The following is a 199212-nucleotide window of genomic DNA, read 5'->3' as shown; positions in this document are numbered from 1 at the left end:
CCAGAAACTCATCACTACACCGCTTTAAATACAGAAGGGCCGCACATGCGGCCCTTCTGTGATGCATCAGGCAATTTCAAGGATTCGACCCGCCAGACGATGGCACAAAGTAATTCCATCTCCCTGGCAGTTTCCTTATAGGTCCGGGAGTGTCCTTATAAATTTCGATCTCCTGGCATATCCCGTCGATCACATGCAGCAGAACATGCACGTCGAAACCATCTGTATCCGGCGCATAGAGTTCAACCGGCACCCTGGCAATAACCGACGCCGTTACAGCGTTTTTTATCTGCAAGCCAAGGCTACCTTCATCATCGATCTCGCGCACATTACACGACCCTAGCTGCTCCCGGATCTCCTCTACCCCCGGGAAATCGGGAGCAACGAGTAAATCCATCAGTTCTCGCTCGTGCGTTGTAGGCTCTCGACAGCCAGGAGTCACCATGGGAAATATGTTCCTATATGTACGCCGCCGTTGATAGGCATCCCTCGATACTGGATTCTCGTACCGTCAACAACTACCGTTCCCCGAAAGCCAGCGCCGATGCTGTTTGCGGTAGCAGTGGCTGTACCTGCGCAGATATCGCACCTTCAACACACTGTGCCGAAAGCCCCGTATCGGCAAGATGTCGTGCTCCATGGCCGAAGGTAATGCTAGCTTCACCGGTAGGGTCCGTGAACTGAACCGGATTGCCGTTGACGTAAGCATACGCATTCGTCTGCCCACTCGCCCAGGCTATGGGGTCTTCACTGATGAATCGTGCGGTCGTTGGGTTGTAGTACCTATTGCGATAGTAGTACAACCGCTACTGCGAGACACCCAACTATTTGCACATGGGTGGTCGCGTCGTAGCACATTTCTCGAATAGACCTAACAACAGGGTCCGGCGGGATGTCGATTTTTCCTCTTCACTGCAACTCAGGATTGACTTCGTAGAAATGTTCCATCCGGGTTAATCGCTTCTTCGTCCTTGCGAGTAGGGTAGAAAGTTTTCTTCTCGTCCAACTCGTAAAAAATTATCCCATGTATGCCTTGAGCGTCCGCTTTCCTTATGCGGCGACGCCAAATTCGCTTAAATGCTTCGTCGAGTTCGTCAGGGTCACCCAATTGATATATCTCATCAATGAATGCCACGTCCTGGCCAGACGGAAAAATCAGGTTGAACTCTTCGTCTGTCGCCGAGAATATGTCGTACACGCAATTAACCGCACCATCAATGATCTGTATATTTTTCACAATTACTCCCAGTTCAGCAGAGTGCAAACCTGCCACTATTCGTGTTCGCACTCCGACGCGGCGACGGGTACTGATAAAGATCGCTGACTAATTTTCCGGGTCTGTATTTCCCACCGGGGTACATGTTCCCATACTTACCACCCGGTCCTTGTATGTCCCAATGTGGATCGCCGTGCGCCCGGCCGCCCTGTCCAGTCGGACACCAGACGTTCCCGTCAGCATCTTCCCATCCCCATGAGCCTCCCCGTCCTGGATTCGGATTGGGTACCCAATTTTCACCACCCTTGGGGTCTTGAAATCCATCCGCCGCGGAGGGCTTACCGGGCGCCTTCGGTCCGTTCGGATCGTAGGCATTTGCCGGCGGCTTGATCGACGTAATTCCGTTGACAAGATCGCTGGACCCATGGCGGAACACCACCGCCCGTCCTTGGACCCATCCCTGGCACTGGGGGCGGTGTAATCGGAAAAGCCCACTGCAGCCCTGCCGGATCCGTGAGCTGCACCGGATTCCCGTTGACATAAGCATACGCATTCGTCTGCCCACTCGCCCAGCCTATCGGGTCCTCGCTGATGAACCTGCCAGTCTGTGGACTGTAATACCGGTTCCGATAGTAGTACATCGGTAGTGCAATGTTCCTGCCCGGTTTGCCGGGACGGATGTCACGTCGTAGCCGCAACAACGGGTGCGTGATACGGCTCTATGCGAGTAATCTCGGCAGATACGCACGCGAGGAAAATACTTACGCCGCTATTGGGATCAAGTTCGAAGAGAAGGAGATTGTCGTCTGTCCTTGTGAAACAAACGTCGCATACCCAGTTATCTTGAACGAAGGCGTCCATGGATATGTCGGCAATTTTTATCTCGAAGAGAGTCAGCGTGACGACACAGTCTGGTCCACGTGTGATCCAGTTGGGGTCATCTTGCCCCCAGTGGCGCAATTCGATCATAAGATCGACGGCCCCGGCGGCACGTTTCCCATGCTCCATCTTGATAGACAGAACATGCGCATCGTGGAAGGCGGGCCAGTAGCCAAATACATTCTTCAACAAGATAGAGTTGCCTACCTCACCCCATCCAAAGTCAATAGCTTCGCTCGTCATGTAGCCTCATTCGCCGACAGAGTTAGCGCACTCCATTTCATCTGGCATTGCGATCGGTCGCGGCAACGTTGTCACGACCGATCACAAAACTCACTCCCACCTCACTAATCCAGCAGCAAATCTTAAGGGATCGGACAAAGTGGCAGCCCTTCGTCGCGATCAAAATTCGAACCGGCGTTATGCCCGTGCGGCATCATCCCGCCATGAGAATGGCTACCGTGATATTGGGCCGACAAATCGCCATTTGAATCGTAGTAGTTCACATCGGGCTTAAAGGGATGAACAATAAATCCTCCCGGCGGTCCACCTGTAAAGGGCATCAGCTTAGACTCGCCAAACGGATCCGTAAACTGAACCGGATTGCCATCTACATAAGCATACGCATTCGTCTGCCCACTCGCCCAGCCTATGGGGTCTTCACTGATAAACCTACCAGTCTGCGGACTGTAGTACCGACTCCGATAGTAATACATCGGTACTGCAACAGCGTGTCACTGTCCACAGTTGGGCGACCGCGTCGTAGTTGCATTTGGCGGAACGTACCCACGCTCCTCGATTGACCATAGGTAGCCCAAACTCCAAATCCACCAATTCGAGGGGCAGCGCTTTGGAGTCCTTCTGGACTAGGCGCTATCTGCCCGAGCGTGTTCAGACGCGGACGGTCGAAATAGCAGCCGATTGCAGACCACGGCAATCTGCGCCCCGATCGATGGCTCGAAAAGAACTAGCTCCAGCCTCCCATCATTGAAGTCCGCTAACCAATGGTGTTTAGAGTCAGGTTTCAACCAGGAGTCGGTGTCGGAAAAGCTGGTAGCCCAAGTCACCCAGTAATCGATCTCCTCCGTCGAAAATTGTCGTGCGGTGGACCTTAGCACTCGGCTTACTACGTTTTGCAACACGAAGTCTTCGGCGCGAAATGCTTTAACGCCGAATAACTCGACTGTGCAAAGTTGTCCCGTCACACGCAACAAGCCGATCCTGTATACCGAGGTACCTCGATCCATGCCGATTGAGACTATTTCTGCATCGTGCAGGGAGAAGTCGTTGTAGGAAACATTACCGATATCCATTTTTCCGTCCATCATTTCGGTTGCCACGGACCATGAATAGGGACGGGATCTCCGCGCGAGGGATCGCCATTCTCCTTACGCCCCCAGTCATGCCCGTGCGGCACAGGCGTATTCGGACCATGGTGCTGGTCCCAGTCAACATCCCAATCCGGCCATCCGTCAGCACCATAACCTCGCTCCTGCCCACTGCCCGGATTTACGTGAACCGACCCTGGCTCGCCCTTATTCGGCGTTTTACTTGGCCTGTTAAAGGTCGACCCGTCAAAGAGATCGTTAAACCATTTCGGAACCCCTCCTGAGCCCGGACTGCAACTCGGCCCAGCCAGTGGAGGGGGTACAGGAAGCGGAATTGCCTGCAACCCCATCGGATCGCTGAACTGCACCGGGTTCCCACCCACGTAAGCATACGCGTTCGTCTGCCCACTCGCCCAGCCTATGGGGTCTTCACTGATGAATCGTGCGGTCGTTGGGTTGTAATACCGGTTCCGATAGTAGTACAACCAGTACTGCGCCGACAGTCATCCGCTTGCAGTCGGCCGACCCCGTCGTAGCCGCATTGGCCGAACTTACCCGCGCTGAGTCCTGGGATGTACAGGACTCAGCGTTCGCGGCCCTAGTCGAAAAATGTCTCACTTTGCAGGGCCAGTTTACGTGCGGCCTTCTTCGTTCAGATTGCACTACAGATTTGTGCTGACAACGCATCTCTGATGACACGAGCGCCGGCCTTCAATGTAACTCCATACAGATACTTCTCTTATGAAGGCGCTGGCACTCTCGACTTAAAAATCATAATCCCGAGTCGAGCACCTACCCACATCCCTAGCCCCATTCCGAAGAATACGAAGGATTGCGTGGATTCGTACCATCCATACTTGAACAAGAAGGCAAACCACTCCCCAACGCTCATTGACAGGAGGGCCATTGCAAAAAAATGTACCCACTGCCATGGCGAGAGCAAGCCGTTAGACCATGCCGGCACTTTCCATTTTCTCGCTTTCGGCCAAACAAGATGGTGCAACAGGAGAAACCCCAAGGAACCAAGCCCTCCCATCGCCGCACCTACTAGACCAATAAACATCCGGACTTCAATCGAGAAGGTATCGAGTGGCGACGCAAACAATCCTGCACTCAGAGCCCCCGATAGAGCCACCAGCTTGATCACTGGCCAGATCCTCAATTTATTTTCCACGAGTCGTGGTCACCTCAATGCCAACTGCTGCACAGGCAGAACCCTTAAAACCATCACCCGGAAAACTACCGGTAACACTGCCGCCCAAGCCTCCATAGGGTCTCCAGCCGAACCCCGGAAGACCTGAAGAACCGGACTGGTTAACTTCCATACCGCGAGAATAGGTACCACTTCCAGTAATAGGCCCCCAGTTAGCATCGGCCTCCGCAAAACCACCGACAGTCACGGATGAACCGGTAGCGCTTTGGCTAGGAGCTGCGCCGTTGGGGTCATAACTAACTCCACCACCCAAACCAAAGCCACCACGCCCCCCATATCCCGTGATCGTCGAACCATCTCCGTAGACAGTAACTTGTCCGCCGATCCCCACGTAGCCGCCAACGCTAACGCTCCAGAATCCGAAAGGATCTATTAGCGAAACCGGATTCCCGTTGACGTAGGCATACGCATTGGTCTGCCCGCTCGCGTAGCCCAGGGGGTCTTCGCTGATGAACCTGCCGATGCCCGGACTGTAATACCGGTTCCGATAGTAATACAGCCCCGTCCCGTCATTCTCCCGCCCCGCGTACTGCTGCGGATTCGGGTCCGCCGCGCCGGTCTGCGTAGTCTTGCCATACGGTTCATACCGGTACTGCGTCTGGCTCTGCTGATTCGCATCCGTCAGCGCAATCACATTGTTATTCGCATCACGCAACACAAACCGGTCCTGGCTCGCATCGTCCCCGATACGCCGGTACGTCAGTTCATCCAGCCCGCTCTCCGGATACGGCGAAAACTGGCGGATACGGTGCGCGTAGTCGTTGTCGACAATCGTGAAGTTCAACTCATCGCCAATCCAGAACGACTGTGTCCGGTGACCATTGACCGTCTGATCGCGGCGATGACCATAGATGTCGTAGCTGAAGCTAGCCGTCGTGCCTCCTGTCATCCCGGCCAGCAGGCCCTGCGGGTTCCAGCTGTACTGGTTCGTGCCGTCACTGCTCAGGTTACCGTTCAGATCATAGGCCAGTGTCCTGCCCGACCAGCGCGTGAGCTGGTTCGCCATGTTGTACTGCGCGTCGTTCACTGCCTGCGGCAGGTCTACTTTTGCAAGACTCCCGCCGGCCTTGGTGCGGCGCCCGCCCAAGTCATAGCCGTACGTCAGGTCGCCCAGCACGCTGCCGTCGGCGCGTTTGTACGTGATGTCAGTCAGCTGGCTGGCCGCGTCCCATGTGTAGGTCACCGTGATCCCGTTGGCCAGCGTCGCCTGACTGCGCCGGCCCAGCGCGTCGTAGCTGTAGCCAAACGTGCGCGGCGCTTCGCCGTTCACCCTGTACTGGATCTGCGTGATCCTGTGTTCGGCGTCGCGGCTGTAGTCCACCGTCGCATCGGTCATCTCGATGCGCGCCAGGTCGCGACCGCCAGTTGCATAGCGCAACCACCAGCGCCCCTGCTGGCTGCCCTGCTCAAACCACCCGTTGACGTAGCCCGTCACACTGTCGTAGTAGCGATAGGTCGATGCTGGAGACTGATTCACACCGGTATCAATCGTCGTCTGGAGCCTGCCGAACGCATCCCTGCCGTAGCTCCAGCTACGAACAGGCTTGCCGTTCGGGCTGCCCTGTGGCCTGAAATAGACCGTCTCCAGCTGACCGGCCGCGTCGTAACCGTACGTCCTCGTCTGGTCCATGCGATCAGTTACTGTCGCCAGCTGCCCCGCGCTGTTCCACGTGTACGTTTCGCTACGACCCAGTGCATCGGATTTACTGACCGGCTGACCGTTCGTGTTGTACGTGTAGCGCGTCGTCACGCCCCTCGGATCAGCCTGGCTCAGCAGGTGGCCATTGCCGTCCCACACAAAACGGGTCACACCTCCCAGTGCATCCGTCACGTCAGTGGTGCGGTCCAGCGCATCGAGCGTACGCTTCGTCTTGTTGCCCAGCGGATCCTGCACCGCCGTCACGCGGCCGGCTGCGTCGGTGGTGTACTGTGTGGCGCGGTTCAGCGGATCGGTGACACCGGTCAGGTCGCCGCCGGTATAGGCATAGCGCATGACGCCCTTCAGCGCGTCAGTCACGGTCAGCACGCGGCCCTGGCTGTCGTTTGTCAGCGTGCTACGGTTACCCAGCCGGTCGGTCACGGTCAGCAGGTTGCCGTTCGCGTCGTACGTATAGGTAGTGGCGACGCCGAGCTGCGGGTCACCCGCCTGTGCTTCGGTCAGCAACTGGCTGTAGCTGTCGAAGGTGCGTATGACCAATGTGCCGGACTGGTCGGCCGCGCTTGTGCGGTTGCCGTTCGTGTCGTAGCCATACGTGTACTGGCGGTCGCCCGTCGTCGCGTTTGTCAGGCGACCGTTGGCGTCATGCATAAAGATCTGCACCTGCTGCGTGGTGTCGCCCAGCGGATACGTGTTGCGCACCACCCGTCCATTCGCGTCGAACTCCACGCGGCGGATGCTGCCGCGCCGATCAGTCACGTCGGTCTGCTTGACCTTGCCGTCGGCCACCGTATAGGCGAAGCCGAAGGTGCTGCCGTCAGCGAGCTTCTGGGTGATCACCCGGTCGCTGTCGTCGTAGGTGTTGGTGACCTGGATGCTGCCTTCGGGGTTCGTGACGCTCACGAGGCGTGACTTGCTGTCCCAGCCGTATTTCCACACGCCGCCGCCCGCGTCCATCACCTGGGTGAGGCGGTCCTGGCTGTCGTACGTATAGCTGACCTGGCGGTTCAGCGGATCGGTCACACGCGCGATGAGCGGCGTGCCCCGTGCGCCCACAATCGACGTGAACGTCAGCGCACGGCCATTCGGGCCGTTGATGCCTGTGACCGCGCCAGTCGCGCTGTCGCGGGCGATCGTGACCGTGTTGCCGTTGCGGTCCTGCATGCTGCTGAGCCGGTAGGTCCCGGCAATCATTGTGAAGCGCTGCACCCGGCCGTCGCGCAGGGTGAGAATCTTCGTCGTACCGTTGCGATCGGCGTTGCTGATGGTGGCGCGGTAATAGTCGCCCGGGCTTGTCAGGTCGTCCCAGATCGTACTGGTGCCGGCGCGCATGGCGAATGAAATGCGGATGCCACTCGGCAGATACAACCCGATCCGTTGACGCACGCCATTACTGTCCGCCGCGTCCACCGTGAGGTAGCGGTCGTAGTTAAAGGTCGTCCCGATACCCAGGGCGCCGGCCATCGGCCTGCCCGAGGTGTCATACGCGCTGCTGCGATAAACCCGGGCAAGATCCAGTACGATCGTGTCGGCGACATGCAGGTCATGGGCGACCAGATGGAACTGGCCCGTGTAAAGCCTGACCGGGTCGCCACCCGAGGTGCTGCTTCCGCATCCGGCCGTCGCCTCAGCCGCACAGCCGCCCGCGCCCCCAGGGAGGCCGTCCAGTCCGTCACCATCGAGGATCACGGCTTCGTCAGGCGACTCTGGTTCGACCGTGGTGCCGCCGGAAGAACCGCCACAATAGGCGGCGATCGTAAACGGTTCACCACAGGCAAAGCCGCCGGTTTTGAAGTTCGCGCTTGCCGCCAGCAGACCACAGCTCGGATTAGTCGGGTAGGCGCCGTTCGCGGCGTAGTCGTCGGAACACTCGGCGTGTGCGTGAGGCGTGACGAACCAAGACAGCAGTACGAAGAAAAATAGCACGAACGGGCGCAAAAGGACCCGACGCGCCACGAGGGCATCGATGGAGTGCATAAAGGTCTGAAAGAGACTGGGAAGGGATCGGGCGCCGCGAACCTACAGTACGCTGGCCTGAGTCAAGGCTGGCGACAATGCCGATTTGCCGGTATCCGACGGAGGCGGTGAACCCGTGCCGCTCACCGGCACCGTTGAAGACAACGCACCCTGCCGCCGGATCGCCGTGATATTGCCGGCCGCGTCGTAGTCGTAATACGCCGCATTGCCCGCCACGGTTACCGACACAAGCCGACCCAGTGCGTCGTAGCCGTAAGTGATGTCGTCGGCATGACAGAAAGGAGAAAACAGCGCCGCACCGACAACCAGCGCTGCGACTGCTGCGCCCCGAACGGCTGTCGACGACGCTCCCGAACTGCTCTCAACAAGAAATCTCACCGCATCTCCTCGCAATCATTACGTATTACAAACTCTTTGCGAACAATACGGTACAGACCCCTCAATGAAAAATCAGCCGGTTCAGTTCGATGCGTAGGAATATCCAGCGCCCGAGTCGGAAACACCGCTCATTAACCCACGCCCGAAACCCAAAGCCGCATTGAAACAGGCTTGATCGCAACGAAAAAAACACACAAAAAAACGGAGCGAAGGTCCACAGGACGTTCGCTCCGCTGCGCTAACGACAGGAACCGGCCGAGTCCCTGCCTACCCCGCGTTAAATCACCTCGCTCAAGCGCCCGTGCAAGCGCCCTAACGCCCCGCCACGCGCTTCAGAATCCGCTCGACACCTTCCACATAGGTTGTGGTGCCGAACCGGCTCAGCGCCGTCTGATAGCCGTTCCTGACCAGCCTGTTACGCAGATCGTCGTTCGAACGCAATTCGGCGAGCGTGTCGGCGAGACCGTGCGCGTCGGCGGGCGTGCACAGCACGCCATTCTCGTAATCGTCGATGATCTCCAGCACGCCGCCCGCGCGTGCCGCCACCACCGGCCGCTGCGCCAGCATGCCCTCGACGATCACGCGGCCGAACGGCTCCGGCGTGATCGACGTATGGACGACCGCGTCGACCGCGCACATGCAAGCCGGAATGTCGTGCTGAAAACCGAGGAAATGGACTCGGCCACCGAGGTGGTGCGCGGCCACGAAAGCATGTAATTCGATCTCGTACGCGTCCTCGCCGAACAGCGGCGCGCCGACCAGCACCGCATGCATGTGCGGGTTGAGGACCATCGCCTCGAGCAGCACATGTTGCCCCTTCCAGCGCGCGAGGCGGCTGAACGAGCCGACCAGAAACGCGTCCTGCGGCAGATTCAGGCGCCGGCGCAGCGTCGCTTGCGGAACGGTGCGCAAGGCGTCGAACGGTGCGGAAGAAATGCCGTTGAACACCACGTCGATACGCTTTTCGTCGAAACGCGTGAGTTCCGCGAAGGCACGCGCGGAGGCCGCCGAATTGGCGATCACATGCGTGAGCCCGAAGCGTGCGCACCACTTGATGATCGCCAGTTGCTTGCCGCCGAAATGCTCGGGACTCACGATGTCGCGCAGATGCCAGACCACCGGCCGCCTTGCAAGCTTGCCGGCAATCGCGCCGATCACCATCGCGCGCTGGGTGTTCGCGTAGATCACCTCGGCGCTGCGCGCGCGTTTCGCGGTCGCGCGCACGAGCGACATCAGGCCTTTGAACGCCTGCCCCTTGGGCAACGAGCCGCCCTGCTTGCGGACGTTGCGCAATGCGCCGGCGTCGAGCACGTTGACGCTCACGCCAGCCTGGACGAGCGCCGTGCGGAACGGGCCATCATCGAACAGCACGACTTCGACGCGCGAGCGCAACGCTTTAACGATTTCCAGCAGCGATAACTCGGCGCCGCCGAGCACACCGCTCTGGTCGACGGCAAGAATGCGCGGCGCGTTGGCGCCCGCTTCCGCCTTGTAGGGGACGTACGGCGGCAGCTTCGCCGAGCGCAATGCCGGCACCGAAGCCCGCACATGCGCGAAGAAACGTTCGCGGAAATTCGCGGCGGAGAATTGCTCGGCGTTCGCGCGGCAATCCACCGGCGAAAAGCGCTTCATGTGAGCGTCGAAACGCTCGACCGCGGCGATGATCGACTCGGCGTCCTGCTCATCGAAGAACATGCCGGTGGGCCGCGGCTCCGACAGATCGCGCACGGTTTCGAGCGCCCCGCCCTTGCCATAGGCAATCACCGGCGTGCCGCACGCCTGCGCTTCGACCACGGAGATGCCGAAGTCCTCTTCAGCCGCGAACACGAACGCTTTCGCGCGGCTCATCTTTTCCTTGAGCACCTTGAACGGCTGGTAACCCATGATCTCGACATTCGGCCCCGCCTTCGCGCGGATCTTCTGCATGTCGGGGCCGTCGCCGATCACTACCAGCTTGCGTTCCGGCATCCGCGCGAACGCCTCGACGATCAGGTCGATCTTCTTGTACGGCACCATCCGCGAGGCGGTCAGATAGAAATCGTCCTTGTCGGTGCAGAGCGAAAATGCTTCGACATCCACGGGCGGAAAGATCACCTGCGCTTCGCGCTGATAGACCTTCCTGATGCGCCGCGCGATGAAGTCGGAGTTCGCGACAAAGCCATCCACCGAATTCGATGTGCGGATATCCCAGTTGCGGATGTAGTGCAGAATCAGCCGCGCCATCGCGGACTTCGGCCCGGCGGTCAGCTTCGACTGCTGCAAGTACTGGTGCTGCAGATCCCACGCATAGCGGATCGGCGAATGCACGTAGCTGATATGCACCTGGTCGGGGCCCGTGAGAATCCCTTTCGCCACGGCGTGACTGCTCGAGATCACGACGTCGTAGGCCGACACATCGAGCTGCTCGATCGCGAGCGGCATCAAAGGCAGATACGTGCGGTATTTGGTGCGCGCAAGCGGCAATTTCTGAATGAACGAGGTCGTCACCGGCTTGCCGCGCAGAAAACTGCGGTCGTCGAGAAAATCGACGAGGCTGAACAGGTCGGCGTCCGGAAAGCACGCGACGATCTGCTCGAGTACCTTCTCGGCGCCCGCATAGGTGACGAGCCAGTCGTGCACGATCGCAATGCGCACCGTCTTGTCACTGCGCAGCGCCGTTCGGCGCGGCGGCGCCTGAACGCCGGGAACGCCGGTGAGCTCGTCCAGTGCTGTGCGCGTCGCGGGCTGCAGCACGGCTTCTTCAAGGACTTCGTGGTTCATGCGCTTTTCCTCGGATTCAGTCGCAACAGCAGTGAACGCGCAAGATCGCGCAAGGCGGGTGTCATCGTGATCGACCAGGCGACATTCGCGCCCACCATCAACAGGCCGGCGACGATCGCCACAGCGAGACTCGGCAGGAAGCTGGCAAGCCAGAGGCTGGCCAGCAGAAAAACCAGGTGGGCGAGCATGTCGAGCGCGATCTGGCGCGCGCGAATCGCCGACAGACGCAGCAACACCGCGTAATCGAACAGGGCCCGGCCAGCCACGGCCATCGCCGCGCCGGTCAACCCGAAATGGCTGATGCCGAGCCACAAAGCCCCTGCAAACAGGGGCAATTCGAACAAGCCGACGCGCGCGGCGGTGGCCGGATTGACCTGTGACTGGATCAGAATCCGCGTGACGTTCGCCTGCCCGACAAGCCACACGGCGACGATCATGATCCGCCCGACTGGGGCCGCCACGGTGGCGATTTCATTGCCGACCCACAGATGCAGGAATGGCTCGAGCACCAGCATGGCAACCAGTGCGACCGGCGTGAACACGCCATTGAGAAATTCGAGCGACTGCTGCGTGATGGTGTCCGCATCCGCGCGGCTCACGGCCGAGAGGCGCGGAAACAGCGTGCGGACCATCGCGGTCGGTACGATGTTCAAACGCGTCACGAGGTTCTGCGGCACCGTGTAATACGTGACGAAACGCGCGCCGAGACTCGTGCCGAGCATTACGCGGTCGAGCGACTCGGCGATCATGTTGGTGACGCTTGCAATCAGCATCCAGCCGCCGAAGTTGAAAAGGCCCTTCGCTACGCCGAGCTGCGGCGGCAGAATGCTGCGAATCTCCAGCACTTTGAGCGCGGAACGGCCTAGCAGAATCGCGGCCAGAATCCGTGCGAACACCGCGGCGGCGAGCACGTTCTGCAAGGTCGCCCCCAGCCATAGCGCCGCGCCGAGCGGCAGCAACTGGAACAGGAAGGTGCCGATCGTCTGGTTGGTGTTGTAGACGCCAAAGCGTTCCGCGCCGTTGATCGCACCGGCGAACACCCATGACACATTGGCAATCGGAATCGCCACCGCGAGCCACGGCAGCGCCATATAGACCTCATGCTGCAGTTCGGGTGACACCTTGGTGAAATACGCGGTGTACAGAAACGCGCCGAAATAGATGATCAAACCGCCGGCGATACCGGTCGCGAGATTGAGCCACGTCGCGCTCCAGAACACGCGCGCGCTCTCGCCCTGGTTGCCCGAGGCGCGCGCCTTCGAGATGTGATTCTGTGCGGCCATGCTCATGCCGAGATCGAGAATCCCGAAGTAGCCGATCAGGGTCCACACGAGACTGATCACGCCGTAGCGCTCGACACCGAGCAGCTTGATATACGACGGCACGGTCACGAGCGAGACGAAAGTCGGCAGCACCAGCCCGAAGAAGTTGATCGCTACGTTCTTGAGAATGCCTTTGTCCATCGGATGCCTTGAGTTAATCCAGTTGCCTGCTCAGTTGCCTGCTCAGTTGCCTGCTCAGTTGCCTGTAATGCGGATAAAACTTCACGTCGCCCACGTCATCAAGGCTTCCAGCGATACATCATCACTTTCCCGCGGGCGTCTTCTTCGACGAACACGAGATACTCGCCATTGCCGCGCTTCGCGGCGCTGATGCCGTTGGGCACGTCGACCCAGCCCGACGCGCGGCCCACTTCCGGGCCTGGACGGATCACGCCGAGCTCGCGGCCGCTGTCCTTGTCCCACACATGCACCGCGCCGACCGGTTCGACGCCGAAGATGTATTGCCCTTCGACCGTGAGGCCGATGATCGTGGCGATCGGTTTGCTCTGCGTGGTCCACGGCAGCGTGATCGAATAGCGCTGTACCGGATTGCCGCTCGACCATTTGTCGTAACGCACCAGCACGCGCCCCACCTCTTTCCAGAAGCCTCGGTCGGACGGCGTATCGGGCGTATAGCCGGTCACGTACATCGTGTCGGTGTCGGGCTCATAGATCGCGCGATGCAGTTCGGTGAACGGCGGCGGCACCGGGTATTGCGTCAGGTTCGAATACGAATAGACGGGATTGCCCTTCGCATCCAGACCGCCGAAGCGGAATCGATAGATGCCTTTGTTGTCCCGCGTGCGCCAGATATCGCCCGCGCTATCGACCCACCAGCCCCAGCCGCCCGCGAGCTTCGTGCCGCTCGTGTTGAGCGTGAACTCGCCGGTGTCGAACTTGCCGTCGCCGTTCGCGTCGCGCCAGATCCAGTCGCCGCCGGGCGGCGCGTTCGGCACCTTGGCCACCGCGCGTTCACGTCCGGCGATGAAGCCCGACGGAATCGCTGTTTCGCCGTCGTGCTGCGGGTCGAACCGATAGATCTTCAGGTGATCCGCGTACATGTCCGTCAGGTACAGGAACGTGTGGCCCTTGAGCTTGCGGGCGATCGGCAAGCCGGGATATTGATCGGTGTGAAAGACAGGGTCGTCGGGATACTTGAAACGGTTCGACAGAAAACCCGCGTATTTCCAGTCCTGACCCGCCGGCTTCGAAAGATCGAGATCGAAGCGTTTGTTGCCGGTATAGACGCTATCCGGACGTGACGGATCGATCCATGCACCGTCGACAAACAACAAGCCTTGCACCTGCCAGTTCTGCTTGCCGTCGGGCGCATAGCTTTCGAGCGTGGCGCCGAGACCCGCGCCGATCGGGTCGTAGCGCGGGCCGATGCCATTGGTCGACACATAGACGTTGCCGCGTGCATCCACGCCCACGCCGGTCAAACCGTTGAAGCGCAGCGGGCCCGGTTTGCCGGGCGTGCCGCTGAAAATCCCGCCGCGTTCGCCGAGCGAGCCCGACTCCGCATAACGGCCATTGCTCCTGCTGAAGAACAGCACTTGTTGACGCGGGCCGTTGTCGGCGATCAGCACACGTCCTTGTGCGTCGACGGCGATATCGACCGCAATCGTCCCGGCGGGCAACGCGAACGTTTCGTCGATGCGCTTGCCCGCAGCGGTGTAGTGCTCCACCTGCGGGGCCTTGTCGCTGCGCGTGCCGCTCAACACCCAGAGCGTGCCGTCGGGGGCAAGCGCAATGCGGCCAGGTTCGTGCATGGTCCACGTGGTTTTCTGCTGCATCGATTCCGTGTCATAAACTTCGATGCGATCGCGCGCCGTATTTGCCGCGTAAAGCGTGGTGTCGTTCGCCGCCAAACCGCCGACTTCGGCGCTGGTGCCGGTCGGCACTTCGTTCATCATCAGAAAGCCCGCAGCTAGTTGCGCATGCGGGTCGGCGCTTTTTGCGGCCGGCTGGAACGGCGCGGCGCGCTTCGGATCGGCGATCTGCCGGCGCGAAATGCCGAACCATTGTTTGCCCTTCTCCGGCCATACGCCCGGCTCGACCAGATGTCCCTTCTCGTTGCCGACCGCGATCGCCACGAACGCGTACTTACGATTCACCGCAATCGCGCTGCCGCCGCCGTTGCCCCAACCATGCGTGCCGCCCGCGAAGCCGAGCATCTTGCCGTTCTGGTAGACGCTCGCTTCGGCGCCGCTTTCATCCCACGGCGCGTTCGTATAGACCTTGCCGTCGGGCGCCACCGCAATCGCGGTGATGTTGATCTGTGTCCACGTGCCGTCGCCGAAACCGAAGGTATTGCCGATCCAGGAGTTTTTCGCGTTCAACACAGTTTCCGCGGACGCCGTGAAGCTGACCAATGCCGCCGTCATTCCGGCCGCACAGGCGAGCACAGCAATCCTGCTTTTGAACGTGAAACGGACCAAAGTCATTCCTCCAATCAGACATGCACCACCCATGCGCCGCCCCGGCACCCAATCTCCACGCTGACATTACGCGGAAAAAATGCCGCGACGAAAATCGAAAATAATTCAAAAATATTCGGCACTTTAAGCGCTGTGAAAGAAAATGATTTAAAAATAGATTAAATAAAAATGAATATGGACACGCGCGGCTTACCTGGCCGTTACGCCCATCCTTACCGATGGGGCAAGCAACGGTCCGCACTTCTTACGCATTGCGACACTTTCAGGACGCAAGCATAAAAATCTATTCCAAATGAGTAACGAAACACCCTGTTGCAATCTGATTCATTTATCCAATTCATTAGCGTTTTTTCATCAATTTCTTTTCCCTAGAATCGAATGCACTTCCGTTGCGACGCGAAGCGGGCCCGTGCGTGTTCACCAGGACACTCGCGCGCTCCTTCACCTGGCTCATCCGCTTCACACCATGGACGGTTCATGACTGCTAGCGCACTGCCCTTAGCGCCTTCTCACACTCGCCGCATCGTGCAGCTCGACGGCTTGCGCGCCATCGCCGTGCTTGCCGTATTCGCGCAACACGCACTGAAAGCGCCGCTGTGGATGGGCGTCGATCTGTTTTTTGTTTTGAGCGGTTTTCTGATTACCGGCATCCTGCTCGAACGCAAGGCGCGCCAGCAGTCGTATTTCGGCTATTTCTATGCCCGCCGCGCACGGCGCATCCTGCCGCCCTATCTGCTGCTGATGGTGGTGTCGTCGATTCTGTTCGGCTTCGGCTGGGCGCAGCACTGGCAGTGGTACGCGCTGTTCGCGACCAATATCGGCGATGCGCTCAATCAGAGCGGTCACGACAGCCTGAATGTGCTGTGGTCGCTGGCCGTCGAAGAGCAGTTCTATATTTTCTGGCCGTTCGTGATCCTGTTGCTGCCCGAGCGCGCGCTCGGCTACGTGGCGGCCGCCTTGATCATTCTGGTGCCGGTGCTGCGCGCGGTTGCCACGCCGTGGTTCGACTCGTTCTGGCCGATCTATTACCTGACGCCGTTCCGCATGGACCTGCTGGCGGCCGGCGCGCTACTCGCGGTCGCCGTGCGGCGCGATCGGGATGCCCTCGAGCCATTCAAGGGCCTCGCCGTGCTCGGCTTTTTTGCCGCGCTGGCGGTGCTTGCGTGGCTGCATCTGCATTACCCGCGATTCCGCGCGGCGAATACGCCGCTGTCGAATGCCGGGCTCTACAGCGTTTCGTTGGTGCTTTGTACTTCCGTCGTGGTCATCGCCCTGCAAAGCAAGGGCATCGTCAAACGGCTGCTGTGCAACCGCGTGCTGGTCTATATCGGCACCATCAGCTACACGATTTATCTGATCCACCTGAGCGTGCTGTACATGCTGTGGCCGCTGCATCTGAACCGCTATCTGAGCGCGGCGCTGGCGCTCGCGATCACCGTCGCCTACGCCAGCATCACGTGGTTCGCGTTCGAAAAGCGTTTGATTTTCGGCTCGGCAGGCAAAGCCCAGGCGAGCGCCGGCAAGGTGTCAGGAAGCGCGTCGCAAGCGCCGCAAAGCCGCGCATGAGGCGCCGCGCGTGGCTCGCCGCGAGCGTGTCGGCCGCTGCGGCGATGCTGGCTTCATTGGCATTCGACGCGCATGCCGCCAGCCCGGCCGCGAGGCAGGTGCTGGTGGACGCGTACGGCGATTCGACCACGCTCGGTATCACCTGCAGCAACGGCCACTGCGGAGCGCAGGCGCAAAACGCCGTGGCGTATCTGCAGGACGAATTGCAGGCGAGGTACGGTGAGCGCGTGCGGGTCACGAACTACGGCGTGGGCGGCACGATGGCCAGCCAGTTGCGCGACGGCACCGGCAACCGGCGCGCCGCTCCGACTGCCGGCCTACCGTGGCAGGAACGGCTCGCCGCTTCATCCGCGCAGATCGTGTTGATCAACTACGGCATCAACGAAGTGATGCAGAACCAGACGCCCGAGCAGTTTTACGCGGCCGAAACGACGCTCGTGAAGACTGCCCGCGCGCTCGGCAAGGAGCCGGTTCTGCAGACCTCGAATCCAATGCTGGATAGCCGGCTCAATGCGCGGCTCGCCGCGATGGTCGCGATGACACGCCGTGTGGCCGCCGAACAGCAGGTGCCGCTCGTCGATCAGTTTGCGTATGTCAGCAATCTGCCGGACTGGAAGACGTTGATGTCCGACGGCGCACATCCGAAGCCAGGCTTGTACCGGCTCAAGGCGGAACAGGATTTTCAGGTCGTCGAGCCGCTGGTGCGGCGACTGCTGGACGGCCCGCTTTGAAGCGCTTTTTTCAAGTGCACTTCTCTTTCTCTTTTACCAATATCGAAGGCAAGCCATGAGCCAACCACGCAAAGCGATCATCACCGGCGTCTCCGGACAGGACGGCGCCTATCTGACCAAACTGCTGCTCGACAAGGGCTACCACGTGACCGGCACGTACCGGCGCACGAGTTCGGTCAACTTCTGGCGCATTCGCGAACTGGGCGTGCTCGACCATCCGAATCTGCGTCTGGTCGAACACGATCTGACCGATCTGGGCTCCACGCTGCGCCTGCTCGAAGGCGCGCAGGCCGATGAGCTGTACAACCTCGCCGCGCAAAGCTTCGTGGGCGTCTCGTTCGACCAGCCGGTGACGACCGCCGAAGTAACCGGCATCGGCGCGCTGAATCTGCTCGAAGGCATTCGCATTCTGAATCCGAAGACCCGCTATTACCAGGCGTCGACCTCGGAAATGTTCGGTCTCGTGCAGGCGGTGCCGCAACGCGAGGACACGCCGTTCTATCCGCGCAGCCCGTATGGCGTGGCCAAGCTGTTCGCGCACTGGTCGACCATCAACTATCGCGAGTCGTACAACCTGTTTGCCAGCAGCGGGATTCTGTTCAATCACGAATCGCCGCTACGCGGCCGCGAATTCGTAACCCGCAAGATCACCGACACGGTCGCGAAGATCAAGCTCGGCAAACAGGACGTGCTGGAACTCGGCAACCTGAGCGCCAAGCGTGACTGGGGCTTCGCGCTCGAATACGTGGAAGGCATGTGGCGCATGCTGCAAGCCGACGAACCCGACACCTTCGTGCTCGCCACCGGCCGCACCGAGACGGTCCGCGACTTCGTGCGCATGGCGTTCGCCGCCGCGGGCTATCAGCTCGAATGGTCGGGCAAGGAGGAGCGTGAGACCGGTATCGATGTCGCCACCGGCAAGACTCTGGTGCGCGTGAATCCGAAGTTCTACCGCCCGGCGGAAGTGGACCTGCTGATCGGCTGCGCGGATAAGGCGCATGAGAAGCTTGGCTGGAAGCCGGAGACGACGCTCGAACAACTGTGCCACATGATGGTTCATGCGGACCTGACGAGGAATGAGAGCCACGAGACGTTCTGAGCTGCTGTGAAGACGGGCGGCCGTGCGGTCGTCCGATGCAAAAAAGGCCTGATCGTCATGATTCAGGCCTTTTTTGCTACTACCTCATGAAACTTCAATGCACCCCAATTGCCTCGCTATACACCGACGCCACCCGCTTCGCGATCACCGAGTTGTCGAAGTGTTCACGCGCATAGCGGCGGCAAGCCTCGGCATCCGGTAATTTTAGCGAGCCGTTCAACGCGCCGGCCAGACCATCCGCAATCGCCTTCGCGCCCGTCTCCGGCAGCACAAGATTCGGCGACAAGCCCGCTACCGCTTCCGGCAAGCCGCCCACCGGCGTCACCAGCACCGGCGTGCCGGAAGCCAGCGATTCCACGGTAATCAGCCCGAAGCCCTCCAGCGCCACCGTCGGCACGACGCTAATATTCGCCGCACGGTACAAGGCCGCCAGATGCTGATCGGGCACGAAGCCCAGCAGTTTCACGTTGTGTTCGAGGCCGGCCTCGGTGATGCGCGCCTGCAGTTCGCCCTCGAGCCGCCCCTTGCCCGCGATCAGCAGCAGCACATCGGGCTCGGTTCGCTTGAGCAGGTTCACCGCATCGATCAGATCCTCGAGACCCATGCGGCGCACCAGACGCCGCACCGCCAGCACGATCGGCCGGTCTTGCGGCAATTGCAGCTTCAGGCGTGCCTCGGCCGGTGTGATCGGCAGATTGAACTGCTCGACATCCACGCAGCCCGGCACGACGCGCACGCGCTCCGGTGAAATGCGATAACGCGACGTCAGAATCTTGCCGAAGGCCTCCGACAATACGATCAGCCGCGACGAGCGCGCATACACCGATTGCTCCAGATAACGCTTGGCGCGCTGGCCGAGCGAATCGGCGCCTTCCACATGGCTCTCGTCGGCCCACGGTCCCTGAAAATGCGAAACCTGCGGAATGCCGCGCGTCACGTCGAGTCCCGGAAACGTGTACAGCGCGAAGTGCGACGAAATCACATCGGGACGCGAGGTGCGGATCTCCTGGCGCAGCGCGCGGCGTGCCGCCATCAGGCGCAGCGGCAGCGATTGCGCGGCCGAGCCGAAGCCGTTGATCGCGCCGTTGGTGTCCGCGGCGACTTTCGGCGAGCCGGCCACCACGCCGCGCACCGCGACGCCCGCGCCCGGCAATGCGCCGACCAGCGAGTAATACATGCGGTCGAGGCCGCCCGCGCGCTCAGGAAACCAATGCATCCCGATCTGCAGCGATTTGATTGAGCTCGTCGTCATGGTTGTTACCCCTGTCCGTTCTAAAAGTTGTGATGGATTGCTGTCGGTTTCGGCTAGCCGGTTCGTCAACGGCTCCGCGCGTTGGCTCGCGTTCGGGTCCCGTCGGCGCCCGGTATCAAGGTGCGGATTCATTCCGCGCCCTTCTGCCCGGCCAGCGTGTTCAGCGTCAACGCATCGGACTTGGCGACCGCCGAGGCTTCCGCCTCATTGCGTTGGCGGTCTTTCTGCTGCCCCGCCAGTTGCCGGTACAGCGCGATGTATTGCGCGGCCATGCGCGCCCAGCCGAAGCCGGTCGCAAGTTCATTGGCGGCGACGCCCATCGCGCGGCGCGCGTCGTCGTTGTCAGCGAGGCGCGCGACGGCGCCGGCCAATGCCTTGGGATCGTCCGGATCGTCGAGCACGATGCCGCATTCCGGCGTGATGATCTCCGCGCCGCCCGCGGTGCGCGCGGTGACGACCGGCAAACCCGCGGCCATCGCTTCGAGCAGCGAGAGGCTCATCGCTTCGTAACGCGACGGGAACACGAACGCGTCGACGGAATGCATCAGCACCGGCATGTCCTTCACCAGGCCGAGAAAATGCACGCGATGCGCAATGCCGAGCGTTTTTGCTTGTTCCGGATAGGGGCTGCCCGGCAGGAATCCGGCCACTGCGATCTGCACGTGGTCGGGCAAATGTTTGAGCGCTTGCAACACCGTGCCGAGGTTCTTGCGCGGCGTGCGCAGGTCGCCGACGAACAGCAGCAGGAATGCGTCCGCAGGCAAACCGAATTTCGCGCGCTCGCCGGTTGCAGCCGCGAAGCCTTGCGTATCGACGCCGTTGTAAATCACGTCGACGCGGTTATGAGGCGTCAAGCCGATCGCGCGAATCTCATCGGCGACCTTTTGCGACACCGCCGTGATCACCTTCGAGCGCCGGTAAGCCCAGCCTTCGAGCCACGCGTTGCAGCGCGTATACACCGACTGATACGCGGACCACACGCCCTTGGTGAGTCCGAACGGATAGTACTTGCTGCCGAACCAGCCGCTATGCACGAAATGCGAGGTGTTGACGTCGGCGGGCATCCACGTGATGAAGCCGTTCACGTGCAGCACGTCGTATTCGCGGCGATGGGCGCGCAGCCACATCGCGCTCCGGAACGCGAAGACCTGCTGGCGCAGCAGATTCGTGGGCCACCATTTGCCGATTTTCATCGGCACCCAGCGGAGATTCGGATGGGCGAGCAAATCGGGCGCGACGTGCGACGCGACCAGCGTGACCGCGATATTTTCAGCGAGGGCGGCGCGCGCAATCTCGTGGTTGACGCGCCCCTGGCCGTCGTTATGGCGCACGACGTGCGTGACAATGGCGACTCTCAATCAGTGCCTCCGTGGAGAAATAGCGTGCGTCCGCGGTTCATCTTTTCGTAGTGCACCGCGGAAAGGATCGAAAAAACACTCATGAAAAGCAGCAGGCCGCCGGTGCCGACCAGCGAATTGGTGAACACCAGCATCGCGAATGTGGCCAGACTGAGACTCAGGCAGGCGGACACGAATTTGTCGTTGCGCAGCTTGAACGAGGCGAGCACCGAGCGCACCACCAGCCACACGATGCCGGACATGTACAGCAACGTGCCAGGCCAGCCGAGCACGAACGGGATGTTCATCACGCCGCTGTCGAAGTTGCCGTATTGGCCGAGCTGGCCGCCGTCGTTCGAGAGCTTGGTGGAGGTGCCGGTTGCGCCCATGCCTTCGCCGGAGACATCGGTAAAGGCCGTCTTCGCGAAGGTTGCGTAGAACTCGTTACGCGCGGCGTAGCTCTGGTCGTCGTTGAGGTTGACGATGGTGGTGAGGCGCGCCTGCATGCGCTCGGCCACCGGGCCGACCGCGAGCAGCGGCACGCACAGGCCGGCCAGCAAAATCGCACTCGCGACGATCCGCACCCGCACCTTGTTGTTCGACTTGACGAGCTGGATCAACAGCGCGATGACCCAGCCGCCCCACGTCGAACGCACGAGACTCAGCGCGAACGAGAAGAAGCCGAGCGCCGCCGCGATCCAGCGAACACGGTGCGTCGCCGCCATCACGTAGACCATCGCGCCCATCATCGCGAATGCGAACGGGCCCGACGAGTTCATCGTGCTGAATACGCGCACGCCCATCGGCACGGGGTCGCCCTGCGAATTCATCTGCGAGCCGAGCATCCACAGCGCGTCCCACTGCGGCATGATGAAGAACTGGATCAGGCCATAGCCGCCCATCACCAGCATGCCCCAGATGAAGGTATTGACGATGGTGTCGCGATACTTCGGATACTGGCGCGTGTGCGCCATGATGTGAAAGCCGATCAGGATCGGATAGAGCCAGTTCGCGAGGTCATAGGTCGCGGCGAGCGGCCCGCTCGACATCACGCCGATCAGGAACGCGTAGGCAAGCCCCAGCAGAATCAGCAGCACCGGCAGGCCGCGCCGTTGCGAAAGCAGCTTGTAGTAACGGAGCAAAGAGAACGCGCTGATCATCGTCACCGCGAGCGGCGCGACCTGGATCAGGCTGGTCGGCGTGAACGAGCCTTTGGACCAGTCGGCGAGACGCCGCACTTCCGGGCTCAGGAACCACAGCCACCACATGAAGCCGATGTAGCGCGCCGGGCTTTTGAAGTAAAGCCACAGGCCCGTCAGGATCGCGAGCACCGGGAATCCGAGCGTGAGCACCGTGCCCTGATGCGCGATGATCAGCATCGCCGTGATCAGCCACAGCAGCGCCTCGGGCAGCCATTCCTTGCGGGAACCGGACAGCACCCGCTCCGCGTTGTCGCCGCCGGCTCGCGTGATGGTCGACATCGGTTAGAGACCTCCGCGTGATTGGCTCGCCGGGCGTTGGCGCGGACCTTGCCCTTGCCCTTGCCCCTGGCTCCCCGCGCGAACCCGCACCGGCTGATTCACGGTGGCGCCCGTCGGCGCGGCACGCGGCGCAGTTACGTCGGCGTCGGAGGCGTCCGGGGCCATGCGGCCACGCGACGCGGCGCGCGCGCGCAGCATCTCCTGCGTGATCCTCACATGCTGCATCGCATAGTTCTGCGTGGTCAGATCGCGCGACAGCAAACCAGCGGCCGCCGCCTGCACCTGGCGCAACGCGTCCAGCGGCGAGGCCGCGAGCTGGTCCACCGTCTCGCGCAACGCCTGCGGGTTGAACGGCGGGATATAAGCCGCCTCGCCGGCCGGAAAATAATCCTGCAGCGCGCCGACGTTCGTGACCACCATCGGCTTGCCGACCGCCGCCGCTTCCAGCATCACCGTAATGCCCGAGGCGTGCGAATTCGGCCGTAACGGCACCACGATCACGTCGGCCCAGTCGTACAGTTCGTGCTGCTTTTTGATGCCCGAGAACAATGCGATTTCGACGTTCGGCGCGCGCAGCGAGGCGGGAATCCGCCGGCGTGTCGCGAGCTTCACCGTATAGCGCGCGTCGTTGCCGAACGCCTTGATGAGCGTCTCCCAATCGCGGTCGCGATCGTTGCCGATCGCGGCGATGCGGATCGGCGTGTGCGGTGTCCATTCGGTCGGCATCTTCACAGGGAAATCCTGCGTATTCAGGCCGTATAGCAGAGGTTGCGCGTCCCGATTGAAGTAGCGCTGGCACAACTGCGCGTTTTCGCTGGCGAGCGTTGTCAGCTGATCGGCGCGGCTCATCAGCTTGCGATACAGCCAGCTGCGCAGAATCCCGTAGGAAGGCCACTTATCGAGCAGCCACACACTTTGCGCGAGCAGTAGAGGCGCTGCCTCGGCACCCGCCTTGCGGCCGCTCAGCAACAGCATCAGCGCGGCGGACAGCCATTCCTGCTCGGTATGCGTCCAGATCACGTCCGAGCGCAGCATCTCGGCGCGGTTGCGCCATGTATGGATGAAGTCGAACCCAAGCGCCGCCTTCAACGCGCGGCGCAGCAGCTTCACCGGCTTGCTCTCGCGCGCATCCTGCGAATAGGTCAGCGCGAACGCGTCGGATTGCGCGTGGTGATAGCCATACAGACAGCCGATGTTGTCGCCCGGCCGGTAAAAGCGCGGGTCGGCGCCGTAGAACAGATGAACGTGAACTTTCGTACTCATGCAGACACTCCGCTCTGCCGGTGGAAAGAAGCATCGGCATGCGCGGACAAGCGCTTATGCCGATGCACGAACGTGCAGGACGATTGGGTTACGCGGGACACGTCGAAGCCGCAGTGTGGCGCACGGTTCATGGGCGTTATGCGGCCCGTGCGGCTCAAAGGGATCAAGCGGCTCAAGCGGCGGCTCATGCGGTCCGCGACAGCGCGCGACGCGCTTCATGCGCGCCGGTGCGCACCGCGCGCCAGCGCGACAGCCGCAGGCCCGCCTGTTTCGACGCCAGCGCGAGCGCGGCGTGCGTGAGCCCCGGATAGACGCGCGTGCCGACCAGCGTCCACCACCACCACGCGGTTTCACGCCGCAGCGGCGGCAACTGGTCGCGCAGGATCAGATGGAAATTGAAAGCGGCATTGCGCAACGCCGCCATGGTTTGCGCGTCGCGCCGATCGTCGTCGAAACGCTCGGCGGGAAAATGATCGACGGCGACGCGCGGGTCGTACATCAGCTTCCAGCCGGCATTCTTCACGGCGAGGCTGAAGGCCATGTCGTTGTGGACCTGGGCGCCCGCACCGCGCAGGCGTTGATCGAAACGGATCGTGCGAACCGCCTCGCGCCGGTAGCTCATGTTCGCGCCTTTCAGAATGTCGACTTCGCGCGCCCCGCCCACCCCCAGGTGATGATTGCCGATGATCTTGCCGTGCGCCGTGACTTTGCCGACCAGCGGCCGTTCACCGTCCAGCACGCGGCCTTTTTCATGCACCCAGTCGCGCCCGCCCAGCGCGCCGAGGTGCGCATCGCTTTCGAATCCAGCGGCAATCCGCTCGACCCAGTCGACGTGCGGCGCGGCGTCGTCGTCGGTGATCGCGATCACGTCGCCGTTCGCCGCGTCCAGCCCGCGATTCAGGGCCGCGACCTGGCCTGGCACGTCCACCAGCGCGACCGACAGCGGCAAGCTGCCCGGCACCAGCGGATCGCGCAGGCAGGCGTGGGTCGCTTCGTCGTCGGCGCGCGCGACCACCACCACTTCGTCCGGCGCGCGCGACTGCCGTTGCAGCGCCGCGAGGCAGCGCGCGAGATCAGCCGGGCGGCGGTAAGTCGGAACCAGTACCGTCACTTTCATCGTGATGTCCTTCGTTATCGTGTTTGCGCTGGAGTCAGAACCATCGGAACAAGCGGCCGGGCCGCGCGGCTCAGGTGCTCAGGTATTCCTGGGTCGCTGCATAGCTGCGGTCGTAACCGCCGCGCGAGCGCGCCGGCATCCCGTTGAAAATGCCGCCCTGCACGTGCACGCCGGCTGCACGCAGGCGCTTCAACGCATCGGCGATCTCGCCTTCGTTGTGCACGCCCGAGCGCATCACGAAGAAGGTGGAACCGGCATAGGCGCCGATGATCGATGCATCGGTCACGGCCAATACCGGCGGCGTGTCGATCAGGATCACGTCGTAGCGCTTGGCGAGGCCGTCGAGGTATTGCGGCAGACGCGGCGACATCAGCAGCTCCGACGGATTCGGCGGACGACGACCACACGAGATAAAGCTCAGGCTTTCCACATTGGTGGCGCGGATCGCTTCTTCGAGCGAGATCTGCCCGCTCAGCAATTCCGACAAACCGTTTTCCTGCACGCCGCCCACATAGCGTTCGAGCACGCCTCGGCGCATATCGCCGTCGATCATCAGCACGCGTTTGCCCGAGTTCGCGAGCAGCACCGCCAGATTGACCGTCAGGAAGCTCTTGCCGACGCCCGCCATCGGCCCGGTCAGCATGACGATGCGATTCTTCGCGTCCAGCATCGTGAACTGCATCGAGGTACGCAGGCTGCGCAGGCTTTCGATCGTGACGTCCTTCGGCCGCGCATTCGCGAGCACCGAACGCAGGCGTTCGCCGCCGCGCTCGAAGCCGCTTTCGAGCAAAGCCTGTTCGGCGCTCTGCGGCACGAGACCGTACACCGGCAGATGGAACGCGCGCTCGATATGGTCGGGGTCGTCGATCCCCTTGAACATATTGCGGCGCAGGAACACGAAACCGGTGCCGCAGATCAGGCCCAGAATCACCGCCGCCGACAGGATCAGCATCTTCTTCGGCTTGACCGGCGCGCCCGGGCGCATCGCCTCGTCGACGATATGCACGTTGCCGCCGGTACCCGCCTTCTGCACCGACAACTCCTGCACGCGGTTGAGCAGCAGCACGTAAATATCTTCCGCCACCTTGGCGTCGCGTTGCAGCTGCACGGCCTTGACTTCGGTGGCCGGCAGATCGCGGAAGCGGTCGGCGTATTTTGCGCGTTGCGCCTCCAGTTCGGCCATCTGCTGGCGCGCGGCCACGAGCATCGGATGGTCGTCGCCGTAACGCTCGGTCAGTTGCGCCATCTGCAGACGCAAACCGGCGATCTGCTGCTCGTACTGCACGCTGCCTTCGAGGTAGACCTTGGCCTCATCGCTCGCATTGATCGAGCCGGACTGCCGCTGATACGCGGTCAACGCGGCTTCGGCCCGTTCGAGATCGGCCTTCAGGCGCGGCTCTTCGCTCTTCAGGAAGTCGAGCATCTTGCTCGCGTCGATCTGCTTGTTCGACACGTGCTGACGCACATACGACTGCGCGAGCGCGTTGGCCACTTCGGCTGCGTGTTCAGGGCTCTTGTCCTCCAGCGAGATCTGGATCACGCCGGTCTGCTTGCCCTGCTCCTGCACGGTGATCGCCGACTGGAACGCGGTGATCGCGTCGAGGTCGTTAAAGCGCGTCACGGTGAACTCTTCACCCGGACGGGCCACCAGCTTGCTGACGAGGATCGTCACGCCGCCGCCCTGTTCCTGCTGACCGACCTGGCCGCGCAACAGCAGCGCGCCGTTCTTTGCGTAGAGTTCGTAGTGCTGCTCGTCGAACACCTTCATCGTCAGCTTCTCGCCTTCGAGCGCGGGCACCACGTCGAGCGAATCGACCTCGGCATCTTCACCGCCCCACGCGTACGACGACAGACCGAGCCACGGCGCCGCCGGCTGGCCCGGTGTCGCCATGCGCGCGGCGATGCTGCCGACGAGCGGCAGCGTCTTCGGCGCGACGCTGAAGTTCAGCTTCAGCTGCTGGACCACCGGGCCGACCACGCCACGGCTCTTGATGATTTCGATTTCGGCGTCGGTCGGCAGCGACGTCGAGCCGCTGGTGATCGCCGCGCCCGTCTGCGTCTGCGTGAGCGCCTGGGAGGTGTTGTCGGACTGCTCGACCCGCACGTGCGCATCGGCCGAATAGATCGGCTTGGCGAGGAAACAGTACGCGGCGGCCAGCCCGACGATCGCCGCGGCGATGGCGATCAGCCACCAGATATCGTCGAGGATCACCTGGATCAGTTGCCCGAGGACGACGTCCTCTTCTTCGGTCTTGATCGGACCAGCCATGTGTGGAGAGATTTGATTGCTCACAATTCGATCCCGTTTCGGTTACTTCGGCGTGGGCTTCGGCATCTGCGTTGACGTGTGCCTTCGCGTATGCCTTTGTGCGTTTGCATTTTTGCTTTTGCGTTTTCCCGGCTCCCGCGCCCTCTGAAAGCGGCGCGGGACCTGTCGACGGCTCAGACGCCTAGCGCGTCAGCTGCTTCAGGTAGAACAGCGTCTGCACGCTCGGCAACACTTGCTGCAACACACGGTTGAAGGTGGTCGAAGCCGCGGTGCCCACATACACGACGTCCATCGGTTGCAACTGGAACTGGGACGACAGCATGATCGCGTCGGGCTGCGTCATGTCGAGGCGGTACACGTCCGGCGTGGTCGGATGCTCGCGCATGCCGCGCATCACGAAGATCTGGCGCGGATTGGCGTCCGTATCGAGAATGCCGCCTCCCAGGGTGAGCGCGTCGGCGATCGTCAGGCGGCCCCTGATCATCGGCACCTGGATCGGCGTCTTCACCTCGCCCATCACGAAGATGCGGCTGTCGCTGTGGTCCGGCACGTTGATCACGTCGCCGTTTTGCAGCATGACGTTCTGCGTGGTATCGCCCTGGTCGAGCATGCGGTTGGCGTCGAGCACATACAGCTTGTTGTTGCGCGTGAGGCGCACACGCTGGATGTCGGCGTCGCTATTGGTGCCGCCCGAACGCGTGATCGCGTCGACCAGCGTGAGCGGCACGTCGCTGATGGCGAGCGGGCCCGGCGTCTTCACGTCGCCGGTCACCTGCACTTTCTGGCCGCGATACGACAGCACGCGCACGTCGACCTGCGGATTGCGGATGTAGCGCACGAGGCCGGTGCTCAACTGATCGCGCAACTCGCCGATGGTCTTGCCCGCGGCCTTGATGCGGCCGACGAACGGGAAAAAGATCGTGCCGTCGGCGGCGATGGTCTGGCCGTAAGGATCGGCCTGGCCCGGCAGCGCGGCGGTATACGGCTGCTGCAAGGCGCCGCCGATCGACTGCGTGGTGTTGCCGCCGGCCGACAGCGTACTGCCCTGCGGCGTGGTCAATTCAGGGTGGTCCCACACGGTGATGCCGAGAATGTCCTGCGGCGAGAGCCGGTACACGTACTGCGACGGATCGCTGTAACGCGAGGTCGGCAGCGCCTGCTGCGCGGCGTTGGCTTGCGCCTGTGCCTGGGCCGCGACGAGCGGACCGTCGATCAGATGGACCGGATAGGTTTCGTTGGCTTGTTGACTCTGATGCTGGCCGTCGTCTTTCAGACGGGACGTGTCGAGGTAATTGCCAGGTGCGGTAGCGCAGGCCGACAGAAAGGACGTCAGCAAAAGCGTGGCGGCGAGTTTCGACCTGAAACCCGTCGCTTTGAAACCCATCGAATCGACGTTCGCAAGCGTGTGTGCAGTGAGTTTTTTCATCAGCATATTTTTTTCAGCCATCCCATGACCAGGTGTTCGATGAGCACGAGACTCTCCCTATAGTCGGCTTCCTCGCCGCCGTGCGGATCGGCGACGTCGGAATCGTCTTCCCACTTGCCGAGCGGATAGACCTTGCCGCGCGAGGCCGGATCGAGCGCTTCGACCGTGCTCACCTGCGCGCGCTCGCTGACGAGCACGAGGTCGGCGCAGCGCACGAGCTGGCGGTCGAGGCGCCGCGAGTAATGGATGCCGGAGGCGACGCCCTGCTCGGCGAGCAGGCGACGCATCACCGGGTCCATGGCGTGGCCGTTCACGGCACGGATGCCCGCCGAATGAAACGCGATCGGCGCTGAGGACGACCGCGACGACGCGCGCTGCCGGGCCTTGAACAGCATTTCGGCGGCGGGCGAACGGCACACGTTGGCGTGGCAGACGATCAGAACGTTGGCGAACATAGCGGGCTCCTTGATGAGGCGCGGCGACTTACTGGCCGGCCTCGACCGAATCGACCGAAGCGATCGTATGGACCACGCCGGCGGCGGCCGTAATGGCCACCCCGTTCGCGCCGACTTTCGCCGGCGCGGTGCGCAGCGCGTGCTGACGGCCGATCGCGTGATACTCGATACCGAGTTCGAGCAGCACGTCCGGCTCGTACAGATTGCGGCCGTCGAAAATCAGCGGCGTCTTGAGGCTCTGTTTGAGTGAACCGAAATCCGGGCTCTTGAAGACTTTCCATTCGGTGAGAATCACGAGGGCATCGGCGCCCACGGCCGCGTCCATCTCCTCGTTCACGAACGACAAACGCGCGTGCTGTTGCGGCACGTCTTTCAGATCGAGTGCGAAGACGCGCTTCGATTCGTCGATCGCCACCGGGTCGTAGGCCTTCACGCGCGCGCCGCGGCGCAGCAGTTCGGCGATCAGCGGACGGCTCGGCGCTTCGCGCATGTCGTCCGTGTTCGGCTTGAAGGCCAGGCCCCACACGCCGAAGGTGCGATCCGACAGGTCTTCGCCCAGACGCGCGACGATCTTGTGCGCAAGGATCTTCTTCTGCGTGTCGTTGACGGCTTCCACCGCCTCGAGAATGCGCAGATTGGCCTTGTGATCGGCGGCCGTGCGAATCAGCGCCTGGACGTCTTTCGGGAAGCACGAACCGCCGTAGCCGCAACCCGCATACAGGAAGTCGTAGCCGATCCGCGGATCGGAGCCGATGCCGCGGCGCACTGCTTCGATATCCGCGCCGACGCGGTCGGCCAGATTCGCCAGCTCGTTCATGTACGAGATCCGCGTGGCGAGCATGGCATTGGCCGCGTACTTGGTGAATTCGGCCGAACGCACATCCATGTAGAGCGTACGTTCGCGATTGCGGTTGAACGGCGCATACAGGCGCTTCATCAGTTCGCGCGCTTTTTCGCCGGGCGCGTCTTCATCGCAGCCGAGCACGATGCGGTCCGGCCGCGTGAAGTCTTCGACGGCCGCGCCCTCTTTCAGGAACTCCGGATTCGACACCACGGAGAACATATGGCTGGCTTTGCGCGCGGCCAGCTCCTCGGCGATCACGTCGCGCACGCGCGCAGCGGTGCCGACCGGCACCGTCGATTTGTCGACGATCACCTTGAAGCCCGTCATATGGCGGCCGATGTTGCGCGCGGCGGCCAGCACGTATTGCAGGTCGGCGGAACCGTCTTCGTCGGACGGCGTGCCCACCGCGATGAACTGGATGTCGCCGTGCGCGACCGCGGCTTCGATGTTGGTCGAGAACGTCAGGCGGCCGGCCTTGCGATTGCGCGCGATGATTTCCTGCAGACCCGGTTCATGGATCGGCACGCCGCCGTTGTTGAGCACGTCGATCTTGCGTTGATCGACGTCGAGACAGAACACGTCATGGCCGATGTCGGCCAGACATGCGCCCGTCACAAGGCCTACGTAGCCACTACCGATGATCGTCAGGTTCATCTATTACACCTCGGAAAATGGAGTTGATTCACTAAATAAGGTCACGCGCTGCGTTGCATTGCATTGCGTGGCTGGCGCGAGCGACAGGTCGAGGGCCCTCGCAGGAAAACGCCGGGCCGCCCCAAGTTTTCCTGCGCCCCCCTCGAGGGGGCCTGGCACGAAGCGACAGGTTGGGGGGCCCCTCAATACGCATTGCTGCCCACGAAGCCCTTCCACAACGTCAGCACGACGATCTTGATGTCGAGCCAGAAGGTCCAGTGCTGCATGTAGTACAGATCGAGCTTGACGCGGCCCATCATCTTTTCGATGCGATCGGTTTCGCCGCGATAGCCGTTGATCTGCGCCCACCCGGTGATGCCTGGTTTGATCCGGTAACGGTGCATGTAGCCCTTCACCAGATCCTTGTAGATGTCGTCGTGTTCGAGCGCGTGGGGACGTGGGCCGACCACCGACATCTCGCCGCGCAGCACGTTGATGAATTGCGGCAATTCATCGAGGCTGGTGCGCCGCAGGAACGCGCCGACCGCCGTGATGCGCGGATCGCGCCGCGTGGCCTGGGTGATCTTGCCGGCCTCTTCCTTGTGCATCTTCATCGAACGAAACTTGTAGATCTCGAACTGGTTGCCGTCGATGCCCTTCCTCTTCTGGCGGAAGAACACCGGCCCTGGCGAGCTCACCTTCACCATCACCGCGATCACCAGCATCACTGGCGACAGCGCGGTCAACGCCGCCAGCGCGAACAGACGGTCGAAGACACGCTTGGGCAGCACGCGCAGATCGGTGATCGGCGAGGCGGCCAGGTTGATCGCCGGGACGCCGAGCAGATCGACCATCGGCTGGTTGAAAAGCGTGAGGCTGCGCACGTCCGGAATGAAGCGGATGTTCACGAAGTCGTTCTTCAGGTCCATCACGAAGCGGTGAATCGCCTTTTCCTTCGAGATCGGCAGCGCGAGCCACAGTTCGCGAATCGCTCGTTGACGCACCAGTTCCAGCATCCGCGCGTATTCGCGTTCGACCGGCACGCCTTCGATCGAGTCGCTCGCATCCGGGTCTTCATACGGATTGATCGTGCCGTCCTCGTCGAACACCACGACGGGGCTAAATCCCGCTTCCGGACGGCTGCGCATCTGTTCGATCAGGAAGCGCCCATACGGCGCGCCGCCGACGATCGCCACCGCGCGCTGATTGAAACCTTCGCGGCGCAAGCCCCGCAGGATCGAATAGACAATCACCTTGGTGACGATCAGCAGCACGATCGTGGCGAGCGCCCAGTAGACGAGCCACAGCCGCGACAGGCTGTCCGAGCGGTGCAGGCTGAAGCTGATCAGCACGCCGGTGACTTCCACCAGCACCCAGCCGCCCGCGACGCGGCACAGCAGGTCGTAGAGCGGCTTGCCGCGCCACGACTGGTAGATCCCCAGCGCGGGAAAAAACACCACGACCAGCAGACAGTCGAACGCGAGCGACACGCTTTGGATATCGTCCAGCCACACCAGTCTCCCGCTGTGCACGGCTGTCGCGATGGCGGCGCCGAGCGCGACCATGGCGATGTCGATGATTCTCGATAGAACGCTCAGCATGCGCTGCCCCTCAGTTCGTCAGTCAAGTGCCATCCATGGGTTGGTTGAAGTCCCGGGCTGGATTCCCGATTTGCATATCAGTCCGTCCACTGCACTGCTCGCACAACGCCGCTATCCGCGTCCGCGGATCAATGCGCGACGCGAAATGGAATGGAATGGACCGATGCTAATTGCCCTGCCGTTTTCTGCTCTAAAAATCCGCTCTAAAAAACTGCTGAACGGCCGAGCCCGAAAACATGTGTCTGAATGAGTGAATACCCTTGTACAGGTATAGATAAAGCGATATTAAAATTCCCGTTGCAAGACCGCAAAATATCTCAAATTGTATCGGTCAAAGTTTCGGTATTTTTTCTGACTTTTGTTCGGCAAATATTACCGGATCTGGCGTTTGATGGGCCTGTTTTAGGCCTTTCCGGAGGGCGCGGCTAGCTGATCTGACTGTTCTCCGACGAAGCTTACGCCGCGCCTTTCGTCTCTATTCTGCGTCAATGCACCGAATAAAAAAATTGCCCATGATTTTTTTCGGGTAATTTTTCTTTTTTATAAATTTCCCGGACATTTTTTCTTCACAAATAAGTGATTTTTATTAGGCGTTTTATATAGTTTCTATTTAACTCGCTTTTATTGACTCTTTACTTCGTGATAAAACTCGACGCATTCACCCCGTCTTTACCCAGCCTCGAGGAGTCCATCATGACAGCTCCGGTTACGGCCACCCCCGCCGACACCCGGTCCACGCAAGCTATGTCCCTTAACGTCAAACTCAAAGTTCATCCCGTGATTCTGGCGGGCGGCTCCGGCACACGGTTGTGGCCCATGTCGCGCGAGCAGTATCCGAAACAACTGATTGGTTTGCTGGGCGAAGACTCGCTGCTGCAGTCCACGACGCGCCGTCTCGATGGGCTCGAAACCGCGCATCTTCTGTCCGAGCAACTCGTGGTGGTCGCCAACGAAGAGCACCGCTTCACGACTGCCGAACAATTGCGTACGAGCGGCAAACCGAGCCGGCTGATTCTCGAACCGGCCGGACGCGACACGGCGCCGGCGCTCACGGTGGCCGCCCTTTCGATCGCCGCACAGGACGAGGACGGCATCATGGTCGTGATGCCCGCCGATCACGCGGTGACCGACATCGACGGCTTTCGTGCGGCGGTCGCCGCCGGCGTCGAGCACGCGGAGGCCGGCCATATCGTGACGATGGGCATCGTGCCGACGCGCGCGGAAACGGGCTACGGTTATATCCGCATCGGCGCGGCGCTTGGCAGGCCTGACGATATGCACGAAGCAGACCGCGAAGCCGCCGGCAAGATCGGCGCGCACAAGCTCGATCGCTTCGTCGAAAAACCGCATCTGGAACTGGCGCAGCGCTATATCGAATCGCAGGAATACTGGTGGAACAGCGGCATTTTCATCATGCGCGCATCGACCTGGCTGAGGGCGATCCGCCACTTCCAGCCGGCGATTTACGAAGCCTGCGAAGCGGCCTTCGCAGGCGGCAAGGCGGACGGCGATTTCTTCCGTCTGCAACGCGACGCGTTCGGCGCCTCGCCGTCGAATTCGATCGACTACGCAGTGATGGAGCAACTGGGCAACGATCAGACCGCCGCGTCCGGCGTGGTCGTGCCGTTGCAGGCGGGCTGGTCGGACGTGGGCTCGTGGGATGCAATCTGGGACATCTCGCAGAAAGACGCCGATCAGAATGTAGGCCGCGGCCGCGTGATGTTCGAAGGGGCGCACTCGACCTTCGCACATTCGGAAGGACGCCTGATCGCCTGCGTCGGCACGCAGGATCTGGTGGTGGTCGAGACGGCCGATGCGATTCTGGTCGCGGACAAATCGCGCGTGCAGGACGTGAAGAAAATCGTCGGGCGAATTCGCAGCGATGGCGGGCTGGAAGCGGCCAACCATCGCAAGGTGCATCGCCCGTGGGGCAACTACGATTCCGTCGACACCGGCGAGCGCTTCCAGGTCAAACGCATCGTCGTGAAGCCGGGTGCGCGGCTCTCGCTGCAAATGCACCATCACCGCGCGGAACACTGGATCGTCGTGCGCGGCACCGCGCTCGTCACGCGGGGTGAAGAGCGCTTCATCGTCTCCGAAAACGAATCGGCTTATATTCCGCTGGGCGTCACCCACCGTCTCGAGAACCCGGGCAAGATGCCGCTCGAAATGATCGAGGTGCAGTCGGGCTCGTATCTCGGTGAAGACGATATCGTGCGCTTCGACGACACGTATGGCCGACAATGAAGCCCGTGGCTGACGGGTGCAATTGACGCACGCAAATCAATCAGGACCGCCGGTGAAGGATGCCGGCGTGTCATGTTGTCAGCGGCCACTCAATGTTGAATCAGCGTTGAATCCGCGCCAAAGCAATGTCCTGGCGAGGTCAGTGTGCGTCAATCAGGCAATATCAATGATTCACTGCGAATGAAGCGGGAACCTGCGGCGGTTGCTCCTACCGGCCGCGGGGTACTGCTGCTGTGCCGCTGTGCTTGCAGCCGCGCTTACAGCCGCGCTTACAGCCGTGCTCATCCCGCATGGGAGATGAGTTCTGGGTACGACGGAAAACGATCCGATGCATTGCCTTCGGTCGCGGGGGCGGCCGGTTCGCTCGGGTAACGGCGCAGGGGTCCACGGAACGCATTGAGCGGACCGTGCAAAGGGCCGCCGTGATTTGCCGTGACGGGCTCCGGCACATGCCGCATGGCCGGCAACGGACGCGCCGCCGTCGCAGCCGCATTGACCGCGGGTGCTGCCTCGGCCACCGCCTGCGTGCGGCATTCTCGATCGATCCACTGCCGCGCCCATTCGAGCGCGTATTGCTCCGCCGCGCCGGCTTGCGCAAAGCGTGGGCCGACGAGGCCGGAACGCTCGACGCGTTTGCCGTCCTTCATGATCTCCGCCCACGCGCGATACATGGCGTTGGGCACCTGCTCCGCCGCAACGTAGATCACATAGCCGCGCGAGTCGTCGATCTGTGTGCCGCGTGGCGCGAGACTCATTGTCAGCGAGCTGCGCTGATCAGCGAGCTGATGCGCGCGGCGTGCCGACGTGATCGCCGAATCCAGACCTTGCATGGCCGCGCCCACCGCCCGCGCTTCGTCCATGCCTTGCAGATCGGCACGCGAGGCGGGCCGTGCCGCAAGCGACGAAGACGCCGAAGGTGCCGAAGTTGCGCGCGCGACCGGCGGCACATTCGTCAGCCCGGACAACTGGCGCGTGATATCGGCGATCGGATCGGCCGAACGCCAGTGGCTCAGGCTGCTCGCCACGCCGGGCGCCTGCCACGACTCAGGGCTCTTCCACGACACACCACGCAGACTTTCGTCACGCGCGCTCGGGGTTTCCGCTACCGGCGCCACGGGTTTGGCCGCGACGGGCGGCGCCGGTTGCGGGACGTACGCAAAAGTACGCCCGGTGTGCGACAACAGCCGAACCATCTCAAGGAGGGTGCCGTTCAATTGCCACTCTTCGAAACGGCGCCGGCATGTGGGACCTGACGGATAACGGCCTGGCAGCTTCGACCAGGGTTCACCGGTTGTCAGAATCCACAGGACGGCATTCGCGACGATGCGAGGTTCGGCGCGGGGCCGGCCGCGTCGGTTCAGACGGACGGCCGGCTCGTCAGAGACAAGCGCTGCCAGCAGCGCCCATTCGTCATTGCTTAGCTCATCGAAAAACATTGGGTTTTCTCCACGCAGCCTGGCCGGGCTGCGGCTTTGGACCGCCACGGATTCAACTTTCACGATCCGTGTGCAGCCCGCGGTTGCACAATATGTTTTGTACGTTCTGTTGTTGGTCAATATCGCACCGGGTTAGTGCGGTTTGTCCCTATTGCGAAGCACAGAACGTGGTCTCACTCGTGCATGGGAGAATTGTGCACGAAGCATACCATCACCAGGGTTTGCGTGAATATCACGGAGACAAGTGTTACGGATGGAAACAAACTTGTCCTTTTTGCTACGCCATTTCACGCATTGCTGTAACAGAACCGTTGTTAGTTCCGGCGCCGAAGGACGCTATTGCACAGCACAATGGCAGCGTAACAGCGGAGAATAGCCTTTATGAAATCAGCGCTCGGAACTCAACGAATTTTGATGGGTTTTTGATGTGCTTTCGCGCGGCCGCGCAGTGGCTGGGCGCAATGCGCGGATAGCGGCCGGTTAGACCATGGCGCAATGGCCGCGCAAGCCAGCACAGCGCCTCGCATATGCTATTCGCATTCCTCTCGACACCGCGCGAGTGTGATCGAGAGGCTGGTTTCTAGCGTACCGGGTTCGCCGCGCCCTCGCCCGCCACGGTCATCCATGGGCGTACGCGCCAGCGCGTCACGAGTCCCGCGAGCACGTACGGATCGGCCTTGGCAAAGGCTTCGGCGGCAGCGGGAGAGTTGCCTTCGAAGAGCAGCACGGCGGTATCCACCGGTTCGCCCAACGCCCCGCCCAGCTGCAACTCACCGCGTCCCGCCGCCGCCCACGCGAGCTTCAGATGGTCGTCGCGATAGGCACCGCGCCGCTCGAGATAGTCTGGCACGAGGTCGTACATCAACAGGTAGTGCATGGCAAGCCTCCTTTCGCCGGGGTGACAAAGTTGACGAGCAGCGTCCTGACGCAGCGATTCGGGTCAATATTACTCCGATGATCGTCAACGGCATTTTCTGCCGATTTCCTATTCATTTGCATTTGCAACAATACGGATTTGCATGCTTGATATTTGGACATCCGAATGAATGAGGAAGTGCTAATTCGTTTACAAGCGCTCCCACCAATTAGTGCGGATTGCATAACATATTCCTACACCGCTACGATTCAGCCGTTTCAATCACCGCTGTAATGCCGCGCCTCGCGCGTAGGGGAAAACCAGCGTGGGCGCTTGTCAACCAGAATGCGCTTCTGTCCGTTCTGGCAGACAGCGTTTGCCATAATGAACGCGCTGCGGGAAGCCTCTACGCCGTCAAAGCCCGCGCACACGAACGACCAAAAACGTTTTCACCACCGATGGAGTGTCACATGAAAATCCAATCCGCTATCGCTACGCTGGTGCTGGGCGCGGTCCTCGTTTCGCCGGCGTTCGCGCAGAACAGCCAGCAAACGAAAATGGCCGACTGTAACAAGCAGGCCACCGGCAAGAAAGGCGACGACCGCGCAGCCTTCATGAAGACCTGCCTGTCGGCCAAGCCGGCCGCTGCCGCGCCGATGAGCCAGCAGGACAAGATGAAAGCGTGCAATGTCCAGGCTACCGGCAAGAAAGGCGACGACCGCAAGGCCTTCATGAGCACCTGCCTGTCGTCGAAGCCCGCTAACTAAACTAAACGCGGGACCATTGGCGCGGCCCACACGCCGCGCAGCCAGCCACGTTTTTTTTGCTCGAACAGGGCCGCGCCATTGTCCGGCGCGGCTGCTGCTCTTCTTTTTGCCTGACGCCTGCTCCCCGCTATAACGCTTTCCCTCGCGCCCCCCGCCGTTCAGAGTGCATCCGCCCGAACGCATCGTTTTTCTTCTATGATGGCTGCGGAGACGGCCCACCCCCATATACAACATTAGACGGGCCGCCATCTTGTCGTTGGTGCTGCAGAGCATCGATCGGAGGCAAGGATGGTATCGAAGCATAAAAACCGCTGGTTGAGGCGGTGGCTGGTCGTCATCGTATTCTGGGCCGTGCCCGTGGCGATCGTTGCGGTCAGCGAAATCCGGGAGGAAATGGCGTATAACGCCGTCGACCTCGACCGTGCGCTGACTACCTGGAATTTCACCGACGGCCAACGCGCCACCGGCGCGCCCGCGCACTGCCATGGCAAGCCCGATGAAGCACAAGCCGCCGGCTGTCCGGCGGATGTGCTGGCCGCCAATGCGCCACGCCAGCAGGATGCCCGCGATGAATACAGCGTGCGCCGCTCCACGCTCATGGCTTACCTCTGGCATGCATTCGTCGGCTACTGGATCGTGCCGGCTGTCGCGTTGTTTGTGATTGGCGTGTTGATCGGCATGATTCGCCGTGCATTGCGGCGTCCGCCGGTCAAAAGTCCGGCAAATCATGGGTAAGGATGCGATGCGGCGCCGAGGCAACACTTTCAGTTCGATTTCAATGCGAATCGCAACAGCGAAAAATCGGTAAAAACGGGTACCCAATACACGTTCGACCCCGCCGCCGCCGTGCTGAGTCATGCCCGGCACGTTTCGTCGGGAGCCCGGTCGAACGCGCTGTCCGCGCTTCTTTCGACACGCTTCTGACGCCGGTCAAAATTACATCGCAGCACCTTACGATCGGACGCAAACCCCCGCCACACAAGGCTTTTCGCCTAACGACGAAGTACGCCTTTTACGCTTGCGTGTGATATAACTCAAGGGCAACCCGGCAACACCACATGAGGTTGTGCCCAGGAACCATGATGGAGAAAAACGATGCAAAGACGAAACTTCATGTTGAAGACTACCGCTGCACTCGCTTTCGGAGGCCTTGCACTCGCTGGTTGTACGACGAACGGCAGCAACCACGACACACCCGCCACTGATGCCTCCAAACGCCAGTCGATCGACGCCAGCGTCGACGGCACCATGTCGCGGCTGTTTACGACGGTGAAGGGTTCGCGCGAACTCGTCTCCAAGGCGCGTGGTGTACTGGTGTTCCCTTCGGTTCTGCAAGTGGGCTTCGTCGTCGGCGGTCAGTATGGCGAAGGTTCGCTGCGCGTGGGCGGCGGCACGGTGGGCTACTACAGCACGATTTCCGGTTCGTTCGGTCTGACGGCGGGCGCGCAGTCGAAGGCCATCATCTTCCTGTTCATGACGCAGGACGCGCTCGACAAATTCCGCAATGCCGACGGTTGGTCAGCAGGCGGCGACGCCTCCGTTGCGCTGGTGAAGATGGGCGCGAACGGCTCAATCGATACCACCACGGCAACCGCGCCGGTCGAGGTATTCGTGTTGACCAATACCGGCCTGATGGGCGACATTTCGATCAACGGCACCAAGGTGACGCGCCTGAAGATCTAGGCAGGCGTTCGGTGTACGGCCTGCGCCTGACCCGCCGGTTTCGCACGCGGCGGTAGCCGGGCCAGACGCAGGCCAATCCGCCAGGCGGGCGTCGGTGCTGCACGGGTTCAGTGCGGCTGCAATAGTTTCAGGCGGCCGCCGCTTCCCGCAGCCGCGGGCGGGCCTTGGCAGATCTGTCGTGGTTCCTCGAGACTTTTAGCCTCGTTGCGGCGGCAATAAAAAAAACGGCGATGCGCACCGCACCGCCGTTCTTTTTTGCGCTGGCGCCCCGTCAGCGAAGCGCCACTCAACCTCCCGACGTATCGATCACCTTGAAGCGTGCACGCTTCTGCGCACGAATCACCGACTGATACGCGTCCACATACTGCTGCGCCATCCGGTGCGAAGTGAAGCGCTCCTCAAAGCGTTGCCGCACGCCCGTGCGCGGCACCTTATGCAGACGATTGACCGCCGCCACCGCACCTATCTCGTCTTCGACGATAAAACCTGTCACGCCGTCTTCCAGCACTTCCGGCACCGAGCCGCGGTTAAACGCGACCACCGGCGTGCCGCACGCCATCGCTTCGATCATCACGAGCCCGAACGGCTCCGGCCAGTCGATCGGGAACAGCAGCGCATGCGCGCCCGACAGAAACTCGGCCTTCTGGTTATCCGCGATTTCGCCGATGAACTCGACATACGGCAAGTCCAGCAACGGCCGGATCTCGCGTTCGAAGTATTCGCGGTCGGCGGCATCCACCTTCGCGGCGATGCGGATCTGCATGCCGCATCGGCCGGCAATCCGGATCGCCGTGTCCACGCGCTTCTCGGGCGAAATCCGGCCGAGAAACGCGAGGTACTTCTGCTCGACGGGCTGCGGCGTGTAGAGCTGCTCCGGCAGACCGTGATAGACCGTGGTGAGCCACCTCGCCTGCGGCAACGGATGACGCTGCGCATTCGAAATCGAGATCACCGGCGCGGTATTGAAGGTGTCGAACACCGGCTGTTGCTCGGGCAAGTCAAGACGGCCGTGCATTGTTGTGACGAAGGGGGTGTCCTGGCGTTTGAAGACTGAAAACGAGTAATAGTCGAGGTGGAAATGCAGTACGTCGAAGTTTTCCGCCTGGCGGCGCACCAGTTCCATCAGCAGCATGTGAGGCGCGACACGGTCGCGAATACCCGGATCCAGACGCAGCGCGCGCGGCCATACCGCTTCGAGCTTGGCGCTGGTGACGGAGTCGCCGCTCGCGAACAGCGTCACGTCATGGCCGAGATCGACCAGCGCCTCGGTGATATAGGACACGACGCGCTCCGTCCCGCCGTACAGCTTGGGCGGCACCGACTCGGTCAAGGGGGCGATCTGCGCAATCTTCATATTTTGTCTCCGTGAACTGACGGCTTACGCCGATGGCGGTGCGCGTCAGCGGCGCCGGGTATGGCAGCGCCAGTCTTTCTCCTGCCGTTTTCAGGGCGCGCCGCGAGTCCGCCTGCACCACGCGCATCGAAGCATTATTCATCAGGGCGCAACAAAAAGCCCTTGCCCTTGCAATTCCTGTGCGATGTTACAGCCAGCTTACATACGATGGGAGCGCCACGCTTACCGCGCCGGCCATTTCCACGCTGGCAGGTCAAGATCATCCGCATCGGCGATGCGCGTCGCGCCGAAATGCTTTTCGAGCACGATCGACTGGCTGCCGTCCTCCCGCTCAAGCGCCGCGATCAGCCGCGCCGCATGCGACACCACCAGCACCTGCGAATGCGCGGAAGCCCGCGCGATGAGCCGCGCGAGCGCCGGCAGCAGGTCCGGATGCAAGCTCGTCTCCGGTTCGTTCAGCACCAGCAGCGCGGGCGGGCGCGGCGTCAACAGTGCGGCTACCAGCAGCAGATAGCGCAAGGTACCGTCCGACAGTTCCGCGCCCTTCAGCGGCCGCAGCAGGCCGTGCTGCTGCATCGACACTTCGAAACGGCCGTCCTGCGTCTCGATGTCGAGGCGCGAGCCGGGAAAGGCGTCGTCGAGGGCGGCATCGAGTGCGACGGGGTCGCCGATCTCGCGGATGGTCTGCAAGGCCGCGGCGAGATCAGCGCCGTCGTTCGAGAGCACCGGCGTATGCGTGCCGATCTGCGGCAGACGCACGGCCGCGTCGGCATCCGTGCGGAAGTGGTCATAAAAGCGCCACGAGCGAATCTGCTCGCGCACCGTGATCATCTCGGGGGCGGTGCGCGGATCGGAGAACTCCGTCATCATGCTGTCGAAACTGGCAACGGGTTGGGGGATGGTTTGCCAGTCGCCCTGCTCGTCTCGCGTGTGCAGCGCGGCGACGTGCCGGTCGACCAGCAAGGCCGACGGACGCAGCACCGGCCCGCTCCAGATGCACTCGCGTTTGATCGTGGGGTCGAGCGGGAACCGGGTGGCGCGATCGAGCGGCGGCAATCCCAGATCGATCGCATAGCCGAATTCATCGCCGGAAAAGCCGAGCCGCAGACTCACCGGCTCCTTGCGGCGCAGCGGTTCAACTGGCAGCTCGCCGGCCAGCACCGCGCGCGAAAAGCGTTCGGGTCCGGCCCACAACGTGGATTGCAAACCGCCCTCACGCGCGAGCGAAGTAATCACACCGCCGCGCGCGGTCTCCGCGAGCAGACGCAGCGAGCGATACACACTCGATTTACCGCTGCCGTTCGCCCCCGTGATCACATTCAACTGCCCGAGCGGCACGATCAACTCGCGTAGCGACCGATACCCCGCGATGGCCAAGGTTCTCAGCATGCGACCGCCGTCCGGTCAAACGCGCACTGCCGCGCGCCCCGTAAAACCACTTCGTTCAAACGCATCATCACTTATGTCCGCCGCCCTTGCCCGGCTGCTGCACGGGCACATTGCGCAAATCGTTCAGAAAGGTATCGCGCCACACGCCGAGATCGTTCTTGCGCAGCGCCGCCATGTTGATCTCGTGACGCCGTTGACGCGCGTCGAGCGGCATTTGCAGCGCGCGCTGCAAGGCTTCGCACATGCCGATCGCATCGTGTGGATTGACCAGCAGCGCGCCGCTCAACTCCGCCGCCGCGCCCGCGAAAATCGACAACACTAGCACGCCCGGATCGTCGGGATTTTGCGCGGCGACATATTCCTTCGCGACCAGGTTCATCCCGTCGTGCAACGGCGTGACAAAGCCGATCTGCGATGCGCGAAACAGCGACATCAGCTTCCAGCGGTCGTACTGTTGATTCAGATAGCGGATCGGCGTGTAGTCGAGGCCTGAATAACGGCCGTTGATGCGCCCCGCTTCGTATTCGAGATCCTGGCGGATCTTCTGATAGGTGGCGACGTCCGACCGGGTAGGCGGCGCGATCTGCACCAGCGTGACATTGCCGCGCCATTCGGGCGAGCGCTCCAGCAGTTGTTCGAACGCACGAAAACGTTCGACGAGCCCCTTCGAATAATCGAGCCGGTCGACGCTCATGATCAGCTTGCGGCCTTCCAGACTCTGCTTCAGGTCGAGCACGTGCTGGCGGCTTTCGTAGCGTTGCGCCTGTTCGGCGATTTCATCGGGGAATACGCCGATCCGGTAGACGCCCGTGCGCAATTTGCGTCCGAAGGCTTCCACCTGATTGCCGCCCGTCACGGTGCCGCGCGCATGGCGCGTCACGTAGTCGTGGAAAGCGAGTTCATCGGTCGCGGTCTGGAAGCCCAGCAGGTCGTAGCATGACAGCGATTTCACCAGCTCTTCGTGCGGTGGAATGTTGAGCAGAATCTGCGGCGCGGGAAACGGAATGTGCAGAAAAAAACCAATGCGGTTCGTGATGCCCGCGGCGCGCAGCGCTTCGGCAAACGGGATCAGATGGTAGTCGTGAATCCAGATCACGTCGTCGGGTTCGAGCAGCTTGATCAGCTTGTGCGCAAGCCATGCGTTGACGCGCCGGTAGCCTGCGTACTCTTCGCGCTCGTAGCGCGCGAGGTCGTTGCGGTAGTGGAACACCGGCCACAGCGTCGCGTTCGAAAAACCCCGGTAGTACTGGTCGTAATCCTTGCGCGTAAGGCCGACGGTCGCGAAGGTCACCGCGCCGTCCTGCTCCAGCGTTGGACCGGCGTTGGCGACGGTCTCGCTCACCACGTCGCCGCTCCAGCCGAACCACACGCCTCCCGCGTCCTTCAGCGCGCCGAATACGCCGACCGCGAGGCCGCCTGCTGATCCTTTGGTTTCCGTCGGCGTTGCGACGCGATTCGACACGACGATCAGTCGGCCCATGTTGGTAATCCTCCTTGGTTCGCACAGCGCGGCCTTTGCGCTTCAGATGCCTGGCATGTCTCGAGCGCCGCAACGCTTCAATGAGCTCAGGCAAGTAAAGCGTATGAAAGTATGAAACCGCGCCAGGTTCGTGAGTCAGATGGACGGTTCGACCGCTTTGGTGCCCGATCAGTTGCACTCATTCTGCACGCCGATGGCAATCTGGATCCGTGCGCAAGCGGCGTATGTCAACGGCGGTAGCGCGTCGATCCGCGCGCGGCGGCGGCGGGATGAGGTGGCGTGGGCGTGACGCTAAAGGGGGATTGCGCGGGGCCGGGGGCGTCAGGCGAACAAACAGCATGCGCCCGGGAAGCGGGCGGCCGGGCTTGCGCCGGTATGGAAGCGAATGTCAACGCGGCTGAAACGCCTGGGCTGCCCGATGCGGGCACGCGGCGCAGGCGCCAGTCGCGATGCATGTCAAACCTGAACTACGCGATCAATTACCGCTCCTGCAAGGGAACGCCTTGCCGAGCCCCAGCGAGATCGCCGTGCTGGCGTTGTAGCCCGCGACGATCGGATTTTCCGCGATGTACTTGCGTACCGCGTCGGTGAGTTGCGCCGAACGCGCGTCCGGCGGCAGGCAGAAGTACTGGCCGACGCGCGGCCCGGTGGTGCCGCCGATCGCGTCGATCGTGTTGAAGATGCCGTCGGCTGCGCCTTCGATGTATGCGGCACACGCACTGCGCGATGCCACATCGGTCTTCGTGCACAGCTTGTTGAGGTCGCCTCCCGTAAACGCGGCTGCCGATAGCGGTACGGCGAGCGCGCTGGCGAAAATCAAAGCCCGCAGCATGGTGTTCCTTTCCAGGGTCGTTTATCAGGCGGTCTTGCGCCGCATCGAAACGGCGCGCCATGAGGCACGCCGAGTCGTCATTCTGCACTGTTTTGCGAAGCGGCAGCAGGCCTGCAAGCGCTATCTTCAGGCAAATTTGTGTAATTTGGGGCGTTGGCTGCCCGCAATTTTACGGTTAATGTCCCGGCGTTCAGTCGGCCAGTGAGCGATACACTGGACCGGCGTACCAGCGGCCCGCGCTCCGGCGGCCGATGTTCCTGCGACAGGCCTACCGGCGCCCGGCGCACCGGTTCTTCGCACCGCTCACTTCTGCTGCATCTGCTGCAGGCGCGCGGTGAGTCCTTCGACGACGTCCGGCTCCTTGTAGGTCTTCGCGAAATCGAGCGCCGTCAGCCCGATCTGGTTCTTCACCGTGAGGTCCGCGCCGTTGTCGAGCAGAAGCTTCACCGTCGACACATGACCGCCGCGCGCGGCCATCATCAGTGGCGTGGTGCCGTTGGGCGAGCCGGCGTCGACGTAGGCCGAATGGTCGAGCAGGACCTTGACGATGTCGTCGTGGCCGTTCGCGGCCGCGTAGTGCAATGGCGCCCAGCCCTTCTTGTTGACCTCGGCGTCCTTCGCGATCAGCAGGTTGACGAAATCGAGGTCGCCGTTCAACGCGGCCATCATCATCGCGTTTTCGCCGGCCTTGTCCTGGATCTCGATGTTGGTCTTTGGATTCGCGACCAGCGCGGCGCCCACCTTGTCCGACTTCTCGCGTGCGGCGATCACCAGCAGCGGCATGCCCTGGTTGTCGACGCTGTTCGGATCCATGCCCTTGGCGAGCAGCTTGTTGACGCCGTCGACGTCGTCGAATTTGACCGACTTGATAAGCGAGTCGATCGGCGCGGCGTGAACCGGCGAAGCGACCAGCGAGGTCAGCGCGGCGCAGGCGAGCGTGGCGGCCAGCGCCGCGCGCGACACCCCGCGGCGTGCTGATGCGAGGGCGATTTGCACGGCCGAAGCCTCCTGGAACGCTGCGGTCGAAGTCGAATTATTCATCATATTTTGCTTTAGGAAATGTCCCTATCCATTTGATCTTTATCAGCTTTATCGATCACGCACCAGCGGGCGCGGGAATCTTGAAGAGCCGGAAGAAGTTTTGTGTGGTCGCGGCGGCAAGCGCCGTATCCGGCATCTCGCGTTGTTGCGCGATGAAGCGTCCGACATAACTTACGTACGCAGGTTCATTAGGCTTGCCGCGGTACGGCACGGGTGCGAGATACGGCGAATCGGTTTCGATCAGCAAACGCTCGAGTGGCACACGGCGCGCCACGTCCTGTACCTCGGTCGCACTCTTGAAGGTGACGATGCCCGACAGCGAAATGTAAAAATTCTGCGCCAGCGCCTGCTCGGCGATCGCCCAAGGTTCGGTGAAGCAGTGCATGACGCCGCCCGGCTCGCTCGCGCGCTCCTCGGCCATGAGGCGCAGCGTATCTTCCGACGACGAACGCGTGTGAATGATCAGCGGCTTCTTCGTGGCATGCGCCGCGCGGATATGGGTGCGAAAGCGCTCGCGCTGCCACTCCATATCGGCAATCGTGCGGCCTTCGAGGCGGTAGTAGTCGAGGCCGGTTTCGCCGATCGCGACCACTTTCGGATGTTCGGCCAGTTCGATCAATTCTGCGAGGCTCGGCTCACGCATGTCCTCATGATCCGGATGCACACCCACCGACGCGTAGACGTTCTCGTGCTGGCTGGCGATTTCGAGCACCGAAGGCAGCGTCTCCAGATCGACCGAGACGCACAGCGCATGCGTGACCGAATGGCTGCGCATGTTCTCAAGCACCTGCGGCAGGCGGTCGGCGAGTCCTTCAAAGTTGATATGACAGTGCGAATCGACAAACATGATGATGTCCTGCTGATAAGTAGCTGGGTGTGAATCTGGCCGCGCATCTGGCCGTCAATCTGATCGTGAATCTGGTTCTGCATCCGGTCGCGCACGTGACCGTGAATCTGGCCCTGCGTCCGGTCGTAAATCTGCCTGTGAACCCGGCCGCCAACCCAGCCGCGCAGCCGGCCGGGAACTGGCCGTCATTCAGGCGGCAGCAGCGTCGAGCCGCTTGCCGAGAATCACCAGATCGCGCTCCACCCCGTCCAGCACCGCAACGCGCGGGAGCGATCCCCACGTATCGAAACCGAAACCGCGGAACAGACGCAAGCTTGCGTCATTGTGGCCGAAGATAAAACCCAGCACCGTGTCGATGCCAAGCGCCGGCGCCGCCGCAAGCGAAGCCGCCAGCAATTGCTTGCCGAGCCCCTTGCCGCGCGCGCTTTCGTCCAGGTAGATGCTGACTTCGGCGGTGCGCTGATAAGCCGGGCGACCATAGAAGTCGGAGAAACTCAGCCATGCGGTCACACGGCCGGGCTGCTGCGCATCTTCAACCACCCACAGCGGGCGCTTTTGCGGACCGTGCGCGTGAAACCACGCCAGACGGCTTTCGACGCTCACCGGCTCGAGATCGGCAGTGACGAGCCGCGACGGCACGGTCGAATTGTAAATGGCGACGATCGCGGGCAGATCGTCGAGCGTGGCATCGCGGTAGGAAAGGCTCATGGTGCTTTGAACGTGAAATGGAAGACGAATCAGCGAACGCATGCATCGGCGAGCGCAGCAAGGCGGGCCTGCCCATCCATGCGTCCGCCGTCAACAGACTTACGCGAACAGTTCGCGATAGCCGATAAACAGTTCTTCGAACACTAGCCGCGCATTCAGCGGATGGTTCTCGACAGCACGCTGGCGCGTCACGGTGCGTATGAAGCGCGCGAACGCGCAGGCGTCGGCTTGCGAGGCACAACGCGTCAACGCCGCCGACGCCTGCGGAAAATAGCGCGGCGCGCCGGCCGTGCGCTGCGCCAGTAAATCGTACATCCAGCGTTGCAGCCAGCCGAGCACGAGGGGTACCGGCAGTTTCTGCAGCGCCTCGCCGCAGGCGAAGGCGTCGCACCCGGCGCCGGCGGCCAGTTGCTTGAGGGTCCAGTCACGCAGCGCGCGGTTTTCGTCGCTCGCCAGCGCGAGAGCCGTGAGCGGTGCGCCGCCTGCCTCGGCGAGCAGCGCGGGCGCTTCGTCGACGCCTTGCGCGGCGAGCCACCGGGTGGCGACTTGCGGCGCGGGCATGGTCATCGGCCATTGGCGGCAGCGGCTGATGATGGTGGGCAACAGCCGGTCGACACGCGCCGACACCATCAAAAACACCACGCCTGCCGGCGGTTCTTCGAGCGTTTTCAGGAGCGCGTTGGCCGCGGCGATATTCAACCCCTCAGCCGGATACAGCACGACGACGCGCGCGCCGCCCCGGTGCGAACCGACGCCGACAAAATCGAGCAAGCCGCGAATCTGCTCGATCTTGATTTCCTTGCTGGGCGCGCGGGTCTTCTTGCCTTCATCGCCGTCGGCCTTCTCGGCTTTTTCGTCCGCGGCGTTACCGAGACCGGCTTCGGCGGCCAGCGCTTCAGGCACAACGATCCGATAGTCCGGATGATTGCCCTGCGTGAACCAGTTGCACGCCACGCACGCGCCGCAGGGCTCGCCGTTGGGCTGCTGGGCCTCACACAGGAGTCCCTGCGCCAGGTGCTGCGCGAAGCGCAGCTTGCCGATCCCCGCCTGGCCATGCAGCAGCAAGGCATGCGGCCAGTGTCCGCGTAACTGCTGCAGGCGGTTCCAGTCATCGGCTTGCCACGGATAAATCATCGTTTCTCTTTTAAATCAATCGGTTGACGGCGCTTTATGAGACATCGAACGAACTTCGTCTAGCGTTATAATTCCGGATTGTATTCTTTTAAAATCAAAGAACTGTGATCAATTCTTCAAGTTTCTTCTGAATACGGACGATGCTCTGCGCGGAGTCAATGATAGCGAACCGGTACGGTGCCTCTTCCGCGCGGCGCAGATATTCGGCACGAGTACGGTTGAAAAATGCCTCCGACTCGCTTTCGAAACGATCCGGATCGCGTGCGGCGCTGCGCCGTTCATTGGCGATTTCCGGCGCGAGGTCGAACAGCACCGTCAGGTCCGGCTGAAAACCACCCTGCACCCAGCGCTCCAGCGTTTCCAGTTTGTCGCGCGGCAGGCCACGGCCACCGCCCTGGTAGGCGAAGGTCGCGTCGGTGAAACGGTCGGACAGCACCCAGTCGCCGCGCGCAAGCGCCGGTTCGATCACTTCGGCCAGATGCTGGCGGCGCAGCGCGAACATCAGCAGCGCCTCGGTTTCGAGGTCCATCTTCTGATGCAGCACGATCTCGCGAATCTGTTCGCCAAGCGGCGTACCGCCCGGCTCGCGCGTCATCACGACCGAGCGGCCGGTGCTCGCGACCTTCTGTTCGAGGCGTTCGCGAAACCAGCCCAGGTGAGTGGTTTTGCCGGCACCGTCGATGCCTTCAAACGTTATGAATTTGCCCCGCGCCATCATTGCCCTCGAATGTATTTGTCCACGGCCTTGTTGTGATCGCCGAGGGTGTCAGAAAAGATACTGCTGCCGTCGCCGCGCGATACGAAGTACAGCGCGGTGGATTGCGCCGGATTCATCGCCGCCTGCAGCGATGCGACTCCGGGCAGTGAGATGGGTGTGGGCGGAAGCCCCATCCGGGTGTACGTATTGTAGGGAGTGTCGGTCTGCAGGTCTTTTTTCCTGATGTGGCCGGCATAGCTGTCACCCATGCCGTAGATCACGGTCGGGTCGGTTTGCAGCGGCATGCCCACCCGCAGACGGTTCGCGAACACGGCCGCCACCATCGGCCGGTCGGATTGCTTGCCGGTTTCCTTTTCGATGATCGACGCCATGGTCAATGCATCGTACGGGGTCTTGTACGGCAGGTTCGGCGCCCGCGCGGTCCACGCTTCGTCCAGACGCAGCCGCATCAGCCGGTACGCGCGGCGGTAGACGTCCAGATCGCTGGTGTTCTTGTCGAACAGATAGGTGTCCGGGAAAAACAGCCCCTCGCCGTTGCCGATCGACGCTTCCGGTGCGTTGATCGCATTCATCAGATCGGCGTCGCTCATACCGATCGTGTCGTGCTTGAGCGCCGGATTGGCGTCCAGCTCGGCACGCATACGCTTGAAGGTCCACCCTTCGATAATGGTCGCCACGTATTCGTTGACGTCGCCGCGCGCGATTTTTTGCAGCACTTCATACGGCGTGATACCCGTCTTGAACTCATAGTTGCCGGATTTCAGATCGCTTTGCAGTCCGAGCAGCCGCGTCATGATAACGAACAGCTCAGGCTCGACCGGCACGCCGCCGCGGTTGAGTTGCAGCGTGACGCTGCGCAAGCTGCTGTGCGGTTTGACGGTGACATCGAGTTGCGCGGGGGTCAAATCGAGCGGGCTGTTGGCCCAGTGATATCCGCCTGCGATTGCGGCTGCGGCCAGCACAACGACGATTGAGCCGGCGACGAAACATTTCTTTAAAAGGGGCATGCGAAACGTGGCTGGGTTGGACCTCATATAATACTTGTTTGCCTTAGCTAAAGTCAGAATTGACTGTTCTCGGAATCCATGAACACACCGCTCGCTACCGCTTCAGGCACGACTTCAGTGACGCCCGCAGTTGCTTCCGCGGGCGCTGCGGCCCCAGCAACGGCCACCGCCTCTGCCGGACTTCCTACGTTGCCCCGCCCGGCAGCCGACGAGTTCGACGCCGTTATCCGACACGGCGCCTACATGCCGCTGACGCAGTTCGGCGTGATCGACGCCACCGGCGATGACGCGGCGAGTTTCCTGCACGCCCAGTTGACCAACGACACCCAGCATCTCGACACGGCGAACGCGCGCCTTGCCGGCTACTGCTCGGCCAAGGGACGTCTGCTGGCGTCGTTCCTGACGTGGCGCACCGGCGAGACGATCCGCCTGCTGGTGTCGAAAGACGTTCAGGCTGCCGTGCAGAAGCGTCTGTCGATGTTCATCCTGCGCGCCAAGGCCAGGCTCGTCGACGCAAGCGGCGAACTGGCCGTGGTCGGTCTCGCGGGCGACGTGCGCCACGCGCTCTCCGGTGTGTTCGATGCACTGCCAGACGGCGTGCATGTGCAGGTGGACGGCACGGCGGGTTCGCTGATTCGTGTTCCGGACGCGCTCGGCCGGCTGCGCTATCTGTGGGTCGGCCCGAAGGCCGCGATCGAGGCGCACCTGCCCTTGCTCGACCAGAAGCTCAAGCGCGTGTCGCCGGCGGTATGGGATTGGCTCGACATTCGCGCGGGCGAACCGCGCATCACGCAACCCGTGGTCGAGCAGTTCGTGCCGCAGATGGTCAATTTCGACGTGCTCGGCGCAGTCAATTTCCGCAAAGGCTGCTATCCGGGTCAAGAGGTGGTGGCGCGCAGCCAGTATCGCGGCACGATCAAGCGGCGCACCTCGCTCGCGAACGTGGCGGGCGAACTGGAGACGGTCAAGGCCGGCGCCGAGCTGTTCCACTCGAACGATCCGGGCCAGCCATGCGGGATGGTGGTGAATGCGGCGTCGGCGCCGGAGGGTGGCGTCGACGTGCTGGTGGAGATCAAGCTCGCGGCGCTGGAAGGCGGCACGGTGCATCTGGGCGCGGCGGATGGTCCGGCGCTGACGTTCCTGACGTTGCCGTATGGGTTGCCGACCGAGGTCTGAACAGGGCAACTTTTTCGTGTCAATGTCGCGGCAGGCTAGCTGCGGACTTCAAGTTCTGCCGCTTTCAAGCCCCCCACCGGGAGACTCCCCCCGATGTGCCTGATCGTCTTCGACTGGCGACCCGCTGCGTCCGATGGACCGCTCTTCACGCTCGCCGCGAATCGCGACGAATTTTTCCGCCGCACCGCCGAGCCGATCAATTGGTGGCATGACGCGCCGAGCGTGCTGGCCGGCCGCGATCTGGTGGGCGGCGGCACGTGGCTCGGCATGTCGCGCGGCGGCCGGTTCGCCGCGCTGACCAATTACCGCGCGCCTCATGAAATGCGTGCCGATGCGCCGACCCGCGGCACGCTTGTCAGCGATTGGCTCAGCGGCACCGCAAATGGCACGGTCCACGGAGCGCACGAAACACCGCTCGACTATCTGCAACACGTCGCCCGCACTGGCGACATCTACAACGGCTTCAATCTGCTCGTTGGCGACTGGACGCGTCGCGAGCTCGGCTGGTACTGCAATCGATCGAACGCCGCGCCCATGCTGCTCGCACCCGGCACGCACGGGATCTCGAACGCGGTACTCGATACCGCCTGGCCTAAGCTGGTCAAAAAGCGCGCGGAACTCGGCGCCATGCTCACGCGTGACGCGATGCCACCGCTCGAACGCCTGATCGATCTGATGCGCGACCCTCGCCTCGCCCGCGACGACGAATTGCCGTCCACCGGCATTCCGCTCGAACGGGAACGGGTGCTGTCGGCGGCATTCATCGAAACGCCCGAGTACGGCACGCGCGGCACGACTGCGTTGCGCGTGGTCAGTCACGGTGACGTGATCGGCGTGGCCGTTGCTGAGCGCAGCGACGACAACGGCTCGCACCGGATCGTGCGGCCCGGCGACTTCGAGCGCAGCTTCGCGTTCAATGTGGAACGCGAGATCGCGTGAGCGCTGACTACTCGACGCCAAACGCCGCCCGCAATGCCGCGGCGGCATCCTGATGAGCCTGCGCGACTTCGGCGACGAAGCCGCCCATCTTGAAGAACTCGTGAATCATGCCCGGGTAGCGTTTCAGCGTGACCTGATTGCCCGCGGCGCGCAGTTTCTCCGCATACGCATCGCCCTCGTCGCTTAGCGGATCGTATTCGGCGGTTGCAATCCATGCCGGCGCGAGGCCGCTGAAATCCGGCGCACCGCGCTTGCCGTCGAGCGGCGCGAACCGCCAGTCGTCGCGGTCGCTCTTATCGCGCACGTATTGACTGAAGAACCACTGAATCGTGTCGCCCGACAGCAGGAAGCCGTTGGCGAGACGCGAGTGCGAATCGGTTTGCTGGTAGCCCGTGGTGCCCGGATAGATCAGCAATTGCAGCATGAGCTCGATGCCCGCGTCGCGTGCCAGTACCGCGCACACGGTGGCCAGGGTGCCGCCCGCGCTGTCGCCGCCCACCGCCAGCCGCGCTGCATCCACGCCGTATTCGGCGGCGTGCGCGTGCAGCCAGGCCAATGCATCGAATGCGTCTTCAACGGCGGTGGGAAATTTGTACTCGGGCGCGAGCCGGTAATCGACCGACAGCACCGCACACCGGCCGTCGCGCGCCAACATGCGGCACAACGCGTCGTGCGTGTCGACACTGCCGACCGTGAAGCCGCCGCCGTGGTAATACACGAGCGCCGGCGCGGGCTCGGCCCAGCTCGGCTCGGTTGGCTGATAAAGACGCGCGCGAAGCGTCGCGCCGTCGCGCGTCGGCACTTGCAGATCTTCGAGCGCGAACATCGGCGCACTCGCAATCTCCAGAATCGGCGCGCTTTTCTCGTAGGACGCGCGCGCCTGTTGCGGGGTCAGTTGGTGAAGCTGCGGGCGCTTCGCGCGCGCGATCATGTCGAGCACCTGCTCGATCTTCGGATTCAGCGGCATGGTGAGCGCCTAGCTCGCATTCTTCACTTCGGGCTTCAACGACATCGGGTCGGTCGGATTGCGCAACTGCTCGATATCCTCGTGACGCAGTTTCACCGTCGCCAGGATGCCCGGATGCGTGACGATATAGAAACGCCGCCCGGCGATCGCTTCGAACGTCATTTCGGCGACGTCGGTAGCGCTCAGCTTGCCGGATTGCACCGCGCGTTGCAGTTGCTTGCCGGCGGCGATCTGCGAGCGGGTCGGGGCGCTGTCGTTGCGCAGTTCCGCGGGCCGCGCGCGTTCCGCGCCGGCGATGCCGGTCGGCACGAAGGCCGGGCATAACAACGAGCAGCCGACCTCACCGCTACCCGCCGCCTGGGCCGGGTTTGCCGCCTGGGCGAGTTGCAGGTCGTGATAGAGCGTCTCAGTGAGCGACACGACGGCGTGCTTCGACGCGTTGTAGATGCCCATTGCGGGCGGCGACAACAAGCCCGCCACCGACGCCGTGTTGACGATATGCGCGGGTTCGTTCTGCCGCAGCATGATCGGCGTGAAGACGCGCACGCCGTGCGCGACGCCCATCACGTTGACGTTGAACACCCATGCCCAGTCGTTCGCCGAGCTTTCCCACAGAAAGCCGCCCGCGCCCACGCCCGCGTTGTTGAACAGAAGATGAACCTTGCCGAAGGCGTCGAGCGCCGCCTGCGCGAGCGCTTCGACCTGGGCAGCGTCGGCGACGTCGGTCGGCACGCCGATCGCCTCGGCGCCGCCGGCGCGCAAGACGTCGACGGTTTGCGCGAGCGCGTCAGGATTGACGTCGGCGAGCACGAGCTGCATGCCGAGCGACGCACCCTTTTCCGCGAACGCACGGCCGAAACCGCTTGCGGCGCCGGTGATCACCGCCACCTTGCCTTTGAATTCGAACATCAGCTTTTGCTCCTGGGTTTTGCGGTTCGGGGTAACCGGTCAAGTCCCCCGGGTTTGGCTCGCCGGCATACGTTCACCGGCGAAACCCTTGACGAACGTTTCTCGCATAGGCCGTGACAGCCGCCGCGATCAGATCAGCTTGACGAGCTGCTTGCCGAAGTTCTTACCCTTCAGCAGACCAATAAACGCCTCAGGCGCCGCATCGAGCCCTTGCGCGATAGTCTCGCGGTATTGCAGCTTCTTTTGTGCGACCAGCGTGCCGAGTTGCTTGAGCGCTTCAGGCCACACCTCCATACGCTCGCTGACGATGAACCCCTGCACCAGCAGCCGCTGCGTGAGCATCAGCGATGGATGCCTGAGCGGCACCGGCTGGCCATCGTAGCCCGCGATAAAGCCGCACAGTGCGATACGTCCGAACGCGTTCATCCGCGCGAGCGTCACGTCGAGCACTTCGCCGCCGACGTTCTCGAAGTAACCGTCGACACCGTTCGGCGTCACCGCTTTGAGATCCTGATACAGATTGCCGGCCTTGTAGTCGACGCAGGCATGGAAGCCGAGCGTCTCCACCACATAGCGGCACTTGTCCGCGCCGCCCGCGATGCCGACCGCGCGCGCACCGGCCAGTTTGGCCAGTTGGCCGACCACGCTGCCTACCGCGCCGCTCGCCGCGCTCACCACCACCGTTTCACCCTCTTTCGGCGCAATGATCCTGTTCAAGCCGTACCAGGCGGTGACGCCCGGCATGCCAACCGGCCCGAGATACGCCGACAGCGGCACGTGCGTGTCATCCACTTTCTGCACACCCGCACCGTTCGAGGTGCCATATTCCTGCCAGCCGAACATCGCGACAACCTTATCGCCGGGCGCGAACTTCGGATTCTTCGACTCCACCACTTCGCCCACCGTGCCGCCGATCATCACTTCGTTCAGCGGCTGCGGCGCTGCGTACGACTTGCTGTCGTTCATCCGGCCGCGCATATACGGATCGAGTGAGAGGAAATGGTTGCGCACGCGGAATTCACCATCGGCGAGCGGTGCGAGCGGGGTTTCGACGAGCTTGAAGTTATCGGGCGTGACAGCGCCTTGTGGGCGCGAAGCCAGCACGAGTTGACGGTTGATCTGGGGCATGACGATCGTCTCCATGGGTTACCGATGTGATCGGCGAGTAATTCGAACGAACGGCGTCGAACGAACGGCGTCTGCAAAGAGAGGTTTCTGCGCGCGTGGCGCTCAACACGCGCGGTCCATCCGCTGATTAGCCGTCGCTTGGACCGGGTTTCGCCGAAGGGTCCGTGCGCAGACGCTGTTGCGTCACGTCGCGGCCCACCGCGAGACGCCGCATGTATTTGAAGGTACCGAGCGCTTTGGCGACGAAGTGACCTTCGCTGTCGCGAATCTCGCCTTCGCAATAAGCCATGGTGGTCGAGCGGTGCAGCACGCGGCCGACGGCGCGCAGCTCACCGCGGCCCGGCTGCATGAAGTTGACCTTCATCTCGACGGTGACCACGCCGACGCCGTCGCCGGCCAGACTGCGCGCGGCCATCGCGAGCGCGACGTCGGCGAGCGTCATGGTCACGCCGCCATGCACGACAGCCCACGTGTTCATGTGATCGGGCTGCAACGGCAGCACGACTTCGCTGGCGCCGTCCGCGGCCGAGACGAGTTGCGCGCCGAGCCGGTCGACGAACGGGCTTTCGGGCAACGATGCGTTGCTCGCTTTCGATGAAGGTGAGTCGGTTTTAGATGAGGGTGAGTCGGTCATTGCAGTTCTCGGATATCGTAGTCGACACATTCACGCGATTCGCGCACCCCGCCGTTTCCTTGAGCTTCCACATCACACTATGACGGATCGCGAGATCACCTTGTTCGATTCAATTCGTGGGGCGCAGCGGGAAATGATAACCGCTACGGCGTTCGCGCATGCGTCGTCATCCGCGCCGCCAGACGCCCTAACCTGCGCACCGCATCGTCGGCCTGATCGAGATCCGTACTCGGACAACTCAAACGAATGAAATGATCGAAGCGCCCCGCGTTCGAAAACACCGTGCCCGGCATCACGCGGATGCCTTCATCCAAAGCCGCATCGAAATACGCCGACGACGATACCTGGCGCGGCAGTTCGATCCAGAAAAACATCCCCCCGCCTGGCGGCGTGAATCGCGTCCCCTCGGGAAACGATGCAGCAATAGCAGCAGCCATCCGTTCCCGCTGCATCCGCAGACGGTCGCGCAGACGCCGCAAATGCCGCTCGTATGCGCTCGTTTCCAGAAATTCGGCGAGCACGACTTGCGACAACTGTTCGTTATGCCGGGACTGCGCGAACTTCAGCATGCCGATGCGCGGATGCCAGCGTCCGCCGTTGATCCAGCCGACCCGCATGCCGGGCGCGAGCGTCTTGTTGAACGACGTGCAATGAATCACGGTGCCGTCGGTGTCCCATGCCTTCAACGATTTAGGCGGCTGCGCGGCGTCGGCGAGTTCGCGGTAGGGATCGTCTTCGATCAGCGGAATGCCGGCTCGCGCACACAGGGCCACGAGCCGCGCCTTGTGCGTGTCAGGCATCACGCTGCCGAGCGGGTTCTGCAGATTCGGCACCACCACCACCGCTTTGATGTCGGGATGCGTTTGCAGCGCGAACGTCAGCGCTTCGATAGCGAGACCGGTGGTCGGACTGGCCGGAATTTCAAGCGCGCGCAAGCCGAGGCTTTCGAGCGCCTGCAGCAAGCCGAAAAAGCACGGCGACTCCACCGCGACGGTGTCTCCTGGCTGCGTGACCGCGCGCAACGCCAGGTTCACCGCCTCGATCCCACCGTGGGTCATGATCACGTCGTCCGCGCCGATCTGGATGCCGACGTCGAGCGCACGGCGCGCAATGACTGAGCGCAGCTCGGGATCGCCCTGATCGGGTCCGGCCGCGGTCAGCAAGGTCGGCCGGCGGCGCAATGCGCGGAGCGCGGCTTTCTGCAAGGCATCCGTGGGATACAGATCGGGCGAGGCGGTCGCGCCGCCCAGATTCAGCGCATCGGGATAGCGCTGGAATTTCGACACGATTGCCGAAATGGCCGAATGGATTCCGACGAACTGCGCGGCGCCGGGCGCGGCCGCGAGATCGGGCTCGCTTGCCGCCGGCAGCGCTGCTGCCTGACGGGCGCGTACGAAATAGCCCGCGCGTGGCCGAGCGTCGATCAATGCGTCGCGTTCGAGGGTGCGATAGCTCTCGGTCGCCGTGGCGAGGCTCACGCCATGCCGCTGCATGAACGCACGCATCGACGGCATACGGTCGCCAGGGCGCAACACGCCGTGATCGATAGCACGGCGGTATTGATCGGCTAATTGGCGATAGAGGGGCCGGCCTTCCGGGGGCTGGCCGTCCGGGGGCTGGCCGTCCGGGGGCTGGCCGGCCGGGGGCTGTGCCACGGGTGGTGCTTCCGTGCACGACACCGCTTGTGCATCTGGTGTAAAGGTAGAAGAGTTCATGAGCCGATGGTGCGGATAGTTCGCGCGCGGCAACAGATACACACCAGCGTGATTCCAACCGATACAGGCCGCCGAAATTCCACGTTGTACCGGTTCACATTGTCCATTATTGCGCCTGTTTTCACGTGGACGGACTCAATAAGCTGTATGGCATGCAAACGGTTTAAAGGAATCGATCATGCCCAGCACTCAACCTGGCACCCGCTTACCTCACAATGCTGCCACCTCGCGCGTTGCTACCGGTCAGATAGCCGTCCACGATCTGCGCGCACGAACCTCGATCGTGGCCGTCGAAGGCGATCTGCAACTCGACTTCCGCGATCATTCTCTCGCGTGGCTGGGCGACACCGTCCCGGTCACATCGATCACGCTGCATGAAGGCGAACGCTATGTCACACCGCAGCGCGGCGTCGTATCGATCCACGCCACGCATGCGAAATCCGCCGTGTTCGTCGTACAGCCATTGCGGGCGAAAAACGGGCGCCGCGGGTTCATCAGTCAGGCCGTGCGCAATCTGATGAGCCTCGTCAAGACACGGCTCCAGCGGGCCACCTGAAACGTCGCTACTGGCACAGAACCGCCCGCTACAATGCATGACCCAACCCGCTTCCATCGAGGTGCCGGTCATGTTCTTCTTTCGCGTACTGCTGTCCCGCCTTGATGCCCGTTATGCCCGTCTGGCCGCGATCCTCGCCGTCATCACGCTGACGCTCAACGGCTGCGCCGGTCTGTTCGGCGGCGACCCTTTGCGCGTGAATGTGGCCGGCATCGAACCGGTCGAGGGCCAAGGCCTGGAGATGCGCTTCAGCATCAAACTGCGCGTACAGAATCCCAATGAATCCGCTGTCAACTTCAACGGCGTGTCGCTCGATCTCGAGCTGAACGGCAAACCGTTCGCCAGCGGCGTCAGCGATCAGAGCGGCACCGTGCCGCGCTTTGGCGAAACGGTAGTCGTTGTGCCGCTGACGGTGCCCGCCTTCGCCGCGGTCCGTCAGGCCTTCGCGTTCGCGGGCGCCGTGCAAGCGGGCGCCGTGCAGGCGGGACAGATTCCCTACATCCTGCGCGGCAAGCTCGCCGGTGGCTTGACCGGCACGATACGCTTCGTCGATCAAGGTACGTTAAGCCTGCCGTCGCCCGGCATGGCTTTGCCCTGACGCCTGATCAAACCACCTCGAACAAACCCGCCGCGCCCTGGCCGCCGCCGATACACATCGTCACGACGACCAGTTTCGCGCCGCGCCGCTTGCCTTCGATCAGCGCATGGCCGGTCAAACGCGCGCCCGACACGCCATACGGATGGCCCACCGCAATCGCGCCGCCGTTGACGTTCAGGCGGTCGTGTGGAATGCCGAGCTTGTCGGCGCAATACAGCACCTGCACCGCGAACGCTTCGTTCAGTTCCCACAGGTCGATATCCTCGACCTTCAGGCCTGCCTGCTTGAGCAGCTTCGGCACGGCGAATACCGGGCCGATGCCCATCTCGTCCGGCTCACAACCGGCCACCGCGAAGCCGCGGAAAATGCCCAGCGGTTGCAGGCCTTCGCGCTCCGCCGCTTTCGCGTTCATCACGACGCAAGCGGACGCGCCGTCCGAGAACTGGCTCGCGTTACCTGCCGTGATCACGCCGCCCGGCATTGCGGTACGAATCTTCGACACGCCTTCGAGGGTGGTGTCGGCACGAATGCCTTCGTCGGCGCTGACGGTGACTTCCTTCGTGAAGAGGCGCCCGCTCGCTTTGTCGGCGACACCGGCCAGCACCGTCAGCGGCACGATCTCGTCCTTGAACTTGCCGGCTTCGAGCGCGGCCGCGGCGCGCTGTTGCGAGCGCACGCCGTATTCGTCCTGACGTTCCTTCGAGATCGCGTAGCGCTTCGCGACGTTCTCGGCCGTCTGCAGCATCGACCAGTAGATTTCCGGCTTGTTCTTGCTGAGCCAGCCTTCGGCCAGCATGTGGCGGTTCATCTCGTTCTGCACGCACGAGATCGATTCCACGCCACCCGCTACGAACACATCGCCCTCACCGGCAATCACGCGCTGCGCGGCCAGTGCGATTGTCTGCAAGCCGGACGAGCAGAAACGGTTGACCGTCATGCCCGGCACGCTGACCGGCAAACCGGCGCGCAGCGCGATCTGGCGCGCGATGTTGGCGCCCGTCGCGCCTTCCGGATTCGCGCAGCCCATGATCACGTCTTCGATGCGCGCCGGGTCCAGCTTCGCGCGCTCGACAGCGGCCTGCGTCACATGCCCGCCGAGCGTCGCGCCGTGCGTCATGTTGAAACCGCCGCGCCATGATTTGGCGAGGCCCGTACGGGCGGTCGATACGATTACGGCATCAGTCATCCATGTCTCCTGTGTCGACCAGAGTTAGCGCTTTAGTGCTTACTCTGGTCCCATACAAAGTTGTCGACCAGAGTTAGCGTGTCGGCCAGAGTTGGCGCTTTAGCGCCTACTCTGGTCCCATAGCGCTTACTCTGGTCCCATACAAAGTTGTCGACCAGAGTTAGCGTGTCGACCAGAGTTGGCGCTTTAGCGCCTACTCTGGTCCCATAGCGCTTACTCCGGTCCCATACAAGTGGGTTGCTACTTCCAGATGTTGACGGTGGGCGCGCGGCGGATCGCTCAGTCGCCCCACTTCATTCATTGCATTCAGGCGGCGTTTCAGCCATTGAACCCACGGCCCTTCGCCGCAAGCTCGGCGATGCTCGGCGCCAACTGCCAGGCGTCGCCATTCGGCCGCGACGCATAGCGACGAATCGCGCGCTCGACGTTGTAGAGCCCGACCGTATCCGCGTACAGCATCGGACCGCCGCGATAGAGCGGGAAGCCGTACCCGGTCAGATAAACCATGTCGATGTCCGACGCCTTCGACGCAATGCCCTCCTCGAGAATCTTCGCGCCTTCGTTGACGAGCGCGAACACCAGACGCTCGACGATTTCCTCGTCGCTGATCTTGCGGCGCCCGGTGTTGGCTTCCTTCGAGAACGCCGTGATCATCTCGTCGACCACTTTCGACGGATACGCGGTGCGGTCGCCCGCCTTGTAGTCGTACCAGCCGCCACCGGTTTTCTGCCCGAAGCGCCCCGTCTCGCACAGCCGGTCGGCGATCTTCGAGTAGTGCATCTCCGGATGCTCCTGATAGCGGCGCTTGCGGATCGCCCAGCCGATGTCGTTACCGGCCAGATCGCTCATGCGGAACGGACCCATCGCGAAGCCGAACTTCTCGATGGCCTTGTCCACCTGCGCGGGCAATGCGCCTTCTTCGAGCATGAAGAGTGCTTGACGGATGTATTGCTCGATCATCCGGTTGCCGATAAAACCATCGCACACGCCCGAGACCACCGCGGTCTTTTTGATCTTCTTCGCGAGTTTCATGACGGTAGCGAGGACGTCTTTCGCCGTCTCCTTGCCACGCACCACTTCGAGCAGCTTCATCACGTTGGCCGGGCTGAAAAAATGCATGCCGACCACGTCCTGCGGACGCCTGGTGAAGGCGGCGATCTTGTCGACATCCAGCGTCGAGGTATTCGATGCGAGGATCGCGCCTGGTTTTGCCACTTCGTCCAGACGCTTGAACACCTGTTCTTTCACGCCGAGTTCTTCGAACACGGCTTCGACGATCAGGTCCGCGTGTTTCAGGTCGTCATAGGAGAGCGTGGGCGTGATCAGCGCCATGCGCTGTTCCAGCACTTCTGGCTTGAGCTTGCCTTTCTTGACGGTGGCTTCGTAGTTCTTGCGGATCGTGGCGAGGCCACGCTCGAGTGCTTCCTGCTTCGTTTCCAGCAGCGTGACCGGAATGCCCGCGTTGATGAAGTTCATCGCGATGCCGCCGCCCATCGTGCCGGCACCGATCACGGCGACCTGGTCGATCTCACGGGCAACCGTATCGGAAGGCACATCGGGAATCTTGCTCGCCGCGCGTTCGCCGAAGAACGCATGACGCAGCGCATGGCTTTCCGGCGTTTGCACGAGCGCCATGAAGCATTCGCGTTCGAAGGCAAGGCCCTTGTCGAAACCGTTTTGTACGCCGGCTTCCACCGCGTCGATACACTTCAGCGGCGCCGGGAAATTCTTTGCCATCGCCGTGACGGTATTGCGCGCGAATTGAATGAAGCCGGCCGCATTCGGATGTTCGATCTTACGCTCGCGCACCTTCGGATGAGGACCCTCCTGCGCGCCGACTTTGCAGGCAAACGCAAGCGCCGCTTCAGTCAGATTGCCTTCTGTCACTTCGTCGAACAGACCCGAGCCGGCCAGTTTCTCCGACATCACCGGCGCGCCGGAAACGATCATGTTGAGTGCGGCTTCGAGGCCGATGGCACGCGGCAAACGCTGCGTGCCGCCCGCGCCCGGCAGAATGCCAAGCTTCACTTCCGGCAGCGCGATCTGCGCGCCGGGAGCGGCGATGCGGTAATGCGCGCCGAGCGCCAACTCCAGCCCGCCGCCCATTGCGACGCTGTGAATCGCGGCAACCACCGGCTTCGCGCTGCCCTCGACGGTCTTGATGACCGTGGCGAGCGTCGGCTCCTGAGTCGCCTTCGGCGTGTTGAATTCGGTGATGTCGGCGCCGCCCGAGAAGGCTTTGCCCGCGCCTGTCAGCACGATTGCCTTGATGGCCGGATCGTTCTGCGCGCGCTCGATCCCTTCGACGATACCGACTCGCGTCGAGAGGCCGAGGCCGTTTACGGGGGGATTGTTCAGCGTGATGACGGCCACGCCGTCATGAGTTGTGTAGTCCACTGCCATCTGCCTGTCTCCATGCGATGAGGCGGCGCATGACGCGCCGCCCGTCCCAGTTCACCGAGCCGCAGAGAGATCGACCCGTGAGTCGACCCATTCTGCGACTTTCCGGGGGTCAGCAGGCAGAATACACAAAAAAGCACGCTCGTTCAATTTATCGTTAGGCGGGGTTTCCCCTGGCGAGCGGCGTGAGCGGGCAGTCCTTTGCGTCTTCGAGCGCGGAGGGCAGGATATGGTCGCGGAAGGTGTCGCGCAGCTTGAGTTTCTGCAGCTTGCCGGTGGCCGTGTGCGGCAGTTCGTCGACGAAGGCGACGTCGTCGGGAATCCACCATTTGGCGACCTTGCCGTCGTAGAACGCGAGCAGCTCTGCGCGCGTCACGTCGAACCCGGGCCGCTTGACGACCACCAGCAGCGGCCGCTCGGTCCACTTCGGATGCGCGCAGGCAATGCACGCGGCCTCGGCGACTGCGGGGTGCGCGATGGCGACATTCTCGAGGTCGATCGAACTGATCCACTCGCCGCCCGACTTGATCACGTCTTTCGAGCGATCCGTGATGTGCAGAAAGCTGTCACGGTCGATGGTGGCGACGTCGCCGGTCGGGAACCAGCCGTCCACGAGCGGCGAATCGTCCTTGCGGAAATACCGGTCGATCACCCACGGCCCGCGCACGTGCAGATCGCCGAACGCCACGCCGTCCCACGGCAGATCGCGGCCGTCTTCGCCGACGATCTTCATATCGACGCCGTACAGCACGTGGCCCTGCTTTTCGAGCAGTTTGCGCTGCTCGGCCAACGGACGCTGGCTCTGTTCCCACGTCAGCTTCGACAAGGTGCCGAGCGGTGACATTTCCGTCATGCCCCACGCATGGATCACCTGCACGCCGTACTCGTCCTCGAAGGCGCGCAGCATGGCCGGCGGACACGCAGAGCCGCCGATCACCGTGCGATTCAACGAAGAGAAACGCACCTTGGCCTCGCGCAGATAGTTGAGCAAGCCGAGCCACACGGTCGGCACGCCGGCCGAATACGTGACGCGTTCGCTTTCCATCAATTCATACAGCGATTTGCCGTCGAGATCCTTGCCGGGAAAGACCAGCTTCGCGCCGGTCAGCGGCGCGGAGTGCGGAATGCCCCAGGCGTTCACATGGAACATCGGCACGACCGGCAGCACGGAGTCGCGCGCGGACAGGCTCATCGCATCGGGCAGCGCGGCACCGAACGCGTGCAGCACCGTCGAGCGATGCGAATACAGCGCGCCCTTCGGATTGCCGGTGGTGCCGGACGTATAGCAAAGGTACGAGGCCTGGCGCTCGTCGAGTTGCGGCCATGCGTAGTTGCCATCTTGCGCGTCAAGTAAGGTTTCGTAGCTCAGTACCGGCGTTTGCAGCGTCGGCAGATGGGCTTCGTCGGCCAGTGCGATCCAGCCGCGCACTTTCGGGCATTGTGGCGCGAGACAATCGACGAGCGGTGCGAAGGTGGCGTCGAACAGCACGTAGGCGTCGTCCGCGTGGTTGACGATGTAGGCGATCTGGTCGGGAAAGAGACGCGGATTGATCGTGTGACAGACCGCGCCGAAGCCGGTCGTGCCGTAATACGCTTCCAGATGCCGGTAGCCGTTCCAGGCCAGCGTGGCCACCCGCTCGCCGGGCTCGACGCCAAGCGCGATCAGCGCCTGCGCCAGCTGCTTCGCGCGCTTTTCGCAGTCGCGGTAGGTGTAGCGATGCACGTCGCCTTCAATGCGTCGCGACACGATCTCGGTGTCGCCGAAATGCCGCGCGGCATGCGCGAGCAACGAGGACACAGTGAGCGGCACGTCCATCATCTGGCCAGGCAGCGGCGTCGTCATCGTCATAAAGAGAGGTCTCCTCGCGTTGTTTGCGTCATTGGGGTGCAGCTCGGGGCCGCGCGGCGCATCGTTGCGTCGCGGGGGACGTTCCGGTGGGTCGCGTGGCGCGTTTTGAAGCGGCGCAGTAGCGCGCTGGCGGGAGACGCCCGGCACACAGGCGGCGTCGGCCTAAGGGCCGGCCAGCAGCGCCGCGGGCGCCGACTTACAATATCGGTTAATCCAGAGGCGCTCAACATGTCGTTTTCCCCAAGCATTGCAGGGTTATCCGGGCCTTTATCGGCTCTCTCCGACGCACTCGTCACCTCGCCCGAAAGCGCGTTTGCGCGACTCGGCAGCGCGTTTCTGACGCGTCTGCCCGCGGCGCCGCTCAGTGCGCCCCACCTGGTCGGATTCTCCGCAGAAACCGCTGCGTTGCTCGGTTTAGAGCCGGGCCTCCAGACCGATCCGGGCTTCGCCGAACTCTTCTCCGGCAACGCGACGCGCGAGTGGCCTTCGGCCGCGCTGCCGTACGCGTCGGTGTATTCGGGGCATCAGTTCGGCGTGTGGGCCGGCCAGCTCGGCGACGGCCGCGCGCTCGGTCTCGGCGAAATCGAACACAACGGCCAACGCTTCGAGCTGCAACTCAAGGGCGCAGGCCGCACGCCCTATTCACGCATGGGCGACGGCCGCGCGGTGTTGCGCTCGTCGATCCGCGAGTATCTGTGTTCGGAAGCGATGCATCACCTCGGCATTCCGACCACGCGCGCGCTGTGCGTGATCGGCTCCGACCAGCCGGTGCGGCGTGAGGAAGTCGAAACCGCGGCGGTTGTCACGCGCGTGGCGCCGAGCTTCGTGCGCTTCGGACACTTCGAGCATTTCTATTCGAACGATCGCGTCGATGCACTGCGCGCGCTCGCCGATCATGTGATCGAGCGCTTCTATCCGCACTGCCGCGAAGCCGGCGACCCGTATCTCGCGCTGCTCGATGAAGCGGTGAGGTCGACGGCTGATCTGATGGTCGAATGGCAAGCCGTGGGTTTCTGCCACGGCGTGATGAATACCGACAACATGTCGATCCTGGGTCTCACGATCGACTACGGCCCGTTCGGTTTCATGGATGGTTTCGACGCCGGCTACATCTGCAATCACTCTGACTCGCAAGGCCGTTACGCGTACAAGATGCAGCCGCAGATCGCGTACTGGAACCTCTTTTGCCTCGCCCAAGGCCTGCTGCCGCTGCTGGGCGTTCAGCATGAAGAAAGCGTGCGCGGCGACAAGGCGATCGAAGACGCGCAGCGTGTGCTCGGTGGCTTCAAGGACCGTTTCGCGCCGGCTCTCGAACAACGCATGCGCGCCAAACTTGGCCTCGAAATCGAGCGCGATGGCGACGATAGTCTGGTCAACCGCCTGTTCGAAGTGATGCACGCAAACCGTGCGGATTTCACGCTGACCTTTCGCAATCTGGCGCGCATTTCGAAGCACGACGCGAGCGCCGACGCGCCGGTGCGCGATCTGTTTCTCGACCGCGCTGCGTTCGACGCATGGGTGAACGACTACCGCGCGCGCCTGTCCGAAGAAACACGCGACGACGCCGCGCGTGCCATTGCAATGAACCGTGTGAACCCCAAATTCATACTTCGAAATCATCTCGCGGAAACGGCGATACGCCGAGCGAAAGAGAAGGATTTCTCCGAAGTGGAGCGTTTGGCGGCCGTGCTGCGCCGCCCGTTCGACGAACAGCCGGAACACGAAGCGTATGCAGGGCTGCCGCCGGATTGGGCCAGCTCGCTGGAAGTGAGTTGCTCCTCGTGACGCTGAGCCGAACTCGCTTGAATCAGCTTTGAAGCCGCTTGTTTCCGCTTTGAAGCCGCTTTGAAACCGCTTGAATCCGCTGAATCCGTGTAATGAGCCGAATCTGGCTGAACACTTTGCAGCCCCGAAAAACAAGCCCGAGACAGGAACCCCAATCATGAACAAGCCCGACGACATCAAGACCGACGCCCCCGCCGTGCAAAAAGACGACGCCGAATGGCGCAACCAGCTCTCCGACATCGAATACGAGGTGACCCGCAACGCGGCCACCGAGCGCCCCTTCACCGGCCGCTATCACGACCACTGGGACCGCGGCATCTATGACTGCGTGTGCTGCGGCACGCCGCTATTCGAATCGGATACCAAGTTCGACGCCGGTTGCGGCTGGCCGAGCTACTTCAAGCCGATCAACGGCGAAGTGATCGCCGAGAAAACCGACCGCTCGCACGGCATGCTGCGCATCGAGGTGCAATGCAAGAACTGCGGCGCGCATCTGGGTCACGTGTTCGAAGACGGACCGGCGCCGACCGGTCTGCGTTACTGCATCAATTCGGCTGCGTTACAATTCGAGCCCAAGTAACGCAGCGCGGAGTTCGGCGCCGGTTGAAGCGCGGCGGGCGCCTGTTTTAAGCGCCTGCCGCGACACCCTTCGTCCGGCTTGCGAACGGGACAACCCGGCGCGGCATTCAGGCTACCAACGGCGCAACGCGCCGTTGCCGGCTGCCGCGGCGGGTTTTTGCCATCCCTGCCACCGGGCGCCCCGCGCCGCGTCCCTGTTTTTCCGACCCATTCTCCGACCTACTCTTCCGAATTCCCGACCAGATAATGAAATTCCTGTTCGATCTGTTCCCGATCATCCTGTTTTTCGTCGCCTTCAAGATTTGGGGCATTTTCACGGCGACGGCAGTGGCGATCGTCGCCACGCTGGTACAGATCGCGTGGGTGGCCTTCCGCCACCGCAAGGTCGATTCCATGCTATGGGTGAGCCTCGGCGTCGTCACCGTATTCGGCGGCGCGACGCTCGTGCTGCACAACGACACCTTCATCAAATGGAAACCGACCGTGTTGTACTGGGCGTTTTCGGTCGCGTTGATCGTCTCGCAACTGGCCTTCAACAAGAACCTGATCGAAGCGATGATGGGCAAGCAGATCACGCTGCCGCACGCGATCTGGGGCAAGTTGAATGTCGTCTGGGCGATTTTCTTCGTGCTGCTCGGACTGGTTAACCTGTTCGTCGCGTATAACTACACGACCGATCAGTGGGTCAATTTCAAGCTGTTCGGCGCCACGGGGTGTCTGGTGGTGTTCATCATCGGACAGAGCTTGTGGCTGTCGAAGTATATGAAGGAAGAATGACATGACGAGCGATGTATTCATGCACGCCACCACCGCGGAGCGCGCGGCGTTGATCGAGGCGCGTCTCACCGCGGCGCTCGCGCCGGTCGCCTCGATCCAGATTACGGATGACAGCGCGCAGCACGCAGGCCACGCCGGCGCCTCCGCCGGCGGTCATTTCAGTGTCACGATCGTGGCGGCCGCATTCGCCGGCAAGGCCCGCGTGGCGCGGCATCGCATGGTGTATGATGCGCTGGCCGATGCCATGCAGCGCGGCATTCACGCCCTTGCAATCACGGCGTATACGCCCGAAGAATTCGCTTTGTTGCCCCGCTAGGAACCTCTCGATGACCTTGAAGAAAACCCGCCTTTGGGTATTGCTGGCTGCCTTTGCGGCCGCACCTGCATTCGCACAGAACATTGCCGTCGTGAACGGTACGCCGATTCCGAAAGCGCGCGCCGATGCGCTGATCGATCAACTGGTTCATCAAGGCCAGCAAGACACGCCGCAGTTGCAAATGGCCGTGCGCGAAGAACTGGTGAATCGCGAAATCCTGATGCAGGAAGCGATGCGCCGCGGCCTGCCGAATCGTCCGGACATCAAGGCACAAATCGCCGTTGCGCAGCAAACCGTCGTGCTGCGCGCGCTGATCGAAGACTTCGTGAAGAACAACACGCCGACCGACGCCGAAATCACCGCGCGCTACAACGCGCTGATCAAGGACGCGGGCGGCAAGGAATATCACCTGCATCACATCCTGGTGGACAACGAACAGCAAGCCAAGGATCTGATCGCGAAGATCAAGGCCGGCGCAAGCTTCGAAGACCTCGCCAAGCAATACTCGAAGGACCCGGGATCGGGCAAGAACGGCGGCGACCTGGACTGGTCGGACCCGAAGGCCTATGTGCCTGAATTTGCGGACGCGGCCACGCATCTGCAAAAAGGCCAGATGACCGACACGCCGGTGCATACGCAATTCGGCTGGCACATCATCCGTGTCGACGACGTGCGCAACATCACGCCGCCGCCGCTCGAGCAAGTGCGACCGCAGATCGTGCAACAGATCCAGCAGGAAAAGCTGCAGGCTTTTGAAGAAGGTCTGCGTAAGAACGCGAAGATTCAGTAAGCGTTCTTTGCCTGCTGCTTCAGAAAAAACCGCCTTCGTGGCGGTTTTTTTATGCTCCCGTCCCGTTCAGCGTTTCAGCCCCCGCATCACTTGCGCAGTGCCCTGCTCATCTCGGCAAGCGGCATGGCAACAATCGAGTCGAGCAACCGGACTTCGCCGGCATTCGGCTTCGTGACATCGTCGACGGCTCGCCGGGTGTCCGCGACTCGGGTATCGACAACGGCCAGCATCTCATCCAGCAATTTTTCCGGGCCTTTTGGCGCGAGGCCAAGCGCTTCGCCGAATGCCAGCATGTTCTTTCTGGAGACGTCCGCGAACTGAGTGGCCGCTCCAATCGGCATTGTCAGATCGCACTGCGGCCAACGGTCCCGCTGTTGCGGCTGATAGGTCGGCGTATGGTAGACGACTGTGCTGACCAGATCGTAAAACGGCGCCAGCATATAGCCTCGTGCGTTGACGAAGAACGAGAGGTTTTTCAGGTGGGAATCCGCGTTGCCGATGAGCACGTTGAAGACCGCCCAGCGGAATACATCGAGACGTGCCATTGCCCGCGTGCCGGTTTTTTCAATCGCATCCCTGAGTACCTGCGCCGTGGCGTTCTGGTATTTGAAGTTGCGGTCGTAGTTCAACAGTTGCATCGCGTCGACCGTATGCAAGCGCCGAACCGGTTCGGCGGCCGTATCGCGGTCGAAACGGTCGATCACATAGCAGGCCGAGGGCACCCGCACAAAATGCGTAGGCGGCACGCGCACGCCCATCGCTCGTGCCAGCTGCATGCAGAAAAATTCGTTTATCGCTGAATGAGGATAGCCGGTGCTTCGCATGTCAGGCTTGAGCAGATGCATTGACGGCTCATTACCCACGGGCTCAAAGAGCTGGTAGTTCGGCGCGTCGCCTTGCAAGGACAGCAGCAGTTTTTGTTGGGCACCCGCTGCGGACATGCGCTTGGGCGCAGTAGCGGTGAGCGCTCGTTGCGGCATGGCCTGAATGCGAGCCTCGAGGTCCGCGTACGACAAAGGCTGCAGACCACCGGAAGCTTCCTGTTCGCCCTCGGCGAGGAGCGTCAAGGCGCCTGCCGACTCCCGGCCGTAGTACGCAAGCAGCCCCCATGCATCGCTCGCATTGACTTTGGCTTCGCGAGCGAGCGCCGTGCGCATCTCCTCTTCAGGCAAAAGATTGTCGAAGAACCATTGCACCGGCCGCTGGCTCGAACCATCGACAAAACGTTCTGCATGCAGAGGGAAAGCGGGTGAAAGCACGAACGCGTCTTCGCGGTCGAGCCAGGTTCTATCGTAGGTAAATGACCAGATACCGCTTTCGTCGCTCACCACGCCAACGCGTTGGCCATTCGCGTAGGCGACGAGCGTTCTAGCTGCCATGAGTCACCCGGCGGCGATGGCGCGGTTGGGTGGCGAGGCCGGGAGGAATGTCTACGGACACCTGCGCGCGCAGGACAATGCCCAGTTCGCCGAGCAGGTGGAGCACCTTGCCGATTTGTGCCGTCGGCTTACCCGCCTCGATATGTGTGATGAACTTGGGCGACAGACCCGTGGCGATGGCGACGTCGTCGCGCGTCAGGCCCTGTGCAAGCCGTGACGCCCGCAAAAGATCACCCAACACCGTCATGTTGCTGATGAAAACGTCAGATTGCCGCATTCTTCGCCCTCGAGTTCGTACCCGCTCGGGAACATTATGCCATCAGACCAGGCGGGCAGCGGGAATTCGTACCCGAGCGGGTACGAGCGAGGAGTCGTGAATGCCAATATCGGGCTTTCGTACCCGAGCGGGTACGAAGAGGGGGGATTGGGATATATGGAGCTGTTTCGTACCCGAGCGGGTACGTAGCCGGCATCAGTCTGCCGCGCGTCAATAGCGCAGCAGACTGCCCGACTACCTCAACCCAACCAGCGCCGTGCGTTCTGGAACACGCGCAGCCACGGGCTCGCGTCCGTGCTGCCCTCGCCCCAGCCTTCCGGATGCCAGCTCATCTGCACCGCACGATGCACGCGCTCGGTGTGCGGCATCAGCACGCTGAAGCGGCCATCGGGTGTCGTGACCGACGTGATGCCGTTCGGCGATCCATTCGGGTTGAACGGATACTGCTCCGTTGCCTGACCACGGTGGTCGACGAAGCGCATCGCGACAGCCACCTTCGACGCATCGCCTTGCTGCGAAAAGTCCGCGTAACCTTCGCCGTGGGCGATTGCAACTGGAATGCGCGAACCTTCCATGCCGGCGAAGAAGATCGATGGCGACGCCTGCACTTCGACCAGCGAGAAGCGCGCTTCGAATTTTTCCGATTTGTTGCGCGTGAACTTCGGCCATGCTTCGGCGCCCGGGATCATCGAGGCGAGACTGCTCATCATCTGGCAGCCGTTGCAGATGCCGAGTGCGAACGTATCTTCGCGGCCGAAGAACGCCGCGAACATGTCGGCCAGTTGCGAGTTGAAGCGGATCGCCTTCGCCCAGCCTTCGCCGGCACCCAGCGTGTCGCCGTATGAGAAGCCGCCACACGCCACCGCACCGGCGAAATCTGCGAGGTTGGCGCGACCGGCCAGCAGGTCGCTCATGTGCACGTCGTGCGCGTCGAAGCCGGCGCGGTCGAATGCATAGGCCGTTTCGAGGTGCGAGTTCACGCCCTGCTCACGCAGGATCGCAACACGCGGACGCGCGCTCTTGCCCACGAATGGCGCAGCGACGTCTTCAGAAGGATCGAACGTGAGAACCGGCGAGATGCCCGGATCGGCTGCGTCGGAGAGCGCGTCGTATTCAGCGTCGGCGCAAGCCGGGTTGTCGCGCAGACGCGAAATGCGCCAGCTCACTTCGCTCCACGTGCGATGCAGTTCCGTGCGAGGCGCTTCGTAGATCTTCTTCGCGTCGCGATAGATTTCGATCGTGTCGCGCTCGTTGAGCTTGCCGATCACGTGCGAGCACGCCGACAAACCCTGTTCGCGCAACGTGCCCAGCACCGCGTCGCGGTCCGCCGCGCGCACCTGAATCACGCCGCCGAGTTCCTCGTTGAAGAGCGCGCGGATCGTGCGGTCTTCGCGGCGGCCGCTGGTCTGCTTCGCCCAGTCTTTGGCGTCGCCGTAGTCGGATTCGTGGTTCGGATCGAGCACCAGCATGTCGACATTCAGCGATACGCCGACGTGGCCCGCGAACGCCATTTCGCAGACCGTCGCCCACAGGCCGCCGTCAGAACGGTCGTGGTAGGCGAGCAGCTTGCCGCCGCTGTTCAGTGCCTGGATCGCCGTGAAGAAGCGCTTCAGATCTTCCGCGTCGTCGACGTCCGGCACCGTGTCGCCGACCTGCTGCGTAACTTGCGCGAGGATACTGCCGCCGAGGCGATGCTTGCCGCGGCCGAGGTCGATTGCGATCAGCACGGAGTCGCCCACCCCGTCCGTTCCGCTCGCGGGGCGCAGTTGCGGCGTGAGGTGACGACGCACGTCTTCAACCGGTGCGAATGCCGAGATGATCAACGAGACCGGCGCGACCACCTCCTTCGCCACGCCGCGGTCTTCCCACTTGGTGCGCATGGACAGCGAATCCTTGCCGACCGGAATGCTGATGCCGAGCGCCGGGCACAGTTCCATGCCGATCGCCTTGACCGTGTCGTACAGCGCGGCGTCTTCGCCCGCTGCGCCGCACGCGGCCATCCAGTTCGCCGACAGCTTCAATTTATCCAGCGACGCGATCGGCGCCGCCGCGATGTTGGTGACCGCCTCGCCGACCGCCATGCGGCCCGACGCCGGCGCATTGATGACAGCCAAAGGCGTGCGCTCGGCCATCGTCATCGCTTCGCCGCGGAAGCCCGCGTAGTCCATCGTGGTGATCGCGACGTCGGCAACCGGCACTTGCCACGGGCCGACCATCTGGTCACGCGCGGTCGTGCCGCCCACCGACCGGTCGCCGATCGTGATCAGGAACGACTTGCTGGCCACCGTTGGGTGACGCAGCACGCTCACCGCGACTTCCGACAAGGCGATGCCGGTGACGTCCACCGGTTCGAGTTTCGTTTCGACGCGCTTCACGTCGCGATGCATGCGCGGCGCCTTGCCGAGCAGCACTTCCATCGGCATATCAACCGGCTCGTGCGCAGTGTCGCCGTGCGCTTCGGCGTCGATCACCTTCAACTGGCGTGCAGCCGTTGCCGTGCCGACCACCGCGAACGGGCAGCGCTCGCGTTCGCACATGGCCTGGAAGGCCGGCAGATCCGTCGGCGCAATCGCCAGGACGTAACGCTCCTGTGCTTCGTTCGACCAGATTTCGCGCGGCGACAAACCGCTCTCTTCCAGCTGGATCTTGCGCAGATCGAAGATCGCGCCCTTGCCCGCGCCGTCCACCACTTCCGGGAACGCGTTCGACAAGCCGCCCGCGCCGACGTCGTGAATGCTCAGAATCGGGTTCTTTTCGCCGAGTTGCCAGCACGCATTGATGACTTCCTGCGCGCGCCGCTCGATTTCCGGGTTGCCGCGCTGGACCGAGTCGAAATCGAGTTCAGCCGTGTTCGTGCCGGTTGCCATCGAGCTGGCCGCACCACCGCCCATGCCGATGCGCATACCCGGCCCGCCGATCTGGATCAACAGCGAGCCTTCCGGCAGATCGTGCTTATGCGTGTGCTGATCGGAAATATTGCCGATGCCGCCGGCGATCATGATCGGCTTGTGATAGCCACGCACCAGACCCGCGACGTTCTGCTCATACGCACGGAAATAGCCGCCCAGATTGGGCCGGCCGAATTCATTGTTGAACGCGGCGCCGCCGAGCGGGCCGTCGATCATGATTTGCAGCGGCGACGCAATGCGGTCGGGACGGCCGTACGCTGCGTGCTTGTCGTCCGGATTGCGATGCGCGAGCGGCTGCGCTGCATCACGGGCGTTCTCCCATGCCTCGACGCCGTCCGGCAATTCCAGATTCGACACCGTGAAGCCCGCCAGACCCGCTTTCGGGCGCGCACCGCGACCGGTCGCGCCTTCGTCGCGAATTTCGCCGCCCGAACCGGTCGAAGCGCCCGGGAACGGCGAGATGGCGGTGGGATGGTTATGCGTTTCCACCTTCATCAAGGTGTGCGTCAGTTCGACGTTGCGGCGGTAGTGCTCAGGCAACTCGTTTGCGCCCAGTTCAGCCGGCGTGCGCGGGAACCAGCGCTCGGCCACACCGCCCGCCATGATCGCCGAGTTATCCGAATACGCGACGATCGTGCCTTGCGGGTTCAGCTTCTCGGTGTTGCGGATCATGTTGAACAGCGAGATGTCCTGCTTCTCGCCGTCGATAGTCCATTCCGCGTTGAAAATCTTGTGACGGCAGTGCTCGCTGTTGGCCTGCGCGAACATCATCAGTTCGACGTCGGTCGGGTTGCGGCCGAGTTTGGTGAATGCGTCCACCAGGTAGTCGATTTCGTCGGCGGCGAGCGCGAGGCCCAGTTCCGTGTTCGCCGCTTCCAGCGCGCCGCGCCCGTTGCCCAGCACGTCGACGGTTTGCAGCGGCTTGGCCGGCAGTTCGTCGAACAGATGCAACGCGTGGTCCCGCGAAGGCGAAACACTTTCGGTCATGCGGTCGTGCAGCGCCACGGCAACGGCCGCGCGGGCTTCGTCGGAGAGCGCCTTCTTGCCGCCCAGCAGGCCGCTCTTCAGCGTGACCGTGTATTCGACACCCCGTTCGATTCGCCGAACCTGCGCCAGACCGCACAGATGGGCAATATCGGTTGCCTTGCTGGCCCACGGCGACACCGTGCCGAAGCGCGGCACCACCAGGAAAGTTTCGGCCGTGCCGCGCTCCTTGACCTCTTCGAGCGGATCGCCGTAATGCATCAGCGCTTCGATCTTCGCGTTGTCTTCCGCGGAAAGTGGGGTTTGCGCGTTGACGAAGTGCAGATACTGGCCGCGCACGCCGGTGATGTTGGCGTCGATGCGCGTAAGCGTTTCGAGCAGGCGGGTTTGACGGAAATCGGAAAGGGCCGAAGCGCCGGGGAAACACGAGAAGTGGGCCATGGACTTGACGTTGCGTCGCTAATGATGCCGATGAGTGATGCCGATGAGTCGCGCGTGAAGGCGACGTGAGGCGCAAAGGAAGTCCGGGATTATACCCCGGGAACGCGCTTCCGGCGGCCATGGGACGTGTCCGGCCGGCCGGCGGCCGGGTGCTCGCGGATGTGTTCTCCCGATATGACATCCCGTCGGCATGCCGATGCTTTAATCGACGCGCAAGTGGGCAATTCATCCGCCCGGACGCGTCGGCGGCGCTGCGCACCGTGGGCGCGCCCCGTGATGCGCGAACACGCCCGCCACGCGAACCGCAAACTCACTCGAACAGGCATGTCATGAACGTCAACCGCTATGGCAGTATCGATCAGACTTCCTATCCGCCGGCTTTGATGCAGCCGCCGCCGGGCATGGCCGGCGCACTCACGCGGACGGCGCCGCGCATCTATGCGCCGGACGAGACGCCGCGCGCGCCGGTTGGCAATGCGGCGGCCTGGCCCCCACGGCGCGAGCCGGACGGCCGGGCGCCGAGGATTGGAGGCGGAGTTCAGCCGTTTGAGCGCATCGGCGGCGAAGCGGTGCCGGCCAGGCTGAACGATTCGGGTAAGCGGGTCCAGGACGGCGAGGACGGCAAAGGCAATCCGCTTCGCGACACGTGGGACGCGGATGGGCGGCACATCCGAGACAGCGTGGGCGCCGACGGTACACGTATTCGCGACACGTGGGACACGGACGGCAAGCGCACTCGCGACAGCGTGAGCGCCGACGGTACACGTATCCACGACACGTGGGACACGGACGGCAAGCGCACTCGCGACAGCGTGAGCGCCGACGGTACGCGTATCCACGACACGTGGGACACGGACGGCAAGCACACTCGCGACAGCGTGGACGCTAACGGCGACCGTATCCACGACAGTTGGGACGCTAACGGCGAACACATCCACGAGAATTCAAACGAAAGCGGAAAACACGTTCGCGATAGATGGGATTTGAGCGGCAACCACATACGCGACACGTGGGACGAGAACGGCAACCACATCCGTGACGTCTGGGACGCGAACGGCAAGCACAAACGCATCGTCTGGCACGAAAAGGCCAACCCCATCCCTCCTTCGATGGACGCCGACGGTCTCACGCCCGACCCCGCGGGACGCAACGGGCGTCCGATGCGTCGCCCCGTGGTCGGCGACGCCCCGGCGTCATCGCCGCTGCCGGGCAATGGCGGCGGCACCAGCCCGCCTTCGGAACCTGTCGGCGGCGGGGATGGCGGGCAGCCTGCGGAGCCCACAGGCGACGATGGCAGTCAACCTTCCGGGCCTGTCGGCGGCGGTGGTGGCGTACCCTCCGCGCCTATCGGTGGCGGTGGCGGTGGTCACGCCCCCGTACCCACCGGCGGTGGCGAGGGCGGCCAGCCCTCCGCCCCCATTGGCGGCGGCGGCGGTAACGGCCAGCCCTTCGCGCCCACCGGCGGCGACATCCAGGCGCCCGACAACAACGCCGGCAACACCGACTACGATCAACCCTCCCCCGGCTCCGCGCGCAACCCGGCGCTGATCGGGCTCACGCCGGAGCAAGGCGGGATAGTGACCAACGCCTATCAACACGTGAAGCGCATGATCGACAGCGCGCTTGGCAAGCTCGAATCCGGTCATCCGGACGACAACTTTGCGCGCTGGTTCGGCAGCCCGACACAGCGGAATGTGCAGAAAGTCGAACAGGTTCTGACCCACATGCAGCACGCCATGTCGCACGACCAGTTCACCTTCGTCCTGGGTGCGCCGCACGACAACTCGGAACTTGCGCACGTGCAAGCCAGTTCGCCTCATCAGATCAACCTGAAGCCACACTTCTTCGATCACGCGTTCGGCGCCAACACCCCGGAAGCGACGATAGCCCATGAGTTGAGCCATTTTCCGTACATCGGCAACACGAAGGACCATCTGTATGGTCCCGCCGCCGTCGCCGGCCTCGCGGCACGGAACAGCGACATCGCCACCGACAACGCCGAAAACTACGGCATGTTCATTCGCGCGCAGACGACGGCATGAGCCTCGCGAGCGGCGCCGCCACTCAACGCGGCCAGGACGGACGACAGGCGGACCACGAAGGACGCCGCCGCCCCGTGCGTTCCCGTCCCCTCGAGTTCCGCCCGCCGCGGCCGGACCCGCACGCCGCGCGCGTGGCAGGCGGGCCGGTTTGACTGCTATCATTCGCCCTTTCACCAGATCGGCGCGAGTGGCCCGAAGCAAGCCGGGCCGCGCGCCGCATGTCACGCCCAATGGGCACGCGCGGCTTCGGCGTCCCGTCGGCACATCGAATCAGAACATGGATGTCATTGTCATCGGCGGCGGGATTGCGGGCGTCGCCACCGCTTATCAATTGCGTGCGGCCGGCCACCGGGTATGCGTCGTCGAGCGCCACGCCACCGTCGCGCAAGGTGCGACCTATGGCCACGGCGGCACTGTCCTGCCCACCCCGCTCGACGTCTGGTTCGGCCCGACTTTCATGGCGAGCCGGCACAATGCCCGCAACGGCGTGATCAGCAAGACCGGCTTCAACGGACCGGCGCGTCAGTTCGTCAAGCAACTGGCGGCGTTGCAGGAACCGGAAGCGTTTGGCCGACAATACGGACGGTTGCGCCCGCTGATCGAATTGTCGCGTGACGCCATGGCCGACGTCGAAGCGCGCTTCGGGCTCGAATTCGAACAGGCAAGCGGTCTGCTGTATCTGGTGCGCTCGGCGCAGGAGTGGCAGCAGACCCGGCCGGCGCTCGATCTGCTGCATCAATACGAAGTCCCGCACCATGTGCTGACGCCCGCCGAGTGCGCGGCGTTCGAGCATTCGGTGCGCGTCGAGCCGGAATTTGCCGGCGGTGTGCTGTTCGACCAGGAGCGCACGGCCAATTCCCCGCTGTTCGCCAAGCTCCTCAAGCAGACGCTCGACAACCAGGGCGGCGTGCAATTCATGCTCGGCTGCGAAGTGTCGGCGATTCGCCTCGAAGGCCAGCGCGCGGCCGTGGAACTGGCGCCGCGGCCGGGTGCGGCCTCCCGGTCACGCGAAGTCGACGTGATTCACGCCGACGCCGTGGTGGTGGCCGCCGGGCACGGCAGCCTGGCGCTGCTCGAGCGCCTCGGCTTGCAGCTGCCGCTGCATCCGCTGCGCCTGCACACGCTGGTGGCGCCGATCGCGCATGAGGAATGCGCACCGCATGTGGCGATCGTCGACGCCGTCAAGCGGATTGGAATCAGCCGGATGAACCATCGCCTGCGGATCGCGGGTGGTGCGGTATTGCAGAGTACGAGCCAGCTCGACAAGCCACTGGGCGAAACGGTCACCACGGAAGCGCTCGCGCTGCTCGGTCAGGCGACTCACGACTGGATTCCAGGCGCGGCGCGGATTTCAGCAGCGTTGCCGTGGGAAGGCGTCAAGCTGCTGTCGCCGGACGGCTTGCCGGTCGTCGGCAACGCGCTGCATCCACGGCTGTTTGTGAACGTGGGGCATGGCCCGGCGGGCTGGGGCCTTGCCTGCGGCTCGGGCAAACTGATCGCCGACCTGATGTCGGGCCACCCACCGGGTGTCCCCGAAGACACGCTGGCCGCGCTGCGTGCGGATCGCTTCCAGTAACGGGCGACCCTGCGAGCTGGAAGACCGGGCGCGCGCCTTGCGCCCATCGGCACTACCATACGGATTCCCCAAGCTCCCGCGCCTTGCCCAAGGTGTGAACCGCGAAGCGCCGCCATGACAGAAGCCGACCTCACCCCGCCGACGCTCGTCAGCCCCCACGCCCGGGCGCTACCCCTGCTGACGCTCACCGATCTGCGGATCGCCGAATCCCAAGCCGCGGCAGGCTTGCCCGAACACACGCTGATGTCGCGCGCCGGTACGGCCGCGGCCAGCTTCCTGCAAGAGCTGATCACCCGCGACACGTCGGTCGAAAAATCGAAACAGAAAGTGTGGCTCATCGCCGGCCCAGGCAATAACGGCGGCGACGCATTGATCCTCGCGACCCGGTTGCACCAGGACGGCATCGCGGTGGAACTCTGCATGCCGGTCGACGTGAAACCGGACGACGCCCGCTGGGCGCTCGACACGGCCCGCGCAGCGGGGGTCGCGATCACGTCGGCACCGCCCGCTTCGCTCGACAGCTACACGTGGCTCGTCGACGGCATGTTCGGCATCGGTCTCACGCGTGAGCTCGACGGCGTCTTCGCGGCCATCGCCCGCCAGTTATCGCAGCGCGCGGCAGCCAGGCCCAGAAAAGGCGGCGTGCTGGCGCTCGACGTCCCCAGCGGCCTCGACAGCGATACCGGCACGATAATCGGCGGCAGCGACGGCGTCGCGGTCCATGCGACCCACACGATCAGCTTCATCGGCGCCAAACCGGGCCTGTTCACCGCACAGGGCCGTGACCTCGCCGGCGCAGTGATCGTCGCGCCGATCGGGATCGACAGCCGCCAGCGCACGGCCGTGCAACTGAACGCGCCCGACCTGTTCGCCACGTTCCTGCCGCCGCGCGATTTCGCGACCAACAAGGGCACGTTCGGCAGCCTCGCCGTGGTCGGCGGCGACACCGGCATGTGCGGCGCGCCGATCCTCGCGTCACGCGCGGCGCTGTACGCCGGCGCCGGCAAAGTCCATGTCGCGCTGCTCGGCGAGGGCGCGCCGCCCTACGATCCACCGCACCCCGAACTGATGCTGCACGCCATCGACGATCTGCCGCTCGACAAGATGGACGCGCTCGCGGTCGGCTGCGGCATGGGTCATCGCGAGCGCGCGACTCAGGTGATGCATGACGTGTTGCCGCTCGACGTGCCCAAGCTGTTCGATGCGGACGCGCTAAACCTGATCTCGAAGGACCCGTCGCTCGCCGCCGCAGTCACCGCGCGCGGCGTGCAAGGCGATCCGTGCATCCTGACGCCTCACCCGCTCGAAGCCGCGCGCCTGCTCGGCACCGACGCGCCGGGCGTGCAACGCGACCGGCTCAGCGCGGCGCGCGCGCTGGCCGCGCGCTTTGCCAGCGTCGTGGTGTTGAAAGGCACCGGCACGATCATCGCGGCGCCGGACGGTCGCCTCGCGATCAACCCGACCGGCAACGCCGCGCTCGCCACCGGCGGCACCGGCGACGTGCTCGGCGGCATCATCGGCGCGTTGCTCGCGCAGCATCTGCCGCGCTACGAAGCGGCGTTGGCGGGCGTCTACCTGCACGGCCTCGCCGCCGACACGCTGAGCGCGCAGGGCCACGGTCCGGCCGGCTTGACCGCGGGCGAACTGGCGCCGATGGTGCGCAGCTTGCTGAACCGCTTGTTTTATCCGGCAGCGGACCAGTGATGCGAAGCCCCCCGCGCCTAGGGCGCAAACCTTGCTGAGCCACACGGGCTGATCGGCACAGCCCAGCTTGGCCGCTCATCCCAACTTTTGCACCGGCCGCCAAACCGCTGCCGCCCTTCACACAACGCCGCTATACTGAATGACTGCGCCGCGCGTCGAATTCAGCGCGGCTTGCGGCGAACTTTCAGCGAGCCGGTTCGATCGCCAGGCGGGCTCACGGCGTTTCCCCGCAAGCCACCGCGAACCCGGCCGCGCGGCATCGCTCTAACAGCATCGTTTGCATCATCCTCGGCAGCGCTTCACGCGCGTGTCATCCTTCGTGCCCCTTCGTTAGACGGACGCTATGACGCAGAACTCGCTCCCCTCCTGGTCCTCGCTGCAAACGCATTACGAGAAGATTCGCGATGCGCACATGCGCGACTGGTTCGCCCCCGAGAACGATCCCACCCCTACCCGTGCTGAGCGCTTTGCGTTCGCGGGCGGTGGTCTCGCGGCCGATTTCTCGAAGAACCGCATCACTGAAGAAACCCTGAAACTGCTGGTGCAACTTGCCCGCGAAGCCGGCGTCGAGAAACGCCGCGATGCCATGTTCGCGGGCGAAATCGTCAATCCGACGGAAGGCCGCGCCGCGCTGCACACCGCGCTGCGCGCCACCGACCCGAAGGCGCCGTTCCACGCGCAGATCGAGGCCGAGCGCGCGAAGATGGCGGCCTTCGCCGACAAGGTCCGCAGCGGCGAGTGGACTGGCTATACGGGCAAGCGGATTCGCTACGTCGTGAACATCGGCATCGGCGGCTCGGATCTCGGGCCGAAGATGGTCGTGCATGCACTGCATCACCTGGCCGCGCCGGAGATCACCACGCACTTCGTGTCGAATGTCGATGGTGCGGATCTGTACAACGTAATGCAGCAGATCGATCCCGAAGAAACCCTCGCGATCATCGTCTCCAAGACCTTCACCACGCTCGAGACCATGACCAATGCGCGCTCGCTGCGCGACTGGTTCATCGAGAAAGGCTGCCCGGAAAGCGCACTGGCGAAGCACTTCGTCGGCGTGTCGGCGAACCCCGCTGAGGTGGTCAAGTTCGGCATTGCGAAAGAGAACGTGTTCGAGATGTGGGACTGGGTCGGCGGACGTTATTCGCTATGGTCGGCAGTCGGTCTGTCGATCATGATTGCAATCGGCCCGCAGCAGTTCGGCGAACTGCTGGCCGGCGCCAACGAGATGGACCAGCATTTCCGCGACGCACCGCTCGAGAAGAATCTGCCCGTGCTGCTCGGCATGATCGGCATCTGGTATCGCAACTTCTTCGGCTCGCAAAGCTATCTGGTCGCACCGTATTCGGAAGCGCTGCATTTCCTGCCGTCGTATCTGCAACAACTCGAGATGGAGAGCAACGGCAAGTCGGCCCGTCTGGATGGTGTGATGGTCGACTATCCGACCGCCGCCGTGACGTGGGGCGAGCCGGGCACGAATGGTCAGCATGCATTTTTTCAAATGCTGCACCAAGGTCCGACCATCGTGCCGATCGACTTCATCGCCGTACTGACGCCGGAGCATCCGCTCGTCAGTCATCATCCGAAGCTGCTGGCGAACTGCTTCGCGCAAAGCGAAGCGTTGATGCTCGGCCGCACGCTCGAAGAAGCGAAGAAGGTGGCCGGCGCGGACAAGCCTGACCTCGCGCCGCACCTGGTGTTCCCGGGTAACCGGCCGACCTCCACGCTGCTCGTCGAGGCGCTCACCGCGCGTTCGCTGGGCGCATTGATCGCGCTGTACGAGCATAAGGTGCTGGTGCAGGCATCGGTGTGGGACATCAATCCGTTCGATCAGTGGGGCGTCGAGCTAGGCAAGATCCTCGGCAAGGTGGTCGAGGCGGATCTGACGTCGGCAAGTGTCGATGAGAAGAAGCATGACTCGTCGACGTCGGCGTTGATTGCGCGGGCGCGTGCTGCGTTGAAGCGGTGAGAGACGTTCGCTGAAATAAAAAGCGGGCCTTGGCGGCCCGCTTCAGACTGCTGATCCACCCCACGTTTTTCGGAGCGTGGGGTTTTGTTTTTAGACGGCCGAATGTTGCCGCGGGACGCGTCGCTTCACGCGAAGAAGGCCGGTACTTTGGCCCGGTGACGATCGATGGCTTGAACGGCAGGCAGCCCGTTCTCAGGCCAACCGCCCCGCTTCGATCGTCACCGTCGTATCGCAGCGGCGCGCGAGCTCGATGTCGTGCGTGACGAGAATCAACGTGGCGCCGTTCGCGCGGTTCATCTCGAACATCAAATCGATCACTGCATGACCGGTTGCGGCATCGAGGCTGCCAGTCGGCTCGTCGGCAAACAGGATCGCCGGATGCGTCACAAACGCGCGAGCGAGGGCGACTCGCTGCTGCTCGCCGCCCGACAGCAGCTTCGGATAATGCGCAGTGCGCTTGCCAAGCCCCACCTGCTCCAGCAAACCGCGCGCACGCGCCGCAGCCTCACGCGTGCCGATGCCGCCTTGCAGTTCGAGCGGCAAGGTGACGTTTTCGAGCGCCGTCAAATGTGGCATGAGTTGAAACGACTGGAACACGAAACCGACCGAGCCGCTGCGCAACGCGGCGCGCTCGTCTTCGTTCAGTTCAGTGAGTTCGCGGCCGAGCAGCCGAACCGAGCCCGAGCTCGCGCTGTCCAATCCTGCGAGCAAGCCGAGCAGCGTAGACTTGCCCGACCCGGATGCACCGACGATTGCCACACTGCTGCCGGCATCGATAGCAAGATCGATGTCCTCGAGAATCGTCAGTTCGCCTGTTGCATCCTTAACCTTCTTGCACAAACCCCGCACGTCAATGACTGGATCAGTTCTGTTTAGCATGGTGAAGCGTAGGTTGAAATTGCGTGCCGTAGCGCCTCGCGCGCCGGCGCTGACGACGGTATGCGGCTCGGCCGTGCTGGCCGCAACCCTGTTTTCGCTGCCCTTCCCAGCCGATGCGGCTAACGCGCCCGAACCGGCCAGGCCGGTGATCGTCGTACTCGGCGACAGTATCTCGGCCGAATACGGCTTGCCCCGTGACACCGGCTGGGTTGCCTTGATGCGCCAGCGCCTCACCAACGAGCGAATCGATTATAGCGTCGCCAATGCGAGCATCAGCGGCGACACGACGAGCGGCGGACGGGCTCGCTTGCCGGCACTATTGCAACGTCTCAAGCCGAGCATCGTGATCGTGGAACTCGGCGCCAACGACGCGTTACGCGGTGTGCCGCTCTCCACGACCGAAGACAACCTGCGTACCATCATCGAGCAGACTCAGCAGAGCCACGCGAAGGTCGTGCTGGTTGGCATGTACGTGCCGCCTAATTACGGCCCCGACTACACGCAAAAGTTCCACGGCCTGTACGGTGATCTGTCGAAACAATTGAAGGTGCCGCTGGTGCCCTTCCTGCTCGCTGGAATCGCCGACAAACCCGAGATGTTTCAGGCGGATCAGCTTCATCCCACCCAGCAGGCACAGCCAGTGCTACTCAACAACGTGTGGCCGGCTATCAAGCCACTCCTTCGCACAAGTTCGCCGCCCTGAAAAGCTCGCTAACAACTTGTTTCCGGTAATTGGGGAACACGGATCGGCAAGGTCGCTCTGACACTTTCGTAATCCCGTGTAATCCCGGCTCGATTTTGAGCGACTTCTGAGGAGATAACGTGAAATATTTACCGTTAATCGCTTTGACCGTGGCAATTTCCGCATGTGCCGCCCAACCGCCTGCTGGTGTCCAATCCGTGGGTCAAAGCCAGCAACCACCGAAGGCCGTCGCTACGTGCATCGCGCAAAAGTGGGCCGATAGCTCGCAACAGCAAGTCGTGTCGCAAGACACCCTGGCTAACGACCAGGCCATGGATGTGTACGTGCCGGGCCAGCAACCGCCTAACGGCGCGGCCGCCGTGGTACGTCCGTCGTACAGCGGCCCCGGTACGTGGGTCGGTTTCCGCGCGAATGGCGCTGCGGGAAGCGACGCCACCAGCGCGATTAGCGGTTGCCTTTAAGGACTGACGGTATATAAGGGAGCCGAGTGCATCCGAGTCAACCGTTTGGCGAGCTTGCACTCGTTAAACAAAAAAAGCCCCGCGATTGCGGGGCTTTTTTGTATCTGTGTAGCTTTGCTTGTTGCTTGTTGCTTGTTGCTTGCTTGCGCGCTGGAGAGCTTAGTCGCCGCTCGCCTGAGCATTGCTGCTGTCGAGTGAACCGTAGAACTTCACCTTCGAACGGGCACGCAGCGCTTGAAGATAAGCCTCCGCTTCCGACTGCGCGTCAACTTGCGCAATCTGCTGCTGGGCGGCAGCCAAACGCTGCGGATCGATCGGCGCACCCGCAATAACCGAGTTCACACGGTAGATCGCATAGCCGTCGTCACCGAGATCCACGCCGACATACGCCGGTAACTTTTGCGCGTCCGCTTTGTAGATTGCACTCAACGCAGCCGGCGGCACGCCCTGCGCGTCATTGCGCGAAACCTTCAGTGGCGACGAGAAGCCCGTTGTCGCCTTCGACTTCTCAAACTCCGCCAGCTTCGCGATGCCGTCCTTATCAGCGGCCTCGTCCGACTGAATCGCGATCACTTTCTGACGCACTGCGTCCTTGACAGCGTCGAGCGCCGGCACGACCGCAGCCTTGTAATCGGTCACGCGTGCCGCGATCAGCGTGTTGCCGCCGACGTCGATCGCTTGCGTGTTGTTGCGCGCGGTGACCGCGTCGTTTGCGAACACAGCAGCGAGGAACTTCGCGTTGTTCAGCGGGCTGTCAGGCGGCAGCTTCGGATCCGGCTGCGGCGTCACCGTGGCCGTTTGCAGTTGCAGCTTGTACTTGTCGGCGGCAGGCTGCAGGCTCTTCGCCTTCTCGTAGACGATCGACGTGAAGCCTTCCGAGTCGTCGGTGAATGCCTTGCTCGCCAGTTGCGTCTTCAGGTCTTTGGCGATCTGACCTTTCACTTCGTCGAACGGCCTGGTGACAGCCGGCTTCACGTCCGTGACCTTGACGATGTGATAGCCGAAGTCGGTCTGCACAATGCCGCTCACTTCGTCTTTCTTAAGACCGAACACAGCGTCGTCGAACGACTGGCCACCTGCGATCATGCCGCGACCGAAGTAGCCCAGGTCGCCACCTTTCGACGCCGAACCGGGATCCTGCGAGTTCTGCTGGGCGATCTGCGCGAACTGGTCCGGGTGCGCCTTGATCTGTGCGAGCAGGTCTTCTGCCTTCTGCTTCGCCTTGGCCTTGTCGGCGGCGCTGGCATCTTTCGGCGCGGCGATCAGGATGTGGCTCGCGCGCACCTGACCGTCCGTGCGGTAGTGCGCGATGTTGTCGTCGTAGTACTTTTTCAGGTCGGCGTCGCTCGGCTGCACACCCGCACCCACCGTTGCCGGCGACATCACAAGGTACTGGATCGTTGCCGTGGCGGGCCTCGCGAAGTCATTGCGATGCGCGTCGTAATACGCCTGCAGTTGTGCATCCGTAGGCTGCACCTTCGTTGCATAGTCACGCGGATGGAACGCGATACCCTGCACTTCGCGCTGCTGTTCGGCGAGCTCGGTCAGATGCTGTGCGAGAGTCTTCGACGTGAAGGCGCTGCCTTGAATGCTCGCCGGCAGTTGCTGCGTAGCGATGCTGTAACGCACACGTTCGTCGTATTGATCGGGCGTCATGCCCTGCATCGCGAGCAATTGCTTGTAACGGTCGACGTCAATCGAGCCGTCAGGATTCTTCAGCGACGAGATCACCGGATCGTTCAGCAGCACACGGCGCACAGCGTCGTCCGATGCGGTCAGATGCAGGCGCTGCGTCTCATCAGCCAGCACACGTTGCTCGATCAGACCGTCGAGCATCTCGCTACGGCGCTCCGGCGTGTCGAACGACTTCATATCGAACTGCGCGCCGAGCATCTGACGGGCACGGTCGAGCTGCTGACGCATCGCGTCGTCATACTCTGCGCGGGTAATCTTGTGGCCGTTGACGCTGGCGACGTTTGCACTTTCGTCAAAGAAGCCGCGGAAGCCTTGAATACCCACAAAACCCAACCCCGGCACAATGACGAGGATGAGCATGAACATCATCAGGCGTTTGTGATTGCGGAAAAAATCGAGCATGCGTGAGGGGTGCCAAAAACAGAACGCCCGATCTTACAACAGCGGGCAATAAAAAAGGCGAACCGTAGTTCGCCTTTCGAGGATACTGGCGGAGTGGACGGGACTCGAACCCGCGACCCCCGGCGTGACAGGCCGGTATTCTAACCGACTGAACTACCACTCCTTATATTGCGCTGAAACACTTAACCGAATCTGAAACTGGTGGGTGCTGAGAGGCTCGAACTCCCGACCTACGCCTTGTAAGGGCGCCGCTCTACCAACTGAGCTAAGCACCCGTTTCAAGATTCAGTGTGCTTCTGCTTTGCTGCCCGATTTATCAACTGGGTGTCTCAACCGCGTCCAACCGATGCGACACCAAGTCACGCAGAATTCACCACACTTCTTTAGCGAATCCGCAATTCCTCAAGCAGCAAGCCCATTAGTTTAGCGCATCCTTCAGAGCTTTGCCAGGCCTAAATTTCGGGACCTTCGCCGCCTTGATCTTGATGGCGTCGCCTGTGCGCGGATTGCGTCCCGTGCGCGCGGTACGCTTGCCCACGGCAAACGTTCCGAAGCCCACCAACGTGACCGAGCCGCCTTTCTTCAACGTACCTTTGACGCCACCGATCACCGCATCCAATGCGCGGCCCGCCGCGGCCTTCGAAATATCGGCTTCATGTGCAATGTGATCGATCAATTCCGTTTTGTTCATTCCAACCCCCGAGAATGTTTATGGCTGTTTATGGCAATCGTGACGGCGCTCTCCAGCACCTGGCATCACGCGGCTGCGGGCAACGCCGAGCCGACTCATTAGAATTGGCCGAAACCCTTGTGTCAACCGGGGTTGAGCCTGATTCGAAAAGTTCTGAGGGCACTTCTATAACCAAATCTTGCCGCGAATCGATGCGCGCGCAAGCAGTCGGCGACGCAGAACGTCTATTGCTCAAAAGATGGGATTATTTGCGCTCCAAACGCATGCTTCGGTAGCTCGCCGACAATAAAAAAACCCGCGACCTGGGTCGCGGGTTTTTATACAGCAAACAGCGTTCGCTGCTGACTACCTTAGTGCTTCACGACGTCCGTTGCCGCGCCGTCCTTGCCGGGCTCAGCCGCTGCGACAGGCGTAGTAGCCGGCTTCGGCTCTTCGTCAGGCAATGCCTGAGGCACACGTTCGAGCGCCAACTCGAGCACCTTGTCGACCCAGCGGACCGGCACGATTTCGATTGCGTTCTTCACGTTGTCCGGAATCTCCGTCAAGTCCTTGACGTTTTCTTCCGGGATCAGCACCAGCTTGATACCGCCGCGATGCGCCGCCAGCAGTTTTTCCTTCAGGCCACCGATCGGCAGAACTTCACCACGCAACGTGATTTCGCCCGTCATCGCAACGTCAGCCCGCACCGGAATACCGGTCAAGACCGACACCAGCGCGGTTGTCATCGCGATACCCGCCGAAGGACCGTCCTTGGGCGTAGCGCCTTCGGGCACGTGAATGTGAATGTCCTGCTTCTCGAATGCTTCGTCCTTAATACCGAGACGGCGCGAACGCGAGCGAACCACCGAGCGCGCAGCTTCGACGGATTCCTTCATCACGTCGCCGAGCGAACCGGTACGGATCACATTGCCCTTACCCGGCATCACCGCGGCTTCAATGGTCAGCAAATCGCCGCCCACTTCCGTCCACGCAAGACCCGTGACCTGGCCAACCTGATTTTCCTTCGCGGCCAAACCGAAGTCGTACTTCCGCACGCCGAGGAAGGTGTCGATATTGCTGCCGTCGACTTTCACCGCGCCTTCCGCCTTCTTCAGCAGAAGCATCTTCACGACCTTGCGGCAGATCTTCGAAATTTCACGCTCGAGCGAACGAACGCCCGCTTCACGCGTGTAGTAACGAATGATGTCGCGGATCGCGGTTTCCGTCACATCGACCTCGCCATCCTTGAGGCCGTTGTTTTTCTTCTGCTTGGGCAAAAGATAACGTTGCGCGATGCTGACCTTCTCGTCTTCCGTGTAACCCGACAGACGGATTACTTCCATCCGGTCGAGCAACGGCGGCGGAATGTTCAGCGAGTTCGACGTCGCCACGAACATCACATCCGACAGATCGAAGTCGACTTCGACGTAGTGATCGGCGAACGTATGGTTCTGTTCCGGATCGAGCACTTCCAGCAGAGCCGACGACGGATCGCCGCGGAAATCCTGACCCATCTTGTCGACTTCGTCGAGCAGGAAGAGCGGATTGCGCACACCGACCTTGGTCAGGCTTTGCAGAATCTTGCCCGGCATCGAACCGATGTAGGTACGACGGTGACCGCGAATCTCGGCTTCGTCACGCACGCCACCGAGCGCCATACGCACGAACTTGCGGTTCGTAGCGCGAGCGATCGACTGACCCAGCGACGTCTTACCGACACCCGGAGGCCCAACGAGGCACAGGATCGGCGCCTTGACCTTGTCGACACGTTGCTGGACCGCGAGATACTCGAGAATACGTTCCTTCACTTTCTCGAGACCGAAATGGTCTTCGTCGAGCACGCGTTCCGCATTCGAGAGGTCGTTGTTGACCTTGCTCTTCTTGCGCCACGGCAAGCCGATCAGCGTGTCGATGTAGTTGCGCACCACCGTCGCTTCGGCCGACATCGGCGACATCAGCTTGAGCTTCTTCAACTCGGCGTCGGCCTTCTTCTTGGCTTCCTTCGGCATGCGGGCAGCCGTGATGCGCTTCTCGAGTTCCTCGAGATCCGCACCTTCTTCGCCTTCGCCCAGTTCCTTCTGGATCGCCTTGACCTGTTCGTTCAGGTAGTACTCGCGCTGGCTCTTCTCCATCTGGCGTTTGACACGCCCACGGATGCGCTTTTCGACCTGCAGGATGTCGATCTCGGCTTCGAGTTGCGCAAGCAGATGCTCGAGGCGCTCGATGACCGGGAACATTTCGAGGATGTGCTGCTTCTGGTCCAGCTTGAGCGGCAGGTGTGCCGCGATCGTGTCGGCCAGACGGCCAGCCTCGTCGATACCCGACAATGAAGTCAGGATCTCCGGCGGGATTTTCTTGTTCAGCTTCACATACTGGTCGAACTGCGACACGATCGCGCGGCGCAGCGCTTCAGTTTCGGCGCTGTCGGCGTGGTCGGGTTCGAGCGGCATGACTTCGCACGAGAACTGCGTTTCCTGTTCTTCGATGGAAAGCGTTTTCGCGCGCTGCAAGCCTTCGACGAGCACCTTAACGGTGCCATCGGGCAGCTTCAGCATTTGCAGGATGTTGGCGATACACCCTACTTCGTACATGTCCTTTTCGGTCGGCTCATCTTTCGCAGCCGTTTTCTGGGCGACCAGCATGATGTGCTTGCCGCCTTCCATCGCTGCTTCGAGAGCCTTGATCGACTTCGGGCGGCCTACGAAGAGCGGAATCACCATGTGCGGGAAGACGACTACGTCACGCAGCGGGAGCAGCGGGAGCGTAATGCGTTCCGGCGGAAGGAGTTGGGTTCCTGACATTTCATTTCCCCATGAGTGGAATCAGTTCGTTCGATAGGTGAGGCCAGCAGAAAAGATTGCAAGCCTCCGCGTGTGGGAAAAGTTCAGTGACTCCGAAGGTTCTGTGACTCCATAGTGAAAACAACCAGGCTGACCACACGATAAACGAAAAAAGCCGTTCACGTTGCCATGAACGGCTTTTTTTGCAGAACCCGAAAGCCGATCAGTTCGAACCCGCCACTTTAGGGGCGTCTTCGTAGATCAGTAGCGGTTTGCCGTCGCCGTCAATTACGTTGTCGTCAATGATGACCTTGCTAACGCCTTTCATTTGCGGCAGGTCGTACATCACATCAAGCAACGCCTGTTCCAGGATCGAACGCAGACCCCGGGCGCCCGTCTTACGACGGATCGCCTTACGTGCAACAGCCTGCAACGCAGCCGGGCGAATTTCGAGCTCGACGCGCTCCATGTTGAACAGCTTGTGGTATTGCTTCACCAAGGCGTTCTTCGGTTCGACGAGGATCTTCATCAACGCCGTTTCGTCGAGCTTGCCGAGTGTAGCCACCACCGGCAGACGGCCGATCAGTTCAGGAATCAGCCCGAACTTGATCAGATCTTCCGGCTCGACTTCGCGCAGCACTTCGCCGGCGTCGCGGTCCTGCTTACTCTTCACGCTGGCGCCGAAGCCGATACCCGTCTTCTCGGTACGGTCGACGATGACCTTCTCGAGGCCGTCGAACGCGCCACCGCAAATAAACAGGATGTTAGTGGTGTCGACCTGGATGAAGTCCTGATTCGGATGTTTACGGCCACCTTGCGGAGGCACCGACGCCATCGTGCCTTCAACCAGTTTCAGCAAGGCCTGCTGAACGCCCTCACCCGATACGTCACGGGTAATCGACGGGTTGTCGGACTTGCGGCTGATCTTGTCGATTTCGTCGATGTAGACAATGCCGCGCTGGGCCTTGTCGACTTCGTAATTGCAATTCTGCAGCAGCTTCTGAATGATGTTCTCGACGTCTTCGCCGACGTAGCCGGCTTCCGTCAGCGTCGTTGCGTCGGCAATGACGAACGGGACGTTCAGAAGGCGTGCGAGCGTCTGCGCGAGCAAGGTCTTGCCGGAACCAGTCGGGCCGATCAGCAGGATGTTGCTCTTGGACAGCTCGATCTCGTCCTTCTTGTCGAGGTGCTTGAGGCGCTTGTAGTGGTTGTACACCGCGACCGCGAGAATCTTCTTCGCGCGTTCCTGACCGATCACATACTGGTCGAGAATTTCACGGATTTCCTGCGGACTCGGCAGATCGGACTTGGACAAGCCCGCCTCAATGCCCGCGCCTGCAGCCTCATCGCGGATGATTTCGTTGCACAGGTCGATACATTCATCACAGATGAACACCGACGGGCCGGCAATCAGTTTTTTGACTTCATGCTGGCTCTTGCCGCAGAACGAGCAATACAACAGCTTTTCGCTGTTAGAACCTTTCTTGTCCGCCATAGATGTGTGAGCCTCCGGACACTCGATTACATGATACGCCGTTTGCCCTAGCCTCGCAGTTTGGGCGCGGCAGGGCTTGAGCCAAGGTGACGGCGTTTGCCGCAGGCACTCGGACGAGTCTTGACTATTTCACAACCGATCCGACGACGGCCTCGCCCCGTTTTGGGGCAAGACCGCACCGATTCAAGGACGCTTGTGCGCCACCTGGTCAACCAGACCGTAAGCTTGCGCGTCGTCGCCGGACATGAAATTGTCCCGGTCGGTGTCGCGTGCGATACGTTCGACAGGCTGGCCGGTGTGGTGTGCGAGCAGATGATTCAGCCGCTCCTTCAAATACAGGATTTCGCGCGCCTGGATTTCAATATCAGACGCCTGGCCACGCGCGCCGCCGAGCGGTTGGTGAATCATCACGCGCGAATTCGGCAACGCAAAGCGTTTGCCCTTCGCGCCGGCTGCCAGCAGGAACGCGCCCATGCTGGCGGCGAGGCCCATGCACAGCGTCGACACATCCGGTTTGATGAACTGCATCGTATCGTAGATCGCCATCCCGGCTGAAACCGAACCGCCCGGGCTGTTGATATAGAAGCTGATGTCCTTGTCCGGGTTTTCACTTTCAAGGAACAACATCTGCGCGACCACGAGGTTGGCCGTCTGGTCGTTCACTTCGCCGACCAGGAACACAATACGTTCTTTCAGCAGACGCGAATAGATGTCATACGAGCGCTCGCCCCGGCCGCTCGTTTCCACGACGATCGGCACCAGTCCGAGCGCCTGCGCTTCGAGATCCCGGGACGACTGGGAGGTCAACGTGTCCAGCATTTGGGCGCGAAAGGTCATGCAATGGATCCTTGTCTGGAAATATTCTAAATATTAGATGCTAGACAGGTGTGGTCGACGAGCCCGTATTCAAGTGCGCGAACAGTGCACGCGCGCCATGCAACATCATGCAAAAACGCAATACACATTCACAACACAAAAAAACGGCGTGCGGGCCGTCGCTCCGACAGCCGGCACGCCGTTGCAGCGACGCTTACGCTTGCGCCGTTGCGCTTGCCAGTTCTTCGAAGCTTACTTCCTTGTCCGTCACCTTGGCCTTGCTCAGAACGAAATCGACGACGTTAGCTTCAACGACGTACGCTTCCATTTCGGCAAGACGTTGCTGGTTGGAATAATACCAGCGGACGACTTCCTTCGGGTCTTCGTAGCTTTTCGCGAATTCGTCGACTTCGGCACGAATCTGCTCCGGCTTGGCTTGCAGTTCGTTGGCCTTGACTAGCTCGGCCAGCACAAGGCCCAGCTTCACGCGGCGCTCAGCCTGTTCCTTGAACATTTCAGCCGGGATCGGTGCGTCTTTGGCGTTCGGCACGCCGCGTTGCTCCAGATCCTGACGCGCCATACCGACGAGGCGCTCCTGATCCTGTTCGATCAGCGCGTTCGGCACGTCCAGCTCCGAAATCTTCAAGAGCGCGTCCATAACCTGGTTCTTGACGATGGCTTGCGTACGGCGCTTGGCTTCGCGTTCGAGATTGTCTTTGATCTCGGCGCGCATCTTGACCAGATCGCCGTCTTCGATACCCAGCGACTTCGCGAATTCAGCGTCGATTTCCGGCAGATGCGGCCATTCGATCTTCTTCATCGTGATCGTGAATTGGGCGGTCTTGCCGGCGACTTCCTTGCCGTGATAGTCCTCAGGGAATGCCAGATCGAATTCCTTCGACTCGCCGACCTTCAGGCCCAGCGCTGCCTTTTCGAATTCCGGCAGCATGCGGCCTTCGCCCAGCACGAATGCGAAATCGTCTGCGCTGCCGCCCTGGAACACTTCACCTTCAATCTTGCCGACGAAGTCGACTGTTACGCGGTCGCCGTCTTTCGCCGCTACGTCCGCGCCGCCGTCACCGTGCTCGCCGGCTTCGCCGCGAGCGTGGAAGTGCACGCGCTGCTTGCGCAGGATGTCCAGCGTGCGGTCGATTTCCGCTTCGCTGATCGTGGTCGTGGTGCGCTCGATTTCAGCCGTGGCGACGTCGCCAAGCTTCACTTCCGGATAAACCTCGAACGTCGCGTCGAACGCGTAGTCGCCTTCAACAGCGTCGATCTTCGGCGCGAAGCTCGGCTGGCCGGCAACGCGCAGGTTTTCGGCGCGGCTGATGTCGAAAAATTCCTTGCCGACCTTGTCGCTCAGGACTTCGGCTTCCACCTGACCCGAATACTGTTGCGTCACCATCTTGAGCGGCACCTTGCCCGGGCGGAAACCCGGCATGCGCACGTTCTTCGCGAGTTGACGGATACGCGAGTCCACTTCCTTCTGCACGGCGTCCTTCGGCAGGGAAATCGTTACGCGGCGTTCGAGCTTGCCGAGGTTTTCAACAACGTTAGCCATGGCTTCAATCGTCCTAAAATTATTCGAGCGAATCAGTTATCTTCTCCGTGCCGCTTTTCGATGCCACGTTGACGTTCGTTTAGCATCGATTGCGCGCCTGCGCCGCGGGCTTGCAGGCCGCCGGCAGCACGGTTGGGTCCAAAGAGCCGAATATTTTAGCAAACTATTTGCGCGCTTAGCCGGGATTCGATGATTGCGCGCATTTTTGTCGATGTTCGGGCCGCTTTCCCCGCTGTTTTTCGCCTGTTTTGCAGCTTACCGGTGGCTGTTCGGTGTCTGCTCTCGATTCGGTCGCTGCCGGTTTACGGCGTTCTTGCGTCAGGTTAGTTAATTTAGTTAGTCAACGCCCCCTTTCGTCGGCGCCGCTGCCGTCGCAAGCGCGCACAGGCGAGCGCGCCGCGCTCGCCCCGGGCGTTCTTCCTCATGATTCCCGCGCGCCCCGCCACGGACGATCCCGGCTATGCCGTTCGACATATTCAGTCGGCGCGCCCATGCTGATAAGCTAACGGACGCGCTCGGGGCTGCGCCTGCATCTGTTCACGTCACCCGCCCTCGTAACGACTCCAACCATTCAGAGACACCATGCCGAATTTGCCGTCCTCGCCCATCGTCGTCATTGCTCCAGATTCCTTCAAAGGTTCGCTCAGCGCCGAACAGGTCGCACAGGCGATTGCATCCGGCGTCCAGCGTGCCCGCCCGGACGCCACTGTGCGCATCTGTCCGATGGCCGACGGCGGCGAAGGCACGCTCGACGCGATGCTCACGAGCGGCGGCGAGCGCCGCAAGCTGAGCGTGCGCGGCGCGGCTGGTCCGGTGCGCGAGGCACTCACCGGCGTGCTCGCGGACGGCAGCGCGATCATCGAAACGGCCGAAATCGTCGGCATCACCGACCCGGTGGGCATGGGCGTGCCGGTCGAGGCGCGCAGCACGCGTGGCATGGGCGAAGCGATTCGCGCCTTGCTCGACGCCGGGGTACGGCGCTTTTTCGTCGCGCTCGGCGGCAGCAGCACGAACGACGGTGGCGCGGGTTTGCTGGCCGGCCTCGGGCTGAGACTTTTCGACGCGCAAGACAAGGAACTCGACGCGACGCCCGAACAGCTTGCCCGGCTGGCGCGCCTCGACGTGTCGCAACTGGACGCCCGGCTCGCGGACACCGAGTTCGTCGGCATGTCGGATGTGGATAACCCACTGACCGGGGATCACGGTGCGACTGCGGTGTTCGGCCCGCAAAAGGGTGTGAAGCCGGAACAGATTGCCCCGCTCGATACCGTCCTCGGCCGCTTCGCCGATCTGTTGGAGGCGGCGCTCGGGCGCACGGCGCGCGACCAACCCGGCGCGGGTGCGGCCGGTGGTCTCGGCTTCGCGCTGCACATGCTGGGCGCGCAGTTCGAGCCAGGCGCGGAAACCGTCGCGCGCCAGATCGGTCTGGACGCGGCGCTTGAAGGCGCGAACTGGCTGATCACCGGCGAAGGCCGCTCGGACGTGCAAACGCTGCACGGCAAGGCGCCGTTCATCGCTTGCCGTCATGCGCAGGCAGTCGGCGTGCCGGCCACGCTGCTCTCCGGCGCGGTCGATTCAGCGGCGCTGCCGCGCCTTGCAGAACACTTCAGCGGCTGCTTTTCGCCGGCCCCTGGCCCGATCACGCTCGAAATGGCGATTCGCGACGCGGCGCGTTTGCTTGCCGACGCGGCCGAACAGTTGACGCGCCTGAAATACGGCGCGCGTTGACCGGCGGGACGGTTGCGGCAACAATCACAGCGCCACGACCGCTTCACTCATCACGGGAAGACCATGAAGGCCTCCGCCAAAGCCGGACTCGAGCAGTTCCTCACGTATCGCCTGCATGTCCTGAACAAACTCGCCGAGCGTGGCATCGGTGAGCGCTACCAGGACAAGCTGGGCGTGACGTTGCCTGAGGCGCGGGTGATTGCGTCAGTGGGCTCGTTCGGACCGTTTTCGATCATGGAACTGGCGCGGCATGCCAATCTGGACAAGAGTCAGGCCAGCCGTGCAGCCGAGGCATTGATCAAGCAAGGACTCGTGAAACGCGATCCGAGCGCCGAAGACGGCCGCGTCGTGCTGGTGTCGCTCACGCCGGAGGGCCGCGCGCTCTATCGCAAGGTGATGCCGATCGCCCGTAAGTGGAATGGGGATATGTTCCACTGCCTCGACGAACAGGAAAAACTCGCGTTCGGCCAGGCGCTCGACAAGATCATCAACACGATGGTGGAGCGCGAGGAGTAAGCAACGGCATGCCGGCACAGTGCGCATCTTCAGCGCTGTGCGATTGCTCGCTTCGATCCTCGTGACGGACCGCATCTTGCGATTCGGCTCCGCCCGTGATTGCGCCGGTCACGCTCACCGGAGCACATTCCCGCGATGCAACGAATCTGTCGGCACGTCCCAATTCCTCGGTTCAGCGCAATCCGTTACGCCGAGATACCCCTGCGCCGCAGTCAACTCTTTCCCGTGCCTTGACCGTCAGCACCAGCAATGCCTGCATCTTTCACCGTGGCGCCCGCTGCGCCTGATCCATCGGGCACACCACCGGCCAATTCATCCACGCCGCCTACGCCATCGGCCGTACTACCCACGCCACCGCTCGTATCGCTCTCACCGGCCATTCCCTTAGCCACTCCGCCGGCCGGCGGCTGGACCTGAGCGCCGCGCGCAAGCCGCCAGGCGATGGCCCCAAGCGAGCCGACCGCGAGCAACAAAGCCGCCCACAGCATGTAGCGCCGCATCGCATCGGGGTCGTTTCCGGGCGACTGCGCGTCGGCCGCTTGTCCCACGGGCAGTGCCTCACCCAGTCGCGCCGCCACGGCAACCGCCGACGCACCTCTCAGCAGATCCGCCCGGCTCACCGCCGACGACACCGCTGCCGCACTCCCTACCGCCAGGGTGAAAGGCGCGGCCCCGCGCGCGACGAAAGTGAGTGTCGCCGGACGCCAGCCCGCGGCAACGGTCAACGTGCCGCTTCCCAGCCCGCCGTTACGCGTGTCCACCACCAAGCGCCACTGACGATCCGTGTCGGGTGCCAACTCGAGCGATGGATTGCTTTGCTCCATCGCGCCGTTGTGCAGCCGGAACAGCGTCGCGCCCGATACTTCCCGCCACGCCGATTCCAGCCCTGCACGCGAATACACGACGGCGGCCGCCACCGTATTCGGCTGTGGCAAATTCAGGCGCAATCGATCGACAGGATAAGAGCCGCTGGTCGCGAAGAAATACTCGCCGGGTTTCGGCCCCGCCTGTGCGACGATGTCTTCGCGCCATTCCCGCTGGCTATCCGCGCGTTGCGCGGCGCCGGTGCTGGCCGCCTGTACCTGAGCGTCAATCGATTCGATGTACGGCGCGCCGTCAAGCCAGTGCAACCGCAGGTAACGCACGCGCATGCCGTTCAATTCGATGCGGTCCTGGCTCAGCGTGCTGCCGTTGTAGTTGACCTTGAGCAGTTGCGCTTCGCCGGCGGGTTGCCAGTTGCGCAAATCGTCGCTCGCCTCGACGCTGACACGCCCCTGGTAGTTGTCGTCGCGCATATGTACGACCAGGGCGCCCACCTGAGTTTTCCCTCGTGCCTCGCGCCCGACGTCGATCAGGTCCACGTCATGTTGCGCCCGGGACGGCGGCGCCGACGTCGCGCGCAATGAACCGTCGGCTGCAATCGTGACGCCGAGTGGCACCCCCGCGGCGCCGGCAGCCGTGGCCGGCAAGGGGAACCAGGCCACTGGACGCAGCGTGGGTGGTATCCGGGCCGGCTCGCGCGGCGTTTCGAGCGAATACGGTACGGGTTCGCCGGCGCCATTGAAGACGCGCACGTCGCCAAGATCGCTGCGCTGGCTGGCCGCGTAGACGGCAGCCGGAAGCGTCACAGCGCAATAGGCCGCGCCGCTTTCGAGTTCGAGCGCAAAGCGCTGCGAAAAATGATCGGCCGCCCCGGCTGCCGTCGACACCCACACGGAGGCAGTCGCAAGGCACCACCCCGTCACGCGCAAGACACGTTTCATTGCTCAGTTTCCAGGACCGCAGCCTTGGGCGGCAACGGCGAAAAGTAGCCGATCAGCAGCAACATCGAGCCGATACCGATGAACGACACGATCCGCTCGACACCCGTCACGTGAGACAGATCGAACCGGAATAGCTTGATGACGGTCGTCGCCAGCAATCCACTGCCAATGAATCAGAATATCAGGCCATGCATGGTGATTTTCTGCCGGTATATCGCCTAATGGATTAACTGTGCTGAAAACCGTCACCGCGCTTCGAGTCCGCCCGGCTCCGCGAGGCAGCGGCGTTCGCGGCAACCCGTCAACCGTGTCAAAATTCGCGATCGGCGACCGAGCCTTCAATCTCCCACATTTCACCCAAGGAAGTTTCAGTGGATATCAACAAACAGGTAGCGGCCCTCACCGCCTCAGAACTTCAAACCGCCGGCGCGAGCCAGGCGACCGCGATCGCCGTCAGCGTACTGCTGCGTCATCTGCGTTCGCCTGAACTGGTAAAACTATTGTCGTCGGCGTTCGAGAACCATCAGGCGGTCATGCTACAAACACCGTGGCCTGATCCGATGCTGCAGGCGTTCGAATCGACCCGCCGGTTTCTGGAAGGCGCCGCGCAAGCCGAATTGCCAGGCACATCAGCGGATCAACAAGCGCCGGCGCCGGGCGCCTGAGCACCGGCGGCCCCGCGCGGCCCGACGCAAGTCACTTGAAAAACAAAAAACCCCGTCAGTCCAAAGACTTAACGGGGTTCTCCGCTACATAGGGATGGTGCGAGGGAGGGGACTCGAACCCCTACACCCTTGCGGGCGTCAGGACCTAAACCTGGTGCGTCTACCAATTTCGCCACCCTCGCAGCCGGGCAAAGCGCTGTACGTTCTACCCGTTGTCCTGCAGGCTCACGATCGCGTAAAACAACCGCGCCCGAAAGCGTAAGCGCGAGATTCTAACCGATTGATTCGCACTTGTCTGCATTTGCGCATGCATCTGGCCAAGGGGCGTGGATGCTACAATTTTTGGCTAATTGCACGGATGTTGCACGCATGCCGTGCCCTCTTCGCCCGCCCTTCCCCCACATTCCAATCCCGTGAATTTCGACGAATATTGCCAGCAGAAAGCGGCGCCGCCCGGATCGAGCACTTACTATGCGCTTCGCCAGGCGCCCGCGGCAAGCCAGGCGCTCCTGACCGCGCTGTTCGCGCTGCGCCGCGAGTTCGAGGAAACCGTCAAGGAAACCAGCGATCCGGCCATCGGCCGCACCAAACTCGCATGGTGGCAAAACGAAATCGCCGCGCTCGCGTCGGGCTCGCCGTCGCATCCGGTTTCAAAGGCGCTGGCGGCGTATCTGCCCGACGTGCAGGCCGAGTATCCGGCGTTGCAGGCATTGCTCGCCGGCTTCGAGATGGATCTCGATCAGGCGCGCTACCTCGACTATCCGAATCTGCGGCGTTACGTGCAAGGTGTCGGCGGGACCTTCGCGTCGCTGGTCGCGCGCGCCGCGGCAAAAGACGGCGCACTGGCGTCGAGCTGGTCCGCGCCGCTCGGCGAGGCGCTGCAGCTCGCGCAGTTCGTCGTTGAAACCGGCAATGATGCGCGCTACGGCCGGATCTATATTCCGATCGACGAAATGCAGCGCTTTAACGTCACCGCGGCGGATCTGATCAATCGGAAATATACCGATGCGTTTACCGAGCTGATGCGCTTCGAAACCAAACGGGCCCGCGATGCGCTGCATGCGGCGCTCGCCGCCATACCCGCAAGTGAGCGGCGCTCGCAGCGCACCTTGATGGCGCAGGCGGCACTCGCATTGGCGCTGCTCGATGAAATCGAACGCGATGGCTATCACGTGCTGCATCAGCGCATCGCGTTGACGCCGATCCGCAAACTTTGGATCGCGTGGCGCGCGAGGTAAGCGGGTCTAGCGGCGCCACCGGCTCCAGTGGGCGACGCAATGGCCACCACGGCACACTGAAGCACAAGCGCAAGCGCCGCCCGTTCTCAGACGCGTAGCAACGGCAGCGGCTCGAACCGTTGCTGCAGGATCGTGGACGCGTCGAGTCCCCACCATGGCCCGAGCACGGTCGCATAGAGTTGCTGGAAATCGACGCCGACCGGCAGATTGCCATTGCCGTCGAGCCGCGCAAGCACCGGCGGCACGCCATACAAACCGCCCAGCACGCGGCCGCCCATCACGAAATGCGGCGCCACGGTGCCGTGGTCGGTGCCGTTGCTCTGATTCTCACGTGGGCGGCGGCCGAATTCTGCATAGGTCATCACCAGCGTCTGGTCCCAACGGCCGAGCTCCATCAGCGCCGACTTCATCGACACAAACCCTTCGGCCAGTTGCCTAAGCAGTGCCGTCTGCTGACCGGACTGGTTCTGGTGCGTATCGAAACCGTTCAACGTCAAACGGATCACCGCGACGCCCTGCCCGCTCTTCGGCTGCCGCTGCGGCGTGTTCCCCAGGAGGACTTGCTTCGGAGCGTCGCTGGCGGCGAGCACTTGCATCGCCGTCTTGATCGAACTGCCGAATGCTCCACCAGGGAACACCGTTTTCCATTGCGCCTCAGCTTGCGTGGGACGCAGATGGTTGGCGGCTTTCACGATGTCGTTCTCGACGTCGCGAATGTGCGCGAATTCCGGATTGCGCTCGTGCAGCGGCACCGGTGTGGCGAAGCGCGCAGCCTTGACGAACTGCGCCGGATTGACCAGCGCGATCACACGTGCGTCGTTGGCAAGCGGTCCCATTTCCGCACTGCCGATCACCAGGCCGTCAGCGGCAAAACCAGCGGGCACCGGTGTCTGCGCAAATGCCCGCGTGAGCCAGCCCTCGCGCAGATATTGGTCCGAACGCGACGCGGTATCCCAGATCTCGATCGAGCGGAAGTGCGACAGATTCGGTTGCGCATAGCTGACGCCTTGCACGATCGCCAGTTGCCGGCTTTGCCAAAGCGGCATCAGCGACTGCAACGAGGGATGCAGCGCGGTGCGCTCGTCGAGTTGAATCGCCTGGTCGCGTTTGATGCCGATGTTTTTGCGCAGTTGATAGTAGACGGGATCGGCAAACGGAATCACGGTATTCAAACCATCGTTGCCGCCCTTCAGTTCCACGAGAATCAGCAGGTTGCCGTAGCCACGATTCGTTGGGCCGCCCAGGGCTGCCCCCGCTTGCGCCACTTCTGCCGCCGATGCCGCTTGCGCGCCGAACGCGCGTGGCAGCCAGAGCGTCGCGCCGGCGGCTGCACCCATCGAGAGAAAGCTGCGTCGGTTCATCCTGCACCTCGTTCGATTGTCATGGCGCGTGTCCTGCTGCCGTCGACGGATCGTTCATTTGCGCTGCTGATCGTCGCTAAACGGTTGAGCGGTTCAATTCCGCCGCCGGCCCAGGTCATTCACTTCAACTGATAAGCCGGGTCCATCAGCAACGACTCCAGATAAGCGCTGGCGGTCGAATCGGTGTCGATCGCGTCGACTGGCGTAAGCGGCAAGACCGCGTGCTGCAACTGAAGCTCGGCCGAAAGCCCCAGCTTCGCCGTTGGCGCGGTGTTGTACGGCGCAAGCCATGTGCCGATGTCAAAGCGTACGCCGCCGTGGCCAGGCTGGCCGATGCGCGCCATTGCGCGCTGCAGCGGCGGTTTCGTCTGTGCGTTATCCGGCACGCCGCTCACGGTGAGCTTTACGTTAGCCGGAGCGCTCATTCCTCGCTCCAGAACGCGTCGCTCACGAAGAGGCCGCGCAGCGCCACCTTGATATCGTAGTGACTCGCGCGGAACTGCGCGGCGATCGGTGCGATGCGAGTGGGGTCCGGCGTATCGGAGACGAACTCGCGCCACAGCCTGGTCGTGACGAAGGTCGCGGTTTCCGGTCGTGCAAGCAGGATGTCGAGCACCTGATCGTCGTCGAATGGACCGGTTTGACCGAGCACGGTCTTGTCGCCGTCGTCGTGCTGGTTGGCACGCCACACGTAGGCTTGAGTGTCGGGATCGAGGCCCCATCCGGTGTAGGCACGCGCCGCTTCCGAGACGTCGCGCTGCGTGTAATGTCCTTCGCCGAGCGTGAACAGTTCCATCACCTCGCGGGCAAAATTTTCGTTTGGCTTTCCCTTGCGATTGCTCGCGCCATCGAGGTATTGCAGCATCGCCGGATCTTCCGCGACGGCGTGCAACAGTTCGCCGAAGTTGCCGAGCGCGTGGCGGCGCAACAGCGTGTTTTGCTGCGCCATCTGCTGCGGATATGGGACCTTGTCCTGATCCGACGTGAAGTGCTTATGCCAGAAGAGCGTCATGCGCTCGGTCAATGGCGACGGCGTGCTCAGCATCTCGCGCACCCACCATGCACGTAATATTTCGTAACGCTGACCGCGCAGTTTTTGCTCGTCGCGGCGCTGGTCATCCGTCCATGTCTTGCGGATGTCGCGAGTCGGGATGGGTTCGAGCACCCAGTCCGGCAGCGGCGTGACAGCTTCGGTTCGGGCTGTCGCCGGCACCCTGTCGACGGCCTGCTCGCGGGTGAGTCCAACGTATTGCGCGAGCTCGCCACTATCGGGCGCAAAGCCGATGCGCGGGAGGAAGAAGCGCGCGTCGTCGGCGTCAAGAAGGTCCTGCTCGTTAGTGGGAAAAGCTGACGCAGCAGACCGCGCGCGATGTTTGCCATGGAGAGCATGAGCCGCGCCTTGCTGCCCAGCGAATGCCGGAACACACCACCAGGTCACGGTCACGAGCGCGACGGCGACGACTGCCATCGACTGCTACCATGACCGCCTGTCAGTGATTTGATCATCGATCATCCGGTTGCATGGCATCGTCAACAGGCATTTCGCGCATGCAATCGCGCTGCGCTCTGGCGACTCAACGGGACAGACGGAACAGCAAAGTTGACGGGGAAAGTGCAAGGAAATCTTTCACGCACGCAAACGGCGCCCGCAGCGCGCCCAGACCAGGCACGAAAATAGCTACCGTTTATAGAGTTCCCGGACAGCGTCTTCGATGTGCTGTCGTAACAGGCGCCGTTCGTCGGGCGTCATATGACCATCACGACGACGTTGATCAAGATCGGGAGGGACTGCGGTGCGCAACATGATGTCGGACGCGGGGCCGTCGTTGTTGGGGCTGCGGCGATTCGCCTTGGGATTAGCGGACCTGGGTGCGTGCTCGCTCGCAGCTCTCTCGGCTGCAGGCTGGGCGTGGGCGAGCGTTGGTCCTAGTGTGCCTGCAAGCGTCCCGGCTACCGCCAGTGCAATTACGCTTAGGCGCACATTCGGCCAAACCCCTCCCTTCATGTTGTTCCCTTCGTGGCGCGGCAACCGGCTACCTCAAATGCGTATACAGACCCCGGTAGCGAGCCGGGTGCGAGAGTTTTAGTCGAGTGAAGTATCCACCGAACAGCCGCATTCAGTAAAGGAGTCTACCTGCCCCTGCTTTACGTCGTGCCACAGTGCGGGTAAATTTTGTAACTGACTGTAACCCGCTAAATGATGCAACCGCGCACCCCTTTCTAATCGCGCTAAGATGCCGACCATGGAAACTAAAAACCCTTCGAAAATCCTCGTCGTCGACGACGATCCGCGCCTGCGCGATCTGCTGCGCCGCTACCTCGGTGAACAGGGCTTCAATGTCTACGTTGCCGAGAACGCGCCCTCCATGAACAAGCTCTGGGTGCGTGAGCGTTTCGATTTGCTCGTGCTCGATCTGATGCTGCCGGGCGAAGACGGCCTGTCGATCTGCCGCCGCTTGCGCGGCAGCAACGACCGCACGCCGATCATCATGCTGACGGCCAAGGGTGAAGACGTCGATCGTATCGTCGGGCTCGAAATGGGCGCCGACGACTATCTGCCCAAGCCGTTCAACCCGCGCGAACTGGTCGCGCGGATTCATGCGGTGCTGCGCCGTCAATCGCCTTCGGAGTTGCCGGGCGCGCCGTCCGAAACCACCGAAGTGTTCGAGTTCGGCGAGTTCGCGCTGAATCTCGCCACGCGCACGCTCACCAAGGCCGGCCAGGAAATTCCGCTGACTACGGGTGAGTTCTCGGTGCTGAAGGTATTTGCGCGTCACCCGCGTCAGCCGCTGTCGCGCGAAAAGCTGATGGAACTGGCTCGCGGCCGTGAATACGAAGTGTTCGACCGCAGCCTCGACGTGCAGATTTCGCGTCTGCGCAAGCTGATCGAACCTGACCCAGGCAGCCCGCGTTTCATCCAAACCGTCTGGGGCCTTGGCTACGTATTTATTCCTGACGGCGCAGCCTGAGTTTGTTCTCAACGCCTGTGTCGACCAGAGTTGGCGCTTTAGCGCCTTATCTCTGGTCCCATGCAACGCTGTCGACCAGAGTTGGCGCTTTAGCGGTCGACCAGAGTTCGCGCCTCAGCGCGCTCACTCGGCTCCCATGCAAGGCACTTACTCGGGTCCCCTGCAAGACATTTCCAGATAAGAAGGGCCCATGCGGATCGACCGGCGCCTCCTGACGCTCGCGTTCGGCGGCCTTTTCTGGCGGACCTTTCTGTTGATCGCGCTGTTGATCGCAGTCAGTCTCGCCGCGTGGTTCCAGAGCTTTCGGGTGATCGAACGCGAGCCGCGCGCACAGCGCGTGGCTTTGCAACTGGTTGCCATCGTCAAGCTCACACGCACCGCCCTCCTCTATTCCGATCCGGACCTGCGGCGCGCCCTGCTGCAGGATCTGGAGAGCAATGAAGGGGTGCGCGTGTACCCACGGGAAACCACCGACAAATACAAACTCCAGCCCGACGAGTCGCTGAACCGGCTGATCGAACATGACATTCGCGGCCGCCTCGGCGACGACACGGTCATTGCACAGAGTGTCAACGACATCCCCGGCGTCTGGATCAGCTTCAAGATCGACGACGACGATTACTGGGTGGCGCTCGACCGCGACCAACTGGACAACGCGACAGGCTTGCAGTGGGCCGGCTGGGGCGTGTTCGCGCTGGCGCTATCCCTGTTCGGCGCGGCGTTCATCACGAGTCTCGTGAATCGCCCGTTCGCCCGGCTCGCCATGGCCGCGCGCAAGGTCGGCTCGGGCCAGTCGCCTGAACCCTTGCCGGAACGCGGCATGGGTGTCGCCGCCGAGACCAATCGCAGTTTCAACCAGATGGTGCAGGACCTCGAACAACTCGAGGCCGACCGCGCGCTGATGCTGGCGGGCATTTCGCACGATCTACGCACACCGCTTGCACGATTGCGACTCGAAACCGAAATGAGCCCGTCCGATCAGGCCACCAAAGACGCGATGGTCGACGACATCGAGCAGATGGACATGATCATCGGCCGGTTCCTCGATTACGCTCGTCCGGTGCAGCGGGTTCCGGAGCCTGTCGATCTGTCGGTGATCGCCGGCGAATTGGCCGCGCGGATGCAGAGCGAGGACAGCATGCGGCTGATCACGCGTCTTGCGCCATCGGCGGTGATCGAGGCAGATGAAACCGACATGCGGCGCGTGGTCGGCAATCTGCTGGAGAACGCGCGCAAGTACGGCTTGAGCGATGGCGACGGCATTCCGCATGTGATTCTCGAAACGCGGGTATCACACTCTCGGGTCGAGTTGTCCGTTGTCGACGAGGGACCCGGAATTCCTGAAGACCAACTGGCCCTTGTCACACGACCGTTCTACCGTGTGAACTCAGCGCGCACCCAGGCGAACGGCACGGGACTGGGCATGGCCATTGTGCAGCGACTGGTCGGCCGTTATCGCGGCGCGCTGCGACTGCGCAACCGCACGCCGGGACCGGGGCTCGAAGTGACGATCGAGTTTCCGCTGGCAAAAGGCGCCTGATTTTCCGCGCCTTTGTGCGGTTCCTGCGACCACCGGCCGGGTCGACTATCAGCACGCGACTTGCCAGGATAAAACTACTGGACGAATGATCCTATAGGTCAATGTCGGAGACGAATAACGGGCTCGCTACGGCGAACCTGTAGCCTCAACATGCAATTTTTCCATCAAACGAAGGAGTATTCGCATGAAAACCGTTGGCGATAAAGTTGAAGCGTTCACCGTCACTGCGGCCAAGCCGGGCTTCAATCACCACGAAGAGCATGGCGTTTCCGCATTCGAAGAGATCACGGAGCAGTCATTTCCGGGCAAGTGGAAGATTATCTATTTCTACCCTAAGGATTTCACGTTCATCTGTCCGACGGAAATCGTCGAATTCGGCAAACTGGCCAAGGATTTCGACGAGCGCGATGCGGTCTTGATGGGCGGCAGCGTGGACAACGAATTCGTCAAGCTGGCATGGCGCCGTGAGCACAAGGACTTGAGCAAGCTGAACCATTATTCATTCGGCGACGTGAAGGGCGAACTGATCGATCAGCTGGGCGTGCGCGACGCGGAAGAAGGCGTGGCACTACGGGCGACGTTCATCGTCGATCCGGACAACACGATTCAGCATGTTTCGGTGAACAACCTGAACGTCGGGCGCAATCCGGAAGAAGTGCTGCGGATTCTGGACGGTTTGCAGACGGGCGAACAGTGCCCTTGCAATCGCGAGGTTGGCGGCTCTACGTTGTAAGGGCGCGTGGCGCTTGGGCTTTTCTTGAACTGGGTCTTTGGGCTTTTCTTGAACTGGGTCTTTGGCCTTTCCTTGAATTGGTATTGGTCTATTAGTGTTGCCCCTGTGCGGGGCGGCACTTACTTTCTTTGCCGCGGCAAAGAAAGATAAGCAAAGAAAGCCGCTCACCCCGCCAGCTCATAAGCGGGTCCCCCGCACAGTTGCGGTAGTGGTGCATCTGGAATCCGTGCTCTCGCACATTCGGCGTCGGTGACCAGGCACTCATCAGCTCCCACTCCGCACTGCGTGCGTCGCGGCCGGGTCTACATGGGAAACCTGGGGCTTCGGTTCGTGCAGTGGGGGCCGTTGGCTCTGCCTCGGCGGATCGTTTCTGCACTCGTGAGCAAACCTGCCCTTCGAGCGTTATTCGGGCCTGGAAGTCGCAGTGGTAATGCAATACGTGCCACGGAATCACGCAAAACGTGAGCGCTAAAACGCAGCAGATGGTTTAGTGAAGTACCGTGTCGGCGCGCGCAGCGCCGCCGGAAGTATGACTGCCTGGTCACTCACGCCGAATGCGCGAGAGCACGGATTCCAGATGCACCACTACCGCAACTGTGCGGGGGACCCGCTTATGAGCTGGCGGGGTGAGCGGCTTTCTTTGCTTATCTTTCTTTGCCGCGGCAAAGAAAGTAAGTGCCGCCCCGCACAGGGGCAACACTAATAGACCAATACCAATTCAAGGAAAGGCCAAAAATTCAGATCATGGAAAGACCAAGGAGCCAGCCCAAGAAAACGCTACCGCCATAAAAGCACAAAGAACAAGCGCCGAGCAGACAACCAGGTCAAAAAAAACACCACGCCGCAGGCATCCAAAACCTAACACCGGTACGGCAAAAAACCATCATCAATTCCTGATCAACAAAACCGCCGCCTGCGCCTCGATCCCCTCCCCGCGCCCGAGATAACCCAGCTTCTCATTAGTCTTCGCCTTGACATTCACCCGCTCAACCGGCAGGTCAAGATCCGCAGCGATATTAGCCCGCATCCCTTCAATATGAGGCGCCAGCTTGGGCGCCTGCGCCACCACACTGCTATCCACATTGGCAATAGAAAACCCAGCCGCCTTAACCCGGGCAAAACACTCCCGCAACAAAACCCGGCTATCCGCGCCAGCAAACGCAGCATCGGTATCGGAAAAATGCCGCCCAATATCCCCCATCGCGGCAGCGCCAAAAATCGCATCCGTAATCGCATGCAACAGCACATCGGCATCCGAGTGCCCAAGCAGTCCGCGCTCATAAGGAATCGTCACGCCGCCGATAATCAACGGCCGTCCCGGCACCAGCGCATGCACGTCATAACCCTGCCCAATTCTAAAATCCATATGCGTCAAGCCCTCGATTCCATTAACTAAAATTTGATTGATCCAGATTGATCCATTCAGGAAGCCAAAGACGTCCGGCTCAGAATCGCCTCGGCCAGATCGAAGTCTTCCGGATACGTCACCTTGAAGTTGCGCAAATTGCCCTGAACCAGCTTCGGCGCGTGTCCCAGCCATTCGATTGCGCTTGCCTCATCCGTCAGATCGTGACCGTCGGCCTGCGCGCGCAAAATCGCCTCGCGCAACATGCCAATGCGAAACATCTGCGGCGTCTGCGCCTGCCACAGCCCGTCGCGACCTTCAGTGCGGGCGATCCGTCCGTCCGGCGAAGCCGCGTCGATCCGTTTCAGGGTGTCCGCCACCGGCAACGCCATGATGCCGCCCACCGCGTCCTCCTTCAGCGCACCGATCAGCGTGCGGATCAAGCCAGGCGTAATGCCCGGCCGCGCGGCGTCGTGCACCAGCACCCAATCGTCGTCGTGCGCGCCGAATTCGGCCAGCGCGTGCAGCCCGTTCAGCACCGACGCCTGGCGCGACGCCCCGCCCGAGCGGCGCACGGCAAAACGCAAGCCAGCGAAACGGCGCGCGTCGAAGTGCTGGTCGTCGGGGGCAATCACGACAAGGGTTTGCGCAAACTCGCTGCAGGCGTCAAAGGCCGCCAGCGAATAATGCAACATGTCGCGACCGGCGACAGTGCGATATTGTTTGGGCATCGCGGCGCCGGAACGGCTGCCGGTGCCTGCGCACGGAATCAGGGCAAATAGACGGGAAGTCACGAGTGCGGATGCCGCGAGGTCAAAGTAAAGGACGGATTTTATAATAGGTCCTTCGCATCCACGCCCCGACACGCGTAAACTTGCCGATCACGTGTGAGCCCGAGGCCGCTTTTTCTCTTCTATGCCAGACATCGCCGCAACATCGCAGTACTCCCCGCCCGTCGCGCTCGTCAAGGCCGGTCAGCGTTTTGCCTTCGACGGCACGCACGGCTCGTCCGACGCGCTGCTGATCGCCCGCTACCATCTCGCCTATCGCGAGAAGGTGCCGCTGCTGGCGGTCGTCTGCGAAAGCGCCGTCGACGCGCAGCGCCTCGCGCAGGAAATCGGCTTTTTCGCGCCCGAGGCACGCGTACGCTTGCTGCCGGACTGGGAAACGCTGCCTTACGATACTTTCTCGCCGCACCAGGATCTCGTCTCCGAGCGGCTCGCCACGCTGCACGATCTCGGCGAAGGCCGCTGCGACATCCTGCTGGTACCCGCCACCACCGCGCTGTACCGCATGCCCCCTGCCTCGTTCATGGCGGGCTACACGTTCTCCTTCTCGCAAGGCGAACGCCTCAACGAAGCCAGACTGAAAGCGCAGTTGACGCTCGCCGGCTACGAACACGTCAGCCAGGTGGTGCGTCCCGGCGAATACTGCGTGCGCGGCTCGCTGCTCGACCTGTATCCAATGGGCTCGGCCCTGCCGTACCGGATCGACCTGTTCGACGACCAGGTCGACTCGATCCGCGCGTTCGACCCTGACACGCAGCGCAGCCTTTATCCCGTGAAGGACGTGCGTTTGCTGCCCGGCCGCGAATTCCCCTTCGACGAAGCCGCCCGCACGGCCTTCCGCAGCCGCTGGCGCGAGACCTTCGAGGGCGACCCGAGCCGTGCGTCGATCTACAAGGATATCGGCAACGGCGTGCCATCGGCGGGCATCGAATACTATCTACCGCTCTTCTTCGACGAAACGGCCACGCTGTTCCACTATCTTCCCGAGGGCGCGCAACTGGCGTTCGTCGGCGATCTGGACGCGGCGATCAAGCGCTTCACCAACGACACGAAGCAGCGCTACAACTTCCTGTCGCACGACCGGGACCGGCCGATTCTGGAACCGCAGCGGCTATTCCTCTCGGACGAGGATTTCTTCACGTTCGCCAAGCCGTTCGCGCGGCTCGTCTTGCCCGCCAACGCGGGCGGCGGCTGGTCCGTGCCGCTGCCCAATCTCGCGATCGACCGCCATGCGGAAGATCCGGTTTCGGCTTTGCGCGCCTATCTCGACACCACGCCGAACCGCGTGCTGTTCGCCGCTGAATCGGCCGGCCGGCGCGAAACCCTGTTGCAGTTGCTTGCCGACAATCATCTGCGGCCCGCGTCGAGCGACAGCTTCCAGGACTGGCTCTTGGGCGACGCGCGTTTTTCGCTAGGCGTCGCACCTTTGGCCAACGGCTTTGCGGTGCCGGCCGACGGTTTCGCGATCATCACCGAGACCGAGATCTATGGGCCGCTCGCGCGCCGTACCGGGCGGCGGCGCCAGGAACAGGCCAGCAACGTCGATTCGATGGTGCGCGATCTGTCCGAGCTCAAGGTAGGCGATCCGGTCGTGCATTCGCAGCACGGCATCGGCCGCTATATGGGCCTCGTCACAATGGACCTCGGCGAAGGCGAGACCGAGTTCCTGCACCTCGAATACGCTAGCAACAGCAAGCTCTACGTGCCGGTCGCGCAGTTGCACGTGATCTCACGCTACAGCGGTGCGGATCCGGAAAGCGCGCCGTTGCATTCGCTCGGCTCCGGCCAGTGGGAAAAGGCTAAACGCAGAGCCGCTCAACAGATCCGCGACACCGCGGCGGAACTGCTGAACCTGTATGCCCGGCGCGCCCTGCGCGAAGGCCATGCATTCGCGCTTGAACCGAAAGACTATGTGAAGTTCGCCGAGAGCTTCGGCTTCGAGGAGACGCCGGACCAGGCCGCCGCGATTGCCGCGGTGATCGGCGACATGACAAGCGGCAAACCGATGGATCGCCTCGTTTGCGGCGACGTCGGCTTCGGCAAGACCGAGGTGGCCTTGCGCGCGGCGTTCATTGCGGTGATGGGCGGCAAGCAGGTTGCGCTGCTCTCGCCCACCACGCTGCTCGCCGAACAGCACACGCAAACCTTTACCGACCGTTTCTCCGATTGGCCGGTGCGGATCGCCGAATTGTCGCGTTTCAAGTCAACCAAGGAGGTCAACGCGGCGATCCAGCAGATCAACGAAGGTACGGTCGATATCGTGATCGGCACGCACAAGCTGCTGTCCTCGGATGTGCAGTTCAAGCGGCTCGGGCTCGTGATCATCGACGAGGAACACCGCTTCGGCGTGCGCCAGAAAGAGGCATTGAAAGCGTTGCGCGCTGAAGTCGATGTGCTCACGCTCACCGCCACGCCAATCCCGCGTACGCTCGGCATGGCGCTCGAAGGCCTACGCGATTTCTCGGTGATCGCCACGGCGCCGCAAAAGCGGCTCGCGATCAAAACCTTCGTGCGTCGTGAAGAAGACAGCGTGATTCGCGAGGCCATGTTGCGTGAGTTGAAGCGCGGCGGCCAGGTGTACTTCCTGCACAACGAAGTCGAGACAATCGAGAATCGGCGGCAGATGCTCGAAGCGCTCGTCCCTGAAGCACGTATCGCGGTCGCGCACGGACAGATGCATGAGCGCGAACTCGAACGCGTGATGCGTGATTTCGTTGCACAGCGCGCGAACGTTCTGCTGTGCACGACGATCATCGAAACCGGTATCGACGTGCCGAGCGCCAACACGATCCTGATTCACCGAGCCCACAAGTTCGGTCTCGCGCAATTGCACCAGTTGCGTGGCCGCGTCGGCCGCTCGCATCACCAGGCGTACTCGTATCTGCTGGTGCATGACCCGCAAGGCCTGACCAAGCAGGCGCAACGCCGCCTGGAAGCCATCCAGCAGATGGAGGAACTCGGTTCGGGCTTCTATCTGGCGATGCACGACCTCGAGATTCGCGGCACGGGCGAAGTGCTCGGCGACAAGCAGTCGGGCGAGATTCACGAGATCGGTTTCCAGCTCTATACCGACATGCTGAACGACGCCGTGAAGGCGCTCAAGGAAGGCAAGGAACCGGACCTCACCGCCCCGCTCGCCGCGACCACCGAAATCAATCTGCACGCGCCCGCGATTCTGCCCGCGGACTATTGCGGCGACGTGCAGGAACGTCTGTCGCTGTACAAGCGCCTCGCTAATTGCGAACACAACGATTCGATCGATAGCATTCAGGAAGAGTTGATCGACCGCTTCGGCAAGCTGCCACCGCAGGCGCATGCGCTGATCGAGACGCATCGTCTGCGTCTCGCGGCCAAGCCCTTGGGCATTTCGAAAATCGATGCGGGCGAAACCGTGATCGGCTTGCAGTTCATCCCTAATCCGCCTATTGACGCAATGCGGATCATCGAGATGGTGCAGAAACACAAGCACATCAAGCTCGCGGGCCAGGACAAGCTGCGTATCGAAACACGCAGCCCCGATCTGGCCGTACGGGTGGCGACGGTGAAAGAAACCTTGCGCGCACTCGGAACGCCCAGCCGCGGCACGCCTGCCGCGGCGGCTGTGCGCTGACGTAGCGCGTAGTGCGTAGCGCGGCGTCGCGCTGCCAGCGCGCCGGTATTGCGTCGACACCGGCGCAAATACCGGCACCCACGCCGGCGCGGTTAAAAACAGCGTACGTCCAGCCGTTTTTCATCCATGCTGCGGTGCGCAAACGCGTGCCGCAGCATACGGGCGCGTTTTTTTTGGGTATGATCGAAAGACTCAAATGCCGGAGTCTTGTCATGTCTCACGTCGCTGAATCAGCGCAATCCTCGCAAACACCCGCTTCTGAATCGAATGCTTCCTCGCCCGCGTCGCTTCCCTGGGTAACCCGTCTCGTGTCGATGGACACGGTGAGCCGCAATCCGAATCTCGGTCTGATCGAGACCGTGCGCGACGAACTGCGCGCAGTCGGCATCGAAGCCACGCTCACCCACGACGAAAGAGGCAAATGGGCCAATCTGTTCGCGACGATTCCCGCGCATGACGGCGAGACCAACGGCGGCGTGGTGCTGTCGGGCCATACGGATGTCGTGCCCGTAGACGGCCAGCAATGGGACAGCGATCCGTTCAAGCCGGAAATTCGCGGCGATAAACTGTACGGCCGCGGCACGTGCGATATGAAAGGCTTCATCGGCGCGGCGCTATCGCTCGTGCCCGACATGCAACGCACCAAACTCGCGAGGCCGATTCACTTCGCGTTGTCGTTCGACGAAGAAATAGGCTGTGCCGGCGCACCGCTGCTGATTGCCGATCTGATGAAGCGCGGCGTGAAGCCGGACGGTTGCATTGTCGGCGAGCCGACCAGCATGCGCCCGATCGTGGCGCACAAAGGCATCAACGCGTATCAGTGCTGCGTGCGCGGCCAGGCGGCGCATTCGTCGCTGACACCGAAGGGTTTGAACGCCATCGAATACGCCGCGCGCCTGATCTGCTACATCCGCGATATGGCCGATCAGTTCCGCGCGCAAGGCCCGTTCGACGAGCAATATGACGTGCCCTTCACCACGGCGCAAACCAGCACGATCGTGGGCGGCAATGCAATCAATACCGTGCCGGCCGAATGCAAATTCCAGTTCGAATTCCGTAATCTGCCCACGCTCGATCCTGAACCGATCTTCGCGCGCATCGATCAATACGCGCGCGAAACGCTGCTGCCGAAAATGTTGCGCGAGCATCCATCCGCGGCCATCGAGATTACGAAAATCGCTGCCGCGCCCGGACTCGATTCGTCTGAACAAGCCGCGATCACGCAACTCGTACGCGCGCTGACCGCGGATCAGGACAAGCGCAAGGTCGCGTACGGCACCGAAGCCGGCCTGTTCTCGCTGGCGGGCATTCCAAGCATTGTGTGCGGCCCCGGCGACATCCAGCAGGCCCACAAGGCCAACGAATTCGTCGCCCTGGATCAGCTCGTGGCATGCGAGCGCTTCCTGCAAAAATTCATCCACAGCATGTCGGTCGAAGCACACGTGCACTGAACCGGACTGACGCAACAAGAGTCTTAGCTATACGAGAAAAAAACGCCCACGCCATGTCAACCGCCACACCGCAGCACACCGACCATACGATCGACGGCGAGCCGATCCCCACGCTCGACGCCATCGCCACCCAGCACTTTGCGTTGACGCCGTGGGTGACGCGAACGCCGGTGTTCGACCGGCTCGACTTTCCGTCGCTGGAAGGCACGGTGGTGAACTTCAAGTTCGAGTTGCTGCAAGCGGGCGGCAGTTTCAAGGCGCGCGGCGCGTTCACCAACCTGCTCGCACTCGACGAAGCGCAACGCAGCGCAGGCGTCACCTGTGTATCGGGCGGTAATCACGCGGTGGCGGTGGCGTATGCGGCCATGCGTCTTGGCATCAGCGCGAAGGTCGTGCTGTTTCGCGCGGCCAATCCGGCGCGCGTCGCCTTGTGCCGGCAATATCACGCCGACATCGTGTTCGCGGAAGACATTGCCGAAGCGTTCGAACTCGTGCGCGGTATCGAGGCAGAGGAAGGCCGCTATTTCGTGCACCCGTTCAACGGTTATCGCACGGTGCTGGGTTCGGCCACGCTCGGCTATGAATGGGCCACGCAAACGCCGGATCTCGAAGCGGTGATCGTGCCGATCGGCGGCGGCGGTCTCGCGGCCGGCGTCGCCACCGCCATGCGGCTCGCCAATCCGCGCGTGCACGTGTATGGCGTCGAACCGGAAGGCGCGGATGCAATGGGCAAAAGCTTCGCGGCCAATCACACGGTCAAGATGGGCCACATGCACGGCATTGCCGATTCGCTGATGTCGCCGCATACCGAGGAATACAGCTACGAGTTGTGCCGCCGTCATATCGACCAGCTCGTGACCGTCTCCGACGACCAGTTGCGCGCCGCCATGCTGACCTTGTTCGGACAACTTAAGCTGGCCGTCGAACCGGCCTGCGCCGCCGCAACGGCTGCGCTACTCGGACCGCTGCGCGAATCACTGCAAGGCAAGCGCGTCGGCGTGCTGCTGTGCGGCACCAATACCGACCCGGTCAGTTTTGCCGCGCATATCGAACGGGCCCGCCATAGCCAGTCACAGTTTCCAGAATAAAACGCCTTGATCTCTTTCCGGGCCGAAAGACTAGCCAAAGGACTAGCCTATCCTTCTCAGATTGGTATGATTCGATTATCGACCTCTGGGAGAAACGCATATGAGCATGATCAAGGAATTCAAGGAATTTGCCCTCAAAGGCAACGTAATGGATCTCGCCGTCGGGGTGATTATCGGCGGCGCATTTTCCACCATCGTCAATTCAATTGTTAAAGACCTGATCATGCCGGTTGTCGGCGTCGCCACCGGCGGCCTCGATTTTTCCAACAAGTTCATTCGCCTCGGCGATATTCCCCCGAGCTTCAAAGGCAGTCCCGAGTCTTATAAAGACTTGCAAACGGCCGGTGTCGCGGTGTTCGGTTATGGCTCGTTCATCACTGTGGCAATTAATTTCCTGATCCTCGCGTTCATCATTTTCCTGATGGTCAAGTTCATCAACAATCTGCGCAAGCCGCTTGAAGCCGCACCGGCAGAGCCGGCGCCCCCGCCGGAAGACGTCCTGCTGCTGCGTGAAATCCGCGATTCGCTGAAGAACTCGCCGCCGCGCCAAGGCGTTTAAAGCCACGCTGAGTCACATTAAGCTGGGTTAACAATTCGCGCCGGCAGACTACCTGGTGCGAATAACAAAGAAGGCCTGTTGCGAAGAAATCGCCACAGGCCTTTTTCATACCGCGCGCACATTACGCCGATCTCATCGACACAACGAACCCTTAAGCGTCGTTTTCCTTTTCCGCCTTCCGACTCACCGCGCTTTCGATCATCGTCTCGAGTTGTCCGAAATTGACAGGCTTCGTCAAATGCGAAGTAAAGCCGGCGCTCAGGCAACGGCGTACATCTTCGTCAGTACCGAAGCCGGTTAATGCGACCGCCGGTGCATCCGAATGCTCGCGGAACGCTTTGACAAAATCGAGGCCGGTGCCATCGGGCAAGCCCACATCGCTGATCACCAGATCGAACGTCTGCGTCTGGGTGGCGGCCAATGCGTCGTCCACCCGGCCTACTGTCGTCACGTCGTGACCCAGACTGCGAATCAGCTGCTCCATCACTTCGGCGGTATCCACGTGGTCTTCGATCAACAAAATGGTCAGGAGGCCTGGAGAATGCACCTCATCGGGTGTTGCAACGGGGGTTGATTCGACCGGCGCGGCGGCAGTGGGCAGCGTGATCGTGAACGTCGCGCCGCAGTGCGCGCCTGGGCTCTGGGCGATCACCGTGCCGCCGTGCACATCGGTCAGTGCCTTGGTGATCGCAAGCCCGAGGCCCAGGCCACCGAACTGCCGTGTCATGTTCTGGTCGCCCTGTTCGAATGCATTGAACAGTTTGCCGATCTGCTCGGGCTCGATGCCGATGCCCGTATCTTCGACCGAGATCTGCACGTGCATGCGTTCATCGCGCGTGCGCACATAGATATGGCCGCCGTCGGGCGTGAACTTGGCGGCGTTGCGAATCAGATTCCACAGCATCTGCTGCAAGCGCGCGCGGTCGGCGAGCACGTAGTGGTTCTGAGCGTTCTTGTAGACGTGCACGTCCTGCTGCTTGACCTGAATCTCGCTGCGAAAGAGTTCGAGCACACTGTCCATCACTTCGTGCACGTCGACGGTTTCGAGCGACAAACGCAGCTTGCCGTTCGCCACGCGCGTGAGATCGAGCAGATCGTCGATCAGGCGCGCCTCGAGTTCGACGTTACGGCGGATCATACGCACGCTCGCGCGCGCCTGATCAGGCAGACCCGGAATCATCTCCAGCACGCTGGCGCCCGCCAATACCGGCGTAAGCGGCGTGCGCAATTCATGCGACAGCATGGCGAGGAAGCGGTCTTTCGCACGATTGGCTTCTTCGGCGATCTGGCGGGCGGCCTGCTCCGAGGCGAGCAGCCGTTCGCGTTCCTCGATTGCCTCGCGCTGGGGATGAATGTCGGTGCAGCTACCAAACCATTTGCTGACGTTGCCTTCGGCGTCGCGCATGGAAACCAAGCGAGCGTCGAACCAGCGATATTCGCCGTCGTGGCGGCGAATCCGCAGTTCGTGCCGATAATCGCCGGCACGGCTCGTCACGGCCTTCAGCCAGGTACGACGAATCTCTTCGCGATCGTCGGGATGCACCGCGTCGAGCCACGCGAGACCGTACGAACTGCTTTCCGTCAACCCGGTGTAGTCGAACCACTGCTTCGAAAGGAAATCGCAATCGCCCGCGGCATTGCAGGTCAGCACAAGGTGTGGCAACGCCTCTGACAAGGTGCGGTAGTGCTGTTCGCGGTCGCGCAGCAGCAACGCTTCGTCCGACGCCTTCTGCAAGCCCACCTGCGAGAGCACGCGCTCCACCGCCTCGGGCAGGTAATCGAGATAATCGCCGGATTTCGGCACCACATCGGATACGCCGGCGCGCAATGCTTCGATCACGCGAGATTCGTCAGTAAAGCCGGTCACGAGGATGGCGGGAATCCGCACACCCTCCGCGCGCAAGCGGCGAAAGAAGTCGAGGCCGCTCTCCGCGCCGTTCAACTGGTAGTCGAGCACGAGCAGGTCGGGCGCGCCCGCGGCGAGCCGCTCGCGGGCGGCCTCGACACCCGGACAGATTGCGACACGGCAGCCGGCGCGTTCGAGCGACTTGCGCGCGAGCCGCAGGATGCCTTCGTCGTCATCGACGACCAGCACATAAGCGGCGGGCTGCGTGGGCACTTCGTGGGTCATGCGGAGTCTTCTTTGGCTAGGTCTGGCGTGGTTATCTTGTCACGGGCTGCTTTCGGAGCGCCTTCACAACAGCGGCTTCTGTCACGGTGCTGTCAGGCGGTGCCCTGGCGGCAACTTGACCACCTGCAGGAAGAAGCCGAGACGGCGCACCGCTTCGATGAACGCATCGTACTCGACCGGCTTGGTGATGTAGACGTTGCAGCCGAGTTCGTAGCAGCGCGCGATTTCACGTGGATCGTCGGTCGTGGTCAGCACGATCACGGGCACCGCGGCGGTCTGCGGCGAATCCTTCAGTCGCCGTAACACCTCGAAGCCGTCCACGCGCGGCATTTTCAGATCGAGCAGCACGACGAAATTCGTCAGATCCTCGCGAGGCGGGTAGGGGCTCGCGGCGGCGTCCGCCGGCGCGGAGCCGAAGAAATAATCGAGTGCCTGCTGGCCATCGCGAAAGCGCACGAAACCGTTCGAAATACCGGCACGGCGCAGATTGCGCTCGACCAGCGTGGCGTGGCCGTCGTCATCTTCGATCAGCACGATGCTGACCGTTTCCCCGTGACTCATATGCCCTCCGTGCTGACAATCCATTTTTGCATAGTGCTTTCACTGTCCCCACAGTGTCCCCTGCGACGCATTACGGCTCAACCCGGCTCAATTCTGGCTCAAAGGCGTGCGGGCTGTTCCGGCAACACGACGAAAAAGGTCGACCCCGCGCCTTCCGCCGACTCGACCCACACGCGGCCGCCATGCCGTTCCACCATCCGCCGCACCATCGCGAGGCCGATACCGTCGCCGTTCGCGACGTCTCCGTGCAGACGCTGAAACGCCCGGAATACCTTCGACATATACGCCGCTGGAATTCCGAGGCCGTTGTCGCGCACATAATAGGTGCGCGTGCGCAACGCGCGCGGCTCCCTTTCATCGAGCGCTTCCAGCTCCGGCTCCAGCGCGCCGATCTCGATGCGCCCATGGCGCGCCGGGTCGAGATAACTGATCGCGTTGCCGATCAGGTTGCTGAAAATCTGTTCGATCGCACCCGGATCGCCCCATGCGGGCGGCAATTCGCGCACGGTGACCACCGCTTTGCGCTGCCCGATCGCACTCTGCAGCGCATCGACCACGCGGCCCACTACCCGTCCGACACTCACCCGCTGCCACTGGTATTCGAGCCGGCCGGCACGCGAGATCCGCAATAACGCGTCGATGATCGACGCCGCCTGCGTCACCGCGGTGCGCAAATAGTGCAGCGATTCGCGCACATCGCCGTCGAGGATATGCACCATACGCCGGTGCTCGGCCTCCGGCAGTTTCGCCGCCACGACGATGCTGTCCAGTTCATCGCACGACACTTGCAATTCTTTCGAAAAGCCCTGCAGATTCACCAACGGCGAGCGCAGATCGTGCGACACGCTATAGATGAACATTTCGTTGTCTTGCGTCTCCTGGCGCAGCTCCTCGTTGACGCCCGCCAGTTCCCCCGCGCGCGCTTCGAGCCGTGCTTTCAGCAGGGCCTGCTCGCTTTCGGCCTCGCGCAGGCGCGCGCCGGTCTGATGCAGCACCGCGTCGAGCGCGGCAATTTCGTCGCTGCCGGAGAGCGGCGCCGCGAGTTGCCGCCCATTGCCCAGACGTTCGGCATTATCCGTCAACACCTCCAGCCGCCGCCCGATGCTGCGCGCAAACACCATGGCGGTGGCCGCCCAGATCAGCATCGAACCCAGCACCGCGGCGATCAGCGCGTATTGCTGGCGTTCGCGGCGTCGTGCCAGGGCCGCGCCGCGCTCGGCGTCGAGCCGCGAAGCCTCGTTAGTAAAATCAGCGAGCTCGTTGCGAAACAATGCAATCTGCAGTGGGAGCGCGCCGCTGTCCAACGAGGCAAACGAATTCAGGTGGCGTCCGGCGTGCAGCGCCTGCGAGACCGTGGCAGCCTGCTCGCGATACGCGTCGATTGCCTGCTGCATCTTGCGCACGCGCTCGACCTGTTGCGGCGTATCGGCCACCAGCGTCTCGAGATTCGAAAGCCGGTCGCCGAGATCGACCCAGACGGTGTGACGGTCGATAAACGACGGGTCGCCCACTACCATGCTCGTGCGGACCCGCGCGGCCTGACGCAGCAGCGGATCGATCATGGCCGACGACTGATAAAGGATCTGTTTGCTGTTGCTGACCCACTGCGCGGCCTGCGCTGTCTGCTCCTGGGTATCGAAGACGACGCCCAGAAGCGCCAGCTCGACCACGCTCGGCACTGCAATCAGCAGCAGACCCTTGGTGAATAGTTTCATGTTCGCCCGAAGGGTCGCGAAGGGTCACTCATGCCGCGGCGGCACGCCCGGACCGCATGCCTCGCCGTGTGCGGGCGGGCTCTCGCGGTGCCAGATTGGCGCGCCCACCGCGCAACGAGCGGACGGGCCATTATCGACGTGAATGTGAGATATTTCAACGTAGCGGCAAGATGCGCTCGCCCACACAAAAATGACTTTTTTATTGGTGCGAGATGTTTTTTCGGCGGCGCGTGCGTCTATGATGGAGACAGAGGTGCTGGGAAGCGAAAGCGCGCGGCGAGGCGGTTCGGCATGATTCGTGCGGGAGGCGGTGAGACGGCGCAGTCGTCGAATCATCGTGAATCCGGCCTTGTCGTATGCTATAAAAGATCGACGTGCGGCGCGCGAAGCCGGGAGTTGTCGCATGAGGACGCTGCGTTTCTTGCAATTCTTTTTCAGGCGAATTTTTATGTCCTTCCCGAAAAAGCGTAGGCGCGCGAAGGTGGACGGCGATGAGTCGTTCCTCGCGGTACTACGGCATTTCAAGCCGTTCGGTCAGCTCGACACCAAAATCGCGCGCGCTCGTGCGCAAGACGAGCCGGTGCTCTATGCGCATGTGCTGCCCGGGCTCGACGTTCTTCTGTGCAGCGTACGAGGCGCACAACCGCCCTATCCCGCGCCCGCCGAATTGCGGCGGCGTTGCATCGAATCCATTACCAATGCATTGGAACAGCCGCTCGATGGACTCGAGAACGGCGGGTACTGGTATGAGGCCGATGGCTTTGGATTCCTGGTCTTTGCGAGCCGCGCTCGCGGCAAGATTCTGACGGAATTTGGCGCGACCCGCGTGGGGAGCGCCCGCCGCGGGGTTCGCAGGCAGGATGCTGCGGGGGATGCCGCGCCGCGCTCGTTAAGGTAAGTCCTTTTTCTTGTTCCTTCCTGTGGCAGCGCCGTTGTCCCTACGTCCGCGGCGCTGATCTCTTTCTGCCATTTCCCGTTCGCCCGCGCGGCGCTGGTTCGCCCGCGCGCCTGCGGCATCGTCTTTCCTTTTTCCCGCTGTGCAGTCAAGGCTCGCCCGGTGGCGGGGGAACGCTGATCAGCCACAAGAAAATCAAGGAAAGGGCAGCGCCGACGGTCCAACTCCACCAATCCGCGGGCAGGGCAAAAAACATCAGCTCCCCTTATATTCGGCCGCACTGGCCGGCGACACGACCGCAGGTTTCTTTTCGGACGCAGCCGGTGCGGAAGCGCCGCCCGACGATTTGTTGACGGGCGCGCCGTCGAGGGAAATCGCCGTTTTTGGCTGCTGCTTGACGCCCGGCGGCGGCGCGCTTGGCGCCTGCCGAACCTGGGACAGCAACTGCGCGCACGGCAGCGGTTTGTTGTTGCTAGGCGCCAACAGCGGAATCAGTGCCGCAAACGGATTGATCAGGCCGAGTCCGACAGCGGCGCCGCCTCGCAGTGCCAGTGCGGCGGCATTCACGCCCACGTGCGGGTCTTTGAAGGTCCCCTTCACATACAGCGGCGAACGCAGCGAGAAAACCCGGAATCCCTTCGTATGCGGATGCACGCCAAGATCCATCGTCTCGTCGCGCATATTTACATTGCCGTCGATGTCGATCACCGCGTCATCCGTGTCGAGCGCGAAGACACGCGAATCCAGTACGCCGTTCGTCGCGACAAAGTCCGCCGCGGCGCAGTTGATCTTCACGTCGCGTTTGCCGAACAGCTTTTCATAGACCACGTTGGCCACGTTCAGCCCTGCTGCTTCCATCAGCAGACGGCTCACCGTGCCATCGGTGACCAGGGCCTTCACCTCGCCATTCGACGTCGCCGCCAACGCCGCCGGCGAATTGCCCGTCGCGGTCAGCGCGGCGTCGCCGTTGATTTCACCGAGCGCGTTCTGCATCGTCTTGACGCTCGGGAACAACTGCTTGAGCTTCAGATGCCGTGCCGAGGTCGCGAAGCGACCCTTCAGCGGCGTCGTGCTGCCGTCCAGATGAATATTCGATGACAGCGAGCCGCCCGCCACGCCGAACTTCAGCGGCTCGAGCGATAGCACGCCGTCGGTCATCACGACGTGGGTATACACGTCCGTGATCGGCAGGTTGGTGTCCTTGACGATTCGCCGTCCCGTGAACTTGACGTCGGCGTCGATCGCCTTCCAGCGGTCGGTGCGGAACTCTTCGACCGGCAACGCCTTGTTGGACGGTTGCGCCGTCGCATCACCCCGCTTGGCCTTGCTCGCGTTCGAGTCCGCGCCGATGATCGGCGCCAGATCGGAGAATTGCAGCAGATGCGACACCAGTTCGCCCTGCAACAGCGGACGTGGTTGACGTGCCGTATAGATCAGCGAGCCATTCAGATCGCTGCCGCCCACCCGGCCTGTAAAATTTTCATACTTGAAGACGTTGCCGCTGGACTTGAACTGACCGACCAGCCGCCCCTCGGTTGCATACGGCGGCGTGTCGGGCAAGGTCACGCCGGTCAGCGAATAAAGGCGCGCGAGGCTGTTACCTTGCAGCCAGAGACGCAAATCGACTGCGGCGAGATGCGCCGGATCGGTGATCGTGCCCACGAGGCCGACGTGCAGATCGCCGGCCTTCACATCGGCCTGCACCGGGAACGGCCGGTTCGCGTCCTGCAACGCCAGCACGCCGCCCACCTTGCCGCTGCCGGATACCGGCGTCTTGTTGTACGTCCCCTTGACGGTCCAACCGATCGCATACGGCGGAATCACCGGTTTCGCGCTGTTCGCCGTGCCGGCTTCGCTGGCGTTCGACGCGGAAGCCACCGCCGCGCTCTCGCTTGCACCGCTTGCTCCGCTTGCTCCATTCACTCCACTTGCACCGCCCGACCCACCGGCCGCCAGCGCACCCGACGCGCCATTCGCCGCCGTCGTGCCCGATGCGGTGATATCCGTCGACGACGCGCCGGACGCCGCCGCCGCGGAAGCCGCCGCCGCTTCCGACGCGGCCTGCGCATTAGCCTGTGCGGTGAGCTTGTTTGCGCCGGCCTTGCCGATCGCTTCCGCCGAGGCACTGCGCGAGGCCGCCTCCTGCTGCTTCATGGCCTCGCCGATCGGAATCGGTTGACCGAGCGTATCGATGGCCATCTGCATCTCGACCTTCTTCTGCTGATCGGACAGCGCGATATTGCCCTTGGCAAACGCGATGTCGTGCAGATCGAGCTTCCATTCGGAAGGACCCGTGGAAGCCGGCAGTTTGAAGGTCCAGTTGTTGCGCCCATCGACCAGACGCTCGAGATCCACCGACGGATTCACGAGGTTGATCGCGGGAATCACAATGTCGTGCGCGAGCAGCGGCAGCACCTTGACCTCGAAGTCGATTTCATCGAGCGTGGCGAAGTGCGGTTGTTGGGTCCAGTCGGGGTTGCCGATCGTGATATTGGCCGCCGAGAAACGCGGCCAGGGGACCCAGCCCCGCCAGCCGGTTTCGCCGACCGGATGCCGCCAGCCTACTTTCAGATCGCCGTTGATCGCGAACGGCCGGCCGATCGCCTGGGTGACCTTGTCGTCGATGTAAGGGCGGGCCCGGTTCCAGTCGAAGGTCAGAATGAAAATGATCAGCGCGACAATCAGAACGACGATGATCGCCACCAGCCATGCGATGATTTTGCCTATCCGCCTTCCAATCGTGCTCGACACTGCCATTGAGAAGCTCCGCCTTGTTCTTCGTTGTGGATCGGGGCAGCACGTATCGTGCCTGGCGGTCGTGGCCACCAGGTGTCATGTCATCATGTCACGCAGTTCGAGCGCGGGTTCGCGCAATAATTCGGGCACAGCTTGCCGTCAACTAAAACCCCGTTGCAACGTCTCAGTCCGGCGCCTGATTCAACGCAAAAAATCCACCACGATCCAACTCATGACCGATGTTCCCTTCGTCCTCGCCGAGGGCATCGCCCGACGCGATGCCTTGCGCGGCCAAACACTGCTGCAACCGACCCGCTTCGCGCTCCGCGCGGGCGACCGCGTCGCGATCACCGGTCCATCGGGGTCGGGCAAGAGCGTGTTTCTGCGCGCCCTCGCCCTGCTCGATCCGCTCGATGCCGGACGCATCATGTGGCATGGTGCGCCGGTCGAGCGCGCCGCCATTCCGCGCTACCGGCGCAACGTCGCGTATATCCGGCAGCGGCCCGCGCTGCTCGACGGCAGCGTCGAGGACAATCTGCGTTATCCGTTCGAATTGCGGACCTATCGCGACGTGCGCTTCGATCGCGCGCGCGCCGCGCACCTCGCCGCCCAGGCCGGCCGTGCCGATGATTTTCTCGACAAGCGTGCGAGCGAGTTGTCCGGCGGCGAGGCGCAGATCACCGCGCTGATCCGGGTTCTGCAACTTGCGCCCGAAGTGCTGCTGCTCGATGAACCCACCGCCTCACTCGACCCGGAGTCGTCGCACGCGATCGAAGGCCTGGTGCATGCATGGTTTGACGCCGAGCCGGGCCGGCATGCGTCGATCTGGGTGTCGCACGATCCGGCGCAGGCCGCACGCATGAGCGAGCGGCACCTGACGATGCGCGCCGGTGTGCTAGATGAATCCGCGCCAACGCACGCGCCTCGGGAGCTCGACCGATGACCTTGCAAAACCTGAGTCTCTGGGACGTCGCAATCGCCGCGTTGCTGATCGTGGTGAACGGCGTGGTGTCGGTGGCGCTCAAGCTGGACCTCGAACGCAAGCTCGCGTGGGCGGCGGTGCGCACCGTCGTGCAGTTGCTGGCAATCGGCTATGTGCTCGGCTGGGTGTTCCGTTACGACCACTGGTTCGTGGTGCTGCCCTTGATGATCGTGATGACGCTGATCGCCGGCCTGGCGGGCGCGCAGCGCGGCAGCCGCACGTATGCGGGCCAACGTGCGGACAGTGTGCTGTCGATCTGGGTCAGTTCGTGGCTGGTTGCCGCGGTCGGACTCTTCGTCGTGATCCGCATTCATCCCTGGTATGAGCCGCAGTATGCGATTCCGATTCTCGGCATGATCCTCGGCAATACGCTCACCGGTGTGTCGCTCGGTATTGAACGGATGACCGAGGAGTTGACCGCGCGGCGTGACCGTGTGGACATGGCGCTCGCGCTCGGCGCGACGCGCTGGGAGGCGGCTCAGGCACCGGCGCGCCAGGCGGTACGGGCGGGCATGATGCCCACGCTGAATCAGATGGCCGTGGTCGGCGTGGTGAGTTTGCCCGGCATGATGACCGGGCAGGTGCTGGCCGGTCAGTCGCCGTTGCAGGCGGTGCGCTATCAGATCGTGATCATGTTCCTGATCGCGGCGGCGTCAGCCTTGGGAACGGTGGGTGCGGTGCTGCTCACGTATCGGCGGCTGTTCTCGGCGGAGCACCGGTTTCTCGCGGGACGGCTGGTTGAGCGGGCCGCGGCGCGGCGGTGAGTGGCGGTGAGCGGCGCTGAGTGGCGTTCATCGACACAACCAACGCGCACAGGCCGACGAGCTTGCGTCGCCGGCTCGCCGCTCAGCCCACCGTCGCGTCAGGTACGCGTCAACGTTTCGCGGTCACGGCCACTTCGGTGCCGTCATTGAGCGTCAGCGTCTTCGTGCTGCCGTTGGTCGGCATCGTAAAACGCAGAATCTGGCTGACGGTCACGTCGTTCGGACACTTGAGCGTTTTGCCGCCGCTCGTCACCGTCTTCACGCCATGTGGCGTCTGCGCCTGGAAGCTCAATTGCACGGACGCGGTGCCGTCACCGCCGACCACCGGCGCAAAGCGGATCTGCGTCTGGCGAATCATCGCGCCGTTGGTATCGACCGGCAGCGACGCGTAATTCGGGCAGCTATCCGTGGCGGGCACGGGACCGCCGGGCGGCACGGTTTTCCACGTGAAATCGTCCGATTCGCCGGAGCGGATCGTGCGCGTTTCCTGTGAATTGCCGAACTGTTTCGACGTGACGCGGACCGTGTAACGGATCGGACCGTCGAGGGCGGACTGCGACGTCACCGTGATCGGTGTGGCTGCGCGGGCCGCCGGCACGAACATGCCGGGCGCGAGCGCGCACGCGAGAGAAGCGACAACTGAAACGGCGGAGAGTTTGAAGCTGGAGCTCATACTGTCACCTCGTTGTTGTGCCGCTGCGCGCCCGCTTAAGCGCTATAGCCACTGCACCGCCTGACCGAAGCCTGATGAGGCTGATGATGCCCGTTGGGACCCGGCCAGACGAGCCGCGAGACACGCAACCGTTTTAGCATGATGCCCCACCAGTCTACCGCCAAGCGGCGCCGCGCGCGCTTCCTGCGAATTGGGTGTTACCCGCCTTGCGTTGAAGCGCTTTCTGCGCGTTCGATGTGACAGAAACGCCAACCTCAAGCCGTTCAGAAGCCCGTCAGCACCAGCTTGCCGATCGCGCGTCCCGCTTCGAGCAACTGATGCGCACGGCGCAGATTCGCCGCGTTGATCTTGCCGATATCCTGGCCGACCGTCGTGCGCAAGGTGCCCGCGTCGACGAGACGCGCCACTTCTGTCAGCAGCTTATGTTGCTCGATCATGTCCGGGGTGCCGAACATCGAACGCGTGTACATGAACTCCCAGTGAAACGCGGCGCTTTTCGCCTTCAACAATTCGATCGGCACCGGGCGACTGTTTTCGACAATCGAGCAGATGCCGCCCTGCGGCTTGATCGCTTCGGCAGCCGCCGGGAAATTCTTGTCGGTGTCGTTGAAGATCAGCACGTAATCGACCTGGTCGATGCCGAGCTTTTTCAGTTGCGCGGGCATGTCGTCGAAGTGATCGACGATATGATCCGCGCCCAGCTCCGTGGCCCATTTGGCCGACTCGGGACGCGAAGCGGTCGCGATCACTTTCAGCTTCGCGAGCTGTTTGGCCAACTGGATACCGATCGAACCGACCCCGCCCGCCCCGCCGATGATCAGCACCGTGCGGCCTTCGTCCGCGCCTTGCGGCGACACGCCGAGGCGGTCGAAGAGCGCCTCCCAGGCGGTGATCGCGGTCAACGGCAACGCCGCGGCGTGGGTGAAATCGAGCGACGCCGGTTTGCGCCCGACAATGCGCTCGTCGACCAGATGAAACTCGCTATTCGCCCCCGGCCGCGTGATGCTGCCCGCGTAGAAAACCGGATCGCCGACCTTGAACAGCGTGACCTCCGGACCGACCGCCACCACCGTGCCGGCGGCGTCCCAGCCGAGCACACGCGGCGCTTTCTCGACGGTGTCTTTCGGCGCCCGCACCTTGGTGTCGACCGGATTGACGGAAATGGCTTCGACCTTCACCAGCAGATCGCGGCCGGTGGCTTCGGGTGTGGGAATCTCGACGTCGACCAGCGATTCAGCTTGATCGATCGGCAAATAACGATAGAGGCCTACGGCTTTCATCACAGCTCCTGTTCTTTCAGATGAGGTTGAGAAGTCGGCGACCGTTGCCGCGCTGCGTTGGGCGCCGCGCCAGCAATCGATTGCATGGAGGTCATCCTAAGGTGGTTTTTCTTTTCATAAAAGCATCATAATGGCTGAAACATCTTTTTGAATTTCAGAAGAATGGACCTTCCCGCTGATTCCGCGACACCTGTTGCAAAACCCACCGCCAAACCCTCGTCCAGCGAACGGGAACGGCTCGATCTGCTCGACGTTGCCCTGTTCGTGCGGGCCGCCCTGCTGGCCAACGTGTCGGCGGCTGGCCGCGAATTTGGCCTCTCGGCGGCGGTCGCGAGTTCGCGCATCGCGCAGTTGGAAAGGCTGCTCGGCGCACGGCTACTGCATCGGACCACACGCCGCATCAGTCTCACGCAAGATGGCGAAGTGTTCATGACACGCGCTCAGGCGCTGCTCGACGCGGCCGACACCGCACGCGCGTCGGTGGGCCGCGCGCAGGCCGAGCCGCAGGGACGCTTGCGGGTGTCGATGTCGTCGTCGTTCGGGCGGCAGCACGTGTCGCCGGTGATCTGCGAATTCCTGCGCCGCTATCCAGGGGTGAGCGTCGATCTGCGGCTGACGGATCAGTTGATCGATCTGGTCGACGCGGGCATCGACGTGGCCATCCGCGTTGGCGTACTCAAGGATTCGTCGCTGGTGGCGCGGCGCCTCGCAGTGAACCGCCGCGTGCTGTGCGCCGCGCCCGCCTATCTCGCCGCGCATGGAATGCCGCATCATCCGTCGGACCTCGCGCAGCATGAATGCATGATCCTGTCAGACCAGCGCGACTGGGCCTTCGTGACGCCCGCCGGCCCGCTCGAGGTGCGGGTGAGCGGACGCCTCGTCACCGACAACGGCGAAGTGATTCGCGACGCGTTGCTAAATGGTTTCGGCATCGCGCTCAAATCGACCTGGGACGTGGCGCCGTATCTGCGCAGCGGCGAACTGGTGAGCGTGCTCGACAGCTATCCGCTCGCGGAGAATGTGGCGATCTGGGCGGTATGTCCGAGTCGTGCGTTTGTGCCGCCCAGGGCGCTCGCGTTCATCGAATTCCTTGCCGGGCATTTTGGGGATCCGCCTTATTGGGACGCTGATCCGCAATGAGCCCGGCGCTGGACCGGCACACCGCGAAGGTTCCTCGCGAAGCAACTCACCGGCACCCTCAGCGTTTGCCGCGCCCGCCAGCCCCTGCCTTGCCATCGGAATTGACATCCGTGTGCGCGTCATTCTGCGTCTTTTGCTGATACTCGTCGCCGCCACGGCGGTCCGTATCCTTGAGTCCGCGCTCGACGTCGCTATGCGCCTGCTTGCCGACATGCCGCGGATTGTCCTCGTGCTGCGACTCCGGGTCCTGATCGGTTTCGTGGGGCAACGGCGCGGACGCCTCCTGCATCGATCGCGGATGCTTCTTTGCATGCGGGTCGGCTTGCTTGTCGCCGTCGGACGATTGCGGTGTGGCCTTCATGACTTGCTCCTGTTCAGATTGAATGAGTTCGGCTGGATCGCGGTCACTGCGCTTCGTCCAGACGTTTTTTCATTGCCGTGGTGATGCGCTGACGCGTCTTCGCATAGTCCGCCCACGGGTCGCGTTTCAGGTCTTCGAGACGCTCGTGTACGTTTTCGATGGTCCATTGATCGCCGCTCGTCGTCGTGGCGACTTCGTCCCATGAGAGCGGCACGGAAACGCCCAGACCCGGCCGGGCGCGCGCCGAAAATGCCGCTACCGTACTCGAGCCCCGGTTGTTGCGCAGATAATCGACGAATATCTTCTGCTTGCGATTCTGCGCACCCATCTTCGCGCTGAAGTACTTGGGCAGCGTCGTCGCCATATGCTGCGCAACCGCTTGCGAGAACGCCTTCACTTCGTCCCAGCCGGCTTGCTTCGCGAGCGGCACCACGACATGGAACCCTTTGCCGCCGCTCGTCTTGCAAAACGAAGTCAGCCCAAGTTCCTCGAGCAGCGAGCGCGTCAGTTGCGCGGCCTCGATCATCCGCTCCCACCCGAGCGATGCATCGGGGTCGAGATCGAACACCATGCGATCGGGTTTTTCGATGTTCGACACCACGGCATTCCACGTGTGGAATTCGACCGTGCCCATCTGCGCGGCACCGACCAGCGCTTTAAGCATGTCGACGGTAATCAGCGGCGGATGGCCGGGGTCGAGTCCAGGATGTTGCGTGACGTTCGGAATCGACAGTTTCTGGCTGTGCTTCTGGAAAAACAGCTCGCCGCCGATGTCCTCGGGTGCACGCACCAGCGACACCGGGCGATCCCGCAGATGCGGCAGCATCCAGTCGGCCACCGACTCGTAGTACTGCACGAGATCGATCTTGCGGGTGCCGGTGCTCTTGTCGATGACACGATCGGGATGGGAGACGCGAACGCCCGCAACTTCTGCAGGGGTCGCGGACGCTTTTGATTTCATCGCGGTGGTTTTTGTTGCGGGCGTGCTGGCTGCTGCCGCTTTCGCTGCCGGCGAGTTTTTTGCCGACGTCTTTGCTGCAGAGATTCTGGTCGCGGCCGCTTTCGTCGCAGATGTCCTGGCGGCGCTCTTTTTAGCGGGCTCGGCTGCGGCACCCGCAGCGGTCTTTTTCGCCGCGCGCTTCTTCGGCACGGCCTCGGATGCGGTATCGGTTTGCTCTTGCACATCGGCTCCTTTGCGGGGTGCTTCCTTGACGATCTGCCGCGCCGGCTTGTCCTCGCGCAGACTCACGAACGACGCCTGCCGCACGATGCCATCGCTCGTCCATTCAGCGAAATTGCATTCGCAGACGAGTACCGGCTCGACCCAATGCACCGGCGTCCTGCTTCGCTCGCGCGGCGCGCTGGCGAACGGCATACGTTTGGTCTCGTGCGCATCGAGTTCCTTCTTGACCGAGCGCAGCAACGGCGCGTCGAAACCCGTGCCGACCCGTCCGGCGTATTGCAACTTGCCCTTGCCGTCGTGCACGCCGAGCAACAGCGCACCGAACGCCGCGCGGCTGCCCGAGGGCTCCGAATAGCCGCCAATCACGAACTCCTGGCGCCGCCGGCATTTCAATTTGATCCACGACGACGAGCGCCCCGATGCGTAGCCGCTGTCGCGCCGTTTGCCGATGATGCCTTCGAGCGCCATGTCGCATGCGCTCTTCAGCAGATCGTCGGCGCTGAACGCGAAGTCGTTGGAGAAACGCAATACTTCGTCGTCGCTCTCTTTGCCGTCGTGGCCGTCCATCAATGCGCGCAAAATCGCGCGGCGTTGTTCAAGCGGCACGCCGCGCAAGTCGTAGCCATTCAGGAACGGGATGTCGAACAGATAGATGACGATGTCCTGCGGACGGTTCGAGTCGAACGCGTTTTGCAGCGCCTGAAAATTCGGCACGCCGTTTTTATCGAGCACCACGGCTTCGCCGTCGAGCCACGCACTGTCGATATCGAGTCGCTCGAACGCCTTCACCTGCTTGCTGAACTTTGCCGTCCAGTCGTTGCCCGCCCGTGTGAACACCGTGACCGGACTGGTCTTCGCTTTTCGTTCGATGCGGACCAGCACACGGTAGCCATCGAACTTGATTTCGTATGCCCAATCGTCGCCGGGTGGCGCGGTGTCGACAAGCGTCGCCAGTTGTGGCTTGAAGGTGGCGGGCAACGCGGCCTTGAGCGCACCTTTGATCGAGGGCGACGCGGCAAGCTCGCGTAGCGACTGCGTGGTGCGCGTGGCTACGATGTCGGTTTTTTTGGGGTCGGCGCGGTTTGAAGAGGCGGCTTTTGCGCGGCCCTTAGCGGTTGTTGTTGAGGGTGGGGAGTCTTTTGCACCGGCTTTGGATCGCGTGGACCTTGCGCCTTTGCCCACCGGCGCACTGCCGGCCAGCACGCTGCCTGGACGTTTCTTCAGGACGTCATATTCGCTTTCATCGCGAGCTTCGTCGTCGCGCTCCTTGATCAGCAGCCACTGCTCCTTGTCGCCGCTGCCGCGCATATGACTGCGCACCAGCGTCCAGCCGCCGTGCAGTTTGTCGCCGGAGAGCCGGAATTTGAGCTTGCCCGCCTTATACGACCTGGCCGCCTCCGCTGCGCCGCCGACCGGCTCCCACGTGCCGCGATCCCATACGATCACCGTTCCGGCGCCGTAATTGCCAGGTGGGATTTCGCCTTCGAACGAGCCGTATTCGACTGGATGATCCTCGACATGCACCGCGAGCCGTTTCACCGACGGGTCGAGACTCGGTCCCTTGGGCACCGCCCATGACAGCAAGGTACCGTTCAGTTCGAGCCGGAAGTCGTAGTGCAAGCGCCGCGCGTCGTGCTCCTGAATCACATAGGAGAGCGTCTGGTTCGAATCACGCGCCGCGGTTCTACTGCCCGCTTTCTTGCGCGCAGCCGCGCCCGACGGCTCCGGCGTGTCGTCGAAACGGCGCTTGCGGTTGTAGAGATCGAGCCTGTCGCTCATGGAGGTGGACCTCGTTGCGAGTGGACCTGGCGCGGCGTATCGAGCACTCAGCGATCAATCGAGCGATCACGCCGCGGCACGGCGTTTGCGTGCCGCCGGCGCCGCCTTCGCGCTGGCGCCGCCGCTCTTGCCGCCGCGGCTCGTACTCGCGGTGCGCGCCGCGCGCGGCTTCTTGCGGGCTGGTGCGGCTGGCTCGTCACCGGCATCGGCATCGGCATCGGCGGCCTCTTCGTCATCGTCCGCGGCACGCTTGCGCGCCCCCGCAGCCGGCTTGCCTTTGCCGCGGCCGAGGCTGCGCTTGAGCAGGTCGGACAAATCCAGAATGTCGGCGGATTGACGCGATTCGTGCGGCGCTTCGACCTCGGTGATTTCCTCGGTCTTACCCGCGCGAATCTTGCGGTCGACCAGCGCCATGATGTCGTCGCGGAACGTGTCGTGATACTGCGCGGGATCCCACGCGTCGCTCATGTCGTCGATCAGCTTTTTCGCCATGTCGAGTTCGCGCGCGGTGACACCGGCCGCCTTCATACCGTCAGGCGGCAGCTTGAAGTCGTCGAAGTCGCGCACTTCGGCGGCCCAGCGCAGCGTGTTCAATGCCAGCACCGGTCCGACCGGAATCAGCGCCGCAAGATGCTGCTTGTTGTGCAGCACGACGCTCGCCACGCCGATCTTGCCCGACGCTTTCATCGCTTCGCGCAGCAATGCATAGACCTTTTCGCCTTTGCGGTCGGGCGTCAGGAAGTATGGCGTGTCGAGATAGAGAAACGAGATGTCCGGGGCCTCGACGAAGGCGAGGATATCGACCGTCTGGGTCGACTCCGGATTGGCCGAGCGAATTTCGTCGTCCGAGAGGACGACGTACTTGTCCTTTTCGTACTCGAAGCCGCGCACGATGTTCTCGCGCGTCACATCCTTGCCGGTGCGCTTGTTGATCTGCTTGTAGCCGATCGGATCGATCGTGCGCTTGTCCAGCAGATTGAACCCGACTTTCTCCGACTGCGTCGCCGGATACAACTGCACCGGTACGTGGACCAGGCCGAAGCTGATTGCGCCCTTCCAGATCATGTGTGCCATCGTGCGCTCCCCAAGGCCTAGGACCTTCGGTGAAGCAGCAAGCGTGCCACGGTTTTCCGGCTATGACTGGCGCGGCGCGGTGCTGGCCGCCGCGGGTATCGGCTGTAAGTCTTGCGTCATGTCGGCAAAAGATACGGAGCGCCGCCGGTCGGTTCGAGTTCGAGCGGCACCGCGGCGAAGCCGCGAAACCGCACGCGCCCACCGCGCGTCGGCTCGCCGTCGAGCCGGTACGCCGGAAAACGCTGCACGAAACGCTCAATGGCAATGCGCGCCTCGAGTCGCGCGAGCGACAAGCCTGCGCATTGGTGGATGCCGAAGCCGAACGCCAGATGCCGGTTCGGCTCGCGCCGAATGTCGAAGCGGTCCGGTTGCGCGAACTGCTCGGGGTCGCGGTTGGCCGCGCCGATGCACAGTGTGACAGGCGTACCGCGTGGCACCGCGACACCGCCGATCTCTGTGTCGACGGTGGCCATCCGGTTGCCGAGCTGATTCGAGCTCTCGAAGCGCAAACATTCTTCGATCGCCGCCTCGATCAGCGCCGGCTCTCGCAACAATGCGGCGCGCTGTTCCGGCCAGTCGATCAGCGTAACGAGACCGTTGCCGATCAGATTCGTGGTGGTCTCGTGACCGGCGTTCAGGATGAAGATGCAGTTTTGCAGCAGTTCCGCTTCCGACAACTGCTCGCCGCCCTCCTCGCCCTGAATCAGCCGCGTCAGCACGTCGTGCTGCGGATCGCCGGGTTCACGCCGGCGCCGCGTCACCAGATCGCGCAGATAGTCGACGAATTCGCTGACCGCGCGGTTGCCCCGTTCGAGTTGCGCCTCGCTGAGCGACGGCTCCAGCGCACCGAGTATCGCCAGCGACCAGTCGCGCAACGGCGCGCGCTCGGCATGCGGCACATCCAGCAGATTGCCGATGATCTCGACCGGAATCGCCGACGCGAACTCGCTGATCAGATCGATCCGGCCACGCGCCGCGGCCGCATCAAGCAAGCCATCGACGAGACGGATCAGGCCTGGTTCCATGGCCGCGATCGCGCGCGCCGTCAGCGCGCCGGCGATCAGTTTGCGCACCCGGGTATGACGCGGCGGGTCGTTGAAGACCAGACTGGTGGTGTGATGGGTGTAGAGCGGCGAGTCACCGTACTTCGGCTTGAATTCGACGGTCTTGTCGGAACTGAAGGTTTTCGGGTCGCGGTAGACCGCCTGCACGTCGCGAAAACGCGTCAGGAACAGCGAGCCGTCCGGCATGCGTTTAACCGGCTCATGCGTGCGCAGCGCATGATAGACCGGGTACGGGTCGGCGTAGAAGGCGGGGCTCAGGTGGCGCAGGTCGAAGTCGCGCGCAAGAGTGGATGCGTCGCTGGCGATCGCGGGGGGCATGGCTTGTCTCCGTGTGGTGCGCCTCGTCATGGGTGCCAATGCATGCCGTGGACGGTGTGCCGCGCGCCTCAATGGCGCACGGACTCGCCAGGCTCGATGGCTGCGGGGCGTCGTTCGAAGCGCCAGTATGACGCGGGCGCCGGATGATTGCATAGAGGATGACCTGACGAGGGTGTCGCCGGCTGCTGGTTTGCCGCTCGGTTGGCGTTCGGTTACCGGACGTCCCCGGTGGGTCGCCTGTCACTGACCCGTTACAATGGCGGGATTTTCCGCGCGCGTCGCGCGGCCGTCCTTATCAGCGTCAATGCGTCGACCATGAACCTCGTCATCCAAAGCACCGCGCCCCTTTCCGTCGACCACCACAAGACGCTCGTCGCGCTCGCGCGCGGCTCGCACGCCGCCGTCATCGACGCGAACGCGATTCGCATTGCCGATGCGAACATTGCGCAGCGCGCCGACCTCGAAGTCTATTGCGGCACGCATCAACTGGACTACGCGTTTGTCGAAGCCGGCCGCCAGTTGCGTGACTTCGGCCTTGTTGCGATGGACATGGACTCGACGCTGATCACGATCGAATGCATCGATGAAATCGCCGACTTTTGCGGGTTGAAAGCAGAAGTGGCCGCGATCACGGAAGCCTCGATGCGCGGCGAAATCAAGGACTTCAACGAGAGCCTGACGCGCCGCGTGGCGCTCCTCAAGGGACTCGACGCCGGCGCGCTCGAACGCGTTTATGAAGAACGGCTGAAACTCTCGCCGGGGGCCGAACAGATGCTGGCCGGCGCGCAAGCGGCGGGATTGAAAACGCTGCTGGTGTCCGGTGGATTCACGTTCTTCACCGAAAAACTGAAGGCTCGGCTCGGCCTCGATTTCACGCGCGCGAACACACTCGAAATCGTTGATGGCAAGTTGACTGGCAACGTGACCGGCGAGATCGTCAACGCCGATGTGAAAGCACGTACGTTGCGCGAGACATGCGCCCAACTGGGTATCGAACCCACGCGCGCGATTGCGATGGGCGACGGTTCGAACGATCTGAAAATGATGGCCGCTGCGGGACTTTCCGTCGCATTCCGCGCGAAGCCGGTGGTACGCGAAGCAGCCAGCGTGGCGTTCAACTACGTTGGGTTGGATGGGCTGCTGCGATTGTGGTGAAGCTTAAGTTGCGCTGGCCGATGCAATGACGGCCAGCGCGGGCAGGAACACTATTTTTTGAAACCCGCGAACAGGAACAGGGCCAACATGCTGATCCCAGTGATGATGATCACAGCGCCGTGCCACTTCAGAACGCGAGCGTAGTTTTCGTCAGATTGCAGAAACGTGAATAATTTGTCCATTAGCGCCTCCCAAAAGTAGATCAGTATAAAAGATGCGTTATCTAAAAAATCTAGTTCAGGTGCACATGTAGGATTACAAACAGTACAGCAGCAAGAGATGTTGCCAGAATCGAAATCACGATTGCCGTGCGCGAAATGCCCCGGTAACAAACCGTTTCTGCCCGTCACGAATGCATGGGGTTGCCTCGGCATGATGCGCATTGACCAAAGACAACATCACGATGCTCGAACAGGCGAATGCCAGCATGCAGAATCCAGCAATGGCGCCCTTCAGGATGGGCATTCCGTCGCGCCCCACCTCCAGCGCGGTCACCGCCTCATAAACCGCGGCCGCACACAATCCAATCGCACACCAGAACAGTTGGCCGTCTTTCACCGATGCGGCGATCAACGCCTTCGCGACGCGCGAGCCGTGCGTGAGTGCGGCGAGCGCGAGCGTAAAGATCGGGCCGACAATCGGCACGCCAAGATTCAGCAACATTTAGAAAAATAGATTCTTCGAAGCTCACCATCGTGCGGTAATGGGTAGTTGTGGTGCGCACCATCGTAGCGTCGGGATCCAGCGCCGACCATTCAGCCGAATGGTTAGGCTTACTGGCTATCTTGACAAAAGAAAAAGCCCATCGGGACCGCGTCCCGATGGGCTTTTTCCGCCTTCAACAACCTGCGCGGGTGCTTAACCCAGCGCCACCAGCCGCTGTTCAATATCCGCGCGCAGATCGGCTTCTTCTTCCAGGCCGATGTAGAACCGCACCAGCGTACCGCGATACGGCCATTGCCCTGCGGTGCGCATCGAGGCGACGTCGTAGGGCATCGCAAGACTGTGCGCGCCGCCCCAGCTCCAGCCGAGCGAAAACAGCTCGAGCGACTCGCAGAACGTGTCGATTTGCGCCGCACTGTAACGCTCGTCGAACACGACCGAGAAAAGTCCGCCCGCGCCCGTAAAGTCGCGTTTGTAAAACTCATGTCCCGGACAGTCGGACAACGCCGGATGCAAGACCGCGGCAATTTCCGGACGTGTCTTCAGCCATGTGGCGAGGCCAAGCGCCGCTCGGTCATGCGCTTCGAAGCGCAGTTGCATGCTCGGCAGGCTGCGCAAAATCAGCGAACAGTCATCCGACGACACGCCGATCCCCATGCGCATGCGCGCCGCCTTCAGCTTCAGATGCAATTCGCGATCGACGGTGATTGTCGCGCCCATCAACACGTCGCCGCCGCCCGACTGGTATTTGGTCAAGGCCTGCACCGAGATATCCACGCCGTGATCGAACGGCCGGAAACCGAGTCCTGCGGACCAGGTATTGTCGATTGCCGTGACGACGTTGCGCGCGCGCGCCACCGCGGTGATAGCGGGCACGTCGGGCACTTCCATCGTGACCGAGCCAGGCGCTTCGAGCCAGATCAATCGTGTGTTCGGCTGGATCAGATCCGCGATCCCCGCGCCGATCATCGGATCGTAGTAGCGCGCGGTGATACCGAAATCGCGCGCCAGCCAATCGCCATGATCGCGGTTCGGCGAGTAGACGTTATCGGGAATCAGCACGTCGTCGCCGGCCTTCACAAGGCCGAAGTACACGTTCGAAATAGCCGACAACCCCGAAGGCTGCAACAACGCATGATGGCCGCCCTCGATGGTGGCAAGCCGCTGCGCCAGCGCGAGCGAAGTCGGCGTGGCGTGCAGGCCATAGCGCCATTGCGCGTCGTTTTTCCAGTCGAGCGCGCGCATGGTCGCGAGGTCCGGGAACACGACCGTCGAAGCCCGCGTTACCGGCATCGAGAACGATTCGAAGCCTGGCGTGAGCTGGTCTTCGGCACGCACGATCTGAGTTTGCAGGCCGCGTTTGAGTTTGGATTGGGTCATGGTGAAATTGGGTGAGAGACTAGGCAGCAGACAGAAAACCGAGGGCGCTGTTCCGACCGGCGCCGCACACGCGAGCGTAGCTGAGCCGGCAGAATTGCGCCTGGCAGAGCGCGCAAGCGGTCAGGCGGGCGGCGGTGCTTCACTCGCCGATTTGCAGGTTGCTGACCCCGCCGACAGCGTGGCCGTTCCCCGCGGGCGACGAAGTCGGCACAGCCGCACCCGCGGCTGCTGACGCTTGCGCAGCCGCGGCCGCCTTCGCGGCAGCCGGCACGGCCTGCCCCGCTGCCAGCGGCTTCAGATCGAACGGCTGCGGGTCGGAATCGTCGACGTTCATCCGGTCGCCCGCCACCGAACCGTCGGCGGCAAACTTGCCGACCCAGTTGCCGGTGATATGGGTGCCGTCGTTCGATTCCTCGACTTCGAGCGTGTCGCCGTCGCGGTCTCCCGCGATCAGGATGACTTCGCCGGTATCGGTGTACTGATACTCGCCGTGCACACCGGCCGGGTCGTCGGTTTTCGCGCCAAGCCGCAGCACGATCTGACGCGAGCCGAGCATGCCGGCATAGCGCGGAAACTTCGCGAATTCGGGGCTCGGTTTGAGCGGCAACTGAATCGGCGCGGGTGCGGCCAACTCCTTCACCGCGTCGCTTTCCGCCCACGCCTGCGCGGGCAATACAGCCCCGGCGCCGGCGCACAGCAAGGCGGCCACGCTCACTACGCCCTGAAGCAAGCGCCCCTGGGAGACTGCCCAGGCACGCCGGTGCGTCGCACCCTTGATCGCTTTCGATTCCTGCATCCGTTCTTTCCTTGTTACCTGGCGCTGCTCGAGACGAGTTTGCTATCGGCGTGGTGTCGGACTTCGTTCGACAGGGAGAATCGGGGCGTCGCGCTGCGTTGCCCCGCCTTCGGCTTCGGCTTCGGCCTCAGATCCGTTCAAAGATCGCCGCGATACCTTGCCCGCCGCCGATACACATCGTCACCAGCGCATAGCGGCCGCCGACCCGCTGCAATTCATACAACGCCTTGACGGTGATCAGTGCACCGGTCGCGCCGATCGGGTGGCCGAGCGAAATGCCCGAACCGTTCGGATTGACCTTGGCCGGATCGAAACCGAGTTCCTTGCTGACCGCGCACGCCTGCGCCGCAAACGCCTCGTTCGCTTCGATCACATCCAGATCGGCGACCGTCAGGCCGGCGCGCTCGAGCGCCTTGCGCGTGGCGGGCACCGGGCCAATACCCATGTACGCCGGATCGACGCCTGCGTGCGCGTACGAAACCAGCCGCGCCAGCGGCTTGATGCCGCGCTTTTCAGCGACGCTGCGTTCCATCAGCACGACCGCTGCCGCGGCGTCGTTGATACCCGACGCGTTACCCGCGGTCACCGTGCCGTTTTCCTTGGCGAACACCGGCTTCAACTTCGAGAAGTCTTCAGCCGTCGCGTTCATGCGCGCGTGTTCATCCGTATCGAACACGACGTCGCCCTTCTTCGACGGAATCGTGATCGGCAGGATCTGGTCCTTGAAGTAGCCAGCGGAAATCGCGTTGGCCGCGCGACGATGCGATTCGAGCGCGAGCGCATCCTGCGTTTCGCGCGAGATCTCGTATTTGCGCGCGACATTCTCGGCGGTCACGCCCATATGGATCGACTGGAACGGGTCGTTCAGCGCGCCGACCATCATGTCGACGAGGCGCGCATCGCCCATGCGCTGACCGAAGCGCGCGGCCGGCATGGAATACGGCGCGCGGCTCATGTTTTCCGCACCGCCGCCGATCGCGATGTCAGCGTCGCCGAGCAACACGCTTTGCGCGGCCGAAATGATGGCCTGCAAGCCCGAACCGCACAGGCGGTTGACGGTCAAGGCGGGCGCGTGTTGCGCGACGCCGCCGTTGATCGCGGCCACGCGCGCCAGATACATGTCTTTCGGTTCGGTATGCACGACGTTGCCGAATACCACATGGCCGACTTCGTCGCCGGACACGTTCGCGCGCGCCAGCGCCTCACGCACGACGCGTGCGCCAAGATCCGTGGGCGGAAAATCCTTGAGACTGCCGCCAAAACCACCGATCGCCGTACGCACACCGCTTACCACCACTACGTCCCGTTGCATCGCTCGCTCCTCTCTTCAGTTTCTCAAGATGATCTTGCCATGGCGGCCCGCGCGCCCCACGCGTACCGGCGCCTCGTGATCAGCCCGCCAGCAACTGTTCGACCGTCGCGCGCGAAGGGATCGGCGCGACCGCGCCGTAACCCTGCGTGGACAGCGCCGCGGCAACGTTCGCATAACGCGCCGCTTGAAAAGGATCGTCACCCGCGACGATACGCGCGATGAACGCGCCGCCGAAACAGTCGCCCGCGCCGGTTGCATCGACCGCGTTGACGACGTGGCCCGGCACGACGCGCCGCTCGTGAGGCGTGGCGATGTACGCGCCTTCCTTGCCGAGCTTGAGTGCGACGACACGCGGGCCGTGAGACAGCAGAAAGTCGACGATCTCGTCACGGCCGGTCAAGCCGGTGAGTTCGGTGACGTCGTCCCAGCTCGGCAGGCAAATGTCGGTTTGGCGAATGGCTTCTAGCATCACCGCGCGCGCCCTCGCGAGCGGCCACAGCTTCAGGCGCAGATTGGTGTCGAAACTCACGCGCACACCGTTCGCGCGCGCCTGCGCGATCGCCGCCAATGCTGCGTCGCAGGCGCTCAAACTGATCGCGAGGCTGATGCCGGACAGGTGGATGACCTTGGCCGCGGCGATCGCATCGAGCGGAAGATCGTGCGGCGCGTAGCGGCTCGCGGCCGAACCCGCGCGCAGATAGTCGAACGCATGGCCAACGGGGCCGTGCGAAACGAAATAGACGCCGGTGGGCGCATGGGGATCGATCCGCACGAGCGACGTCTCGACCTGCTCGCGTTCCCACAGATCGATCAACAGACGCCCGAAATGATCGCTGCCGACAGCCGACACGAAACCGGTCTTCGCGCCCTGCCGTGCCGCCGCGATGCAGAAGTTCGACGTATCGCCGCCGAAGCCTTGCAGATAGTTCGGCTGCTCTTTAGACGACTGGTTGAACTCGATCATGGCCTCGCCGAGCGCGAGGATTTCGGGGCGCCGGCTATCCGGGCGCCGGGCATCCGGGCGCCGGGCATCCGGGCGCCGGCCGTCCGGGGTCAAGCCTTCGGGCGTGTCAGTCGTACTCACCGTCATCGCTTAAACCTCGCCCCACAGATCATGACCGTCGGCGCCGGTGATCTTCACCGAAACGAAATCGCCGACCTTGTAGCGCTTCGACGCCTTGGTGGCCGGTGCGATATACACGACACCGTCGATCTCGGGCGCATCCGCCGCCGTGCGGCCGATGCCGCCGTCGGCATTGATCTCGTCGACCAGCACTTTCAGCGTCTTGCCGACCTTTTTCGCGATCCGTTTGGCCGATACTTCTTCGGCGACTTCCATGAAACGCGCGCGGCGTTCTTCACGCACTTCGTCGGGCAATGCGCCGTCGAGTTCGTTGGCGCTCGCGCCTTCGACCGGCGAGTAAGCAAAGCAGCCCACCCGATCCAGTTCCGCCTCGCGGATGAAATCGAGCAGCGTCTGGAATTGCTCCTCGGTCTCGCCCGGAAAGCCGGCGATGAACGTGCTGCGGATCGTCAGATCAGGGCATATTTCACGCCATGCCTTCACGCGCTCCATCACCTTCTCGGCGTTGGCCGGACGCTTCATGCGCTTCAGAACTTCCGGATGCGCATGCTGGAACGGCACGTCGAGGTATGGCAGCACATGGCCCTTGAACGGACCTTCGGCCATCATCGGGATGACTTCGTCGACGCTCGGATAGGGATACACGTAATGCAAACGCACCCATGCGCCGTATTGCGCCGCGAGCTCGCCGAGCGCGCCGACCAGATCGGTCATGCGCGTCTTGATCGGCTTGCCGTTCCAGAACCCCGTGCGGTATTTGACATCGACGCCATAGGCGCTCGTGTCCTGCGAAATCACCAGCAGTTCCTTCACGCCGGATTTGAACAGGTTCTCCGCTTCGAGCATGACCTCGGCGACCGGGCGCGACACGAGGTCGCCGCGCATCGACGGGATGATGCAGAACGTGCAGCGATGATTACAGCCTTCGGAAATTTTCAGGTATGCGTAGTGGCGCGGCGTGAGCTTCACGCCCGCGGCCGGCACCAGATCGGTGAACGGATCGTGCGGCTTCGGCAGATGATTGTGCACCGCCTGCATCACTTCGCCGAGCGCATGCGGGCCGGTCACGGCCAGTACCTTCGGATGCACTTCTTCGATCAGGTTAGAGCCGCTTGCACTCTGCTTGGCACCCAGGCAGCCCGTGACAATCACCTTGCCGTTTTCGCTGAGCGCTTCGCCGATCGCGTCGAGGCTTTCCTGCACCGCTTCGTCGATGAAGCCGCACGTATTGACGACCACGAGGTCCGCGCCGTCGTAGGTGCCGGAGATTTCGTAGCCCTCGGCGCGCAACTGCGTGATGATCTGTTCGGAATCGACGAGCGCTTTAGGGCAGCCGAGGCTGACGAAACCGACCTTCGGCGTAGAAGGGCTCGGCACGGCGGGAGAAATGGTCTGCGACATAGGTGGGGTCCGGCGTATAGCGGTGACAATAGCGACAAATGGGGACCGTGCGGCAACGCCAAGGTCCGATGGTGACAAAGACCACGACCCGACAACGTCCCGCGCGCATAACCGTTTATTGTACCGCGCTAACGACCATGCAGCCGGCCAAGTGGTGAGGCGCGCCCGGATCGGGCAAGCCCGGAATCGCACGTCGGTGAGCCGGCATTACGCCATTGAACCCCAGCGCGTGCTCGATCACCTCAAGAATCTCACGCGAATCATGCAGGCGCCGGATGGCTGCATGCAGTTCGGCGGCCTGCGGCCAGGTCCGCTTCAGATAGCTCAGCCACATTTTGACGCGTCCGTGCTCATGGCGGGCCGCGACGCGGGCTTGCAGTTTTTTCAGGTAATCGGCGAGATGGCTCAGCACGGCCGGCCATTCCTCGCCGGAAGGCGTCCGGTCCATCAGTCCGCGTATCCGCAGGGCGAGGAAAGGATCCGACACGGCGCCGCGCCCGATCATCACATCCGTGCAGCCGCTGACCGCCCGGCACCGGCCCCAGTCGGCCACGGTCCAGACTTCTCCGTTGGCAATGACGGGCACGTCCACGGCTGCGTCGATACGCGCGATCCACTCCCAGTGCGCCGGCGGCCGGTAGCCATGGTCACGCGTCCTGGCATGGACCACGAGAGAGGCCGCGCCACCTTCCGCCAGCGCTGTCGCGCATTCGATTGCGAGCGAAGTGTCGGACACGCCGAGCCGCATTTTTGCTGTCACGGCGATGCCGGCAGGCACCGCCGCGCGAACGGACGAAACGATCCGGTTCAGCTGTTCAGGGTGCGCCAGCAACATCGCGCCGCCACCGTGCCGGTTGACGACTTTGGCGGGACAACCGAAGTTCAGATCGAGTCCATGCGGCGACAAACTGGCCGCCTGGGCCGCATTCAGCGCCATCCATTCCGGATCGCTACCGAGCAATTGAATCACCATCGGCGTGCCGCCAGGGGTACGGCCTCCGTAGAGGACTTCGGGCGTGTCCCTCTCGTAGACACGCTCGGGAAGCACCGAGCCCGTCACCCGGACAAACTCGGACACGCACCCGTCGAATCCGCCTGTACGGGTCAGCACGTCGCGCAACACGTAGTCCGCGAGCCCTTCCATCGGGGCAAGGAACAGCCGGCTCACGCGGGCACCACGCAGCGGCTGTCTTTGCGAATCATCCGGTCAACCAAGGCGGAAAAATCCGGGCCACGGAATCGAAGGCATGGACGCGGTTGGAAAAGGGGTTCGCGGCATAGATGGGGCGGGCGGATAGCGGTGGCGACCAACAAGGACGGAGCGGCGAAGCTGAGCGGCGCGCGACCCTCAGCTTCATGAGGGCTCACGGTGAATCACGAGGGGCCGTGAAGGCAACACCTTGCCGGTAGTGACGCCGCAAGCAACCCCGATTGTACCGCGCGCCACGCTCGTGCCCGCGCCCGCCCGCTTTCGCTCGGGCGCGAACCACGACGGTACCAACCGGTGGCACCTTGGCACGCGACGTACGCTCCCGCCTACCGCTGCCTGAAACGACCGCATAGCGATGCGCGCTGTCTCGGCGTCGCGCTGCGCCGCTACTTCTTCTCCGGCTCCGGATTGGTTTGCGGATTAGCCGGCGCGACCGGTGCACCAGCCGCGTTCACCGGTCCACCTGGCGTGAACGGGAACGTGGCGAACATCGATTTCGCCTGGTTCTGCATCTGCTCCTGCATCTGCACGAACATGTTCTTCGACTGCTCGATATAGCTGGTCATCATGCCCTGCATCATGGGGGCCTGCATGTTCATGAATTGCGACCAGACCTCGGGGTTCATTGCCTTGCCTTCATACAGGTTCTTCGACTGGTCGGCGAGCTTCGCCTGAATGTCGATGAAGGCCTGGATGTTCTTCTCCAGATACGTGCCCATCATGCCCTGCATCGCATGGCCATAGAAACGGATGATCTGCGACAGCATCGACGACGAGAACATCGGCAAGCCGCCGCTCTCTTCTTCGAGAATGATCTGCAACAGGATGGCACGCGTGAGGTCCTCGTTGCTCTTCGCATCGATGACCTTGAAATCCTCCTGATCCAACACGAGCTGCTTGACGTCCGTCAGCGTGATGTATGTGCTTGTCTCGGTATCGTAGAGTCGACGATTCGGATACTTCTTGATCAATCGTTCGGCTGTTTTCTTTGTAGTAGTGGTCATGTAACGCCTTTGAGCGCGAGTTGAGCGCGGAAACGGCGTCATGCCGGCTGCACAATCGGGCAATTGCACAGTCGAGACGCCGCCGGAACCATCTGAGCAGAAGCACGCTGCCTTATGAGCGGCGCGCCGATGACTCAGCCCATATGCAAACCGCCATTCAGCGAAAAATCCGCGCCCGTGGAGAAACCCGATTCATCCGAGGCGAGCCATGCCACGATCGAGCCGATTTCCTGCGGCTGGCCGAGACGGCGCACCGGAATCGTCGCAACGATCTTTTCCAGCACGTCCGGGCGGATCGACTTGACCATATCCGTGCCGATGTAGCCTGGCGACACGGTGTTGACCGTCACGCCTTTGGTGGCCACTTCCTGCGCCAGCGACATCGTGAAGCCGTGAATGCCGGCCTTCGCGGTCGAGTAGTTGGTCTGGCCGAATTGCCCTTTCTGGCCGTTCACCGACGAGATGTTGATGACGCGTCCGAAGCCGCGCTCGACCATGCCGTCGATCACCTGCTTGGTGACGTTGAACAGGCTGGTCAGGTTGGTGTCGATCACCGCCGTCCAGTCTTCGTGCGTCATCTTGCGGAACACGACGTCGCGCGTAATACCGGCATTGTTCACCAGCACGTCGATCTCGCCGACTTCGGCCTTGACCTTGTCGAACGCCGCCTTGGTGGACTCCCAATCGCCGACGTTGCCTTCGGACGCGATGAAATCATAGCCGAGCGCCTTCTGCTCTTCGAGCCACTTCACGCGGCGCGGCGAGTTCGGGCCGCAACCTGCAACGACCTTGAAGCCCTCTTTGTGCAGCCGTTGGCAAATGCTCGTGCCGATGCCACCCATCCCGCCCGTTACGTACGCAATTCGCTGTGTCATAAACCACACTCCGTTTTTCGTTTTCGAGGCGCCGACCGGCTGCCTCTTCCCTCGCCTGGTGCTTCATCTCCACTGCCGCCGGGCGACCGGCCGACGAGGCCACTACTCACCGCGCGCCACCTGCTGCCTCGCAACTGTGACGCGCGGCAATCCTGCTTACCGCCTGCCAGAATCCTCTCAAGCGGCTTGAGTCCGCTTCCAGGCGCTCTACCAGGCCCGTTAAGCGCGTTCGAGCGCCAGCGCGACACCCATGCCACCGCCGATACACAGCGACGCCAGACCCTTCTTCGCATCGCGCTTCTGCATTTCGTGCAGCAGCGTGACGAGAATCCGGGCGCCGGACGCACCGATCGGATGCCCGATAGCAATCGCGCCACCGTTCACGTTGATCTTCGACGTGTCCCAGCCCATTTGCTGATTCACAGCGCAGGCCTGGGCGGCAAACGCCTCGTTGATTTCCATCAGGTCCAGATCGGCCGGCGTCCAGCCCGCACGTTCGAGGCAACGGCGCGAGGCCGGCACCGGGCCCATGCCCATCACCTTCGGATCCAGACCCGAGGTGGCGTACGCCTTGATGCGCGCGAGCGGCGTGAGGCCGAGCGCCTCGGCCTTTTTCGCCGACATCACCAGCACCGCCGCCGCGCCGTCGTTCAGACCCGACGCATTGGCCGCCGTCACCGAGCCTTCCTTCGAGAACGCCGGCTTCAGACCCGCCAGGGCCTCAGCCGTCACGCCGTGACGCACGAACTCGTCGGTTGCGAAACGCAGCGGCTCGCCCTTGCGTTGCGGAATCTCGACCGGCACGATTTCGTCGTTGAAACGGCCCGACTTCTGCGCGGCTTCCGCCTTGTTCTGCGACAGCGCCGCAAACGCGTCCTGCTGCTCGCGTGTGATGCCGTATTCCCTGGCGACGTTCTCAGCCGTCACACCCATGTGGTACTGGTTGTAGACATCCCACAGGCCGTCGACGATCATCGAGTCGATCAGCTTCGCGTCGCCCATGCGGAAACCGTCGCGCGAGCCCGGCAGCACGTGCGGTGCGGCGCTCATGTTTTCCTGACCGCCGGCAATCACGATGTCGGCATCGCCCGCGATGATCGCGTTGGCCGCCAGCATCACGGACTTCAGGCCCGAGCCGCACACCACGTTGATCGTCATGCCCGGCACGGCCGCGGGCAGCCCTGCCTTGATCAGCGATTGACGTGCCGGGTTCTGGCCCGAGCCCGCCGTCAGCACCTGCCCCAGAATGACTTCGCTGACCTGCTCAGGCTTCAGACCAGCCCGTTCGAGTACGGCGCGAATCACCGTTGCGCCGAGTTCGGGCGCGGCGATCTTCGCCAGCGACCCACCGAATTTACCTACTGCCGTACGGGCGGCCGATACGATCACAACATCAGTCATTTCCATATCCTCCGGGCACATCGGCTGAATACACCGCAGCCCGTCAAGTTAAAAATCTTGTTGCTCCTGCGTCCTTGTTCACGCGAACGCGCATTCATACCGCCAGATCAACCACACCTTCAGGTGCGCGCACACTTACTCGCGCTGCCGCACATAGCGTCCCGGCGCCGGCTCGATCACAGGGAATTCGGCGGAGCCGGCCGCGGCGCGCGGCTTCACTTTCTTGCCGCCATACTGGTCGAGCCATGTAGTCCATTCGGGCCACCAGCTGCCGGGCACTTCGGCCGCCTGATCGAGCCATTCGTCGGCGCTTTCCGGCAGCGTCCTGGCGTCGCCTTCCAGCGTCCAGTAATTACGCTTTTTCTTCGCCGGCGGATTGATCACACCCGCGATATGTCCCGATGCGCCCAGCACGAACTTCAGCGGCCCCGCGAGCAACGGCACCGACGCATAAGCGGTTTGCCACGGCACGATATGGTCTTCGCGCGAGCCGTAGATGAAGGTGGGCACGTCGATCTTCGAAAGGTCGACCGGTTCGCCGCAGGTGGTCAACGCACCCGGCTCGCGCAGACGATTCTCGAGGTACGTATTGCGCAGATACCAGACATACATTGGTCCCGGCAGACTGGTCGAATCGCTGTTCCAGTACAGCAGGTCGAACGGCACCGGCGTGCGACCCTTGAGGTAATTGTCGACGACGTAGTTCCACACCAGATCGTTCGGCCGCAGGAACGAGAAGGTGTTGGCGAATTCGATGCCGCGCATCAATCCCGGTGTGCCACCGTTCTTGCCGCCAATGGTCTGCTCGCGCATCTGAACGTGCGCCTCGTCGACGAACACGTCGAGCACGCCTGTGTCCGAGAAATCGAGCATCGCAGTGAGCAAGGTCATCGACGCAGCCGGATGTTCGCCGCGCGAGGCTGCCACGGCCAGCGCCGTGGCGAGCATGGTGCCGCCGACGCAGAAACCGAGCGTGTTGATCTGCTCGCGGCCGCTGATCTTGCTGACCGTGTCGATTGCCTTGAGCACGCCCTCGCCGATGTAGTCGTCCCACGTCTTGCTGGCGATCGACGCGTCCGCGTTGCGCCACGAAATCAGAAACACCTGATGCCCCGAATCGAGCCCATGCGCGACCAGCGAGTTCTCCGGTTGCAAATCGAGGATGTAGAACTTGTTGATGCAAGGCGGCACGATCAGGAGCGGCCGTTCACGCACGGTCGCCGTGTGCGGCTTGTACTGGATCAGCTGCATCAGCTCGTTCTCGAACACCACCGAACCTTCAGTGTTCGCAAGATTTTCGCCGACCACGAAACCGGATTCGTCCGTCTGCGAAATCTTGCCGCGCTGCAAGTCGCCCAGCAGATTCATCACGCCCTGCCGCAAGCTCTCACCCTGGCTATCCAGCAAGGTCTTTTGCGCTTCCGGATTCAATGCGAAGAAGTTGCTCGGCGATGCGGCCGCGGTCCACTGCTGAACGGCGAAACGGATACGCTCGCGCACCTTCGGTTCCGTTTCGAGCGCGTCGACCATTTCCTGCAGATAGCGCGCATTCAACAGATACCAGGCGGCGGTGAATGCATAGGCCGGCGCTGAGCTCCACGCGTCGGAACTGAAGCGGCGGTCCTTGAGTTCGGGCGCCCTGGTCGCGGAGCTGGTGGCCTGCTGGATCAGTTCCATCGCCTCGCGCGAATAGTCGGCTTGCAGTTTTTGCAGACGCTCCGAGGGAATCGCGGCGCTCGGAACATTCAGTCCGGCGAATGAAGGTAGTGACGGCAGCGACCCAGCAGCCAGTTTGCTGAAATCAGGCATGCCTGGGAATGACGGCATCTGCGGCAGACCCATTTGCGGCATTTGAGGGATGCCCATTTGCGGCATCTGAGGCATCGGGAAAGGCATGCCATTGCCGCCGGGCGGCGTGCCGAGCGAACGCCATGCGTTCATCCACGCGTCGAATAACTGCTGCATGCCTGCGGCCGGTGTCGCGCCGCTCGCACCGGCCTGCTGCGTCTGCTCCTTCGAGGAGTCCGTGCTGGGGGAAGCTGAGGAATGTGGAGCTGCCATACCTGCTTTTGACCGGTAAGTCCTTGCGGACGGGTTGAGAGGCAGGTTCATGCGCACGTGGGCGATTGCTCGCGACCTCGTCACGCCCTGTCCCATGTACGAGGAGCTGTGAGGAACATTCTTGCTCCCCATCGCAAGGCATGTCAATGCTTGTTCCCGATTTTGCCGCAGTGCGATAGTTTTTTAATTATCGTTTTCCCTGTGTAGCAGATCGCGCTTTTCGAACAGGGGTTGATCGGTGCCGCTGCAAGCGAAAAAAGCTCCCGTATTGCGTGGGTTTATGTGTGTTTATCCGTTCGCCCGCGGACACTTTTGGCGGCAGATCTACGCATGCGCGGCGAATTCCGGCAGTGCAGCAAAAAAGCATCCGACACCTCCGAATAAACCCTCATACGCGGGCTCGTAGACAAGACGCCGCGGCGGGCGCCCGCTCAATCCGCAATCGTCTGCGCCTGATCGTCCAGCCAGATCAGCGCGGCCATGCGGCCAGTCTCACGGTCGCGGCGATAGGAATAGAAACGCTCACGTTGCGTGACCGTACAAAGATCACCGCCGACCACGCGCGTTACACCGAGCCGCTGCAAACGCAAGCGCGCAAGTGCAGCAAGATCGGCCAGATATTTGCCGGGGTTTTGCGGATGCGTAACGAAGGCATTCGCCGTGGCCTCGCGTTGTGCGCCATCCACGCCGTTCATGAAGGCGTCACGCACATCTGCGCCCACCTCGAATGCGCTGGGCCCGATCGCCGGGCCGAGATAGGCATGCAACGATGCGGGCGCCACGCCGGCGAGCCCGGCGACGCGCTCCGCCGTCTGTTCGACGATGCCCGCGGCCAGCCCGCGCCAGCCGGCATGAGCCGCACCGACTGCGCGCCCCGCTTCGTCGCACAACAGCACCGGCATGCAATCGGCCACCATCACGACGCATACCGTGCCGGGCCGATCGGTGACGCTGGCATCGGCGCGTATCGGCGTGCCGCTTGAGTGAATCTGGCGAAGCGCATCCTCGGCGCGCACGATGCCCGCGCCGTGAATCTGTTCGAGCCACGCGGCCTCGCCGACGCCTGCCAGACTCAGCAGCCGTGCGCGATTGGTGGCGACCGCGACGGGATCGTCACCGGCTTTCACCCCCAGATTCAAACCGCCGGACCGCTCCGCGCCATCCTGCCAGCGGCCGAACGGCGGCTCGCTCACGCCGCCGTTGCGCGTGGTGACGAGCGCGCGCACACGCGGCGATACGTTCCATGCCGGTTGCACAACCTCGGCAAAGCTCAGCTCGGGCAAGCTCATGCGTGACCGTCCTTGGGGTGTTCGTCGGGTTCGTCTTCGTCTTTGCCTTCGTGTTCGTCGTCTTCTTCGTGTGCACCGCTTTGGTCGTCTTCGTCGCTTTCGTCGTATGCGTCGCCTTCATCGACATCCTCGTCCAGCGAGGCGTTGTAGTCGTCTTCCTCGTAGTACGTCTCGTCGAACTCGCCCGCGTCGTCGCGCCCGAGACCGAGCGCCGCCGACAGCACCTGCATGTCTTCCGGTGCATCGGCGCGCCATTGCATGGTGCGGCCGGTTTGCGGATGGATCAGGCCGAGACGCCACGCATGCAACGCCTGACGCGCGAAACCGTCCGGCAGCGGCGTGACCGAGCGCTTGCCGCGTGCGCGTCCATAAACCGGATCGCCGAGCAGCGGATGGCCGATATGCGCGCAATGCACGCGAATCTGATGGGTGCGTCCGGTTTCCAGATCACAATGAATCGCGGTGACCGGCTGACGCTGCCAGATCGCCGTATCCACGCGTCGGAAATGCGTGCGCGCGGCTTTGCCCGATGCGCTCGTCACCACCGCCATGCGCGTGCGTTCGCGCGGATCGCGGCCGATCGGCGCGTCGATCGTGCCTTCCTCGGGCATGTTGCCCCACACCAGCGCGAGGTAACGGCGCTTGACCGTGCGCGCCTGAAGCTGGCGCACGAGGTCGGTCTGCGCCTCGAGAGTGCGCGCCACCACCATCAGACCGGAAGTCTCCTTGTCCAGCCGATGCACGATACCGGCACGCGGCAAGCCTGCCGCGGCATCGCCGTAGCGATACAGCAGGCCGTTCAGCACCGTGCCGCTCCAGTTGCCGGCCGCCGGATGCACAACCATGCCGGCCGGCTTGTTGATGACCACCAGGGTGTCGTCCTCGTAGACGATCTCGAGCGGGACCGGCTCGGGCGTGAACGCCAGTTGCTCGGGCAGCAGATCGGGCACGAGCTCGATGGTCGCGCCAAGCGCCACCGGCTGACGGATCTTTGCCGGCTTGCCGTCGATGCGCACCCGCTCCGACTCGATCCAGCTTTGCAGCCGGTTGCGTGAAAACTCCGGAAAGATTCGCGCGAGCACCTTGTCGAGGCGTTCGCCAGCCAGTTCGTCGGGCACGACAACGCTGCGCGGCGTCTCGTCCGCCACGCGGCTCGCCACCGTCGGCACCAGGCTTTGCGGGCCGGCGGCGGCGAGCGCGTCGCTGCCGAGATCGTCGTCAAGGGAATCGACGCCCAACGCGTCGGAGGGGTCAGCGCTTACGCTATAATCTTTGTTGCTATTCCCGGCACCGGTAGCGGCGCCTGGAGTATTTGAGCGGGTCATTGAGTCTGGGTCACCTGGACGTAAAGCTAGACTGGAAAATGCGAGCCTTGAACACCATCACTAAAGCGGCGATCAATTTGGCGGCCATCAAGAAGGCGGCCCGGAAAGTGGCCGGATACATTGCGTGCGCCGCGGCCGTTGCCGTTGTTGCGGCTTGTCACGGCCTGCCGGAAAAGACCGATGAGACGGCTACGTGGAACAACAACAAATTATATACGGAGGCGAACGACGCTCTGAGCGGCGGTGATTTTGGCAAGTGCGCCAAGTATTTCGAAATGCTCGAAGGCCGCGATCCGTTCGGCCACTTTGCCCAGCAAGCGCAGATCAACGTCGCGTATTGCAACTGGAAAGATAACGAAAACGCCGCCGCCGACCAGGCGATCGACCGCTTCATCCAGTTGCACCCGGATCACCCGGACATCGCCTACGCGTACTACCTGAAGGGCATGATCCACTTCAATGACGACCTCGGTCTGTTCGGCCGCTTTTCCGGCCAGGACATGAGCGAGCGCGATCCGGTGTCGCTGCGCCAGTCGTATGACGCGTTCAAGGTCGTGGTCGACAAGTACCCGAACAGCAAGTATGCGCCGGACGCCGCGCAACGCATGCGCTATATCGTGAACGCGCTGGCGTCGCACGAAGTCCATGCGGCGGATTATTACTACCGCCGTGGCGCCTACGTCGCCGCGATCAACCGCGCGCAGCTGGCGTTGAAGGAATACAAGAACGCGCCGGCTATCGAAGACGCACTGCACATCATGATGCTGTCGTACGAGAGGCTCAATCAGCCGCAACTGGCCGACGACACGAAGCGCATTCTGGCCGGCACCTTCCCCGACAGCCCGTACATCACGGGCCGTGCAAGGCCGGGTAAGGAAAAGTCGTGGTGGCAGTTCTAAGCCTCGGCCGAACGCCTTCAGCATAAAGCTTTAAAACAGAAACGCCACGACCTCGGTCGTGGCGTTTCTGTTTGTGCCGCGCGCGCCGCCAACCTATGCAGCACAAGCTGGCAACAATCTCTCTCAGTCCCGCTCGAACAACGCAATCGACTCCACGTGTGAGGTGTGCGGGAACATGTTCACCACACCCGCGCCCACCAGCCGATAGCCGGCCTCGTGCACCAGCTGGTCTGCATCGCGTGCGAGCGTCGCCGGGTTGCACGACACGTAGACGATACGCGTGGGCAGCGGCCCATTGCCGCTTTGCGCAATCTCCACGAGTGCCTTGGCGACGGCCAGCGCGCCTTCGCGCGGCGGGTCAATGAGGAACTTGTCGAAATGACCGAGCGCGCGCATGTCGTCGGCGGTGACTTCGAACAGGTTGCGGCAGGCGAACGACGTATGACCCGCCACGCCATTCAGTTCAGCATTGGCCAGCGCGCGCGAAGTCAGCACCTCGCTGCCTTCGATACCCACCACTTCCTTCGAAATCCGGGCGAGCGGCAGCGTGAAGTTGCCGATGCCGCAGAACAGATCGAGCACGCGGTCCGTACGGGCCGGCGCCAGCAGACGCAGCGCGCGGCTCACCAGCACGCGATTGATCGCATGATTCACCTGGGTGAAATCGGTCGGCTTGAACGGCATCCGGATGTTGAATTCCGGCAGCGTGTAGTCGAGCTGCACGTCGAGTGGATAGAACGGCGTGACTGTGTCAGGCCCGCCCGGCTGCAACCACCACTGGATCTTGTGTTCGTCGGCGAAATCGCGCAGCACCTGTTCGTCAGCCGCGGTGATCGGCGCGAGATGGCGCAGCACCAGCGCGGTGACCGACGAGCCGACCGCAAGCTCGATCTGCGGCATGCGATCGTAAATCGACAGCTTGCGGACCATGAAACGCAGCGGCATCAGCATGGCCGAAATATGCGGCGGCAGCACCTCGCAGGTCTTCATGTCGGAGATGTGGCTGCTGTTCTTCTCGTAGAAGCCGATCCGCATGCCGCCCTTTTCCGGCAGATAGCGCACCGCCAGACGCGCGCGGTAGCGGTATCCCCACGCCGGCCCGTGAATTGGCCGGTACACCGTCTCCGGACGCAGCTTCGCCAGATGCTGGAAATTGTCTTCGAGCACGCGCTGCTTGACGGCAATCTGGGCGCGGATATCGAGATGCTGCATCGAACAACCGCCGCAGATATCGAAGTAGACGCATTTCGGCCGGGTGCGAAGCACGCTTTCGCGGAACACCTGGACCACCTCGGCCTGCTCGAATTTCGGCTTGCTGCGATGCGTCGTGTAGCTGACACGCTCGCCCGGCAATGCGCCTTCGACAAAAACTACCTTGCCGGGCGTGCCGTCTTCGCTCTCGATGCGGCCTACACCGCGCGCTTCCATGTCGAGCGAAACGATTTCGATGACCGGCTCAGTGCCGGTAATGACGTGCGCTTTCGCCGGAGCGGGCGCCTTCTGGCGCTTCGGCGAGCGGCGTTGGGGGGCAGTTCGGGACACCTGCGACTTCCTGACAAACTTGGGGGAAAGGCGAGATTGTAGACGAAGCGCCGCCTTGCCAAGGATTCGGCACGCGCGGCAATCCGTTTCGTTACAAGACGGGCAAGCAGGCTACTGGTCGAATGCAGCCAGATACTCGGCCCATTGCGGCGCCGTTTCCAGCGCCAGCGCATTTTTGACCAGATTGATCTCGTCCGCGTACTCTTCGGGCGAAAACGCGCCGCGGATCAGCTGGAAGCGGCAATACAGCAGATACGTATTGACGACATCGGTCTCGCAATAATTGCGGATCTCCTCGATCTGGCCTTGCTGGTACGCATGCCACACCTGACTGCCGTCCATGCCCATCTTGCCGGGAAAACCGCACATCTTGGCGAGCGCGTCGAGCGGCGCATTGGCGCGCGCCTGATACATCGCCAGCACGTCCATCAGATCGGTGTGACGCGCGTGATAGCGGCTGATGTAGTTGTTCCACTTGAACTCGCGGTCGTCCTCGCCGAGGTCCCAAAACCGGTAGGCCGGAATGCCGTTGACGAGCGCGCGATAGTTCAGCACCGGCAGGTCGAACCCACCGCCGTTCCACGACACCAGCTGCGGCGTGTACTTCTCGATCACGCGATAAAACGACTGCACGAGCGCCGCCTCACCGTCTTCCAGCGTGCCGAGCGAGCGCACCCGGAAGCCGTTGTTGTCACGGAACACGCAGGAAATCGCGGCGATCCGCTGCAGGTGGTGCGGCAGGAAATCGCTGCCGGTCTTTTCGCGGCGCGCCGCAAAGGCGTGCTCGGCGACTTCGGCGTCGCTCAGCGTGGCAGGCAAATCTTCGAGGCGGCGAATGCCGGCGACATCGGGAATCGTCTCGATGTCGAAAACAAGAATCGGTGTCATCAGGTTAGAGAACGGCGTCCTTGCGCACACCGTTGGAGGCAAAGAAGCGCTTGAGCCGCACCAGCGCTTCCTGTTGGATCTGGCGCACACGCTCACGCGTGAGGCCCATTTCGTCGGCCAGCTCTTCAAGCGTGGCGGGCTCGATGTGGTTCAGCCCGAAGCGGCGTTCGATCACATGACGGTGCTTGTCCGACAGGCGCGCGAGCCATGCCCGTGTAAGCGTTTCCAGCTCGCGGTGCTGCACTTCGGCATCCGGCGACTGGCTTTGGTCGTCGGAAAGCAGATCGAGCAAGCTGCTTGCCGGGTCGAGGTCGAGCGGCGCGTCGAGCGACGCGGTGTGCTCGTTCAGCGCCAGAATGTCCGTGACTTCGTCGGTGGTCTTGCCGGTCAGATAGGCAATGTCGTCGATGCTGGCGTCGCGGCGCTCGGCTGCCTCGCCGGAATTCATCGAATTCTTTTCCAGGTGGCGCTTCGCGCGCAGCACCTGATTGAGCTCACGGATCACGTGCACCGGCAAACGCACCGTGCGCGCCTGGTTCATGATCGCGCGTTCGATGCTTTGGCGAATCCACCAGGTGGCATACGTGGAGAAACGGAAGCCGCGGGTGGGATCGAATTTCTCGATCGCGTGCATCAGCCCGAGGTTGCCCTCTTCGATCAGATCGAGCAGCGGCACGCCGCGATTCAGGTAACCCTTCGCGATACTGACGACAAGCCGCAAATTGCGCTCGATCATCACCTGCCGCGCGTCGAACTCGCCCGCCTTCGCCAGACGCGAATACTTCTGCTCTTCTTCGACGGTCAGAAGCGGCTTGACGCTGATGCGGTTCAGGTAATGCTGGATCGTGTCAGCCGTCAGCTCGGCTTGCAGCAGCGCGCGGAAATCGTCCGCGTCGGGCGGGGCTTCGCTCGCGCCTTCGCGGGCCTCGCCGGCCTCTTCCGCGCTGCCCTGGCGTTCGTCGAGATCGCGCTCCTCTGCGATCTCTTCTTCGACTTCCGAAGCGCCGCTTTCCTCCACCGAAGCGGACGTCACACGGCTAATCGTCTCAGACTCGGCTTGCGGCAGGCGGCGCTTCGATTTCGGCATGGTCGTATCGCTTATTGCGGCGGCAAATACTTCAGTGGGTCGACAGGTTTACCCTGCCGGCGAACTTCGAAATGCAACATTACGCGGTCGGAATCACTATTGCCCATCTCAGCGATCTTCTGCCCTTTGGTCACCGCGTCCCCCTCTTTTACCATCAAAGCGCGGTTGTGTGCATACGCGGTGAGATAAGTTGCATCATGTTTGATGATAATTAGATTGCCGTAACCACGCAGCCCATTTCCGGCATAAACCACACGCCCATCCGCCGAAGCCTTGACCGGATCGCCAGCCGCGCCGCCGATATTGATGCCCTTGTTGGTCGAATCGTTGAACGTGCCGAGCATCGGCCCGCGCACCGGCCATGCGAAGACGACGTTGCCGGAGGCGCCGGTGCTCGAATCGCTGGCGGCGGCCGCGGGCGGCGGCGTCAACGCGGCGTTGTTCGTCGTGGAGCCGTAGATCGGCGGCGCCGCAACGCCTGCCGCGCCGCCCGCTGCCGGCGGCGTGCTGCCCAGCGGCGCGCTCTGCACTACGCCCCCGTTGCCGAGCGGGGCCGTCGACACGCCCGGCGTCAGTGCGGCAGTGTTCGCGCCCGGCGGCACGACGCGCAGCAACTGATCGACTTCGATCTGATTCGGGTTGGTGAGATTGTTCCACGTCGAAATATCGCGGTAGTTCTGGCCGTTTTCCAACGCGATCCGGTACAGCGTATCGCCCGGCTTCACGCGATAGTAGCCCGGCGGCGGCGGTCCGAGCGGCACGGCCGGCTGCTGCGCGGCTTGCGTGCCGAGCGCACCGCCGCCGGAGCGGTCCACAACCGGCGCCTGATCGAGGCGGGTCGCACAAGCCGACATCAACAGGGACAAGGCGAGCACGCACACGCTACGCTGGGTTACGGTCATGGGGATAGTCAGTCTGGTTCTTTGCATCGCGCGCAACATACTCATCGGTGTCAAATCACTCCGGATTTTAAGGGTACAAAGAAAACGCGATCAAGCCGCGACTCGCGCCACTGCGCGGGTCCGAGGCGCTCGACCAGAGTCAGCACCTGGTTCTGGCCTTCCTGCGAGCCGACCGGCGCGACCAGACGGCCGCCGATCGCGAGTTGTTCAAGCAATGCTTGCGGTACATCGAGGCCAGCGGCGGCGATCACGATCGCATCGAACGGCGCCGCCGACGGCAACCCCAGGCGACCGTCGCCGTAATGCAACCGGATGTTCGGAATGCGCAGCGGACGCAAGTTCGTCTTCGCGCGTTCGGACAGCGGCTTGATGCGTTCGATCGAATAGACGTCACGCGCGACCTGGCTCAGCACTGCCGCCTGATAGCCGCAGCCGGTGCCGATTTCGAGCACGGTGTTCAACGCGCGGCCGGCGGCCGCCAGTTCGATCATCCGTGCAACCACAGAGGGCTTGGAGATCGTCTGGTGATGGCCGATCGGCAACGCTGCATCTTCATAGGCCTGGGCCGCGAGGCCCGGGTCGACGAACATGTGACGCGGCACCACCGACATCGCGTTCAACACGCGCTGATCGGTCACACCGTTCGCACGCAGGCGTTCGACCATCCGTTCGCGGACCCGTTCCGACGTCAGCGCCAAAGCGCCGTTCAATGCGACGTTCGGCGCGGCGGTGCGCTCGGTGAGTTTGACGGCGGGCTTGTTCACCGGTGCCGGTTTTGGCGCGGCGCGCACAGCAGAACCATGTACGCCGGCTGGTGCGGGCGGTTTCGCGGGCTGTCTGGTTTGGGGCTTGGGCGGGCTGCTAACCGATGCGTTCAGCGACGAACTCGCCGGTGCCTTCGCTGGCGGCTTTACTTGCGACGTTGCGTGCGGTTGGCTCTGCACGCTCGCCGACGGCTTCGCCTGCGGCCATGCCTGCGACATTGCTTGCGGCTGACTCTGCGCCCTCGCCGGCAGCTTCGCCTGGGCCTTCCCCGCGACACCGGACGGCGAGTTCTTCGCCGGCTGCGGACGCGCGTTCAACGCGGCAGCCGCGGCGAGCGCCGCCGCGCGCACTTCGCCCGGACGCCCTTCAGGCCGGCGCGGTTCACGCACCAGATCCTCGAGGCCGAGCGGAAAGCGCTTTGCGCGTTCGCTGGTCATGAAGCGCCGCTGCCGGCGCGCGCCCAGTCGCGCGCTGCGGGCAGCATTTGCGTGTGGGTCAGGTCGAGCTGCAACGGCGTAATCGACACCTGCCCGTTCGCGACAGCGTGGAAATCGGTGCCTTCGCTCGCATCGCGCGCGCTGCCCGACGGCCCGATCCAGTAGATCGGTTCGCCGCGCGGGTTGGTCTGGCGGATCACCGGCTGCGACGGATGCCGCTTGCCGAGACGGGTGATATGCCAGCCGTCGAGTTGCTCGTACGGCAGGTTCGGAATATTGACGTTCAGAAGCGGATGCCCCGGCAACGGCTGCTCGAGGTAGTGCGCGACGATCTCAGCGGCGACACGCGCGGCGTCTTCGAGATGCACCCAGTCTTTGTCGACCAGCGAGAAAGCGATGGCCGGCACGCCGAACATGATGCCTTCGGTGGCGGCGGCGACGGTGCCCGAATACAGCGTGTCCTCGCCCATGTTCTGGCCATTGTTGATACCCGAGACCACGAGGTCCGGCGTGTGGTCCAGCATGCCGGTCAGCGCGATGTGCACCGAGTCGGTTGGCGTGCCGTTGACGTAGTAGAAACCGTTCGCCGAGCGCAGCACCGAGAGCGGCCGCGACAAGGTCAAGGAGTTCGACGCGCCGCTGCAGTTCTGCTCGGGGGCCATCACGGTGACGTCCGCGATCGGCTTGAGCGCTTCGTAAAGCGCGGCAAGGCCGGGCGCCAGATAGCCGTCGTCATTGCTGAGTAGGATTCGCATGCGGCGATTGTAACCGAGGAAAGAAGGCAGGCGAACGACGCGGCAGGCGCTGCGCGCATCGCATGCAAAGCGCACGCGCGAGGCGCCGCGTCGACGGGTGCCGACCGCGCAAGCAGCCTGCTCAGAGCAATAAAATCGTACGGTCGTGCGGATTGTTTTACACTCAAAATGGTTGCGATGCCCCGAAGGACGTCCCTTGGGGGACCCTGATCGATATGGAGACACGATGCGCGCGATTCGCTGTAATCAATACGGGCCGCCGGAAAGCCTGGTCGTCGAAAATCTGCCGGATCTCGAGCCGCCGCCCGGGCACGTCGTGATCGACGTCAAAGCCGCGGCCGTCAATTTTCCCGATGTGCTGATCATCGAGAACAAATACCAGTTCAAACCGCCGCTGCCCTTTACGCCGGGTTCGGAAGTCGCGGGCGTCGTTCGCGCGGTCGGCGCCGGTGTGACCCAGTTCAAACCGGGTTCGCGCGTGGTTGCGTATACCGGCACGGGCGGCTTTGCCGAGCAGGCGCTGGCGCCAGCCGCGGCGTGCGTGCCGCTGGCGGACGGCGTCGACTTCGAAGTGGCCGCCGCGTTCACGCTCGCCTATGGCACTTCGCATCATGCGGTGGTTGATCGCGCCGAGTTGAAGGCGGGGGAAACGATGCTGGTGTTGGGAGCGGCAGGCGGCGTCGGACTTGCCGCGGTCGAGATCGGCAAGGCGCTCGGCGCGCGCGTGATCGCGGCGGCGTCGAGCGACGAGAAGCTCGCCACCTGCGTGAAGCACGGCGCGGACGCCACCATCAACTACAGCACCGAGGATCTGCGCGAGCGCATCAAGGCGCTGACCGATGGCAAGGGTCCGGACGTGATCTACGACCCGGTCGGCGGTGTATATGCGGAACCGGCGTTTCGCAGCATCGGCTGGCGCGGACGTTATCTGGTGGTCGGCTTTGCAAACGGCGAGATCCCGAAGTTGCCGCTCAACCTCATGCTGCTCAAAGGCGCGAGTCTGGTCGGCGTGTTCTGGGGCGATTTCGCGAAACGTGAGCCGCGGCATAATCACGCCGCGTTCGAGCAGATGACCGGCTGGATCGGCGAGGGCAAGCTGAAGCCCTATGTATCGGAACGCTATTCGCTCGAAGACACCGGCCGCGCGTTGCACGATATGGCGCAGCGACGCGTGATTGGGAAGGTGGTGATCACGCCTTAGGCGCAGTGGGTGACGCGGGCGCTCGCGTCACCCGCTGCACGACTACAGCTTTTCCGTGTCGCCCGACTTCGGCTGCCACTTCATCAGCCGCCGCTCGCCGATCCCAACAATGCCATCGAGAATCAACGCGAAGGCGGTCAGCACCAGAATCCCGGCGAACACGGTATTGATATCGAAGGTGCCTTCGGCTTGCAGAATCAGGTAGCCGACGCCGCGCGCCGATCCAAGATACTCCCCCACTACCGAGCCGACGAACGCGAGGCCCACCGAGGTATGCAGGCTCGAAAACACCCAGCTCATCGCGCTTGGCAGATAGACAAACCGCAGCAACTGCTTGCGGTTCGCGCCGAGCATGCGCGCGTTGGCGAGCACGACCGGGCTCACTTCCTTCACGCCCTGGTAGACGTTGAAGAACACGATAAAGAACACCAGCGTGACGCCTAGCGCCACCTTCGACCAGATGCCGAGGCCGAACCACACGCCGAAGATCGGCGCGAGAATCACGCGCGGCATCGAGTTGGCGGCCTTGATATACGGATCGAACAGCGCACTCGCGAGCGGCGACAGCGCAAGCCACAGGCCGACACCGAGCCCGAACGCGGTGCCGAGCACGAACGCGAGCACCGTTTCGACCAGCGTGATCCACAGGTGCAGATAGATCTCGCCGCCCGTGAACCACTCCCAGATGCGTTGCAGCACCTTCTGCGGCTCGCCGAAGAAGAACGCGGCCTTGTTCGGGTCGTCGAAATAGAATGGCGGCAGCAGTGTCGGACTGGTCAACACGTACCAGAGCACGAAGCACAGCACGAGCAGCAGCCACTGCCAGATCACCAGGTTCGCCCGGTTCGGGCGCAACGTCTTCCACATGACTCGATTTGCCTTGGACGATTGATCGATGCAACTCGCGAACACACCATTGACTACTGAACGCATCGACTGAACACAACTAGCGAACGCAGCAACGAGACGCCAATGCGTCACCCGGCTACGCCGCGACCCGACCATGAGCCGCATTTACGGCTCCCACTGCGAGGCCGCGTTTAAACCGCCGTGAGTTGCTGCTGGTAACCCTTGAGCACCTCATCGCGCAGCACGCTCCAGATCTGCGCATGCAACTCGACGAAACGCGGATGCGCGCGAATCTCGGCGACGTCGCGCGGACGCGGCAAATCGATCTTGAATTCGCCGATCGGATGCGTGCCCGGCCCCGCTGACAACACCACCACGCGGTCGGACATCGAGATCGCTTCGTCGAGATCGTGCGTGATGAACAACACCGCCTTGCGTTTCGCCGCCCACAGCTCGAGCAGCTCGTTTTCCATCAGCTGACGCGTCTGGATATCGAGGGCGGAAAACGGCTCGTCCATCAGGATGATGTCGGGGTCGAGGATCAGCGTCTGCGCCATCGCAACGCGCTTACGCATGCCGCCCGACAGTTGATGCGGATAGCGGTCGCCGAAGCCGCCGAGACCGACCCGCTTCAACCACTCGTCGGCCTTGCTGCGCGCTTCGGCCGGCGCCACGCCATGAAATGCCAGGCCGGCCATCACGTTGTCAATGGCCGAGCGCCACGGCATCAGCGCGTCGGCCTGAAACATGTAGCCGGCACGACGGTTGATTCCCTTGAGCGGCTCGCCGAACACGTTGACCGTTCCGGAAGACGGCTCCAGCAAACCCGCGCCGACGTTCAGCAAGGTGGACTTGCCACAACCGGTCGGGCCGACCACCGAAACGAATTCTCCCGGCGTGATGCGCAAGGTCGTATCTTTGACCGCCGTATAGCGCTGCGCGCGGTTGTCCCGCGCAGCGAAGGTGCAAGTGATGTTGTCGAGCGCCAGAGCGGCAACGGTCATGGTTCGACTCGCTTCGAAGATCGGTTTCGGTTTGTCATATCGTCATGACGGCGGTAGTCGAGTTGAACGCGGCACGTGCCGCCCTCGACCCCACACTCACGGTGCTCAGGCCTTGACCGTCGTCAGTGCTTTCTTCACGAAGTCGTTGGTCCATGCCTTCGACAAATCGATCGGCTTGCCCTGCACGTTCGGATCGAACGCCTGCAAGGTCTTCAGTGAGGTGGCCGGGCCATCGGCAGGCATCAGGCCGTCCGGCGACATCGCCTCCTTCACGTGCTGCCACGCGTCCAGATACACCGCGCGGTCGCCGAGCAGATAGCCTTCCGGCACCGTGCTGATCAGTTCGCTGCCGGTCGCCGTTTGCAACCACTTGAGCGCGCGCACCATCGCATTGGTCAGTGCCTGGGTGGTGTTCGGATTCTTCGTGATGAAACTCTGCGACGCATATAGGCAACCCGCCGGCATGTCGCCGCCGAACACGCTGCGCGTATCAGCAAGCGTGCGCGTGTCCGACACGATGCGAATGTCGCCGGTGCGTTCAAGCTTGGTCATCACCGGGTCGAGATTGGCGATTGCGTCGATCTGGCCCGACTGGAGCGCCGCGATCGCGCCCGCCCCTGCGCCCACGCCGATGAATGCGACGTCTTTCGCGGTCAACCCGGCCTTCGCCAGCACGAAACTCGCCATGATCGAGGTCGACGAACCTGGCGCGGTGACGCCGATTTTCTTGCCCTTCAGATCGGCGATCGACTTGTAGTTCGGCATCGCCTTCTTCGACACCGCGAGCACGATCTGCGGGGCGCGCCCTTGCAGCACGAATTCACGGAACGCCTGCTTCTGCGCCTGCAACAGCAAGGTGTGCTCGAATGCGCCGGACACCACATCCGCACTGCCACCCACGGCCGCCTTCAGTGCTTGCGAGCCGCCGGCAAAATCCGAGATTTCGACCTCGAGTCCTTCGTCCTTGAAGTAATTGCGGCGCTCGGCAATCGTGAGCGGCAAGTAATAGAACAGGTTCTTGCCGCCGACGGCGATCGCGACCTTGGTGGTTTCAGGTTTGCCCTGTGCGAAAGCGAGCGGCGTGGCTGTGAACGTGGCGCCCGCGAGCGCCGCGGTACCGGCGAGGAAGGTTCTGCGTTGCATGGTCTGTTGTCTCCAAACTTTTGTTGTCTTTTTTGCCGCGACGCGCGTGGGCGGCGTGGATGCATCCGGGTTCGCTTTAGCGCCTGCGGCGCGCGCATGGCCTGCTGTGCAACAGCCGAACAGCCGTTGCTCACGCGGCAGCAGACCAGACGCACGCTCACTCACACAATCTGTTGCGCGTGCAACCTTGCAATGTGGTCTGAATCATAACCTAGCGATTGCAGGACTTCATCGGTATGTTCACCCAGTTCGGGGCCTAACCAGCGCGTTTCGCCGGGGGTTTCCGAGAGTTTGGGCGTCACCGACGGGAGCGTGATTTCTTTACCGTCCTGCCATTTGAAGCGCTGGATCATCTGGCGCGCCATGAATTGCGGGTCGGTGAACATGTCCGCGACGCTGTAAATGCGGCCGACCGGCACGTCGGCGGCGTTCAGCACGGCGAGCGCTTCGTCGATGGTGCGCGTGGCGAGCCAAGCGGCGATCGCGCCGTCGATTTCCTGGGTACGCGGCACGCGGCCGTCGTTGTGCGCGAGAGCTGGGTCGTTCGCCAGGTCTTCGCGTTCGATCGCGATCATCAGGCGCTTGAAGATCGGATCGCTATTGCCGCCGATGACGATGCTGCCATCGCGGCAAGGATACGTGTTCGACGGCACGATGCCCGGCAGCGACGCGCCGGTGCGCTCGCGCACCATGCCGTACACGCCGTATTCCGGCACCACGCTCTCCATCATGTTGAAGACCGCCTCGTACAACGCGACGTCGACGACCTGTCCCTTGCCACCGTTCACCTGCTTGTGATGCAGCGCCATCAGCGCGCCGATCACGCCGTGCAGCGCGGCAATCGAATCGCCGATCGAAATGCCGATGCGCGGCGGCGGCAAGTCCGGATAACCGGTGATATGGCGCAGACCGCCCATCGACTCGGCGATCGCGCCGAATCCAGGCCGGTCGCGATACGGCCCGGTCTGGCCGTAGCCGGACAGACGCACCATCACGAGCCCGGGGTTCTCCGCCGACAGGACGTCATAACCGAGGCCGAGCTTCTCCAGCAAACCGGGCCGGAAATTTTCCACGACGATATCCGCCTCTTTCGCCAGACGCCGCACGATCTCCTTGCCCTCTTCGGCTTTCAGATTGATCGTGACGGACTTCTTGTTGCGCGCCTGAACGGCCCACCATAGCGACGTGCCGCCGGCTTCCGGATAAAGCTTGCGCCATTTGCGCAGCGGATCGCCACCCTTCGGATCTTCGATCTTGATGACATCGGCGCCGAACTCGCCGAGAAAACGCGCGGCGAACGGGCCGGCGATCAGCGTGCCGAGTTCGAGCACCTTGACGCCGGCAAGCGGGCCTTTAGGTGTGTCGGTGACGCCTGGGTCTGGGGTGACGCTCATGTGTCTCCTCTGTGTTTCTGTCTCTGTGTTGCCGTTCCTGGCGACGCGCGGAGCGTGAGGTGCGAGGCGTTGTAGCGAGGCCTCGCGTGCCTTGCTCAGGCCTGGCGCGACGCGCTTATGCCGCATCGTCCCACGTCACACTACATCGAGCGCCGGTCGAGCATCGCACGCGCGATCGTGCCGGCGTCGACGTACTCGAGTTCGCCGCCCACCGGCACGCCGCGCGCTAGACGCGTCACGGCAAGACCGCGCGCCTTGAGCGTCTGCCCGAGGTAATGCGCGGTGGCCTCGCCTTCGTTGGTGAAATTGGTTGCGAGCACCACTTCCTTGACGATGCCATCCGACGCGCGCTTGACCAGCCGGTCGAAATGGATCTCCTTCGGGCCGATGCCGTCGAGTGGACTGAGCCGCCCCATCAGCACGAAATAAAGGCCGCGATAGGTCATTGTCTGTTCGAGCATGATCTGGTCGGCGGGCGTCTCGACGACGCACAACAACGCCGGATCGCGCTCCTCATCGAGGCAGACCTCGCAGATCCGCGCTTCGGTAAAAGTGTTGCACTTCTCGCAATGCTGCAGATGTTCAGTCGCGAACAGCAACGAGCGGCCGAGTTTTTCGGCGCCGTCACGATCGTGCTGCATCAGGTGATAAGCCATGCGTTGCGCGGATTTAGGCCCGACCCCGGGCAGCACGCGCAGCGCTTCGACGAGCGCCGACAAGGCGGAAGGTTGTTTCATGCGAATCGGCTGTGTCGAAGTGGGGGTTGCCCGGTATGGCCCAGAATGCGGGTGGCGCTGCGGTTGCTTGTTGCGGTTGCTTCTATCAGCTCGGCAACGAATCCGGGCAGGCACGCCCGACGAACGAACTGAACTGCACGGATGCAATCTTGAACGAACTACGAACTACGAACTACGAACTACGAACTACGAACTACGAACTACGAACTACGAACTAAACATTGAAACTGGCGCGGCTCGCGTATTCAACTCACGCCGCCAATCAGCGGCGTGAGTCCCTTCCTACAGCGAAGTCGCTTAGAACGGCAGCTTGAAACCCGGCGGCAGCGGCAGACCCGAGGTCATCCCGCCCATTTTTTCCTGGGCGGTGGCTTCGGCCTTGCGCACGGCGTCGTTGAACGCAGCGGCGACCAGGTCTTCCAGCATGTCCTTGTCGTCGGCGAGCAGGCTCGGATCGATCGATACGCGGCGCACGTCGTTCTTGCAGGTCATCGTCACCTTGACGAGACCGGCGCCCGACTGACCCTCGACTTCGATCAATGCAAGCTGCTCCTGCATCTTCTTCATGTTTTCCTGCATCTGCTGGGCCTGCTTCATCAGCCCGGCGAGTTGACCTTTCATCATGGACATGCTCCTTCTTGATAGCGTGAAATCCGGAAATCGGGTGCGCCGCAAGGCGCGGCGAATCAGTGGACGGACGGCGCGCCGCTTGGGCCTGCGTCCTGCGTAATCGGGCGGATCGAACCTGGCACGATGCTCGCGCCGAACTCGCGGATCAGCGACTGCACGAACGGATCGGCGCCGATTTCGCGCTCCGCTTCCTGCTGACGCTGGGCGCGCATGGCGGCGTCGTGCGCGGCTGCAGTGCGGCGCGCCGGGCCGACTTCGACCAGCACCTCGATAGTCTGGCCGAGCTTTTCAGCGAGCGCGGCTTTCAGTTTAGCGACCTGCGAGGTTTCCGCGTACTGCGGCACCGGCACATTCAGTTTGAGCGTGCTGCCTTCGAGCGCCATCAGCTCGCTGTTGAACGCGAGTTGATACGAAATACCCTTGAGCGGCAGATCGACGGCGAGCGCCGGCCAGTCGCCCTTGAAGCCCAAAGAATCGAGCGGGACGGCGGGCGGCAGCGGGCGCTTGTCGACCACTGGCGCGGGGAGCGGTGCGGACGCGGCGTTCACGCGGACGTCGTCGGGTCCGCTGTCGAATACCGGCATGTAGTTGTCGTCTGGCAGGCCGTAGTACCCTTCGTCCGCGGCCGTGAGCGGCATGTATTCATCGGGCGGCATGTCGTCCCACGGCGCGCTCGATGAGCCGTTGCCGTTTTGCTCCGCACCGTCGCGCTGGCCCTGCGGCGACGGCGCACGCGCTGCCGCGTCTTGTTGCGGCGCGCGACGCGGGGCGCCCGGCGTCGGCACATTGACGACCACGCGGGGCGCGGCCGGCCTGGGCGTGGCAGGGACTGCGGCGGGCTTGGCAGAGGCTGCCGCCGTGGTGCGGCCACGATCCGACGACACTTTCAGGCCGGCGCTGCGCAACACATTTAGCGCGTCGCTCGCACCGCCCGCGCGACGCGGCGGGATGTCGGCTGCGAGCGGCGGCGCTTGCGATGCCGTTGCCGGGGCGGCCTCTTCTGCACGTGCGAGCGCGGCTGCGGCCGGAGCCGTGAGCGAAGACGCGGGCGCCGCTTCCTGAGACGGAATCGCAGCGGGTGACCCGTTCAGCGTTCGCTCGGTGGGCGCGTCGTCCCACGGTGCCAAGGCCGGTGCAGCCGCTGCTTTCGTTGCCGCGATCGATTCGGCCGTGGGTGCCAAGGCCGGTGCAGCAGCCATTTTTGTTGCTGCGATCGCTTCGACCGCTTCGGTCACCGGCGCCGAGGCCGGCACAGCAGCTACTTTTGTTGCTGCGATCGCTTCGACCTCTGGTGCCGAGGACACCGCTTCGGGCATCGGGGCCGCTTGGGGCGCGCTCGCGTTCTTCGGTGAAGGCACCGGATCGCTGAGAACCGGTTGCCCGGACGCTTCTTCCTGCCACGGCGCTAAAGCCGGTGCGGCAGCGACCTCGACCGCCGCGGGCGCAGGCACAGCGTTCGTTTCGTCAGAGTCCGATGCAGACTTGGAAACGGTTGCCGCTTCACCCATAGTTGGCTTCGGCGTGTCGACATTTTCAGCAGAGCCCGCAGACGCCAGCTGTTGCGAATCCGGAGTCGCCGCCTTCGCTTCTGCCAGTGGATTTGCGGAGCGCATCGGCACGACGGCGATTGCTTCATCCGTATGCGACGCCGCTGCCGACGGCTGCACAACTGCCGCCGGCCCCACTGCTCCCGTCCTCTGTGCCGCTACCGGCTGCTCCACTGCTCCCGCCCGCTGCGCAGTTCCGGCCTGCTGCGCCGCTACCGCCGGCGAGCCGGCGCGCCTGGCGCCAGCGGGTCCTGCCGGACGCGCCGCAGCCGCGCCACCGCCGCCGCCCGTGGGCGCCGGCTCGAACGCCAGCATGCGCAACAGCGTCATCGTGAAACCGGCGTACTCGTCCGGCGCAAGACCCAGTTCGCTTCGGCCGATGGTCGCAATCTGATAGAACAATTGCACCTGCTCGGCGCTCAACGCGTCGGCAAACCGACGCAGATCACCCGCTTCCGGCCACTCGTCCAGCACCGACGACGGCGCGAACTGCGCCCACGCGATCCGGTGCAGCAAGCTTGCCAGGTCCTGCAACGCCGTTGAAAACGACAGGCTGCGCAATGCCATCTCGTCCGCGACCGCCAGCACGGCGGCGCCGTCACCGTCGGCCAGCGCGTCGAGCAGGCGGATCAGATAGCTTTGATCGAGCGCGCCGAGCATGCCGCGCACCGCTTCCTCATTCACCTGATTGGCCGAATAGGCGATTGCCTGATCGGTCAGCGAGAGCGCGTCGCGCATCGATCCGTCGGCCGCGCGCGCGAGCAGGCGCAACGCCTGGGCGTCGAACGGCACCTGCTCTTCGCCGAGAATGTGCTCGAGATGCGACACGATATGTCCGGCCGGCATCTGCTTCAGATTGAACTGCAGACAGCGCGACAGCACCGTGACCGGAATCTTCTGCGGATCGGTGGTAGCAAGAATGAATTTGACGTGCGAAGGCGGCTCTTCCAGCGTCTTCAACATTGCGTTGAAAGCGTGGTTGGTCAGCATGTGCACTTCGTCGATCATGTAGACCTTGAAGCGCGCATCAACCGGCGCGTACACCGCGCGCTCCAGCAGCGCCGCCATTTCGTCGACACCGCGATTACTCGCCGCGTCCATCTCGACATAATCGACAAAGCGGCCTTCGTCGATCTCCCGGCACGCCCGGCACACGCCGCACGGCGTGGAGGTCACGCCGGTTTCACAATTCAGCGCCTTGGCGAAGATGCGCGACAGCGTGGTTTTGCCGACGCCGCGGGTGCCGGTAAACAAATAGGCGTGATGCAGACGGCCACCGTCGAGCGCGTGCGTGAGCGCGCGCACCACGTGCTCCTGTCCGACGAGCGAAGCGAAACCCTTCGGCCGCCATTTGCGTGCGAGAACTTGATAGGTCATCCGGAAATTGTATCAGTAACAATGGCGCGCAAAACCGATTCGAGACGGCGCGCGAACGCGAGTTGCCGCTTCATTGAAACAGGCTAACGGACCAATAGAAAAAAATAGATGAAGCGCGCGAAAAATGCCGCAGCGAGGCCCACCACAGCGTCTGTGCGACAGCGCCTGGGGGTAAACAGAAGATGGGGAGATACGGCAGAGGAAAACAAAAAAGGAAGGTGACGAGCCCGACCCTCGGCACTGGTGGAAAACGGCTGTGGCTGCTTCGTTCCCGACCTGACCAGGTTGACCATCCCTCCATGCGAGGAGGCCCGTCACGAAACATTCTATCACCGCTTGGCCCGCCGCGCGACTCTTATACGACCAAAATGACATCGACGCGCCGAATCAGGAGCTTCACATCATATAGTCGGTACTCAGACTCCAGGTGTTCGGCGCTCTTGTGTTTGCGCTGCCAGCCACCAGATAAGCTGCGTCGCGACCTATCAAAAAGAGGTGGCGCTTCACCGGCAGCCGTTGGCCCCGCTGCCGGTGATGAGTACTATCACCACCGGCAACGCATAGCGAATTAAGCTAAACTGCCGTACGGATGACCCGCAAACGCGTGCTTTCCGCGCATTCCGGAATGGGCCTTTCGGCTCGTTCAAGCGTGCGCAGACAAGGCTCCGATTGTGGCAAAGCGAACGGAAGTTTCCCTAGATTTTCACGTATCGTGGCGAGCAATTCAGGCGGGCCTCGAACCGATAGAGGTATTCATACAATGAGCGAATCAATCAAGCATATTAGCGACGCATCGTTCGAACAGGACGTCGTGAAATCCGATAAACCCGTGCTGCTCGATTTCTGGGCTGAATGGTGCGGTCCGTGCAAGATGATCGCGCCGATCCTCGACGAAGTCGCCAAGGATTACGCTGATCGCCTGCAAATCGCCAAGATCAATGTCGACGAACACCAATCGACGCCGGTCAAGTTTGGGGTGCGTGGCATCCCCACGCTGATCCTCTTCAAGAACGGCGCTGTCGCCGCGCAGAAGGTCGGCGCATTGTCGAAGTCGCAACTCACCGCATTCCTCGACGGCAATCTGTAAAGTGGTCGCATCGGCGCGCGCTGGGACCTCGAGACCTTCAGGCGTGCCGTCTTGAGCGTGTTGTCAGCCGGCAACACGCTCAATAAGAAAGATGCCATGCCGTCGCACTGGCGGAAATTGGCGTGTGCTATGCTAGAATCCGCAAAACGTCGAAAAGACGTGTAAGTCCTTGAGCGGTTCCGCTCACTCTCCTCCCAGATTTCATTTCGTCGCACCTTCTCCTGCGGGTTCTCCGTATGCATTTATCCGAGCTTAAGACTCTGCACGTGTCCGAATTGATCGAGATGGCCAATGGCCTCGAGATCGAAAGTGCAAACCGCCTGCGCAAGCAGGAATTGATGTTTGCCATTCTAAAAAAACGAGCCAAAACGGGCGACACGATCTTCGGCGACGGCACGCTCGAAGTGCTGCCGGATGGCTTTGGCTTCCTGCGGTCGCCGGAAACCTCGTATCTCGCCAGCACGGATGATATTTACATCAGTCCGTCGCAAATCCGCCGCTTCAACCTGCACACGGGCGACACGATCGAAGGCGAAGTGCGTACGCCGAAAGACGGTGAGCGCTATTTCGCGCTGGTGAAGGTGGACAAGGTCAACGGCCAGCCGCCGGAAGCCTCGAAGCACAAGATCATGTTCGAAAACCTGACGCCGCTGCACCCGAACAAGGTGCTGCTGCTCGAACGTGAAATGCGTGGCGAGGAAAACGTCACGGGCCGCATCATCGACATGATCGCGCCGATCGGTAAGGGCCAGCGCGGCCTGCTGGTGGCGTCGCCGAAGTCCGGCAAGACCGTGATGCTGCAACACATCGCGCACGCGATTAAGCAAAACCACCCGGATGTCGTGCTGTTCGTGCTGCTGATCGACGAACGCCCGGAAGAAGTGACCGAAATGCAGCGTTCCGTGGCCGGCGAAGTGATCGCCTCCACGTTCGACGAACCGGCTGCGCGTCACGTGCAAGTCGCCGAAATGGTGATCGAAAAAGCCAAGCGCCTCGTCGAAATGAAGAACGACGTGGTGATTCTGCTCGACTCGATCACCCGTCTCGCGCGTGCGTACAACACCGTCGTGCCGGCCTCGGGCAAGGTGCTGACGGGTGGTGTCGACGCGAACGCGCTGCAACGTCCGAAGCGCTTCTTCGGGGCTGCGCGCAATATCGAGGAAGGCGGCTCGCTCACCATCATCGGCACGGCGCTGATCGAAACCGGCAGCCGCATGGACGACGTGATCTACGAAGAGTTCAAGGGCACCGGCAACATGGAAGTGCACCTGGAGCGTCGCCTGGCTGAAAAGCGCGTCTATCCGTCGATCAACCTGAACAAGTCCGGCACGCGCCGTGAAGAACTGCTGATCAAACCCGAAGTCCTGCAAAAGATCTGGGTGCTGCGCAAGTTCATTCACGACATGGACGAAGTCGAGTCGATGGAATTCCTGCTCGACAAGATTCGCCAGACGAAGAGCAACTCCGAGTTCTTCGACATGATGCGTCGTGGCGGCGGCAGCTAAGGCCTCGTGCCGAAATAGCCGTACCTACCGCATCATCTTCCCCGCATAAAAAAGCCGCTCGCCAGAAACGAGCGGTTTTTTTTCGTCTGTCAGATCCTGCCGAATTTTGCCCGAGTGAGGCGGTTATCCCGATAACATGTACGTGAACGTACACGTTAGAGTACACTGCAGTCAGTCCGCAATGTCCATCACACGCTTATGCCAAAGGACTCACCCGCCCTACTCACCGTTCGCGACGCCGCCGAACGCCTCGGCGTCACGCCGCGCACGCTGAAGTACTACGAGGAGCGCGGCCTTGTCTCGCCTACCCGCAGCGAAGGCCGCTACCGCCTTTACGACGAGGAAAATCTGAAGCGCTTCGGCCGCATTCTGCGCCTGCGTTCGCTCGGCTTCTCGCTGCAAGGCATCACCGAAATGCTCAAGCGTCCGCTCGAACCGGTCGAAGGCGGTCATCGCTACTCCACCGAATCGCTGCAGCAGATTCGCGACGCCCTCTCGGAACAGGTCGAAGCACTCGATGCCCGCATCGATTCGATGCGCCGCGAACTCAAGGAAGCGCAAAAGCTGCGCGCTGAGCTTAGCCCCGACCTCGACTATCTCGAACGACGTCTCGCCGGAGAAAACGCGGACGCGTTGCTCGAGCAGCGCCGCGCGGCGCACGCCAACGCGACCGGCACGTCGCAGGGAAGACGCAAAAAGCCACAGGATGAAGCCGTGCCCGACTCCGCTCCGGATCCCTCCGCATGAGCACCGCGACATCCCGCGCACCGTTGTTCAGCGTCGAGAAACTGCGCGGCGATTTTTTCCCGTGGGTGCTGGCCGTCGTCACGGGCCTCGACTATTTCGACAACGCGATTTTTTCGTTTTTCACCAGCTACATCGCAGGCGGCATCAACGCGTCGCCCGACGAACTGGTGTGGGCGTCGAGCGCCTATGCGGTCGCGGCCGTACTCGGCATCCTGCAGCAGCAATGGTGGGTCGAGCGCTTCGGTTACCGGCGCTACGTGGCCGGCTGCATGCTGCTCTATTCAGCAGCGGCGATCGCCGCCACCTTGTGCGAGTCATCGATCGAACTCGCATTCGCGCGCGGCTTCCAGGGCTACTTCATCGGCCCGATGATGGGCACCTGCCGCATCCTGATCCAGATGAGCTTCACGCCGCAGCAACGGCCCGCGGCAACCCGTGCTTTTCTGGTGCTGATCGTTCTGAGCAGTGCGCTTGCGCCGCTGATCGGCGGCCAACTGGTTGCGCATTTCGACTGGCGTGCGCTGTTCGCCTGCACCGCGCCCGCCGGTGTGCTGTTTGCAATCCTTGCGCTGCTTGCGCTGCCCGACACCGGCGACCGCTTGCCGGAAGAACGTGGCACTGCGCACTTCTGGCCTTATCTGATCTTCGCATTCGCGCAAGGCGCGCTGCAAATTGTGATGCAGCAAGTGCGGTTTCAGCTGTTCAGCGCCTCGCCAGGGCTGGTTCTGCTGACGATCACCGGCATCGTCGCGCTCGGCTGGTTCGCGTACCAGCAATGGCATCATCCGGCGCCGCTGGTGCGCCTGCATGCACTGCGCGAAAAGGTCTTTCAGGTCGGGCTCGTGCTGTACATCTTCTACTACTTCATCTCGACGGTATTCAGCTATCTGACGTCGCGCTTTCTCGAGAGCGGCCTCGGCTACCCGGTCGAGAATACCGGGCAACTGGTCGGTATAACGTCATTGATTTCGGCGAGCGCGCTGTTCGTCTATCTGCGTTATGCAAAGCTTCTGCCGCGCAAGAAGTGGATCATCGTGCCAGGCTTCGCGGTGGCCGCGTTCGCCGCGGCGTGGATGACGCGCATGTCGCCGGGCGTGGGCGAAGCCGCGCTGATCGTGCCGATGCTGCTGCGCGGCCTGCTATTGCTGTTCATCGTGCTGCCGGTCGCCAATCTAACGTTTAGAATCTTCGCCATCGAGGAGTTCACACATGGCTACCGGCTGAAAAACATCGTCCGGCAACTGACGATCTCGTTCGCGACGGCTTCGGTGATCATCGTCGAGCAACATCGGCAGGCGCTGCATCAAGCGCGCCTCGCGGAGTTCGTAAATCCGTACAATCCGTTGTTCCAGAATTCGCTCGCGGCGTTGACCAGCGGTTTCAGCGCCGCCGGCCGCTCGGCTTCCGAGGCGCATTCGCTTGCGATCGTGGAAATCAGCCGCACCGTTGCGCAGCAGGCGAGCTTCCTGGCCTCGCTGGATGGCTTCACCTTCCTGCTCGGCATTGCCGTATGCGGCTGCCTCTTCGCCGCGTGGCAAAAACAGATCGACTAAGGGTTTCATCAGGCCATGCTCTCGAAACTCACTCAATGGTTCGGCACGCGCCGCCGCGACCGCGCGCTGCGCGACTACGCAATCGACGACGCCCTTTGGCAAGCCACGCTCGACGGCCTGCCGTTCCTCGCCTACCTCGAGGCGCCGGATCTCGTGCGTCTGCGCGAGCTGACCAGCCTCTTCATCGCGCAAAAGGAATTTTCAACTGCGCACGAGCTCGAGCTGACCGACGCGATGACCGTGGCGATCGCCGCGCAAGCGTGCTTGCCGGTGCTGAACCTGAGCCTCGACCTGTATCGCGGTTGGGTCGGCGTGATCGTCTATCCGGGCGAATTCGTGATCCGCAAGACGGTCGAGGACGAAGACGGCGTGGTGCATGAGGTCGAACACGACGCAAGCGGCGAAGCGTGGGAAGGCGGCCCGGTGGTCTTGTCATGGGAAGACGCGCAGATGGCCGGCGGCACGGACGCCTATAACGTCGTCATTCATGAATTCGCGCACAAGATCGACATGCTGAACGGCGAGGCGGACGGCCATCCGCCGCTCATGCGCCGCTGGCATGCACCGCTCGATTCACAGTCATGGGCCGACGTCTTCGACCATGCTTACGACCACTTCTGCGCCAAAGTGGATGCGGTGCCGGAGAGGCGCTGGGCCCGTTTCGAACGCGATTCGCTGATCGACCCGTACGCGGCGGACCATCCGTCGGAATTTTTTGCCGTTTGCAGCGAAGCATTGTTCGTCCAGCCGCGGGCCTTCGAGGCGGAATATCCCGAGCTATACCGGTTGCTCGCGCGGTATTACCGCCAGGACCCGGCGCGGGTGGGGTTGACGTTCGCTGGTGCATGACTGCCGCCACACAGCGGGACAACTCGGCGGGGGCCACCGCCGGCACCCCAACGTAAAACCGAACTGTCGAAGCAGCGCAGAAACAACGCCAGCCACTGCCAAAAAGCCCGCAGAAAGGTCGTCAAGCGACTGATTTTCTGGCATAATCGCCGTTTTTCGACCATAGGCAAGTGGCTCGCGCCTAGATGCTGTCCGCATTTTTCGCGGCTGCACGCGGGTTGGCTACCGCCAGATTAAAGGAAAGACCATGAAAGAAGGCATTCACCCGGATTACCGCGAAGTCCTGTTCGTCGACATGTCGATCGACTTCAAGTTTGTGACGCGCTCGACCATCCTGACGCGTGAAACCGCCGAATTCAACGGCAAGACCTACCCGCTCGCCAAGATCGAAGTGTCGTCGGAATCGCATCCGTTCTACACTGGCCAACAAAAGATCATGGACACGGCAGGCCGCGTCGAGAAGTTCAACAAGAAGTTCGGCACGCGCGCTACCGGCAAGGCAGCAGCGAAGTAATACCCGCCTCGTCGCCGGCCTCGGCCAGCAACGAAGCAGCAAAAAAGGGCAGCGCGAGCTGCCCTTTTTTGTCGCCGCCGTTTGTCTCAACCTTTGTCTCGACCTTTTTGCCGCCGCTTCGTCGTTCCTCACGCCGGACGCTTCCGCGCACACTGCCGTCCGTTGCGGCGCCGTGTTACAGGCGTCTCAATCACGTTGCGAGCCGTTACCGGCCGTGACGCGCATCGCACGGCACGACTACAATGCCGGATGCTCCAAATTGGCCATTCCCGCCGGACCTTCCGTCCGGTCCCGGCTGCACCGCTTATCCGATATCCACACACCGCATGAGACCTGTCGTTCGCCTCACTGCCTCCGCGACCAGTGCGTTGCCGCGCTGGCTGCTGCTAACCATCTGTATCGTCTACGCATTTTTTGGCCTGTTCGGCCGGGATCCGTGGAAGAACGAGGACGCAGCCGGCTTCGGCGTCATGTGGACGATGGCCAACGGCAACGCGCACGACTGGCTGCTGCCGAATCTGGTCGGCAAGTACATGACGGAAGACGGTCCGCTCGGCTATTGGCTCGGTGCCAGTGCGATCCGCGCGCTGGCACCATGGGTCGATGCGAGCAACGCGTCACGCGTGTTTACTGGCCTGCTGTTTTGCGCGGCCTGTGCGTTCGTCTGGTATGCGGCCTACCTGCTCGGACGGCGCGCCGAAGTGCAGCCGTTCAAATACGCGTTCGGCGGCGAGCCGGAGCCGCGCGACTACGGCCGCACCCTCGCCGACGGCGCCCTGCTGATCCTGCTCGCCTGCTTCGGCCTTGCCGAACGCGGCCACGAAACCACGCCGCAGCTGGCGCAGTTCTTCGGCATCGCCATGCTCGTCTATGGGCTCGTGCGGATGATCGACAAGCCGATTCAAGGCGCGCTGATCTGGGGCCTCGCGTTGGGCCTCGTCGCTCTCGCCAGCAGCCCGGTGCTGGTCGGCGCGCTGTTACTCGGCACCCTGGCGATGGCGCTGATCGTGCGGGAGGCGCGTTCGCGCTGGCTGCTGCTGGCCGGTTTGCCGGTGGCGCTCGTGCTGTCGGTCGCGTGGCCAATCGCCGCGCTCGCTGCCTTTCCCGATGACGCCGTCTGGTACCTGAACCAATGGGTGCACGTCAGCCTGTCGTCGTTCGCCGGGCCGCCCGGTTCAGTGGCCGCCTACGCGCTCAAGAATCTCCCGCTCTTCACGTGGCCGGCCTGGCCGCTGGCGCTCTGGGCCTGGTTCAGTTGGTCCGGTCTGCGGCGCGCGCCGCACGTGGCGATCCCGCTCTCGGTAATCGGGCCGCTGCTGGTGTTGGTGGTGTTGCAAAGCCATCAGTCGAACCGGCTTTACATGCTGCTGCTGCCGGCGCTCGCGGTGCTGGCCACCTTCGCGCTGCCCACGCTCAAACGCGGCGCAATCAATGCGATCGACTGGTTCGCGCTGCTGAGCTTCACGATCCTCGGCAGCTTCGTCTGGCTCGTGTATATCGCTGGACTGACCGGTTTCCCGTATCCGCTCGCCCGCAATCTCGCGCGTCTCGCCCCGGGATTTGCGCCGCAATTCAAGGTCCTGTCGTTCGTGTGCGCGGTCGCCGTGACGATCTGCTGGTTCGTGCTGGTGCGGTGGCGCCTCGCCCGCCATCCGAAAGTCCTGTGGCGCAGCGTGGTGCTCTCGAGCGCCGGCACGACGCTGATGTGGGTGCTGCTGATGACGCTATGGCTGCCGGTCGTCAACTACAGCCGGACCTATAAAGACGTCGCCGAACAGATCGCCAGCCATCTGCCAGAAGACTACACCTGCATCTCGCCGGTTCGCCTGGGCAACGCGCAGATCGCGACTTTCGCCTATTTCGGCGACATGCATTTTTCGTTCAACCAGGATTGCGATGTGATCCTGCGCCAGGACACCCAGGACTACGGCGACCCGAGCGCGATGTCGGACTTCATCTGGAAGCTGGTGTGGGAAGGCCGCCGCGTGGCCGACCGCGACGAACGCTTCCGCCTGTACGTGCGGATCGACCGTCCGAAGCCGCCGGTCGTCAAACGCCGCAGCTGGCACAAGAAGTCGGACTGATCATGTTCGCCGACGTACGGAAAATCGCCGGGCTCGCATGGCCCGTGCTGATCGGCCAACTGGCGATCATCGCGTTCGGCGTGATCGACACGGCGATGGTCGGCCGCTATTCGGCCGTCGATCTCGCCGCGCTCGGCCTCGGCTCGTCGATCTATATTTCCGTGTACATCGGTCTGACCGGCATCCTGACCGCGCTGCAACCCATCACCGCGCAACTCTACGGCGCGCGCCGCTACATCGAGATCGGCGAAGAAGTGCGCCAGGCGTTATGGCTCGCGCTCGCGCTGACCGTGATCGGCTTTCTGATTCTCTACTTTCCGGGGCCTGTGTTGCGGTTGGCGCGCGTGCCTGAAGCGCTGCATGAGCGCACGGTCGCCTACCTGCAGATTCTGGCGTTCGGCTTGCCGGCCGGCCTCACCTTTCGCGTCTACAGTTCGATCACCAATGCGGTCGGCAAACCGCGGCTCGTGATGATCCTGCAGATCGGCGCGCTGCTGCTCAAAGTGCCGCTCAACACGTGGTTCATCTTCGGCGGCTTCGGCGTGCCGGCGCTCGGCGGCCCGGGTTGCGCGCTCGCCAGCACCACGATCAACTGGGCGCTGGCCGTGGTAGGAATGCTGCTGTTGACGCGCGTTCACGTGTTCAAGCCGTTTGCGATCTTCGCGCACTTCTGCTGGCCGGTCTGGCGCCGGCAGGCGGCGCAGTTGCGGCTGGGCATTCCGATGGGTCTGTCGTACCTGATCGAAGTGACCTCGTACACGTTCATGGCGCTCTTCATCGCGCGCTTCGGCACGACCACGCTCGCCGGGCACCAGATCGCCGGCAACATCGGCGCGGTGCTCTATATGACGCCGCTGTCGATCGGGATCGCTTCGTCGACGCTGGTCGCCCAGGCGCTCGGCGCGCATCGCCCGGAAGCGGCGCGCACGCTGTCGAGGCACGGCATCATGATGGCCGTGGCGATCGCCTGCTGTTATGGCGCGATCGTGCTGGTGCTGCGGCCGTATGTGATCGAAGGCTATACGCCGAATGCGCAAGTCGCCGCGGCGGCCATGCCGCTGGTGCTGATCGTCGTGTGCTATCACCTGTTCGATGCCCTGCAGATCACGACCGCGTTCGTACTGCGCGCATACAAGGTAGCGGTCGTGCCGACCGTCATCTATGCGGTTGCGTTGTGGGGCGTGGGGCTCGGCGGCGGGTATCTGCTCGGCTTCAATGTGTCGGGTACCACGCCGGAATGGCTGACCGGCGCGCGGGGCTTCTGGGTAGCGAATACGGCGAGCCTGGCGATTGCTGGCATTGGCTTGCTGTTGTACTGGCGCGGCGTGAGCAAGCGGTATTTGCGCGCGGAGGCCGTGGTTGGGGTGGACTCGGCGGTTTGATGGCGCTGAACTGCGAGCTGTATGAACGAAGCGGCGCACAAACCCACCGGAGCATGCTCGTTCATGAAAAACTGGTTTTGAGGCGCACCGCCTGACGTATTGACGAAGTGGCGAGCAATAGCAGACCGTTAGTTGCGTATATGGTCGAAAAGAAAACGGCCGCACTCGACAGCCGCCTTCCCTCTCCCGTATTTCAAGCCGCCTGAGCCTCCTCCGACGCCTGCGCTTCCTTCAACGCCCGATCACGCCGCTCGAAAATCTCCTGCGCCGCGAACAGCGCGTTCAGCGCCGCCGGAAAGCCCGCGTAAAGTGCCATCTGCATGAACACTTCGACGATCTCCTCGCGCGTGCAACCGACGTTCAACGCGGCCTCGATATGCACCTTCAGTTGCGGCTGCGCGCAACCAAGCGTCGCCAGCGATGCAATCGTCGCGATCTCTCTCGCGCGCAGATCGAGTTGCGGCCGGCTGTAAATATCGCCGAAGCCAAATTCGATCAATAGGCGTCCGAAATCCGGCGCGATCGGCGCGAGCGCGGCGATCACCTGCTCGCCGGTCGAGCCGTCGATTTCCTTCAGTTTGTTCCAGCCTTGGGTGTAGCGATCGTTCTGTGCGTGTTCCATGGTGAGTCCTTTTCCGAATGCGAAAGCGATTGGGTTTCGTCGATCTGTCGTGTCGGAGCGCTGGTGGCCTGCTTGCGCGCAACGGGCGGTTGCGCAGCAGCCACGGGGCCAGCAGGTTGCAGTTCGGCGGATTGCCGCCCAGCGGATTGCCGCCCAGCGGGTTGCCGCCCAGCAGCTTCGTAGTAAGCGATCTTGTCGATGATCGCGCCGAGATTGCTTTGCAACTCGGCGATCCGCGACAAAACAGCATCCCGATGCGCCACCAGCATGTCGCGGCGCTCGCCCATCGTCGGTTGACCTTGCGCCCGCAGCGCCGCGAACGCCTGCATTCCGGCGATCGGCATGCCGGTCGCCTTCAGACGCATCACGAACTGCAGCCAGTCGAGATCGGCCGGCGAATACAGACGATGCCCCGCCTGCGTACGCCCGACCGCCCGAATCAGGCCAGCCTGTTCGTAATAACGCAGCGTATGGGTCGAGACGCCGATCGTCCCGGCGACCTCGCCGATGGTGAGTGCTTTTGACATTTTCGACATAACGGAACTCAGGTTAGGACTTCGAGTGCACTCTAAGTCAAGCGGGCGATGCTGTCATTTATCGGCGTTATCATTATTTATGGTGAGTCGCGTTGATCGATAAACTCATAACCGCTTAATCGCCAGGCAAAAGCTTCAAATATTGTCAGCCCTGATTTACTTGTCATGAATCGATCGGTATAAATCGTCCGCGTTCGCAAATAAGGGCGCGCAATTTGTTCTATGCTTAAGCGCAGCGAATGCTGACAGGATGCGTCGTCCCAAATCGTCCGAGTCGTCCCTGTCGTCCCTTAGCGGCTAACTTTTTTTGCCCTCAATGGAGTGCTTGCCATGCTGAAGAAGCTTTTAATGCTTTGCGTTGCTGTGGCTTTGTCGCTGTCGGCCGGATTCGCGGCGGCCGTCGAAGTAAATTCCGCCGATCAGGCGGCACTCGAATCGGTCAAGGGTATCGGCCCGGTTCATGCAAAAGCGATCATCGACGAACGCACCAAAAACGGCCCGTTCAAGAATGCCGATGATCTCGCCACCCGCGTCAAAGGCATTGGCACCAAATCCGTGACCAATCTCGAAGCGGCCGGCCTGACGATCAACGGCTCGTCCACGCCGCCTACGGGCGCCAAAGCGGCCACGAAGTCCGGCAGCACCGCCAGCACCAAGGCGGCGCCGGCGGCCACGCCTGCAGCGACTACCGCCGCTACACCAGCACCAGCGGCGCCGGCTGAAGCATCCGGCACCAAGGCGTCGAAGTCGAAGAAGAAGAGCAAGGCCGACGCGGCGGCTTCGGCACCGGCCACAGCGGCCGCCGCCAGCGCGCCGGCTGACGCATCCGGCGCCAAGGCATCGAAGAAAACGAAGAAGAGCAAGGCCGCATCGGCTGCGGCGGCCTCTGGCGGCGCGTAAATCAGGTAGCGCGCCGGCAGCGTCACAGCAGTGCCGGTCACGTGTCATGCACGCGTGACGAGCATCTAAGCTGCGCCCCGCTCCCGTCCGCCTTCCTACCCCCGGCGCCGCGCAACCGCGCGGCGTTTTCACCCCGCCGACTCGTCGAACACAGGTCGGCATTCAAGAGAGACCGTCATGAGCCTACTCGACACTATCGGTTCCCTGGTTGGCAAATCGCCTGAAGGCGGCGGCCAGCAAGCAGCCCTCATTTCAGCCGCGCTGGAGTTCGTCAACAGCCAGCCGGGCGGTTTGAACGGCCTGATTGACCGCTTCAAGGAAAAGGGTCTCGGCGACGTCGTGACGTCGTGGGTCAGCAACGGCGAGAACCAGCCCATCGCAGCCGATGCGCTGCACAGCGTGCTCGGCTCGGAGACCGTCACCAACCTCGCTGCCAAAGCCGGCGTGCAACCGGACCAGGTCACGGGTCTGCTGTCGCAGCTTTTGCCGCACGTCGTCAACGCGGCGACGCCCGAAGGCGAAGTCCCCGCCGAGGGCAAACTGAATTCGACGACCGTGCTGGGCGCGCTCGGCGGCCTGTCGGCGCTGTTCGGCAAGGGCAACGCATAAGTCATCAGGCGCGTCACCCGGCACCGCCTTATAACTGGCCAAAGCAGGCAAAAAAAAGCGGCAACGAAGTCACCTTCGTTGCCGCTTTTTAACATCGGCGGAAACGGCGTGAAAACCGCCGCTCCTGGCTGCGCCGAACGTGTCGCACTTAATGCACAACGCGGTCGAACACCAGCTTGCCGTCTTCCACTTCGACCGGAATCACATCTTTCGGACCGAACTTGCCGGCCAGAATCAGCTTGGCGACCGGGTTCTCGATCTCCTGCTGGATGGCCCGCTTCAACGGCCGCGCACCGAACAGAGGATCGTAGCCGACCTTGCCGACGTGCTCGAGCGCCTCGTCCGACACCAGCAGTTGCATGTCGAGTTTGGCAAGCCGCTCATGCAGACGCTGCAATTGAATCCGCGCGATCGACTGGATGTTCGAACGGTCGAGCGCATGGAACACCACGACGTCGTCGATCCGGTTCAGGAACTCGGGCCGGAAGTGCAGCTTCACCTCTTCCCAGACTGCGTCCTTCACCGCTTCCTGCGGCTCGCCGACCATCGCCTGGATGACCTGCGAACCGAGGTTCGACGTCATCACGATCACCGTGTTCTTGAAGTCCACGGTACGGCCCTGGCCGTCGGTCATGCGGCCGTCGTCGAGCACTTGCAGCAGCACATTGAACACGTCCGGATGCGCCTTCTCGATTTCGTCGAGCAGGATCACGCTGTACGGCTTGCGGCGCACGGCTTCGGTCAGGTAGCCGCCTTCTTCATAACCGACATAGCCCGGCGGCGCGCCGATCAAACGCGCGACGCTATGCTTCTCCATGAATTCGCTCATGTCGATGCGGATCAGATGATCTTCCGAGTCGAACAGGAACGAAGCCAGCGCCTTGCACAGCTCGGTCTTGCCCACACCGGTCGGCCCGAGGAACAGGAACGAGCCATAGGGGCGGTTCGGATCGGACAGACCCGCGCGCGAACGGCGGATCGCATCGGCCACCGCGCTGATCGCTTCGTTCTGACCGACCACGCGGTCGTGCAGTTTCTCTTCGATCTGCAGCAGCTTTTCGCGCTCGCCCTGCATCATGCGCGACACCGGAATACCGGTGGAGCGCGACACGACTTCCGCGATCTCCTCCGCGCCCACCTGCGTGCGCAACAACCGCGGCCGGGTCGGGTTGTTCTGCTCTTTCGCCTCGGCCTGGGTCACTTCCTTCAACTGCGCCTCTAGACCCGGCAGCTTGCCGTACTGCAACTCGGCGACCTTCTCGAGCTTGCCTTCACGCTGCAGGCGCGTGATTTCCGCACGCGTTTTCTCGATCTCTTCCTTCAACTGCGCGCTGCCCTGCACCGCCGCTTTTTCCGCGGTCCAGATTTCTTCGAGGTCCGAATATTCACGATTCAGCCGCTCGATTTCCTCTTCGATCAGTTGCAGACGCTTTTGCGATGCTTCATCTTTTTCCTTCTTGACGGCTTCGCGCTCGATCTTCAACTGGATCAAACGACGGTCGAGGCGATCCATCTCTTCCGGCTTCGAGTCGATTTCCATCTTGATCTTCGAAGCGGCTTCGTCGATCAGATCGATCGCCTTGTCCGGCAGGAAGCGATCCGTGATGTAGCGATGCGACAGTTCGGCCGCGGCGACGATCGCCGGGTCGGTGATATCGACGCCGTGGTGCAGTTCGTACTTCTCCTGCAAACCGCGCAGGATCGCGATGGTGGCTTCCACCGACGGTTCGTCGACCAGCACCTTCTGGAAGCGGCGCTCGAGCGCGGCGTCCTTCTCGATGTACTTGCGATATTCGTCGAGCGTGGTGGCGCCGACGCAATGCAATTCGCCGCGCGAGAGCGCGGGCTTGAGCATATTGCCCGCGTCCATCGCGCCTTCCGCCTTGCCGGTGCCGACCATGGTATGAATTTCATCGATGAAGACGATGGTCTGGCCTTCGTCTTTCGCGATGTCGCTCAGGACGGCCTTCAGGCGTTCTTCGAATTCGCCGCGATACTTGGCGCCCGCCAGCAACGCCGCCATATCCAGCGACAACACGCGTTTGCCCTTGAGCGTTTCCGGCACTTCGCCGTTGACGATACGCTGCGCGAGGCCTTCGACGATCGCGGTCTTACCCACGCCCGGCTCGCCGATCAGCACCGGATTGTTCTTGGTGCGGCGCTGCAGGATCTGAATGGAACGGCGGATCTCGTCGTCACGGCCGATCACGGGGTCGAGCTTGCCCGCCCGCGCGCGCTCGGTCAGATCGACGGTGTATTTCTTCAGCGCTTCGCGCTGGCTTTCGGCGTCCTGGCTATGTACTTGCGAACCGCCTCGCACCGCCACGATCGCGCTTTCCAGCGACTTACGCGACAGCCCGTGCTGGCGCGCGAGACGGCCGGCCTCGCCTTTATCGTCGGCGACCGCGAGCAGGAACATCTCGCTCGCGATGAACGTGTCGTTGAGTTTCTGCGCTTCCTTGTCGGCCTGGTTCAACAAGCCGGTCAGCTCGCGGCCGATCTGCACGTTGCCGTCAGTGCCCTGCACTTGCGGCAGGCGCGTCATGGCATCGTTCAGGGCTGTTTGCAACGCCTGCACGTGCACGCCCGCGCGCGACAGCAGCGAACGCGCCGCGCCGTCCTGCTGGGCGACGAGCGCCGACAGGACATGAACCGGTTCGATGTATTGATTGTCATGACCGACAGCCAGACTCTGCGCGTCGGCCAGTGCTTCCTGGAATTTGGTGGTGAGTTTGTCGATTCTCATCAAGAGACCTCCAATTTTCGATTACCACCAAAATGAGGCGTTTTGCGCAGGTTTCAAGCGCTTTTTTGCAACTGACAACAACTATTTAACATTTAACGCGCGAAAACTTGCTGGCTGCTTTTAGGCAAGGGGCGCCGCGCCCTCGTCGGCAGGCACGATCCGGATGACGGTACCTAAACCGAGCAGCGCAGCCAGTGGGCCATGTGGCCCCGCAACCTCGCCGATCGTGTGGCGGTCAAGTTCGGCGAGGAACGCGTTACGCGCCGCCTCGAGCGCGCCGCGCAGACGGCAGTGCGGTGTAATGACACAGGCTCGGCGCTCACCGTGCTGATCCGGGAAGCAGCCGACCAGCGCAAAGTCGCTTTCCGTGGCCCGCACGATCTCACCCACGGTCAATGCGTTGGTTTGTTCGGCTAGCCGCAGGCCGCCGTTGCGTCCGCGTACGGTCTCGACCCAGCCGAGTTCGCCGAGTTGCTGAACCACCTTCATCAAGTGATTTTTGGAGATGCCGTACGCGTCCGAAATGTCCTGGATGGTCGATAAGCCCTCGCCACGGACGGCGAGGTACAACAGAACTCGGAGTGCGTAATCCGTATAGTCGGTCAGTCTCATGAGTGCAGGTGTCACGATGAGCGCAAGCCGCGATCCGGGGGATAACCGCGTCGATGCAAGGGTTGCCGGGGGCCGTCGCTTCACCCTAAGATGCAGGCGTTGCGCATGTTTTCTTATTTTGCGCTGACAGTCGCTGTTTGTCTTTCGGCAGCAATGGTAACGTTTTGCCCACAGGCCATTCTTACGAAAAGCAGGGTATTCGTGGCCTACTTCCTTTCATTTGGACATAGTTTGAGGTTGTTTCTGACTGTCGCTCGTGCTGTGGGCGCGCTTCATGATGAATGACCGCGTATCTGGAACCTGCATGAATCCGTCTTTCCCTGCCGCACCGGTTGTCGAGCGCGCCGCCGAGCCTACTGAGGCGAATATTCGCGAGCTCGTCTACGGCTTTTACGACCGCGTGCGGGCCGACCCGCTGCTGGGCCCCGTGTTCGACGCAACGCTGGCGGGCCGTTGGGACGACCACTTGCCCAAGATGTGCACGTTCTGGGGCAGCCTCGTGCTCGGCGCGAAGCAGTACCGCGGCAATGTACAGCAGGCGCATCAGCCGCTCGAGGGCGTCGAGCCGCAGCACTTCAGCCGCTGGCTCTATCTGTTTCTGGATACGGTGGAGTCGCGCTACGAGCCGGTCGCGGCGGTCCGCTTCATGGAACCGGCGCTACGGATCGCGCAAAGTTTGCAGTTGAGCCGCTTCGGCTGGGATTACAAGATTCCCGCGGAGCAGCAGGCCTTGCTGGCGCGCATCGCGTCGAAGCGGCATCCGCGCGGCGATGAGGATTCACACGAGGCCACGCGAGCGCCCGGCGAGCCGTTTCCAACGCGGATCGTCGGGAAAGCGCGGGGCGAGTGACGTGCTTGCTTTAGAGGCTCTGGTCCGCTCAACGGGCGATCATCCGGCGCTACATCGCCATTCCGTGGTGGCCAGAAGGACCGCACGCCGCGAGCACAGGCACGCGCGTTAATCCTCAGCCTGATTCCCCGATTCGACACCCCAACGGGCCAGCGCCGCGTCGTCCGCGACACGTGCATCGACCCAGCGCTCGCCTTGTTCGGTCTTCTCTTTCTTCCAGAACGGCGCCTGGGTCTTCAGATAGTCCATCACGAACTCGCACGACGCGAAGGCGTCGCCCCGATGGGCGGCGGTGGTCGCCACGAGCACGATCTGGTCGAGCGGATAAAGCTTGCCGACCCGATGCACGATCAGCACCTCGATTCCCGGCCAACGCTCACGCGCGCTCACGACGATCGCCTCCAGCGACTTCTCCGTCATGCCCGGGTAGTGTTCGAGCTCCATTGTTTCGACGGCGCTGCCCTCGTTCAGATCGCGCACGGTGCCGACAAAACAGGCCACTGCGCCGATCTTAGGATTGCGCGCGCGCAATGCGGCGACCTCGGCGGTGAGGTCGAAGTCTTCCGTCTGGACGCGAACGGGCATCTCTGGCTCCTATGCGGATTCGCGAGGCTCGATATGTCTGGCGAGGCTCAACGCGGTGTTTAGCGACTATGCGGCGCCGCTCAGCCGCCGGTGACGGGCGGAAAGAACGCGACTTCGCAGCCTTCGGTAATACGGGTACCGGCGTCGGTCATGACATGATTGCAGGCCATGCGCAGCGCGCGGCCGTCGGCGAGGGTGTCGGCCCAGATGCCGCCGCGCACGCGCAACCAGGCGCGCACGTCGCCGACGGTCGCGATGCCGTCGGGCACGTCGAGCGTTTCGTCGGCTGTTTTGAGCGCTTCACGCACGCTTGCAAAATATCGGAGTTGAATCTTCATCGGGAAAGCGCCGGCTGTTGCCGGCCTCAGTTAAGCAATTCGGAAAAGGGAATGAAGCGCACGGTCTCACCGGCGCTGATTGCGTGGTTCGGCGGATTGTCGATCAGGCCGTCGCCCCATACGGTCGAAGTCAGCACGGCCGAACTCTGATTCGGAAACAGATCGAGGCCGCCGGCTGGATTGATGCGCGCGCGCAGGAATTCGTTGCGGCGGTCCGCCTTGCTCTGCGTGAAATCCGCTCGCAGCGACAACGCGCGGGGTGCCACCGTCTGCATGCCGGCCAGAAGCAGGATGAACGGGCGCACGAAGAGCAGAAAGGTCGCGAAGCTGGAGACCGGGTTGCCCGGCAGGCCGATGAAGAAGGTTTCGCCCGACGCGTCCCCCGTCGCGTCTGTTTGCTGCGCGGCACGGCGCACGGCGCCGAACGCGAGGGGCTTGCCCGGTTTCATCGCAATCTGCCACATCGACAGGCGCCCTTCTGCCTCGACTGCCGGCTTGACGTGATCTTCCTCGCCTACCGAGACGCCGCCGCAGGTGAGGATCAGATCGTGAGCCTGCGCGGCTTCGCGCAGCGTTGCGCGGGTAGCGTCGAGCTTATCTGGGACGATGCCGTAGTCGGTGACGTCGCAGCCGAGTTTTTCCAGCAGCCCGCGCAGCGTGAAACGGTTCGAGTTGTAGATCGCGCCGGGTTTCAGCGGCTCGCCAGGCATGGTCAGTTCGTCGCCGGTGAAGAACACGGCGACTTTTACGCGGCGGCGCACTTCGAGTGCTGCGCAGCCGACCGAGGCGGCGAGCCCCAAGGCTTGTGGCGTGAGACGCGTGCCCGCCGGAAGGATGACCGAGCCGCTGCGGATGTCCGCGCCCTGGGCCGTGATCCATTCGCCGGCGGCCGGGCTATGCAGGATCGTGACCTCGTTGCCGGCGGTCCCGGTTTGCTCCTGCATCACGATCGCGTCGGCGCCCGGCGGCACTGTGGCGCCCGTGAAGATGCGGGCTGCCGTGCCTGGTTTTAACGGCTCGGGCGCGTGGCCCGCGGGAATGCGTTGGGAAATTGGCAGGCGGTTGCCGTGCGTTTTCAGATCTTCTGTGCGGATTGCGTAGCCGTCCATTGAACTCGTGTTCATGGGAGGCACGTCGAGCGGTGAAGTGACGTCTTTGGCCAGAACGCGGTTGAGCGCGTCTAGTGTTGGGATCGATTCCGTGCCGTTGATCGGGTGCGCTGCGCTCAGTAATGTCGCCAAGGCTTCGGCGGTGGGGAGCATCGGAGCGCGGGGCGTTGGGGTGGACATCTTTGATCTCGGAGATGCGGGTTTTAAAGGAATATTGTAGCGGGGTGTGGGCGCTGGCGCGCCGGGAGTTATGGCGGGGTTTTTTGCCTTTGGCGGTGGGGGGTTTGCCTAACGGCGTTGGCCTTTCCTTGCTTTGCTATTGGTCTATTAGCGTCGCCCCTGTGCGGGGCAGGCACCTACTTTTCTTTGCCTGCTGCAAAGAAAAGTAGGCAAAAGAAAGCAGCTCAAACCGCTAGCTCTTAAGCGGGTCCCCCGCGCAGTCGCGGTAGTGGTGCATCTGGAATCCGTGCTCCCGCACACTCCGCGCCAGTGACACAGCAGTCATTCTTCCAGCGGCGCTGCGCGCGCCTTCGAGGTATTTCCTAACCTCGTGCGTCGGTCCTATGGAGCGCGACTCTGTCGCGCTCCACACTCGTCGGTCTACTCGCCTGTGTTGGCGACGATGTAGTCCTTCACGCGCTGCGCGTCCGCCGGCAATACTTCGAAACGCTGCGGCAGCGATTCCAGACCCGAAAACGCGGGTGGGCGCTCCGGTTCGCGCTGCAGCGCCTCGCGGATCGTTTCGCCAAACTTGATCGGCTGTGCCGTCTCCAGCACGATCATCGGAATGCCCGCCTGCAAATGCTCGCGTGCTACCTTCAGGCCGTCGGCCGTGTGCGTATCGATCATCGTGTCGTAACGCTCGAACACGTCCCGGATCGCGTCTACCCGGTCCTCGTGGCTGCTGCGGCCCGACACGAAACCGAACTCCTTCACGCGCGCAAAATCGCCGCTCGCCGTGAGGTCGAAACCGCCCTTCTCCTCGACGTCGCGGAACAGCTGCAGCACACGCGCCGGATCGCGATCCAGCAGATCGAATACGAAACGCTCGAAGTTCGACGCCTTCGAAATGTCCATGCTCGGGCTGGTCGTGTGATACGTCTCAGCCGCCTTGCGCACGCGGTAAATGCCGGTGCGGAAGAATTCGTCGAGCACGTCGTTCTCGTTCGTCGCCACCACCAGCTTCTCGATCGGCAAACCCATCATCCGCGCAATGTGACCCGCGCACACATTGCCGAAGTTGCCCGACGGCACCGTGAACGACACACGCTCGTCGTTCGACTTCGTCGCGGCAAAGTAACCCTTGAAGTAATACACGACCTGCGCCACCACGCGCGCCCAGTTGATCGAGTTGACCGTGCCGATCTTGTACTTCGCCTTGAACGCGTGATCGTTCGAGACCGCCTTGACGATGTCCTGCGCGTCGTCGAATACGCCCTCGATTGCGAGGTTGAAAATATTCGGGTCCTGCAGGCTATACATCTGCGCGGTCTGGAACGCGCTCATCTTCTTGTGCGGCGAGAGCATGAACACGCTGATGCCCTTTTTGCCGCGCATCGCATATTCGGCCGCGCTGCCGGTGTCGCCGGAAGTCGCGCCGAGAATGTTCAGCGTTTCGCCATGCTTGGCCAGCGCGTATTCAAACAGGTTGCCGATCAACTGCATCGCCATGTCCTTGAATGCGAGCGTCGGGCCGTTCGACAGTTCCAGCAGCGACAACGTTGTGTCGTTCTCAACACCAAGCGTCTTCAACGGCGTGATCTGCGCGGCGCTTTCGTCGTCACGCACGTTGCAATACGTCCCGGCCGTGTAGGTCTTGCGCGTCAGTGCGCGCAGATCGTCGGCGGGAATGTCGTCGCTGAATTTCGACAGGATTTCGAATGCGAGGTCCGCGTACGGCAGCGTGCGCCAGCGCGTCAGCTCGTCAGCCGTGACGCGCGGATATTCCGCCGGCAAGTACAGGCCGCCGTCTTTCGCGAGACCGCCCAGCAGAATGTCGGAAAACGTATGGCGCTCGCCGGCTCCGGCGCCGCGCGTAGAGAGGTAGTTCATAGTTCGGCCTAGTTCAGCGCTTCCATGCGCAACTTCGTGACTTGCGAGACAACGGTCTTCAGCGCTTCGATCGTCTTGATCGCGGCGTTGACATTCTTCTCAACCGTTTCGTGCGTAATCAGGATGATGTCGGTTTCGCCCTTGCCGTTCGCATCGACCTGCTCCGATTCCTTCTGCAGCAGCGCGTCGATCGAAATGCCCGTATCCGCCAGAATGCGCGTGATGTCGGCCAGCACGCCCGTCACGTCCGCGACACGCAGACGCAGGTAGTAGCCGCTCGTCACTTCGTCGATCGGCAGGATCGGCGTGCTCGACAGGCTGTCCGGCTGGAACGCCAGATGCGGCACGCGATGCTCCGGGTCCGCTGTATGCAGACGCGTCACGTCGACCAGGTCGGCCACCACGGCGGATGCCGTCGGCTCCGCGCCCGCGCCCTTTCCGTAGTACAGCGTCGTGCCCACGGCGTCGCCATGCACGACGACAGCGTTCATCGCGCCTTCCACGTTGGCCAGCAGTCGCTTCTCGGGAATCAGCGTGGGATGCACGCGCAGTTCGATGCCCTTATCCGTGCGGCGCGCAATACCGAGCAGCTTGATACGGTAGCCGAGTTCCTCGGCGTATTTGATGTCGATCGCCGCGAGCTTGCTGATGCCTTCGACATACGCCTTGTCGAACTGCACCGGCACGCCGAACGCGATCGCGCTCATGATCGTCGCCTTGTGCGCGGCGTCCACACCTTCGATGTCGAAGGTCGGATCGGCTTCGGCGTAACCCAGTTCCTGCGCGGCTTTCAACGCGGTCGCGAAATCGAGCCCACGGTCGCGCATCTCCGAGAGGATGTAGTTCGTCGTGCCGTTGATGATGCCGGCGATGTACTGGATGCGATTGGCCGTGAGCCCCTCGCGCAGCGCCTTGATGATCGGAATGCCGCCCGCCACCGCCGCTTCGAACGACACCATCACGCCGTTGGCGCGCGCCGCTTCGAAAATCTCCGTGCCGTGCACCGCGAGCAGCGCCTTGTTCGCGGTCACCACATGCTTGCGGTTTTTAATCGCGCGCAGCACGAGCTCGCGCGCCACACCCGTGCCGCCGATCATCTCCGCCACGATATCGATCGACGGATCGTCCACCACCGCGTTGAAGTCATCGGTCAGCGCCACGGTGCCGGCAGCATTCCCGAGCGCCGCGGTCGCCTTGGCGGGGTTGCGCACGGCAATGCGCGCAATCTCGATGCCACGGCCCGCGCGGCGTTTGATTTCTTCCTGATTGCGGCGCAGTACCGTGAAGGTGCCGCTGCCTACCGTGCCGAAGCCCAGCAGTCCAACTTTGATCGGTTCCATGCAGCGTGTGTTTTCGAGTAAGTGATTAAAAGGAAACGGGGCTGGCCGCGGCGCGCGAGACGCGCCGTCCATCTCATGCCGTGTGGCGTTTGCGGTAACCGTCGAGGAAACGCGCGATCCGGTTGATCGAATCCGCGAGGTCGTCCACATTCGGCAGGAACACGACGCGGAAGTGATCCGGCGTCTTCCAGTTGAAACCGGTGCCTTGAACCAGCAGCACGCGCTCTTCCAGCAGAAGGTCGAGGATGAACTGCTGGTCGTCCTGGATCGGATAAATCTTCGGATCGAGGCGTGGGAACATGTACAGCGCCGCCTCGGGCTTCACGCAGCTCACGCCGGGGATGGCCGTCAGCATGTCATACGCGAGTTCGCGCTGTTTGTACAGGCGCCCGCTCGGCACGATCAGGTCGTTGATGCTTTGATAGCCGCCGAGCGCGGTCTGGATCGCGTACTGGCCGGGCACGTTCGGGCACAGGCGCATCGAAGCCAGAATGCCGAGCCCTTCGAAATAGTCTTTGGCATTGCGGCGGTTCTCGCCGGTCAGGCCCGAGATAAACATCCAGCCGGCCCGGTAGCCGCACGAGCGGTAGCTCTTCGAGAGGCTGTTGAACGTGACAGTGAGCACGTCTTCGGAAAGCGCGGCCATCGACGTGTGCTTCTTGCCGTCGTAGACGATCTTGTCGTAGACCTCGTCGGCGAAGATCACGAGGCCGTGCTGGCGGGCAATCTCGATCAGGCCGAGCAGGAGTTCGTCCGAGTACAGCGCGCCGGTGGGGTTGTTCGGATTGATGACGACGAGCGCGCGCGTATTCGGCGTGATTTTCGCGCGGATGTCGTCCAGATCAGGCATCCAGCGGTTCGATTCGTCGCAGATGTAGTGCACCGGCGTGCCGCCCGACAGGCTTACGCCGGCGGTCCACAGCGGGTAATCCGGCGCGGGCAGCAACACTTCGTCGCCGTCGTTCAGGAGGCCCTGCAACGCCATCACGATCAGTTCTGAGGCGCCATTGCCGATGTAGATGTCGTCCAGTTCGACGCCATGCACGCCCTTTTGCTGCGTGTAATGCATGATCGCCTTGCGCGCGGCGAACACGCCCTTGGAATCCGAGTAGCCGGACGAACCCGGCAGATTCAGGATCATGTCCTGGATGATTTCATCCGGCGCGTCGAAGCCGAACGGCGCGAGATTGCCGATGTTCAGCTTGATGATGCGGTGGCCCTCTTCTTCGAGCCGCTTTGCATGTTCGAGGACAGGCCCGCGAATGTCGTAGCAGACATTCAACAACTTGTTGGATTTGAGAATCGGTTTCACGGCGGGCACTTCATCCTGTTGATGGGCTTGGGCGAACAAGCGGGGGCGAAAAAAAGCCGGGCCGGGCAAGTCCGCCGATGCGGGAAATTATGACGCGGCGCGGCCGCGAGACACGGATCGGGCCGCGAGACGCGGATGCGCCGGCTTTCCAGGCCAGTCAGGCGCGCCTGCGGCGGATTGCGCCGGTGCAGCAGCCAGATCGCTCAAGGCAGGCCAAAGCGGCCAAAAGCAGCAGGCCAAAAAACAACCGAAAAACGTGCGGAACCAGGCAGGTAGCCGGTGGGCCGCGCCCGTGCCCTCAGGGCGGCTTATGACAGCACATGAGGCAGCACTCGAGCGGGGGGCGCCGCGAGGCGGCTAAAAAGCTATAATTTAGCGGATTTTGGCCGACTTCCGCAATGCACCAACCGCATCGGCAAGCCTTTTCGGCCACTTCTGTGTCATTCGCGTGTCCCGCTCGCGTCAAACCGCCCTGCTTCCGTTCTGCCTGGTCAGGCCGCCCACACGCATGATGCCTCACGACGACTTCGGAAAACGAATTTGAAATTACATCAAGACTCCAGTGGCGCCCTCAACACCGTTACCGGCTACGGCGCCGACTACGTCGAAATCAATCTGGTGCGCCATTCGGGCAGCCTTCTCGTGCTGCCCGAAACGCCCGTCATCCCTTGGCCGGTCTCCTCTTTCGACGACCTGAGCGCCGAGCATTTCGCCATGCTGGTGGAATCGGCGCCCGAAGTGGTGGTGTTCGGCAGCGGTGACCGGCTGCGCTTTCCGCATCCGCGCCTGACCGCCGCGCTCACCGCCAAACGCATCGGCGTCGAAACGATGGACTTCAAGGCCGCCTGCCGCACCTACAACATTCTCATGGCCGAGGGCCGCAAGGTCGCTGCCGCGTTGCTGATCGAAGCGTAACGGCCTCGCGGCCGCCGCAGACCAGGGGGCTGCGCATGCGTCCTCATGACTCATGACCGCGGACTCGCGCCGTGCCCATCCGCACGAACTGACTGCGCGCCGTGGGCGCGTCACGGCCGATAACGTACACTGCGCGCCATTGGCGCTTTGGCAGCGCCCCTGAACAGTGCGGGCCGGTTAGCGTCCGGATGAAAGTTGCATCTCCGGAAAGCAGGCTGCCGGAGCGCCGTCCTCGACTTCATATAACACTGCCACGCCGTACATGGCGTCGCCCAAAAGGTTGAAATACATGAACGATATGCCGACAAGGCTACCGCTCAATCGCACCACGATCCTGCTGCTGGTGCTGGCCCTCGCCGTGATCTGGTTCGTGCCGCTCGGCTGGCGCCATCTGCTGCCGAGCGACGAGGGGCGCTACGCCGAAATGGCGCGCGAGATGTTCGTCACCGGCGACTGGATCACGCCGCGCTATAACGGCTACAAGTATTTCGAGAAGCCGCCGCTGCAAACCTGGGCGAATGCGCTCACGTTCGCGTGGTTCGGCATCGGCGAATGGCAGGCGCGGCTTTACACCGCGCTGACGGGCTTTGCCGGCGTACTGCTGATCGGCTTCACCGGCGCGCGCGTGTTCAACGCGGCGACCGGCGTGTTCGCGGCGCTCGTGCTGGCCACATCGCCGTACTGGAACCTGATGGGTCACTTCAACACGCTCGACATGGGCCTGTCGTTCTGGATGGAGCTGACGCTCTGCGCGCTGCTGCTGGCGCAGCGCCCCAAACTGCCGGACGCCAACGTGCGGGCATGGATGTGGGTGTGCTGGGGGTCGATGGCGCTCGCGGTGCTCTCCAAGGGCCTCGTGGGCGTGATCCTGCCGGGTGCGGTGCTGGTGCTGTACACCCTGCTCGCCCGCGACTGGGCCCTGTGGAAGCGCCTGCATCTGATCGGCGGCCTGATCGTGTTCTTCGCGATCGTCACGCCATGGTTCGTGCTGGTGCAGCAGCGCAACCCGGAATTCCTGAACTTCTTCTTCATTGTTCAGCAGTTCAAGCGCTATCTGACACCGGAGCAGAACCGCCCGGGGGCGTTCTATTACTTTGTGCCCGTGCTGCTGGTCGGCTTCCTGCCGTGGTTGTCGGTGACTATCCAGAGCGTGCGCCACGCATGGCGCCAGCCGCGCCAGCCGAACGGTTTCGCGCCAGTCACGCTGATGCTGGTGTGGACCGCGTTCATCTTCCTGTTCTTCAGCGCGTCGCACTCGAAGCTACTGTCGTACACGCTGCCGATCGCCCCGCCGATCGCCCTTGTCATCGGCATGTATCTGCCGCTCGTCACACGGGCTCAACTGCGCCGCCACCTGGCCGGCTATGCGCTGTTTCTCGTGGTGGCGGCGTTCGCGGCGCTGTTCATGTCGCGCTTCGGCAACGCGCGCAACCCGGCTGAGCTGTATGTCGAATACCGCAGCTGGGTGCTGGCGGCACTCGGCGTCGCCTTCGTGCTCACGCTGGTCGCGCTGTGGCTGAACCGCCGCAGCCGCGCCGGCACGCTGGGCGCCGTTGCGAGCTTCGGCGCGGCGTGGTTGCTGCTCGGTACGATTGCCGGCACGGGTCACGACGTGTTCGGCCGCCTGAGTTCCGGCGCGCCGCTCGCGCCCGCCATCAAGGCCGAAATCGCCAGGTTGCCGGCCGATACGCCGTTCTACTCGGTCGGCGTGCTCGACCACACGCTGCCGTTCTACGTCGGCCACACGACGATCATGGTCGAACATCCCGACGAACTGGCGTTCGGCGTATCCGTCGAACCGCAGAAATGGGTGCCGTCGGTCGACGCGTGGATCGAGCGCTGGAAGGCCGACCGCTACGCACTCGCGCTGATCCCGCCGCCCACTTACGACAGGCTGCTCAAAGAGGGCTTGCCGATGCAGGTGATCGCGCGCGACTCGCGCCGGGTGGTGGTAATGAAGCCCGCAGCGGTGCCCGCGCCCGCATCCGATGCAGCGGCAGTAGCGGCACCTGCGGCACCCACCGCATCGGCGGCAGTAGAAAAACCACAACAATGACCCCATCTCCGGATCTAACCGTTCGATGAACCCGATTTCGCTCTTTTGTATCCTCGCCGGCGTCACGTTGAACGCGGGCGCGCAGTTGTTGCTCAAAGCCGGAACGAATGCCGTTGGACACTTCGAATTCACCCGTGCGAACATCCTGCCCATCGCCTTCCGTCTGGCGACCCAGCCGCCGATCATCGGCGGGCTGGCCTGCTACGTGATCAGTGTGGGCGTATGGGTGATCGGGCTCTCGCGGGTGGACGTGTCGATTGCCTACCCGATGCTGTCGCTCGGATACGTCGTCAACGCGTTCGCGGCGTGGTATCTATTCGGCGAAGTGATGTCAGTCCAGAAGCTGGTCGGGATCGGCGTCATCCTGATCGGCGTCGTCGTGCTGGCGCGCAGCTAGTTTGTTATGCCCCGGCCGCGCTGTGCCGGGCACGCGTTATTACCGTTTATTGCTGGTGCTGGTGCTGGTGCTGGTGCTGGTGCTGGTGCTGGTGCTGGTGCTGCGAAAGTCCCGGCTGCAAGCGACGGGGGAAGCCGGGCAGCGGCGCCGGCCAGGTAAAATGTAAGCTTGGCCGCGGCAGGCTTGGCGGTTGCGCCCTTTTTTCAGTCGTGGCCTTGGGTTTGCGAGTGGTTTGTGATCTACTTCGCGCCCTTCGGGTTGCGCCCCTTTCAATCGAGCGAAGCATTCATGAGCCAATCAACAGTCCCGTTTTTGCCGTTTGTCAAACCTGAGATCGATGAAGAAACGATTCAGGGCGTCGCCGACGTGCTCCGCTCCGGCTGGATCACGACCGGCCCGCAGAACCAGAAGTTCGAAGCGGCGTTATCCGAGTTCTGCGGTGGCCGGCCGGTGCGGACGTTCAATTCCGGCACCGCGACGCTCGAAATCGGGCTGCGTATCGCCGGCGTGGGCGAAGGCGACGAAGTCATTACCACCCCCGCCACGTGGGTGTCGACCAGCAACGTGATCTACGAAGTCGGCGCCACGCCCGTGTTCGCCGACATCGACCCGGTCACGCGCAACATCGACCTCGATCTGCTTGAAAAGGCCATCACCCCGCGCACCAAGGCGATCATCCCGGTGTATCTGTCCGGTCTGCCGGTCGACATGGATCGCCTGTATGAGATCGCCCGCGCCCACAAGCTGCGCGTGATCGAAGACGCGGCCCAGGCATTCGGCTCGACGTGGAATGGTGAGCGCATCGGCAAGCTCGGCGATATCGTCTCGTTCAGCTTCCACGCGAACAAGAATCTGACCTCGATCGAAGGCGGCGCACTGGTGCTGAACAACGAGGAAGAAGCGATCCTCGCGCAGAAATACCGCCTGCAAGGCATCACCCGCACCGGTTTCGACGGCATGGACTGCGACGTGCTGGGCGGCAAGTACAACCTGACGGACGTCGCCGCGCGCGTCGGCCTCGGCCAGTTGCCGCATCTCGAGCGTTTCCTCGCCCAGCGCAAAAAGCTCGTGCGCGCGTATTTCGCCGGCCTGGAAGGCGGCGCCGCGGTGAAACTGGGCGTAGGCCTGCCGTTTGCGGACTTCGAAAACAGCAACTGGCACATGTTCCAGATCACGCTGCCGCTCGAAAAACTGTCGATCGACCGCGCGGGTTTCATGGGTCAGCTGAAGGAGCGCGGCATCGGTTCGGGCGTGCATTACCCGGCGATTCATCTGTTCTCGCTATACCGCGCGAAAGGCTTCAGGGAAGGCATGTTCCCGCATGCGGAGCGCTTCGGCGCCACCACCGTCACGCTGCCGCTCTTCACGCTGATGAACGAGGGCGACGTGGAACGGGTGTGCCGCGCGGTCAATGAAATTTGCGAACAATACGGAAAATAAGCGGAAATGAGTTATTCGGAACATCGCGCCGTCACGCCGGAAGTGTCGATCATCATCCCGGTGTACAACGAGGAAGCCGGACTGGCTGCGCTGTTCGCGCGCCTTTACCCGGCGCTCGACGCGCTCGGCACCGCCTATGAAGTGATCTTCATCAACGACGGCAGCCGCGACAAATCCGCCGCCCTGCTCGCTGAGCAGTTCCGCGCGCGGCCCGACACGACCCGGGTGATCCTGCTGAACGGCAACTACGGCCAGCACATGGCGATTCTGGCGGGCTTCGAACAATCGCGTGGCGAAATCGTCATCACGCTCGACGCCGATCTGCAGAACCCGCCGGAAGAAATCGGCAAGCTGGTCAACAAGATGCGCGAAGGCTACGACTACGTCGGCACGATTCGCCTGCAACGTCAGGACAGCCTGTGGCGCCGCAAGGCCTCACGCGCGATGAACCGTCTGCGCGAGCGCATCACCCGCATCAAGATGACCGACCAGGGCTGCATGCTGCGCGCGTACAGCCGGCACATCATCGACACGATCAATCGCTGCGGCGAGATCAACACCTTCATTCCGGCGCTGGCGTACACCTTCGCGCAGAATCCGGTCGAGATCGAAGTCGCGCACGAAGAGCGCTTTGCCGGCGAATCGAAATACTCGCTTTACAGCCTGATCCGCCTGAATTTCGACCTGGTCACCGGCTTCTCGGTGGTGCCGCTGCAATGGTTGTCGTTCATCGGCGTGATCCTGTCGCTCGGCTCCGCCGCATTGTTCGTGCTGCTGCTGATTCGCCGCTTCATCATCGGCGCGGAAGTGCAAGGTGTGTTCACGCTGTTCGCTATCACCTTCTTCCTGCTCGGCGTGATCATTTTCGCGCTGGGGCTGCTGGGTGAATACATCGGCCGGATTTACCAGCAGGTGCGGGCCCGTCCGCGATATCTGGTGCAGACGATTCTCGAACAGCGCGACGGCACCACCGTGACCGAAGCGCCGCGCCAGGCCGTGGTGCAGGCCGTGCAGGCCGCGCCGCTAATCGATCAGGGCCCGAACCCATGAAGCCGCGCGCCGTCGTATTCGCGTATCACAACGTCGGCGTGCGCTGCCTGCAGGTGCTGCTCGCGCGCGGCGTCGACGTGGCGCTGGTCGTCACGCACGAAGACAGCCCAACCGAGAACATCTGGTTCGGCAGCGTCGCCTCGGTTGCCGCTGAGTACGGCATCAAGGTCGTCACGCCGGCCGATCCGAAGAGTGCGGAACTGCGTGAGGCGCTCAGCGCCGCACGGCCGGACTTCATCTTTTCGTTCTACTACCGCCACATGTTGCCGGTCGACCTGCTGGCGCTCGCCGCACGGGGCGCTTACAACATGCACGGCTCGCTGCTGCCGAAATATCGCGGCCGCGTGCCGACCAACTGGGCGGTGCTGCACGGCGAAACCGAAACCGGCGCGACGCTGCACGAAATGGCCGCCAAGCCCGACGCGGGCGCGATCATCGCGCAAACGCCGGTGCCGATCCTGCCCGACGACACCGCCGCGCAGGTATTCGACAAGGTCACGGTGGCCGCCGAGCAGACGCTGTGGCGTGTGCTGCCGGCTTTGCTGGCTGGCGTTGCACCGCATCTGCCGAACGATCTGTCGCACGGCAGCTACTACGGCGGGCGTAAGCCGGAAGACGGCCGGATCGACTGGACACAACCGGCGCAACAGGTCTACAACCTGATCCGCGCGGTCGCGCCGCCCTATCCCGGCGCGTTCACCGACCTCGAAGGCCACCGTTTCATCATCGCCCGGGCGCGCCTCGCCGCGCCCGGCGCGCTTCGCTCAGATTTGCCGCCGGGCCTGCACGTAAGCGATAATGCCGTTTTCGCGATATGCGGCGACGGTCGCGCGATCACCATCCACGAATTGCGGCACCAGCACGACGGCACTGAAACCGTCGTCACCCCGGCCGAATTCGCCCAGCTCATCCAAATTCCCCGTCATTCATGAACGCAAAAAAAGTCCTGATTCTGGGTGTGAACGGCTTTATCGGCCATCACCTGTCCAAACGCATTCTCGAAACGACCGATTGGGAAGTCTTCGGGATGGACATGCAGACTGAACGTCTGGGCGATCTGGTCAATCATGAGCGGATGCACTTCTTTGAAGGCGACATCACGATCAACAAGGAGTGGGTCGAGTATCACATCAAGAAGTGCGATGTGATCCTGCCGCTGGTCGCGATCGCCACGCCCGCCACGTATGTGAAGCAACCGTTGCGCGTGTTCGAACTCGACTTCGAGGCGAACCTGCCGATCGTGCGTTCGGCCGTCAAGTACGGCAAGCACCTCGTGTTTCCGTCGACCTCCGAGGTCTACGGCATGTGCACGGACGAGCAGTTCGATCCGGAAGAGTCGCAACTGTCGTACGGCCCGATCAACAAGCCGCGCTGGATCTACGCGTGCTCCAAGCAGCTGATGGACCGCGTGATCTGGGGTTACGGCATGGAAGGCCTGAACTTCACGCTGTTCCGTCCGTTCAACTGGATCGGCCCGGGCCTCGATTCGATCTACACGCCGAAGGAAGGCAGCTCGCGCGTGGTCACACAGTTCCTCGGTCACATCGTGCGCGGCGAAAACATCAGCCTCGTGGACGGCGGCGCGCAAAAGCGCGCCTTCACGGATATCGACGACGGCATCGGCGCGCTGATGAAGATCATCGAGAACAAGGATGGCGTCGCCACGGGCAAGATCTACAACATCGGCAACCCGACCAATAACTTCTCGGTGCGCGAGCTCGCGCACAAGATGCTGACGCTCGCCGCCGAATTCCCGGAATACGCCGAGCTCGCGAAGCAAGTGCAACTGGTCGAAACGTCCTCGGGTGCGTACTACGGCGCGGGCTACCAGGACGTGCAGAACCGCGTCCCGAAGATCGACAATACGATGCAGGAACTCGGCTGGGCGCCGCAGTCGACCTTCGACGAAGCGCTGCGCAAGATTTTCGAAGCGTATCGCGGCCACGTCGCCGAAGCACGCGCGCTCGTCGAACAACACTAAGGCCTGATCCTTGGCTCGCATCGTCCTGAAAATCGACGTCGACACGCTGCGCGGCACCCGTGAAGGCGTGCCGAATCTCGCGCGCATCTTCGACCGCTTCAAGGCACGCGCCACCTTCCTCTTTAGCCTCGGCCCCGACCACACGGGTTGGGCAATGCGCCGCGTATTGCGGCCAGGCTTTCTGAAGAAGGTGTCGCGCACCTCGGTGGTCGAACATTACGGCGTCAAGCAATTGATGTACGGCGTGCTGCTGCCGGGGCCGGACATCGGCGTGAAGAGCGCCGCGGAAATGCGCGCGATTCATGAAGCCGGTTTCGAATGCGGCATCCACACGTGGGATCACGTGTATTGGCAGGACAACGTGCGTTCGCAAGACCGCGAGTGGACCGAGAAGCAGATGCAGAAGAGCTTCAACCGCTTTGTTGCGATCTTCGGGACGCCGCCCGTCACGCACGGTGCGGCGGGCTGGCAAATGAACGGCCATGCATTTGAGCAGATCGACGCGTGGGGCATGCAATACGCGTCCGACGGGCGCGGCCATTCGCCCTATCTGCCGGTGGTCGGCGGCAGGCAACTGTCGCACGTGCAGATGCCCACCACGCTGCCCACGCTCGACGAAGTGCTCGGCGTGGACGGTGTGGATGAGCACAACGTCGCCGCATGGATGTTGAAGCACACCGAAAACAATCCGCACGATCAGGTGTTCACGCTGCACGCGGAGCTCGAAGGACAAAAGCTCGCGCCGATTTTCGAGCAGCTTCTCGAGGGCTGGCGCGCGCAAGGCCACACCTTCGCGACCATGGGTGATTACTACGCCACGCTGGACCGCAGCACGCTGCCATCGTACCCTGTTACGTGGGGCGAGATTCCAGGCCGCTCCGGCGAGTTGATTGTCCAGCCCTGAGTGGCCAGGCGGCAGCCGGCCCCGACGACCCTGATGACCCGACCGCCGCGCGAGCGTCCACCGCGCGTCAGTCGCCCTCCCCCCAGCCTCGATGCCAGGCCGGCGCCGCAGCCGTTGCAAGCGCGGCGCCAGCCATAACAACCGGAGAACCTCGTGCCTATCGCAGTCGACCAACCCATCCCCGACTTTACCGCCCCCGCTACCGGCGGCGACATCACGCTGTCCA

General features: G+C 62.6%; 168 protein-coding genes, 3 tRNA genes, 1 other RNA gene and 3 pseudogenes (1 of these 175 cut by a window edge). 63 read left to right on the top strand and 112 right to left on the bottom strand.

Annotated elements, in window-relative coordinates; genetic code table 11:
* Positions 1–76 precede the first annotated feature (76 nt).
* The 15 genes and pseudogenes from PQR53_RS17850 to PQR53_RS17780 all read right to left on the bottom strand — a co-directional run bounded on the left by PQR53_RS17850 (position 77) and on the right by PQR53_RS17780 (position 15171).
* Positions 77–445, bottom strand: coding sequence for a DUF6984 family protein (locus PQR53_RS17850; protein WP_408456253.1), 369 nt, complete (start codon positions 443–445; stop codon positions 77–79).
* A gap of 73 nt (positions 446–518) precedes the next feature.
* On the bottom strand, positions 519–803 hold the full coding sequence (locus tag PQR53_RS17845) for an RHS repeat-associated core domain-containing protein (RefSeq protein ID WP_408456251.1): 285 nt from the start codon (positions 801–803) through the stop codon (positions 519–521).
* Between the two features lie 116 nt (positions 804–919).
* The gene (locus tag PQR53_RS17840; protein WP_408456249.1) at positions 920–1237 is read right to left on the bottom strand and encodes a DUF8220 family protein; all 318 of its coding nucleotides are present in this window, start codon (positions 1235–1237) and stop codon (positions 920–922) included.
* Positions 1238–1250: 13 nt separating this feature from the next.
* Positions 1251–1652 carry a polymorphic toxin type 37 domain-containing protein gene (locus PQR53_RS17835; RefSeq protein WP_408456247.1) on the bottom strand — a complete coding sequence of 134 codons (402 nt, stop codon included), beginning with the start codon at positions 1650–1652 and terminating at the stop codon, positions 1251–1253.
* The gene (locus PQR53_RS17830; RefSeq protein WP_408456245.1) at positions 1555–1857 is read right to left on the bottom strand and encodes an RHS repeat-associated core domain-containing protein; all 303 of its coding nucleotides are present in this window, start codon (positions 1855–1857) and stop codon (positions 1555–1557) included. The genes PQR53_RS17835 and PQR53_RS17830 overlap by 98 nt, the downstream gene beginning before the upstream one ends.
* A 40-nt stretch (positions 1858–1897) precedes the next feature.
* Positions 1898–2338 carry an Imm50 family immunity protein gene (locus PQR53_RS17825; RefSeq protein WP_133892806.1) on the bottom strand — a complete coding sequence of 147 codons (441 nt, stop codon included), beginning with the start codon at positions 2336–2338 and terminating at the stop codon, positions 1898–1900.
* 122 nt (positions 2339–2460) lie between these two features.
* Positions 2461–2811 (bottom strand): RHS repeat-associated core domain-containing protein, encoded by a 351-nt coding sequence (locus tag PQR53_RS17820; RefSeq protein ID WP_408456243.1) that lies wholly within the window; start codon positions 2809–2811, stop codon positions 2461–2463.
* Between the two features lie 150 nt (positions 2812–2961).
* Positions 2962–3423 (bottom strand): hypothetical protein, encoded by a 462-nt coding sequence (locus PQR53_RS17815; RefSeq protein ID WP_074300754.1) that lies wholly within the window; start codon positions 3421–3423, stop codon positions 2962–2964.
* Positions 3420–3908: pseudogene (locus PQR53_RS17810) on the bottom strand (RHS repeat-associated core domain-containing protein); the annotation flags it as partial. The gene PQR53_RS17815 and the pseudogene PQR53_RS17810, both read right to left, overlap by 4 nt.
* A gap of 254 nt (positions 3909–4162) precedes the next feature.
* Positions 4163–4597: a hypothetical protein gene (locus PQR53_RS17805; RefSeq protein ID WP_408456241.1), complete on the bottom strand. Its 435-nt coding sequence runs from the start codon at positions 4595–4597 to the stop codon at positions 4163–4165.
* Positions 4587–8270: an RHS repeat-associated core domain-containing protein gene (locus PQR53_RS17800; RefSeq protein ID WP_408456239.1), complete on the bottom strand. Its 3684-nt coding sequence runs from the start codon at positions 8268–8270 to the stop codon at positions 4587–4589. The genes PQR53_RS17805 and PQR53_RS17800 overlap by 11 nt, the downstream gene beginning before the upstream one ends.
* 42 nt (positions 8271–8312) lie before the next feature.
* Positions 8313–8648, bottom strand: coding sequence for an RHS repeat domain-containing protein (locus PQR53_RS17795; RefSeq protein WP_408456237.1), 336 nt, complete (start codon positions 8646–8648; stop codon positions 8313–8315).
* A gap of 312 nt (positions 8649–8960) precedes the next feature.
* Entirely contained in the window at positions 8961–11408 is a 2448-nt protein-coding gene (locus PQR53_RS17790; RefSeq protein ID WP_408456234.1) for a glycosyltransferase family 4 protein, read from the bottom strand.
* A complete protein-coding gene (locus tag PQR53_RS17785) occupies positions 11405–12871 on the bottom strand; it encodes a flippase (RefSeq protein WP_408456231.1) in 1467 nt (488 codons plus the stop codon). The genes PQR53_RS17790 and PQR53_RS17785 overlap by 4 nt, the downstream gene beginning before the upstream one ends.
* A 98-nt stretch (positions 12872–12969) precedes the next feature.
* Positions 12970–15171, bottom strand: a complete 2202-nt coding sequence (locus PQR53_RS17780) for an NHL repeat-containing protein (RefSeq protein ID WP_408456279.1) — start codon at positions 15169–15171, stop codon at positions 12970–12972.
* Positions 15172–15648: 477 nt separating this feature from the next.
* Here PQR53_RS17780 and PQR53_RS17775 point away from each other — a divergent pair, with 477 nt between their 5' ends.
* The 3 genes from PQR53_RS17775 to gmd are packed head-to-tail and all read left to right on the top strand — an operon-like array spanning position 15649 to position 18567.
* A complete protein-coding gene (locus tag PQR53_RS17775; RefSeq protein ID WP_408456228.1) occupies positions 15649–16737 on the top strand; it encodes an acyltransferase family protein in 1089 nt (362 codons plus the stop codon).
* Entirely contained in the window at positions 16734–17468 is a 735-nt protein-coding gene (locus tag PQR53_RS17770; RefSeq protein WP_408456226.1) for an SGNH/GDSL hydrolase family protein, read from the top strand. Before PQR53_RS17775 ends, PQR53_RS17770 begins: the two co-directional genes overlap by 4 nt.
* Positions 17469–17523: 55 nt before the next feature.
* Positions 17524–18567, top strand: coding sequence for a GDP-mannose 4,6-dehydratase (gene gmd / locus PQR53_RS17765; protein ID WP_408456223.1), 1044 nt, complete (start codon positions 17524–17526; stop codon positions 18565–18567).
* Positions 18568–18661: 94 nt separating this feature from the next.
* Here gmd and PQR53_RS17760 read toward each other — a convergent pair whose 3' ends face one another.
* The 10 genes from PQR53_RS17760 to PQR53_RS17715 all read right to left on the bottom strand — a co-directional run bounded on the left by PQR53_RS17760 (position 18662) and on the right by PQR53_RS17715 (position 32245).
* Positions 18662–19819, bottom strand: coding sequence for a glycosyltransferase family 4 protein (locus PQR53_RS17760; RefSeq protein ID WP_408456220.1), 1158 nt, complete (start codon positions 19817–19819; stop codon positions 18662–18664).
* Positions 19820–19947: 128 nt separating this feature from the next.
* Positions 19948–21177 (bottom strand): glycosyltransferase family 4 protein, encoded by a 1230-nt coding sequence (locus PQR53_RS17755; RefSeq protein WP_408456217.1) that lies wholly within the window; start codon positions 21175–21177, stop codon positions 19948–19950.
* Positions 21174–22637: a glucose-6-phosphate isomerase gene (locus tag PQR53_RS17750; RefSeq protein WP_408456214.1), complete on the bottom strand. Its 1464-nt coding sequence runs from the start codon at positions 22635–22637 to the stop codon at positions 21174–21176. The genes PQR53_RS17755 and PQR53_RS17750 overlap by 4 nt, the downstream gene beginning before the upstream one ends.
* A 3-nt stretch (positions 22638–22640) precedes the next feature.
* Positions 22641–23900: a glycosyltransferase family 4 protein gene (locus PQR53_RS17745; protein ID WP_408456211.1), complete on the bottom strand. Its 1260-nt coding sequence runs from the start codon at positions 23898–23900 to the stop codon at positions 22641–22643.
* Positions 23901–24084: 184 nt separating this feature from the next.
* Entirely contained in the window at positions 24085–25017 is a 933-nt protein-coding gene (locus PQR53_RS17740; protein WP_408456209.1) for a glycosyltransferase family 2 protein, read from the bottom strand.
* Between the two features lie 70 nt (positions 25018–25087).
* The gene (locus PQR53_RS17735; RefSeq protein WP_408456276.1) at positions 25088–27286 is read right to left on the bottom strand and encodes a polysaccharide biosynthesis tyrosine autokinase; all 2199 of its coding nucleotides are present in this window, start codon (positions 27284–27286) and stop codon (positions 25088–25090) included.
* 181 nt (positions 27287–27467) lie between these two features.
* Complete coding sequence (locus tag PQR53_RS17730; protein WP_408456206.1) at positions 27468–28718, bottom strand: polysaccharide biosynthesis/export family protein; 1251 nt, start codon at positions 28716–28718, stop codon at positions 27468–27470.
* Positions 28712–29167 (bottom strand): arsenate reductase/protein-tyrosine-phosphatase family protein, encoded by a 456-nt coding sequence (locus tag PQR53_RS17725; RefSeq protein ID WP_323048199.1) that lies wholly within the window; start codon positions 29165–29167, stop codon positions 28712–28714. The genes PQR53_RS17730 and PQR53_RS17725 overlap by 7 nt, the downstream gene beginning before the upstream one ends.
* Positions 29168–29195: 28 nt before the next feature.
* Positions 29196–30665, bottom strand: a complete 1470-nt coding sequence (locus PQR53_RS17720) for a UDP-glucose dehydrogenase family protein (RefSeq protein WP_408456202.1) — start codon at positions 30663–30665, stop codon at positions 29196–29198.
* 182 nt (positions 30666–30847) lie between these two features.
* Positions 30848–32245 carry an undecaprenyl-phosphate glucose phosphotransferase gene (locus PQR53_RS17715; RefSeq protein ID WP_408456200.1) on the bottom strand — a complete coding sequence of 466 codons (1398 nt, stop codon included), beginning with the start codon at positions 32243–32245 and terminating at the stop codon, positions 30848–30850.
* On the opposite strand from PQR53_RS17715, the gene PQR53_RS17710 reads away from it, so the two are divergent.
* Both PQR53_RS17710 and PQR53_RS17705 read left to right on the top strand, forming a co-directional pair.
* Positions 32220–32495 (top strand): hypothetical protein, encoded by a 276-nt coding sequence (locus PQR53_RS17710; RefSeq protein ID WP_408456198.1) that lies wholly within the window; start codon positions 32220–32222, stop codon positions 32493–32495. The genes PQR53_RS17715 and PQR53_RS17710 overlap by 26 nt on opposite strands.
* A 443-nt stretch (positions 32496–32938) precedes the next feature.
* Positions 32939–34492, top strand: a complete 1554-nt coding sequence (locus tag PQR53_RS17705; RefSeq protein WP_408456196.1) for a mannose-1-phosphate guanylyltransferase/mannose-6-phosphate isomerase — start codon at positions 32939–32941, stop codon at positions 34490–34492.
* Positions 34493–34773: 281 nt separating this feature from the next.
* Here the strand turns inward: PQR53_RS17705 and PQR53_RS17700 are convergent, their stop codons facing one another.
* Positions 34774–35928 carry a DUF6566 family protein gene (locus PQR53_RS17700; protein ID WP_408456194.1) on the bottom strand — a complete coding sequence of 385 codons (1155 nt, stop codon included), beginning with the start codon at positions 35926–35928 and terminating at the stop codon, positions 34774–34776.
* A gap of 580 nt (positions 35929–36508) precedes the next feature.
* On the bottom strand, positions 36509–36805 hold the full coding sequence (locus PQR53_RS17695; RefSeq protein ID WP_408456192.1) for a YciI-like protein: 297 nt from the start codon (positions 36803–36805) through the stop codon (positions 36509–36511).
* Positions 36806–37254: 449 nt separating this feature from the next.
* Here PQR53_RS17695 and PQR53_RS17690 point away from each other — a divergent pair, with 449 nt between their 5' ends.
* The 3 genes from PQR53_RS17690 to PQR53_RS17680 all read left to right on the top strand — a co-directional run bounded on the left by PQR53_RS17690 (position 37255) and on the right by PQR53_RS17680 (position 39234).
* On the top strand, positions 37255–37551 hold the full coding sequence (locus tag PQR53_RS17690) for a PsiF family protein (RefSeq protein WP_408456190.1): 297 nt from the start codon (positions 37255–37257) through the stop codon (positions 37549–37551).
* A 288-nt stretch (positions 37552–37839) separates the two neighbouring features.
* A complete protein-coding gene (locus PQR53_RS17685) occupies positions 37840–38286 on the top strand; it encodes a hypothetical protein (protein WP_408456188.1) in 447 nt (148 codons plus the stop codon).
* 360 nt (positions 38287–38646) lie between these two features.
* The gene (locus PQR53_RS17680; protein WP_408456186.1) at positions 38647–39234 is read left to right on the top strand and encodes a BPSL1445 family SYLF domain-containing lipoprotein; all 588 of its coding nucleotides are present in this window, start codon (positions 38647–38649) and stop codon (positions 39232–39234) included.
* A gap of 286 nt (positions 39235–39520) precedes the next feature.
* Here the strand turns inward: PQR53_RS17680 and PQR53_RS17675 are convergent, their stop codons facing one another.
* The 3 genes from PQR53_RS17675 to otsA all read right to left on the bottom strand — a co-directional run bounded on the left by PQR53_RS17675 (position 39521) and on the right by otsA (position 43457).
* A complete protein-coding gene (locus PQR53_RS17675; RefSeq protein WP_408456184.1) occupies positions 39521–40588 on the bottom strand; it encodes a glycosyltransferase family 4 protein in 1068 nt (355 codons plus the stop codon).
* Positions 40589–40810: 222 nt separating this feature from the next.
* Entirely contained in the window at positions 40811–41977 is a 1167-nt protein-coding gene (locus PQR53_RS17670) for an AAA family ATPase (RefSeq protein WP_408456182.1), read from the bottom strand.
* Between the two features lie 67 nt (positions 41978–42044).
* On the bottom strand, positions 42045–43457 hold the full coding sequence (gene otsA / locus PQR53_RS17665) for an alpha,alpha-trehalose-phosphate synthase (UDP-forming) (protein WP_408456180.1): 1413 nt from the start codon (positions 43455–43457) through the stop codon (positions 42045–42047).
* Between the two features lie 139 nt (positions 43458–43596).
* On the opposite strand from otsA, the gene PQR53_RS17660 reads away from it, so the two are divergent.
* Entirely contained in the window at positions 43597–43746 is a 150-nt protein-coding gene (locus PQR53_RS17660; protein ID WP_408456177.1) for a hypothetical protein, read from the top strand.
* A 186-nt stretch (positions 43747–43932) separates the two neighbouring features.
* On the opposite strand, the gene PQR53_RS17655 is transcribed toward PQR53_RS17660, so the two are convergent.
* The 7 genes from PQR53_RS17655 to mltG all read right to left on the bottom strand — a co-directional run bounded on the left by PQR53_RS17655 (position 43933) and on the right by mltG (position 49744).
* Positions 43933–44289, bottom strand: a complete 357-nt coding sequence (locus PQR53_RS17655; protein ID WP_323043780.1) for a Rap1a/Tai family immunity protein — start codon at positions 44287–44289, stop codon at positions 43933–43935.
* A gap of 303 nt (positions 44290–44592) precedes the next feature.
* On the bottom strand, positions 44593–45333 hold the full coding sequence (locus tag PQR53_RS17650; protein WP_408456174.1) for an ankyrin repeat domain-containing protein: 741 nt from the start codon (positions 45331–45333) through the stop codon (positions 44593–44595).
* 52 nt (positions 45334–45385) lie between these two features.
* On the bottom strand, positions 45386–46177 hold the full coding sequence (locus PQR53_RS17645) for a TatD family hydrolase (protein ID WP_408456172.1): 792 nt from the start codon (positions 46175–46177) through the stop codon (positions 45386–45388).
* Between the two features lie 189 nt (positions 46178–46366).
* On the bottom strand, positions 46367–46885 hold the full coding sequence (locus tag PQR53_RS17640) for a GNAT family N-acetyltransferase (protein ID WP_408456170.1): 519 nt from the start codon (positions 46883–46885) through the stop codon (positions 46367–46369).
* Positions 46886–46984: 99 nt separating this feature from the next.
* Positions 46985–48019, bottom strand: coding sequence for a DNA polymerase III subunit delta' (locus tag PQR53_RS17635; protein WP_408456167.1), 1035 nt, complete (start codon positions 48017–48019; stop codon positions 46985–46987).
* A 94-nt stretch (positions 48020–48113) separates the two neighbouring features.
* Positions 48114–48734 (bottom strand): dTMP kinase, encoded by a 621-nt coding sequence (tmk, locus tag PQR53_RS17630; RefSeq protein WP_408456165.1) that lies wholly within the window; start codon positions 48732–48734, stop codon positions 48114–48116.
* The gene (gene mltG, locus PQR53_RS17625) at positions 48734–49744 is read right to left on the bottom strand and encodes an endolytic transglycosylase MltG (protein WP_408456163.1); all 1011 of its coding nucleotides are present in this window, start codon (positions 49742–49744) and stop codon (positions 48734–48736) included. Before mltG ends, tmk begins: the two co-directional genes overlap by 1 nt.
* Before the next feature lie 78 nt (positions 49745–49822).
* On the opposite strand from mltG, the gene ygfZ reads away from it, so the two are divergent.
* Entirely contained in the window at positions 49823–50920 is a 1098-nt protein-coding gene (gene ygfZ, locus PQR53_RS17620; protein WP_408456161.1) for a CAF17-like 4Fe-4S cluster assembly/insertion protein YgfZ, read from the top strand.
* Positions 50921–51013: 93 nt separating this feature from the next.
* Positions 51014–51859, top strand: coding sequence for an NRDE family protein (locus tag PQR53_RS17615; protein WP_408456159.1), 846 nt, complete (start codon positions 51014–51016; stop codon positions 51857–51859).
* Between the two features lie 7 nt (positions 51860–51866).
* Here the strand turns inward: PQR53_RS17615 and PQR53_RS17610 are convergent, their stop codons facing one another.
* From PQR53_RS17610 to PQR53_RS17590, 5 genes are all read right to left on the bottom strand, one after another.
* Positions 51867–52826: an alpha/beta hydrolase gene (locus PQR53_RS17610; protein WP_408456157.1), complete on the bottom strand. Its 960-nt coding sequence runs from the start codon at positions 52824–52826 to the stop codon at positions 51867–51869.
* Between the two features lie 9 nt (positions 52827–52835).
* Positions 52836–53735 (bottom strand): SDR family oxidoreductase, encoded by a 900-nt coding sequence (locus PQR53_RS17605; RefSeq protein WP_408456155.1) that lies wholly within the window; start codon positions 53733–53735, stop codon positions 52836–52838.
* A gap of 129 nt (positions 53736–53864) precedes the next feature.
* A complete protein-coding gene (locus PQR53_RS17600; protein WP_408456152.1) occupies positions 53865–54863 on the bottom strand; it encodes an NADP-dependent oxidoreductase in 999 nt (332 codons plus the stop codon).
* A 127-nt stretch (positions 54864–54990) separates the two neighbouring features.
* On the bottom strand, positions 54991–55497 hold the full coding sequence (locus PQR53_RS17595) for a PaaI family thioesterase (protein WP_408456150.1): 507 nt from the start codon (positions 55495–55497) through the stop codon (positions 54991–54993).
* A gap of 143 nt (positions 55498–55640) precedes the next feature.
* Positions 55641–57212, bottom strand: a complete 1572-nt coding sequence (locus PQR53_RS17590) for an aminotransferase-like domain-containing protein (protein ID WP_408456147.1) — start codon at positions 57210–57212, stop codon at positions 55641–55643.
* Positions 57213–57390: 178 nt separating this feature from the next.
* On the opposite strand from PQR53_RS17590, the gene PQR53_RS17585 reads away from it, so the two are divergent.
* Positions 57391–57768: a hypothetical protein gene (locus PQR53_RS17585; RefSeq protein WP_408456145.1), complete on the top strand. Its 378-nt coding sequence runs from the start codon at positions 57391–57393 to the stop codon at positions 57766–57768.
* A 70-nt stretch (positions 57769–57838) separates the two neighbouring features.
* Entirely contained in the window at positions 57839–58366 is a 528-nt protein-coding gene (locus tag PQR53_RS17580; protein WP_408456273.1) for an LEA/WHy family protein, read from the top strand.
* Between the two features lie 7 nt (positions 58367–58373).
* On the opposite strand, the gene PQR53_RS17575 is transcribed toward PQR53_RS17580, so the two are convergent.
* From PQR53_RS17575 to PQR53_RS17565, 3 genes are all read right to left on the bottom strand, one after another.
* Positions 58374–59552: an acetyl-CoA C-acyltransferase gene (locus PQR53_RS17575; RefSeq protein ID WP_408456143.1), complete on the bottom strand. Its 1179-nt coding sequence runs from the start codon at positions 59550–59552 to the stop codon at positions 58374–58376.
* Between the two features lie 318 nt (positions 59553–59870).
* Positions 59871–61955 carry a 3-hydroxyacyl-CoA dehydrogenase NAD-binding domain-containing protein gene (locus PQR53_RS17570; RefSeq protein ID WP_408456141.1) on the bottom strand — a complete coding sequence of 695 codons (2085 nt, stop codon included), beginning with the start codon at positions 61953–61955 and terminating at the stop codon, positions 59871–59873.
* 154 nt (positions 61956–62109) lie between these two features.
* On the bottom strand, positions 62110–63795 hold the full coding sequence (locus PQR53_RS17565) for a 3-(methylthio)propionyl-CoA ligase (RefSeq protein WP_408456270.1): 1686 nt from the start codon (positions 63793–63795) through the stop codon (positions 62110–62112).
* 234 nt (positions 63796–64029) lie between these two features.
* On the opposite strand from PQR53_RS17565, the gene PQR53_RS17560 reads away from it, so the two are divergent.
* The 5 genes from PQR53_RS17560 (at position 64030) to PQR53_RS17540 (ending at position 68048) form a co-directional block, all read left to right on the top strand.
* Positions 64030–65586 (top strand): protein adenylyltransferase SelO, encoded by a 1557-nt coding sequence (locus tag PQR53_RS17560; protein WP_408456139.1) that lies wholly within the window; start codon positions 64030–64032, stop codon positions 65584–65586.
* Positions 65587–65743: 157 nt separating this feature from the next.
* On the top strand, positions 65744–66166 hold the full coding sequence (msrB, locus tag PQR53_RS17555; RefSeq protein ID WP_408456137.1) for a peptide-methionine (R)-S-oxide reductase MsrB: 423 nt from the start codon (positions 65744–65746) through the stop codon (positions 66164–66166).
* 245 nt (positions 66167–66411) lie between these two features.
* Positions 66412–66942, top strand: a complete 531-nt coding sequence (locus tag PQR53_RS17550; RefSeq protein ID WP_408456135.1) for a septation protein A — start codon at positions 66412–66414, stop codon at positions 66940–66942.
* Between the two features lies 1 nt (position 66943).
* Positions 66944–67258 carry a BolA family protein gene (locus PQR53_RS17545; RefSeq protein WP_266210677.1) on the top strand — a complete coding sequence of 105 codons (315 nt, stop codon included), beginning with the start codon at positions 66944–66946 and terminating at the stop codon, positions 67256–67258.
* A 10-nt stretch (positions 67259–67268) separates the two neighbouring features.
* A complete protein-coding gene (locus tag PQR53_RS17540; RefSeq protein ID WP_179731607.1) occupies positions 67269–68048 on the top strand; it encodes a peptidylprolyl isomerase in 780 nt (259 codons plus the stop codon).
* An 86-nt stretch (positions 68049–68134) separates the two neighbouring features.
* Here PQR53_RS17540 and PQR53_RS17535 read toward each other — a convergent pair whose 3' ends face one another.
* The 3 genes from PQR53_RS17535 to purL form a co-directional block, all read right to left on the bottom strand.
* Positions 68135–69427 (bottom strand): HipA domain-containing protein, encoded by a 1293-nt coding sequence (locus PQR53_RS17535; RefSeq protein WP_408456131.1) that lies wholly within the window; start codon positions 69425–69427, stop codon positions 68135–68137.
* Positions 69417–69704, bottom strand: a complete 288-nt coding sequence (locus PQR53_RS17530; RefSeq protein ID WP_179731603.1) for a helix-turn-helix domain-containing protein — start codon at positions 69702–69704, stop codon at positions 69417–69419. Before PQR53_RS17530 ends, PQR53_RS17535 begins: the two co-directional genes overlap by 11 nt.
* Positions 69705–69943: 239 nt before the next feature.
* Entirely contained in the window at positions 69944–74038 is a 4095-nt protein-coding gene (gene purL, locus PQR53_RS17525; protein ID WP_408456127.1) for a phosphoribosylformylglycinamidine synthase, read from the bottom strand.
* A 329-nt stretch (positions 74039–74367) separates the two neighbouring features.
* Here purL and PQR53_RS17520 point away from each other — a divergent pair, with 329 nt between their 5' ends.
* From PQR53_RS17520 to pgi, 4 genes are all read left to right on the top strand, one after another.
* Positions 74368–76080, top strand: a complete 1713-nt coding sequence (locus PQR53_RS17520; protein ID WP_408456125.1) for a M35 family metalloendopeptidase — start codon at positions 74368–74370, stop codon at positions 76078–76080.
* 277 nt (positions 76081–76357) lie between these two features.
* Entirely contained in the window at positions 76358–77656 is a 1299-nt protein-coding gene (locus tag PQR53_RS17515; protein WP_408456123.1) for an FAD-dependent oxidoreductase, read from the top strand.
* 114 nt (positions 77657–77770) lie between these two features.
* Complete coding sequence (locus PQR53_RS17510) at positions 77771–79360, top strand: NAD(P)H-hydrate dehydratase (protein WP_408456120.1); 1590 nt, start codon at positions 77771–77773, stop codon at positions 79358–79360.
* 343 nt (positions 79361–79703) lie between these two features.
* Positions 79704–81326, top strand: a complete 1623-nt coding sequence (gene pgi, locus PQR53_RS17505) for a glucose-6-phosphate isomerase (RefSeq protein ID WP_408456118.1) — start codon at positions 79704–79706, stop codon at positions 81324–81326.
* Between the two features lie 192 nt (positions 81327–81518).
* Here the strand turns inward: pgi and PQR53_RS17500 are convergent, their stop codons facing one another.
* Positions 81519–82205: an ABC transporter ATP-binding protein gene (locus tag PQR53_RS17500; protein ID WP_179731591.1), complete on the bottom strand. Its 687-nt coding sequence runs from the start codon at positions 82203–82205 to the stop codon at positions 81519–81521.
* Here PQR53_RS17500 and PQR53_RS17495 point away from each other — a divergent pair.
* Entirely contained in the window at positions 82204–82908 is a 705-nt protein-coding gene (locus tag PQR53_RS17495) for an arylesterase (RefSeq protein ID WP_408456116.1), read from the top strand. The genes PQR53_RS17500 and PQR53_RS17495 overlap by 2 nt on opposite strands.
* 119 nt (positions 82909–83027) lie before the next feature.
* Positions 83028–83369 (top strand): hypothetical protein, encoded by a 342-nt coding sequence (locus tag PQR53_RS17490; protein ID WP_408456114.1) that lies wholly within the window; start codon positions 83028–83030, stop codon positions 83367–83369.
* Positions 83370–83528: 159 nt separating this feature from the next.
* Here PQR53_RS17490 and PQR53_RS17485 read toward each other — a convergent pair whose 3' ends face one another.
* From PQR53_RS17485 to tig, 8 genes are all read right to left on the bottom strand, one after another.
* Positions 83529–85466 (bottom strand): SurA N-terminal domain-containing protein, encoded by a 1938-nt coding sequence (locus tag PQR53_RS17485; protein ID WP_408456111.1) that lies wholly within the window; start codon positions 85464–85466, stop codon positions 83529–83531.
* An 86-nt stretch (positions 85467–85552) separates the two neighbouring features.
* Positions 85553–85629: transfer RNA gene (locus tag PQR53_RS17480), tRNA-Asp, on the bottom strand.
* Between the two features lie 36 nt (positions 85630–85665).
* A tRNA-Val gene (locus PQR53_RS17475) sits at positions 85666–85741 on the bottom strand.
* Between the two features lie 143 nt (positions 85742–85884).
* On the bottom strand, positions 85885–86157 hold the full coding sequence (locus PQR53_RS17470) for an HU family DNA-binding protein (protein ID WP_408456109.1): 273 nt from the start codon (positions 86155–86157) through the stop codon (positions 85885–85887).
* 350 nt (positions 86158–86507) lie between these two features.
* Entirely contained in the window at positions 86508–88937 is a 2430-nt protein-coding gene (lon, locus tag PQR53_RS17465) for an endopeptidase La (RefSeq protein ID WP_408456107.1), read from the bottom strand.
* Between the two features lie 202 nt (positions 88938–89139).
* Positions 89140–90411 carry an ATP-dependent Clp protease ATP-binding subunit ClpX gene (gene clpX, locus PQR53_RS17460; protein ID WP_020065906.1) on the bottom strand — a complete coding sequence of 424 codons (1272 nt, stop codon included), beginning with the start codon at positions 90409–90411 and terminating at the stop codon, positions 89140–89142.
* A 183-nt stretch (positions 90412–90594) separates the two neighbouring features.
* Positions 90595–91248, bottom strand: coding sequence for an ATP-dependent Clp endopeptidase proteolytic subunit ClpP (gene clpP, locus PQR53_RS17455; RefSeq protein ID WP_007182010.1), 654 nt, complete (start codon positions 91246–91248; stop codon positions 90595–90597).
* A gap of 193 nt (positions 91249–91441) precedes the next feature.
* Positions 91442–92788, bottom strand: coding sequence for a trigger factor (tig, locus tag PQR53_RS17450; RefSeq protein WP_408456104.1), 1347 nt, complete (start codon positions 92786–92788; stop codon positions 91442–91444).
* Positions 92789–93370: 582 nt separating this feature from the next.
* Here tig and PQR53_RS17445 point away from each other — a divergent pair.
* Together PQR53_RS17445 and PQR53_RS17440 are read left to right on the top strand one after the other, a co-directional pair.
* Complete coding sequence (locus PQR53_RS17445) at positions 93371–94516, top strand: glycerate kinase (RefSeq protein WP_408456102.1); 1146 nt, start codon at positions 93371–93373, stop codon at positions 94514–94516.
* Between the two features lie 63 nt (positions 94517–94579).
* Positions 94580–95032 carry a MarR family winged helix-turn-helix transcriptional regulator gene (locus PQR53_RS17440; RefSeq protein ID WP_408456100.1) on the top strand — a complete coding sequence of 151 codons (453 nt, stop codon included), beginning with the start codon at positions 94580–94582 and terminating at the stop codon, positions 95030–95032.
* A gap of 212 nt (positions 95033–95244) precedes the next feature.
* Here PQR53_RS17440 and PQR53_RS17435 read toward each other — a convergent pair whose 3' ends face one another.
* Both PQR53_RS17435 and PQR53_RS17430 read right to left on the bottom strand, forming a co-directional pair.
* Positions 95245–96795, bottom strand: coding sequence for a DUF3999 domain-containing protein (locus tag PQR53_RS17435; protein ID WP_408456098.1), 1551 nt, complete (start codon positions 96793–96795; stop codon positions 95245–95247).
* Positions 96792–96968 (bottom strand): annotated as a pseudogene (locus tag PQR53_RS17430) (DUF2339 domain-containing protein); the annotation flags it as partial. The gene PQR53_RS17435 and the pseudogene PQR53_RS17430, both read right to left, overlap by 4 nt.
* Before the next feature lie 198 nt (positions 96969–97166).
* Between PQR53_RS17430 and PQR53_RS17425 the strand changes: the two are divergent.
* Positions 97167–97460, top strand: a complete 294-nt coding sequence (locus PQR53_RS17425) for a hypothetical protein (RefSeq protein WP_408456096.1) — start codon at positions 97167–97169, stop codon at positions 97458–97460.
* A 95-nt stretch (positions 97461–97555) separates the two neighbouring features.
* Here the strand turns inward: PQR53_RS17425 and PQR53_RS17420 are convergent.
* A tRNA-Leu gene (locus tag PQR53_RS17420) sits at positions 97556–97642 on the bottom strand.
* A 231-nt stretch (positions 97643–97873) separates the two neighbouring features.
* Here PQR53_RS17420 and PQR53_RS17415 point away from each other — a divergent pair.
* Positions 97874–98698, top strand: coding sequence for a squalene/phytoene synthase family protein (locus tag PQR53_RS17415; protein WP_408456093.1), 825 nt, complete (start codon positions 97874–97876; stop codon positions 98696–98698).
* A gap of 86 nt (positions 98699–98784) precedes the next feature.
* On the opposite strand, the gene PQR53_RS17410 is transcribed toward PQR53_RS17415, so the two are convergent.
* From PQR53_RS17410 to PQR53_RS17400, 3 genes and pseudogenes are all read right to left on the bottom strand, one after another.
* Positions 98785–100059 carry a DUF1501 domain-containing protein gene (locus PQR53_RS17410; RefSeq protein ID WP_408456090.1) on the bottom strand — a complete coding sequence of 425 codons (1275 nt, stop codon included), beginning with the start codon at positions 100057–100059 and terminating at the stop codon, positions 98785–98787.
* 119 nt (positions 100060–100178) lie between these two features.
* Positions 100179–101527: pseudogene (locus PQR53_RS17405) on the bottom strand (DUF1800 domain-containing protein).
* 210 nt (positions 101528–101737) lie between these two features.
* Positions 101738–102064 (bottom strand): hypothetical protein, encoded by a 327-nt coding sequence (locus PQR53_RS17400; RefSeq protein WP_408456087.1) that lies wholly within the window; start codon positions 102062–102064, stop codon positions 101738–101740.
* Positions 102065–102293: 229 nt separating this feature from the next.
* Here PQR53_RS17400 and ompR point away from each other — a divergent pair, with 229 nt between their 5' ends.
* The 3 genes from ompR (at position 102294) to PQR53_RS17385 (ending at position 105301) form a co-directional block, all read left to right on the top strand.
* Entirely contained in the window at positions 102294–103028 is a 735-nt protein-coding gene (ompR, locus tag PQR53_RS17395) for an osmolarity response regulator transcription factor OmpR (RefSeq protein WP_006048917.1), read from the top strand.
* A gap of 190 nt (positions 103029–103218) precedes the next feature.
* Positions 103219–104568, top strand: coding sequence for an ATP-binding protein (locus PQR53_RS17390; protein ID WP_054039512.1), 1350 nt, complete (start codon positions 103219–103221; stop codon positions 104566–104568).
* Between the two features lie 184 nt (positions 104569–104752).
* Positions 104753–105301, top strand: coding sequence for a peroxiredoxin (locus PQR53_RS17385; protein WP_408456084.1), 549 nt, complete (start codon positions 104753–104755; stop codon positions 105299–105301).
* 886 nt (positions 105302–106187) lie between these two features.
* On the opposite strand, the gene ispF is transcribed toward PQR53_RS17385, so the two are convergent.
* Positions 106188–106667, bottom strand: a complete 480-nt coding sequence (gene ispF, locus PQR53_RS17380; RefSeq protein ID WP_179737218.1) for a 2-C-methyl-D-erythritol 2,4-cyclodiphosphate synthase — start codon at positions 106665–106667, stop codon at positions 106188–106190.
* A 56-nt stretch (positions 106668–106723) separates the two neighbouring features.
* Positions 106724–107440 carry a 2-C-methyl-D-erythritol 4-phosphate cytidylyltransferase gene (ispD, locus tag PQR53_RS17375; protein WP_408456082.1) on the bottom strand — a complete coding sequence of 239 codons (717 nt, stop codon included), beginning with the start codon at positions 107438–107440 and terminating at the stop codon, positions 106724–106726.
* A 121-nt stretch (positions 107441–107561) separates the two neighbouring features.
* Here ispD and mfd point away from each other — a divergent pair, with 121 nt between their 5' ends.
* From mfd to mscL, 4 genes are all read left to right on the top strand, one after another.
* Positions 107562–111044, top strand: a complete 3483-nt coding sequence (mfd, locus tag PQR53_RS17370) for a transcription-repair coupling factor (RefSeq protein ID WP_408456079.1) — start codon at positions 107562–107564, stop codon at positions 111042–111044.
* A 212-nt stretch (positions 111045–111256) separates the two neighbouring features.
* Positions 111257–112495 carry an acetylornithine deacetylase gene (argE, locus tag PQR53_RS17365; protein WP_408456077.1) on the top strand — a complete coding sequence of 413 codons (1239 nt, stop codon included), beginning with the start codon at positions 111257–111259 and terminating at the stop codon, positions 112493–112495.
* A 53-nt stretch (positions 112496–112548) separates the two neighbouring features.
* Positions 112549–113583 (top strand): pyridoxal-phosphate dependent enzyme, encoded by a 1035-nt coding sequence (locus PQR53_RS17360; protein WP_408456074.1) that lies wholly within the window; start codon positions 112549–112551, stop codon positions 113581–113583.
* Between the two features lie 100 nt (positions 113584–113683).
* Complete coding sequence (mscL, locus tag PQR53_RS17355) at positions 113684–114142, top strand: large conductance mechanosensitive channel protein MscL (protein WP_408456072.1); 459 nt, start codon at positions 113684–113686, stop codon at positions 114140–114142.
* Positions 114143–114293: 151 nt separating this feature from the next.
* Here the strand turns inward: mscL and PQR53_RS17350 are convergent, their stop codons facing one another.
* The 3 genes from PQR53_RS17350 to PQR53_RS17340 form a co-directional block, all read right to left on the bottom strand.
* Positions 114294–116273: a hybrid sensor histidine kinase/response regulator gene (locus PQR53_RS17350; RefSeq protein WP_408456070.1), complete on the bottom strand. Its 1980-nt coding sequence runs from the start codon at positions 116271–116273 to the stop codon at positions 114294–114296.
* Between the two features lie 81 nt (positions 116274–116354).
* The gene (locus tag PQR53_RS17345; RefSeq protein ID WP_408456068.1) at positions 116355–116834 is read right to left on the bottom strand and encodes a response regulator; all 480 of its coding nucleotides are present in this window, start codon (positions 116832–116834) and stop codon (positions 116355–116357) included.
* Between the two features lie 98 nt (positions 116835–116932).
* Positions 116933–118549 carry a sensor histidine kinase gene (locus PQR53_RS17340; RefSeq protein WP_408456066.1) on the bottom strand — a complete coding sequence of 539 codons (1617 nt, stop codon included), beginning with the start codon at positions 118547–118549 and terminating at the stop codon, positions 116933–116935.
* Between the two features lie 403 nt (positions 118550–118952).
* Between PQR53_RS17340 and PQR53_RS17335 the strand changes: the two genes are divergently transcribed.
* Positions 118953–119447 (top strand): hypothetical protein, encoded by a 495-nt coding sequence (locus PQR53_RS17335; protein ID WP_408223265.1) that lies wholly within the window; start codon positions 118953–118955, stop codon positions 119445–119447.
* A gap of 252 nt (positions 119448–119699) precedes the next feature.
* Here the strand turns inward: PQR53_RS17335 and PQR53_RS17330 are convergent, their stop codons facing one another.
* Positions 119700–122201: an AsmA family protein gene (locus PQR53_RS17330; RefSeq protein WP_408456064.1), complete on the bottom strand. Its 2502-nt coding sequence runs from the start codon at positions 122199–122201 to the stop codon at positions 119700–119702.
* Positions 122202–122412: 211 nt separating this feature from the next.
* Between PQR53_RS17330 and PQR53_RS17325 the strand changes: the two genes are divergently transcribed.
* Both PQR53_RS17325 and PQR53_RS17320 read left to right on the top strand, forming a co-directional pair.
* Positions 122413–123123: an ABC transporter ATP-binding protein gene (locus PQR53_RS17325; protein WP_408456061.1), complete on the top strand. Its 711-nt coding sequence runs from the start codon at positions 122413–122415 to the stop codon at positions 123121–123123.
* Positions 123120–123926 (top strand): ABC transporter permease, encoded by an 807-nt coding sequence (locus PQR53_RS17320; RefSeq protein ID WP_408456058.1) that lies wholly within the window; start codon positions 123120–123122, stop codon positions 123924–123926. The genes PQR53_RS17325 and PQR53_RS17320 overlap by 4 nt, the downstream gene beginning before the upstream one ends.
* 109 nt (positions 123927–124035) lie before the next feature.
* On the opposite strand, the gene PQR53_RS17315 is transcribed toward PQR53_RS17320, so the two are convergent.
* Positions 124036–124599 (bottom strand): DUF6013 family protein, encoded by a 564-nt coding sequence (locus PQR53_RS17315; protein WP_408456056.1) that lies wholly within the window; start codon positions 124597–124599, stop codon positions 124036–124038.
* 263 nt (positions 124600–124862) lie between these two features.
* A complete protein-coding gene (locus tag PQR53_RS17310; RefSeq protein WP_408456054.1) occupies positions 124863–125879 on the bottom strand; it encodes a zinc-binding alcohol dehydrogenase family protein in 1017 nt (338 codons plus the stop codon).
* Between the two features lie 162 nt (positions 125880–126041).
* Between PQR53_RS17310 and PQR53_RS17305 the strand changes: the two genes are divergently transcribed.
* The gene (locus PQR53_RS17305; RefSeq protein ID WP_408456051.1) at positions 126042–127019 is read left to right on the top strand and encodes a LysR family transcriptional regulator; all 978 of its coding nucleotides are present in this window, start codon (positions 126042–126044) and stop codon (positions 127017–127019) included.
* 58 nt (positions 127020–127077) lie between these two features.
* Here PQR53_RS17305 and PQR53_RS17300 read toward each other — a convergent pair whose 3' ends face one another.
* The 4 genes from PQR53_RS17300 to PQR53_RS17285 form a co-directional block, all read right to left on the bottom strand.
* Positions 127078–127380: a hypothetical protein gene (locus tag PQR53_RS17300; protein WP_408456048.1), complete on the bottom strand. Its 303-nt coding sequence runs from the start codon at positions 127378–127380 to the stop codon at positions 127078–127080.
* A gap of 43 nt (positions 127381–127423) precedes the next feature.
* On the bottom strand, positions 127424–130342 hold the full coding sequence (gene ligD / locus PQR53_RS17295; RefSeq protein ID WP_408456046.1) for a DNA ligase D: 2919 nt from the start codon (positions 130340–130342) through the stop codon (positions 127424–127426).
* A 66-nt stretch (positions 130343–130408) separates the two neighbouring features.
* Positions 130409–131416: a non-homologous end joining protein Ku gene (gene ku, locus PQR53_RS17290; protein ID WP_408456044.1), complete on the bottom strand. Its 1008-nt coding sequence runs from the start codon at positions 131414–131416 to the stop codon at positions 130409–130411.
* A 116-nt stretch (positions 131417–131532) separates the two neighbouring features.
* On the bottom strand, positions 131533–132798 hold the full coding sequence (locus PQR53_RS17285) for a cytochrome P450 (protein ID WP_408456042.1): 1266 nt from the start codon (positions 132796–132798) through the stop codon (positions 131533–131535).
* A gap of 315 nt (positions 132799–133113) precedes the next feature.
* Between PQR53_RS17285 and serB the strand changes: the two genes are divergently transcribed.
* Complete coding sequence (gene serB, locus PQR53_RS17280) at positions 133114–133953, top strand: phosphoserine phosphatase SerB (protein ID WP_408456040.1); 840 nt, start codon at positions 133114–133116, stop codon at positions 133951–133953.
* Positions 133954–134250: 297 nt separating this feature from the next.
* Here the strand turns inward: serB and PQR53_RS17275 are convergent, their stop codons facing one another.
* The 13 genes from PQR53_RS17275 to PQR53_RS17215 all read right to left on the bottom strand — a co-directional run bounded on the left by PQR53_RS17275 (position 134251) and on the right by PQR53_RS17215 (position 149754).
* Positions 134251–134616: a hypothetical protein gene (locus tag PQR53_RS17275; protein ID WP_408456038.1), complete on the bottom strand. Its 366-nt coding sequence runs from the start codon at positions 134614–134616 to the stop codon at positions 134251–134253.
* Positions 134617–134811: 195 nt separating this feature from the next.
* Positions 134812–135996, bottom strand: coding sequence for a cystathionine beta-lyase (locus PQR53_RS17270; protein WP_408456035.1), 1185 nt, complete (start codon positions 135994–135996; stop codon positions 134812–134814).
* A gap of 139 nt (positions 135997–136135) precedes the next feature.
* Entirely contained in the window at positions 136136–136792 is a 657-nt protein-coding gene (locus PQR53_RS17265) for a hypothetical protein (protein WP_408456032.1), read from the bottom strand.
* Between the two features lie 127 nt (positions 136793–136919).
* A complete protein-coding gene (gene bktB, locus PQR53_RS17260) occupies positions 136920–138104 on the bottom strand; it encodes a beta-ketothiolase BktB (RefSeq protein WP_408456029.1) in 1185 nt (394 codons plus the stop codon).
* A gap of 79 nt (positions 138105–138183) precedes the next feature.
* Entirely contained in the window at positions 138184–139089 is a 906-nt protein-coding gene (locus tag PQR53_RS17255; protein ID WP_408456266.1) for a sugar kinase, read from the bottom strand.
* Positions 139090–139197: 108 nt separating this feature from the next.
* On the bottom strand, positions 139198–140589 hold the full coding sequence (gene rimO / locus PQR53_RS17250; RefSeq protein ID WP_408456026.1) for a 30S ribosomal protein S12 methylthiotransferase RimO: 1392 nt from the start codon (positions 140587–140589) through the stop codon (positions 139198–139200).
* Between the two features lie 115 nt (positions 140590–140704).
* The gene (locus PQR53_RS17245; protein ID WP_408456023.1) at positions 140705–141757 is read right to left on the bottom strand and encodes a tRNA dihydrouridine synthase; all 1053 of its coding nucleotides are present in this window, start codon (positions 141755–141757) and stop codon (positions 140705–140707) included.
* Positions 141758–142185: 428 nt separating this feature from the next.
* Complete coding sequence (phaR, locus tag PQR53_RS17240) at positions 142186–142803, bottom strand: polyhydroxyalkanoate synthesis repressor PhaR (RefSeq protein ID WP_179731509.1); 618 nt, start codon at positions 142801–142803, stop codon at positions 142186–142188.
* Between the two features lie 134 nt (positions 142804–142937).
* Positions 142938–143678, bottom strand: coding sequence for a 3-ketoacyl-ACP reductase (locus tag PQR53_RS17235; RefSeq protein WP_054039485.1), 741 nt, complete (start codon positions 143676–143678; stop codon positions 142938–142940).
* 219 nt (positions 143679–143897) lie between these two features.
* Positions 143898–145079, bottom strand: coding sequence for an acetyl-CoA C-acetyltransferase (locus PQR53_RS17230; RefSeq protein ID WP_408456015.1), 1182 nt, complete (start codon positions 145077–145079; stop codon positions 143898–143900).
* A gap of 135 nt (positions 145080–145214) precedes the next feature.
* Positions 145215–147044, bottom strand: coding sequence for a class I poly(R)-hydroxyalkanoic acid synthase (gene phaC / locus PQR53_RS17225; RefSeq protein WP_408456263.1), 1830 nt, complete (start codon positions 147042–147044; stop codon positions 145215–145217).
* Positions 147045–147571: 527 nt separating this feature from the next.
* A complete protein-coding gene (pgeF, locus tag PQR53_RS17220) occupies positions 147572–148429 on the bottom strand; it encodes a peptidoglycan editing factor PgeF (RefSeq protein WP_408456012.1) in 858 nt (285 codons plus the stop codon).
* A complete protein-coding gene (locus PQR53_RS17215; RefSeq protein WP_408456010.1) occupies positions 148426–149754 on the bottom strand; it encodes an RluA family pseudouridine synthase in 1329 nt (442 codons plus the stop codon). The genes pgeF and PQR53_RS17215 overlap by 4 nt, the downstream gene beginning before the upstream one ends.
* A gap of 38 nt (positions 149755–149792) precedes the next feature.
* On the opposite strand from PQR53_RS17215, the gene PQR53_RS17210 reads away from it, so the two are divergent.
* Positions 149793–150653 carry an outer membrane protein assembly factor BamD gene (locus PQR53_RS17210; protein ID WP_408456008.1) on the top strand — a complete coding sequence of 287 codons (861 nt, stop codon included), beginning with the start codon at positions 149793–149795 and terminating at the stop codon, positions 150651–150653.
* 123 nt (positions 150654–150776) lie between these two features.
* Here PQR53_RS17210 and rlmD read toward each other — a convergent pair whose 3' ends face one another.
* The 6 genes from rlmD to surE form a co-directional block, all read right to left on the bottom strand.
* Positions 150777–152195 carry a 23S rRNA (uracil(1939)-C(5))-methyltransferase RlmD gene (gene rlmD, locus PQR53_RS17205; RefSeq protein WP_408456005.1) on the bottom strand — a complete coding sequence of 473 codons (1419 nt, stop codon included), beginning with the start codon at positions 152193–152195 and terminating at the stop codon, positions 150777–150779.
* A gap of 111 nt (positions 152196–152306) precedes the next feature.
* Positions 152307–153083 (bottom strand): 3'-5' exonuclease, encoded by a 777-nt coding sequence (locus PQR53_RS17200; RefSeq protein WP_323046860.1) that lies wholly within the window; start codon positions 153081–153083, stop codon positions 152307–152309.
* 4 nt (positions 153084–153087) lie between these two features.
* Positions 153088–154170, bottom strand: a complete 1083-nt coding sequence (gene rpoS, locus PQR53_RS17195; RefSeq protein ID WP_323046861.1) for an RNA polymerase sigma factor RpoS — start codon at positions 154168–154170, stop codon at positions 153088–153090.
* Between the two features lie 11 nt (positions 154171–154181).
* Entirely contained in the window at positions 154182–155117 is a 936-nt protein-coding gene (locus PQR53_RS17190) for a peptidoglycan DD-metalloendopeptidase family protein (RefSeq protein ID WP_408456000.1), read from the bottom strand.
* Positions 155118–155122: 5 nt separating this feature from the next.
* On the bottom strand, positions 155123–156274 hold the full coding sequence (locus PQR53_RS17185) for a protein-L-isoaspartate(D-aspartate) O-methyltransferase (protein WP_408455997.1): 1152 nt from the start codon (positions 156272–156274) through the stop codon (positions 155123–155125).
* A complete protein-coding gene (gene surE / locus PQR53_RS17180; protein ID WP_323046864.1) occupies positions 156271–157029 on the bottom strand; it encodes a 5'/3'-nucleotidase SurE in 759 nt (252 codons plus the stop codon). Before surE ends, PQR53_RS17185 begins: the two co-directional genes overlap by 4 nt.
* Positions 157030–157255: 226 nt before the next feature.
* On the opposite strand from surE, the gene PQR53_RS17175 reads away from it, so the two are divergent.
* Positions 157256–158230, top strand: a complete 975-nt coding sequence (locus tag PQR53_RS17175) for an NADPH:quinone oxidoreductase family protein (protein ID WP_408455994.1) — start codon at positions 157256–157258, stop codon at positions 158228–158230.
* A gap of 42 nt (positions 158231–158272) precedes the next feature.
* Here the strand turns inward: PQR53_RS17175 and PQR53_RS17170 are convergent, their stop codons facing one another.
* The 8 genes from PQR53_RS17170 to ffs form a co-directional block, all read right to left on the bottom strand.
* Positions 158273–159097, bottom strand: coding sequence for an ABC transporter permease (locus PQR53_RS17170; RefSeq protein ID WP_179731487.1), 825 nt, complete (start codon positions 159095–159097; stop codon positions 158273–158275).
* Positions 159098–159270: 173 nt separating this feature from the next.
* Entirely contained in the window at positions 159271–160083 is an 813-nt protein-coding gene (locus PQR53_RS17165) for an ABC transporter ATP-binding protein (protein ID WP_408455991.1), read from the bottom strand.
* 105 nt (positions 160084–160188) lie between these two features.
* Complete coding sequence (locus tag PQR53_RS17160; protein ID WP_408455988.1) at positions 160189–161226, bottom strand: ABC transporter substrate-binding protein; 1038 nt, start codon at positions 161224–161226, stop codon at positions 160189–160191.
* 161 nt (positions 161227–161387) lie between these two features.
* Positions 161388–162620: a CaiB/BaiF CoA transferase family protein gene (locus PQR53_RS17155; RefSeq protein WP_408455985.1), complete on the bottom strand. Its 1233-nt coding sequence runs from the start codon at positions 162618–162620 to the stop codon at positions 161388–161390.
* Positions 162621–162760: 140 nt separating this feature from the next.
* A complete protein-coding gene (recR, locus tag PQR53_RS17150; RefSeq protein WP_408336298.1) occupies positions 162761–163357 on the bottom strand; it encodes a recombination mediator RecR in 597 nt (198 codons plus the stop codon).
* 297 nt (positions 163358–163654) lie between these two features.
* Positions 163655–163981, bottom strand: a complete 327-nt coding sequence (locus PQR53_RS17145) for a YbaB/EbfC family nucleoid-associated protein (protein ID WP_007182071.1) — start codon at positions 163979–163981, stop codon at positions 163655–163657.
* A 62-nt stretch (positions 163982–164043) separates the two neighbouring features.
* A complete protein-coding gene (dnaX, locus tag PQR53_RS17140; RefSeq protein WP_408455982.1) occupies positions 164044–166911 on the bottom strand; it encodes a DNA polymerase III subunit gamma/tau in 2868 nt (955 codons plus the stop codon).
* A 217-nt stretch (positions 166912–167128) separates the two neighbouring features.
* An RNA gene (gene ffs, locus PQR53_RS17135) (signal recognition particle sRNA small type) lies at positions 167129–167227 on the bottom strand.
* A gap of 444 nt (positions 167228–167671) precedes the next feature.
* Between ffs and trxA the strand changes: the two genes are divergently transcribed.
* The 8 genes from trxA (at position 167672) to PQR53_RS17095 (ending at position 176632) form a co-directional block, all read left to right on the top strand.
* Positions 167672–167998: a thioredoxin TrxA gene (trxA, locus tag PQR53_RS17130; protein WP_054039468.1), complete on the top strand. Its 327-nt coding sequence runs from the start codon at positions 167672–167674 to the stop codon at positions 167996–167998.
* A 236-nt stretch (positions 167999–168234) separates the two neighbouring features.
* Entirely contained in the window at positions 168235–169503 is a 1269-nt protein-coding gene (gene rho / locus PQR53_RS17125) for a transcription termination factor Rho (protein WP_006048863.1), read from the top strand.
* Positions 169504–169701: 198 nt separating this feature from the next.
* Entirely contained in the window at positions 169702–170250 is a 549-nt protein-coding gene (locus PQR53_RS17120) for a MerR family transcriptional regulator (protein ID WP_408455979.1), read from the top strand.
* Entirely contained in the window at positions 170247–171803 is a 1557-nt protein-coding gene (locus tag PQR53_RS17115) for an MFS transporter (RefSeq protein ID WP_408455976.1), read from the top strand. Before PQR53_RS17120 ends, PQR53_RS17115 begins: the two co-directional genes overlap by 4 nt.
* A 15-nt stretch (positions 171804–171818) precedes the next feature.
* Complete coding sequence (locus tag PQR53_RS17110; RefSeq protein WP_408455973.1) at positions 171819–172652, top strand: M90 family metallopeptidase; 834 nt, start codon at positions 171819–171821, stop codon at positions 172650–172652.
* Positions 172653–172899: 247 nt separating this feature from the next.
* Positions 172900–173166 (top strand): type B 50S ribosomal protein L31, encoded by a 267-nt coding sequence (locus tag PQR53_RS17105; protein ID WP_120291633.1) that lies wholly within the window; start codon positions 172900–172902, stop codon positions 173164–173166.
* Between the two features lie 326 nt (positions 173167–173492).
* Positions 173493–175250 carry an ArnT family glycosyltransferase gene (locus PQR53_RS17100; protein ID WP_408455968.1) on the top strand — a complete coding sequence of 586 codons (1758 nt, stop codon included), beginning with the start codon at positions 173493–173495 and terminating at the stop codon, positions 175248–175250.
* A 2-nt stretch (positions 175251–175252) separates the two neighbouring features.
* Positions 175253–176632, top strand: coding sequence for an MATE family efflux transporter (locus PQR53_RS17095; RefSeq protein ID WP_408455965.1), 1380 nt, complete (start codon positions 175253–175255; stop codon positions 176630–176632).
* A 193-nt stretch (positions 176633–176825) separates the two neighbouring features.
* Here the strand turns inward: PQR53_RS17095 and PQR53_RS17090 are convergent, their stop codons facing one another.
* Positions 176826–177254, bottom strand: a complete 429-nt coding sequence (locus PQR53_RS17090; RefSeq protein ID WP_408455962.1) for a carboxymuconolactone decarboxylase family protein — start codon at positions 177252–177254, stop codon at positions 176826–176828.
* Positions 177206–177790: a MerR family transcriptional regulator gene (locus PQR53_RS17085; protein ID WP_408455959.1), complete on the bottom strand. Its 585-nt coding sequence runs from the start codon at positions 177788–177790 to the stop codon at positions 177206–177208. The genes PQR53_RS17090 and PQR53_RS17085 overlap by 49 nt, the downstream gene beginning before the upstream one ends.
* 330 nt (positions 177791–178120) lie before the next feature.
* On the opposite strand from PQR53_RS17085, the gene PQR53_RS17080 reads away from it, so the two are divergent.
* Positions 178121–178690 carry a ComEA family DNA-binding protein gene (locus tag PQR53_RS17080; protein WP_408455956.1) on the top strand — a complete coding sequence of 190 codons (570 nt, stop codon included), beginning with the start codon at positions 178121–178123 and terminating at the stop codon, positions 178688–178690.
* A 177-nt stretch (positions 178691–178867) separates the two neighbouring features.
* Entirely contained in the window at positions 178868–179299 is a 432-nt protein-coding gene (locus tag PQR53_RS17075) for a YidB family protein (protein ID WP_408455953.1), read from the top strand.
* Between the two features lie 148 nt (positions 179300–179447).
* Here PQR53_RS17075 and clpB read toward each other — a convergent pair whose 3' ends face one another.
* Together clpB and PQR53_RS17065 are read right to left on the bottom strand one after the other, a co-directional pair.
* Positions 179448–182045: an ATP-dependent chaperone ClpB gene (gene clpB, locus PQR53_RS17070; RefSeq protein ID WP_408455950.1), complete on the bottom strand. Its 2598-nt coding sequence runs from the start codon at positions 182043–182045 to the stop codon at positions 179448–179450.
* Positions 182046–182165: 120 nt separating this feature from the next.
* Positions 182166–182657: an Rrf2 family transcriptional regulator gene (locus PQR53_RS17065; protein WP_408455947.1), complete on the bottom strand. Its 492-nt coding sequence runs from the start codon at positions 182655–182657 to the stop codon at positions 182166–182168.
* Between the two features lie 304 nt (positions 182658–182961).
* Between PQR53_RS17065 and PQR53_RS17060 the strand changes: the two genes are divergently transcribed.
* The gene (locus PQR53_RS17060; protein WP_408455945.1) at positions 182962–183507 is read left to right on the top strand and encodes a group III truncated hemoglobin; all 546 of its coding nucleotides are present in this window, start codon (positions 182962–182964) and stop codon (positions 183505–183507) included.
* 108 nt (positions 183508–183615) lie between these two features.
* On the opposite strand, the gene moaE is transcribed toward PQR53_RS17060, so the two are convergent.
* From moaE to PQR53_RS17030, 6 genes are all read right to left on the bottom strand, one after another.
* Positions 183616–184092: a molybdopterin synthase catalytic subunit MoaE gene (gene moaE / locus PQR53_RS17055; RefSeq protein ID WP_408455943.1), complete on the bottom strand. Its 477-nt coding sequence runs from the start codon at positions 184090–184092 to the stop codon at positions 183616–183618.
* 80 nt (positions 184093–184172) lie between these two features.
* Positions 184173–184430 (bottom strand): molybdopterin converting factor subunit 1, encoded by a 258-nt coding sequence (gene moaD / locus PQR53_RS17050; protein WP_408455940.1) that lies wholly within the window; start codon positions 184428–184430, stop codon positions 184173–184175.
* 26 nt (positions 184431–184456) lie between these two features.
* Positions 184457–185692: a molybdopterin molybdotransferase MoeA gene (locus tag PQR53_RS17045; RefSeq protein ID WP_408456261.1), complete on the bottom strand. Its 1236-nt coding sequence runs from the start codon at positions 185690–185692 to the stop codon at positions 184457–184459.
* Positions 185693–186139: 447 nt separating this feature from the next.
* Positions 186140–187591 (bottom strand): threonine synthase, encoded by a 1452-nt coding sequence (thrC, locus tag PQR53_RS17040; protein ID WP_408455937.1) that lies wholly within the window; start codon positions 187589–187591, stop codon positions 186140–186142.
* Positions 187592–187599: 8 nt separating this feature from the next.
* A complete protein-coding gene (locus PQR53_RS17035) occupies positions 187600–188931 on the bottom strand; it encodes a homoserine dehydrogenase (RefSeq protein ID WP_408455935.1) in 1332 nt (443 codons plus the stop codon).
* A gap of 73 nt (positions 188932–189004) precedes the next feature.
* The gene (locus PQR53_RS17030) at positions 189005–190252 is read right to left on the bottom strand and encodes a pyridoxal phosphate-dependent aminotransferase (RefSeq protein ID WP_323045576.1); all 1248 of its coding nucleotides are present in this window, start codon (positions 190250–190252) and stop codon (positions 189005–189007) included.
* Between the two features lie 531 nt (positions 190253–190783).
* Here PQR53_RS17030 and PQR53_RS17025 point away from each other — a divergent pair.
* The 10 genes from PQR53_RS17025 to PQR53_RS16980 form a co-directional block, all read left to right on the top strand.
* On the top strand, positions 190784–191158 hold the full coding sequence (locus tag PQR53_RS17025) for an Mth938-like domain-containing protein (RefSeq protein WP_408455933.1): 375 nt from the start codon (positions 190784–190786) through the stop codon (positions 191156–191158).
* A gap of 289 nt (positions 191159–191447) precedes the next feature.
* Positions 191448–193214, top strand: coding sequence for a glycosyltransferase family 39 protein (locus PQR53_RS17020; RefSeq protein ID WP_408455931.1), 1767 nt, complete (start codon positions 191448–191450; stop codon positions 193212–193214).
* A gap of 25 nt (positions 193215–193239) precedes the next feature.
* Positions 193240–193611, top strand: coding sequence for an SMR family transporter (locus tag PQR53_RS17015; protein WP_054034531.1), 372 nt, complete (start codon positions 193240–193242; stop codon positions 193609–193611).
* A 1-nt stretch (position 193612) separates the two neighbouring features.
* Positions 193613–193777: a hypothetical protein gene (locus tag PQR53_RS17010; RefSeq protein WP_408455929.1), complete on the top strand. Its 165-nt coding sequence runs from the start codon at positions 193613–193615 to the stop codon at positions 193775–193777.
* A gap of 122 nt (positions 193778–193899) precedes the next feature.
* Entirely contained in the window at positions 193900–195051 is a 1152-nt protein-coding gene (locus PQR53_RS17005) for a DegT/DnrJ/EryC1/StrS family aminotransferase (protein WP_408455927.1), read from the top strand.
* Positions 195052–195057: 6 nt separating this feature from the next.
* A complete protein-coding gene (locus PQR53_RS17000; RefSeq protein ID WP_408455925.1) occupies positions 195058–196101 on the top strand; it encodes a glycosyltransferase in 1044 nt (347 codons plus the stop codon).
* Positions 196098–197033: a formyltransferase gene (locus tag PQR53_RS16995; RefSeq protein WP_408455923.1), complete on the top strand. Its 936-nt coding sequence runs from the start codon at positions 196098–196100 to the stop codon at positions 197031–197033. The genes PQR53_RS17000 and PQR53_RS16995 overlap by 4 nt, the downstream gene beginning before the upstream one ends.
* Positions 197030–198082 (top strand): bifunctional UDP-4-keto-pentose/UDP-xylose synthase, encoded by a 1053-nt coding sequence (locus PQR53_RS16990; protein WP_408455921.1) that lies wholly within the window; start codon positions 197030–197032, stop codon positions 198080–198082. The genes PQR53_RS16995 and PQR53_RS16990 overlap by 4 nt, the downstream gene beginning before the upstream one ends.
* A 10-nt stretch (positions 198083–198092) precedes the next feature.
* On the top strand, positions 198093–198986 hold the full coding sequence (locus tag PQR53_RS16985) for a polysaccharide deacetylase family protein (protein WP_408455919.1): 894 nt from the start codon (positions 198093–198095) through the stop codon (positions 198984–198986).
* A 153-nt stretch (positions 198987–199139) separates the two neighbouring features.
* Positions 199140–199212 carry the start of a peroxiredoxin gene (locus tag PQR53_RS16980; RefSeq protein WP_408455917.1) on the top strand. The gene runs 389 nt beyond the window's last position, so the window shows 73 of its 462 coding nt (coding positions 1–73); the start codon lies at positions 199140–199142; its stop codon lies off the right edge, out of view.

The sequence above is a fragment of the Paraburkholderia fungorum genome (genome assembly GCF_046027605.1).
GTDB lineage: Bacteria > Pseudomonadota > Gammaproteobacteria > Burkholderiales > Burkholderiaceae > Paraburkholderia > Paraburkholderia fungorum_F.
The sequence above is the reverse complement of the archived record's forward strand: the minus strand, read 5'-3'. Positions and strand labels throughout refer to the sequence as shown.

Bases quoted from the DNA above. Each gene is read 5' to 3' on its own strand.
- PQR53_RS17185 (WP_408455997.1), bottom strand. From the start codon at position 156,274: ATGACCAGCGAACGCGCAAAGCGCTTTCCGCTCGGCCTCGAGGATCTG.
- PQR53_RS17155 (WP_408455985.1), bottom strand. From the start codon at position 162,620: ATGAGCGTCACCCCAGACCCAGGCGTCACCGACACACCTAAAGGCCCG.
- PQR53_RS17445 (WP_408456102.1), top strand. From the start codon at position 93,371: ATGCCGAATTTGCCGTCCTCGCCCATCGTCGTCATTGCTCCAGATTCC.
- PQR53_RS17785 (WP_408456231.1), bottom strand. From the start codon at position 12,871: ATGGACAAAGGCATTCTCAAGAACGTAGCGATCAACTTCTTCGGGCTG.
- PQR53_RS17635 (WP_408456167.1), bottom strand. From the start codon at position 48,019: ATGATTTATCCGTGGCAAGCCGATGACTGGAACCGCCTGCAGCAGTTA.
- PQR53_RS17610 (WP_408456157.1), bottom strand. From the start codon at position 52,826: ATGCCGCTGAATCCGAAGATCGAGCAGGTGCTCGACATGATCGCGCGC.
- PQR53_RS17385 (WP_408456084.1), top strand. From the start codon at position 104,753: ATGAAAACCGTTGGCGATAAAGTTGAAGCGTTCACCGTCACTGCGGCC.
- PQR53_RS17170 (WP_179731487.1), bottom strand. From the start codon at position 159,097: ATGTGGAAGACGTTGCGCCCGAACCGGGCGAACCTGGTGATCTGGCAG.
- PQR53_RS17270 (WP_408456035.1), bottom strand. From the start codon at position 135,996: ATGACCCAATCCAAACTCAAACGCGGCCTGCAAACTCAGATCGTGCGT.
- PQR53_RS17725 (WP_323048199.1), bottom strand. From the start codon at position 29,167: ATGTTCGCCAACGTTCTGATCGTCTGCCACGCCAACGTGTGCCGTTCG.
- clpX (WP_020065906.1), bottom strand. From the start codon at position 90,411: ATGGCGGACAAGAAAGGTTCTAACAGCGAAAAGCTGTTGTATTGCTCG.
- purL (WP_408456127.1), bottom strand. From the start codon at position 74,038: ATGGCCCACTTCTCGTGTTTCCCCGGCGCTTCGGCCCTTTCCGATTTC.
- PQR53_RS17675 (WP_408456184.1), bottom strand. From the start codon at position 40,588: ATGAAGATTGCGCAGATCGCCCCCTTGACCGAGTCGGTGCCGCCCAAG.
- pgi (WP_408456118.1), top strand. From the start codon at position 79,704: ATGACGCAGAACTCGCTCCCCTCCTGGTCCTCGCTGCAAACGCATTAC.
- PQR53_RS17100 (WP_408455968.1), top strand. From the start codon at position 173,493: ATGAGACCTGTCGTTCGCCTCACTGCCTCCGCGACCAGTGCGTTGCCG.
- PQR53_RS17670 (WP_408456182.1), bottom strand. From the start codon at position 41,977: ATGCTGAGAACCTTGGCCATCGCGGGGTATCGGTCGCTACGCGAGTTG.
- PQR53_RS17230 (WP_408456015.1), bottom strand. From the start codon at position 145,079: ATGACTGATGTTGTGATCGTATCGGCCGCCCGTACGGCAGTAGGTAAA.
- PQR53_RS17500 (WP_179731591.1), bottom strand. From the start codon at position 82,205: ATGCTAAACAGAACTGATCCAGTCATTGACGTGCGGGGTTTGTGCAAG.
- PQR53_RS17335 (WP_408223265.1), top strand. From the start codon at position 118,953: ATGAGGACGCTGCGTTTCTTGCAATTCTTTTTCAGGCGAATTTTTATG.
- PQR53_RS17585 (WP_408456145.1), top strand. From the start codon at position 57,391: ATGCCCAGCACTCAACCTGGCACCCGCTTACCTCACAATGCTGCCACC.
- ku (WP_408456044.1), bottom strand. From the start codon at position 131,416: ATGGCACACATGATCTGGAAGGGCGCAATCAGCTTCGGCCTGGTCCAC.
- PQR53_RS17115 (WP_408455976.1), top strand. From the start codon at position 170,247: ATGAGCACCGCGACATCCCGCGCACCGTTGTTCAGCGTCGAGAAACTG.
- PQR53_RS17325 (WP_408456061.1), top strand. From the start codon at position 122,413: ATGACCGATGTTCCCTTCGTCCTCGCCGAGGGCATCGCCCGACGCGAT.
- PQR53_RS17595 (WP_408456150.1), bottom strand. From the start codon at position 55,497: ATGACCGACTCACCCTCATCTAAAACCGACTCACCTTCATCGAAAGCG.
- ompR (WP_006048917.1), top strand. From the start codon at position 102,294: ATGCCGACCATGGAAACTAAAAACCCTTCGAAAATCCTCGTCGTCGAC.
- PQR53_RS17285 (WP_408456042.1), bottom strand. From the start codon at position 132,798: ATGCCCCCCGCGATCGCCAGCGACGCATCCACTCTTGCGCGCGACTTC.
- PQR53_RS17265 (WP_408456032.1), bottom strand. From the start codon at position 136,792: ATGCAGGAATCGAAAGCGATCAAGGGTGCGACGCACCGGCGTGCCTGG.
- PQR53_RS17235 (WP_054039485.1), bottom strand. From the start codon at position 143,678: ATGACACAGCGAATTGCGTACGTAACGGGCGGGATGGGTGGCATCGGC.
- PQR53_RS17495 (WP_408456116.1), top strand. From the start codon at position 82,204: ATGGTGAAGCGTAGGTTGAAATTGCGTGCCGTAGCGCCTCGCGCGCCG.
- tmk (WP_408456165.1), bottom strand. From the start codon at position 48,734: ATGGCGCGGGGCAAATTCATAACGTTTGAAGGCATCGACGGTGCCGGC.
- PQR53_RS17720 (WP_408456202.1), bottom strand. From the start codon at position 30,665: ATGAACCTGACGATCATCGGTAGTGGCTACGTAGGCCTTGTGACGGGC.
- thrC (WP_408455937.1), bottom strand. From the start codon at position 187,591: ATGAACTACCTCTCTACGCGCGGCGCCGGAGCCGGCGAGCGCCATACG.
- PQR53_RS17705 (WP_408456196.1), top strand. From the start codon at position 32,939: ATGACAGCTCCGGTTACGGCCACCCCCGCCGACACCCGGTCCACGCAA.
- trxA (WP_054039468.1), top strand. From the start codon at position 167,672: ATGAGCGAATCAATCAAGCATATTAGCGACGCATCGTTCGAACAGGAC.
- PQR53_RS17710 (WP_408456198.1), top strand. From the start codon at position 32,220: ATGATTCTCGATAGAACGCTCAGCATGCGCTGCCCCTCAGTTCGTCAG.
- mfd (WP_408456079.1), top strand. From the start codon at position 107,562: ATGCCAGACATCGCCGCAACATCGCAGTACTCCCCGCCCGTCGCGCTC.
- PQR53_RS17035 (WP_408455935.1), bottom strand. From the start codon at position 188,931: ATGGAACCGATCAAAGTTGGACTGCTGGGCTTCGGCACGGTAGGCAGC.
- PQR53_RS17045 (WP_408456261.1), bottom strand. From the start codon at position 185,692: ATGCTCCCCACCGCCGAAGCCTTGGCGACATTACTGAGCGCAGCGCAC.
- PQR53_RS17085 (WP_408455959.1), bottom strand. From the start codon at position 177,790: ATGTCGAAAATGTCAAAAGCACTCACCATCGGCGAGGTCGCCGGGACG.
- PQR53_RS17520 (WP_408456125.1), top strand. From the start codon at position 74,368: ATGAACGTCAACCGCTATGGCAGTATCGATCAGACTTCCTATCCGCCG.
- PQR53_RS17790 (WP_408456234.1), bottom strand. From the start codon at position 11,408: ATGAACCACGAAGTCCTTGAAGAAGCCGTGCTGCAGCCCGCGACGCGC.
- PQR53_RS17215 (WP_408456010.1), bottom strand. From the start codon at position 149,754: ATGACCCGCTCAAATACTCCAGGCGCCGCTACCGGTGCCGGGAATAGC.
- PQR53_RS17110 (WP_408455973.1), top strand. From the start codon at position 171,819: ATGCTCTCGAAACTCACTCAATGGTTCGGCACGCGCCGCCGCGACCGC.
- PQR53_RS17735 (WP_408456276.1), bottom strand. From the start codon at position 27,286: ATGGCTGGTCCGATCAAGACCGAAGAAGAGGACGTCGTCCTCGGGCAA.
- mscL (WP_408456072.1), top strand. From the start codon at position 113,684: ATGAGCATGATCAAGGAATTCAAGGAATTTGCCCTCAAAGGCAACGTA.
- PQR53_RS17655 (WP_323043780.1), bottom strand. From the start codon at position 44,289: ATGCTGCGGGCTTTGATTTTCGCCAGCGCGCTCGCCGTACCGCTATCG.
- rho (WP_006048863.1), top strand. From the start codon at position 168,235: ATGCATTTATCCGAGCTTAAGACTCTGCACGTGTCCGAATTGATCGAG.
- PQR53_RS17020 (WP_408455931.1), top strand. From the start codon at position 191,448: ATGAACGATATGCCGACAAGGCTACCGCTCAATCGCACCACGATCCTG.
- PQR53_RS17830 (WP_408456245.1), bottom strand. From the start codon at position 1,857: ATGTACTACTATCGGAACCGGTATTACAGTCCACAGACTGGCAGGTTC.
- PQR53_RS17730 (WP_408456206.1), bottom strand. From the start codon at position 28,718: ATGCTGATGAAAAAACTCACTGCACACACGCTTGCGAACGTCGATTCG.
- ligD (WP_408456046.1), bottom strand. From the start codon at position 130,342: ATGAGCGACAGGCTCGATCTCTACAACCGCAAGCGCCGTTTCGACGAC.
- PQR53_RS17575 (WP_408456143.1), bottom strand. From the start codon at position 59,552: ATGACTGATGCCGTAATCGTATCGACCGCCCGTACGGGCCTCGCCAAA.
- PQR53_RS17820 (WP_408456243.1), bottom strand. From the start codon at position 2,811: ATGTATTACTATCGGAGTCGGTACTACAGTCCGCAGACTGGTAGGTTT.
- PQR53_RS17570 (WP_408456141.1), bottom strand. From the start codon at position 61,955: ATGGCAGTGGACTACACAACTCATGACGGCGTGGCCGTCATCACGCTG.
- PQR53_RS17090 (WP_408455962.1), bottom strand. From the start codon at position 177,254: ATGGAACACGCACAGAACGATCGCTACACCCAAGGCTGGAACAAACTG.
- PQR53_RS17175 (WP_408455994.1), top strand. From the start codon at position 157,256: ATGCGCGCGATTCGCTGTAATCAATACGGGCCGCCGGAAAGCCTGGTC.
- PQR53_RS17060 (WP_408455945.1), top strand. From the start codon at position 182,962: ATGAATCCGTCTTTCCCTGCCGCACCGGTTGTCGAGCGCGCCGCCGAG.
- PQR53_RS17550 (WP_408456135.1), top strand. From the start codon at position 66,412: ATGAAATTCCTGTTCGATCTGTTCCCGATCATCCTGTTTTTCGTCGCC.
- PQR53_RS17360 (WP_408456074.1), top strand. From the start codon at position 112,549: ATGTCAACCGCCACACCGCAGCACACCGACCATACGATCGACGGCGAG.
- PQR53_RS17530 (WP_179731603.1), bottom strand. From the start codon at position 69,704: ATGCGGCAATCTGACGTTTTCATCAGCAACATGACGGTGTTGGGTGAT.
- PQR53_RS17000 (WP_408455925.1), top strand. From the start codon at position 195,058: ATGAGTTATTCGGAACATCGCGCCGTCACGCCGGAAGTGTCGATCATC.
- PQR53_RS17605 (WP_408456155.1), bottom strand. From the start codon at position 53,735: ATGTTCGAATTCAAAGGCAAGGTGGCGGTGATCACCGGCGCCGCAAGC.
- moaE (WP_408455943.1), bottom strand. From the start codon at position 184,092: ATGCCCGTTCGCGTCCAGACGGAAGACTTCGACCTCACCGCCGAGGTC.
- mltG (WP_408456163.1), bottom strand. From the start codon at position 49,744: ATGCCCCTTTTAAAGAAATGTTTCGTCGCCGGCTCAATCGTCGTTGTG.
- PQR53_RS17065 (WP_408455947.1), bottom strand. From the start codon at position 182,657: ATGAGACTGACCGACTATACGGATTACGCACTCCGAGTTCTGTTGTAC.
- PQR53_RS17305 (WP_408456051.1), top strand. From the start codon at position 126,042: ATGGACCTTCCCGCTGATTCCGCGACACCTGTTGCAAAACCCACCGCC.
- tig (WP_408456104.1), bottom strand. From the start codon at position 92,788: ATGGCTAACGTTGTTGAAAACCTCGGCAAGCTCGAACGCCGCGTAACG.
- PQR53_RS17095 (WP_408455965.1), top strand. From the start codon at position 175,253: ATGTTCGCCGACGTACGGAAAATCGCCGGGCTCGCATGGCCCGTGCTG.
- PQR53_RS17760 (WP_408456220.1), bottom strand. From the start codon at position 19,819: ATGACGACGAGCTCAATCAAATCGCTGCAGATCGGGATGCATTGGTTT.
- rpoS (WP_323046861.1), bottom strand. From the start codon at position 154,170: ATGCCGAAATCGAAGCGCCGCCTGCCGCAAGCCGAGTCTGAGACGATT.
- PQR53_RS17745 (WP_408456211.1), bottom strand. From the start codon at position 23,900: ATGAGTACGAAAGTTCACGTTCATCTGTTCTACGGCGCCGACCCGCGC.
- PQR53_RS17105 (WP_120291633.1), top strand. From the start codon at position 172,900: ATGAAAGAAGGCATTCACCCGGATTACCGCGAAGTCCTGTTCGTCGAC.
- PQR53_RS17015 (WP_054034531.1), top strand. From the start codon at position 193,240: ATGAACCCGATTTCGCTCTTTTGTATCCTCGCCGGCGTCACGTTGAAC.
- lon (WP_408456107.1), bottom strand. From the start codon at position 88,937: ATGTCAGGAACCCAACTCCTTCCGCCGGAACGCATTACGCTCCCGCTG.
- PQR53_RS17120 (WP_408455979.1), top strand. From the start codon at position 169,702: ATGCCAAAGGACTCACCCGCCCTACTCACCGTTCGCGACGCCGCCGAA.
- PQR53_RS17275 (WP_408456038.1), bottom strand. From the start codon at position 134,616: ATGTTGCTGAATCTTGGCGTGCCGATTGTCGGCCCGATCTTTACGCTC.
- PQR53_RS17200 (WP_323046860.1), bottom strand. From the start codon at position 153,083: ATGACACCGATTCTTGTTTTCGACATCGAGACGATTCCCGATGTCGCC.
- ygfZ (WP_408456161.1), top strand. From the start codon at position 49,823: ATGAACACACCGCTCGCTACCGCTTCAGGCACGACTTCAGTGACGCCC.
- PQR53_RS17440 (WP_408456100.1), top strand. From the start codon at position 94,580: ATGAAGGCCTCCGCCAAAGCCGGACTCGAGCAGTTCCTCACGTATCGC.
- rimO (WP_408456026.1), bottom strand. From the start codon at position 140,589: ATGTCGCAGACCATTTCTCCCGCCGTGCCGAGCCCTTCTACGCCGAAG.
- serB (WP_408456040.1), top strand. From the start codon at position 133,114: ATGAACCTCGTCATCCAAAGCACCGCGCCCCTTTCCGTCGACCACCAC.
- PQR53_RS17600 (WP_408456152.1), bottom strand. From the start codon at position 54,863: ATGCCCCAGATCAACCGTCAACTCGTGCTGGCTTCGCGCCCACAAGGC.
- PQR53_RS17005 (WP_408455927.1), top strand. From the start codon at position 193,900: ATGAGCCAATCAACAGTCCCGTTTTTGCCGTTTGTCAAACCTGAGATC.
- dnaX (WP_408455982.1), bottom strand. From the start codon at position 166,911: ATGACCTATCAAGTTCTCGCACGCAAATGGCGGCCGAAGGGTTTCGCT.
- PQR53_RS17815 (WP_074300754.1), bottom strand. From the start codon at position 3,423: ATGATGGACGGAAAAATGGATATCGGTAATGTTTCCTACAACGACTTC.
- PQR53_RS17160 (WP_408455988.1), bottom strand. From the start codon at position 161,226: ATGCAACGCAGAACCTTCCTCGCCGGTACCGCGGCGCTCGCGGGCGCC.
- PQR53_RS17535 (WP_408456131.1), bottom strand. From the start codon at position 69,427: ATGGCAGCTAGAACGCTCGTCGCCTACGCGAATGGCCAACGCGTTGGC.
- PQR53_RS17560 (WP_408456139.1), top strand. From the start codon at position 64,030: ATGTCGTTTTCCCCAAGCATTGCAGGGTTATCCGGGCCTTTATCGGCT.
- PQR53_RS17350 (WP_408456070.1), bottom strand. From the start codon at position 116,273: ATGACCCACGAAGTGCCCACGCAGCCCGCCGCTTATGTGCTGGTCGTC.
- moaD (WP_408455940.1), bottom strand. From the start codon at position 184,430: ATGAAGATTCAACTCCGATATTTTGCAAGCGTGCGTGAAGCGCTCAAA.
- argE (WP_408456077.1), top strand. From the start codon at position 111,257: ATGTCTCACGTCGCTGAATCAGCGCAATCCTCGCAAACACCCGCTTCT.
- PQR53_RS16995 (WP_408455923.1), top strand. From the start codon at position 196,098: ATGAAGCCGCGCGCCGTCGTATTCGCGTATCACAACGTCGGCGTGCGC.
- PQR53_RS17750 (WP_408456214.1), bottom strand. From the start codon at position 22,637: ATGTCGACCATCACGCGAGCCGGCGGCGACAACGCGGAGCGGGTGCTG.
- PQR53_RS17190 (WP_408456000.1), bottom strand. From the start codon at position 155,117: ATGAGTATGTTGCGCGCGATGCAAAGAACCAGACTGACTATCCCCATG.
- PQR53_RS17850 (WP_408456253.1), bottom strand. From the start codon at position 445: ATGGTGACTCCTGGCTGTCGAGAGCCTACAACGCACGAGCGAGAACTG.
- PQR53_RS17590 (WP_408456147.1), bottom strand. From the start codon at position 57,212: ATGAACTCTTCTACCTTTACACCAGATGCACAAGCGGTGTCGTGCACG.
- PQR53_RS17345 (WP_408456068.1), bottom strand. From the start codon at position 116,834: ATGAGTCACGGGGAAACGGTCAGCATCGTGCTGATCGAAGATGACGAC.
- phaC (WP_408456263.1), bottom strand. From the start codon at position 147,044: ATGCAGCAGTTATTCGACGCGTGGATGAACGCATGGCGTTCGCTCGGC.
- PQR53_RS17510 (WP_408456120.1), top strand. From the start codon at position 77,771: ATGACAGAAGCCGACCTCACCCCGCCGACGCTCGTCAGCCCCCACGCC.
- PQR53_RS17485 (WP_408456111.1), bottom strand. From the start codon at position 85,466: ATGCTCGATTTTTTCCGCAATCACAAACGCCTGATGATGTTCATGCTC.
- PQR53_RS17645 (WP_408456172.1), bottom strand. From the start codon at position 46,177: ATGTTTGTCGATTCGCACTGTCATATCAACTTTGAAGGACTCGCCGAC.
- PQR53_RS17075 (WP_408455953.1), top strand. From the start codon at position 178,868: ATGAGCCTACTCGACACTATCGGTTCCCTGGTTGGCAAATCGCCTGAA.
- PQR53_RS17640 (WP_408456170.1), bottom strand. From the start codon at position 46,885: ATGAGCCTTTCCTACCGCGATGCCACGCTCGACGATCTGCCCGCGATC.
- PQR53_RS17210 (WP_408456008.1), top strand. From the start codon at position 149,793: ATGCGAGCCTTGAACACCATCACTAAAGCGGCGATCAATTTGGCGGCC.
- PQR53_RS17800 (WP_408456239.1), bottom strand. From the start codon at position 8,270: ATGCACTCCATCGATGCCCTCGTGGCGCGTCGGGTCCTTTTGCGCCCG.
- PQR53_RS17695 (WP_408456192.1), bottom strand. From the start codon at position 36,805: ATGCACTACCTGTTGATGTACGACCTCGTGCCAGACTATCTCGAGCGG.
- PQR53_RS17320 (WP_408456058.1), top strand. From the start codon at position 123,120: ATGACCTTGCAAAACCTGAGTCTCTGGGACGTCGCAATCGCCGCGTTG.
- PQR53_RS17740 (WP_408456209.1), bottom strand. From the start codon at position 25,017: ATGAAAGTGACGGTACTGGTTCCGACTTACCGCCGCCCGGCTGATCTC.
- PQR53_RS17165 (WP_408455991.1), bottom strand. From the start codon at position 160,083: ATGACCGTTGCCGCTCTGGCGCTCGACAACATCACTTGCACCTTCGCT.
- PQR53_RS17650 (WP_408456174.1), bottom strand. From the start codon at position 45,333: ATGATGAATAATTCGACTTCGACCGCAGCGTTCCAGGAGGCTTCGGCC.
- PQR53_RS17145 (WP_007182071.1), bottom strand. From the start codon at position 163,981: ATGATGAAAGGTCAACTCGCCGGGCTGATGAAGCAGGCCCAGCAGATG.
- PQR53_RS17660 (WP_408456177.1), top strand. From the start codon at position 43,597: ATGGACGGTTCGACCGCTTTGGTGCCCGATCAGTTGCACTCATTCTGC.
- PQR53_RS17330 (WP_408456064.1), bottom strand. From the start codon at position 122,201: ATGGCAGTGTCGAGCACGATTGGAAGGCGGATAGGCAAAATCATCGCA.
- phaR (WP_179731509.1), bottom strand. From the start codon at position 142,803: ATGACCACTACTACAAAGAAAACAGCCGAACGATTGATCAAGAAGTAT.
- PQR53_RS17300 (WP_408456048.1), bottom strand. From the start codon at position 127,380: ATGAAGGCCACACCGCAATCGTCCGACGGCGACAAGCAAGCCGACCCG.
- PQR53_RS17390 (WP_054039512.1), top strand. From the start codon at position 103,219: ATGCGGATCGACCGGCGCCTCCTGACGCTCGCGTTCGGCGGCCTTTTC.
- PQR53_RS17685 (WP_408456188.1), top strand. From the start codon at position 37,840: ATGGTATCGAAGCATAAAAACCGCTGGTTGAGGCGGTGGCTGGTCGTC.
- PQR53_RS17470 (WP_408456109.1), bottom strand. From the start codon at position 86,157: ATGAACAAAACGGAATTGATCGATCACATTGCACATGAAGCCGATATT.
- recR (WP_408336298.1), bottom strand. From the start codon at position 163,357: ATGAAACAACCTTCCGCCTTGTCGGCGCTCGTCGAAGCGCTGCGCGTG.
- gmd (WP_408456223.1), top strand. From the start codon at position 17,524: ATGAGCCAACCACGCAAAGCGATCATCACCGGCGTCTCCGGACAGGAC.
- PQR53_RS17545 (WP_266210677.1), top strand. From the start codon at position 66,944: ATGACGAGCGATGTATTCATGCACGCCACCACCGCGGAGCGCGCGGCG.
- PQR53_RS17825 (WP_133892806.1), bottom strand. From the start codon at position 2,338: ATGACGAGCGAAGCTATTGACTTTGGATGGGGTGAGGTAGGCAACTCT.
- PQR53_RS17315 (WP_408456056.1), bottom strand. From the start codon at position 124,599: ATGAGCTCCAGCTTCAAACTCTCCGCCGTTTCAGTTGTCGCTTCTCTC.
- clpB (WP_408455950.1), bottom strand. From the start codon at position 182,045: ATGAGAATCGACAAACTCACCACCAAATTCCAGGAAGCACTGGCCGAC.
- PQR53_RS17080 (WP_408455956.1), top strand. From the start codon at position 178,121: ATGCTGAAGAAGCTTTTAATGCTTTGCGTTGCTGTGGCTTTGTCGCTG.
- msrB (WP_408456137.1), top strand. From the start codon at position 65,744: ATGAACAAGCCCGACGACATCAAGACCGACGCCCCCGCCGTGCAAAAA.
- PQR53_RS17700 (WP_408456194.1), bottom strand. From the start codon at position 35,928: ATGTTTTTCGATGAGCTAAGCAATGACGAATGGGCGCTGCTGGCAGCG.
- PQR53_RS17615 (WP_408456159.1), top strand. From the start codon at position 51,014: ATGTGCCTGATCGTCTTCGACTGGCGACCCGCTGCGTCCGATGGACCG.
- PQR53_RS17680 (WP_408456186.1), top strand. From the start codon at position 38,647: ATGCAAAGACGAAACTTCATGTTGAAGACTACCGCTGCACTCGCTTTC.
- PQR53_RS17565 (WP_408456270.1), bottom strand. From the start codon at position 63,795: ATGACGACGCCGCTGCCTGGCCAGATGATGGACGTGCCGCTCACTGTG.
- PQR53_RS17540 (WP_179731607.1), top strand. From the start codon at position 67,269: ATGACCTTGAAGAAAACCCGCCTTTGGGTATTGCTGGCTGCCTTTGCG.
- PQR53_RS17310 (WP_408456054.1), bottom strand. From the start codon at position 125,879: ATGAAAGCCGTAGGCCTCTATCGTTATTTGCCGATCGATCAAGCTGAA.
- surE (WP_323046864.1), bottom strand. From the start codon at position 157,029: ATGCGAATCCTACTCAGCAATGACGACGGCTATCTGGCGCCCGGCCTT.
- PQR53_RS16990 (WP_408455921.1), top strand. From the start codon at position 197,030: ATGAACGCAAAAAAAGTCCTGATTCTGGGTGTGAACGGCTTTATCGGC.
- PQR53_RS17515 (WP_408456123.1), top strand. From the start codon at position 76,358: ATGGATGTCATTGTCATCGGCGGCGGGATTGCGGGCGTCGCCACCGCT.
- PQR53_RS17435 (WP_408456098.1), bottom strand. From the start codon at position 96,795: ATGAAACGTGTCTTGCGCGTGACGGGGTGGTGCCTTGCGACTGCCTCC.
- ispF (WP_179737218.1), bottom strand. From the start codon at position 106,667: ATGGATTTTAGAATTGGGCAGGGTTATGACGTGCATGCGCTGGTGCCG.
- PQR53_RS17690 (WP_408456190.1), top strand. From the start codon at position 37,255: ATGAAAATCCAATCCGCTATCGCTACGCTGGTGCTGGGCGCGGTCCTC.
- PQR53_RS17715 (WP_408456200.1), bottom strand. From the start codon at position 32,245: ATGCTGAGCGTTCTATCGAGAATCATCGACATCGCCATGGTCGCGCTC.
- otsA (WP_408456180.1), bottom strand. From the start codon at position 43,457: ATGGGCCGACTGATCGTCGTGTCGAATCGCGTCGCAACGCCGACGGAA.
- PQR53_RS17580 (WP_408456273.1), top strand. From the start codon at position 57,839: ATGTTCTTCTTTCGCGTACTGCTGTCCCGCCTTGATGCCCGTTATGCC.
- PQR53_RS17340 (WP_408456066.1), bottom strand. From the start codon at position 118,549: ATGAAACTATTCACCAAGGGTCTGCTGCTGATTGCAGTGCCGAGCGTG.
- PQR53_RS17410 (WP_408456090.1), bottom strand. From the start codon at position 100,059: ATGAACCGACGCAGCTTTCTCTCGATGGGTGCAGCCGCCGGCGCGACG.
- clpP (WP_007182010.1), bottom strand. From the start codon at position 91,248: ATGACCTTTCGCGCCCAAATGCTGGACACGTTGACCTCCCAGTCGTCC.
- bktB (WP_408456029.1), bottom strand. From the start codon at position 138,104: ATGCAACGGGACGTAGTGGTGGTAAGCGGTGTGCGTACGGCGATCGGT.
- pgeF (WP_408456012.1), bottom strand. From the start codon at position 148,429: ATGAGCTTGCCCGAGCTGAGCTTTGCCGAGGTTGTGCAACCGGCATGG.
- PQR53_RS17770 (WP_408456226.1), top strand. From the start codon at position 16,734: ATGAGGCGCCGCGCGTGGCTCGCCGCGAGCGTGTCGGCCGCTGCGGCG.
- PQR53_RS17400 (WP_408456087.1), bottom strand. From the start codon at position 102,064: ATGAAGGGAGGGGTTTGGCCGAATGTGCGCCTAAGCGTAATTGCACTG.
- PQR53_RS17775 (WP_408456228.1), top strand. From the start codon at position 15,649: ATGACTGCTAGCGCACTGCCCTTAGCGCCTTCTCACACTCGCCGCATC.